194 protein-coding genes and 9 pseudogenes (1 of these 203 running past the window's edge) are annotated in these 227,782 nt (G+C 70.6%); 104 read left to right on the top strand and 99 right to left on the bottom strand.

Annotation, left to right across the window (positions count from 1 at the left end):
• Positions 1-227: 227 nt before the first annotated feature.
• The gene (locus AB5J50_RS39530) at positions 228-1,031 is read left to right on the top strand and encodes an IclR family transcriptional regulator (RefSeq protein WP_327432886.1); all 804 of its coding nucleotides are present in this window, start codon (positions 228-230) and stop codon (positions 1,029-1,031) included.
• 101 nt (positions 1,032-1,132) lie between these two features.
• Here the strand turns inward: AB5J50_RS39530 and AB5J50_RS39525 are convergent, their stop codons facing one another.
• Both AB5J50_RS39525 and AB5J50_RS39520 read right to left on the bottom strand, forming a co-directional pair.
• A complete protein-coding gene (locus AB5J50_RS39525; RefSeq protein ID WP_369265640.1) occupies positions 1,133-1,801 on the bottom strand; it encodes an ABC transporter ATP-binding protein in 669 nt (222 codons plus the stop codon).
• 31 nt (positions 1,802-1,832) lie between these two features.
• Positions 1,833-2,870, bottom strand: coding sequence for an ABC transporter permease (locus tag AB5J50_RS39520; RefSeq protein ID WP_369263475.1), 1,038 nt, complete (start codon positions 2,868-2,870; stop codon positions 1,833-1,835).
• Positions 2,871-3,092: 222 nt separating this feature from the next.
• Between AB5J50_RS39520 and AB5J50_RS39515 the strand changes: the two genes are divergently transcribed.
• Together AB5J50_RS39515 and AB5J50_RS39510 are read left to right on the top strand one after the other, a co-directional pair.
• Positions 3,093-4,424: a sensor histidine kinase gene (locus AB5J50_RS39515; RefSeq protein ID WP_369263474.1), complete on the top strand. Its 1,332-nt coding sequence runs from the start codon at positions 3,093-3,095 to the stop codon at positions 4,422-4,424.
• Positions 4,421-5,053: a response regulator transcription factor gene (locus AB5J50_RS39510; protein WP_327432883.1), complete on the top strand. Its 633-nt coding sequence runs from the start codon at positions 4,421-4,423 to the stop codon at positions 5,051-5,053. The genes AB5J50_RS39515 and AB5J50_RS39510 overlap by 4 nt, the downstream gene beginning before the upstream one ends.
• A gap of 10 nt (positions 5,054-5,063) precedes the next feature.
• Here AB5J50_RS39510 and AB5J50_RS39505 read toward each other — a convergent pair whose 3' ends face one another.
• Positions 5,064-5,378, bottom strand: a complete 315-nt coding sequence (locus tag AB5J50_RS39505) for a DUF5955 family protein (protein WP_327432882.1) — start codon at positions 5,376-5,378, stop codon at positions 5,064-5,066.
• A 211-nt stretch (positions 5,379-5,589) separates the two neighbouring features.
• Here AB5J50_RS39505 and AB5J50_RS39500 point away from each other — a divergent pair, with 211 nt between their 5' ends.
• Both AB5J50_RS39500 and aceB read left to right on the top strand, forming a co-directional pair.
• Entirely contained in the window at positions 5,590-6,189 is a 600-nt protein-coding gene (locus AB5J50_RS39500; protein WP_369263473.1) for an NTP transferase domain-containing protein, read from the top strand.
• A gap of 196 nt (positions 6,190-6,385) precedes the next feature.
• Positions 6,386-8,020: a malate synthase A gene (gene aceB / locus AB5J50_RS39495; RefSeq protein WP_369263472.1), complete on the top strand. Its 1,635-nt coding sequence runs from the start codon at positions 6,386-6,388 to the stop codon at positions 8,018-8,020.
• Positions 8,021-8,032: 12 nt separating this feature from the next.
• Here the strand turns inward: aceB and AB5J50_RS39490 are convergent, their stop codons facing one another.
• The 3 genes from AB5J50_RS39490 to AB5J50_RS39480 all read right to left on the bottom strand — a co-directional run bounded on the left by AB5J50_RS39490 (position 8,033) and on the right by AB5J50_RS39480 (position 10,885).
• A complete protein-coding gene (locus AB5J50_RS39490) occupies positions 8,033-8,314 on the bottom strand; it encodes a SelT/SelW/SelH family protein (RefSeq protein WP_327432879.1) in 282 nt (93 codons plus the stop codon).
• Positions 8,315-8,352: 38 nt separating this feature from the next.
• Positions 8,353-9,267, bottom strand: a complete 915-nt coding sequence (locus AB5J50_RS39485) for a HipA family kinase (protein WP_369263471.1) — start codon at positions 9,265-9,267, stop codon at positions 8,353-8,355.
• Between the two features lie 100 nt (positions 9,268-9,367).
• Positions 9,368-10,885 carry an IucA/IucC family siderophore biosynthesis protein gene (locus AB5J50_RS39480; protein ID WP_369263470.1) on the bottom strand — a complete coding sequence of 506 codons (1,518 nt, stop codon included), beginning with the start codon at positions 10,883-10,885 and terminating at the stop codon, positions 9,368-9,370.
• 125 nt (positions 10,886-11,010) lie between these two features.
• Here AB5J50_RS39480 and AB5J50_RS39475 point away from each other — a divergent pair, with 125 nt between their 5' ends.
• Genes AB5J50_RS39475 through AB5J50_RS39465 form a run of 3 tightly spaced genes read left to right on the top strand, consistent with a single transcriptional unit; the run spans position 11,011 to position 14,671 of the window.
• Positions 11,011-12,516: an IucA/IucC family protein gene (locus AB5J50_RS39475; RefSeq protein ID WP_369263469.1), complete on the top strand. Its 1,506-nt coding sequence runs from the start codon at positions 11,011-11,013 to the stop codon at positions 12,514-12,516.
• 32 nt (positions 12,517-12,548) lie between these two features.
• Positions 12,549-13,811 (top strand): VWA domain-containing protein, encoded by a 1,263-nt coding sequence (locus tag AB5J50_RS39470; protein WP_369263468.1) that lies wholly within the window; start codon positions 12,549-12,551, stop codon positions 13,809-13,811.
• On the top strand, positions 13,811-14,671 hold the full coding sequence (locus AB5J50_RS39465) for a hypothetical protein (RefSeq protein WP_369263467.1): 861 nt from the start codon (positions 13,811-13,813) through the stop codon (positions 14,669-14,671). The genes AB5J50_RS39470 and AB5J50_RS39465 overlap by 1 nt, the downstream gene beginning before the upstream one ends.
• Positions 14,672-14,830: 159 nt before the next feature.
• On the opposite strand, the pseudogene AB5J50_RS39460 reads toward AB5J50_RS39465, so the two are convergent.
• Positions 14,831-15,470, bottom strand: a pseudogene (locus AB5J50_RS39460) (winged helix-turn-helix transcriptional regulator).
• An 85-nt stretch (positions 15,471-15,555) separates the two neighbouring features.
• Here AB5J50_RS39460 and AB5J50_RS39455 point away from each other — a divergent pair.
• From AB5J50_RS39455 to AB5J50_RS39435, 5 genes are all read left to right on the top strand, one after another.
• Positions 15,556-16,764 (top strand): pyridoxal phosphate-dependent aminotransferase, encoded by a 1,209-nt coding sequence (locus AB5J50_RS39455; protein ID WP_369263466.1) that lies wholly within the window; start codon positions 15,556-15,558, stop codon positions 16,762-16,764.
• 65 nt (positions 16,765-16,829) lie between these two features.
• Entirely contained in the window at positions 16,830-17,984 is a 1,155-nt protein-coding gene (locus tag AB5J50_RS39450) for a serine hydrolase domain-containing protein (RefSeq protein ID WP_369263465.1), read from the top strand.
• A gap of 36 nt (positions 17,985-18,020) precedes the next feature.
• The gene (locus AB5J50_RS39445; protein WP_369263464.1) at positions 18,021-18,683 is read left to right on the top strand and encodes a histidine phosphatase family protein; all 663 of its coding nucleotides are present in this window, start codon (positions 18,021-18,023) and stop codon (positions 18,681-18,683) included.
• Positions 18,684-18,726: 43 nt separating this feature from the next.
• Positions 18,727-19,356 (top strand): hypothetical protein, encoded by a 630-nt coding sequence (locus AB5J50_RS39440; RefSeq protein ID WP_369263463.1) that lies wholly within the window; start codon positions 18,727-18,729, stop codon positions 19,354-19,356.
• A gap of 81 nt (positions 19,357-19,437) precedes the next feature.
• A complete protein-coding gene (locus AB5J50_RS39435) occupies positions 19,438-19,860 on the top strand; it encodes an acyl-CoA thioesterase (protein WP_369263462.1) in 423 nt (140 codons plus the stop codon).
• On the opposite strand, the gene AB5J50_RS39430 is transcribed toward AB5J50_RS39435, so the two are convergent.
• Both AB5J50_RS39430 and AB5J50_RS39425 read right to left on the bottom strand, forming a co-directional pair.
• Positions 19,820-21,100, bottom strand: coding sequence for a sensor histidine kinase (locus tag AB5J50_RS39430; RefSeq protein WP_369263461.1), 1,281 nt, complete (start codon positions 21,098-21,100; stop codon positions 19,820-19,822). The genes AB5J50_RS39435 and AB5J50_RS39430 overlap by 41 nt on opposite strands.
• A gap of 481 nt (positions 21,101-21,581) precedes the next feature.
• Positions 21,582-22,238: a response regulator transcription factor gene (locus AB5J50_RS39425; RefSeq protein ID WP_369265639.1), complete on the bottom strand. Its 657-nt coding sequence runs from the start codon at positions 22,236-22,238 to the stop codon at positions 21,582-21,584.
• 215 nt (positions 22,239-22,453) lie between these two features.
• Between AB5J50_RS39425 and AB5J50_RS39420 the strand changes: the two genes are divergently transcribed.
• The 4 genes from AB5J50_RS39420 to AB5J50_RS39405 are packed head-to-tail and all read left to right on the top strand — an operon-like array spanning position 22,454 to position 26,034.
• Positions 22,454-22,963 carry a hypothetical protein gene (locus AB5J50_RS39420; protein ID WP_369263460.1) on the top strand — a complete coding sequence of 170 codons (510 nt, stop codon included), beginning with the start codon at positions 22,454-22,456 and terminating at the stop codon, positions 22,961-22,963.
• Positions 22,956-24,107, top strand: coding sequence for a peptidoglycan-binding protein (locus AB5J50_RS39415; protein ID WP_369263459.1), 1,152 nt, complete (start codon positions 22,956-22,958; stop codon positions 24,105-24,107). Before AB5J50_RS39420 ends, AB5J50_RS39415 begins: the two co-directional genes overlap by 8 nt.
• Complete coding sequence (locus AB5J50_RS39410) at positions 24,104-24,832, top strand: ABC transporter ATP-binding protein (RefSeq protein ID WP_369263458.1); 729 nt, start codon at positions 24,104-24,106, stop codon at positions 24,830-24,832. Before AB5J50_RS39415 ends, AB5J50_RS39410 begins: the two co-directional genes overlap by 4 nt.
• The gene (locus tag AB5J50_RS39405) at positions 24,829-26,034 is read left to right on the top strand and encodes an ABC transporter permease (RefSeq protein WP_369263457.1); all 1,206 of its coding nucleotides are present in this window, start codon (positions 24,829-24,831) and stop codon (positions 26,032-26,034) included. The genes AB5J50_RS39410 and AB5J50_RS39405 overlap by 4 nt, the downstream gene beginning before the upstream one ends.
• A gap of 15 nt (positions 26,035-26,049) precedes the next feature.
• Here the strand turns inward: AB5J50_RS39405 and AB5J50_RS39400 are convergent, their stop codons facing one another.
• Positions 26,050-26,451: a winged helix-turn-helix transcriptional regulator gene (locus tag AB5J50_RS39400; protein ID WP_369263456.1), complete on the bottom strand. Its 402-nt coding sequence runs from the start codon at positions 26,449-26,451 to the stop codon at positions 26,050-26,052.
• A 66-nt stretch (positions 26,452-26,517) separates the two neighbouring features.
• Here AB5J50_RS39400 and AB5J50_RS39395 point away from each other — a divergent pair, with 66 nt between their 5' ends.
• Positions 26,518-28,074, top strand: a complete 1,557-nt coding sequence (locus AB5J50_RS39395; RefSeq protein WP_369263455.1) for an MFS transporter — start codon at positions 26,518-26,520, stop codon at positions 28,072-28,074.
• Here AB5J50_RS39395 and AB5J50_RS39390 read toward each other — a convergent pair.
• Complete coding sequence (locus tag AB5J50_RS39390) at positions 28,047-28,910, bottom strand: NAD(P)H-binding protein (RefSeq protein WP_369263454.1); 864 nt, start codon at positions 28,908-28,910, stop codon at positions 28,047-28,049. The genes AB5J50_RS39395 and AB5J50_RS39390 overlap by 28 nt on opposite strands.
• An 87-nt stretch (positions 28,911-28,997) precedes the next feature.
• On the opposite strand from AB5J50_RS39390, the gene AB5J50_RS39385 reads away from it, so the two are divergent.
• Positions 28,998-29,840: a helix-turn-helix domain-containing protein gene (locus AB5J50_RS39385; RefSeq protein ID WP_369263453.1), complete on the top strand. Its 843-nt coding sequence runs from the start codon at positions 28,998-29,000 to the stop codon at positions 29,838-29,840.
• Here the strand turns inward: AB5J50_RS39385 and AB5J50_RS39380 are convergent.
• Positions 29,776-30,414, bottom strand: a complete 639-nt coding sequence (locus tag AB5J50_RS39380) for a TMEM175 family protein (protein WP_369263452.1) — start codon at positions 30,412-30,414, stop codon at positions 29,776-29,778. The genes AB5J50_RS39385 and AB5J50_RS39380 overlap by 65 nt on opposite strands.
• Positions 30,415-30,616: 202 nt before the next feature.
• On the opposite strand from AB5J50_RS39380, the gene AB5J50_RS39375 reads away from it, so the two are divergent.
• Positions 30,617-31,432: a chitosanase gene (locus tag AB5J50_RS39375; protein ID WP_369263451.1), complete on the top strand. Its 816-nt coding sequence runs from the start codon at positions 30,617-30,619 to the stop codon at positions 31,430-31,432.
• 66 nt (positions 31,433-31,498) lie between these two features.
• On the opposite strand, the gene AB5J50_RS39370 is transcribed toward AB5J50_RS39375, so the two are convergent.
• From AB5J50_RS39370 to AB5J50_RS39340, 7 genes are all read right to left on the bottom strand, one after another.
• Positions 31,499-32,830 carry a nucleobase:cation symporter-2 family protein gene (locus tag AB5J50_RS39370; protein ID WP_369265638.1) on the bottom strand — a complete coding sequence of 444 codons (1,332 nt, stop codon included), beginning with the start codon at positions 32,828-32,830 and terminating at the stop codon, positions 31,499-31,501.
• 325 nt (positions 32,831-33,155) lie between these two features.
• Positions 33,156-34,532 carry an 8-oxoguanine deaminase gene (locus AB5J50_RS39365; protein ID WP_369263450.1) on the bottom strand — a complete coding sequence of 459 codons (1,377 nt, stop codon included), beginning with the start codon at positions 34,530-34,532 and terminating at the stop codon, positions 33,156-33,158.
• Between the two features lie 161 nt (positions 34,533-34,693).
• Positions 34,694-35,626, bottom strand: coding sequence for a factor-independent urate hydroxylase (pucL, locus tag AB5J50_RS39360; protein WP_369263449.1), 933 nt, complete (start codon positions 35,624-35,626; stop codon positions 34,694-34,696).
• A 5-nt stretch (positions 35,627-35,631) separates the two neighbouring features.
• Positions 35,632-36,021, bottom strand: coding sequence for a hydroxyisourate hydrolase (gene uraH, locus AB5J50_RS39355; RefSeq protein ID WP_327432839.1), 390 nt, complete (start codon positions 36,019-36,021; stop codon positions 35,632-35,634).
• Positions 36,018-36,533, bottom strand: a complete 516-nt coding sequence (gene uraD / locus AB5J50_RS39350) for a 2-oxo-4-hydroxy-4-carboxy-5-ureidoimidazoline decarboxylase (protein WP_369263448.1) — start codon at positions 36,531-36,533, stop codon at positions 36,018-36,020. The genes uraH and uraD overlap by 4 nt, the downstream gene beginning before the upstream one ends.
• A 157-nt stretch (positions 36,534-36,690) precedes the next feature.
• Positions 36,691-37,068, bottom strand: a complete 378-nt coding sequence (locus AB5J50_RS39345; protein ID WP_327432837.1) for a helix-turn-helix domain-containing protein — start codon at positions 37,066-37,068, stop codon at positions 36,691-36,693.
• A complete protein-coding gene (locus AB5J50_RS39340; protein WP_369263447.1) occupies positions 37,065-37,325 on the bottom strand; it encodes a hypothetical protein in 261 nt (86 codons plus the stop codon). Before AB5J50_RS39340 ends, AB5J50_RS39345 begins: the two co-directional genes overlap by 4 nt.
• Positions 37,326-37,463: 138 nt before the next feature.
• Between AB5J50_RS39340 and AB5J50_RS39335 the strand changes: the two genes are divergently transcribed.
• From AB5J50_RS39335 to AB5J50_RS39320, 4 genes are all read left to right on the top strand, one after another.
• Entirely contained in the window at positions 37,464-38,321 is an 858-nt protein-coding gene (locus AB5J50_RS39335; RefSeq protein ID WP_369263446.1) for a TIM barrel protein, read from the top strand.
• A gap of 44 nt (positions 38,322-38,365) precedes the next feature.
• On the top strand, positions 38,366-39,259 hold the full coding sequence (locus tag AB5J50_RS39330) for a 2-hydroxy-3-oxopropionate reductase (RefSeq protein ID WP_369263445.1): 894 nt from the start codon (positions 38,366-38,368) through the stop codon (positions 39,257-39,259).
• Between the two features lie 221 nt (positions 39,260-39,480).
• Complete coding sequence (locus AB5J50_RS39325; RefSeq protein WP_327432833.1) at positions 39,481-40,938, top strand: catalase; 1,458 nt, start codon at positions 39,481-39,483, stop codon at positions 40,936-40,938.
• Positions 40,939-41,378: 440 nt separating this feature from the next.
• Complete coding sequence (locus AB5J50_RS39320; RefSeq protein ID WP_369263444.1) at positions 41,379-41,609, top strand: hypothetical protein; 231 nt, start codon at positions 41,379-41,381, stop codon at positions 41,607-41,609.
• A 302-nt stretch (positions 41,610-41,911) separates the two neighbouring features.
• Here AB5J50_RS39320 and AB5J50_RS39315 read toward each other — a convergent pair whose 3' ends face one another.
• Together AB5J50_RS39315 and gcl are read right to left on the bottom strand one after the other, a co-directional pair.
• Positions 41,912-42,778, bottom strand: a complete 867-nt coding sequence (locus AB5J50_RS39315) for an alpha/beta fold hydrolase (RefSeq protein WP_369263443.1) — start codon at positions 42,776-42,778, stop codon at positions 41,912-41,914.
• 178 nt (positions 42,779-42,956) lie between these two features.
• Positions 42,957-44,732, bottom strand: a complete 1,776-nt coding sequence (gene gcl, locus AB5J50_RS39310) for a glyoxylate carboligase (RefSeq protein WP_369265637.1) — start codon at positions 44,730-44,732, stop codon at positions 42,957-42,959.
• 320 nt (positions 44,733-45,052) lie between these two features.
• On the opposite strand from gcl, the gene AB5J50_RS39305 reads away from it, so the two are divergent.
• Positions 45,053-45,928 carry a hypothetical protein gene (locus AB5J50_RS39305; protein WP_369265636.1) on the top strand — a complete coding sequence of 292 codons (876 nt, stop codon included), beginning with the start codon at positions 45,053-45,055 and terminating at the stop codon, positions 45,926-45,928.
• On the opposite strand, the gene AB5J50_RS39300 is transcribed toward AB5J50_RS39305, so the two are convergent.
• Together AB5J50_RS39300 and AB5J50_RS39295 are read right to left on the bottom strand one after the other, a co-directional pair.
• Entirely contained in the window at positions 45,925-47,532 is a 1,608-nt protein-coding gene (locus AB5J50_RS39300; protein WP_369263442.1) for an AMP-binding protein, read from the bottom strand. The genes AB5J50_RS39305 and AB5J50_RS39300 overlap by 4 nt on opposite strands.
• A complete protein-coding gene (locus tag AB5J50_RS39295) occupies positions 47,529-49,208 on the bottom strand; it encodes an AMP-binding protein (RefSeq protein ID WP_369263441.1) in 1,680 nt (559 codons plus the stop codon). Before AB5J50_RS39295 ends, AB5J50_RS39300 begins: the two co-directional genes overlap by 4 nt.
• A 101-nt stretch (positions 49,209-49,309) precedes the next feature.
• Between AB5J50_RS39295 and AB5J50_RS39290 the strand changes: the two genes are divergently transcribed.
• From AB5J50_RS39290 to AB5J50_RS39280, 3 genes are all read left to right on the top strand, one after another.
• On the top strand, positions 49,310-50,149 hold the full coding sequence (locus tag AB5J50_RS39290; protein WP_369263440.1) for a response regulator transcription factor: 840 nt from the start codon (positions 49,310-49,312) through the stop codon (positions 50,147-50,149).
• 151 nt (positions 50,150-50,300) lie between these two features.
• A complete protein-coding gene (locus AB5J50_RS39285; RefSeq protein WP_369263439.1) occupies positions 50,301-53,111 on the top strand; it encodes an AAA family ATPase in 2,811 nt (936 codons plus the stop codon).
• A 233-nt stretch (positions 53,112-53,344) separates the two neighbouring features.
• On the top strand, positions 53,345-54,136 hold the full coding sequence (locus AB5J50_RS39280; protein WP_369263438.1) for a trypsin-like serine protease: 792 nt from the start codon (positions 53,345-53,347) through the stop codon (positions 54,134-54,136).
• A 115-nt stretch (positions 54,137-54,251) separates the two neighbouring features.
• Here the strand turns inward: AB5J50_RS39280 and dmpI are convergent, their stop codons facing one another.
• Both dmpI and AB5J50_RS39270 read right to left on the bottom strand, forming a co-directional pair.
• Positions 54,252-54,434 carry a 4-oxalocrotonate tautomerase DmpI gene (gene dmpI, locus AB5J50_RS39275; RefSeq protein WP_330308260.1) on the bottom strand — a complete coding sequence of 61 codons (183 nt, stop codon included), beginning with the start codon at positions 54,432-54,434 and terminating at the stop codon, positions 54,252-54,254.
• 104 nt (positions 54,435-54,538) lie between these two features.
• Complete coding sequence (locus AB5J50_RS39270; protein WP_369263437.1) at positions 54,539-55,414, bottom strand: LysR substrate-binding domain-containing protein; 876 nt, start codon at positions 55,412-55,414, stop codon at positions 54,539-54,541.
• Positions 55,415-55,479: 65 nt separating this feature from the next.
• On the opposite strand from AB5J50_RS39270, the gene AB5J50_RS39265 reads away from it, so the two are divergent.
• Positions 55,480-56,127: a LysE family translocator gene (locus AB5J50_RS39265; RefSeq protein WP_369263436.1), complete on the top strand. Its 648-nt coding sequence runs from the start codon at positions 55,480-55,482 to the stop codon at positions 56,125-56,127.
• A gap of 50 nt (positions 56,128-56,177) precedes the next feature.
• Here the strand turns inward: AB5J50_RS39265 and AB5J50_RS39260 are convergent, their stop codons facing one another.
• Positions 56,178-57,284, bottom strand: coding sequence for a winged helix DNA-binding domain-containing protein (locus AB5J50_RS39260; RefSeq protein WP_369263435.1), 1,107 nt, complete (start codon positions 57,282-57,284; stop codon positions 56,178-56,180).
• A gap of 146 nt (positions 57,285-57,430) precedes the next feature.
• Here AB5J50_RS39260 and AB5J50_RS39255 point away from each other — a divergent pair, with 146 nt between their 5' ends.
• The 5 genes from AB5J50_RS39255 to AB5J50_RS39235 all read left to right on the top strand — a co-directional run bounded on the left by AB5J50_RS39255 (position 57,431) and on the right by AB5J50_RS39235 (position 62,564).
• A complete protein-coding gene (locus tag AB5J50_RS39255; RefSeq protein ID WP_369263434.1) occupies positions 57,431-58,630 on the top strand; it encodes a magnesium and cobalt transport protein CorA in 1,200 nt (399 codons plus the stop codon).
• A gap of 242 nt (positions 58,631-58,872) precedes the next feature.
• The gene (locus tag AB5J50_RS39250) at positions 58,873-59,175 is read left to right on the top strand and encodes a three-helix bundle dimerization domain-containing protein (protein ID WP_369263433.1); all 303 of its coding nucleotides are present in this window, start codon (positions 58,873-58,875) and stop codon (positions 59,173-59,175) included.
• Between the two features lie 41 nt (positions 59,176-59,216).
• Positions 59,217-60,209, top strand: a complete 993-nt coding sequence (locus AB5J50_RS39245) for a polyphosphate kinase 2 family protein (RefSeq protein ID WP_369263432.1) — start codon at positions 59,217-59,219, stop codon at positions 60,207-60,209.
• A gap of 89 nt (positions 60,210-60,298) precedes the next feature.
• Entirely contained in the window at positions 60,299-60,745 is a 447-nt protein-coding gene (locus tag AB5J50_RS39240) for a cation-transporting P-type ATPase (protein ID WP_369263431.1), read from the top strand.
• Between the two features lie 19 nt (positions 60,746-60,764).
• A complete protein-coding gene (locus AB5J50_RS39235; RefSeq protein WP_369263430.1) occupies positions 60,765-62,564 on the top strand; it encodes a SulP family inorganic anion transporter in 1,800 nt (599 codons plus the stop codon).
• 114 nt (positions 62,565-62,678) lie between these two features.
• Here the strand turns inward: AB5J50_RS39235 and AB5J50_RS39230 are convergent, their stop codons facing one another.
• A complete protein-coding gene (locus AB5J50_RS39230; protein WP_369263429.1) occupies positions 62,679-64,019 on the bottom strand; it encodes a diacylglycerol kinase family protein in 1,341 nt (446 codons plus the stop codon).
• A 198-nt stretch (positions 64,020-64,217) separates the two neighbouring features.
• Here AB5J50_RS39230 and AB5J50_RS39225 point away from each other — a divergent pair.
• Positions 64,218-64,502: pseudogene (locus tag AB5J50_RS39225) on the top strand (hypothetical protein); the annotation flags it as partial.
• A gap of 129 nt (positions 64,503-64,631) precedes the next feature.
• Here the strand turns inward: AB5J50_RS39225 and AB5J50_RS39220 are convergent.
• The 4 genes from AB5J50_RS39220 to AB5J50_RS39205 all read right to left on the bottom strand — a co-directional run bounded on the left by AB5J50_RS39220 (position 64,632) and on the right by AB5J50_RS39205 (position 69,002).
• Positions 64,632-65,483, bottom strand: a complete 852-nt coding sequence (locus AB5J50_RS39220) for a bifunctional 5,10-methylenetetrahydrofolate dehydrogenase/5,10-methenyltetrahydrofolate cyclohydrolase (protein ID WP_369263428.1) — start codon at positions 65,481-65,483, stop codon at positions 64,632-64,634.
• Between the two features lie 94 nt (positions 65,484-65,577).
• A complete protein-coding gene (gene purU, locus AB5J50_RS39215; protein ID WP_369263427.1) occupies positions 65,578-66,483 on the bottom strand; it encodes a formyltetrahydrofolate deformylase in 906 nt (301 codons plus the stop codon).
• Between the two features lies 1 nt (position 66,484).
• Positions 66,485-67,351 (bottom strand): methylenetetrahydrofolate reductase, encoded by an 867-nt coding sequence (locus tag AB5J50_RS39210; protein ID WP_369263426.1) that lies wholly within the window; start codon positions 67,349-67,351, stop codon positions 66,485-66,487.
• 307 nt (positions 67,352-67,658) lie between these two features.
• Complete coding sequence (locus AB5J50_RS39205) at positions 67,659-69,002, bottom strand: aminomethyl transferase family protein (RefSeq protein WP_369263425.1); 1,344 nt, start codon at positions 69,000-69,002, stop codon at positions 67,659-67,661.
• 404 nt (positions 69,003-69,406) lie between these two features.
• Here AB5J50_RS39205 and AB5J50_RS39200 point away from each other — a divergent pair, with 404 nt between their 5' ends.
• Positions 69,407-70,339, top strand: a complete 933-nt coding sequence (locus AB5J50_RS39200; protein ID WP_369263424.1) for a LacI family DNA-binding transcriptional regulator — start codon at positions 69,407-69,409, stop codon at positions 70,337-70,339.
• Between the two features lie 48 nt (positions 70,340-70,387).
• On the opposite strand, the gene AB5J50_RS39195 is transcribed toward AB5J50_RS39200, so the two are convergent.
• On the bottom strand, positions 70,388-71,929 hold the full coding sequence (locus AB5J50_RS39195) for an ATP-binding protein (protein WP_369263423.1): 1,542 nt from the start codon (positions 71,927-71,929) through the stop codon (positions 70,388-70,390).
• A complete protein-coding gene (locus tag AB5J50_RS39190; RefSeq protein ID WP_369263422.1) occupies positions 71,926-72,684 on the bottom strand; it encodes a response regulator transcription factor in 759 nt (252 codons plus the stop codon). Before AB5J50_RS39190 ends, AB5J50_RS39195 begins: the two co-directional genes overlap by 4 nt.
• 91 nt (positions 72,685-72,775) lie before the next feature.
• Between AB5J50_RS39190 and AB5J50_RS39185 the strand changes: the two genes are divergently transcribed.
• The 7 genes from AB5J50_RS39185 (at position 72,776) to AB5J50_RS39155 (ending at position 82,734) form a co-directional block, all read left to right on the top strand.
• Entirely contained in the window at positions 72,776-74,113 is a 1,338-nt protein-coding gene (locus tag AB5J50_RS39185; RefSeq protein ID WP_369263421.1) for a ferric reductase-like transmembrane domain-containing protein, read from the top strand.
• Positions 74,114-74,123: 10 nt separating this feature from the next.
• Entirely contained in the window at positions 74,124-74,573 is a 450-nt protein-coding gene (locus tag AB5J50_RS39180; protein WP_369263420.1) for an FMN-binding protein, read from the top strand.
• Between the two features lies 1 nt (position 74,574).
• Complete coding sequence (locus AB5J50_RS39175; protein WP_369263419.1) at positions 74,575-75,297, top strand: FAD:protein FMN transferase; 723 nt, start codon at positions 74,575-74,577, stop codon at positions 75,295-75,297.
• Between the two features lie 140 nt (positions 75,298-75,437).
• The gene (locus AB5J50_RS39170) at positions 75,438-76,922 is read left to right on the top strand and encodes a family 43 glycosylhydrolase (RefSeq protein WP_369263418.1); all 1,485 of its coding nucleotides are present in this window, start codon (positions 75,438-75,440) and stop codon (positions 76,920-76,922) included.
• Positions 76,923-76,971: 49 nt separating this feature from the next.
• Positions 76,972-78,417 (top strand): family 43 glycosylhydrolase, encoded by a 1,446-nt coding sequence (locus tag AB5J50_RS39165; protein ID WP_369263417.1) that lies wholly within the window; start codon positions 76,972-76,974, stop codon positions 78,415-78,417.
• A 271-nt stretch (positions 78,418-78,688) separates the two neighbouring features.
• On the top strand, positions 78,689-79,888 hold the full coding sequence (locus AB5J50_RS39160; RefSeq protein WP_369265635.1) for an IS110 family transposase: 1,200 nt from the start codon (positions 78,689-78,691) through the stop codon (positions 79,886-79,888).
• A gap of 44 nt (positions 79,889-79,932) precedes the next feature.
• Positions 79,933-82,734 (top strand): beta-L-arabinofuranosidase domain-containing protein, encoded by a 2,802-nt coding sequence (locus tag AB5J50_RS39155; RefSeq protein ID WP_369263416.1) that lies wholly within the window; start codon positions 79,933-79,935, stop codon positions 82,732-82,734.
• Between the two features lie 12 nt (positions 82,735-82,746).
• On the opposite strand, the gene AB5J50_RS39150 is transcribed toward AB5J50_RS39155, so the two are convergent.
• The 11 genes from AB5J50_RS39150 to AB5J50_RS39100 form a co-directional block, all read right to left on the bottom strand.
• Positions 82,747-83,709, bottom strand: a complete 963-nt coding sequence (locus AB5J50_RS39150) for a TauD/TfdA dioxygenase family protein (RefSeq protein ID WP_369263415.1) — start codon at positions 83,707-83,709, stop codon at positions 82,747-82,749.
• A 55-nt stretch (positions 83,710-83,764) separates the two neighbouring features.
• The gene (locus AB5J50_RS39145; protein ID WP_327432777.1) at positions 83,765-84,724 is read right to left on the bottom strand and encodes an AEC family transporter; all 960 of its coding nucleotides are present in this window, start codon (positions 84,722-84,724) and stop codon (positions 83,765-83,767) included.
• Positions 84,712-85,653, bottom strand: coding sequence for an aminotransferase class IV (locus AB5J50_RS39140; RefSeq protein ID WP_369263414.1), 942 nt, complete (start codon positions 85,651-85,653; stop codon positions 84,712-84,714). The genes AB5J50_RS39145 and AB5J50_RS39140 overlap by 13 nt, the downstream gene beginning before the upstream one ends.
• A 10-nt stretch (positions 85,654-85,663) precedes the next feature.
• Positions 85,664-86,494 (bottom strand): hypothetical protein, encoded by an 831-nt coding sequence (locus AB5J50_RS39135; protein ID WP_369263413.1) that lies wholly within the window; start codon positions 86,492-86,494, stop codon positions 85,664-85,666.
• A gap of 27 nt (positions 86,495-86,521) precedes the next feature.
• Positions 86,522-88,306, bottom strand: coding sequence for an asparagine synthase (glutamine-hydrolyzing) (gene asnB, locus AB5J50_RS39130; protein ID WP_369263412.1), 1,785 nt, complete (start codon positions 88,304-88,306; stop codon positions 86,522-86,524).
• Between the two features lie 16 nt (positions 88,307-88,322).
• A complete protein-coding gene (locus AB5J50_RS39125; RefSeq protein WP_369263411.1) occupies positions 88,323-89,252 on the bottom strand; it encodes a peptidase in 930 nt (309 codons plus the stop codon).
• Positions 89,249-90,574, bottom strand: a complete 1,326-nt coding sequence (locus tag AB5J50_RS39120) for an ATP-grasp domain-containing protein (protein ID WP_369263410.1) — start codon at positions 90,572-90,574, stop codon at positions 89,249-89,251. The genes AB5J50_RS39125 and AB5J50_RS39120 overlap by 4 nt, the downstream gene beginning before the upstream one ends.
• A complete protein-coding gene (locus AB5J50_RS39115; RefSeq protein ID WP_369263409.1) occupies positions 90,571-94,338 on the bottom strand; it encodes an amino acid adenylation domain-containing protein in 3,768 nt (1,255 codons plus the stop codon). Before AB5J50_RS39115 ends, AB5J50_RS39120 begins: the two co-directional genes overlap by 4 nt.
• Before the next feature lie 121 nt (positions 94,339-94,459).
• On the bottom strand, positions 94,460-95,680 hold the full coding sequence (locus tag AB5J50_RS39110; protein ID WP_369263408.1) for an MFS transporter: 1,221 nt from the start codon (positions 95,678-95,680) through the stop codon (positions 94,460-94,462).
• A 203-nt stretch (positions 95,681-95,883) separates the two neighbouring features.
• Positions 95,884-97,632: an NAD(P)/FAD-dependent oxidoreductase gene (locus tag AB5J50_RS39105; RefSeq protein ID WP_369263407.1), complete on the bottom strand. Its 1,749-nt coding sequence runs from the start codon at positions 97,630-97,632 to the stop codon at positions 95,884-95,886.
• Between the two features lie 132 nt (positions 97,633-97,764).
• Positions 97,765-99,444 (bottom strand): NAD(P)/FAD-dependent oxidoreductase, encoded by a 1,680-nt coding sequence (locus AB5J50_RS39100; RefSeq protein ID WP_369263406.1) that lies wholly within the window; start codon positions 99,442-99,444, stop codon positions 97,765-97,767.
• 90 nt (positions 99,445-99,534) lie between these two features.
• On the opposite strand from AB5J50_RS39100, the gene AB5J50_RS39095 reads away from it, so the two are divergent.
• Positions 99,535-100,215 (top strand): polysaccharide deacetylase family protein, encoded by a 681-nt coding sequence (locus AB5J50_RS39095; RefSeq protein ID WP_369263405.1) that lies wholly within the window; start codon positions 99,535-99,537, stop codon positions 100,213-100,215.
• 31 nt (positions 100,216-100,246) lie between these two features.
• Here the strand turns inward: AB5J50_RS39095 and AB5J50_RS39090 are convergent, their stop codons facing one another.
• The 3 genes from AB5J50_RS39090 to AB5J50_RS39080 form a co-directional block, all read right to left on the bottom strand.
• Positions 100,247-101,461 carry a cytochrome P450 gene (locus AB5J50_RS39090; protein WP_369263404.1) on the bottom strand — a complete coding sequence of 405 codons (1,215 nt, stop codon included), beginning with the start codon at positions 101,459-101,461 and terminating at the stop codon, positions 100,247-100,249.
• Between the two features lie 23 nt (positions 101,462-101,484).
• Positions 101,485-102,705 (bottom strand): cytochrome P450, encoded by a 1,221-nt coding sequence (locus tag AB5J50_RS39085; protein WP_369265634.1) that lies wholly within the window; start codon positions 102,703-102,705, stop codon positions 101,485-101,487.
• Between the two features lie 122 nt (positions 102,706-102,827).
• A complete protein-coding gene (locus AB5J50_RS39080) occupies positions 102,828-103,841 on the bottom strand; it encodes a DUF2278 family protein (RefSeq protein ID WP_369265633.1) in 1,014 nt (337 codons plus the stop codon).
• Between the two features lie 127 nt (positions 103,842-103,968).
• Here AB5J50_RS39080 and AB5J50_RS39075 point away from each other — a divergent pair, with 127 nt between their 5' ends.
• A complete protein-coding gene (locus tag AB5J50_RS39075; protein ID WP_369263403.1) occupies positions 103,969-104,436 on the top strand; it encodes an SRPBCC family protein in 468 nt (155 codons plus the stop codon).
• Positions 104,437-104,530: 94 nt separating this feature from the next.
• Here AB5J50_RS39075 and AB5J50_RS39070 read toward each other — a convergent pair whose 3' ends face one another.
• The 6 genes from AB5J50_RS39070 to AB5J50_RS39045 form a co-directional block, all read right to left on the bottom strand.
• Positions 104,531-105,697 (bottom strand): glycoside hydrolase family 6 protein, encoded by a 1,167-nt coding sequence (locus AB5J50_RS39070; protein ID WP_369263402.1) that lies wholly within the window; start codon positions 105,695-105,697, stop codon positions 104,531-104,533.
• A gap of 172 nt (positions 105,698-105,869) precedes the next feature.
• Positions 105,870-107,021: an XdhC family protein gene (locus AB5J50_RS39065; RefSeq protein WP_369263401.1), complete on the bottom strand. Its 1,152-nt coding sequence runs from the start codon at positions 107,019-107,021 to the stop codon at positions 105,870-105,872.
• Between the two features lie 44 nt (positions 107,022-107,065).
• A complete protein-coding gene (locus tag AB5J50_RS39060) occupies positions 107,066-108,523 on the bottom strand; it encodes an NCS2 family permease (RefSeq protein WP_369263400.1) in 1,458 nt (485 codons plus the stop codon).
• A gap of 289 nt (positions 108,524-108,812) precedes the next feature.
• A complete protein-coding gene (locus AB5J50_RS39055; RefSeq protein ID WP_369263399.1) occupies positions 108,813-111,200 on the bottom strand; it encodes a xanthine dehydrogenase family protein molybdopterin-binding subunit in 2,388 nt (795 codons plus the stop codon).
• Positions 111,201-111,202: 2 nt separating this feature from the next.
• The gene (locus tag AB5J50_RS39050) at positions 111,203-111,805 is read right to left on the bottom strand and encodes a (2Fe-2S)-binding protein (RefSeq protein ID WP_369263398.1); all 603 of its coding nucleotides are present in this window, start codon (positions 111,803-111,805) and stop codon (positions 111,203-111,205) included.
• Positions 111,805-112,695: a xanthine dehydrogenase family protein subunit M gene (locus tag AB5J50_RS39045; protein ID WP_369263397.1), complete on the bottom strand. Its 891-nt coding sequence runs from the start codon at positions 112,693-112,695 to the stop codon at positions 111,805-111,807. The genes AB5J50_RS39050 and AB5J50_RS39045 overlap by 1 nt, the downstream gene beginning before the upstream one ends.
• 365 nt (positions 112,696-113,060) lie before the next feature.
• Here AB5J50_RS39045 and AB5J50_RS39040 point away from each other — a divergent pair, with 365 nt between their 5' ends.
• Both AB5J50_RS39040 and AB5J50_RS39035 read left to right on the top strand, forming a co-directional pair.
• Positions 113,061-114,734 (top strand): PucR family transcriptional regulator ligand-binding domain-containing protein, encoded by a 1,674-nt coding sequence (locus AB5J50_RS39040; RefSeq protein WP_327432754.1) that lies wholly within the window; start codon positions 113,061-113,063, stop codon positions 114,732-114,734.
• A gap of 150 nt (positions 114,735-114,884) precedes the next feature.
• Positions 114,885-115,658 carry a hypothetical protein gene (locus AB5J50_RS39035; protein WP_369263396.1) on the top strand — a complete coding sequence of 258 codons (774 nt, stop codon included), beginning with the start codon at positions 114,885-114,887 and terminating at the stop codon, positions 115,656-115,658.
• Positions 115,659-115,767: 109 nt separating this feature from the next.
• Here AB5J50_RS39035 and AB5J50_RS39030 read toward each other — a convergent pair whose 3' ends face one another.
• The 3 genes from AB5J50_RS39030 to AB5J50_RS39020 form a co-directional block, all read right to left on the bottom strand.
• Positions 115,768-116,070: a hypothetical protein gene (locus AB5J50_RS39030; protein ID WP_369263395.1), complete on the bottom strand. Its 303-nt coding sequence runs from the start codon at positions 116,068-116,070 to the stop codon at positions 115,768-115,770.
• 146 nt (positions 116,071-116,216) lie between these two features.
• The gene (locus AB5J50_RS39025) at positions 116,217-116,684 is read right to left on the bottom strand and encodes a hypothetical protein (RefSeq protein WP_369263394.1); all 468 of its coding nucleotides are present in this window, start codon (positions 116,682-116,684) and stop codon (positions 116,217-116,219) included.
• A 78-nt stretch (positions 116,685-116,762) separates the two neighbouring features.
• Positions 116,763-117,620, bottom strand: coding sequence for a GntR family transcriptional regulator (locus AB5J50_RS39020; protein WP_369263393.1), 858 nt, complete (start codon positions 117,618-117,620; stop codon positions 116,763-116,765).
• 155 nt (positions 117,621-117,775) lie between these two features.
• On the opposite strand from AB5J50_RS39020, the gene AB5J50_RS39015 reads away from it, so the two are divergent.
• Together AB5J50_RS39015 and AB5J50_RS39010 are read left to right on the top strand one after the other, a co-directional pair.
• Positions 117,776-118,654 (top strand): (2Fe-2S)-binding protein, encoded by an 879-nt coding sequence (locus tag AB5J50_RS39015; RefSeq protein ID WP_369265632.1) that lies wholly within the window; start codon positions 117,776-117,778, stop codon positions 118,652-118,654.
• A gap of 316 nt (positions 118,655-118,970) precedes the next feature.
• Positions 118,971-120,011 carry a DUF2637 domain-containing protein gene (locus tag AB5J50_RS39010; protein ID WP_327432749.1) on the top strand — a complete coding sequence of 347 codons (1,041 nt, stop codon included), beginning with the start codon at positions 118,971-118,973 and terminating at the stop codon, positions 120,009-120,011.
• A 105-nt stretch (positions 120,012-120,116) separates the two neighbouring features.
• On the opposite strand, the gene AB5J50_RS39005 is transcribed toward AB5J50_RS39010, so the two are convergent.
• Positions 120,117-120,569 (bottom strand): ATP-binding protein, encoded by a 453-nt coding sequence (locus AB5J50_RS39005; protein WP_369263392.1) that lies wholly within the window; start codon positions 120,567-120,569, stop codon positions 120,117-120,119.
• Positions 120,570-120,784: 215 nt separating this feature from the next.
• On the opposite strand from AB5J50_RS39005, the pseudogene AB5J50_RS39000 reads away from it, so the two are divergent.
• A pseudogene (locus tag AB5J50_RS39000) lies at positions 120,785-121,331 on the top strand (alpha-mannosidase); the annotation flags it as partial.
• A gap of 134 nt (positions 121,332-121,465) precedes the next feature.
• On the opposite strand, the gene AB5J50_RS38995 reads toward AB5J50_RS39000, so the two are convergent.
• Both AB5J50_RS38995 and AB5J50_RS38990 read right to left on the bottom strand, forming a co-directional pair.
• Positions 121,466-123,208, bottom strand: coding sequence for a pyruvate dehydrogenase (locus AB5J50_RS38995; RefSeq protein WP_369263391.1), 1,743 nt, complete (start codon positions 123,206-123,208; stop codon positions 121,466-121,468).
• A gap of 65 nt (positions 123,209-123,273) precedes the next feature.
• Entirely contained in the window at positions 123,274-124,953 is a 1,680-nt protein-coding gene (locus AB5J50_RS38990) for a protein phosphatase 2C domain-containing protein (RefSeq protein WP_369263390.1), read from the bottom strand.
• Between the two features lie 737 nt (positions 124,954-125,690).
• Here AB5J50_RS38990 and AB5J50_RS38985 point away from each other — a divergent pair.
• From AB5J50_RS38985 to AB5J50_RS38970, 4 genes and pseudogenes are all read left to right on the top strand, one after another.
• The gene (locus AB5J50_RS38985; protein WP_369263389.1) at positions 125,691-126,671 is read left to right on the top strand and encodes a helix-turn-helix transcriptional regulator; all 981 of its coding nucleotides are present in this window, start codon (positions 125,691-125,693) and stop codon (positions 126,669-126,671) included.
• Positions 126,672-126,707: 36 nt separating this feature from the next.
• Entirely contained in the window at positions 126,708-127,190 is a 483-nt protein-coding gene (locus AB5J50_RS38980; RefSeq protein WP_369263388.1) for a DUF456 domain-containing protein, read from the top strand.
• 681 nt (positions 127,191-127,871) lie between these two features.
• Positions 127,872-128,255: a zinc ribbon domain-containing protein gene (locus tag AB5J50_RS38975; protein WP_369263387.1), complete on the top strand. Its 384-nt coding sequence runs from the start codon at positions 127,872-127,874 to the stop codon at positions 128,253-128,255.
• Positions 128,256-128,369: 114 nt separating this feature from the next.
• Positions 128,370-129,305 (top strand): annotated as a pseudogene (locus tag AB5J50_RS38970) (glycoside hydrolase family 95-like protein); the annotation flags it as partial.
• Here the strand turns inward: AB5J50_RS38970 and AB5J50_RS38965 are convergent.
• Entirely contained in the window at positions 129,302-130,552 is a 1,251-nt protein-coding gene (locus tag AB5J50_RS38965) for an SGNH/GDSL hydrolase family protein (RefSeq protein ID WP_369263386.1), read from the bottom strand. The pseudogene AB5J50_RS38970 and the gene AB5J50_RS38965 sit on opposite strands and share 4 nt — an antisense overlap.
• 140 nt (positions 130,553-130,692) lie before the next feature.
• Here AB5J50_RS38965 and AB5J50_RS38960 point away from each other — a divergent pair, with 140 nt between their 5' ends.
• Both AB5J50_RS38960 and AB5J50_RS38955 read left to right on the top strand, forming a co-directional pair.
• Positions 130,693-131,061, top strand: a complete 369-nt coding sequence (locus AB5J50_RS38960) for a PPOX class F420-dependent oxidoreductase (protein ID WP_369263385.1) — start codon at positions 130,693-130,695, stop codon at positions 131,059-131,061.
• Between the two features lie 145 nt (positions 131,062-131,206).
• Positions 131,207-131,947, top strand: coding sequence for a Type 1 glutamine amidotransferase-like domain-containing protein (locus AB5J50_RS38955; protein ID WP_369263384.1), 741 nt, complete (start codon positions 131,207-131,209; stop codon positions 131,945-131,947).
• Here the strand turns inward: AB5J50_RS38955 and AB5J50_RS38950 are convergent.
• The 3 genes from AB5J50_RS38950 to AB5J50_RS38940 all read right to left on the bottom strand — a co-directional run bounded on the left by AB5J50_RS38950 (position 131,944) and on the right by AB5J50_RS38940 (position 136,259).
• Positions 131,944-133,458: a DNA-3-methyladenine glycosylase 2 family protein gene (locus AB5J50_RS38950; protein WP_369263383.1), complete on the bottom strand. Its 1,515-nt coding sequence runs from the start codon at positions 133,456-133,458 to the stop codon at positions 131,944-131,946. The genes AB5J50_RS38955 and AB5J50_RS38950 overlap by 4 nt on opposite strands.
• Before the next feature lie 405 nt (positions 133,459-133,863).
• Positions 133,864-134,979: a ribosome small subunit-dependent GTPase A gene (gene rsgA / locus AB5J50_RS38945; RefSeq protein WP_369263382.1), complete on the bottom strand. Its 1,116-nt coding sequence runs from the start codon at positions 134,977-134,979 to the stop codon at positions 133,864-133,866.
• 281 nt (positions 134,980-135,260) lie between these two features.
• Positions 135,261-136,259 carry a LacI family DNA-binding transcriptional regulator gene (locus AB5J50_RS38940; RefSeq protein WP_327432732.1) on the bottom strand — a complete coding sequence of 333 codons (999 nt, stop codon included), beginning with the start codon at positions 136,257-136,259 and terminating at the stop codon, positions 135,261-135,263.
• 207 nt (positions 136,260-136,466) lie between these two features.
• Here AB5J50_RS38940 and AB5J50_RS38935 point away from each other — a divergent pair, with 207 nt between their 5' ends.
• The 4 genes and pseudogenes from AB5J50_RS38935 to AB5J50_RS38920 form a co-directional block, all read left to right on the top strand.
• Positions 136,467-137,339, top strand: coding sequence for an ATP-binding cassette domain-containing protein (locus tag AB5J50_RS38935; protein WP_369263381.1), 873 nt, complete (start codon positions 136,467-136,469; stop codon positions 137,337-137,339).
• Positions 137,336-138,397, top strand: coding sequence for an ABC transporter permease (locus AB5J50_RS38930; RefSeq protein ID WP_369263380.1), 1,062 nt, complete (start codon positions 137,336-137,338; stop codon positions 138,395-138,397). The genes AB5J50_RS38935 and AB5J50_RS38930 overlap by 4 nt, the downstream gene beginning before the upstream one ends.
• A gap of 69 nt (positions 138,398-138,466) precedes the next feature.
• The gene (locus AB5J50_RS38925) at positions 138,467-139,468 is read left to right on the top strand and encodes an ABC transporter substrate-binding protein (RefSeq protein WP_369263379.1); all 1,002 of its coding nucleotides are present in this window, start codon (positions 138,467-138,469) and stop codon (positions 139,466-139,468) included.
• 292 nt (positions 139,469-139,760) lie between these two features.
• Positions 139,761-140,444, top strand: a pseudogene (locus AB5J50_RS38920) (carboxylesterase family protein); the annotation flags it as partial.
• Positions 140,445-140,467: 23 nt separating this feature from the next.
• Here AB5J50_RS38920 and AB5J50_RS38915 read toward each other — a convergent pair.
• Both AB5J50_RS38915 and AB5J50_RS38910 read right to left on the bottom strand, forming a co-directional pair.
• Positions 140,468-141,967, bottom strand: coding sequence for a cellulose binding domain-containing protein (locus AB5J50_RS38915; RefSeq protein ID WP_369263378.1), 1,500 nt, complete (start codon positions 141,965-141,967; stop codon positions 140,468-140,470).
• A gap of 383 nt (positions 141,968-142,350) precedes the next feature.
• Entirely contained in the window at positions 142,351-142,947 is a 597-nt protein-coding gene (locus tag AB5J50_RS38910) for an NAD(P)H-dependent oxidoreductase (RefSeq protein WP_327432725.1), read from the bottom strand.
• Positions 142,948-143,060: 113 nt separating this feature from the next.
• Between AB5J50_RS38910 and AB5J50_RS38905 the strand changes: the two genes are divergently transcribed.
• Positions 143,061-143,897 carry a helix-turn-helix domain-containing protein gene (locus tag AB5J50_RS38905; protein WP_369263377.1) on the top strand — a complete coding sequence of 279 codons (837 nt, stop codon included), beginning with the start codon at positions 143,061-143,063 and terminating at the stop codon, positions 143,895-143,897.
• 46 nt (positions 143,898-143,943) lie between these two features.
• Here the strand turns inward: AB5J50_RS38905 and AB5J50_RS38900 are convergent, their stop codons facing one another.
• Together AB5J50_RS38900 and AB5J50_RS38895 are read right to left on the bottom strand one after the other, a co-directional pair.
• Positions 143,944-145,263, bottom strand: a complete 1,320-nt coding sequence (locus tag AB5J50_RS38900) for a radical SAM protein (protein ID WP_327432723.1) — start codon at positions 145,261-145,263, stop codon at positions 143,944-143,946.
• Between the two features lie 71 nt (positions 145,264-145,334).
• Complete coding sequence (locus tag AB5J50_RS38895; RefSeq protein WP_369263376.1) at positions 145,335-145,997, bottom strand: pyridoxamine 5'-phosphate oxidase family protein; 663 nt, start codon at positions 145,995-145,997, stop codon at positions 145,335-145,337.
• A 137-nt stretch (positions 145,998-146,134) separates the two neighbouring features.
• Between AB5J50_RS38895 and AB5J50_RS38890 the strand changes: the two genes are divergently transcribed.
• Together AB5J50_RS38890 and AB5J50_RS38885 are read left to right on the top strand one after the other, a co-directional pair.
• A complete protein-coding gene (locus AB5J50_RS38890) occupies positions 146,135-146,947 on the top strand; it encodes an alpha/beta fold hydrolase (protein WP_369265631.1) in 813 nt (270 codons plus the stop codon).
• Between the two features lie 58 nt (positions 146,948-147,005).
• Entirely contained in the window at positions 147,006-147,845 is an 840-nt protein-coding gene (locus AB5J50_RS38885) for an alpha/beta fold hydrolase (RefSeq protein WP_369263375.1), read from the top strand.
• A gap of 145 nt (positions 147,846-147,990) precedes the next feature.
• On the opposite strand, the gene AB5J50_RS38880 is transcribed toward AB5J50_RS38885, so the two are convergent.
• Positions 147,991-148,998: a hydroxyacid dehydrogenase gene (locus AB5J50_RS38880; protein WP_369263374.1), complete on the bottom strand. Its 1,008-nt coding sequence runs from the start codon at positions 148,996-148,998 to the stop codon at positions 147,991-147,993.
• A 176-nt stretch (positions 148,999-149,174) separates the two neighbouring features.
• Between AB5J50_RS38880 and AB5J50_RS38875 the strand changes: the two genes are divergently transcribed.
• From AB5J50_RS38875 to AB5J50_RS38830, 10 genes are all read left to right on the top strand, one after another.
• Positions 149,175-150,425, top strand: a complete 1,251-nt coding sequence (locus tag AB5J50_RS38875) for a D-arabinono-1,4-lactone oxidase (protein WP_369263373.1) — start codon at positions 149,175-149,177, stop codon at positions 150,423-150,425.
• Positions 150,426-150,517: 92 nt separating this feature from the next.
• Positions 150,518-151,765: an ROK family transcriptional regulator gene (locus AB5J50_RS38870; RefSeq protein ID WP_330308167.1), complete on the top strand. Its 1,248-nt coding sequence runs from the start codon at positions 150,518-150,520 to the stop codon at positions 151,763-151,765.
• Between the two features lie 18 nt (positions 151,766-151,783).
• On the top strand, positions 151,784-153,616 hold the full coding sequence (locus AB5J50_RS38865) for a glycoside hydrolase (protein ID WP_369263372.1): 1,833 nt from the start codon (positions 151,784-151,786) through the stop codon (positions 153,614-153,616).
• Between the two features lie 217 nt (positions 153,617-153,833).
• The gene (locus AB5J50_RS38860) at positions 153,834-155,099 is read left to right on the top strand and encodes an ABC transporter substrate-binding protein (protein WP_369263371.1); all 1,266 of its coding nucleotides are present in this window, start codon (positions 153,834-153,836) and stop codon (positions 155,097-155,099) included.
• 20 nt (positions 155,100-155,119) lie between these two features.
• Positions 155,120-156,085 carry a carbohydrate ABC transporter permease gene (locus AB5J50_RS38855; protein ID WP_369263370.1) on the top strand — a complete coding sequence of 322 codons (966 nt, stop codon included), beginning with the start codon at positions 155,120-155,122 and terminating at the stop codon, positions 156,083-156,085.
• Entirely contained in the window at positions 156,082-156,954 is an 873-nt protein-coding gene (locus AB5J50_RS38850; protein ID WP_369263369.1) for a carbohydrate ABC transporter permease, read from the top strand. Before AB5J50_RS38855 ends, AB5J50_RS38850 begins: the two co-directional genes overlap by 4 nt.
• Before the next feature lie 27 nt (positions 156,955-156,981).
• Positions 156,982-159,864, top strand: a complete 2,883-nt coding sequence (locus tag AB5J50_RS38845; protein ID WP_369263368.1) for a glycoside hydrolase family 2 TIM barrel-domain containing protein — start codon at positions 156,982-156,984, stop codon at positions 159,862-159,864.
• Between the two features lie 162 nt (positions 159,865-160,026).
• On the top strand, positions 160,027-161,022 hold the full coding sequence (locus AB5J50_RS38840; protein ID WP_369265630.1) for an ATP-binding cassette domain-containing protein: 996 nt from the start codon (positions 160,027-160,029) through the stop codon (positions 161,020-161,022).
• The gene (locus AB5J50_RS38835) at positions 161,019-161,828 is read left to right on the top strand and encodes an ABC transporter permease (protein WP_369263367.1); all 810 of its coding nucleotides are present in this window, start codon (positions 161,019-161,021) and stop codon (positions 161,826-161,828) included. The genes AB5J50_RS38840 and AB5J50_RS38835 overlap by 4 nt, the downstream gene beginning before the upstream one ends.
• 2 nt (positions 161,829-161,830) lie before the next feature.
• The gene (locus AB5J50_RS38830) at positions 161,831-162,637 is read left to right on the top strand and encodes an ABC-2 family transporter protein (protein ID WP_327432711.1); all 807 of its coding nucleotides are present in this window, start codon (positions 161,831-161,833) and stop codon (positions 162,635-162,637) included.
• A 97-nt stretch (positions 162,638-162,734) separates the two neighbouring features.
• On the opposite strand, the gene AB5J50_RS38825 is transcribed toward AB5J50_RS38830, so the two are convergent.
• Complete coding sequence (locus AB5J50_RS38825; protein ID WP_369263366.1) at positions 162,735-164,732, bottom strand: calcium-binding protein; 1,998 nt, start codon at positions 164,730-164,732, stop codon at positions 162,735-162,737.
• Between the two features lie 245 nt (positions 164,733-164,977).
• On the opposite strand from AB5J50_RS38825, the gene AB5J50_RS38820 reads away from it, so the two are divergent.
• On the top strand, positions 164,978-166,057 hold the full coding sequence (locus tag AB5J50_RS38820; RefSeq protein ID WP_369263365.1) for an endo-1,4-beta-xylanase: 1,080 nt from the start codon (positions 164,978-164,980) through the stop codon (positions 166,055-166,057).
• A 28-nt stretch (positions 166,058-166,085) separates the two neighbouring features.
• Here AB5J50_RS38820 and AB5J50_RS38815 read toward each other — a convergent pair whose 3' ends face one another.
• Positions 166,086-166,520, bottom strand: coding sequence for an ATP-binding protein (locus AB5J50_RS38815; RefSeq protein ID WP_369263364.1), 435 nt, complete (start codon positions 166,518-166,520; stop codon positions 166,086-166,088).
• Positions 166,521-166,673: 153 nt separating this feature from the next.
• Here AB5J50_RS38815 and AB5J50_RS38810 point away from each other — a divergent pair, with 153 nt between their 5' ends.
• The 4 genes from AB5J50_RS38810 to AB5J50_RS38795 are packed head-to-tail and all read left to right on the top strand — an operon-like array spanning position 166,674 to position 169,180.
• Positions 166,674-167,519 (top strand): helix-turn-helix domain-containing protein, encoded by an 846-nt coding sequence (locus AB5J50_RS38810; RefSeq protein ID WP_369263363.1) that lies wholly within the window; start codon positions 166,674-166,676, stop codon positions 167,517-167,519.
• Entirely contained in the window at positions 167,516-167,707 is a 192-nt protein-coding gene (locus tag AB5J50_RS38805; RefSeq protein WP_369263362.1) for a DUF397 domain-containing protein, read from the top strand. Before AB5J50_RS38810 ends, AB5J50_RS38805 begins: the two co-directional genes overlap by 4 nt.
• A gap of 59 nt (positions 167,708-167,766) precedes the next feature.
• Positions 167,767-168,366, top strand: coding sequence for a TetR/AcrR family transcriptional regulator (locus AB5J50_RS38800; RefSeq protein WP_369263361.1), 600 nt, complete (start codon positions 167,767-167,769; stop codon positions 168,364-168,366).
• Positions 168,359-169,180: an alpha/beta fold hydrolase gene (locus AB5J50_RS38795; protein ID WP_369263360.1), complete on the top strand. Its 822-nt coding sequence runs from the start codon at positions 168,359-168,361 to the stop codon at positions 169,178-169,180. Before AB5J50_RS38800 ends, AB5J50_RS38795 begins: the two co-directional genes overlap by 8 nt.
• On the opposite strand, the gene AB5J50_RS38790 is transcribed toward AB5J50_RS38795, so the two are convergent.
• Positions 169,152-169,616: an Lrp/AsnC family transcriptional regulator gene (locus tag AB5J50_RS38790; RefSeq protein WP_369263359.1), complete on the bottom strand. Its 465-nt coding sequence runs from the start codon at positions 169,614-169,616 to the stop codon at positions 169,152-169,154. The two genes, AB5J50_RS38795 and AB5J50_RS38790, sit on opposite strands and share 29 nt — an antisense overlap.
• Between AB5J50_RS38790 and AB5J50_RS38785 the strand changes: the two are divergent.
• Positions 169,584-170,888: pseudogene (locus AB5J50_RS38785) on the top strand (APC family permease); the annotation flags it as partial. The gene AB5J50_RS38790 and the pseudogene AB5J50_RS38785 sit on opposite strands and share 33 nt — an antisense overlap.
• A gap of 36 nt (positions 170,889-170,924) precedes the next feature.
• Here AB5J50_RS38785 and AB5J50_RS38780 read toward each other — a convergent pair.
• Together AB5J50_RS38780 and AB5J50_RS38775 are read right to left on the bottom strand one after the other, a co-directional pair.
• Positions 170,925-171,698 carry an isocitrate lyase/phosphoenolpyruvate mutase family protein gene (locus tag AB5J50_RS38780; RefSeq protein ID WP_369263358.1) on the bottom strand — a complete coding sequence of 258 codons (774 nt, stop codon included), beginning with the start codon at positions 171,696-171,698 and terminating at the stop codon, positions 170,925-170,927.
• A complete protein-coding gene (locus AB5J50_RS38775) occupies positions 171,695-172,153 on the bottom strand; it encodes a hypothetical protein (protein WP_369263357.1) in 459 nt (152 codons plus the stop codon). The genes AB5J50_RS38780 and AB5J50_RS38775 overlap by 4 nt, the downstream gene beginning before the upstream one ends.
• 160 nt (positions 172,154-172,313) lie before the next feature.
• On the opposite strand from AB5J50_RS38775, the gene AB5J50_RS38770 reads away from it, so the two are divergent.
• Positions 172,314-173,702 (top strand): hypothetical protein, encoded by a 1,389-nt coding sequence (locus tag AB5J50_RS38770; RefSeq protein WP_369263356.1) that lies wholly within the window; start codon positions 172,314-172,316, stop codon positions 173,700-173,702.
• Here AB5J50_RS38770 and AB5J50_RS38765 read toward each other — a convergent pair.
• The 3 genes from AB5J50_RS38765 to AB5J50_RS38755 form a co-directional block, all read right to left on the bottom strand.
• Positions 173,692-173,832 carry a hypothetical protein gene (locus AB5J50_RS38765; protein WP_369263355.1) on the bottom strand — a complete coding sequence of 47 codons (141 nt, stop codon included), beginning with the start codon at positions 173,830-173,832 and terminating at the stop codon, positions 173,692-173,694. The two genes, AB5J50_RS38770 and AB5J50_RS38765, sit on opposite strands and share 11 nt — an antisense overlap.
• Positions 173,833-173,852: 20 nt before the next feature.
• A complete protein-coding gene (locus tag AB5J50_RS38760; RefSeq protein ID WP_369263354.1) occupies positions 173,853-175,634 on the bottom strand; it encodes a DUF2264 domain-containing protein in 1,782 nt (593 codons plus the stop codon).
• An 81-nt stretch (positions 175,635-175,715) separates the two neighbouring features.
• Positions 175,716-176,768 carry a rhamnogalacturonan acetylesterase gene (locus tag AB5J50_RS38755; RefSeq protein ID WP_369263353.1) on the bottom strand — a complete coding sequence of 351 codons (1,053 nt, stop codon included), beginning with the start codon at positions 176,766-176,768 and terminating at the stop codon, positions 175,716-175,718.
• Positions 176,769-176,959: 191 nt separating this feature from the next.
• Here AB5J50_RS38755 and AB5J50_RS38750 point away from each other — a divergent pair, with 191 nt between their 5' ends.
• The gene (locus AB5J50_RS38750) at positions 176,960-178,636 is read left to right on the top strand and encodes a rhamnogalacturonan lyase B N-terminal domain-containing protein (RefSeq protein WP_369263352.1); all 1,677 of its coding nucleotides are present in this window, start codon (positions 176,960-176,962) and stop codon (positions 178,634-178,636) included.
• 52 nt (positions 178,637-178,688) lie between these two features.
• On the top strand, positions 178,689-179,336 hold the full coding sequence (locus AB5J50_RS38745; RefSeq protein WP_369263351.1) for an N-acetyltransferase family protein: 648 nt from the start codon (positions 178,689-178,691) through the stop codon (positions 179,334-179,336).
• Positions 179,337-179,343: 7 nt separating this feature from the next.
• On the opposite strand, the gene AB5J50_RS38740 is transcribed toward AB5J50_RS38745, so the two are convergent.
• Both AB5J50_RS38740 and AB5J50_RS38735 read right to left on the bottom strand, forming a co-directional pair.
• The gene (locus AB5J50_RS38740; RefSeq protein ID WP_369263350.1) at positions 179,344-180,753 is read right to left on the bottom strand and encodes an RICIN domain-containing protein; all 1,410 of its coding nucleotides are present in this window, start codon (positions 180,751-180,753) and stop codon (positions 179,344-179,346) included.
• A 192-nt stretch (positions 180,754-180,945) separates the two neighbouring features.
• The gene (locus tag AB5J50_RS38735; protein ID WP_369263349.1) at positions 180,946-181,854 is read right to left on the bottom strand and encodes a LysR family transcriptional regulator; all 909 of its coding nucleotides are present in this window, start codon (positions 181,852-181,854) and stop codon (positions 180,946-180,948) included.
• 105 nt (positions 181,855-181,959) lie between these two features.
• Between AB5J50_RS38735 and AB5J50_RS38730 the strand changes: the two genes are divergently transcribed.
• A complete protein-coding gene (locus AB5J50_RS38730; protein ID WP_369263348.1) occupies positions 181,960-182,787 on the top strand; it encodes an oxidoreductase in 828 nt (275 codons plus the stop codon).
• A gap of 127 nt (positions 182,788-182,914) precedes the next feature.
• Positions 182,915-185,011: an autotransporter gene (locus AB5J50_RS38725; RefSeq protein ID WP_369265629.1), complete on the top strand. Its 2,097-nt coding sequence runs from the start codon at positions 182,915-182,917 to the stop codon at positions 185,009-185,011.
• Between the two features lie 38 nt (positions 185,012-185,049).
• On the opposite strand, the gene AB5J50_RS38720 is transcribed toward AB5J50_RS38725, so the two are convergent.
• Positions 185,050-185,652, bottom strand: a complete 603-nt coding sequence (locus tag AB5J50_RS38720) for a nitroreductase family protein (protein WP_369263347.1) — start codon at positions 185,650-185,652, stop codon at positions 185,050-185,052.
• Between the two features lie 132 nt (positions 185,653-185,784).
• Between AB5J50_RS38720 and mmuM the strand changes: the two genes are divergently transcribed.
• On the top strand, positions 185,785-186,711 hold the full coding sequence (gene mmuM, locus AB5J50_RS38715) for a homocysteine S-methyltransferase (protein WP_369263346.1): 927 nt from the start codon (positions 185,785-185,787) through the stop codon (positions 186,709-186,711).
• Positions 186,712-186,922: 211 nt separating this feature from the next.
• Here mmuM and argG read toward each other — a convergent pair whose 3' ends face one another.
• Positions 186,923-188,383, bottom strand: a complete 1,461-nt coding sequence (gene argG, locus AB5J50_RS38710; protein WP_369263345.1) for an argininosuccinate synthase — start codon at positions 188,381-188,383, stop codon at positions 186,923-186,925.
• A 240-nt stretch (positions 188,384-188,623) separates the two neighbouring features.
• On the opposite strand from argG, the gene AB5J50_RS38705 reads away from it, so the two are divergent.
• Both AB5J50_RS38705 and AB5J50_RS38700 read left to right on the top strand, forming a co-directional pair.
• A complete protein-coding gene (locus tag AB5J50_RS38705) occupies positions 188,624-189,694 on the top strand; it encodes a LacI family DNA-binding transcriptional regulator (RefSeq protein ID WP_369263344.1) in 1,071 nt (356 codons plus the stop codon).
• Positions 189,681-189,875 (top strand): annotated as a pseudogene (locus tag AB5J50_RS38700) (hypothetical protein); the annotation flags it as partial. The gene AB5J50_RS38705 and the pseudogene AB5J50_RS38700, both read left to right, overlap by 14 nt.
• Here the strand turns inward: AB5J50_RS38700 and AB5J50_RS38695 are convergent.
• The 7 genes from AB5J50_RS38695 to AB5J50_RS38665 form a co-directional block, all read right to left on the bottom strand.
• Entirely contained in the window at positions 189,802-191,418 is a 1,617-nt protein-coding gene (locus tag AB5J50_RS38695; RefSeq protein ID WP_369263343.1) for a carboxylesterase/lipase family protein, read from the bottom strand. The pseudogene AB5J50_RS38700 and the gene AB5J50_RS38695 overlap by 74 nt on opposite strands.
• Before the next feature lie 112 nt (positions 191,419-191,530).
• Complete coding sequence (locus AB5J50_RS38690; protein ID WP_369263342.1) at positions 191,531-192,787, bottom strand: alginate lyase family protein; 1,257 nt, start codon at positions 192,785-192,787, stop codon at positions 191,531-191,533.
• A 28-nt stretch (positions 192,788-192,815) separates the two neighbouring features.
• Positions 192,816-196,061: an alginate lyase family protein gene (locus AB5J50_RS38685; RefSeq protein ID WP_369265628.1), complete on the bottom strand. Its 3,246-nt coding sequence runs from the start codon at positions 196,059-196,061 to the stop codon at positions 192,816-192,818.
• Between the two features lie 131 nt (positions 196,062-196,192).
• Positions 196,193-197,716: a glycosyl hydrolase family 28 protein gene (locus AB5J50_RS38680; RefSeq protein ID WP_369263341.1), complete on the bottom strand. Its 1,524-nt coding sequence runs from the start codon at positions 197,714-197,716 to the stop codon at positions 196,193-196,195.
• A gap of 40 nt (positions 197,717-197,756) precedes the next feature.
• On the bottom strand, positions 197,757-198,656 hold the full coding sequence (locus AB5J50_RS38675) for a carbohydrate ABC transporter permease (protein WP_369263340.1): 900 nt from the start codon (positions 198,654-198,656) through the stop codon (positions 197,757-197,759).
• The gene (locus tag AB5J50_RS38670) at positions 198,653-199,654 is read right to left on the bottom strand and encodes a carbohydrate ABC transporter permease (protein ID WP_369263339.1); all 1,002 of its coding nucleotides are present in this window, start codon (positions 199,652-199,654) and stop codon (positions 198,653-198,655) included. The genes AB5J50_RS38675 and AB5J50_RS38670 overlap by 4 nt, the downstream gene beginning before the upstream one ends.
• Positions 199,651-201,000: an extracellular solute-binding protein gene (locus tag AB5J50_RS38665; RefSeq protein WP_369263338.1), complete on the bottom strand. Its 1,350-nt coding sequence runs from the start codon at positions 200,998-201,000 to the stop codon at positions 199,651-199,653. The genes AB5J50_RS38670 and AB5J50_RS38665 overlap by 4 nt, the downstream gene beginning before the upstream one ends.
• Before the next feature lie 929 nt (positions 201,001-201,929).
• On the opposite strand from AB5J50_RS38665, the gene AB5J50_RS38660 reads away from it, so the two are divergent.
• From AB5J50_RS38660 to AB5J50_RS38635, 6 genes and pseudogenes are all read left to right on the top strand, one after another.
• Positions 201,930-202,943 (top strand): hydroxyacid dehydrogenase, encoded by a 1,014-nt coding sequence (locus AB5J50_RS38660; RefSeq protein ID WP_369263337.1) that lies wholly within the window; start codon positions 201,930-201,932, stop codon positions 202,941-202,943.
• Between the two features lie 180 nt (positions 202,944-203,123).
• Positions 203,124-204,212, top strand: coding sequence for a LacI family DNA-binding transcriptional regulator (locus AB5J50_RS38655; RefSeq protein ID WP_369263336.1), 1,089 nt, complete (start codon positions 203,124-203,126; stop codon positions 204,210-204,212).
• A gap of 382 nt (positions 204,213-204,594) precedes the next feature.
• A complete protein-coding gene (locus tag AB5J50_RS38650; protein WP_369263335.1) occupies positions 204,595-205,929 on the top strand; it encodes an ABC transporter substrate-binding protein in 1,335 nt (444 codons plus the stop codon).
• Between the two features lie 10 nt (positions 205,930-205,939).
• Positions 205,940-206,824 (top strand): carbohydrate ABC transporter permease, encoded by an 885-nt coding sequence (locus AB5J50_RS38645; protein WP_369263334.1) that lies wholly within the window; start codon positions 205,940-205,942, stop codon positions 206,822-206,824.
• Positions 206,824-207,738: a carbohydrate ABC transporter permease gene (locus AB5J50_RS38640; protein ID WP_369263333.1), complete on the top strand. Its 915-nt coding sequence runs from the start codon at positions 206,824-206,826 to the stop codon at positions 207,736-207,738. The genes AB5J50_RS38645 and AB5J50_RS38640 overlap by 1 nt, the downstream gene beginning before the upstream one ends.
• A pseudogene (locus AB5J50_RS38635) lies at positions 207,735-207,890 on the top strand (family 43 glycosylhydrolase); the annotation flags it as partial. The gene AB5J50_RS38640 and the pseudogene AB5J50_RS38635, both read left to right, overlap by 4 nt.
• A gap of 168 nt (positions 207,891-208,058) precedes the next feature.
• On the opposite strand, the pseudogene AB5J50_RS38630 reads toward AB5J50_RS38635, so the two are convergent.
• Positions 208,059-208,148 (bottom strand): annotated as a pseudogene (locus AB5J50_RS38630) (ThuA domain-containing protein); the annotation flags it as partial.
• A gap of 109 nt (positions 208,149-208,257) precedes the next feature.
• On the opposite strand from AB5J50_RS38630, the gene AB5J50_RS38625 reads away from it, so the two are divergent.
• The 3 genes from AB5J50_RS38625 (at position 208,258) to AB5J50_RS38615 (ending at position 210,883) form a co-directional block, all read left to right on the top strand.
• Positions 208,258-208,968: a hypothetical protein gene (locus AB5J50_RS38625; RefSeq protein WP_369263332.1), complete on the top strand. Its 711-nt coding sequence runs from the start codon at positions 208,258-208,260 to the stop codon at positions 208,966-208,968.
• A 173-nt stretch (positions 208,969-209,141) separates the two neighbouring features.
• A complete protein-coding gene (locus tag AB5J50_RS38620) occupies positions 209,142-209,708 on the top strand; it encodes a Chromate resistance protein ChrB (protein WP_369263331.1) in 567 nt (188 codons plus the stop codon).
• Between the two features lie 38 nt (positions 209,709-209,746).
• Entirely contained in the window at positions 209,747-210,883 is a 1,137-nt protein-coding gene (locus AB5J50_RS38615; RefSeq protein WP_369265627.1) for an MFS transporter, read from the top strand.
• 50 nt (positions 210,884-210,933) lie between these two features.
• On the opposite strand, the gene AB5J50_RS38610 is transcribed toward AB5J50_RS38615, so the two are convergent.
• From AB5J50_RS38610 to AB5J50_RS38600, 3 genes are read right to left on the bottom strand one after another with little or no spacing between them, the layout of a single operon-like run.
• Positions 210,934-211,245, bottom strand: coding sequence for a hypothetical protein (locus tag AB5J50_RS38610; protein WP_369263330.1), 312 nt, complete (start codon positions 211,243-211,245; stop codon positions 210,934-210,936).
• A 26-nt stretch (positions 211,246-211,271) separates the two neighbouring features.
• Positions 211,272-212,684, bottom strand: coding sequence for a sensor histidine kinase (locus tag AB5J50_RS38605; RefSeq protein ID WP_369263329.1), 1,413 nt, complete (start codon positions 212,682-212,684; stop codon positions 211,272-211,274).
• Positions 212,681-213,352 (bottom strand): response regulator transcription factor, encoded by a 672-nt coding sequence (locus tag AB5J50_RS38600; RefSeq protein WP_369263328.1) that lies wholly within the window; start codon positions 213,350-213,352, stop codon positions 212,681-212,683. Before AB5J50_RS38600 ends, AB5J50_RS38605 begins: the two co-directional genes overlap by 4 nt.
• Positions 213,353-213,508: 156 nt before the next feature.
• Here AB5J50_RS38600 and AB5J50_RS38595 point away from each other — a divergent pair, with 156 nt between their 5' ends.
• The 3 genes from AB5J50_RS38595 to AB5J50_RS38585 are packed head-to-tail and all read left to right on the top strand — an operon-like array spanning position 213,509 to position 215,912.
• Complete coding sequence (locus AB5J50_RS38595) at positions 213,509-214,213, top strand: DUF4956 domain-containing protein (RefSeq protein WP_369263327.1); 705 nt, start codon at positions 213,509-213,511, stop codon at positions 214,211-214,213.
• Positions 214,213-215,052, top strand: a complete 840-nt coding sequence (locus AB5J50_RS38590; protein WP_369263326.1) for a polyphosphate polymerase domain-containing protein — start codon at positions 214,213-214,215, stop codon at positions 215,050-215,052. Before AB5J50_RS38595 ends, AB5J50_RS38590 begins: the two co-directional genes overlap by 1 nt.
• The gene (locus tag AB5J50_RS38585; RefSeq protein WP_369263325.1) at positions 215,049-215,912 is read left to right on the top strand and encodes a phosphatase PAP2 family protein; all 864 of its coding nucleotides are present in this window, start codon (positions 215,049-215,051) and stop codon (positions 215,910-215,912) included. Before AB5J50_RS38590 ends, AB5J50_RS38585 begins: the two co-directional genes overlap by 4 nt.
• A gap of 556 nt (positions 215,913-216,468) precedes the next feature.
• Here AB5J50_RS38585 and AB5J50_RS38580 read toward each other — a convergent pair.
• The 3 genes from AB5J50_RS38580 to AB5J50_RS38570 are packed head-to-tail and all read right to left on the bottom strand — an operon-like array spanning position 216,469 to position 218,608.
• On the bottom strand, positions 216,469-218,061 hold the full coding sequence (locus tag AB5J50_RS38580) for a glycoside hydrolase family 43 protein (protein WP_369263324.1): 1,593 nt from the start codon (positions 218,059-218,061) through the stop codon (positions 216,469-216,471).
• 48 nt (positions 218,062-218,109) lie between these two features.
• Positions 218,110-218,331 carry a hypothetical protein gene (locus AB5J50_RS38575; protein WP_369263323.1) on the bottom strand — a complete coding sequence of 74 codons (222 nt, stop codon included), beginning with the start codon at positions 218,329-218,331 and terminating at the stop codon, positions 218,110-218,112.
• Positions 218,315-218,608, bottom strand: coding sequence for a hypothetical protein (locus AB5J50_RS38570; protein ID WP_369263322.1), 294 nt, complete (start codon positions 218,606-218,608; stop codon positions 218,315-218,317). The genes AB5J50_RS38575 and AB5J50_RS38570 overlap by 17 nt, the downstream gene beginning before the upstream one ends.
• A gap of 263 nt (positions 218,609-218,871) precedes the next feature.
• Here AB5J50_RS38570 and AB5J50_RS38565 point away from each other — a divergent pair, with 263 nt between their 5' ends.
• A complete protein-coding gene (locus AB5J50_RS38565) occupies positions 218,872-219,906 on the top strand; it encodes a LacI family DNA-binding transcriptional regulator (protein WP_369263321.1) in 1,035 nt (344 codons plus the stop codon).
• A gap of 67 nt (positions 219,907-219,973) precedes the next feature.
• Here AB5J50_RS38565 and AB5J50_RS38560 read toward each other — a convergent pair whose 3' ends face one another.
• Together AB5J50_RS38560 and AB5J50_RS38555 are read right to left on the bottom strand one after the other, a co-directional pair.
• Positions 219,974-220,525, bottom strand: coding sequence for a hypothetical protein (locus tag AB5J50_RS38560; RefSeq protein ID WP_369263320.1), 552 nt, complete (start codon positions 220,523-220,525; stop codon positions 219,974-219,976).
• A gap of 64 nt (positions 220,526-220,589) precedes the next feature.
• Positions 220,590-221,243 carry a ThuA domain-containing protein gene (locus AB5J50_RS38555; protein WP_369263319.1) on the bottom strand — a complete coding sequence of 218 codons (654 nt, stop codon included), beginning with the start codon at positions 221,241-221,243 and terminating at the stop codon, positions 220,590-220,592.
• A gap of 237 nt (positions 221,244-221,480) precedes the next feature.
• On the opposite strand from AB5J50_RS38555, the gene AB5J50_RS38550 reads away from it, so the two are divergent.
• On the top strand, positions 221,481-221,882 hold the full coding sequence (locus tag AB5J50_RS38550) for a VOC family protein (RefSeq protein WP_369263318.1): 402 nt from the start codon (positions 221,481-221,483) through the stop codon (positions 221,880-221,882).
• Here AB5J50_RS38550 and AB5J50_RS38545 read toward each other — a convergent pair.
• Both AB5J50_RS38545 and AB5J50_RS38540 read right to left on the bottom strand, forming a co-directional pair.
• The gene (locus AB5J50_RS38545) at positions 221,865-222,557 is read right to left on the bottom strand and encodes a helix-turn-helix domain-containing protein (protein WP_369263317.1); all 693 of its coding nucleotides are present in this window, start codon (positions 222,555-222,557) and stop codon (positions 221,865-221,867) included. The genes AB5J50_RS38550 and AB5J50_RS38545 overlap by 18 nt on opposite strands.
• 10 nt (positions 222,558-222,567) lie before the next feature.
• A complete protein-coding gene (locus AB5J50_RS38540; protein ID WP_369263316.1) occupies positions 222,568-223,503 on the bottom strand; it encodes a cupin domain-containing protein in 936 nt (311 codons plus the stop codon).
• A gap of 81 nt (positions 223,504-223,584) precedes the next feature.
• On the opposite strand from AB5J50_RS38540, the gene AB5J50_RS38535 reads away from it, so the two are divergent.
• Positions 223,585-224,418: an NAD(P)H-binding protein gene (locus tag AB5J50_RS38535; RefSeq protein WP_369263315.1), complete on the top strand. Its 834-nt coding sequence runs from the start codon at positions 223,585-223,587 to the stop codon at positions 224,416-224,418.
• On the opposite strand, the gene AB5J50_RS38530 is transcribed toward AB5J50_RS38535, so the two are convergent.
• Entirely contained in the window at positions 224,419-225,591 is a 1,173-nt protein-coding gene (locus AB5J50_RS38530) for a YihY/virulence factor BrkB family protein (protein ID WP_369263314.1), read from the bottom strand. It lies immediately after the preceding gene.
• 17 nt (positions 225,592-225,608) lie between these two features.
• On the opposite strand from AB5J50_RS38530, the gene AB5J50_RS38525 reads away from it, so the two are divergent.
• Positions 225,609-227,258, top strand: a complete 1,650-nt coding sequence (locus AB5J50_RS38525) for an acyl-CoA dehydrogenase family protein (protein ID WP_369263313.1) — start codon at positions 225,609-225,611, stop codon at positions 227,256-227,258.
• Positions 227,259-227,596: 338 nt separating this feature from the next.
• Positions 227,597-227,782, top strand: the 5' portion of a protein-coding gene (locus tag AB5J50_RS38520; protein ID WP_369265626.1) for a GAF domain-containing protein. The gene runs 1,083 nt beyond the window's last position; only the first 186 of its 1,269 coding nucleotides appear in the window; its start codon is at positions 227,597-227,599; its stop codon lies beyond the right edge, outside the window.

Raw genomic sequence — 227,782 nt, 5'->3', positions numbered from 1 at the left:
TACTTCCACGTAACGGAATTCAACGTTCTGTTGAAGGAGTCTTCACTCCGGCCCTCGCGCCGTCAAGGGCCCACTTCTCCACTCTGCCCCCAACACGCCCCCTCTGGATGTTTCCACAAAGCGGAAGTAGAATTCCAGCAAGCAGAACGTAGCTACGCACCACCCAGGAGTCAACCGAGTCACAGGTAGGCTGCATCACTGCCTGTCAGCCGTGAAAGGACCGCCTCGTGCCGCCGTCCAGCGCCAGCACCACAGACGCCGCCAAGACCCCCGCCCCAAGTGGCGGCGTCCAGTCCCTCGAGCGCGCCTTCGACCTGCTCGAGCGTATGGCGGACGCCGGTGGCGAGGTCGGCCTGAGCGAGCTCTCCGCGAGCAGCGGGCTGCCGCTGCCCACCATCCACCGGCTCATGCGCACGCTGGTGGTCTGCGGTTATGTACGTCAGCAGCCCAACCGGCGGTACGCGCTCGGTCCCCGGCTGATCCGGCTCGGCGAATCCGCCTCCCGGCTGCTCGGCACCTGGGCCCGCCCCTACCTCGCCCGCCTCGTCGAGGAGACCGGCGAGACCGCGAACATGGCGCTGCTCGACGGGGACGAGATCGTCTACGTCGCACAGGTGCCGTCCAAGCACTCCATGCGCATGTTCACCGAGGTGGGCCGCCGCGTGCTGCCGCACTCCACCGGCGTGGGCAAGGCGCTGCTCGCCCACACCCCGGACGCCGAGGTGCGCGCGCTGCTGGGCCGTACCGGCATGCCCGCCGCCACGGAGAAGACCATCACCACGCCGGACGGCTTCCTCGCCGCGCTCGACGAGGTACGCCGGCTCGGCTACGCGGTCGACGACAACGAGCAGGAGATCGGCGTCCGCTGCCTGGCCGTCTCCGTGCCCGACTCCCCCACCGCCGCCGCCATCTCGATCTCCGGGCCCGCAGGCCGTGTCACCGAGGCGGCCACCGAGAAGATCGTGCCCGTGCTGCAGCAGGTCGCGGAAGAACTGTCGGTGGCACTGGCCAGCTCGGGTCCCGGGGCCTGATCGGACCCGTACCGCAGAGCGCTTCGGGGCCGGGTCGGACCTGTGCCGCAAAGCGCTTCGGAGCCAGGCCGGACCCGTACCTCACGGCGCCCCGGACCTGATCAGACGAGTACCCGAAGCCGCCCGTCCGCCATCTCCCGTACCGCGTCCGCCTCCCCGAGGTGGGCGCGGTCGTGCGTGACGAGGACGGTGGCCGTGGCGCGCTCGCGGGTGAGCCGGAGCAGCAGGTCCAGGACGGCCGCGCCCCGCTCGTGGTCGAGCGCGCTGGTCGGTTCGTCGACAAGGAGCACGGACGGTTCGTTGACCAGCGCGCGGGCGATGTTCACGCGCTGCCGTTGACCGCCGGAGAGCTGGTGCGGACGCCGGTGCGCCAGGTCGGCGAGCCCCACCGCCGCCAGCAACTCCCTCGCCCGGTCCGCCACATGGCGCCGTCCGTCCAGGTGGCCCATCACCTGGAGCTGCTCCAGCGCCGTCAGCGAGGGCAGCAGGTTCGGCTGCTGGAAGACGATGCCGATCTCGCGCCGCCGCAGCACGGCCCGTTCGGCGGGGCTCAGCGTCCCCGTCTCCGTACCGCCGACGAGGACGCGTCCGCGGTCCGGCGCGACCAGGGTCGCGGCGACCGCGAGCAGACTGGACTTGCCGGAGCCGGACGGGCCGACGATCGCCGTCATGGTCCCGGCCGGGACGTCGAGGCCGACCCGGTCGAGGGCGGTCAGCCGGCCGTCGCCGTCCGGATAGGTGAGGGTGACGTCGGCCAGGGACAGGCACAAGGGCAGGCTCATCGGGCACGTTCCGGTGTGATCATCGGGCACTCCCCAGTGCGGTCAGCGGGTCGACGGCGGTGATCCGCCGGATGGACAGGCCCGCGCCGAGCACCCCGAGGGCGATCATCACGGCGGCGGGCCCAAGGACGGTCGGCGCGTCGAGGACGAACGGCACATCGCCGCCCCGCACCAGCCCGCCGATCGCGGTGGCGAGTCCAGTGCCGAGGAGCGTTCCGGCGGTGAGCATCAGCACCGCCTGGCCGAGCGCGTCGCGCAGCAGATACGGCGTGGAGGCACCCAGCGCCTTCAGTACGGCGATGTCGCCGGACCGCTGGATCGTCCACACCGTGAAGAACGCCCCTATGACGAGCGCCGAGATGACGAAGAGGAAGCCGCGCATCAGCTGGAGCGAGCCGTTCTCCGCCCGGTAGGAGCCGATGGCGGCGCGGGCGTCGTCCCTGGTGAGGGTCCTGGTGCCCGCGGCCCGGTCGCCCGCCGCGAGGTCGGCGCCGTCGGTGCGCAGGGCGACCACGGTGGCGTCCCCGGACAGGGCGGTCCACACCACCGGCGTATGGCTGTACGAGGCGTCACCGGCGACCGCGGCGACGGTCCGCTCGGAGCCGCCGAGCCGTACCCGGTCTCCGGCTCCGACGCGGAGCTCGGCGGCGGCCTTCTCGGAGAGCACGATCCGGCCGGGGCCGACGCCGTGCGGGGCGATCCCTGAGTTCGGCCGCACGGCGAACGTCGACACCGCGGCCGTACGGTCCCCGGCGGCCGCGTTCAGCGTGCGGATGCCGATCGGCTCCGCCGAGGTGACGCCCGGCCGCTGGGCCCATGTCCGCCACGCCCGCGCGCGGACCGCCGAGTTGGTGAAGGACACCGACTGGCCGTCCGGCGGCGCGGCGAAGGCGAGGTGGTCGGCGGGCAGGCCGGTGATCGCCGAGGTGTTCTCCTTGGCGAGCCCGGCGGTCAGCCCGGACAGCAGCCCCACGAGCAGGGTGATCAACACGACCACGGCCCCCATGAGGGTGAACCGCCCCTTGGCGAACCGGAGGTCTCTCCATGCGACGAACATGCCCCCACCCTGCGGCCCGGGCGGCGTCCGGGGCATCGCGCCACGGCATGGTTCACCCGAATCGAAGGAGGGAGGCCGTGTCATCGGAGGACGGAGGCCGAGTCGTCGCAGGAGGGAGCCGGTGACGCCGATGGGCGGACCCCGCGCCGCCGAAGTACGGGGCCCTCTTTCAACCTTTCGGTTGACCGGGGCCCGCTCGCGTCCGCCTACCCTGGAACGACCATGGATGTCCTCCGCCGCTCCCCCGTCGTCGCCACCCTGCGCCTGTGCCTGTACGCACTGCTCGCGGGGCTTCTGGTGCTGGCCGCGGTCCGTGCCGGGGACAGCGCGCACCCCCTGGCCGTCGTCCTGTCGGTCCTGGGCATGGGCACGGTGTTCGCGGCGGGCGTGTGCACCCCGGCGGTGCACCGCTCACGGGGTGCGGCGGCGGTGTGGCTGGCCGCCCTGAGCGCGAGCTGGCTGGTACTCCTCACCCTCTCGCCGGACGGCCTGTGGGCGGCGTTCCCGCTCTACTTCCTGCAGTTGCACCTGCTGCCCGTGCGCTGGCGCCTGCCCGCGGTCGCCCTGACGGCCGCGGCGGCCATCGCGAGCTTCCTGGCGCACGGCTCGCACATCACGCCGGGCGCATTCATCGGCCCGCTCCTCGGAGCGGCGGTCGCGGTCGCCACGGTGCTCGGATACGAGGCGCTGTACCGCGAGAGCGAGCGCCGCCGTGAGCTCATCGAGGAGCTCATCGCCACCCGTGCCGAGCTGGCCGACGCCGAGCGCACCGCGGGCACGCTCGCCGAGCGGGAGCGGCTCGCCCACGAGATCCACGACACCCTCGCGCAGGGCCTGTCCAGCATCCAGCTCCTGCTGCGCGCCGCCCAGCGCCTGCTGCCCGCCGACTCCCCGGCGGCCCCGCACATCGAACAGGCCCGCTCGACCGCCCAGGACAACCTCGCCGAGGCCCGCCGTTTCGTCCGCGCCCTGACCCCGCCCGACCTGGAGCACGGCTCGCTCGCCGGAGCCCTGGAGCGGCTGTGCCGGTCGCGCGCCGTCGACGCCCCGGCGATCCGCTTCTCGGTGAGCGGCCCCCCGGCCGAACTCCCGACCCCGTACGAGGTGGCCCTCCTGCGGATCGCCCAGTCGGCGCTCGGCAACACACTGCGGCACGCGCGCGCCGACCGCGCGGAGATCACGCTCAGCTTCATGGACACGGCGGTCGCCCTGGACGTCGTGGACGACGGGGTCGGCTTCGCCCCCGATGCCGTACGCCCGGAGGGGGCCCGGGAGGAGGGCGGTTTCGGTCTGCCCGCGATGCGCACGCGCGCGGAGTCGCTGGGCGGGACGTTCGCCGTCGAGTCGGCGCCCGGGCAGGGCACGGCGGTGGCGGTCACGCTCCCGCTGCCCGTCGCCGGGGAGCGGGTTCCGCAGCCGGCCGACACCGATCGGCTTGCTCGCCAGCGGGCAAACGCGGACCGGATTGCTCAGCCTGCCGACACGGACCGGATTCCTCGGTCCGCCGGCACGGACCGGCTCCCGCCCGCGCGTGCCGCCGGGAGCCGGGCATGACCATCCGCCTGCTGCTCGCGGACGACCATCCCGTCGTACGCGCCGGACTGCGCGCCGTCCTGTCGGCGGAGCCGGACTTCGAGATCGTCGCGGAGGCACCGACGGCGGAGGCCGCGGTCGAGCGCGCCGGGGCGGGTGGCGTCGACGTCGTCCTGATGGACCTGCAGTTCGGTCCCGGTATGCACGGCGCGGAGGCCACGGCGGCGATCACGGCTCGCGCCGGCGCGCCCCGCGTCCTGGTGCTGACCACGTACGACACCGACGCGGACATCCTGGCCGCGGTCGAGGCGGGCGCGGCGGGCTACCTCCTCAAGGACGCCCCGCCCGAGGAGCTCTCCGCGGCGGTGCGCACCGCCGCCTCGGGCCACTCGGCCCTCGCCCCCACGGTCGCCGACCGTCTGATGGACCGCATGCGCACCCCGGCCGCCGCCCTGAGCCGCCGCGAACTGGAAGTCCTCGAACTCGTCAAGGACGGCCTGTCCAACCAGCAGATCAGCAAGCGTCTGTTTCTGAGCCAGGCGACGGTGAAGTCCCATCTGGTGCACATCTACGCCAAGTTGGGCGTGGACTCGCGCACGGCGGCGGTGGCGGTGGCCACCGAGCGGGGCGTCATCCGGCGCAGAGGCTAGGCCCTGTCGGTCACCGGCGCGGCGGTTCCCCGAACAGTTCCACCGCGCTGCGGACGTCGCCGAGGCTCGTCGCCAGGGCGCTGACCGAGCCGATCGCGCCCGCGATCAGGAGCAGGGAGCGGCGCAGCCGGGGGATCTCGGGGATGCCGCTGACGGCCATGGCGGCCAGCGCCGCGAGTTCGTCCTCGGCGATGCCCCGGTCGGGGAACTCGGCGGGATGCGCGGCGAGTTCACGGCGCAGCCGGGAGACGGCGGTACGCAGTTCCGCCACCCTCGGGTCCTCGTCGCTGCCGGTCACTGGCCTCTGCCCCAAGCTCCGCAACACAGCTCTCCCCCCTCGCACGCCGTTGTGCGCCCATGGTTCGTACGTCCGCCCCAGCTCCCCATGGCGGTGGTCGGGCGCCGGGGGACGCGGGCCAGTAAACGCCTACCTGCGCGCCGGGCGCCACTCCGCGGACCGAAATTCAGCCCATGGACACCACAGGGCCTGCCCGGGTTCCGGGGCGCGCCCGAGCCGGGTCAGGTATGCAGGGGACATGACGGAGAACAAAGACCAGGTGGCCGGGCTGTTGTTGGCGGCCGGCGGCGGGCGGCGCCTCGGGGGCCGCCCCAAGGCACTCCTGTCCCACCGGGGGCGGCCCCTTGTCGAACACGCGGTCGCGGTCCTGCGCGCGGGCGGCTGCACCCGGGTGCACGTGGTTCTGGGCGCCCAGTCCGATGCCGTACGACAGCGGGCCTCGCTGCCCGGGTGTGTCCTCGTGGACAACCCCGAGTGGGAGGAGGGGATGGGTTCCTCGCTGCGGGCGGGGCTCGACTCGCTGGCAGGCACGGGGGCGCCGGCCGCGCTGGTGTCGCTCGTCGATCAGCCCGGGATCGGGCGGGAGGCGGTGGCCCGGGTCCTTGCCGCGTACGAGTCCCCGTTGTCGCTCGTGGCGGCGGCGTACGACGGGGAACGCGGCCATCCGGTGCTCTTCGGCGCCGGCCACTGGGCCGGAATCGCGGCGACCGCGACGGGCGACCGGGGGGCACGCGCCTATCTGAAGGCCCACGAGGACGCGATCACGCTCGTCGAGTGCGGGGATGTGGCGCAGGCGTACGACATCGACACGGAGGGCGATCTGATCCACCTTGAGTAAGCATGGTGGCACCGAGCGCCACTTTGCCTCGACCCGGAGAATCTCGACATCAACAAACCATTGAACTTCCACCATGAGGAAACTAGTATCCACTGCTCAGAAGGGCTGGACCGCCTCGCAGGCTCGGTCAGCCGCTTCCGGTGCCCGTGGCACCCAGTGCCGTATGTACGCAGCTCGCTGAAGGAAGTGACAGCTCATGTCCGCACCAGCGCCGTCCTCGCTGGCCATCGTCGACGCCGAGCCCCTGCCCCGGCAGGAAGAGGTCCTCACCGACGCGGCCCTCGCCTTCGTGGCCGAGCTGCACCGGCTGTTCACGCCCCGGCGTGACGAGCTCCTCGCCCGCCGCGCGGAGCGCCGCGCCGAGATCGCCCGCACCTCCACGCTCGACTTCCTCCCGGAGACCGCCGCGATCCGCGCGGACGACTCCTGGAAGGTGGCCCCCGCTCCGGCCGCCCTGAACGACCGCCGTGTCGAGATCACCGGCCCCACCGACCGCAAGATGACCATCAACGCCCTCAACTCGGGCGCCAAGGTCTGGCTCGCGGACTTCGAGGACGCCTCGGCGCCCACCTGGGAGAACGTGGTCACCGGCCAGCTCAACCTGATCGACGCGTACACGCGGAACATCGACTTCACCGACCCGAAGTCCGGCAAGTCGTACGCCCTGAAGGCGAACGACGAGCTCGCGACCGTCGTGATGCGGCCGCGCGGCTGGCACCTCGCCGAGCGCCACCTCGTCGACGCGGACGGCAAGGCCGTCCCCGGCGCGCTCGTCGACTTCGGCCTGTACTTCTTCCACAACGCGCAGCGTCTGCTCGGCCTCGGCAAGGGCCCGTACTTCTACCTGCCGAAGACCGAGTCGCACCTGGAGGCCCGCCTCTGGAACGACGTCTTCGTCTTCGCGCAGGACTACGTCGGCATCCCGCAGGGCACCGTCCGCGCGACCGTCCTGATCGAGACGATCACGGCCGCGTACGAGATGGAGGAGATCCTCTACGAACTCCGCGACCACGCCGCCGGGCTGAACGCCGGCCGCTGGGACTACCTCTTCTCCATCGTCAAGAACTTCCGTGACGGCGGGCAGAAGTTCGTGCTGCCGGACCGCAACGCGGTGACGATGACGGCGCCGTTCATGCGCGCGTACACCGAACTCCTCGTCCGCACCTGCCACAAGCGCGGCGCGCACGCGATCGGCGGCATGGCGGCGTTCATCCCGTCGCGGCGCGACGAAGAGGTCAACAAGGTCGCCTTCGAGAAGGTCAAGGCCGACAAGGACCGCGAGGCGGGCGACGGCTTCGACGGCTCCTGGGTCGCGCACCCGGACCTGGTCCCGATCGCGATGGCCTCCTTCGACGCCGTCCTCGGCGACAAGCCGAACCAGAAGGACCGGCTGCGCGAGGACGTGTCGGTCGCGGCCGGCGACCTGATCGCCGTCGACTCGCTCGACGCCAGGCCCACGTACGACGGTCTGGTCAACGCCGTCCAGGTCGGTATCCGTTACATCGAGGCCTGGCTGCGCGGCCTCGGCGCGGTCGCCATCTTCAACCTCATGGAGGACGCGGCGACCGCCGAGATCTCCCGCTCGCAGATCTGGCAGTGGATCAACGCGGGTGTCGTGTTCGAGCACGACGGAAAGACCGTGGCGGCCACTCCCGAGCTGGCCCGCGAGGTCGCCGCCGAGGAGCTGGCGAACATCCGCGCCGAGATCGGCGAGGAGGCCTTCGCGGCGGGCAACTGGCAGCAGGCGCACGACCTGCTGCTCACGGTGGCGCTGGACGAGGACTACGCGGACTTCCTCACCCTGCCCGCGTACGAGCAGCTGGCCGGCTGAGCCGGCTCCGTCTCACTTCTCCGAGTGGCCCAGGGACTTTTCCGGGGCCACTCGGTCGCGTACGAGCCTCTTCACCGCGGTGGGCTCCGGGAAGCCCTGTTCACGGCGGTCCCAGACGACCTCGTCGCCGACCCGTACGACGAAGACACCACCGGTGCCGGGCTTCAGGGACAGCTCGGTCAGCTCGGTCTCGAACGTGGTGAGGAGTTCCTGGGCGAGCCAGGCGGCGCGGGGCAGCCAGCGGCACTGGGTGCAGTACTCGATCTGGACGCGGTGGCTGTTCTCCGTGCTCAAGCGAGTGTTCTCCGTGGTCGAGCGAGTGTTCTCCGTGGTCATCCGAGGTGCACCGACCAATCCTGTTCCGCCGCCGGTTTGCCGTGCAGGTCCGGGACCCGCTTCAGCCAGTCCGGGCGGCCTTCCTGGGTTTTCGCCGCGCGGTGGGCGTCCTCGGCGGCGAGCTCTTCCCGGCTGGGGAAATCCGTGGGGAGCCAGGCCGCGGACGCCCGCACCCGGGCGTGCAGATAACCGACGTAGGCCTCGCGGACCTCGTCGGGGGTCGCGAAACCGGGCTCTTCCGTGAGCCACGGGTCCGGCACCTCGGCCAGCACCGTGCGCAGGAGCTCCTCGGTCACCAGCGGGGCGAGTACGGCGTCCGCGGCCCGTGTGTCCGGGGTGTAGCCGCCCAGCGCGTGGCGCCGGAAGTCGTACGCCTTCTCCGGCGACGAGGCGTCCCAGCGGTGGTGGAAGACGAGGGCCGCGCCGTGGTCGATGAGCCACAGTCGCGGGGGCGCGATGCCGAAGGTGGGCCAGATCATCAGGTTCGAGCTGTGCACCGTGCGGTCCACGTTGACCGTGAGGGCGTCCAGCCAGATCACCTTGCCCGCCTCCAGCGGGTCGACGGCGAACGTCTTGGCGATCTCCGGGGTGAAGTCCTTCGCGCCCGGCAGATAGTCCATGCCGAGGTTGAGTCCGGCGCTGGCCCGGAGGAGGTCCTGCACCTCCTGGTGGGGCTCGTGCTCGCCGACCGCCGGGTCGAAGTGCACGAGGACCAGCTCGGGGAACCGCAGCCCGAGAGCGCGCGCCAGCTCACCGACGATGATCTCGGCGACCAGTGCCTTGCGGCCTTGCGCGGAGCCCGTGAACTTCACGACGTACGTGCCCAGGTCGTCGGCCTCGACGATTCCGGGCACGGAGCCGCCCGCCCTCAGCGGGTTCACGTATCGAACAGCAGTCACGTCGCGCAGCACACTGGCCAGCGTAAAGCAGCGGGCAGTGAATGCCTGAGCGGGAGCCGACGGCAGCGGGGGCAGGACGGTGCTGGTCACGCCCCCGCTTCGGGGCAGACGATCAGTTCGCCGTCTCCCGGAGCGGATTGGGCAGGGGCACATAGCGCGCGTCCGCGCCGTCCGCGCCCGTCCACCGCAGCAGCAGGTTCGTCTTGCCCGGGAGGGTGGGCGAGGAGAGAAGGCCGGCGATCTCGGGGAGGCCGTGGTCCGCGTCGTAACGGATCAACTCCCGGCGTACGGCGGGCCACAGGTCCACGCCCGGGTGGAGTTCGGCGAGGAGCGCGGCGAGTTCGACGAGGTGGTTGACGATCAGGCAGTACACGAGGCGTTCCCAGCCGGCCGCGCGTGTCACCCCCGGCAGGACCTTCACACCTTCCGCGTCCCGGAACAGGGCCTGTACGGGCATGCCGTCGGCGTCGACCGCCACCAGCGTGTTCTGCACATGTGCCTCGATGACGACTCCGTGGCGGTCGAACGCCTCCAGTACCGGGGGCACGACCTGGCGCAGATACGCCGTCCACCAGGCGGACGGGTCGGTGAGACCGTCGAGGGGGCTGCCCTCGAAGCCTTCCACGAGGGCGGCCGCGAGGAGCGGGGTCGCGCCGGGCACCAGGTGGCCGCGCAGTCCGTCGCGGACGAGGACGGCGAGTTCCTCGAAGGCGAAGTCGGCGGTGCGGTAGCCGCGGTCGCTCAGCCAGGCGGCGGGACCTCGCGACGCGGCGAACGCCGAGGCGGTCACCTCGTCGGTGCGGCGCATTTTCAGCAGGTCGTGCCGCCACAGGCGGCGAATGTCGTTGGTGATGCGCACATCGAGGCTGAACTTCACGAACAGGTCGTCGTCAGGGGCGTACAGCGTGCGGATGGCGGCCGTCGGCGACACGGGGCGTGCGGTGCGCCCCAGCCGTACGAGCCGGCCGTCCGCGAAGGCATCGAGGATCTCCGGGCGCGCGCCCACCAGGTCGAGCTGCCACGGGTGGGCGGGAAGCAGCCGGTACCCGGGCGGGGCCTCCCCGAAGACGTCGAGCGCCGTCGTGTCGCCCTCCTCGACGACCGCGTCCTCGCGCACGGCGAGCAGTTCCAGCGGGAAGCGGGCGTACGCCTCGGGCGCGTACGGCAGCCAGCCGGTGACCGGGCCGCCGCCGCGGGCCTTGGGGGCGGGGTGGTACGGGTGCCCGGTGATCAGGGACTGTTCCGAGCGCAGATACAGGTCGTCGGGCGGGGTGGTGCGGGCGCGGGCGGTGAGCAGCGCGGCCACCGCGTCGCGGCTGTCGGTCATCTCGGTGGGCAGTTCGGAGCCGGACAGGCCGGTGCAGCGGCGCAGTTCCTCGGCGGTGAGTTTGACCAGCTCGGTGTGGGTGAGCCGGTGCCAGGCGCCGTCGGCGTACACCTCGGGTTCCGTGGGCCGCCGGACGCCCCGCACCCGCAGCAGCCGGCCGCCGGACGGGAGCCGGTACACACCGGGCTCCTGCGTGGGCTCCGCCACCTCCCGCAGGAGACAATTGAGCAGCGGCGCGGCGGCGTACGCGTCGGCGGTCTCTTCGATGGTGCCCCTGTCGAGCGGGGGGAGCCTGGGGGGCATGGAGTCCACGCGATCCATTCGTTCCATACGGTGCACTGGTGATCAGTATGTCTGCGCACTGGTGATCAGTATGTCTGCCGTCGCGGACGACCGCGACGCAGTCCCCGTACCCAAGGAGCCCGACCGTGCACCGTCCCTCCCCGCCCGAGGCGGAGGCCGCGCTCGCCGACGAACTGAGCGTCGTACGCCCCGCCCTGTCGGCGCCGTACGCGCGGGCGCTGCCCGGCGCCCGGGCGGCCGTGCTGACCCGGCTGTGGCGGGCGCTGGCGCATGAGCCGCTGCCGTGGATCGCGCGCCGCGAGCCGGGGCGCGACGGTCTCACGCTCCATCTGGCCGACGGCCGGCGACTGCACGGCCCGCACGCCGACCCGTACGCCACCGGCGCGTATGTCACCGAAGTGCGGCTCGACGAGCGGTCGTACGACCGTCCGGCCCGGCTGGTCGACGCCCTCGCGGTGCCGCACGGCCCGGCCTTCGCGGCCGAACTCGACCACAGTGTGGCCTCCTTGGCGCTGTCCCGGGCGGGTCAGCCGGCGTCCGGCCGGGAGCCGGAGAGCGGCTGGGAGTGGGAGCAGCGGGTGGTCGACGGGCATCCGTTCCACCCCAACTGCCGTTCCCGGCCCGGGTTCTCGGTGGCGGAACAGCTCGCGTACGGGCCGGAGCACCGGCCGGTGGTGGAGCTGGGCCTGGTGCCCGTGGACGACTGTCTCGTCAAGGGCGAGTGGCCCAAGTGGCTCCGGGACGAGGAGCGCGTCCTGATCCCGGTCCACCCCTGGCAGGCGGCCCATGTCCTGACCGGCGCCCCGTCCCAGGGAAATGTCGCGGCGCATCCGCTGATGTCGCTGCGCACCCTCGCCCTCCCCGACGGCCCGCACGTCAAGACGGCTCTGAGCGCCCGGCTGACGTCCTCGGTCCGGGACATCTCGGTCTACTCGATCGAGACGTCGGCGACGGTCTCGGCGTTCGCGGCGGACATGGCCGCCCGGACCGACGGCCTGCTGCACGTCACCCACACCCTGGGTGCGGTCACGTCCGGCTCCCCCGGTCTGGCGGCGGTGCTGCGCGAGTCCCCGGACGTGTACGCGCGTGCGGGCGAGCGGGTGCTCCCGGTGGCCGCCCTGGCGACCACGGAACTCCCCCGATCGGCTTCCTGGCTGGCGGACTTCACCCGCCTCGCCGTCACCGTCTGCCTCGGCCTGCTCGACCTGGGCGTGGCCCTGGAGGCGCACGGCCAGAACCTCCTCGTCGTCCTCTCCCCCACGGGCGCCCCGCTCCGGCTCGTCTACCGCGACCTCGCCGACATCCGGGTCAGCCCGGCCCGCCTGACCCGTCACGGCATTCCGGTCCCGCCCCTGGCCGGGCGCACCGTCACGGACGATGAAACCGCCCTGCGGCGCAAGCTGTTCGGTTCCCTGGTGGCCGGCACGCTGGGCGCGACCGCGGGATCGTCCGCCGTGCTGCGCGAGGCGCTGGAGTCCGTCGTACCCGATCTGCCGCGCACCGCGGACCTCGGCGCCCTCCTTCACGAACCGCTTCCGACCAAGGCGCTGACCTTGATGCGGCTGTCTCCGGACACCTCCGGCGACATCTGGACACGGCTTCCCAACCCGATCGTCACCCGCTCGTTTTGAAGCGCGGCACGTTTGATCAATAGGATCCGCCGATGATCACAAGACAACGGCTGGCAGCAGGAGTCTGCGCCCTGCTCGCCGCCCTGACGGCCGGGATCGCCTTCCCGGCCGGAGCGGTCGCCGACGAAACGGCGGCGGCCGCCCCCAAGGTCGAACTCGTACTGGACGTCAGCGGTTCGATGCGGGCCAAGGACATCGACGGCGGGTCGCGGATGGCCGCGGCCAAGCAGGCGTTCAACGAGGTACTCGACGCGACACCCGAGGAGGTGCAGCTCGGCATCCGCACCCTCGGCGCCAACTACCGCGGCAACGACCGGAAGACGGGCTGCAAGGACACCGCACAGCTGTACCCGGTGGGGACCCTGGACCGCACCGAGGCGAAGACCGCCGTCGCGACCCTCACGCCCACCGGCTGGACGCCCATCGGTCCCGCGCTGCTCAAGGCCGCCGACGACCTCGACGGCGGTGACGGCACCCGCCGCATCGTGCTCATCAGCGACGGCGAGGACACCTGCCAGCCGCTCGACCCGTGCGAGGTGGCCCGCGAGATCGCGGCCAAGGGCATCGGCCTGACCATCGACACCCTCGGTCTGGTGCCGGACGCCAAGACCCGCGACCAGCTCAGCTGCATCGCGGAGGCGACCGGCGGCACCTACACCTCGGTGCAGCACAAGGAGGAACTCTCCGACCGGGTCGGCCAGTTGGTGGAACGGGCCGCCGATCCGGTGGTGACGCCGGTCGCCGTGGACGGTGCCGCAGCCTGCACGAGTGCCCCGACGCTGAAGTCCGGGCTGTACACGGACCGCGAGGAGTTCGGGCAGCACCGCTACTACCGCGTGGACGTCAAGCCGGGCCAGGAGCTGCGCGCCTCGGTGAGCATCTCCGCCGACCGCGAAGTCAACCAGGACTACGGGGTGCTGCTGCGCGCGGTCACCGTGCACGGTCGCGAGATCGTGCGGGGCGAGGCGGCGGGCAACGGCCGTACCGATGTGATCTCGACCGGTCTGCGCTACCCGAAGGCCGAGAGCGACGACGAGAACGCCGCGGCCGAGACCGTGTGTCTGCAAGTGTCCAACTCCTTCTCGGCAGCGACTGGTGTGAAGACCACGCCCGGTATGCCGGTGGAGCTGACGGTCGACGTCGTCGACGCGCCCGACCAGGCGGGCGACGTGGCGTCGTTCGGCCTCGGGCGCGGCTGGTGGCTGCTCGGCGCCCTCGTGCTCACCGGCTTCCTCGCGGGTGTGCTGTGGGGCTGGATCTCGCGCTGGCGGGTCGCGGTCTGGAGGACCAACTGATGCGAGTCCGAAGTATGTTGACCAAGACGACCAAGACGACCATGGCCCTGCTCATGCTCGGCGTCGCCGCGACCCCCGCACTGCTCGGGGTGTCCGCTTCCCCCGCCGTCGCCGACTCCTCGCCCTCGGCGAGCCCGTCGGACGACGGCGGCGCGCCCACCGAGGCCGGTACGTCGTTCCGTACGGCGACCGAGATCGAGCAGGGCCAGCAGGCCACCGCGAGCGGCTCCACGGGTGACTACCTGTACTGGTCGTTCCCCGCGGACGCCGGTCAGCGGCCCACCGTGAAGGCGACGGTGAAGCTGCCCGAGGCCTCGACGCGCAAGGCCGCCGAGACCTGGCAGATCGACGTGTACGACGGCCTGCGGCGCCGCCAGGCGTGCCAGTACGGGGCGCAGACGCGGACGGCGGCGAGCGACGCGGCCTCCGTGGACCTGTCCTGCACCCTGCGCACCGTCCGCGCCTGGTCGGACACCTGGGCCAACGACCCGCTGCCGGGCACGTACTACATCCGGCTGACCGCCACGGGTCTTGGCTCCTCCGACCTGGGTCTGCCGGTGAGCACCGAGGTCAAGGTCGACTCCAAGGACATCGGCGGCGCTGCGGCGGTCGACGGCTCGCTCGCGAAGCCGCTCGTCCCGGGCATCGCGACAAGCGCCGAGCAGTCCGACTCGGACTCCGACTCGACGACGGCCGCACTGTCCTCGATCGAACCCGACGACGGCTGGGCCTCCGGCTGGTGGTCCGACCGCTGGGTGTGGACCGCGATCGGCGGCATCCTCGCGGCCCTCGCGGGCATCGGCGGGTACGCGCTGACACGGGGTTCGGGACGGCCTTCGCGCATGCCGCCGGGCGCCTGATTTTCAGCGAACGCCGGAGGGGCTGATTTTCAGCCCGTCCGGCGTTCGAGGACTTTTAGGGGCGCGGGGAACTGCGCAATCTTTTAGGGGGGTCTGGGGGCGCAGCCCCCAGGAACGGGATGGGACGGGTAGGGGTGGCGGGGGCGAAGAACCCCTGCGTCACCCCTCCCGCAACACCTTGGCGACGGTGCCCTCCCCCGTCACCTCAACACGCCCCGCACGCACCGCGTCCAGCAGCCCCAACACCCCCCGGCTCACGGCCTCACACGTCTCCGTGTCCAGCGCCAGCCGGGCATCCGGCTCCTCCGGGGCAGACCCGTCCCCGTAGACCGGCCCCTCCCCGGCCCCGAGCCACACATGGAACGTCCCCTCGTCCAGCCTGACTTCGACGAGCCCCTCCCCCCGCCCCCTCCCCCCGCAGTCCCCGCAGCAGCGGCAACGCGAACCAGTGCGCCCGCACGGCATCGGTGGGCCGCCGCTCGCCCAGCGCGGGCGCACCCCACTCCCCGAGCGCCTGGAGCACGGGAAGCAACTCCCGCCCGCGACCGGTGAGTTCGTAGACGTACGCCGCACCCGGCGGCGGAAGACGCCGCCGCGTGGTCAGCCCGTCGCGCTCCATGTCCTTGAGCCGGGAGGCGAGGACGTCGGTGCTCACGCCGGGCAGGTCGGCGTGCAGATCGGTGTAGCGGCGCGGTCCGCCGAGCAGCTCACGGACGATCAGGAGGGTCCACCGGTCACCGACGGCGTCGAGGGCCCGGGCGGCGGAACAGTACTGGTCGTAGCTTCGGCGAGGTGACATGCGACGCAGTCTAGCTATCTTGTTGGACTTTCCAAGCAGCTACTTGGTAAAACCAAGCAACACATCGAACCGGAGGGCGCAGCGCATGGAGTTCCGGCAGTCCAGCAAGCTCAGCGAGGTCTGTTACGAGATCCGCGGCCCGGTGATCGAGCACGCCGACGCACTGGAGGCGGCGGGCCACAGCGTGCTGCGCCTCAACACCGGCAACCCCGCGGCCTTCGGCTTCGAGGCGCCGGAGGAGATCCTCCAGGACATGATCCGGATGCTGCCCCAGGCGCACGGCTACACGGACTCGCGCGGCGTCCTCTCCGCCCGCCGCGCCGTCGCCCAGCGCTACCAGGACCGAGGTCTGGCGGTCGACGTCGACGACGTCTTCCTCGGCAACGGCGTCTCCGAACTCGTCTCGATGGCGGTCCAGGCCCTCATCGAGGACGGCGACGAAGTCCTCATCCCCGCCCCCGACTTCCCGCTCTGGACGGCCGTGACCACCCTCGCGGGCGGCAAGGCGGTGCACTACCTCTGCGACGAACAGTCCGACTGGAACCCGGACCTGGACGACATGGCCGCGAAGATCACCGACCGGACGCGCGCCGTCGTCATCATCAACCCCAACAACCCGACGGGCGCGGTCTATCCGAAGGAGATCGTCGAGGGCATCCTCGACCTCGCCCGCCGGCACGGCCTGATGGTGTTCGCTGACGAGATCTACGACCAGATCCTGTACGACGACGCCGTGCACCACTCGGCCGCCGAGCTCGCCCCCGACCTGGTGGTCCTCACCTTCTGCGGCCTGTCGAAGACATACCGCGTCGCCGGATTCCGCTCCGGTTGGCTGGTCGTCACGGGCCCGAAGCAGCACGCGCGCAACTACCTGGAGGGCCTGACGATGCTGGCCTCCATGCGGCTGTGCGCCAACGCCCCCGCCCAGTACGCCATCCAGGCGGCGCTCGGCGGCCGCCAGTCCATCCACGAACTGACCGCGCCCGGCGGCCGCCTCCACGAACAGCGCAACCGCGCCTGGGAGAAACTCAACGAGATCCCCGGCGTCTCGTGCGTGAAGCCGAAGGGCGCGCTGTACGCGTTCCCGCGCATCGACCCCGAGGTGCACAAGATCCACGACGACGAGAAGTTCGTCCTGGACCTGCTGCTGCGCGAGAAGATCCAGGTCGTCCAGGGCACCGGCTTCAACTGGCCCCGCCCCGACCACTTCCGCATCCTCACCCTCCCGCACGCCGACGACCTGGACGCGGCGATCAGCCGGATCGGACGGTTCCTGAGCGGCTACCGACAGTAGGGAATGCCCATGCTCCCCGGCCTGTTGGCGACCTCGTACGTGATCACCGACGGGAAGGACCGACGATGTCGTACGAGGTGCGGGGCACCGTGGAAGAGGGCTTCGAGGGCGTACGGGAGGAGCTCGCGGACTTCCTGGCCGGGGAGGAGCACGAACCGGGCGCCCAGCTCACCGCGTATCTCGACGGGCGCCGGGTGGTGGATCTCTGGGCGGGCGACGGCACTACGGGCGATTCACTGACGAGCCTCTACTCGATCACCAAGGGCGCGGCGCACCTCGTCGTCGCGCTGCTGGTGCAGGAGGGCGTACTCGACCTCGACCGTGAAGTCGCCGCCTACTGGCCGGAGTTCGCCGCCGAGGACAAGGGCCGGCTGACGCTGCGCGAGCTGCTGGCGCACCAGGCCGGTCTGGTCGGGGTCGACGGCGGCTTCTCGATCGAGGAGCTGGCCGACGACCGGCTGCTCGCGGCTCGCCTGGCGGAGCAGAAGCCGTTCTGGGAGCCGGGAACGGCGTACGGCTACCACGCCTTCGTGATCGGCGCGCTCACCGGCGAGGTGGTGCGCCGGGTCACCGGGAAGTCGATCCAGGAGCTCTACGAGGAGCGGATCCGGGCGCCGTACGGCCTCGACTTCCACCTGGGCCTGCCCGAGGCGCTGGAGCCGCGCTGGCTGGAGGTCCAGCCGTTGGTGCCGACACCCGAGCAGATCGCGCTGCTGAGGGCGAACTCCTTCGCGCCCGACAGCGTCAAGGCTGTCGCCTTCAACCAGAACGCCGCTTCTCCGACCGACATCGTGGCCTTCGGCAACACCCGCGCCGTCCGCGCGCTGGGGCCCGCGTCGTCGGGCGGTGTCGGCAACGCGCGCGGGGTCGCCGGGATGTACGCAGCGGCGATCGGCGCGCTGGACGGCAAGGCAGCCCTGCTGGCCCCCGAGACCGTGGCGGAGTTCAGCCGGGTCCACGCGGCGGGCCCCGACCTGGTCACCGGGTCGCCGGACCACTTCGGGCTGGGCTTCGAGTTCCTGGCCGACCGGTATCCGTTCCTCGGGCGGGACGCGTTCGGGCACAGCGGTGCGACCGGGTCCCTCGCCTTCGCGGACCCGGCGAGCGGTGTCGCGTACGCCTACACCCGGCGCCGTTTCGCGTTCCCCTCGGGTGACGGCGAGTCCCCGGAGAACGGCCGTCTGGCGGAGTCGGTCCTGCGGGCCGCCGGTAGTCGATGACACCGTACGAAGGGAACGACAGGAAAGGGGACGGCGATGGGTGACCTGCTCCTCGTACGGCACGGTGAGACCGAGTGGTCGATGTCCGGACGGCATACGGGGTCGACCGACGTCCCGCTGACCGAGAACGGCCGGGAGCAGGCGCGCAGGCTGGCTCCGCTGATCGCCCGGCACCACATCGCGGCGGCGTTCGTCAGCCCGATGCAGCGGGCCCAGGAGACGGCACGGCTGGCCGGGGTCGGCGGGGCGCGGGTGGACGCGGACCTGTCCGAGTGGGACTACGGCGGGTACGAGGGAATCACGACCCTCGAGATCCACCGGAGCAGGCCCGACTGGTTCCTGTTCACGGACGGCGTCGCGGCGGGCCCGCCCGAGCACCCCGGGGAGAGCCCGGACGAGGTCGGGGCGCGCGCGGAGCGGATGCTGGCCAAGATCGACGCGGCGCTCGCGGAGGCGGAGGGCAGTGTGGTGGTCGTGTCGCACGGGCACTTCCTGCGGGTGCTGACCGCGCGGCGGCTGGGGCTGCCCGCCGGGGCCGGCGCCCTGTTCCAGCTGGGCACCGGGACGATGAGCCGGCTGAGCACGGAGCACCGGCGGCATGTGGTGGCCGGCTGGAATGTCAGACCCGACACGTACTGTTCCCATGAGCCGCTCCCCTCGGCAGGACAGACTCCCGGGGAACAACTGACGGGCGGCTGAGAGAGCCGCCCGTCACACGATCGGCGGCGGGAGGGAGCGCGCCGTGACACGACCGCCGACCGCGGCACAGCGGCGCGTCATCGAGGCCGCCGATCCCGTCACCGGGCGGCTGAAGGGCACGGAGGCCCAGCTCGCCTCGCTGGTGAAGCGCGGGCTCGCCTTCCGGCATCCCCGGCCGCCGCACGACCACTTCCTGACGCCCGCCGGACATCGCATACGGGAGACGCCGGAGCCGGTCGCCGCCGTGGAGGCCGCCCCCGTCGCGGCCGAGGCCGGTGTGTTCACCGCGCGGATCGGCGGCGAGGAGACGGCCGGCCCCGGCCCGGCGCGCATACGTGAGGTGCGCAGCGCCTGGCAGGGGCTCCTGGAGCTGCGCCGGATGACCAACCCGGACAGCGCCGTCGACCGTCCGTGCGGATGGGAGCGTACGCATCTGGTGCAGGCCGCCGCGCTCGCGCTGGAGGCCGCGGGGCACCGGCCCGCGGGGGCGGAAGGCGACGGCTACCGGGTGCGGGCGACACCGCAGCCGGAGGCCGTCGCCGTGCGCGAGCCGGACCCCGGGGCGCTGCGCGCCTGCGCGGCCACGCTGGAGAAGGCGGGCTGGCAGGTCGGCGAGCACACCGAGCCGCGCACGGGGGCGCGGTATGTGCTGGCTTCGCCGCGGCGGGTGTGAGGCGCCGGAATGCCTTGCTGTACAAGGGAGTTGGATCGGTCAAGTCCTGACCGCCGTTGAAGTGTCATCGAAGGGGAAGTCGTGGCAGAGCCGTTTTCCGTCGCAGTGACCGTCCGTGGGTACGAGACCGATGTGCTCGGACACCTCAACCAGAGCGTCTATCTCCAGTACGCGGAACACGCCCGCTGGTCGTTACTGCACGCGGCCGGCATCGGACAGAACGAGCTGATAGGCAGCGGCGTGGGCCCCGTGGCCCTGGAGACCACCATCCGCTATCGGCGGGAGCTGCGCGCGGGCGACGAGATCGAGGTGACGTGCGGTTTCCTCTGGGGTGAGGGCAAGACGTTCCGGATGGAGCAGACGATACGGAAGACGGACGGCACGGTGTCCGCCGAGGTGACGGCGGTCGGCGGGCTGCTCAACCTTGAGGAGCGCAGGCTTGTCGCCGACCCCCGGGCGGTCTTCAAGTCGCTGGCTGCCGATCCGGGGGCGTTCGGGCTCTGAGCTCCTCCGCCGGAAGCGACACCGTCACCGTCAGCCCGCCGCCCTCGCGCGGGTGCGCGACGACCTCACCGCCGTGGGCGCGGGCGATGGAGCGGACGATGGACAGGCCGAGGCCCGCGCCCTTCGAGGTGACCACCCGGTCGACGCCGAGGCGGCGGAAGGGTTCGAAGAGGGCGGGCAGTTCGTACGGCGGCACGGCGGGACCGGAGTTGGTGACCTCCACCTCCACCCGGCCCTCGTCGCCCGTACGGCTGACCACCTCGACCCATCCCCCGTCCCCGGTGTTGTGCCGGATGCCGTTCTCGACCAGGTTGTGGACGAGGCGTTCGAGGAGCAGTGCGTCGCCGAGCGTGGGCGCCTCCTCGGCCTTCTCCTGGACGGTGACACCGGCGTGCTCCGCCTCCCCCTGGATCTGGCCGGTCACATGGGTCACCACGTCGGCGAGGTCCACGGGCAGCCGTTCGGCGATCTCGTTCTCCGAGCGGGCGAGCAGCAGGAGGCCGGTGATGAGGCGCTCGTGCCGCGTATTGATCTCCAGCAGGTTCTCGCCGAGCTGTCTGACGTCCTCGGAGGCCGTCGCACGGTGCATGGCGACCTCGACCAGGGCGCGGCCCAGCGTCAGCGGGGTGCGCAGTTCGTGGGAGGCGTTGGCGACGAATCGGCGCTGGCCGTCGAAGGAGCGGTGGAGCCGCTCGACCATCGTGTCGAAGGTGTCGGCGAGATCTTTGACCTCGTCGTCGGGGCCACGCAGCGCGATGCGCTCGTGCAGGCCGCGGTCGGCTGCGGGGGCACTGGCGATCCGGTGCGCGGTGTCCGTGACCCGGTGCAGTGGGGCGAGGACGCGGCCCGCGATCAGCCAGCCGAACCCGGCCGCGGCGCCGCCGACGACGAGCAACGCGAGGCCGCCCTGGGTGAGCAGCGAGGAAGTGGCGGCCTCCCGGAGCCTGTTGCGCTCGGCGTCCATCCACTTCTCGAGGTCGGTGACGCCGGGCGGAGGGGTTCTGCCGCCGGCGGAGACGAGGGTCCGCTCGTCGTGGGGTTCGGCGGTCGGCGCGGGTGAACCCTGCCCGGCGCCGGCCGGCGCGGTGGACGGTGGGCTCCCCGTCGCGTGCGTCTGGGAGATGACCTTCTGCCCGGAGTGGTCGAGCTGCTGGGTGAGCAGCGCGTAGGTGACGCCGAGCAGCACGACACCGCCCGCGAAGAAGAGGCCGCCGTAGACCAGGGTGAGGCGGGCACGCAAGGTCGTCCGGCGCGGAAGAAGCCGACGGCTCCCGCGCGACGGCCGGGTCCGAGCCGAGGCGGGCGATGCTCCCGGCTGCTGCGCGGCGGGCGGCAGCCCGGATCGCTCCCCCGCAGGCGAACCTGCGGACGACTCCGCCGCAGGCGACACTTCGGGGGGCTCCTCCGCAGGCGACACTCCGAGCGGCTTCGTCGCAGACGACCCTCCGGACCGTTTCCTCACAAGCGACAGCACGGACCGCTCCGCCACAGACGCCCCTTCTGCCCGCCCCCACCGCAGACGCCACCCCCGACCACCCCGCCACAGGCGCCACCCCAGATCACCCGCCACAGACGCACCTTCTGCCCGCTCCACCGCAGGCGCCACCCCGCACCGCTCCGCCGCAGGCGCCACCCTCACCGATCCGCCGACCGCGGCGGATCGGATCCCTCCGTGGCCCGCCGCAGTCGGACACCTGCCACGGCGCGCGGCTCGGTCCCGCTCATGGGATCCGGTAGCCGACGCCCGTCACGGTTTCCACGACGGGCGGGTCTCCGAGCTTGCGGCGCAGCTTGAGCACCGCGAGCCGGACGGCGCCGGTGAAGGGGTCGGCGTGTTCGTCCCACGCCTTCTCCAGGAGTTGCTCGGCGGAGACCGGGGCGCCCTCGGCGCGCAGCAGCTCGGCCAGCACGGCGAACTCCTTCTTCGACAGGGGGACGTATCGGCTGCCCCGGAACACCTCGCCCCGGGCGGGATCGAGGGTGAGCCCCGCCCGGCGCAGCACGGGAGGTGCCGCGGGCCGCGAGCGCCTCCCCAACGCCAGGACACGGGCGGTGAGTTCGGCGAAGGCGAAGGGTTTGACGAGGTAGTCGTCGGCGCCGAGACCGAGGCCGAGAACCCGGTCGGTGACCTCGGCCGCCGCGGTGAGCATCAGCACCCGCGCGGTCGACTCGGAGGCGACCAGCTCGCGGCACACGTCGTCGCCGTGCACGCGCGGCAGGTCCCGGTCGAGAACGACCACGTCGTAGTCGACGACTGTCGCACGTTCCAGTGCCGCCGCGCCGTCGTACGCCGTGTCGACCGCGTGGGCGTGACCGCGCAGCCATTCCGCTATCGCGTCGGCGAGCATCGGTTCGTCCTCGACCACCAGTACCCGCATTCGGGTCACGCCTTTCTCCGGGGAGAGCGCTCAGCAGGGCCCAGAGTGCCGGGAGCCGTGTTTCTTTTCCGTTAGTGATCGTCCGGTGCTCGCCGGCAGTCCCCGTATGAGCGAGCACTCAAGTGCCATGGAAACGCTGGGGAAACACCCGCTGCTGTTGCCTCCTGGCGTGCGGCCGGAGAGCACCTCCGGCCCCGGGACGAGGAGACGACGCGATGCGGACGCTGACCCGCGGCACACTGGCCGCCCTCCCCGCCGCGCTGGCCCTGGCGCTGGCGCTTTCGGGGTGCGGCTCCGGCGGCGACACCGTGAAGACCGGTGCGGCGGCGAGCAAGAGCTCGCGCGAGGACCAGGGCGTCAAGTTCGCGCAGTGCCTGCGTGAGCACGGCGTGGACGTGGAGGACCCGGAGCCCGGAAAGGGCATCCGGATCACCGGTCATCTGCCCAAGAGCCAGATCGACAAGGCCATGGAGGACTGCCGCAAGTACGACCCCATGCAGAACGGGGACGCCAGTGCGGACCCCGAGATGGAGCAGAAGGTACGCAAGCTCGCCCAGTGCATGCGCGACAACGGCGTCGAGGACTTCCCCGACCCCGAGAACGGCGGCATCCAGATCACGAAGGACATCGCCGACGACCCCGACTTCGCGAAGGCGCAGAAGAAGTGCGACAAGTACGCCCCTTCGGGCAGCGGCCCCTCCAACGACCAGGCCGGCGATGAGTGAGGCGACGGTCGTGCCCGAGGACACGTCAGCAGAGCTTCACCCTCCGTCCGAGCCGGACCGCCCCCGTCGCCACCGGCGTCGCGGACGCAGAGCCGTCGTCGCGGTGGGCGTGCTCGCCGCGGTCGGCGGGGCGGCCGCCGCGGGGCTCGGGTTCGCCGGACGCGACGGCTCCGGCGGCGGCTCCGCCGCCGGGCTCCCCCCGGCCACCGCCGACGTGACCCGCCAGACCCTCAAGGACAGCCAGTCCGAGGACGGCGAGCTCGGCTACGGCACGGCGAGCGCCGCGGCCGGCCGCGTCCCCGGCACGCTCACCCGTCTCCCGGACGCCGGCGAGAGGATCAGCCGGGGCGAGGCGCTGTACGAGGTGGACGACAAGCCCGTCACCCTGATGTACGGCGCGACTCCCGCGTACCGCGACCTGAAGCCCGGCGTCGAAGGGGCGGACGTCGGGCAGTTGGAGCGGAATCTCAAGGCGCTGGGCTACTCCGGATTCACGGTCGACGACGAGTACACCGACGCCACCGCCGACGCGATACGGCGGTGGCAGGAGGACCACGGGCTGGACGAGACCGGCGTCGTGGAGCTCGGCCGCGTGGTGTTCGCTCCGGGAGCCGTCCGCGTGGATTCCCTGGACGCCCAGGAGGGTGCGGCGACGGCGCCTGGCCAGAAGGTGCTCTCGTACACCGGCACCGCCCAGGTCGTCAGCCTCGAACTCGACACCGCGGACAAGCGGTTGGCCAAGAAGGGCACGAAGGTCGCCGTCGAGCTGCCGGACGGCACCCGCGTGGAGGGGCGCGTCCAGGACGTCTCCACCGTGGTCGATCCCGGCAACGGCGGAGACCAGGAGGCGACGACCAAGGTGAAGGTGACGGTCGCGCTCAGCGGCGCCAAGGCGCAGCGGACGGCCGCGTCCTATGTGCTGGCCGCGGTGCATGTCTTCTTCACGGCGGGCGAGCGCAAGAACGTCCTCACCGTTCCGGTCGCCGCGCTCGTCGCGCTTCCGGCAGGCGGTTTCGGCGTCGAGGTCGTACGGGGGTCGACCACGGCGTACGTCCCTGTCGAGACGGGGCTGTTCGCGAACGGGCGGGTGGAGATCACCGGCGAGGGGATCGCCCAGGGCACGAAGGTGGGGATGCCCGCATGATCTCGCTGACCGATGTCACCAAGGTCTACCCGGGCGAGGTCACCGCGCTGGCCGGGGTGACGCTGACCATCGCGCGCGGTGAACTCGTCGCGATCGTGGGCCCGTCGGGCTCCGGCAAGTCGACCATGCTCCATATGCTCGGCACCCTCGACCGGCCCACCTCGGGCAGCGTCCGGGTCGAGGGGTACGACGCGGGCGCGCTGTCGGACGCCCGGCTCTCGGCGCTCAGGGCGCGGCGCATCGGCTTCGTCTTCCAGCGGTTCCATCTGGCGGGCGGGACAACGGCGTTGGAGAACGTGGCCGACGGTCTGCTGTACTCGGGGCTGCGGCCGGCCGAGCGCCGTCGTCGTGCGGCCGCGGCGCTGCGCCGGGTGGGCCTGGACCACCGTATGCACCACGAGCCTCACGAGCTGTCCGGCGGCGAGCGGCAGCGCGTCGCCGTGGCCCGCGCGGTGGCCGGGGACCCTCCGCTGCTGCTCGCCGACGAGCCGACGGGCGCGCTGGACTCCGTGTCGGGCCTGGGTGTGATGAGGCTGCTGCGCGATCTGCACGCCACCGGGACCACGGTCGTGATCATCACCCACGACCGGGAGATCGCGGCGTCGCTGCCGCGGCGGGTGCGGATGCGGGACGGCCGGGTGGTCGAGGACTCGGCCGGCGAGGCGGTGGGGGCCTCAGGAGAAGTGGGCCCCCCGGCCGCGGGTTCGCGGGAGGCGGTCCGATGACCACGGAGGTACTGCGCCCCGCCCGGCTCGGCCCCGCCGACGTCGTCAGAGTCGGTGCCGTCGGTCTGCGCACCCGGCCGCTGCGGGCCTTCCTTTCGGCTCTCGGCATCGCGATCGGCATCGCGGCGATGGTCGCCGTCGTCGGTATCTCGTCCTCGTCCCGCGCCGATCTGGACCGCGCGCTCGCGGCCCTCGGCACCAATCTGCTCACGGTGTCACCGGGGAGCAGTCTGACCGGCGGCCAGGCCCAACTTCCCTCCACCGCCGAGAAGATGGTTTCCCGCATCGAAGGTGTGCAGTCCGTGTCGGCGGTCGGCAGGACGGCGGACGCGAAGGTCTATCGCACCGACCGGATCCCCGAGGCGCAGACCAACGGGATCGCGGTGTACGCGGCCCGCACCTCGCTACGGGCCACGGTCGGCGCCGAGTTGGCGAGCGGCACCTGGCTGAACGGCGCCACGGGCCACTACCCGGCGACCGTGCTCGGCGCGACGGCCGCCGCGCGGCTGGGTATCGGCCACGCGAGCCCGGACACTCAAGTACTGGTCGGCGGCAGCTGGTTCACGGTCATCGGAATCCTCCAACCAGTGCCGCTGACACCGGAGTTGGACACGGCGACGCTGGTCGGCTGGCCCGTGGCCGAGTCGGAGCTGGGCTTCGACGGTCATGCCACCAAGGTCTACACGCGCTCCGCCGACGCGGCCGTCCCCTCGGTCCGCTCCGTGCTGGGCGCCACCGCCAACCCCGAGGCGCCGAGCGAGGTCCAGGTCTCGCGCCCATCGGACGCGCTCGCCGCCCAGCAGGCCGCAGGCGAGGCGTTCACCGGTCTGCTGCTCGGCCTGGGTGCGGTGGCTCTGCTCGTCGGCGGTGTGGGCGTGGCCAACACGATGGTCATCTCGGTCCTTGAGCGCCGGGCCGAGATCGGGCTGCGCCGCTCGCTGGGCGCGACGCGAGGACAGATCCGTACGCAGTTCCTCGCCGAGTCGCTGCTGCTGTCCGCCCTCGGCGGCGCGGCCGGCGCCCTGCTGGGCGTGGCCGTCACCACCGGGTACGCCCTTTACCAGGGCTGGCCGGCCGTCATACCGCCGTGGGCGCCGGCCGGCGGCATCGCGGCCACCTTGGTGATCGGCGGCCTGGCCGGGCTGTACCCGGCGATCCGCGCGGCACGGCTGTCGCCGACCGAGGCGCTCGCCACACCCTGAAGTCCCGTACGCGGCCTACGAGTCCACCAGCTCCGGCTGGTGCTCGATGTCGTAGGCCGCGCGCGACTCGGCGATCGTGACGCGGTGCCGCTCGGCCCAGTCCGTCAGTGACAGCAGGGTGGTGTGCAACTCGCGGGCCACCGGAGTGAGTTCGTACTCGACCTTCGGCGGGACCGTCGGATACACGGTCCGGGTGAGGAGTCCGTCGCGCTCCAGATTGCGCAGAGTGAGGGTCAGCATGCGGCGGCTGATTCCCTCCACGCTCCGCTCCAGCTCGGTGAAGCGGATCGGGCCGTGCGCGGCGGCCACGATGATCAGCACGCTCCATTTTCCGGCGACCCTGTCAAGAACTTCGCGGACCGGGCAGGCCTGCGCGAGCACTGCCTGCGAGGTAACACCGGTGTTCCCCTGGGACATCGAAGTGCCTCCTTATGCCGGACTCCATGGTCACCCACGATGAACCCCGTTACAAGTCGTGCACTTATGGAGAAAGCAGAGGTCATCGCCATGCTGTCGCGGAGCGAGTCACCGACACCACGAACGTACTCCCGCTGGGCCTCGCTCGTCGTCCTGTGTGCCGGAACGCTGATGACGATCCTGGACGGCAACATCGTCACGGTCGCGATGCCCGCGATCCAGGGCGATCTCGGCTTCTCGGGCCCGGGGCTGGCCTGGGTCGTGAACGCGTATCTGATCCCCTTCGGCGGGCTGCTGCTCCTGGTGGGGCGGCTCGGTGATCTGGTGGGCCGCAGGCGGATGTTCGCCGCCGGGCTCGCCGTGTTCACCGCGGCGTCCGTGCTGTGCGGGGTCGCCACCAGCCAGGGCATGCTCGTCGCGGCCCGCGCGCTGCAAGGGGTCGGCGGGGCGATGACCTCGGCCGTGGTCCTCGGCATGCTGGTCGCGCTCTTCCCGGAGCCGCGCGAACAGGCCCGCGCCATCGCGGTGTTCAGCGCGGTCGGCGCGGCGGGCGGGGCGCTCGGCACGTTCCTCGGCGGAGCGCTGACGCAGGCCCTCAACTGGCACTGGATCTTCCTGATCAACCTGCCGATCGGGGTGGTGGCCTGGGTCGCCGCCCTGCGGATTCTCGCCCCGGACAAGGGAGTCGGCCTCGGCAAGGGGGCCGACTACCCGGGTGCGGCCCTGGTCACGAGTGCGCTGATGCTGACGGTGTACGCGATCGTGGGCGCCGGCGACCGGGGGCTCGGCGGCAACCTGACGCTGGCGGCCGTCTCGCTCGCCCTCTTCGTGGCGTTCACCCTGCGCCAGGCGCGCACCGCCCGCCCCCTGCTCCGGCTGCGGCTCTTCCGCTCCCGTGCCCTGACGAGTGCCAACGGCGTCCAGATCCTGATGATCGCCGGGATGTACGGCTTCCAGTACATCGGCGCGCTCTACCTCCAACGCGTCCTGGGCTACAGCGAGTTGCTCACCGGCACCGCGTTCCTGCCCGCACCGATCGCGATCGGGGCGCTGATGCTCGGCCTGTCGGCGCGCACCATCGCCCGTTTCGGCCCGTACCGCGTGCTGCTCGCCGGGCTCGCGCTCATCACGGCGGGCATGGCCCTGCTCAGCCGGGCCCCGGTCGACGGGACCTACGTCGCCGACGTGCTGCCCCCGCTGCTTCTGCTCGCCGCCGGTTTCGCGGCCGCGATGCCCGCGGTGACGGGGCTCGCCATGTCGGGTGCGCGCCCAGAGGACGCGGGACTGGCTTCGGGTCTCTTCAACACCACGCAGGTGGTGGGCGGTTCACTGGGTCTCGCGGTCCTCACGACGCTGGCGGCGAGCCGTACGGAGAGCCTGATCAGCGGGGGCGAGCAGGTCGTGGCGGCGACGGCGGACGGCTACCGTCTGGCGTTCACCGTGGCCACGGGCATCGCGACGGCGGCTCTGGCACTGGCGGCCGTACTCCTGCGCCCCGGACGCGCCTCCTCCACCCCCGTGGTGGAGGAGACACCCCCCGTCGCCGGGGAAACACCGGCCGCGGCGGCCGGGACAGCCGGGGCCGGGTCCGTCCGTCAGTCCCGCGCGAACGCCTCCGCGTGATCGTGCGCCCACTGGGCATACGTACGCGGCGCCCGGCCCAGCACCTGGCGTACGTCCTCCGTCACCACCGCGTTGCCGCCCCGGCGGACGTACGCCGTGCCCGCCAGGACGCTCTCGGCGTAGGTCTCGGATATGCCGGCTTCGAGGAACTGCGCGCGGAGGGCGTCCGGGGGTACGTCCACGGTGGCGACCGGGCGGCCGAGGACCTCGGCGAGGGTGGCGGCCTGGTCGGCGGTGGTGAGGAGTTCGGGTCCGGTCAGGGTGTAGACGCGGCCGGTGTGCCCCGGCGCGAGCAGCGCCTCGGCGGCGACCTCGGAGACATCGCGCGGGTCGATGACGCCCTGCGTGCCGGTCCCGGTCATGTTGGGCACCGGGTCGCCGGAGTGGATCGCCGCCGCCCAGCTCAGGGTGTTGGAGGCGAACGACGAGGGGCGCAGGACCGTCCACTCCAACCCGCTTGCCTGGACGGCCTGTTCACCCCCGAGGTGCCAGTTGCTCACCGGACCGAGGGCCGGGTCGCCGGTGCCGATGGCCGAGAGTTTCACCACCCGGCGTACGCCCGCCGCACGTGCCGCCGCGACCAGCGCGGCGTCGGCGTCCGCGTCGCCGGGCCCGAGGACGCCCACCGCGAACAGGGCGGACGCCCCGGACATCGCGGCCTCGACGGAAGCGGGCTCGTGGTAGTCGCCGCGCACCACCTCGACCCCGGCGGGTACCCGCGCACGGGCGGGGTCCCGGGTCAGCGCGCGGGCCTTCTCGCCGCGCGCCGCGAGCTGTCGCAGGAGTTCACTGCCGATGGTGCCCGTGGCACCGGTCACTAGGATCATGCCCCTCACCGTGCCGAGCCGATGCCGCCCGGCTCTAGGAAATTCCGGCACGGTTCACGGGCCCGGCCGAAGCCGGGGCACGTCTACGGTGGAGAGATGACCACCACGCAGGAGACGAAGCCCGGCGCGAACGGTCTCGTCGAGGCACCCCTGACGCTGCCCGAGGAGCTGCTCCCCTGGTTCGTCGACGCCGGTTTCACCTCCGTCGACGGCGATCTGCGCGAACCTTTCGCCCATGTCCCGGACGCGGCAACGAAGATGGTGGTGCGGGTCGAGGAGAACGGCCGTCGCGATGTGCTGGTGGTGGGACCGCGTACCCGGGCCTCGTACCACGCGAGCAAGCGGCTGGCCTCCTGCGTGCAGCTGCGTCTCGGGCCGGGCGCGGCACGCCCGTTGCTCGGCGTACCGGCGGTCGATCTGGTGGGACGGGTCGCGCCGCTCGGCGCCTTTCCCGGCATTCCTGCCCGCCGACTGGCGGACGAACTGCTCCCGTTGGACCCCGAGCAGGTGGTCCCCCATCTGGCGGAGGCCCTGCCCGAGCGGCTCGCCCCTGCCGACCCCACGCGTACCGGGCTGCTGCGGGCCGCGGTCGAGGCCATGTCGACGGAGGAAGGCCATGTCCCCATAGGGGTACGGACGTTGGCCGACCGTCTCGCCGTCAGCGAGCGTCAGCTGCGCAACCTCTTCGCGGACGGTGTCGGCGTCTCCCCCAAGCATTACGCCCGCATCGCCCGCGTACGCCACATCCTCACGCACGCCCGCCGGTCCCCGGGCACTCCCTGGGCCCAACTGGCCGCCGCCACGGGATACTACGACCAGTCGCACATGACCGCCGACTTCCGCACGCTGATGGGCGTCCCGCCGACGTCCTTCTTCACCGGGCGGCTTCCGGCGGCGCGGCCTTGTCAGGCGTTCGGGTCGGCACCGGCACTTGGTTGAAGCCGTAGTAGACCGCGATCAGGCCGTGCGCGGCCAGGGTCAGCGGGGCGGAGACGTAGGCCAGGGCGACCGTGGCGGGATAGGCGAGGGAGCCGAGGGCGAAGCGGACGCGGGTGCGGCGGGCGGCCTCGACGTCGACGCGGCTGTCGAAGAGGTGGCCCGTGCGGGTGAGGTGCCACCACAGGGCCTGGAAGCTCAGGGCCATCGCGACCATGACCATGCTGTAGACGGCGGCCGCGACATGGGATGCCTTGTCCTCGCGCAGATACTCCGCGAGCATCGCCGTCGGCCAGGGCACGGCGGCCACGACCATCAGGACGAGCAGGTTCAGGAACATCAGCGTGCGGTCGATCCGGGCGACGTAACTGAAGACCTGGTGGTGGTTGATCCACATGATGCCGATGACCAGGAAGCTGACGACGTAGGCGGCGTACGAGGGCCATTGCGCGCCGAGCGCGTGCCACAGTCCGCCGTGCTCGCCGGTCTCCGGGACCTTGATCTCCAGGATCAGCAGCGTGATGGCGATGGCGAAGACGCCGTCGCTGAAGGCCTCCACACGGCCCGACTCGTTCATGACCGACTCTCCCCGTTGTGACCGTGTCTGTGCATCACTCATGTGCCGCCTGTGCGCTCAGACCGTAGCCCAGTACCGCTCGGCAGTCGGCACGGGATCGTCAACTCGCCCTGCCCTGACGGGTGTACGCCACCCCCAATCTCTGGTAGGAAACTTTCCTAACAGTACGCGCCAACGACACACTCCCCTCATCGGAGGTACCGTGCACACCCCCCACATACGCACTTCGCGTCGCACCCTGCTCGCCCTGATCGGAGCTTCCCTGGTGGCAGGCCCCGTCCTCGCGACCCAGTCCGCGACCGCCGCGGCGGCCGGTCTGGACGACCCGGCGAAGAAGGAGATCGCCATGAAGCTGGTCTCCAGCGCGGAGAACTCCTCGCTGGACTGGAAGGCGCAGTACAAGTACATCGAGGACATCGGCGACGGACGCGGCTACACCGCCGGGATCATCGGCTTCTGTTCCGGCACCGGCGACATGCTCGACCTCGTCGAGCTCTACACACAGCGCAAGCCCGGCAACGTCCTGGCCAAGTACCTGCCCGCGCTGCGCGACGTGAACGGCAGCGACTCCCACGAAGGCCTGGACCCCGGCTTCCAGGGCGACTGGCGCAGGGCGGCCCAGGACTCGGCGTTCCAGCAGGCCCAGAACGACGAGCGGGACCGCGTCTACTTCAACCCGGCCGTCAAGCAGGGCAAGGCCGACGGCATCGGCGTACTCGGCCAGTTCACGTACTACGACGCCATCGTGATGCACGGCGACGGCGGCGACAGCACCAGCTTCAGCAGCATCCGCCGGCGGGCACTGGCCAAGGCCCAGCCGCCGTCCCGGGGCGGCAACGAGGTGACGTATCTGAACGCCTTCCTCGACGCGCGGGTGTGGGCCATGAAGCAGGAGGAGGCCCACTCCGACACCAGCAGGGTGGACACCGAGCAGCGGGTCTTCCTGCGCAAGGGGAACCTGAACCTGAACACACCGCTGGACTGGAAGGTGTACGGGGACAGCTACCACATCGGCTGACGGAGGGACCGGGACGGCGGAGGGCGCGGCACCCAGGGGTACCGCGCCCTCCGTTTGCCCGTGCCGTCAGTGGGCGGGGACCGCCTTGAGGTCCTCGCCCGCCTCCATGGGATGGGTCACCTCGTCCGCGTCCCGCCCCTTGCCGAGGTGGTTGAAGACGAGGTTGAGGGCCACGGCCGCGATGCAGCCCGTCGAGATGCCCGAGTCCAGGACGATCTTCGCGGTCTCCGGGAACGCGTGGTAGAACTCCGGCGCGGTGATCGGGATGATGCCCACCGCGAGCGACACGGCGACGATCAGGACGTTGTTGTCCTTCTCCAGGCCCGCCCGGACGAGGGTCTGGATGCCGCTGGCCGCGACCGAGCCGAAGAGGACGACGCCCGCTCCGCCGAGGACGGGACGCGGTACGACGGCGATGAGCGAGGCGGCCATCGGGCACAGGCCCATCAGCACCAGGAAACCGCCGCCGGTGGCGACGACGTACCGGCTGCGGATCCGCGTCATCGCGACCAGGCCGATGTTCTGCGCGAAGGCGCTGCACATGAAGCCGTTGAACAGCGGGCTGAGCGCCGAGCCGAGGGTGTCGGCGCGCAGGCCCGCCGCGATGGTCTTCTCGTCGGCGGGGCGCTCGACGATCTCGCCCAACGCCAGCATGTCCGCGGTCGATTCGGTCATCGAGACCACCATGACCACGATCATCGAGACGATCGCGGCGACCTGGAACTGCGGGGCGCCGAAGTGGAACGGCGTCGGGAAGCCGACGACGTCCGCGTCGGCCACCGGGCTGAAGTCCGTGACGCCGAAGGGGATCGCGACGAGCGTGCCGATGACCAGGCCGAGCAGCACGGCGATCTGCTTGACGAAGCCGCGGGTGAAGCGGCGCAGCAGCAGCACGATGACGAGCGTCGCCGCCGCCAGCCCCAGGTAGGTCGTCGAACCGTAGTCGTCCGCCGCGGGGTTGGGGCCCTGCGCCCAGCCGAAGGCGACCGGCAACAGCGAGACACCGATGAGGGTGATCACGGAGCCGGTGACGACGGGCGGGAAGAAGCGGACCGCCTTGCTGAAGAACGGGGCGGCTATGAACCCGAGGACGCCGGCGACGATGACCGCGCCGAAGATGATCGGCAGCGCGTCGCTCTTGTCCTTGGTGGAGGCGACGACCGCGGTCATGGGCGCGACACCGGCGAAGGTGACTCCGTTGACGAACGGCAGCCTGGCGCCGATCTTCCAGAAGCCGAGGGTCTGCAGGAAGGTGGCGAGGCCCGCGGTGAACAGGCAGGCGCCGGTCAGGAAGGTCAGTTCGGTGGCGGACAGGCCGATGGCCGCGCCGACGATCAGGGGTGGGGCGACGACTCCCGCGTACATGGCGGCCACGTGCTGCAGGCCGGTGGTCGCCATCTTCAGGGGTGGGAGTTTCTCGTCGACTGGGTGCTTGGAGTCGGCGGTTGGGGCTGGTATTGCATCGGTGCTCGGCTCGGGCTGGTCGGCCACGGCGGCTCCTCCGGTCGGTTACACGTCGGCATTGACGCGGGGTTCAGGGAGGTGATGCGCGGTCGTGCGGGACCGGGACGATGACCGCGACAAAAGGGATCTTTGTCACGGAGACCGTTCCGGGGAGCAGGCGCGTCCACGCACGCTCCCCGGAGACGGCCGCCATGGACCCCGCTCGGGCCCACGGCTACCGGCTGAGGGCCGTCCCCCTCAGCCGGAGATCTTCAACTGTTCAGGCCTGCGCGGCGATCCGCGCGAGGCGCTGCGCCTCGTCCCGCGTGGAGCGGGCGATGGCGTCCTCGTCGACGTGCAGCAGGCGGCTGTCCTCGACGACCGGCTTGCCGTTGACGAGCGAGAGGGTGACCGGGGCCGCCGCGCCGAAGACCAGCGCGGTCACCGGGTCGGCGATCGAGGCGTGGGCCAGGGTGTCCAGCTTCCACAGCACGATGTCGGCGAGCTTGCCCGGCTCCAGGGAGCCGATCTGCGAGGCGCGGCCCAGGACCTGGGCGCCGCCGTACGTCCCGAGGCGCAGCGCCTGACGGGCGTTCAGGGCGGCCTCACGGTGGGCGCCGAGGCGGTTGATCAGCAGGGCGTTGCGCAGCTCGGTGTGCAGCTCGCCCGACTCGTTGGAGGCGGTGCCGTCGACGCCGAGGCCGACCGGGACGCCGGCCGCCAGCATGTCGGGGACGCGGGCGATGCCGGCCGCCAGACGGGCGTTGGAGGACGGGCAGTGCGCCACACCGGTCTTCGTGCGGGCGAAGGCGGCGATGTCGGAGTCGTTCATGTGGACGCAGTGCGCCATCCACACGTCCTCGCCGAGCCAGCCGGTCGACTCGAAGTACTCGGTCGGGCCCATGCCGAACAGTTCCTTGCAGAACTGCTCCTCCTCGACGGTCTCCGAGCCGTGCGTGTGCAGCCGTACGCCCTTGCGGCGGGCCAGCTCGGCGCCCTGCTTCATGAGTTCGGTGGAGACGGAGAAGGGCGAGCAGGGCGCGACGGCGATCTGCGTCATGGCGTCGAAGGACGCGTCGTGGTGCTCGTCGACGGTCGCCTCGGTGGCGGCGAGGGCGCCTTCGAGGGTCTCGACGGCGAAGTCCGGCGGCAGCCCGCCGTCCTTCTCGCTGCGGTCCATGGAGCCGCGGGCGAGGGTGAAGCGGACGCCCATCTCGCGGGCGGCCCGGATGATGGCGCCGGAGAGGTCGCCGGAGCCCTTCGGGAAGACGTAGTGGTGGTCCATGGCGGTGGTGACGCCGCCGCGGGCCATCATGGCGAGGGAACCTTGCGCGGCGGAGTACGCCATCTGCTCGTCGATGCGCGCCCAGGTCGGGTAGAGCGCGACGAGCCAGTTGAAGAGGTTGTGGTCCGTGGCGAGGCCGCGGGTGATCCACTGGTAGAAGTGGTGGTGGGTGTTGACCAGGCCGGGGGTGGCCAGGTGCCCGGTGCCGTCGATGCGGCGGACCACGTTCTCCAGGTTCTCGGGGGCCTTGCCCGCGCCCACCGACTCGATCTTGTTGTCGGCGACGACGATGTGGCCCGAGGTGTACTCGGTGTCACCCGCGTCCACGGTCGCGATGGAACAGTTCTCGATCACGATGCGCGAAGCTGCCACGGTGGTTCCTCGTTCTTCCCATTGGCGGACGGACCCGGGGGTCGAGCGGGGTGACGACCGGGTCCGTGGTGCTGTTGTTGCGCAGATGCCCCCGCTCTCCCCTGGGACTTGACGCCGGCGCACGCGTCGGGGCTGGAGCAGCAGGACTACTGGGTGCAGTCCTACAGGTTGGTGAGGTCGACCGGGATGTGCGGCTCGCAGCCGTCGCGCAGGATGGTGGCCTCGATGAGGCCGTACGGACGGTCGGCCGCGAAGTAGACAGCCCCATCGGCGGTATCGTTCTCGAGCCCGAACGGCTTGAGGTCGACCAGGAAGTGGTGCTTGTTCGGGAGGGAGAAGCGGACCTCGTCGATCTCACTGCGGTTGTTGATGATCCGCGAACCCATTTGGTAGAGGGTCTGCTGGAGCGAGAGCGAGTACGTCTCCGCGAAGGCCTGGAGCATGTGCTTCCTGACCTGGTCGTAGGACTTCTCCCAGTTGGGCATCTTCTGCTCGTCGCCGCTCCAGTTGAAGCGCCAGCGGGCGGAGACCTGGGTGGCCAGGATGCGGTCGTACGCCTCCTGGAGCGTCGTGTACTTGTCCTTGACGTAGCCCCAGAACTCGGAGTTCGTCGAGTTCATCACGACGAGGTCCTTCAGGCCGGAGATGACCTCCCACTTCTCACCGTCGAAGGTGATCTGGGTGACCCGGGTCTCCTGGCCCTTGCGTACGAAGGAGTGCTTGACCTCGTCGGCGCCGATGAACTTGGAGTTGGCGTCCGAGGTCTCGATCCGCTCCCAGGCGTACTCCTCGATGCGGATGCGCGCCGTCTTGATCGGCTCCTGGCTCGTCACGAAGTGCCGGGCCAGGTGGATGCCGAACTGCTCGGCGGACTCGATGCCGTACTCCTTGGCGAAGGCGTACACCGTGTTCTTGGTGGTGTCCGTCGGCAGGACGTTCGCGTTGGAGCCCGAGAGGTGGACCTCCTGCATGTCGCCGCTCAGCGCGACCGACACGTTCAGGTCCTTGATGTGGTGCGTGTCGCCGTCGCGGGTGATCTTGACGACGCGGTTCTCGGCCTTGCCGTACTGGTTCTGTCCCAGAATCGTGGGCATGTCTGCTAGCTCCCTCGGTAAACGGAGTAGCCGAACGGGTTGAGCAGCAGCGGTACGTGGTAGTGCTCGCCCGGTTTGACGGCGAAGGTAATCGCCACCTCGGGGAAAAACGCGCCGCTGTCCCGATTCGCGGGGGCGTCCTGCTGCGCATCGGCTTGCTTTTTCTCGAAGTACGCCTCGACCTCGAAGTCGAGCCGTACGTGGGTCGTCCCCTCCGGCAGCGCCGGAAGATCCTTGCACCGGCCGTCCGCGTCGGTCGCGGACCCGCCGAGCGCCTGCCAGTGCGCGTCACGCCCGGAGCGGGCCGCGAGCTGGATGGCGACGCCCTCGGCGGGGCGGCCGACGCTGGTGTCCAGGATGTGCGTGGACACGGAGGCCGTGGTGTCGGTGCTCATGCCTCATCTTCCTGTACGAGATTGGTCAGACGGATGCGGTTGATCTTGCCCAGCTCGGAGCGGACGATCTCGCGCTCCTGCTCGGGCGAGTTGCCGATCCGCTCCTTGACCGCGTCCCGCATCTGCTCGCCGGTCCGGCCGGTGGCGCAGATGAGGAAGACGTGGCCGAACCTCTCCTGGTAGGCCAGGTTCAGTTCGAGCATCTGAGCCTTGAGCTCCTCGGAGGCGCCGGCCATGCCGCGCTGCTCCCGGGAGGAGGTCGGGTCACCGGGCTTCGGCCGCCCGATCGGCGGGTGCCCGGCCATCGCCTCCTCCAGGTCCGCGGTGGTCAGCTCGGCCATGGCGGCGTCGCTCGCGGCGAAGAGGTCGTCGGCGGTGGCGTAGGGGCGGCGGGCGAGCAGGGCGCTCCCCCAGGCCGATGAGGCGCACGCCTCGTGGAGGGCGGCGAGGGCCGCGCGCTCCTCCAGGGCGTTGAACCGGGCGAGACCGCCAGGTGTCGTACTCGAAGTCACGGGAAGCCTCCGTGGCCTTGTTCTGGACGGGCTGCGGATAGCTAACGCCCTCGGAAACACCACGTCAACACTTTGTTGAAAACTTCGGGTAACAAAAACCGCCGCCCGGGAAGTCCGGACGGCGGCGGGTCGCACAGGTGCACGCAAGAGGCGCGAGTCACTGACCCTTCGCGGCGTTTTCCCTGTTCAGGTAGTTGTAGACGGTGAAGCGGCTCACTCCGAGCGCGCCCGCCACGGTCTCCACACCGTGCCGCACGGAGAAGGCTCCGCGCGCTTCCAGTATGCGCACGACCTCCTGCTTGGCCTTGCGGTCGAGATCGGCCAGCGGCTTGCCCTGCTTGCGCTCCAAGGCGGCCAGGATGTGGTCGAGGGAGTCGGCGAGCTGGGGCAGGCGTACGGCGACGACGTCCGTACCCTCCCAGGACAGCACGACGTCGTCGGCGCCGGCCTGGTCGGGCGGCAGCATCTCGCCCCCCATGGCGTCGACCAGCGGCTTGACCGCCGTCACGAAGGGGTCGTCCCCGATACCGGTCACTTATCACCCTCCCCGGCAGCGTCTACGACGTTCACCTGGAGCGAGACCCTGGTGGCGCCCGCCTCCAGAGCCTTGCGCAGCAGCGCGTCGACCGCGGTGAGCACCGCGTCCGCGCCGCCCTCCGCGGTGTTGCCGAACGGGCCGACGTCCACGGCGTCCAGTTCGGCCGCCTCGATGACCTCGCGGGCGACCAGCGCATGCCGGGGCGCCTCGTCGAGGTCGAAGGGCTCGGTCGTGAACTCCACTCTCAATCGCACGGGCTCAACCTACTGCGCGACGCGGATTTCCCGGCAGCCCCCTCTTGACAAGCCGCGACACACGACGGCAATCTTCCATTAAGCAGAAACGAACTTCCGCAATACGGAATCACTCGAACGGAAGGGAGCGCCGACCCCATGCCGGCTTCTAAATCGGGCACAGCCGCAGAGCAGCGCTTCAACGTCAACCTGTCGATCCTCTTCACGGAACTCCCGCTCCTGGAGCGCCCCGCGGCCGCCGCCGCGGCGGGCTTCGGCGCGGTCGAGCTGTGGTGGCCCTGGGTCGACTCCGCCACCCCCGAGCAGTCCGAGCTCGACGCCCTCAAGAAGGCGATCGAGGACGCGGGCGTCCAGCTGACGGGCCTGAACTTCTACGCCGGGCAGCTGCCGGGCCCGGACCGGGGCGCACTGTCGATCCCCGGCGCGGAGTCCGAGAAGTTCCGCGCCAACATCGACGTGGCCGCTGACTTCGCCCAGTCGCTGGGCTGCAAGGCCCTCAACGCCCTGTACGGCAACCGCGTCGAGGGCGTGGACCCGGCCGAGCAGGACGCGCTCGCACTGGAGAACCTGGTGCTCGCGGCCCGGGCCGCCGACCGGATCGGCGCGATCCTCCTGATCGAGACCCTGAACAAGCCCGAGTCGCCCAACTACCCGCTGGTGACCGCCCCGGCCGGCGTCGACGTGGTCGACAAGGTCAACGAGGGGACCGGGCTCGGCAACGCCAAGTTCCTCATGGACCTCTACCACCTGTCCATGAACGGCGAGGACCTGCCGGCGGTGATCGAGCAGTACGCGTCGAAGACCGGCCACGTACAGATCGCCGACAACCCCGGCCGCGGCGCCCCCGGCACCGGCACCCTCCCCCTGGAAGACCTCCTCGACCAGCTGGGCAAGGCCGGTTACGAGGGCTGGGTCGGCCTGGAGTACAAGCCGGGCGACCGCCCGAGCGCGGAGGCCTTCGACTGGCTGCCCGCCGAGGCCCGAGCCGCCCGCTGAGCGGCAACTCATCGACGTATCACAGCAGTTAGAGAGGCACCCTCATGAGCAGCACTCTTCCCAAGGTGGCATGGATCGGTCTCGGCATCATGGGCTCCCCCATGTCGGAGAACCTGATCAAGGCCGGGTACGACGTCACCGGCTTCACGCTGGAGCAGGACAAGCTGGAGCGCCTGACGGCCGCCGGCGGCAAGGCCGCCGGCTCGATCGCCGAGGCCGTGCGTGACGCCGACGTCGTGATCACGATGGTGCCCGCGTCCCCGCAGGTCGAGGCCATCTCGTACGGTCCTGACGGCATCCTGGAGAACGCGAGGTCCGGCGCGCTGCTGATCGACATGTCGTCGATCACGCCGCAGACCTCCGTGGACCTCGCGAAGGCGGCGAAGGACAAGGACATCCGCGTCCTGGACGCCCCGGTGTCCGGCGGCGAGGCCGGTGCCGTCGAGGCCGTGCTGTCGATCATGATCGGTGGCGAGCAGGCCGACTTCGACGAGGCCGAGCCGATCTTCGAGGCGCTCGGCAAGACCATCGTGCTGTGCGGTCCGCACGGCTCGGGTCAGACCGTGAAGGCGGCCAACCAGCTGATCGTCGCCGTGAACATCCAGGCGTGCGCCGAGGCCGTGGTCTTCCTGGAGAAGTCCGGCGTGGACCTGAAGGCCGCGCTCGACGTCCTCAACGGCGGCCTGGCGGGCTCCACCGTGCTGACGCGCAAGAAGGACAACTTCCTGAACCGCGACTTCAAGCCGGGCTTCCGTATCGACCTGCACCACAAGGACATGGGCATCGTCACGGACGCCGCCCGCAATGTCGGTGCCGCGCTGCCGGTCGGCGCCGTGGTCGCCCAGCTCGTCGCCTCGCTGCGTGCGCAGGGCGACGGCGGCCTGGACCACTCCGCGCTGCTGCGCGCGGTCGAGCGCCTCTCCGGCGCACAGATCTGAGCCCTCCCCGACTTCCGGGCCGCGGCGGCGCTGACACCTGTCCTGTCGCGCCCAAGCGCCGCCGCGGCCCGGATTCATCTGCTTCATCTGCACCACAACCGACCTTCAACAAACTGTTGACGTTCAGATCACCCCGAACCTAGGCTCCACAAAGCGGAAGGTCCACAAAGCGGAAGAAGATTTCCGCAGACGCCGCTGCCCCCTCGTACGGAAGGTCCCTGATGTCGAAGCGCGTGCTCACGACCGAGTCCGGCGCCCCGGTCGCCGACAACCAGAACTCCGCCACCGCCGGCGTCGGTGGCCCGCTCCTCCTCCAGGACCAGCACCTCCTGGAGAAGCTCGCCCGGTTCAACCGCGAGCGCATCCCGGAGCGCGTGGTGCACGCCCGCGGATCCGGTGCGTACGGCTACTTCGAGGTGACCGACGACGTCACGGGCTTCACGTACGCCGACTTCCTGAACAGCGTCGGCAAGCGCACCGAGGTCTTCCTGCGCTTCTCGACCGTGGCCGACAACCTCGGTGGCGCGGACGCGGTCCGCGACCCGCGCGGCTTCGCGCTGAAGTTCTACACCGAGGACGGCAACTACGACCTCGTCGGGAACAACACGCCGGTCTTCTTCATCAAGGACCCGATCAAGTTCCCCGACTTCATCCACTCGCAGAAGCGCGACCCGTTCACGGGCAAGCAGGAGCCGGACAACGTCTGGGACTTCTGGGCTCACGCCCCCGAGGCCACGCACCAGATCACCTGGCTGATGGGCGACCGCGGCATCCCGGCCTCGTACCGCCACATGAACGGCTACGGCTCGCACACCTACCAGTGGACGAACGCCGAGGGCGAGGCCTTCTTCGTCAAGTACCACTTCAAGACGAACCAGGGCATCCGCAGCCTGTCGAGCGAGCAGGGCGCCGAGATCGCGGGCAAGGACCCGAACTCGCACCAGACGGACCTGCTCCAGGCCATCGAGCGGGGCGTGAATCCGTCCTGGACGCTGTACGTCCAGATCATGCCGGCGGCGGAAGCGGCGGACTACCGCTTCAACCCCTTCGACCTCACCAAGGTGTGGCCGCACAAGGACTACCCGCTGCAGCGGGTGGGCCGCCTGGTCCTGGACCGCAACCCCGACAACGTCTTCGCCGAGGTCGAGCAGGCCGCGTTCTCCCCGAACAACTTCGTTCCGGGCATCGGCCCCTCCCCCGACAAGATGCTCCAGGGCCGCCTGTTCGCCTACGCGGACGCGCACCGCTACCGCCTGGGCGTCAACCACACCCAGCTGGCCGTGAACGCCCCGAAGGCGACGACGGCGGACAACTACGGCCGCGACGGCCTCATGGCGTCCAACGCACAGGGCCGCGCCGCCAAGAACTACGAGCCCAACTCGTACGACGGCCCCGCCGAGACCGGCCGCCCGCTGTCGGCCCCGCTCGCGGTGAACGGCCACACGGGCACCCACGAGGCCCCGCTGCACACCAAGGACGACCACTTCTTCCAGGCGGGTGAGCTGTACCGCCTGATGTCGGCCGAGGAGCGGTCCCGGCTGGTCGCGAACATCGCCGGCGGCCTCTCGCAGGTCTCCCGCGACGACGTGATCGAGAAGAACCTCGCCCACTTCCACGCCGCCGACCCGGAGTACGGCAAGCGCGTGGAGGAGGCGGTCCGCGCCCTGCGCGAGGACTGAGTCCGTCGACACCCAGCCCGTGTGCGGTCCCTGACGGGAGGTCAGGGCCGTACGCGCAGCCCGCGAGGACCGAGCGACCCGGATGAGGGGTGGTCCTCGGTACGGCGGGCGAAGCAAGGACCGCGGCGGCGTGCGAGCCAGTGCGGTGGTGAAGGTCCCGAGACCCCCTTCTCGACCTGAGGGAAGGACAGTCCCGGTTCCGTCGCATCCGCCGCGGTCCCAGCCTCATGGCACGATCACCGACTCCGTCCGGCGGCGCGAACGTCCTGTCGCGCCCAGCCTCGCGCCGTCGGACGGCAACAACCTCACAGCTTCACCGGCCCAGAGCGCCGGGTGCGGACGGTCCCGTACCCGGCGCTCTGCTGTGTGCCCGTGCTCCGGTCCGGGTGCGCGGGTGTGTTCAGGGTGCGGATTCCGCCGTCGCGCAGCAGCCTGAAGGCATGGACTATCCCAGCATCATCGTGCACACCCCGGGTCTGGACGGGTCCCGGAGGGTCACCGCGGGGGACAAGACGCTCGGTATCGCGTATCACCTCGACGACGTCGTCGAGATCCTGCGCCAGGCCGATGTCGACCTGGACGAGATCGAGGTCGACGAGAGCGACATCATCGACTGGCAGGGCGGCGGCCCCGACGACTGGCCGGGCCTGTCGGAGCACCCGGCCCAATGAGGACCGCTGCCGCCCGGCCCGGACGTGCACAAACGGACTCCAGACGTACACAACCGGGCGTAGACGTCCTACGGAACCCTCAAATCAAGCTCTGAACACTGCCCCAGGGGCTTCAACTCACCCCGGATGAGGGCACATTCTCGGCACACGGGGCCCGCCGGCACGGGGGCGGCGGGCCCCGTAACGGGGGTACGGGGGTACGGGGGTACGGGGGTACGGGGGTAGCACCATGGTCAGGAGCGCGGCGGTCGGGCTTGAGGCTCAGGCCGTCGCGCTGCTGCGTGGTGGGCCCTGCATCGGCTTCAGCGACGGCGGGGCCGGCTGGGGCGAAGGCCCGGACTGAGCGCCCACGGATCCTTCAGGAACGGCAGGGTGTGGCGCAGGAAGAGGTCCGGACGTTCGTTGTACGGCTCATGGGCGGTCGGCAGCAGGACACGCACCGTGTGCACAGGGAGCGCCCGCACGGCACGGCGGCCGTCCAGGAGCGCGGGGACGACCGGGTCGCGTCTCCCCCACAGCAGCAGGATCGGCACGTCCAGGACGGCCGGGTCCGCCACGCCGAAGTCCGGGTCCGCGAGGCCCCGCCAGATGGCGCAGTGCACCGCCAGCCGCCGGGCGTCTCGCGGTAGTTGACGGGCGCGCGCAAACGTCGCCCGGGAGCTCGGCGTGCCGAGCCGGCCCAGGTACGCGCGGGCCAGCGGGACGACCAGTCGGCGGGCACGGGCCGGGCGGCCCATCACCTCGCGGCAGAACCAGCAGGTGAGGGCGGTGTGCCGGGTGAAGCCCGCCGGGTCGACCAGGACGAGCGCCGTCACCGACCCCGCGCGGCGCCCCTCGGCGAGACGGCAGGCGACGTAACCCCCGACGCTGTTGCCGAGTACGGCGATCTCGCGGACGCCCTGCTCATCGGCGAGCGCGTCGAGGACCCGCTCTGCGGCCTCCACCAGCCGTTCAGGGGTGACCAGTTGGGGTTCGGGCGCCGTGGACTCCCCGTAGCCGGGCCAGTCGACGACGAACGTACGGTGGCGGTCCGCGAGGGCGGGCAGGACGGCGTCGTAGTCGCGGCCGTCCCCGGGGTTGGCGTGCAGAAGCAGCAGCGCGGGGGCACCGGGCGCGCCGTGGCAACGGACGGCGATGTCGCCCAGGGGCGTGGGGACGGTCATTCGCATGGGGCGAGGATGCCGGGTCGGTGGGGGCGTGTGAAGACCGCCCGGACACGGCGAAGGGGCGGCTCACCCCCCGGATGAGCCGCCCCTGTCGAGAAGCGCGTAACGGACCTGCGGCGTCTTGTCAGACCCTCAGCGTCGTGTCAGACCCTCGGCATCGCGTGAGACCTTCAGCGTCGTGTCAGACCTTCAGTGGCTTGATCGAGGTGGGCGCGTGGCCCGGCTCGGTCGCGATCTCCTCGAACTCGACGACGTTGCTGATGTCGTTCGTCTTGCTCATGGCGATGTTGGTGACGCGCTCCAGGATCGCCTCGACGACGACCGGGACCTGGAACTCGGCGGCGAGCTTCTTGGCCTGCTCGAAGGCGGCGCCGAGCTCGCTCGGGTCGGTGACCCGGATCGCCTTGCAGCCGAGGCCCTCGACGACCTTGATGTGGTCGACGCCGTAGACGCCCAGCTCCGGGGAGTTGATGTTCTCGAACTCCAGGTTGACCTGGAAGTTGATGTCCAGACCGATCTGCGCCTGACGGATCAGGCCCAGGTAGGCGTTGTTCACCAGGACATGGACGTACGGGATCTTGTGCTGGGCGCCGACGGCCAGTTCCTCCATCATGAACTGGAAGTCGTAGTCGCCGGAGAGCGCGACGACCTGGGCGTCCGGGTCCGCCTTGGCGACGCCGAGCGCGGCCGGGATCGTCCAGCCGAGCGGGCCCGCCTGGCCGCAGTTGATCCAGTGGCGCGGCCGGTAGACGTGCAGCATCTGGGCGCCGGCGATCTGCGAGAGGCCGATGGTGGTGACGTAGCGGGTCTCCGGGCCGAAGGCCTTGTTCATCTCCTCGTAGACGCGCTGCGGCTTGATCGGGATGTTGTCGAAGTGCGTACGCCGCTGGAGCGCCGCCTTCCGCTCCTGCGCGTCCGCGGCCCACTCCGACCGGTCGGGGAGCTTGCCCGCGGCCTTCAACTCCCGTGCCACCTCGACGAAGAGCTCCAGCGCGGCCTTGGCGTCGGAGGCGATGCCGTAGTCGGGCGCGAAGATCTTGCCGATCTGGGTGGGCTCGATGTCGACGTGGACGAACTTCCGTCCGGCCGTGTAGACGTCCAGCTTGCCGGTGTGGCGGTTGGCCCAGCGGTTGCCGATGCCGAGGACGAAGTCCGACTCCAGGAAGGTCGCGTTGCCGTAGCGGTGCGAGGTCTGGAGGCCGACCATGCCGGCGTTCAGCTCGTGGTCGTCCGGGAGGATGCCCCAGCCCATGAGGGTCGGGATGACCGGGGTGCCCGTCAATTCGGCGAATTCGACGAGGAGTTCGGCGGCGTCGGCGTTGATGACACCGCCGCCGGCGACGATGAGGGGTCGCTCGGACTCGTTGAGGAGGGTGATCGCCTTCTCGACCTGGGCGCGGGTGGCGGCGGGCTTGTAGGCCTGGAGCGGCTCGTACGTCTCCGGGTCGAACTCGATCTCGGCGAGCTGGACGTCGATGGGCAGGTCGATGAGGACCGGGCCCGGACGGCCTGAGCGCATGAGGTGGAAGGCCTGCTGGAAGACGCCGGGGACCTGCGCGGGCTCCAGCACGGTGACCGCCATCTTCGTCACCGGTTTGGCGATCGAGGCGATGTCGACGGCCTGGAAGTCCTCTTTGTGGATCACGGCGGTCGGAGCCTGGCCCGTGATGCACAGGATCGGGATCGAGTCGCCGATGGCGGAGTAGAGCCCGGTGATCATGTCGGTGCCGGCGGGACCCGAGGTGCCGATGCAGACGCCGATGTTGCCCGGGTGGGTCCGGGTGTAGCCCTCCGCCATGTGGGAGGCGCCCTCGACGTGCCGGGCGAGGGTGTGGTTGATCCCGCCGGACGCCTTGAGGGCCGCGTAGAAGGGGTTGATCGCCGCGCCCGGGACGCCGAACGCGTTGCTGACGCCCTCGCGCTTGAGGATCTCGACTGCCGCGCGGGCAGCGGTCATACGAGCCATGGAGTACTCCTGCTTCGGCTGTCGGATTCGCGCTCTCGTCGCGCCCCGCGGAGAGCTGGCGATTCCGTTGCGGTTCCGCAGCGGCCCCCTGTCCGGATTCCGTATTGCGGAAACTAACTTCTACTATCTGGAAGCAATGTAAGCGGAGCCGTGAGGAGCGTCAAGAGTGGGCAGGAGCGGATCCGCCAAAGGTGTGGTGCGTTGCCCCCCACCGGTGTCCCGCGGATGTTGTCGAACCGTTTCCCTGCCGCAGGCCCCCTCCCTGGAGGACGATGGACCCGCTGTCCCGACGTGACGTCCTGGAGTGGGCCATGGCCGAGAGCGTGCCGGTGCGGTGTCCGGCCTGCCGCCGCGAGCATCTCTACGCAGCACCGTCGTATCCGTGCGTGTGCGGCGCGCCCGTGACGCCTCCGCTCGACCGCCTCGCGGATCCGTCGCCCGTCGCGCACCGCGTCTGGGACGACGACTGGGTCATGGTCCGCTGCGAGGCCTGCGGCCGCGACAGCCAGTGGCCCCACCCCGAGCTGGGCTGCTCCTGCGGAACGATGCTGCGGATTCCGGTGCGAGGGGTACGGCGACCGCAGCGCGCCAAGCTCGCGCCGGGCACCGTCACCGACACGCACCCCGACGGAAACGGGGAATCCCGCGCACGGACCGCCGCGGAGGCCCGCCCGCACACGGCCGACGGCGCGCAGGACGACACGCGGAAAGGCGTGACGAGAACCCCGCAGGACAGAACCGATTCACCGCACGACACCGGGCGTCTGCCGCACGCCCTCTCGTCCGCACCCCGCCCGGCCTTCCAGCCGGTCACCATCCGTACCGCCCGGGACGCCGTCACCGCGGCCGCGCTGTACCTGCGCTGGCTCGGCTACCGCGACATCCGGCGGGCGGACCAGCGGCCGCCGTCCGGGATCGGGCTCGCCGCCCGCGGCATCCTGGCCCAGGTCGACCCCACCGTGCGCCCGGCCTCACTGCGCGACGTGGAGTGCCTGTGGCTGACGGCCATGACGGAGTCGGCGGGCTGTGTGTACTTCTCCCTCGCGGGCTACGCCGACGACGCCCGCGTCCGCGCCGACACCCTCGGCGTCCCCCTCTTCGTGCTGGACCTCACGGGGACCCCGCAGCCGGCGAACATCCCGGCCGACGAACTCATCGCCACCACGGCCGACCCCGACGCGCGCTAGTCGGCGTACGTCTCCCGCAGCTCGATCTTCCGCACCTTCCCCGAGACCGTCATCGGGAAGGCCTCCAGGATCCGCAGCCGGCTGGGGATCTTGTAGTGCGCCAGCTGCCCCTCGCAGAAGGACCGCAGCTCCTCCAGGGTGAGCGGGTCGGCCGGGTCGCGCGGGATGACGCAGGCGAGCACCTCCTCGCCGTACCGCTCATGAGGTACGCCGACCACCTGGACGTCGGCGATCTTCGGGTGGGCGTACAGGAACTCCTCGATCTCGCGCGGGTAGATGTTCTCGCCACCCCGGATGATCATGTCCTTGATGCGCCCGACGATCTCGACGTAGCCGTCCTCGCGCATCACGGCCAGGTCCCCGGTGTGCATCCAGCGGCCGGGGTCGATGGCCTCGGCGGTCTTCTCGGGCTCGTTCCAGTAGCCGAGCATCACGCTGTAGCCGCGGGTGCACAGCTCGCCGGCGGTGCCGCGTGGCTGGGTCACGCCGTCCACCGGGTCGACGACCTTCACCTCGATGTGCGGCAGGACGCGGCCGACGGTGCCCGTGCGGTGCTCCAGGTCGTCGTCCCTCCGCGTCTGCAGGGACACCGGCGAGGTCTCGGTCATGCCGTAGCAGATGGACACCTCCTCCATGTGCATCTCGGCGACCACCCGTTTCATCACCTCGACCGGGCAGGGCGAGCCCGCCATGATGCCGGTGCGCAGGGAGGACAGGTCGTAGGTCACGAAGTCCGCGAGGTTCAGCTCCGCGATGAACATGGTCGGGACGCCGTACAGCGACGTGCAGCGTTCCTGCTGTACGGCCGTCAGCGTGGCCGCCGGGTCGAAGGACGGGGCGGGGATCACGATGCAGGCGCCGTGCGAGGTGGCACCCAGATTCCCCATCACCATGCCGAAACAGTGGTAGAACGGCACGGGCAGACAGACCCGGTCGTGCTCGGTGTAACCGACCGTACGGCCCACCCAGTAGCCGTTGTTGAGGATGTTGTGGTGGGAGAGGGTGGCCCCCTTGGGGAAGCCCGTCGTGCCCGAGGTGTACTGGATGTTGACCGGGTCGTCGCAGCTCAACTCGGCAGCCACGGTGGCCAGTTGCCCGGCGGGAACCGACGCGGCACCCGCCGTCAGGGCGTCCCACGACGGGTGGCCGATGTACACCGTCTCGCGCAACTCCGGGCACTTCTCGCGGACTTGGTTGACCAGGGCCCGGTAGTCGCTGTTCTTGTGCTCCTGCGTGGCGATCAGGACCGAGATCCCCGCCTGCCTCAGCACGTACTCCAACTCGTGAGCGCGATAAGCGGGGTTGATGTTCACCATGATCGCGCCGATCCGCGCGGTCGCGTACTGGACGAGCACCCACTCGGGGCAGTTGACCGCCCAGATGCCGACGCGGTCGCCCTTCATGACGCCCTTGGCGAGCAGCCCCCGTGCCACCTCGTCGACCGCGGCGCCGAACTCGGCGTACGTCCAGCGGCGTCCGGAGGGCACGTCCACCAGCGCGTCTCGCGAAGGGAACGCGGTTATCGCCCGGTCCAGGTTGGCCCCGATCGTGTCCCCGAGCAGGGAGGTGGTGCTCGTGCCATGGGCGTACGACAGCTCCGTCACCGGAAGTCCTCCTCGCGGTACTCGGCGTCCGAACCCGCGGCCGTGGCCTCGCGGAGCTCGATCCGGCGGATCTTGCCGGACACGGTCTTGGGGAGGGCGCCGAACTCCAGGCGGCGGATGCGCTTGTACGGTGCGAGGACCGTGCGCGAGTGCTCGAAGAGCACCTTGGCGGTGTCGGGGCCCGGCTCGTAACCCGCCGCGAGGACGATGTACGCCTTCGGCACGGCGAGCCGCAGTTCGTCGGGGGCCGGCACGACGGCCGCCTCCGCGACCGCCTCGTGCTCCAGCAGCGCACTCTCCAGCTCGAAGGGAGAGATCTTGTAATCACTGGCCTTGAAGACGTCGTCCGCTCGGCCCACGTACGTGATGTAGCCGTCGGCGTCGCGCGCGCCGATGTCGCCGGTGCGGTAGTAGCCGCCCGCCATGGCCTCGGCGGTGCGGTCGGCGTCGCCGTGGTAGCCGGTCATCAGGCCCACGGGCCGCGCCGACAGATCGAGCGCGATCTCCCCCTCCGATGCCCCGGGCGCACCCGACACCGGGTCGAGCAGTTCGACGCGGAAGCCGGGGCTGGGCCGTCCCATCGAGCCCGTCTTGAGCTGCTGCCCCGGGCTGTTGGAGACCTGGACGGCCGTCTCGGTCTGCCCGAAGCCGTCCCGGATGGTGACGCCCCAGGCGCGCCGCACCTGCTCGATGACCTCGGGGTTGAGCGGCTCGCCCGCGGCGACGGCCTCGCGCGGCGGCGTGCGCAGCTGCGTCAGGTCGGCCTGGATGAGCATGCGCCAGACGGTGGGCGGGGCGCAGAACGTCGTCACGCCCGCCCGGTCCATCTCCGCCATCAGCCGGCCCGCGTCGAAGCGTGTGTAGTTGTGGATGAAGACGGTCGCCTCCGCGTTCCAAGGCGCGAAGAGGTTGGACCAGGCGTGCTTGGCCCAGCCGGGCGAGGAGATGTTCAGGTGCACGTCTCCGGGCTTGAGCCCGACCCAGTACATGGTCGCCAGATGACCGATCGGATACGAGACATGCGTGTGCTCGACGAGTTTGGGGCGGGCGGTGGTGCCCGAGGTGAAGTAGAGCATCAGCGGGTCGTCCGACCGGGTGGGCCCGTCGGGCGCGAAGGCCGGGTCGGCGGCGTACGTCTCCTCGTACGACCGCCAGCCGGGACGCGACCCGCCGACGGTGATCCGGGTGTAGTCGCCGGGCACCTCGTCGAACTTCTCGGCGTCCTCGGCGCGGACGACGACATGCCGGACCCGGCCGCGCTCGACGCGGTCGCGCAGGTCGGCGGCGCCGAGCAGCGGGGTGGCCGGGATGACGACGGCGCGCAGCTTCATCGCGGCGAGGGCCGTCTCCCACAGTTCGGCCTGGTTGCCCAGCATGACGAGGACGCGGTCCTCGGCGCCCACGCCCTGCGCGCGCAGCCAGTTGGCCACCTGGTTCGAGCGCTCGGACATCCCGGCGAAGGAGACCTCGGTGCGCTTCCCGTCCTCCTCGACGATGTGCAGGGCGGTGCGGTCGTTGCCCCGCGCGATGACGTCGAACCAGTCGAGTGCCCAGTTGAAGTACTGCGGGCGGGGCCAGCCGAACCCCTCGTAGGCCGTCGCGTAGTCCTCGCGGTGCGCCAGCAGGAAGTCCCGCGCGGCGCGAAACTCGTCGGTCGCGCTCGTCGTCGCCGTCATGTGTCCTCCTCGTTGCCGGACAGCCGCCTACCATCGTGTATTCCGTGATGCAGGTCTCACCACCCCCGAACGGGGGTGCGCCGCGACGAAGGGGCGATCAGGTGGCACAAGACGCAGCCGAGGCGGTGGAGATGCGTGGTGCGCTGGTACGGCTGCGGCGCGCCACGGGGCTGCCGGTCGCCTTCGGCGGCCTGGTCGAGCCCGGGCGCCAGCAGATGCGCATCACCGAACTCAGCGGTACGGCGACGGCCGCGCTCAGCGCGCTCGCGGTGTCCTCGGGCAACGGCCTGGGCGGCAAGGCGGTTGCCCTGGCCCGGCCGTGCGCGGTGACGGACTACTCGGCCTCGCGGCAGATCAGCCATGAGTACGACATGGCGGTCGCCACCGAGGGGCTGTGCTCCGTTCTCGCGGTCCCCGTCGTCGTACGCCGTCGGGTGCGGGGCGTGTTGTACGGCGCCCTGCGGACGGCCCAGCCGCTGGGTGACCGCACGCTCGGCGCGGCCGTCGCGGCGGCCCGGGACGTGGAGCAGGCACTGGTCGTCCGGGACGAGGCGCGGGACCTGCTGGCGGCCACACGGGAGCCAGGACCGGCGGCGGGAGGCGCCGCGTGGGAGGAGGTGCGCGAGGCGCACGGGGTGCTGCGGGCGCTGGCGCCGCGGATCGTCGACCCGGCGTTGCGCGCCGAACTCCTCGCCGTGTGCGGGCGCCTGGCCGACGCGGCGTCACCGTCACCCGCCGCCCGGCACGTCGGCCTCGCCCCCCGCGAGGTGGACGTCCTCGCCTGTGTCGCGTCGGGCGCGACCAACGCGGCCGCCGCACAGCGGCTCGGGCTGCGCGCGGAGACCGTGAAGGGGTATCTGCGCTCGGCCATGCGGAAGCTCGGGGCCCACACCCGGTGGGAGGCGGTGGTCGCCGCGCGACGGGCCGGTCTGCTGCCCTAGGGCGGGCAACCTCCTGGCGCTTTCCATTCAATCCTTGGCGCCTTGAAATGACTTATGCGGACCCCCTGTTATTTCCCTCACCACCCCGACGGTCCGAAATTCAAAGAGACATTGCCTAATATTGGCCCGGACACGACACACGAGGGGAGCGGTGACCGTGCGAGGGGACTTCAAGGAACCTGCGAGACCCCGCCCCGACCTGGTCATCGGCCGGGCGGAACTCTTCGCGGGGGCGCGCGAGCAGCTCTCCGGCGGAGGCAGTGTGCTGGTGCACGGCCCCGCGGGAATAGGAAAGTCGACCGTCCTGCGGGCGTTGGCCGTGGAATGCGCCGAATCTGCACGGACCGTGTTGCGCTGCTCGGCGACCGAGTCCGAATCCCATCTCCCCTTCCTCGCGCTGGCCGACCTCCTCGGCCTGGTCGTGGACGAGGTCTCCGACCGGCTGCCCGCCCCCCAGCGCACCGCCCTGGAGTCGGCGCTCACCGGGCGCGGCGAATCCACCCTCCAGCGCGACGGTCTGGCGCTGCGGCTCGCGGTGCTGTCGGTGCTGCGGGCGCTGGCCGCCCAGGGCCCGGTGCTGATCGTCGCCGACGACCTGCAGTGGCTGGACCCGGCCAGTGCCGAGTTGCTCGGCTTCGCCGCCCGCCGCCTCGGCGGCATGCCCGTACGGATGCTGTGCGCGGTACGCACCGACACGGAGCCCCACGGCCAAGAGCACGACCGCTATCTACGCGCGTCTCCGCCGGAGACCCTGGCCGTGCGGATCAACCCGCTCTCCCGCGCCCATATGGCCGAACTCCTCAGTCACCGCGGCTACACCGGCCTGCCCCGCTCCACCGTGCGGGACATCCACCGCACCAGCGGCGGCAACCCCCTGTTCGCGCTGGAACTGGGCCGCGCCCTCGCCGAGTCCCCGACCCCGCCGAGCCCGGGCGAGCCGCTCCCCGTGCCGACCTCGCTGCGCGCGCTCGTGCTGAGCCGCCTGGACATGCTGTCCGCCGAGGCCCGGCGCACCCTGCTCGTGGCGAGCGCGGGAGCCCGCCCCACGCTGGCGCTGCTGCACGCCGCCGGCCGGGAGAACGCCGAGGCGGAGACCGCCTCGGCGGCGGCGCTCGGACTGCTCGCGACGGAACGCGAGACACCCGGCATCCGGTTCGCGCACCCCCTCGTCTCCGCCGCCCTGTACGCGGAGGCGAGCGCCCAGGAGCGGCGCGCCGCGCACACCGCGCTGTCCACGGCGGCCTCCGATCCCATCGAGCGGGCCCGGCACCTCGCCCTGGCCACCACCGGCACGGACCCGGGGGTCGCCGCCCGGCTCGGCGAGGCCGCGGCCGCCGCCCGGGACCGGGGCGCGCCCTCGGTCGCCGCGGGGCTGGGCCTGCTCGCGGCCCGGCACACTCCGGCCGACACCGTGCCCGGTCCCGACGAACGGCGGCTGCAGGCCGCCGAGGACGCGCTGACGGCCGGCGAGACGGACCTCGCCCGGGACATCGCGCGCCAGGTGCTCGCCCGGGCCACCGAACCGGCGGACCGGGTGCGGGCCTGGATGGTCGTCATCGACGCCGCGGGGCATGCCATGTCCGAGATCGACGCCGTCTTCCCGCACGCGCTCGCGGACGCGGGCGACGACCCGCGGCTGCTCGCCCTCGTCCGCTACCAACTGGCCTGGCGGGCCCTGCTCATGGAAGGCGAGATGGCCAAGGCCCGCGAGGAGGCCGCCAGTGCCGCGCGGCTCGCGGCCCGCGCCGGGGACCGGCCCACCGAACTCCTCGCGCTGGGCTTCCAGGCGCAGATGGAGACCCTGATGGGGCACCCGGACGCCCCGGCGACCATCCAGCGGGCGATGCGCGAGCCGCAGGACCCCCGGGTGGCGTGCGACCACAACGGCGCCGGCGCCGCCCGCTTCCGCTGGCTGATCATGGGCGACCAGCTGGCCGAGGCCCGTACGACCATCACCGCACTGCTGCGCGAGGTGCAGCGGCGCGGCATGGTCGAGAGCGAGGTGCACTTCCTGCGCGGCCTCGCCGAGACCGAGTTGCGCTCCGGGCACTGCGGCCGGGCCCTCGACCTGGCCCGCGAGAGCCTGCGGCTCGCCCGCGACACGGGGATCGGGGAGGCGGCCACCGCCATGTTCACCTCGCTCGCCGAGGCCGCGGGCGGCGACGTGGACCGTGCGCTCGCCCTCGCCCGGGAGGCCGTGGACCGCGCCGAGGAGGACGGCGACCTGATCTACCTCTCGCGCGCTCTGGGCGCCCTCGGCCACGCCCAGCTGGTCGCCGGGGACGCCGCGGCGGCGGTCCAGTCCCTGCGGCGGGTACGGGAACTGGAGGAGGGACTCGGCGTCATCGACCCCGCGCGCGGCCGCTGGCACGGCGACCTCGCCGAGGCGCTCGTACGGATCGGCGAGCCCGTCGAGGCGCAGGACGTCATCGACGTCACCCGGCAGCGGGCCCTGCGGCTCGAACGCGAGAGCGTCCTCGCCGTCCTCGACCGCGCCGAGGCGCTCGTACGCGCCGCTCGCGGCGAACAGGGCCCCGCCGAACGCCAGCTGACCTCCGCTCAGGACCGCCTCGCCAAGCTGGGCTACGGCCTGGAGGAAGCCCGCGCCGCGTACGCCCTCGCGGGCTTGCGCACCCACCGGCCCGGCCCCACCTCGTACGACGAGGCGGCCCGCCTCTTCCGCCGCTGCCGCGCCCTGCCCTGGCTCCGCCAGGCCGAGTCCGCATCCACCACCCATCCTGCCGCGCCGCCCCTCGCCTCCGCCGCGCTCGACACCCTCGCCGCGACCGAACGCCAGGTCGCCGCCCTCGTCATGGAGGGCGCCACCAACCGCGAGATCGCCGCGCGCCTGTTCATCAGCGTGAAGACGGTCGAGGCGACCCTCACACGGGTGTACCGGAAGTTGGGGATCCGCTCGCGGGTGGACATAGTCAGGCTGGCGGCGGGGCGGAGGCCCGGCTGAGCCGGACCCCAGGCCGGGACCAACCGGGTGACACGGGACGCTAAACCCCGGCTCCCGCGGCCAAGGGTTTTCCCTCCTCCAACTCCCCTAGGGGGTTCCCTGCTTGGAAGCGGAGCTCTCCGCTTCTAGCGTGAACCCCGTGCCGCTCGCTCGGGCACACGGTGCCACCCACAGGCACTGTGCTCACCCCCCACACCCGCGCGTCCCCCCACCGGCAAACTCCTAGGAGACCCATGTTCGGGCTCAACCGCGCCAAGAAGACCGCCGCCGCCTGTGTGGCGACCGCTGCCGCCGCCGCGACCGCCCTGCTCGGCGCCCCCTCCGCCGTAGCCGCGCCGCAGCCGATCGTCGGTGGCACGACGACCACGACGACCGCGTACCCGTTCATGATGCAGATCACCGACGCCTCGCAGAACCAGTTCTGCGGTGGCACCCTGGTCGCCGCCAACAAGGTGGTCACGGCCGCCCACTGTATGGTCGGCGAGACCACCAGCAGCATCCGCGTCGTCGGCGGCAGAACGTACCTGAACGGCACCAACGGCACCGTCAGCAAGGTCAGCAAGATCTGGATCAACCCCGACTACACGGACGCCACCAACGGTGACGACGTGGCCGTACTGACCCTGTCGACGTCGATGTCGTACACCACGGCGAAGTACGTCGCCTCCACGGACACCAGCGTGTACGCGACCGGCACCACCGCCCGTATCGTCGGCTGGGGCACCACCTCCGAGAGCGGCAGCTCCTCCAACCAGCTGCGGACCGCGACCGTCCCGATCGTGTCCAACTCCAGCTGCGCCGGCTCGTACGGCTCCGACTTCGTGGCCTCCGACATGGTCTGCGCCGGATACACCTCCGGCGGCGTCGACACCTGCCAGGGCGACAGCGGCGGCCCGCTGCTCATCGGCGGCGTCCTGGCAGGCATCACCTCCTGGGGCGAGGGCTGCGCGGAGGCCGGCTACCCGGGTGTCTACACCCGTCTGACGACCTTCTCCAGCCTGGTGACCGCGCAGGTCAACTCGTAGTCACCGATGAACTCCTGAGAACCCCTCAGGTGAATGCCAGGGGGCGTTGCGAGCCACCACGAGCGGCCCGCAGCGCCCCCTATCCACCGCACCCTTTCCCGTCCCCCTAACCCCTCTACTTGTCGGCGGTCAGCTTCCCCGCGACACCCCAACTGTCCGCCGGCACCTCGTGGATCCAGACGTGCACGGTCTCGGCCGGAATCCGGTACGCGTCGACGAAGGCGTCGGTGACGCGCTTGACGAGGTCCCGCTTGAGCTCGACGTCGCGCGGACCCTGCTGAATGGTGACGATGGGCATGGCTGAACTCCCTTGTCCGAGGCGGCTCTTGCCGCTTTCCGAGTACGGGAACAGTCCATCGCGCGGGGCGTCACCGACCAAGAAGCAGCCGGCGACCGCAGCGATCAGCTTTCGTGATCGCCGCAGGCCGCACGCAGGTTGTCGAGGTACGGCGGCGGATTCGAGCCGTGCACGGCGAGCCCGGTGGTGAGCGCGAGGCCCGGCGCCCGGAAGGGTACGAAGGCGATCCGGGGCGCGTGCAGGACGCGGGCGTGGGAGGCGTACACGACCGTCCACAGCGGCCGGGTGCCGATGGTGGCGAGGGTGTCCTGCAAGGAGCCGCCGGCCGGACCGGGCAGCGGCTGGAACCCCGCGTCGTGACAGGCCCCGACCACCAGGTCGACCAGCGCGGGATTCACCCGGCGCTCGGTGATGCTCAGCGGCAGCCCGGCCAGCTCGTCGAGGGCGACCTCGTCCCGCGCGGCCAGCGGGTGCGCGGCGGGCAGGGCGGCCACCAGGGGGTCGGGCCACAGCGGCAGTACCCGTACGCCCGGCAGCCGCTCACTCGGTGACACGCCCCGGACGAACGCCGCGTCCAGCCGCCCGTCCGCGACCCGGGCGAGCCGCTCCCCTGCCGGGAGCGAGACCAGTTCGACCGGAACGTCCGGCTCCCGCTCGGCGAAGGCCGCGAGCACCCGGTCCAGATGTTCGCCGAGGCCGGTGCTGGTGCCGAGCCGCAGCCCGGCGGCAGGTGCGACGGCCGCCCGCGCCCGCTCGGCCGCCGCCAGCACGGCGCGCGCCTCGGGCAGCAGACGCTCCCCCGCACCGGTGAGCCGTACATGCCGGGGTGAACGGTCGAAGAGCTCGGCGCCCAGCTCCCGCTCCAGCCGCTGGATCTGCTGGCTGACAGCCGACTGCACGATATGGAGACGCTCCGCCGCCCGGCCGAAGTGCAGCTCCTCGGCGACCGTCACGAAATAGCTGAGCTGCCGAAGTTCCATGCCGTGGACTCTAGAGCGCACTGAGGGCCGCCTGTTTGAATGGGCCCTCGTGGGAGGTGATGGACATGGTGTCCACGGACCGTTTCCTGGCCTTCGCCGCGATGTCGCTGCTGGTGATCGTGATTCCCGGGCCCAGCGTGCTGTTCGTCATCGGACGGGCGCTCGCCCACGGCCGGCGCACCGCGGTGGCGACGGCACTCGGCAACGTCTTCGGCTCGTACCTGCTGGTCGTGGCGGTCGCCTTCGGGATCGGTTCGCTGGTCGAGCGCTCGATGACGGTCTATCTGGCGGTGAAGCTGGCCGGCGCCGCGTATCTCGTCCTCCTGGGTGTGCAGGCGTTCCGGCACCGCAAGGAGCTGAAGGCGTCGGCGATCAAGGCGGCACCCGCGGCCGAGGCGCACGGCGATCTCCGCACGGTCCTGGACGGCGCCCTCGTCGGCGTCACCAACCCCAAGGGCATCGTCTTCTTCGCCGCGGTACTCCCCCAGTTCGTGGACCACTCCGCAGGCCAGGTCACGACGCAGATGCTGCTGCTGGGTCTGGTCCCGATCTCCATCGGCCTGGTCACGGACACCCTGTGGGGCCTGACCGCGTCGGCGGCCCGCACCTGGTTCGCCCGCTCGGACCGCCGTCTGTCCCTGATCGGCGGCGCGGGCGGCTTCACGATGATCGGGCTGGGGCTGACGGTGGCGGTGACGGGACGGGCGGACTGAGGCGTCCGTAACCTCGGGGCGTACGACAACATCAGGGCCGTACGACAGCCTCAGGGCCGTACGACGGTCCCGAACCGGATGTCGCAGGCCTCCCCCTGCCGCATCACCTTGAGCATCCGCTGCCCTTCCTCGGTGACCTCGTCCCGTTGCGCCTTCGTGAGCGCGCCGAAGGGCTCGATGACGAGCGCCCCCTCGTCCAGCTTCCACACTCCGGCCAGGAATCCGTCGACGAGCAGGGTGCAGTGCGCCTGGTTGCCCTGCCAGGTGCGTCCCTTGAGGCCGGCGGGTACGACGCGGGAGCGGTCGGCGTGGGACAGCAGCAGGTTGTCGAACTCGGGCAGGAAGCGCGGCGGGGCCGGGGTGTCCGCGTCCGGGCGGGGCGCGTCGGGAAGGTCGAAGAGCTCGACGCCGTTCTCGTCACGGAACGTGACCAGCTGGGCCCTGAGCCGTTCGAAGGCCTCGCGCAGCCGGGTCAGGCCCGCCCAGGTCTGCATGTCCTTGACGGAGGCGGGCCCGAAGGCGGCGAGGTAGCGCAGGACGGTCGCGTCCGGCGTGGGCGCGGGCTCGGCGGGGCGGCCGAGCCAGTGCTCGGCGGTGGTGAGCGCGACCTGGCCGCTGCGGCCCCACAGACCGCGCGGGGTGACCTGGACGAGCGGCAGCCGGCAACGGGCGGCGACCGAGAGCGCGAACGGGTCGGCGTCCGGCCATTCGGCGAGCAGCGCCTCGCGCAGCTGCTTCATGGTGCGCGGCTCGGCCTCCACCAGCTCACGGCTGATCGCGGCGAGCCGGTCCAGGTCGACGCCGGTGAGCCCCTTGCGGAAGGTGCCGAGCTCCCGGTCGCGTGCGGCCTGCACGAGCGGGCGCAGGACGAGGGCGTCGTCGGCGGTGTGGGTGTGGATGGTGGAGCGCATGGTGACGATGCGTACGGCCTCCCGGTCGGCCATGAGCTGCGACAGCGCCTCGGGGGTGAAGCCGTCGAGACGGGCGGCGAGGGCGTAGTACGGCGGCTTGACGTTCTGCGCCTGGAGGCCGAGGAGGTGTTCGACGGCGGCCTTCGCGGACAGCGGGGAGCGGCGCAGCAGAAGCTGGCGGTCGAGGGTCGCGCGGTTGAGGGCGCGGGTGCCGAGTACGGAGGCCGTCGTGGTCGTCTTCGTCATGCTCCGCACGCTAGCGCCGCTTGCGGACAGCTTCTGTCCGCAACTCTCACCGGATCCCGAGGCGGCCGGGCACGCTCAGGCCGTTTGCCCCGTATATCCTGCTCCGTGATCACACAGACGCACGTTCGACACTGGAGGCAGCCGCGATGTCCGAGCGACGCGCCCGCTCAGCCTCGAAGGACACGAGGGGCGACTCGAAGAACGCAAGCAACGGGAAGGACGCCAGGAAGTCCGTCTGGCGACGCGCCCTGACCCCGCCGGCCGCGCCGCCCGCGCGGCCCCCGTCGCCCCGCCCCGACCCGCCGGCACCGGACCCCGACGACGCCGGCAGCGTCGTACAGGCGGCCCTGTACCGCGACGGTGTCCGCGTCTCGACCCCCGCGACCCTCGCCGACACCTTCCGCGAGCTGCGCGACGAGCCGGACGGCGTGGCATGGATCGGTCTCGCCCGCCCGACGGAGGCCGAACTCCTCTCCCTGGCCGCCGAGTTCGACCTGCATCCGCTCGCCGTCGAGGACGCGATGGAGGCGCATCAGCGCCCGAAGCTGGAACGCTACGGCGACACACTCTTCGTGGTCCTGCGCGCCGCGCGCTACCTGGACGCACTGGAGGAGGTCGACTTCGGTGAGCTGCACGTGTTCGTGGGCCCGGACTTCGTGATCACGGTCCGGCACGGTGCGGCGCCGGACCTCTCGGCGGTGCGCCGCCGCATGGAGGACACCCCGGAGCTGCTGAAACTCGGCCCCGAGGCCGTCCTCTACGCGATCCTCGACTCCGTGGTCGACGGTTACCTCCCCGTGGTCACCGGCGTCCAGAACGACATCGACGAGATCGAGACCGAGGTCTTCCGCGGCGACCCCAAGGTCTCCCGCCGCATCTACGAACTCTCCCGCGAAATGGTCGAGTTCCAGCGCGCCACCCGCCCCCTGGTCGGCATGCTGCACGCCCTGATGGCCGGCTTCGCCAAATACGGCACCGACGAGGAACTCCAGCGCTACCTCCGCGATGTCGCCGACCACGTCACCCACACCAGCGAACGCGTCGACGGCTTCCGCCAGGCCCTCACCGACATCCTCACCGTCAACGCGACGCTGGTGACCCAGCAGCAGAACGCCGAGATGCGGGCGTTGGCGGAGGCGGGGTTCGAGCAGAACGAGGAGATCAAGAAGATCTCGTCCTGGGCGGCTATTTTGTTCGCTCCGACGCTGGTCGGGACGATCTACGGGATGAACTTCGACAGCATGCCGGAGCTGCACTGGGTGCTCGGGTACCCCTTCGCGATCGTCCTGATGGCGGTTGTATGTACGAGTTTGTACGTCATCTTCAAGCGCAAGGACTGGCTCTGATCCATCGCCGTGAGAGCCACTGACGTACAGCGGCCGCCCCGCCTTCGGCGGTGATCTTCCCGCTCCCGGCCTCAGCGGGCGATCTTGTCCAGGCAAGCAGACAATGAGCGCGAGGGATCCTCTCGCGGCTGAGACGGGATGTGTGGCTCTGCGGTCCGGAAGTCGTGGGAGAGGGGATCAGTGCGGCCATGACGGTGGAAGAACAGACTCCTGAAGTCGGCGCATGCCTTCCCGTCGAGGGCTTGAGTCTCCATCCCGCGACGGTGGAGCGCGTCGGTCCCGCAGAGCCGTCGGACCTCCCGTCACCCGGCTCGCAGGACGACCTCGTGTCCATCAGGAACATGGTGGTGCGGCTGAGGGCCGCCTACCCCTCGGTCGACGCGGTCACCGTCGAAGCGACGGTCAGGGCCACGTACGACGCGTTCCACCAGGCCAGGGTCAGAGCCTACGTGCCGGTCCTGGCCGAACGCCGGTCCCGGAGGGTGCTCCGTGCCGCCTGCCGCACCGCTCCCGGTCAGGCCATCGACGACAGGGCGGCCCCCTGACGCGCCGTGCTCACCCCGGACCAGCGAAGGACTGATAGGTGATGTCGGACGAGAGAGCCGAACGCATCGCGGATTTCATCGGGCCGCTACGGGTGAAACCGGGGTCGAAGGTGCGCCTGGAGCGGGACTTCGATCCTCGCTACAAGGCCGGTCTGAAGAAGCGGGAGGGGATCGAGCTGCTGCGGACCGGGGTGTCGTTGCTGGCCGAGTACCAGGAGCGGCTGGCCGCCCAGGACACGTACGGGGTACTGCTCTGTCTCCAGGCACTCGACGCCGGAGGCAAGGATGGGACGATCCGCCACGTGATGAGCGGCGTCAATCCCCAGGGCGTACGGGTCAGCAGCTTCAAGGTGCCCTCCGCCGAGGAACTCGACCACGACTATCTGTGGCGCTACGGCCGCCGGTTGCCCGCGCGCGGCGAGATCGCCATCTTCAATCGTTCGCACTACGAGGAGGTTCTCGTCGTACGAGTCCACCCCGAGACCCTTGCCCGGCAGAAGCTGCCGGAGAACGCGGGTGGGCAGGGCCTGTGGGACCGGCGCTACCGGGAGATCAACCACTGGGAGCGCTACCTCACGGACAACGGGTTCAAGGTGGTGAAGATCTTCCTGAACCTGTCCAAGGAGGAGCAGCGCACCCGCTTCCTGAAGCGGATCGACCTGCCGGAGAAGAACTGGAAGTTCTCCGCGGCCGACGTCCGGGAGCGGCGCCGGTGGGACGACTACCAGCACGCGTTCTCCGAAATGCTGTCGGCCACTAGTACGAAGTGGGCGCCGTGGTACGTCGTGCCGGCGGACCGGAAGTGGTTCGCGCGGCTCTGCGCGGGGGCGATCCTCGCGCACACCCTGATGGAGATCGATCCTCAGTACCCCGACGTGGGGGAAGAGGCGCGGAAGGACCTGCTCGTCACCAAACGGGACCTGGAGCGGGAGGCCCCTGCCGGGGCGCCGGCCGATCCGTACGCCGACCGGCATCCGTCGGCCACGCGGGCCAGTGGGCGCAGAGACCGGCCGAAGAAGAAGCAGCGCGGCTAGCCAGGACCTGTCGGAGCGGCGCGCGACCGGCTCGGACGCATCCGCGGCCACGGATCGGAGGCTGAACGATGACGGTGCGTTCGCGTTCCGTGGGAGAACCGCCTCGGGCTTCCGGGGACGACTGGTACACACGCGCTCCCGAGGAGGTCGTAGCGGCGTTCGGCGTCGATCCGGCGGTCGGTCTCTCCGCGGCACGGGCCGCGGAACTGCTGACCGCGCACGGCCCGAACGCGCTGCCCGAGGAGAAGCGGACTGAGGCCTGGCGCCGGTTCCTCCAGCAGTACCGCAGTTACATGCAGATCGTCCTCGTGGCCGCGGCGGTCGTCTCTCTGCTCATCGAGGAGTGGACCACCTCGATCCTGCTGATCGCCCTGACCCTGCTGAACGCGATCGTGGGCCTGCGTCAGGAGGGCAAGGCCGAGAGCGCGATGAACGCGATGCAGTCGATGACGAAGGCGACGGCTCGGGTGCGCAGGGACGGGACGGAGGCCGAGATCCCCGCCGAACAGCGGGCCCGCCGGTCGAGAGGCACCTGATGCGACGGAAGGCCGGCCAGTGACCACCCAGCACACCAGCCACGGGCCTTTCTCCCGGTTGCGGGCCGTTCCCGGGATCCGGGCGGTGTCGTCCTACCGGCGCGAGTGGCTGGTCAAGGACCTGGTCGCGGGAGTCGTCCTGACCACGCTGCTGGTGCCGCAGGGCATGGCGTACGCCGAGTTGGCGGGTCTGCCGACCATCACCGGCCTGTACACGACGGTCCTCTGCCTGCTCGGATACGCGGTGTGCGGGCCGTCCCGGATCCTGGTGCTGGGCCCGGATTCCTCGCTTGGGCCGATGATCGCCGCCACCGTGCTGCCCCTGGTGGCGGCCGGCGGGGATCCCGACCGAGCCGTCGCGCTGGCGTCGATGCTCGCGCTCATGGTGGCGGCCATCATGATCCTGGCCTCGGTGGCGAAGCTCGGCTTCATCGCCGATCTGATCTCCAAACCGACGATGATCGGCTACATGAACGGCCTGGCCCTGACCATTCTGATCGGTCAGCTGCCCAAGCTGCTCGGCTTCAAGGTCGAGGCGGACAACCTGATCGGCGACTGCGTCGGCTTCGTACAGAAACTCGCCGACGGCGCGGCGGTGCCGGCCGCCGCCGCGGTCGGCTGCTGCGGGATCGTCCTGATCCTGGTCCTGCAGCGTTTCCTGCCGAAGGTCCCCGCGGTGCTCGCGATGGTGGTCCTGGCGATCGCCGCGACCACCGTCTTCGACCTGGGCGAGCACGGCGTCAGCCTGGTCGGAGAACTGCCCAAGGGCTTCCCGCCGTTCACGATCCCCGACGTCCGGCTCGCCGACCTCGCACCGTTGTTCGGCGGTGCGCTGGGCATCGCCCTGGTGTCGTTGGCCGACACGATCTCCAACGCGTCGGCCTTCGCGGCCCGCACGGGGCAGGAGGTTCGCGGCAACCAGGAGATGGCGGGCGTCGGTGTCGCGAATCTGGCGGCCGGTCTCTTCCAGGGCTTCCCCGTCAGCACGAGCGGATCCCGTACGGCGGTGGCGGAACGCGCGGGGGCCAGAAGCCAGCTCACCGGGGTCGTCGGAGCGGCGCTCATCGTCCTCATGCTCGTGCTGGCTCCGGGCTTGTTCCGCAACCTCCCCCAGCCGGCCCTCGCCGCCGTGGTCATCACCGCGTCACTCTCCCTGGCCGACGTCCCGGGGGCGGTACGGCTGTGGCGGCAGCGCCGGACGGAGTTCCTGCTGTGCTTCGCGGCCTTCGCCGGCGTGGCCCTGCTCGGCGTACTGGCCGGGATCGCCATCGCCGTGGCCCTGTCCGTCCTCAACGTCTTCCGACGCGCGTGGTGGCCGTACGACACCCTGCTGGGGCGGGTGCAGGGCCTGGAGGGCTACCACGACGTCCGCTCCTACCCACAGGCCGGGCAGCTGCCGGGCCTGGTGATCTACCGTTTCGACGCCCCGCTCATCTTCGCCAACGCCAAGGCCTTCCGCGACGAGATCAGACGGCTGGCGGGCGCGGACCCGCGGCCGAGCTGGATCGTGATCGCGGCGGAGCCCATGACCGACGTGGACACCACCGCCGCCGACGTGCTGGAGGAACTGGACGAGGCGCTCAACGCGGACCACATCCACCTCGTGTTCGCCGAGCTCAAGGACCCCGTGCGGCGCAAGATCGAACGGTATGAGCTCACCCGCACCATCGACCCACGACACTTCTTCCCCACGGTGGAAGCCGCCGTGGCCGCCTTCCGTCTGCGCACCGGAGCGGAGTGGACGCCGCAGGCCACCGCCGAACAGCCCGGCCGGCCAGGCCCCGATGCCGTGACTCCTCCGCCCACCGACGAGCAGTGACCGCCCTCCGGGTGCGAGAAATCCGGTGGTCCCCCGGCCCAGGACAACAGACCCGGGCGTGGCCACACCCGTACCGCACGCCGTAGGTCCGCCGGACCGGCACCAGACGCTCGCTCAGGAGGCATCGCGTCCTGCCGCGACCCGCCCCATCGTCAGCGCCAGGCGCCGCACCCGGCGCCAGTCCATCGGCGGGGCGGCGCGCGGCACGCCGGGCCGGTGCCGGGGCACGCGCACGCGCAGAGCGCCGGCCGCGAGGCGACAGCGCACCGGGGTGGGCAACATCAGGGCCTCGCCGTCGACACCGACCGGAACGAGGGGAGTGTCGGCGTCGATGACGACCTCTCGGGCGGTGGCGGCGGTCAGCCCGCGGTCCTGCCCGCGCCGCAACAGGAGTTCCGTCGCCTCGGCGGCGTTGTCGACGCCGACACAGAGCACCCCCAACTCGCCGGAGTCCAGTCGCTCTCGGCGCCCCAGTCCCGCCGAGTCGCCCCTCTTATAGGGATTGTTGCTCACCAGTACGGCCTGGGGACCGTCCATGGTCAGCGAACCGGCACGGACACTCAGCCGCGCGCCGCTGTGGTGAGTCAGCAGATCCGGCAGCATCTCCAGGATGGTGCGGGCCTTGTCGTCGCGATAGGCGGGACTCTGCACGACTTCCGCGTACACGCCGAACGAGGCGTTGTTGATGAAGACCTGCCCGGCGCTCACGTCCGCAGGCCCTCCCGCATCGACGTAGCCGAGGTCTATGCGCAGTTCGACGCCGTCGGTCAGCGCTTCCAGACATCTGGAGGGATCCTGCCGGTCCAGGCCCAGATCCATGGCGAAGTGGTTGCGGGTGCCGGCGCTGATCACCATGAAGGGAACGTCGTGGTCCGCGGCCACACGGGCGACCGAGGCCTGCGTACCGTCACCACCCGCGACGCCGAGCAGGTCGGCTCCACGCTGCACGGCTCGCCGCGCCAGCTCGGCCACATCCTGCCGGTGGGCCGGATCCAGCACGACGACCTCGGCGCCAAGAGCTCTGGCTCGCTCCACCAGGTGGAACTTCTCGACCTTTCCGCCGCCTGAGAGCGGATTCATGATCAGGAACGGTCGCTCGGCCCGGTCGGCGGTGCGCTCCGGCATGCCGGGCGAGGTGTCTTCGACCAGTGCGGCCCTGCCTGCGGAAACGGCCAGCGCCCAGAGACCGAGCGAGACCAGCACGACCCACAGCAGCCCGGCAGCCGTGTACAGAAGCAGGACACCGAGCGGCGCGGCGACCACCAGCAGCGCGGCCAGCACCCTGATCCAGCCGGTGTGGGTGAGCATCCACCACACGCCGACCGCCGTGAGCGCCAGTCCTGCCCACCCCACCCCCATGAGCACGAGGCTTCCGAGCCCGGCGAAGACCACCAGGACCAGGAGCGCCGCCGCGCCCGCCGTCAGGGCCAGACGCGCGGTCCAGCGCCTGCTCATGGGACAACCTCCCGCCGCTCCACCGGCTGCCGGGCAGGAATCCCGGGCACTGCGTACCGGGCGAGCCGGCTCACTGTGGACAGGAACGTCCGCAGGGATCTACTTCAGGGTACGAGCGGTGACCCTGCGCGGCATGTCCACAGTGACGCGGATGGCACTACCAGCCAGGCCCTTTGGACAGTCGCCCCGGAGGAAAGCCCGGCGGTCCTGGGCGCCCTGCTCACCACCAGGGCCGTCGACGCCCTGCCCGGCCACCTCGCGGACGCCGGGGTCGGCCCCGCGGCACGGGAGCGCGTGGTGGCGGCCGTGGACTCGGGCGGACTGGGCGCGGTCGCGCAGCTGGACCTGGGTGCCGATACCGAGCGCGTGCTGGGCGCCCTGGGTGACGCCTTCCTCGACGGCATGCGCCTGTGCCTGGTCGTGGCGGCGGCGCTCACGCTCCTGGCGGTCCTGGTCTCAGCGGTCCTGCTCCGCCAGCCACGGCACGCTCCCTCCGCTCCGGCAGCGGCTTCCACCGCCGTCGGGCACGGGCCCCCGGCCAGCCTGGATGCGGCACACAGCGAGGCCCGGCTGCCGTCCGGACCGGGGCGTGGCTGTCGGCTGTCCAGCCCTCTACGCGGCGGCTCTCTCCCACTCCGCCGCGTAGAGGGTGTTGCGCATCAGCATCGCGATCGTCATCGGGCCGACGCCGCCGGGTACGGGGGTGATGCAGCCGGCGATGCCTTCGAGTTCGGCCGCGCGGACGTCGCCGGTGAGGCCTGCTTCCGTTCGGTGCATGCCCACGTCGATGACGGCGGCGCCGGGTTTGATGTGCTCGGGGCCGATGAGTCCACGTACTCCGGTGGCGGCCACGACGATGTCGGCCGGCCGGGTCACGGCCGCGAGGTCGGTGGTGAACTCGTGGGCCACGGTGACGGTCGCACCGCGCCGCAGCAGCAGCTGTGCCAGGGGACGTCCGACCAGTTCGCCCCAGCCGACCACGGCCGCCCGCGCTCCCTCGATGGGGATGCCCTCCGCGTCCAGGAGTTCGATGACGCCGAGGGGTGTGCACGGGCGCAGTCCGTGCACACCGCGGGCGAGCAGTCCTGCGCTGGCCGTGGTCAGACCGTCCACGTCCTTGGTGACGGGGATACGGTCGATCAGCGCGGGCGCGTCGAGCCGGCCGGGCAGCGGCAATTGCAGCAGGATGCCCGAGACGGCCGGGTCGGCCGCCAACTCGTCGATCACCGCAGCGACTTCCTCCTGTGCGGCCCGCGCCGGCAGAGCGCGGTGGAAGTCGCGCATCCCCGCTTCCCGGATGGCACGCCGTTTGGCGGCGACGTACACCGCGCTCGCCGGGTCGTCGCCGACGAGGATGGTGGCGAGGCCCGGCACCCGCCCCGAGGCACCGGCCGCCGCGACGTCCTCGGCGACCTTCGACCGGATCTGCTGGGCGAGCTTTCTGCCGTCGATTCGTGTGGTCATGGTGCTGAATCCGTCTCTTGCGTGGAGGAGCCGGGCGAGCCGAGGACCGCGATCCCGCACCGGGCGGTTTCCCTGTCGATGGAACGGGTCCTCGCTACGCGAAGACGATGGTGTGGTTGCCGTTGCGGATGACCCGGTCCTCGGCGTGCCAGAGCACGGCGCGGGAGAGCACGGCACGTTCGACGTCCGCGCCGCGCCGCTGAAGGTCGGCGGCGGTGTCGGCATGGCTGACGCGTACGACGTCCTGCTCGATGATCGGGCCCTCGTCGAGGTTCTCGGTGACGTAGTGGGCTGTGGCGCCCACCAGTTTCACGCCGCGTTCCTTGGCCTTGGCGTAGGGCCCGGCGCCGATGAAGGCGGGCAGGAAGGAGTGGTGGATGTTGATGACGGGGACGCCGAGGTCCTCGATGAAGCCGGTGGAGAGGATCTGCATGTAGCGGGCCAGGACGACGAAGTCCACGTTGCCCTTCAGCAGCCGCAGGTGTTCCGCCTCGGCCGCCGACTTGTCCGGGCCCTGGCAGGGCACATGGAAGAAGGGGATGCCGAAGCCGCGTACCTCCTCGGCCGTGTCCGGGTGGTTGGAGATCACCATGGAGATGCTGACGGGCAGTTGACCGCGCCGGTGGCGCCACAGCAGGTCCAGCAGACAGTGGTCGGACTTCGACGCGAAGACCGCCACGCGCTGGGGCACCGACAGGTCGCGCAGCGTGCAGGTCAGCCCGTAGCCGTCGGCCAGACGCCTGCGCAGGTCCTCCTCGATGGCGGGAAGGACCGCGGGAAGGTTGTCGAGGCTGAAGACGGTGCGCTGGAAGAACGCGCCGCCCTGCGGATTGTCGGAGTACTGGTCGAGGGAGACGATGTTCGCTCCGTGTCCGCCGAGCACCGAGGCGACGGCGGCGACGATGCCGGTGCGGTCCTCTCCCTGGACGATCAGCGATGCCTGCTGGCCGTGGCGCCGGCGCGGCTCGGGGCGTGCGGGGGCCTCGTGGGTGAGCGTCATGTCAGGCTCCCTTCCTGAACCGGGCAACCCACTCCGAGGTGGTCCTGAGCCCGCCGAACGTGTAGAAGTGCAGCTTCACCTCGCCGTGCCGCCCCGGGTCGTAGTGGGCGGCCAGGGTGTGGAGGAACCGGTCGGGACCGGCCGTGCCGATGAGGTTGGTCAGGGAGAAGCCGTACTTCTTGGCGATGGCGGCGCTGGTCCCGACGCCGAAGCGCGTGGCGTACGTCATCAGTCGGCGCACGCCGGCCGGGCCGGGGACGCCGATCCTGATGGGCAGGCCGATGCCCCGTCGGCGTACGTCCTCGATCCAGGCGAGGACGGGGTCGGCGTCGAAGCCGAACTGAGTGATGACGCTGCCGCTCAACTCCCCCTCTGCCAGGTCCGTGTGCTTGTCCTCCAGGGCCGACCACAGCGCCCGGTCCGGGATGGCGGGGTGGCCCTCGGGGTAACCGCTGATGCCGACATGGCGCACCCCGTACTCCTGAAGCAGCCCGGTGCGGATGACGGACAACGCGTCCTCGTACGGGCCCTCGGGGCGGACGGGGTCGCCACCGACGACGAAGACGTTCTCCCCGGTGCCGTCGGCCCGCAGACCGGCGAGGAACTTCTCGAGGTCCGCCTGCGAGGCGAGACGGCGGGCGGACAGATGCGGTACGGGGACGAAGCCGAGCCGCTTGACCGCGCGGGCGGCATCCAGGCGCATCGGCAGGTCCTCGTTGCCGAGGAAGGTGACGTTGACGCGTGTGCCCTGGGGGATGGTGTCGCTGGCTTCCTGGAGTTTCGGGACGTCCTTGCCCGTCATCTCCAGGGAGAAGTCCTCCAACAGCGATGTGCCCACCGCTGCCGGGACCGTGGAACCGGGGTTCATCGTGCTCCTCTTCGACGTCTTGTTCTGCGGTGCGCCACAGACGGGGGGCACCGTGCCGGCCGTCACGAGCGGGCAGCCGTACGATGCGGGCGCCCGGGCTCGTGACGGGGCCGCGGTGGCGGGGGGCGGGTGTGCGCCGGGTCCGGAGGCCGTCGGCCGGACGGCCGGAGCGGGCGCCGCCGGGCGGCGCACCGTGATCCGGCCGCTGTGCCCTCGTCCGGCCGCTGTGTTCTCGTCCGGCGCTATGTCCTCGTCCTCGCGCCTGACGCATCCATGGCGGACCGGGCGCGGCGGCCGGGCGGATGGGTCAGGCGTTGCGGCGGTACAGGGTGCGCGCGTGCTGGTTGAACGGCGCGGGCCGCACGGTGGCGCGGATGCGCGGTAGTCCGAGGTCGGCCTCGGGGGCGGTACCGGGGCCGGGGTGCTCGCCCCACACCACCCATACCTCGGTGCCGGGTTCGGCGTACGCGGTGTCGATCAGCGTCAGCGACAGGACGGTGCCCACCGGGTCGATCGACGCGGTCTGCATGGTCATGCCTACCAGGCCGGTCACGTTCTCCACGCGGTGCCGGGCGTAGGTGAGCACGAAGCCCGGGTCCTGGCCCCGGCCGATGAGTTCGCGCACGTCGTCGGCGTCGAAGACCAGGGTGACCTTCGTGCGGCGGACGGCCTCCTTCGCCTTCACCAGGGCGTCCCGGCCCAGGAAATCGTGGCGGAAGGAGATCATCTTGCCGTATCCGAGCTCGTACGGAGAGGCGTAGTAGTCCTCGATGTCCTCCGAGAAGTAGCTGCCGTTCAGCGGGCGTTGGCCCTCTATGCCGAACAGGGCGAGCTGCTCACGGTATTCCCGCAGGTCGGGGTCGCTGTAGATGCCGGGCACCGGCGAGGGTATCCAGCCGCTCTCCACGCTCGGCGTGGTGTAGGCCAGGGCGCCGACCTGGACCAGGCCGAACGGCTCGCCGGCCTTGAGGAACGCCTCGTGGACGTAGGCGGCGTGCTCCCATGGGCCGATGAACTCGAAGCCGGCCTGGCCCGCCATGCCGTGCCGCAGGGCACGGAAGTGGCGGCCGTCCAGGGCGACCGGGGCGGAGTGGAAGAACTTCGTCTCCGGCAGCGGCCCGCCGAAGGCCCGCTCCACCACGTCTTTGGCCAGTGGGCCCTGGATCTGGTAGCGGAACAGCTTCGGGTCGCCGCCGCCCTGCCGGAAGGCGGAGGACGCGTCGGTGGCGAACGCGACGTCGTAGCCGCCCTTCTCCGCGTGGTACTGGACCCAGTGCTGTGCGGCGGGGATCCCGCTGAGGAGGTACTTGTTCTCGGCCTCGCGGGCGAGAATGCCGTCGGTGACGATGTTGCCGTCCTTCGTCACCGGGACATACTGCTTGGCCTGCCCGAGGGCGAAGTTCTCGAAGTTGTTGACGCCGTGGTCGGCGAGCAGACGGGTGGCGTCCGGGCCCTCGATCCACATGTCGAACATGTGGTGCGAGAGGTTGAGGAGGGCGACGCCCTCGTGCCACGCGGCCTGCTCCTGACGCCAGCCGGCGTACTCGCGCTCGACCACCTCGGGAGTCCACGGCGCGGCGCCCGGCTTCCACAGCAGCTTGATGGGCGATCCGGCCTTGTCGATGCCGTCCTGAAGACTGGGGACTGCCATGCGGCTCCTTCTCATCATCGTCCGCCCGACGATGAACTAAATCGATCTAGTGAACCTAGTGAGCGGCGAGGAACTGGCGGGGAATCTCTCCGCTCCACGGCTCGACTCGGCTCGGTGGGGCAGACATTTGACATGCGGCTAAATCGATCTAGTCGGAAGCTAGCAGAGGGGTTCCGGCATTGGCGAGCATCATGCGGCGCACTCATTGCTTGCGCCGGGTGAGCCCTGCGCGGCGGGAGGACGCGCACCGGGACGGGAGGAGCAGGCGAACGCCCACGGCTTCCGCATCGTGCGGCTGCCGGTGCCCGGCGATCACACGGCCCGCCGTGTGATCGCCGCTGACTAGACTGAACCAGCGGCACGGTGCGGAAACGTGACGCGTCACAGCGGATCGGGGCAGGGTGATGGGCGGTTCCGGAAGAGTCACGCTGAACGACGTCGCCGCCGCCAGCGGAGTGTCGCGCGCCACCGTCAGCTTCGTCCTCAACAACGCCCCGAACCAGACGATCTCGGCAGCCACCCGCGAGCGCGTACAGCAGGCCGCCAGCGACCTCGGCTACGTGCCCCACGGGGTCGCCCGGGCGCTGCGCGAAGGAGCCTCCCGCGTCGTCGTCCTCAACATCGACTGGGGTCTGGAGGGCAACTACTCCCGCAGCTATGTCCGGGGCCTCGACGACGAACTGGCCGCCCACGACCACGTCCTCCTCGTCCGCCACGGACACCACACCCCCCAGGCGACCCAGCAGGTCCTCGACACGATCGCCCCCCGCGCCGTCCTCCGGTTCGGCGAGCCCTACCTGACCGGCCACGAACTGGACGACCGCGGCGGCGGCTGGCGGGACGGCCTCGCCGCCCACGCCGCCCTGCAGATCCGCCACCTCGCCGAGCACGGCCACACCCGCATGGCGCTGGCCCTGCCGGACAGCGGCACCCCGCTGGCCGAGGCACGGCTGCGGTTCGCCGGCCAGACCGCGGCAGCGCTGGGCCTGGCTCCCCTCGCCTCGTTCGTCGTCCCCCGGCCGAGGAGCGCGGGCACCAGGGCCGTACGGGAGTTCCGGGCCGCCCACCCGGGCGTCACGGCCATCGCCGGCTTCAACGACGACGTCGCCCTGCGCACCCTGACCACGCTGCACGACCTCGGCCTCAGCGTCCCCGGCGACGTCGCCGTCATCGGTTACGACGACACCGAGTACGGCGAACTCGTCACCCCGGCTCTCACCACCGTCCACATCGACGCCGAGGCCCACGGCCGGCTCGCCGCCCGCACCGCCCTCGGCCTCGGCACCGGCGGTCTGGTACCCGTACCGGCCCGGATCATCGTGCGCGACTCGGTCTGACCACGGGCGGCGCGCCGAACGCGTCCCGCGCGCACAGCTGCCGGCCGATCATGGCAGCGGGCGCCGTTCGGGATCATCCCTCCAGGGAGCCAGGACGCCGTCCCCCTGGCGAGGGACGGCGCCGTCCACGGCAAGGGGGAGCCTGATGGTGAAGGCCGTAGAGCCCGGCCGGCTGGTCAGTTCGACGGTGCCGCCGTGCGCCCGGACCAGGGAGCGCACGACCGCCAGGCCCAGGCCGCTGCCGCCGCGGTCGCGGCTGCGGGCCTTGTCGACGCGGTAGAAGCGGTCGAAGACCCGTTCCTGGTCGGCGGCCGGAACGCCCGGTCCCGAGTCGGCGACCCGTACGACCGCCGTGCCGGACGAGACGGACACCTCCACGCACACCTTCGTGCCGGCCGGGGTGTGCACGGCGGCGTTGGTGAGCAGGTTGTCCAGCACCTGCCGGATGCGCAGGGGGTCCAGCCTGAGCCGCACCGGGTCGGCGCCGACCGTGGCCGTCAGCCGATGCCCGGGGTGGCCCGCGCGGAAGGCGTCCGCCGCCTCCCGGGTCAGCTCCGCGAGGTCGGCGTCCTCCAGCCGCAGCGGGGTCTCCACCTCGGCGGCGTCCAGGCGGGCGAGCAGCAGCAGGTCGTCGAGGAGTACGCCCATTCTGGCGGCCTCGGCGCGCAGTCGGGCCAGGTGCTTCTCGCGTTCCCCGGGCGCGTTGGCCGCCGCGTACTGGAAGAGGTCCGCGTAGCCGCGTACGGACATCAGGGGGGTGCGCAGCTCGTGCGAGGCGTCGGCGACGAAGCGGCGCAGCCGCTGTTCGGCCTCGGTGCGGACGGCGAGGGCGTCGTCGATGTGTTCCAGCATGGTGTTGAACGCGGTGCGCAGCTCCTCGACCTCGGGTCCGCCCTTCCCGCCGCCGGCGCGCACCGGAAGCCGTGCCGAGCCGGTCAGGTTGTGCGAGGTGATGCCGCGGGCCGTGTGCGCCATGTCGCTGAACGGCTTCAGGCCGCGCCGCAGCACCGCCCGGCCGACCACGACGAGCGCCAGCAGCGCGAGCGCGAAGGTGACGACCTGGACCGTGATCAGCTGCCGCATGGTGCCTTGCAGGTCCGCCACGGGCGCCGCCGTGACCAGCACCACCCCGGGTTCGACCTCGCAGGCGCGCAGCTTGTACGTGCCCTCCCCCGCGATGTTCGCGGTGCGCAGGATGTGTTCGGAGCCCGCGGGCGGCAGCGCCTCGGCGGCGGCCGTGAGTGCGGCGGTGTCCGCCGGTACGTCGGCGGGCTTGCGGAGCACGGCCGTGTCGCCCGAGACGTCGTACACGGCGGTGAACCAGCCGTAGTACGGCCGGCGCTGCACGGTGCCGTGGGCCGCGGCGTCCTTGGACTGGGTGACCTGGACGAGCTTCATCTGCTCGCCGAGCTGGCGGTCCAGGTAGTCGCGCATGTACGTCGTCAGCGCCGTGCCGACGACGGCGAACACCACGAGGGTCAGCACGCCCATGCCGAGGGCCAGCCGGGTGCCCAGGCGCGTCCGGCGGTAGGTCCCCCACAGGCGGCCGGCCGCAGCACGTATCCCGGACCCGGTCGCTCGGCTCGTCACTCGGCGACCTGCCGCACCACGTATCCGACGCCCCGCACGGTGTGGATGAGCGCGGCGCCGCTGTCATCGGTGCCGTCGAGTTTGCGGCGCAGCCGGCTGACGACCAGCTCCACGACATTGGAGCGGCCGCCGAAGCCGTACTCCCAGACATGGTCGAGGATCTGCGCCTTGGTCAGCACGGTGGGCGACTTGCGCATGAGGTAGCGCAGCACCTCGTACTCGGTGGGGGTGAGCGTGAGCAGCCGGTCGCCGCGCCGGACCTCGCGGGTGTCCTCGTCCATAGTCAGGTCCGCCACCCGGAGCACGGACCGCTGGAAACCGGGGCCCGCGCTGCGGCGCAGCACGGTCCGCAGCCGCGCCATGAGTTCCTCCACGGCGAACGGTTTGACCAGGTAGTCGTCGCCGCCCCGGGTGAGGCCCGCGACCCGGTCGGCGACGCCGTCCCGCGCGGTGAGGAACACGACCGGCACCATGGTCCCGGACTGGCGCAGCCGGTCCAGGACGGCGAATCCGTCGAGGCCGGGCAGCATCAGGTCGAGCACCACGATGTCGGGGTGGAAGTCGGCGGCCCGCCGCAGCGCGTCCTCGCCGGAGTACGCGGTGACCGCCTCCCAGCCCTCGTAACGGGCGACCGTCGCGACGAGGTCGGCGATGGGAGGGTCGTCGTCCACGACCAGAAGGCGCACTTTTTCCACCTGCTCATAGTGCTTCACGTGTCTCCCGGCGCCATAGCCGCGGGCCTTCGTGATCCACATCGATAAAGAGTTGAAAGTCGTCCGACAGGAAAACGACAGCTCCGGGCGGGCAGGCTCGGTCTCCCCACACCCGAACGAGGAGCTGCCCTCCGTGACCACTGTCGAACGTGTCCAGCCGCCTCCCACGGCGGTGCGCCCGAAGGTGGTGGCCCGCGCCGGCCTGTACGCCCTGCTGGTCGCGAACGCGGGTGTGGTGACCGTCTTCTTCGTCCAGGCCGGGTTCGCTTCGAACGCCCTGATCGTGCTGGGCCGGCTGGCGGGACTGTACGCCGCGCTCCTCATGGCCTTCCAGCTGCTGCTGGTGGCCCGGCTGCCCTGGCTCGACCACCGGATCGGCATGGACCGGCTGACCTCCTGGCACCGCTGGGTCGGCTTCGGGCTGCTGTGGACGCTGCTGTCGCACGCGGTGTTCATCACCTTCGGCTACGCGCAGTCGTCGTCGATGGGGCCCGTGGACGAGCTGGTCGAGCTGGCCGAGACCGTCGAGGGTGTGCTGCGCGCGATCGTCGCACTGCTGCTGATCCTGGTGGTCGGCGCGGTGTCGGCCCGCTGGGCCCGGCGCCGCCTCGCGTACGAGACCTGGCACTTCATCCACCTCTACACCTACGTGGCGGTGGTGCTGGCGTTCACGCACCAGGTCGCGGCCGGTACGACCTTCACCACGTCGCCCGCCGCCACCGCGTACTGGTGGACCCTGTGGGGCGTCGCGCTCGGCGCGGTCTGCCTGGGCCGGCTGGTGCTGCCGCTGTGGCGGAACCTGCGGCACCAGCTGCGCGTCTCGGCCGTCGTACCTGAGTCGGACAACGTGGTGTCGGTCTACATCACGGGGCGGGACCTGGACCGGCTGCCCGCGCGGGCCGGCCAGTTCTTCCTGTGGCGGTTCCTCACCAAGGACCGCTGGTGGCAGGCCAATCCGTTCTCCCTGTCGGCCGCGCCGGACGGCCGGACGCTGCGGCTGACCGCGAAGACGGCCGGCGACGGCACCGCGGCCCTGCGGCATCTGAAGGTGGGCACGCGGGTCTTCGCCGAGGGCCCCTACGGCGCCTTCACCACCCTGCACCGGACCCGCTCCGAGACCCTGCTGATCGCCGGCGGCGTCGGCATCACTCCGATCCGGGCCCTGCTGGAGGATCTGCACGACCACGTGGTGCTCATCTACCGGGTGGCCACCGACCAGGACGCGGTGCTCTACGACGAGTTGCGGGAGCTCGCGCACGCCAAGGGCGCCGAGCTGCACCTGGTGACCGGACCGGCCACGCCGGACAAGCTGGCGCCGCGCGAGCTCGCCCGGCTCGTGCCCGACGTCGCCGAACGGGATGTCTTCGTGTGCGGGCCGCCCGCCATGACGAGTGCGGTGCTGCGCACCCTGCGCGACCTGGGCGTGCCCAGGCCGCAGATCCACTTCGAGCGCTTCAGCCTGGCGGGATGAGAGGGACACCGTGAAACGAGCACTGCCTGTCGTCGTCCTGTCCATCGCGGGCCTGGTCCCGCTGTGGCGCTACGCACCGTCGCAGGACACCACGTCCACCACCACGGAGGTGGCCGAGCCCGCCCCGAGCCCGTCGGCGACCTCTTCGTCGTCTTCGTCATCCGCGCCGTCCTCATCGTCATCGTCCTCGCCCGCCGCCTCGCAGGTCGTCCAGGGCAGCACCGTCAACACCTCGAAGGGCGTCGTGCAGGTCGAGGTGACCTTCGACGGCGACAAGATCAGTTCGGTGCGGATGCTCCAGCAGCCGAACCACCCGCAGACCACGGCGGCCGTGCCCAAGCTCATCCAGGAGACGCTCCAGGCGCAGAGCGCCGACATCGACGCGGTGTCCGGCGCCACCATCACCAGCGAGGGATACGTCCAGTCTCTCCAGGCCGCCCTCGACGCGAAGGGTTCCTGAGGTGCGCCGCGTCGAGCACGTCATGGGGTTCCCGGTCTCGGTGCGGATCGACGACGCGTACGCCGACGACGAGACCGCGGACCCGGTGTTCGCGTGGCTGCACGAGGTGGACGCGCGGTTCAACCCCTTCCGCGCGGACAGTGAGGTGTCCCGGCTGGACCGGGGCGAGCTGAGGCCTGATGAGCTCAGCCGTGATCTGGCCGACGTGCTCGGCCTGTGCGAGGAGTACCGGGTCGCGACCGGTGGCGCGTTCCAGGTGCGGCTGCCCGGCCGCGGACTGGATCCCTGCGCGATGGTGAAGGGCTGGTCGGTGCAGCGGGCCGCGGACCTGCTGACGGGCGCGGGGGCACGGCGGTTCTGCCTGAACGCCGGTGGCGACGTGGTCGCCGCCGGCGGTCCCTGGCGGGTGGGCGTACGTCATCCCGAACACGCCGACCAGCTGTGCACGGTGCTGGAGATCACCGACGGCGCGGTGGCGACCTCCGCGCGGTACGAGCGGGGCGACCACATCCTCGACGGGCGCACCGGCCGTCCGGCGACCGAGCTGCTGAGCGTCACCGTCGTGGCCGCCTCGCTGACCGAGGCGGACGCGACGGCGACGGCGGCCTTCGCGATGGGCGCGGAGGGCATCGAGTGGGCCGCCGCGCGCAAGGGCTGCGAGGTGTTCGCGGTCGACGCCGAGCGCCGGGTCTTCCGCACGGCGGGGCTCCCTGTGGCGAGTTGAGCCCCGAGTGCCCTGAGGGCAACCGGAATCGAAACGTGTCAGAAGCGTTGACGTGTCCTTGCCGGAAACCTATCTTCTGGTCGAACCTCCGTACAGCGTACGAGATTTCGAACAGCTGAGGCCGTCAAAGGGGACTTGCCGTGTTCCGCACCCGCCATTGGTTCGTCCTGGGCGCAGCGCTGCTGGCTCTGCTCGCGTCGTTCGTCAGCCAGCCCGCGTCCGCGGCCGCCGGGCAGCCGTATACCAACCCCATCAAGTCCCAGAAGGGCGCCGACCCCTGGCTGGAGTACTACAACGGCAACTACTACCTGGTGACGACCTCGTTCACCAACGAGCTGACCATGCGCAAGTCGCCGACGCTCGCCGGGCTCAGCACCGCCCCCAGCGTCCAGATCTGGTCGGACACCACCTCCGGCCGCAACGCGAACTTCTGGGCGCCGGAGATCCACTTCTTCAACGGCCACTGGTACCTGTACTACTCGGGCGCGCAGAGCGGAGCCGCCTGCTGCGACACCCAGCGCACACACGTCCTGGAGAGCTCGGGCTCCGACCCGATGGGCCCCTACACGTACAAGAACAGCCTCACCGGCTCCAACCTGGACCCGGGCGGCTGGCTGATCGACGCCAGCGTGCTCCAGTACAACAGCAAGCTGTACCTGGTGGGCAGCGGCTCCGTCGGCGGCAGCAAGCAGAGCCTGGTCATCGCGCCGATGAGCAACCCGTACACGCTGAGCAGTTCCGCCTTCACCGTCATCTCCAGCCCCACGCTGAGCTGGGAGACCTCCGGCGCCCCGGTCAACGAGGGGCCCGAGCCGCTGTATCACGACGGCAGGACGTTCCTCACCTTCTCCGCCAGCTACTGCCAGACCGCGGACTACAAGCTCGGCCAGCTCGAACTGACTGGCAGCGACCCGCTGTTGGCCGCGTCCTGGACGAAGAAGCAGACCCCGGTCTTCGAGCGCAATGACGCGGCCGGTGTCTACGGGCCCGGCCACAACGGGTTCTTCACCTCGCCGGACGGCACCGAGAACTGGATCGTCTACCACGCCAACAGCTCGTCGAGCGGCGGCTGCGGAAACGGTCGTACGACCCGGGCGCAGAAGTTCACCTGGAACGCCGACGGCACCCCGGACTTCGGCACCCCGGTGGCGACCGGCACCTCCCTCGCGGGCCCGTCCGGCGAGACGGCGACGACCCCGACGGCGTACACGATCGTCAACCGCAACAGCGGCAAGTGCCTGGACGTCGACGGCGGCAACACCGCGGACGGCACCAACATCTTCCAGTGGACGTGCAGCGGCGGGGCCAACCAGAAGTGGCGGATCGAGGACCAGGGCAACGACACCAGCCGGCTGGTGAATGTCGCCACCGGCAAGGTCGTGGACACCGCCGACTGCTCCACCGCCGACGGCGCCGACATCCGGCAGTGGTCGTGGCTGAACAACAACTGCCAGAAGTTCCGGCTCATTTACACCGGCGGCGACTACGTGCGGATCGTCAACGCGAACAGCGGCAAGGTCGCCGACGTCGCCAACTGCGGGACGGGCGACGGCATCGACGTACGCCAGTGGACCTGGCTGAACAACACCTGCCAGCAGTGGCGGCTCCAGCCCACCACCGCCTGACCGTCACCGTCACCGCCACCGCCACCGCCACCCCCACAGGAGTACGACCATGAGCCGTCCCAGCCGCCGAGTGGTGCTGACGGGCCTCGCCACCCTGGCCCTCTCCACCACCGTCACCCCCGCCCACGCCGCCGCCCCGGCCTCCCCCGCGGCGACCTTCACCAACCCGGTCGCCGAACAGCGGGCCGACCCGCACATCTTCAAGCACACCGACGGCTACTACTACTTCACGGCGACCGTGCCCGCGTACGACAAGATCGTGCTGCGCCGGGCCACCACCCTCCAGGGCCTGTCCACCGCCCCCGAGACCACGATCTGGACCAAGCACGCCAGCGGGGTGATGGGCGCGCACATCTGGGCGCCGGAGATCCACTTCATCGACGGCAAGTGGTACGTCTACTTCGCCGCCGGGTCGACCAGCGATGTGTGGGCGATCCGGATGTACGTCCTGGAGAGCGACGCCGCGAACCCGCTGACCGGCACCTGGACGGAGAAGGGGCAGATCGCCACCCCGGTGTCGTCCTTCTCGCTGGACGCCACCACCTTCGCCGTGAACGGCGTCCGCTACCTCGCCTGGGCGCAGCGCAATCCGTCCGAGGAGAACAACACCAGCCTGTTCATCGCCAAGCTGGCCAACCCCTGGACGATCAGCGGCACTCCGGTCGAGATCTCCCAGCCCACGCTGTCGTGGGAGACCATCGGCTACAAGGTCAACGAGGGGCCGTCGGTGATCCAGCACGGCGGCAAGGTCTTCCTGACCTATTCGGCCAGCGCCACCGACGCCAACTACTGCATGGGCATGCTGACCGCGTCCGCCTCCGCGGATCTGCTGAACGCCGCCTCCTGGACCAAGGGCTCCCAGCCGGTGTTCCAGAGCAACGCCGCGACCTCGCAGTACGGGCCCGGCCACAACTCGTTCACGGTCTCCGAGGACGGCAAGTCGGACATCCTCGTCTACCACGACCGCAGCTACAAGGACATCAGCGGCGATCCACTGAACGACCCCAACCGCCGTACCCGCGTGCAGAAGATCTACTGGAACGCGGACGGCACGCCCAACTTCGGCATCCCGGTCGCCGACGGCGTCTCGCCGGTCCGCTTCTCCTCGTACAACTTCCCGGACCGCTACATCCGCCACTGGGACTACCGCGCCAAGATCGAGCCGAACGTCACCAACCTCGCCGACTCGCAGTTCCGCGTGGTGACCGGGCTCGCGGGCACCGGGACCGTCTCCCTCGAATCGGCCAACTACCCCGGCTACTACCTCCGCCAGAAGAACTACGAGGTCTGGGTGGAGAAGGACGACGGCACCGCCGCCTTCAAGAGCGACGCGAGCTTCTACCAGCGGGCGGGCCTCGCCGACTCGGCCTCGGGTCTCTCCTTCGAGTGGTACGGCAGCGCCGGCCGCTATCTCCGGCACTACAACTACCTGCTCTACACGCAGCCCGCCGACACGACGCTCGCCAAGGCGGATGCCACGTTCTACGCCGAGTAGCTCGCCCCGCCCTCCGCTCGCCCCGCCCCCCCCATTACCGTCTTCGTAGCCCCGCAACGGGGTTACCGGCCTTCGGAGTTGGCATGACTACCTCCCCTTGTCGAGTGCATGGCCTGGGGGGTGGTGTCACCAGCTCCGGAGGCACTGACAGACCACTGATTAGGGGCATGACCACCGACTTCTTCGCAGGTCGGGAGGCTCTTCGTAATGTGGATGTGGCGATCAGTGCCGTGGCAGGCCGGGCGAGTACGACCGGAGGACACACGACGTGATCGACACCGGCGACATCGACGTCTACCTCGGCCTGGACGTCGGCAAGGACGAACACCACGCCACCGCCCTCACCCCGGGCGGGAAGAAGACCTTCGACCGCAGACTGCCCAACAGCGAGCCCAAACTCCGCGAGGTCTTCGCCAAGCTGCAGGCCAAGCACGGCACCGTCCTCGTCATCGTCGACCAGGTCGCCTCCATCGGCGCCCTGCCGCTGGCCGTCGCCCGCGACCTTGGCTGCCACGTCGCCTACCTGCCCGGCCTGACCATGCGGCGGATCGCCGACCTCTACCCCGGCGAGGCCAAGACCGACGCGAAGGACGCGTTCATCATCGCCGACGCCGCCCGGGCGATGCCGCACACGCTGCGGTCGGTCGACCTCGACGACGAGACGATCGCCGAACTGTCAATGATCGTGGGGTTCGACGACGACCTCGCCGCCGAGGCAACCCGCCTGTCCAACCGGCTGCGGGGCCTGTTCACGCAGATCCACCCGCATCTGGAACGGGTCCTGGGCCCGCGCATGCAGCACCCGGCCGTCCTCAGGCTGCTGGACCAGTTCGGCTCGCCCGCCCAGATCCGCAAGGCCGGACGCCGGCGGCTCATCACCCTGATCCGGCCGAAGGCACCCCGCATGGCCGAGCGGCTGATCGACGACGTCTTCACCGCGCTCGACGAGCAGACCGTAGTCGTTCCGGGCACGGATGCGGCGGCGCTGATCGTCCCCAGCCTCGCTTCCTCGCTCCAGGCAGTGCTCGACCAGCGCAAACTGCTGGCCCACCGGATCGAGGAACTCCTGGAGGCCCACCCTCTTTCGAAGGTCCTGATGTCCATGCCCGGCATCGGCATCAGGACCGGCGCCCGCATCCTCATCGATGTCGGCGACGGCACCGCGTTCCCGTCCGCCGCCCATCTCGCCGCCTACGCCGGCCTTGCCCCGGCGACCCGGAGCTCCGGATCCTCCATCCGCGGCGAACAGCCTTCGCGGAGAGGAAACAAGCAGCTCAAACGGGCCTTCTTCCTCTCCGCGTTCGCCGCGCTGGCCGATCCCGCCTCGCGCACCTACTACGACAAGAAGATCGCCCAGGGCAAGCACCACACCCAGGCCATCCTCTGCCTCGCCCGACGCCGAGCCGACGTGCTCTTCGCCATGCTCCGCGACGGCACCTTCTACCAGCCACCAACCCCGATCACCCCTTGACCAAAGTCATAGGGGCACCCCCCCACGAGACGAGGAACGCCCCCATGACACCGCCCCTCTCCCGACGCACGCTGCTGCGCACCGCGATCATCGTCGCGGCGGCACCGGGTGCCGCGTCGACCGCCACCGGCCGGGCGGCCGCCGTCACCCTCCCGGCCCCGGCCGCCTGGGCCCTCCGCCCGTTCCCCTTGAGTGAAGTGGCGCTCGGTCAGGGCCTGTTCGCCACCAAGCGGGCCATGATGCTGGACCACGGGCGTGGCTACGACGTGGACCGGCTGCTCCAGGTCTTCCGCGCCAACGCCGGTCTCTCGACCCGCGGCGCGGTCGCCCCCGGTGGCTGGGAGGGCCTGGACGGCGAGGCCAACGGCAACCTTCGCGGGCATTACACCGGCCACTTCATGACCATGCTCGCGCAGGCGTACGGCAGCACGGGTGAGCAGGCGTACGCCGACAGGATCGCCTCCATGGTCGGCGCGCTGACCGAGGTGCGGGAGGCGCTGCGGCACGATCCGGCGGTGCTGAGTGTCACGGGCAGGTTCGGGACGGGCGCGGAGAACGTCCGGGGCTCGTACCAGTACGTCGACCTGTCGGCGGCGGTGCTCGGCGGGGCCTCGGCGATCACCCTGTCGGCCTGGGTGAAGCCCACCCACGACGCCGGCTGGGCCCGGGTCTTCGACTTCGGCGACGACACCACCCGCTATCTCTACCTCGCCGCCCGCAACGCGAGCGGCGTCCCGCGCTTCGCCATCACGACCGGCGGGCCCGGCGGCGAGCAGGGCCTCAACGGCAGCGCCGCGCTGCCGTTGAACGAGTGGAGCCATCTGGCGGTGACGATCGCGGGCGGCACCGGCACCCTCTACGTCAACGGCACGGCCGTGGACCGGAACACGGCGATGAGCCTCACCCCGGCGGCCCTGGGCACCCTGAAGAACAACTGGCTCGGCCGCTCGAACTACTCCACCGACCCGGTGTTCGCGGGGGCGTTCGACGAGTTCAACGCCTGGTCGCGGGCGCTGACCGCCGCCGAGATCACGGCGCTGCAGAGCAGCCGGGCCGCCGACGCGTCCACGGGCGGCGGCGACCTGGTCTCGTACGGCTTCGACGAGACCAGCGGCGGGACCTTCGCGGACGCGTCCGGGCGCGGACTGGACGCCACGCTGCGCCGCACCTGGGGCGGGCCGAGCCATCCCGGATTCCTCGCGGCGTACCCGGAGACGCAGTTCATCCTGCTGGAGTCGATGACGAGCGGCGACTACACCAAGGTGTGGGCGCCGTACTACACCGCGCACAAGATCCTGCGCGGGCTGCTGGACGCGTATCTGTACACCGACGACGCGCGGGCGCTCGACCTCGCGTCCGGGATGTGCGACTGGATGTACTCCCGGCTGTCCCCGTTGCCCGACGCCACCCTGCAACGGATGTGGGGCATCTTCTCCAGCGGCGAGTTCGGCGGCATCGTCGAGGCGATCTGCGATCTGCACGCTCTCACCGGCAAGGCCGAACACCTCGCGCTGGCCCGGCTGTTCGACCTCGACAAGCTCATCGACGCCTGCGCCGCGGGCGACGACACGCTCGACGGACTGCACGCCAACCAGCACATCCCCATCTTCACCGGGTTGCTGCGGCTGTACGACGCGACGGGCGAGCAGCGGTACCTGAGCGCCGCGCGGAACTTCTGGGACATGGTCGTACCCGTACGGATGTACGGGATCGGCGGCACCAGCACCGGCGAGTTCTGGAAGACCCGTGGGGTGATCGCGGGGACGGTCAGTGCCACCAACGCGGAGAGCTGCTGTGCGTACAACCTGCTCAAGCTCAGCCGGATGCTCTTCTTCCACACGCAGGACGCGAAGTACATGGACTACTACGAGCGGGCGCTGTACAACCAGGTGCTCGGCTCGAAGCAGGACAAGGCGGACGCGGAGAAGCCGCTCGTCACCTACTTCATCGGGCTGACGCCCGGCCATGTCCGCGACTACACGCCCAAGCAGGGGACGACCTGCTGCGAGGGCACGGGGATGGAGAGCGCCACCAAGTACCAGGACTCGGTGTACTTCAAGGCGGCGGACGGGAGCGCGCTGTACGTCAATCTGTACAGCCCGACCACGCTGACCTGGGCCGAGAAGGGCGTCACCGTCATGCAGACCACCGACTACCCCCGGGAGCAGGGGTCCACGATCACCCTCGGGGGCGCCAGCGCGGCCTTCGAGCTGCGGCTGCGGGTGCCGTCGTGGGCGACCGGATTCCGGGTGACGGTCAATGGCAGGGCGGTGAGCGGGACTCCGGTCGCGGGCAGCTACTTCGCCGTCTCGCGGACCTGGTGCGCCGGTGACACCGTCCGGGTCACGGTGTCGTTCCGGCTGCGGGTGGAGAAGGCCCTCGACGACCCGTCCGTGCAGGCCCTGTTCCACGGACCGGTCAACCTGGTCGCCCGTGACACGAGCACGAGTTGTCTGCCGTTCGGGCTCTACCGCAACGCGGCGCTCTCCGGCGATCTGCTGCCCACGCTCACCCCCGTGACCGGCAAGCCGCTCCACTACACGCTGGACGGCACGGAGTTCGCGCCCTTCTTCGAAGGGACCGAGGACCCCACGCACGCCTACTTCCGGCGGGCCGAGCCTCGGGTGGTCTTCGGCGGCACCGACTCCGGTGTCGCCAATCCGGCCAAGGCGGACGGCACCACTCTGCTCGACGAGATCTGGGCGGCGGCTCCGTTCAGCGGCAAGGGCGCGCTGGTCTCGCGGGTGCGGAGCACGGTGGACGCGTGGGTGTCGGCGGGGCTGCTCGGCGCGAGCGACGGGCAGAAGGTGACGGATACGGCACGGAACGCCTCGTACGCGCCCTGAGGGCTCGGGGAGTCACCAGGCCCTCAGGGGCTCCCCCGCCACGAGCCGGGAGGTGAAGCCGTCCGGGCCGACAGCGGGTTCGCCCAGCAGGGTCACGCGGTGCATGACGCGGTCCACGCCCAGCTGGGCGAAGTCCGTCGGGGCGAGGTGGCAGGTGGTGCGGTTGTCCCAGAAGGCGATGCTGCCGGGCTCCCAGCGGAAGCGGACCGTGTACTCGGCGCTGGTCAGCTGCTCGAAGAGGAGGTCGAGCAGGCGGCGGCTCTCCAGCTCGGAGAATCCGACGATGCGGGTGGTGGAGCCCGGGCTCACGAAGAGGGCCTTCTCGCCCGTCTCGGGGTGCACGCGGACCACGGGGTGCACCGCGACCTGCGGATCCTCGCAGTAGATCTTCAGGATCTCGCGGTCGCGCTCGTCGGAGTGGCGCAGATGGACACCGGTGAAGAAGGCGTGCTCGGCCTGGAGCGAGTCGAGCAGGTCGCGCAGGGGCCGGGACAGGCCCTCGTACGCGGCCACGGTGTTCGTCCACTGGGTGTCGCCGCCGAACTGGGGGGTCGTCTCGGCGCGCAGGATCGATGCGTCGGGCGGGTTGACGGCCTGGGTGAGGTCACTGTGCCAGCCCGCGAGCGGGGAGACCCATTTGCGTCGGTAGTGCTCCTCGAAGTCGCTGCCGTAGCGCTCGACGTCCGCCTTCGGGTCCACGGTGAGAATCTCCGGGAAGCCGTCGGGCGCCACCCCGTGCTTCGTGCCGGGGCGCCGGGTCAGTTCGCCGAAGCGCCGCCCGAACGCGATGTGCCGGGCGTGCCCGATGTCCGGGCCCCGGAAGAAGACGACGCGATGGGTGAGGAGGGCCTGCCGGATCTCGGCCACCGAGGCGTCGTCGAGGTCCCCGGTCAGGTCGGCTCCGGTGATCTCGGCGCCTATCCGGCCGGCGATGCGACGCACACGGATGCGGGTGGCAGGCGTGCTCGTTGCCATGGACAAGGTCATGGTTCCGCCTTCACTGTGACACTTGCGAGGAGTTGGCTGGGGCTCAGCCGACGTGCACCGCCCACTGCATCCACAGCGGCAGCAGGAGCAGCGCGGCGACCGAGCTCTTGATGACGAGCGCTGCCGACATGTCGACGCCGATGTCGTAGCGCTGGGCGAAGATGAACAGGTTCTGCGGGGCCGGCATCGCGGCGATGAGCACGAGGTACTGCAGCCAGCGGCCGTCGATGCCGAAGACGGTGGCGCAGACGGCCCAGGTCATCAGCGGAAAGACCAGGCACTTGAAGGTGATGAGCCCGATCTCCTCCCGGGTCGTGCCGCGCACGGAGAGACCGCTGCCGCCCAGGTGCAGGCCGAGGGCGAACAGCGCGACGGGCGACGCGCTGTCTCCCACGAACGAGAAGCCGTCGAGGAGAGGTTTCGGGACGTGCAGCGACAGCAGGTTGAGCAGAATGCCCGCGTTGCAGGCGAGGACGACCGGGGTGACCAGGGAGGCCCCGACGGCGCGCAGGAGCAGCCGGGGGCCCGCCTCCTGAGCGGCGTCGCGCTCCGGCCGCCCCAGCTCCATGATCGAGATGATGACGAGGGTCAGGACGCAGACCTGGAAGAGCAGGACCGGGAAGATCGGGGCCGCGTTCCCGAAGAGCGTGATGAAGACGGGTACGGCGAAGTAGGCCGTGTTCACCTGGACACCGGCCATGATGCGCAGCGCGATGGCGCGGGGATCGCGCTCGCCGCCGAGGCCCGCGAGGACGCCGATGGTGAGCACCGCGAGGGCGGCCGTGGTCGCGTAGGCGAGGATGGCGCGCCAGTCGAACAGGGCGCCCAGGTCGCTGCTGTAGATGTTGCCGAAGAGGTAGCAGGGGACCGCGAAGAGAAACGCGTAGTCGACGAAGACCCGCGAGCTGTCGGCGGGCACGACCTTGCGGCGCGCGAGCAGCACTCCGCAGCCGAAGGCCAGCACGACGGGTACGAGTTTCTCCAGCGCGGTCAGTGTGCCCATGGACGTACGGCCTCCCCGTGGTCGGTGAGCGCACGGTAACCGCTGATCAGCCGACGGATCACGGAGTTCCCGCGCGGCTCGTACGTGTGGTCGTCGATCCGCGCGACCGGCAGCAGCTCGCACGCCGTCCCGCAGATGAACGCCCCGTCCGCCTCCCGTACGAAGGCGGGACTCAGGTCCTCCACCGCGCAGGGGATGTCCTCGGCGCGCGCCAGTTCCAGGACCCGGGCGCGGGTGATGCCGTCGATCGTGCAGCGGGTGGTGGGGGTGTGCAGGGCGCCCGCCCGGGTGAAGAAGATATGGGCTCCGGTGGCCTCGGCGATCATTCCCGCGTCGTCCAGGAGGAGCGCGTCGTCGTAACCGGCGCGCAGCGCCCGGTTCTTGCTGACCGTGCCGGTCATGTAGTTGCCGGCGGCCTTGCTCTTGACCGGCGCGAACAGGGGCGAGGGCCTGCGGTACTCGGCGGTCCGCAGAGCGATGCCCCGGTCGAGGGCGTCGGCGGCCGCGTAGTAGCCGACCGGGATTTCCCAGGCGGCGACCGAGGTGTGCACGGTGGTGTGCAGTGCCGCGGTCTGGATGACCTCCGAGCCGCGCCACGCGTTCATGCGGACGTACCCGTCGCGGATGCCCGCCGCGGCGACGACGTCGACGGTCGCTGCGTGCAGCACCTCGTCGTCGTACTCCAGGTCGAAGTCGAGGATGCGTGCGGAGGTGCGCAGCCGGGCGATGTGCTCGCGCAGCAGGAACGGGGTGCCGCCGTAGACGCGTACGCCCTCGAAGACGCTGCTCGCGTAGTGCAGTCCGTGGCTGAGGACGTGCAGCCGCGCCTCGGCCCAGGGGACGAGGGAGCCGTCGCTCCAGATCTCTCCGGTGCGCCGGTCGAAGGGGAGCGGGGACGCCTCGGGGAGCGGGGATGCCTCGGGGCCCACGGTGGTCACCTCACAGCGCCAGGTCGAAGAGCGGGTGCTGAAGGTCTCCGACGAGGGCGACGAAGCGGCGCTCGTGCGGTGTCACGCTACGGACCGAAACACCGTGCAGGGCAAGGGGGTTGATGGGGTACATCACCAGGACATTGCTGTCGTAGGCGATGGTGCCGACCTCCTCGACGTAGCGCGGGTCGATGTCGAAGCGGTTGTCCCCGTACTCGGAGGCGCTCGTGGTGAACCGGTGGGCGCCCTCGCGGTACTTGTAGAGCTCCAGGTGGCCGCCGGTGGCGTCGTCGTCGGGGTGCTTCATGTAGAAGAGCCCGCCGAAGAGCTTGTACGGCTTGTCGACGTGGGGGCCCCGGTACGACGAAGGACGGCCGGAGACCGCCGAGTTGATGACGGCCGTGCAGTCCATGAGGATGTCATGGGTCGCGAACGTGTCGTGGTTGCGGCGGCCCACGCGCAGCGAGCCCAAGGGGCCGCACTTCGCCTCGGCGTCCGGAAGCGCGGCGATCAGGTCGTCGCGAAACAGGTCGAGGAACTCACGGTAGAACTCCGGCGAGGCGTTGCGGGTGACGAAGTCCTTCCACACCGGGGCCATCTCCCCGTCGTCCAGGATGTGCTGGGACATGTAGTTGTAGCGCTCGTTCGAGGTGATCGGCTTTCCGATGCGGGTGCCGATGTACTCGGCGGTCGGCATCGTGGTGGCGAGGGCCTCGTACAGGTCCGGACTCAGCGGGTTGTGCAGCACGATGTGCGGGAACGGGTCGCGACGGATGTCGGCCCTGGTCGCCTTCGCGAGGAGTGACTCGACGGTGACGGTGGCCTGTTGGGCGTTCGGCATGGGTGGGCTCCTTGAACGTGCGGCGGCTTACGGTCGGAGGCTTCTGGTGGCGAACCAGGTTTCGAGGATCAGCAGGGACCACAGCACCTCGGCCGCGTGGGCGTCGGGGCGCTCGGTCTGCAGCCGGAACAGCTCGCGCACGGTGTCGCGGCGGATGTAGGCCTCACAGCGGGTGTGCGGTCCCAGCAGCGTGTCGCCGATCAGGTCGTACAGTGCCTCGCCCGGCCTGATCATCGCGGAGACGGGCAGGGTGAACGGCTGCTTGGGCCGCTCGACGACGCTGCGGGGAACCCAGCGGCGGGCGGCCTCGACGACCGGCGCCTTGACCGTCTCGCCGACGACCTTGAGTCCGGGTGGCAGGGCGTGGGCCAGGCGCATCACGGAGGGCTGGAGGAACGGGATCCGCGCCTCCACGGCGTGCGCCATGCTCAGATGGTCGACGCGGCGCAGGATGTAGTAGGGGAAGCGGGACTCCTGGTCGTGGCGCAGGAGCGCCTCCAGCTTCTCGTGCCGGCCGCCACGGACGCGCCGGTCGAGTTCATCGCCGTTGGCGTCCCCGAAGTAGCCGTTTCCTTCGCGGAGTTGGACGAGGTAGTCGCGGGTGTAGAGGCGGGCCAGGGTCGCGGTGCCGGCCGCCGCCATCGTGTCCTGGTAGGCCCGGTGCCAGGTCGCGCTGTCGTCTCGGGCCGCCTTGACGAAGCGGGTATAGCCTCCGAACAGCTCATCGGCGCCGTCACCGGTCAGGGCGACCTTGAACCCGGCCTCGTGGACGGCCTCGAACAGCGCGAAGGTGCTCAGGCTGTGCGGGGCGTTGTTGGGCTGGTCGAGATGGCGGACGAACCGGTCGATCAACCCCGGGAAGTCGGCGGGGTCCACGACGACTTGGTGGTGGCGGGTACCGCAGTGCGCGGCGACCTCACGGGCGTAGTGCCGCTCGTCGTCCGGCCAGTCGCCGCGGTAAGCGATGTTGAAGGAGTGCACCCCGGGCACGGTGGCGGCCGCCAGCGCCGTGAGGTAGCTGGAGTCGAGGCCGCCGCTGGTGATGACACAGACCGGCACGTCGGCGTCGAGCATGCGGGTCAGTTCGTCGCGGAGCGTGCCGTCGAGGAGTTCTGCGGCCGGGACTCCCTCCTCGATGACCATGGCATCCAACTGCCACTGCGTGAGGGAGAGTTGATCCCCCTTGAAGCACAGCACGCTCCCCGGCGGCAGGGTACGTACGCCGGTATGGATCGTGCCCGGCCCCCAGACGGCCTTCCCGCCCAGGTACCGGTCGATGGCGAGGGGGTCGACGGCGGCCGGGAAATCCGGAAAGCGGCTGAGAGCCTCCATCTCGGAGGCGAAGCAGAGTCGGCGTCCGTCGGCGGAGAGGTAGTAGAAGAGGGACTTCATGCCGGCGTGGTCGGTGAAGAGCTTCAGGCACGGCTCGGTGGTGCGCCGGTCCACGATCGCGAGGGCGAACATCCCCTCCAGGCGCCGGACGAAGGCGTCGCCGTACCGTTCGAACAGCGGCAGCAGGACATCGCCGTCGCAGTCACCCCGGAACTCGTAACCATGGGCGGCGAGTTCGGCGCGCAGCTCCCGGTGGTTGTAGATCTCGCCATTGAAGACGCACGTCATGTCGCCCAGGACGTAGGGCTGTCGGCCGTGGGTGACACCTTGGACGGCGAGGCGGTTGTTGCCGAGTGCCCAGCCGTCACCTCGCAGCAGGGTCTGGGCGTCGGGGCCGCCATGACGCAGGCCTTCGGCGACCCTGTGCAGGACGTCGGGGCCGACGCGCTCGCCGCCGAAGCTGCCGTAGATGCGACACATCCGCAGTTCCCCCCGGTCACCCGGCGACGGGCACGTGGTGGCGCCCGGCCGGTGTCTGGCGGGCCGTCGGCAGATGGCGGTCCAGGAACTCGGTGACGATCTCGACCTGGCGCAGGATGTCGTCGAGCTGGCAGGGCGTGGGGCTCACGCCGTGGCCCTCGAGGGCGCTGTTGCCGGTCTTGAGGTAGACGGGGGCGGCGACACGGACGAACTCGGGTGCCTCGTAGGTGCGGACGAATCCGCCGGACAGTTTCGGGTTGTCGACATGGCAGTCGAGCGGGATCGTCACCGCCTCACGGATGGCCGCGATCATCGGCAGCGGCAGATCGCGCACCGGGTTGAAACTGTTGGCGCCGAGCATCTCCAGCATCTGGGCGGAGGCGGCGTTGCCGTGACCGCAGTGGGCGGAGATCTTCAGATGGATGTCGGCGGGCAGTTCGCCCGCGGTCCGCATCCGGTGCAGCACCCACAACAGGCCCTCGTCGTAGACGACGAAGCCGCGCACCCCGGCCTCGACACCCCGCTTGACGTCCTCGATCGCCCGGACGACCTGCTCCTGCCCGCGCAGCCGGTAGCCGATGCGGGCGCCCTCGGGGGTCTGCACGCCCGCCCCGATGTCGTACGCCGCCCGCGGCCCGACCGACATCAGGATCTGGGCGCCGTACTCCTCTCCCAGTTCGGCGTACGCGCGCAGTTCGCGGGCCGTGTGGCGGTACATGCCCCGGGTCTCGGTGACGCGGTTGATGGTGAAGCCCCGGCGACGGCTCTCCGACAGCAGAGTCTCCGCCGCCTGGGCCGAGTTGACGGTGGGAACCTCGATCCGGAAGTGGCAGCCGTCGTCGAAGGTCAGCTCGGAGTCCGCGACGGACTCCCCGTCCCCCATGGGCAGTCCCAGCCGGCCGAGCTGGGCCCGGGTCTCGTTGAAGAGGGAGGTCACCGTGCTCACCTCGTCACCTCGATCCCCAGCTGCTCCGCCGCCCGCGCGACGATCTCCTCCGCGACGCCGATCGAGGTCGCGTGGTCGGGGTGCACCACCTGCACCTCGCCGAAGTTGCCGAGATTGCCGCGGCAGGGCGCGAGGACGTCGCCGTCCGGGAAGTTCAGGGTCAGCGCGTGCAGGACCTCGCCGTACTCGTGCGCCCAGTCCAGGCTCGGCGGCGGCCCCGCCGGCTTGGGGACACGGTCCGCGGCGCCGAACCAGCGGACGGTCGCATAGCGGTCGAACGCGATCTCGCCGACGTCCACCTCCTCATCGAGGTGAATACGGACGAGCAGCTCGAACGGGTCTCCTCCGCCCGCGAGTTGGAAGAGATTGGGCAGGCAGGAACCCATCAGGCGCGGGTTGAGTTCGATGAGCCGGGGGCGGCCGTCCTCACCCAGCATGATCTCGACGTGGAAGATGCCGAGCCGCAGGTCCACGGCACGGACGGCCGCTTCGGCGAACTCCATGACCCGCTCGTACAGCCCGGCGTCGATGGCCGCCGGGATCGTGGTCCCCACCTCCAGCGCCTCGTGCCGGTGCCAGGTCTTGCGCTCGCTGACGGCGAGACGGAGGAAGCGGCCGTGGGAGAGCCCGATCTCGGCCGAAAGGAACCGGCCGGTGAGGTACTCCTCGACGAGGACACCGTCCTGGTAGGGGGCCCGGCCGGGCCGCACGTGCCGCCACAGGTCCCACAGCCGGGCGCGGTCGTGGACGATGTGCGCGCCCTCGCTCGCCGAACCACTGGCCGGCTTGAGTACGACGGGGTAGCCCACCTCGGCGGCGAACGCGGCGGCCTCGACGTAGCCGCCGACGACGGCGTGCCGGGTGGAGTCGACCCCGGCTGCCGCGAGGGCCTCGCGGCAGCGGTGCTTGAGCTTGGCGGTCGCGGCGCCGTGTGCGCTGGTGAACGGGATGCCGAGTTCCCCGGCGATCCGGGCGACGGGGACGACCAGGGCGTCGACGGTGGCGACGAAACCGTCGATCGGCCGCTCCTCGTGGATGCCGGCGACGCAGGTGCGCAGTGCCTCGACGTCGGTCGCGTCGTCCAGGACGTGCACCGTGTCGACGTACTCCTGGTAGGGCGAGGTCGTGAAGTCGATGTGCTGGGACCGCTCCATGCGCAGCGACCGGATCAGCGTCACCTCGTGTCCGAGCCGCTTGGCCGCCCGGAACGCCGGGGCGTTGCCGGTCTTCCAGGTCACGAACACCACATGTCGGCGCCCGGCGGCCGAATGCCCACTGACGGGGCGCCCACTGGCCGGGGTCCCACTGGCTGGGTCTGTCATCGGACCTTCCTTGTGAATCTCTGGCCTATGCGGACGAAGCCCGGGGTGCCGGTCCCGGGCGTGGGGATGAAGGAGATGGATCCGGCGAGGACGTTCTTCTGCGACATGGAGGTGAACCCACCGGCTCCGGAGGAGACGAGATCGCCCTCGTCGAGGAGCTGCCAGCCGCCGTCGCGGCGCCGCTCGGAGTAGGCGTAGCGAAGGCGCTCGGGGCCTGGCAGGACCTCCAGCCGGTAGCCGTCGGAGGCGTAGACGCCCACGCAGTCGTCGAGCTCCATGCCGAAGCCGCGCCCGGTGCGGATGAGGCCCTCCCCGGTGAAGGCGCGCAGCAGGTCCTCGTACAGGCCGAAGGCGGGGTAGGCGTTGGCCAGGAGCAGAAGAAAGGAGCGCTCTTCGGGGAAGATCTGGATGAAGTTGTGGTGGCCGCTGCCGTTGGAGTTGAAGCCGAAGGCGGTGGGTCCGAACATCAGCCAGCCCAGTCCCCAGGCGTGCATGAAGTGATGGCCGGGAACGTCGATCTGCGGGGTGCGCATCTGCTCGGCCAGCTCGGCGGAGAGCAGCCGCTCGCCGCTCTCGGTGACGCCGTCGTTCAGGGCGAGCAGGGCGATACGGGCGAGTTCGGGGAGGGTGAGACAGATCGAGAACGATCCCGCGGCGTCGTCGGCGATGGTCTGTGGCCCGGGTGCGTGCCGTACGTACCGCCCGCTCGTCTCGCTCCACAGATATCCGGTGGATACGTCGCCGTAGTGAGCCTCCGCCGTTCCGCTCTCCGGGATCTCCTGGATGCCGAGCGGGGTCAGCAGCAGCTCGTTGAGCGCCCGCCGCCAGGGCATGCCGAGGAGCTTCTCGATGAGACCGGCGACGATCGAGGTCGCGCACGCGGAGTAGGCGAAGACCTCGCCGGGTTCGAAGAGCTGCCCGTACGCGCGGAAGGTCGCCAGGTAGTGGGCGAGGTCCTGGTGGTCGGTGTCGTGCCAGACCTCGTAGGAGTCGTCGATTCCGCTGGTGTGGGAGAGGAGTTGACGGAGCGTCACAGACACCGTACGGCCGTCACGTCGTACGAACGCCTGCGGAAGGTGACCGTCGAGGGGGTCGTCGAGGCCGATGAGCTCCCGGTCGACGAGGCGGAGCGCGACGAAGGCGAGGAGGGCCTTGGTGACACAGGTGACGCGCTGCCGGGAGGCCGCGCTGCGGGCGGGGCCGGTCTCCGTGTCGTCGGTGCCGTGGTAGGTGAACTCCAGTGTGCCGTCGGCGTACACGGCCGCCGCGGCGGCGGGAACCCCGTGCCCGTGTGCGGATTCGTGCAGGGTCCGGGCGACCGCGCGCAAGCGCGTGGCGGTGTCGGTGGCGGACTGGCCGGCGGGCGTCCGCTCGCGGGCGCGGCGCAGCAGCGCGGCCTGGGCGGCGAGGGTGCGGTTCTCGTGGATGTCGGCCACACGGATGGTCGCCCCGCTCTCGTCGCCGAGACGGGCGGCGAGCAGGGTGGCGAGCAGCGAGTGGCCGCCGACGGAGAAGAAGTCGAGGTCCGGGGCGAGTCGGGACAGCCCGAGGAGGTCGGTCCAGACGCGGGCCACGACAGTCTCGTCCGGGTCGTCGCCCGCGTACCCCGTACCGTCGGCGGTTCCCCAGTCGACGGTCCGTGCGGCCAGCGCCTTGCGGTCGACCTTGCCGTTGGGCAGCCGGGGCAGCCGGTCCTCGACCACGATCTTCGCGGGCTGCATGTAGTGCGGCAGCTTCCGGCGCAGGTGGGCGCTCATCGTGTCGACGGTGACAGGATCGCCCTCCAGACCGACGTGGCAGACGAGGAGGGTGTCGTCCCCGCGGCGCACCGCGAGGGCGGCGACATCGCGCAGGCCGACCGCCTCCCGTAGCACGGCCTCGATCTCGCCCAGCTCGATCCGGAACCCGCGCACCTTGACCTGGGTGTCCTTGCGGCCCATGAAGCGCAGCTCGCCGTCCTCGGTCCACTGCGCCAAGTCACCTGTGCGGTAAAGGGTGTTGACGCCGGGGTGGGCGAGGCGGGCCGGGGTGGGCACGAAGGCCGCGGCGGTGCGTTCCGGGTCGTTGATGTATCCGGTGGACAACCCCGCACCGCCCAGGTGCAGTTCGCCGATCGCGCCGCGCGGCACCGGGCGGCCGGCGGGATCGAGCAGGTACGCCACGGTGTTGGGGAGCGGCACGCCGATGGTGGGCTGGTCGGTGAGCGGTCCGGTGAAGCACTTCCACGTCGAGTACGTGGTGTCCTCCGAGGGCCCGTACAGGTTGAAGACCCGCCGTGCGGAGGTGCTGTCGAAGGCCGCGTTGACCAGTTCCCTGGCGAGCGGTTCGCCCGCGACGTTCAGGACGACGGTGGACGGCGGCACGGCCGAGCGCTGGAGCAGCACGTTGAGGGCGCTCGGCACCGTGTTGACGAGGGAGGGCCGCAATCCCGGGTCCTCCGTCAGCGCGAGCACATTGTCGACGACCACGACACAGCCGCCCATGGTCAGCGGGCACCAGAGCTCGAACACCGACAGGTCGAAGTTGAGGGAGGTCGCGAACAGCACACGGGAGACGTCCTGTTGGTCGTACGTGTCCCACGCCCAGGCCAGCAGCGCCACCACGTTGCGATGGCTGATCACGACGCCCTTGGGCAGCCCGGTCGACCCCGAGGTGTAGATCATGTGGGTCGCGCTCTCGGGACTCACGGCGACGTCCACGGGGTCGGGCCGTTCGCCGCGCGCCTTCTCCCACAGCTCGGACCACGGCAGCGGGGTGGCGCCGACGGTGTGGAGCCACTCCCCCGCCCCCGCCGGGTCGTCGAGGACCACGGCGGTCATGCCGGCCGTGGCCGCGATACCGGTGAGCCGGTCGGCGGGGTAGGCCGGGTCCAACGGCACATACGCGCAGCCCGCCTTGTGCAGGGCCAGCAGCAGACAGACGGTGTGGTGGGTGCGGGCCGTCGAGACGCCGACCCGTGCGCCGGGGGCGACGCCGTGGGCGAGCAGGGCGCGGGCGATCCGGTTGGCCGTCGCGTCGAGTTCGCGGTACGTGAGGACGGTGCCCCGCCACTCCACTGCGGGCGCGTCGGGGGTGCGCGCGGCCTGGGCCTCGATGTGCGAGTGCAGCGAGGTGTCGCGCGGGTAGGGGCGGGCGGTGGCGGTGGCCTCCTCCAGGAGGAAGCGGGTCTCCCGCTCGGACAGGTTCAGCTCGTGGACCGGCGCGTGGGGGCGGCGGGCGCCGTCCAGGAGCAGGGCCTGGTGGTTGGCGGCCATCCGGGAGACGACCTCGTGGGGGAAGCGGTCGGGGTCGTAGTGGAGGGTGAAGCGGGCGGCGGGGGCGACTTCGAGGAGCAGGTCGAAGTCCCTTGATATCGCCGGGATTTGACCGGATCCCGAACCGCTGAGGAAGCCGACGCGCAGTCCGTTGCCGAGGTCCGCCGTACCGCGGGGCCGCGGCTGCTGTTCGAGGGAGGCGGCCAGGTCGGCGAGACAGGTGTCGGTGCCGACCCTGGAGCGGATGACAGCCACACCCGCCGGGTCGAGCACTCGGCCCAGCGCGATGTCGTTCTGACCGCTGTAGCGGTGGATCAGAACGGCGAAGGCGGCCAGGGACAGCTCGGTGAGGTACGCGCCCGCCTCCAGGGACCAGGAGAACACCGCACGACGGACACCGGTGCTGTTGCCACCCCCGGTGACGGGCATCCGGAGCGCGGGCACGGCACCACCGGCCGAGGGTTCGGGCTTCCGCGCCGCGTGCACCGCGACGGCGAGCGTGTCATCCACGGGCTTGACTCCCTTGCTCCGTACGGGACTTGTGTTGCGCGCGAGACGTCCTGGAGGGGTGGGCCGAGCTCAGGGCGCGCATCTGTGGCCGACGACATGGACGTACCGGAGAAGCGGTCGCTCACACCGTCGCCGGGACCGCCCTCGCCTTGTCGCGCCGTCGCGCCAGCGCCACCACCGACGGCATCGCGGAGCCGAGCGCGGCGAACCCGGCGGCCATCACCAGCCACCCGACGGTGCCGTGCTCGATCGCCAGCCAGGTCAGGAGGGCGGGCGCAAGCATCTTGCCGATGTCGGCGCCCATGGCGTACGTGCCCTGGTACTGGCCCTGGACGCCTTCCGGGGCGAGCCCGAAGGAGATGCCCCAGCTGCCGGCGGACTGCCTGACCTCGCCCAGGACATGGGCGAGCGCGCCGAGGACGAGCAGGGCCGAGGCGAGCGGTGCCGGGGCGCCCTCACTGAGGGCGAAGACCAGGCAGGCGGCGCCCAGGCACCAGGATCCGGCGCGGGAGGCACGTGCCGCGCTCGCGGGTTCGTCCGTGTCCCGGGCGGCCCTGACCTGGAGCAGCACCACCGACACGGTGTTGGTGAGCAGGATGACGGCGATCATCCAGCGCGGGGCGTGGGTGTGGCGCAGGACCCAGAGCGGGAGGACGACGTCCAGGAGGAGGTTGTGCATGGACAGCAGTCCGTCGAGCACGACGAAGGCGAGGAAGGGGCGGTCGCGCAGGACCACGAGGGCGGGGCCCGGCCGGGCGGGCTGTGGTGGTACCGGCGGGAGGAGGAGGGTGAGCAGGCCGGTGGTCAGATAGGTGAGCGCATTGAAGACGACGGCCGCGCGGTACGCCGCCGGGGTCCCCACGGCGAGCAGGGCGCCCGCGATTCCGGCGCCGACCGACACACTGACGTTGCTCGCGGCGCGCAGATGGGCGCGGACGCTCACGCGCTCGGCGGCCGGGACCAGTCCGGCGATCATGGCCATCCGGGCGCTGCGGCTGGCGCTGTAGGCCACCGCCTGTACGGACATGACGGCCACGTAGGCGCCGAATCCGTCGACGACGAGGAGCGCGGCGGTCAGCGGACCGAGCGCCACGAACGACCAGATCTGTACGGCGCGCGGGCCGACCCGGTCGGCGAGGTGTCCGGTCGGGGTGCTCAGCGCCAGTGCCACCGCGGCGGCAGCCCCGGCGCCGAGCCCGAACTGACCGGGCGACAGCCCGAGTACGGCCGTCGCGTAGACGGCGTTGAGCGCCATCCACAGGCCCTGGCCCATGGTGTGCACCAGGGTGATTCCGGTGAGGGTGCGGGCGGGGCCGCGCGGCGGCAGGACTCGGCTCAGCACACCCGCACCGCCTCGCGCGTTCCGCTCCACGTCAGGGTCTCTGACATCGCACCGCACCTCTCGTTCAGCGCCATTGCCAACGATGGGTTGCGAAACCCGGTCCCCAGGGTCTCCGGGAGGGACCAGAATTCCGTACGCATTGAATTCTACACACGTTGACTTCTACGGCAAACCCGTGCGGCGCAGAGATTCCTGACGAACCGTCAGAACAATTTGGTGCCCTTGAGCCTCGCCTTGACCGCCTCGCGTCCGTTGCCCAGGACCAGCCGGCGCACCACGGGGTCCGCCTCCGTGGCTGCCCAACGGAGCATCCTCAGCAGGGTCTTGGGGCTCGGGTTGATGAAGCGCACCTCGCGCTCGGCGTACCCGAAGTGCTTGGGCACGAAGTCGGCCGCGAGGAGCCGCTCGTACAGCAGGTCCGCCGCGTCCGGGGCGGACACGGCACCGGCCTCAACGGCCTCGCACTGCTTGACCATCGTCTCGTACAGCTCGGCGAAGCCGTCGTGGTCGGGCCAGTACAGGCCGGGATACGGGACGTCCTCCAGGTCCACGAAGTGGCGGTCGCGGCCGTCCTTGCGGAACTTGGTGAGCGCGGTCTGCATCCGGTACACGCCCGCGTTCGCGCCCCAGGCCCAGATCCTGAAGACCGCGCTCCACAGGTCGTAGTCGCACCAGGAGATGAAGGCCGAGTTGACCAGCGAGTCGTTGTAGTCGAACAGCGACTGCTGGAGCCGGTCCACCGGCGCGAACCGTTCACCGGAGAAGTCGTCGTCCTTGACCGCGCTCAGCAGCCGCCAGGCCAGCACGTTCAGGGCCTCGGTCGTATTGGACAGGCCGCGCGAGAAGAGCGGGTCGAGGAAGCCGGCCGCGTGCGAGAGCAGAAACCAGCGGTCGCCCGCGGTCTGCTTGGAGGAGTACTGGAGGCGTCCGGTCGAGGTCCATTCCCGTACCGCCTTCATGCCCTCGAACTGCCGGACGATGTCCGGGAAGGGCGCGGCGAGCCGGTGAAAGTCCTCCTCCGGGCTCACCCCTTCCGGCTTGGGGAAGCGGCGCGGGTCGACCGTCATGCCGACGCTGCACAGCGGGTTCTTGGACCACTTGTTGTTGTTGAAGCCGATCACCCAGGCCCAGCCGCGGTCGAACATGTGGTGGACGGTGCCCTCGTACCAGGGCACGGGCGGCCGTTGGCTGTCCGGAAGGTGGTCGAAGAGCCGGTCGGTCGGGGTCAGGTCGACGACGTGGTTCCAGATCGAACGGGAGTGGTGCTTGAACCGGCAGGGGTCCTCCCGCAGCCCGAACTTGTCCGCGACCGGGGAACGGAATCCGCTCGCGTCGACCAGATAGCGGGCCCGGTACTCGCCGTCCTTCCCGGCCAGGGTGACACCCGAGCCGTCGAAGTCGATGTCGGTGACGAAGAAGTTCTGCCGGGCCTTGCAGCCGTACTTGACCGCCACCTGGAAGAGGTACGAGTCGGTGTCCTGGCGGAACAAGTGGGCTGCCTCGTGCAGCAGTTGGGGCGGGGTGTTGAACTCGTTGACCTCGCGGGGGTTCTGCGGGGCACCCTCGTGGTGGAGCAGGAACCCGAAGTGCCGTTTGACGCCGAAGCGCGGCCCGATCGTCCGGGTGGTGTCGGTGAACGAGGCGAGCGCGGCGATCTCCGGCACGTCGTAGCGCTCCGCGAGGGTACGCAGCGACACCAGGGTGAACGGGATCGTCGACTCGCCGATCGCGAACCGCGGATGCGAACCGGCGTCCAGCAGCAGGACCTTGGCCCCGTTCCGCGCCAGGATCGCCCCCAGCAGCGATCCGGCGACGCCCGATCCGAGGATCGCGACGTCATAGGTCTGCTTCTCCAGCGCGGTCACGCTCTCCGGCGCGGTCCTCTTCCCCCGTTCGGTCCTCTTCTCCCGTTCGGTCTTCTTCTGCGGCTCAGAGTTGCCCGTTGGTTTCACGTGCTCTCTCCTTGTCGTCGGTCGGACAGGACTGTGGCCGGCACACGGCAGCCATATGTGCCTTGCGACCGTGCGACCGGCATGGGGAGACCGCGCGGCCGGGCCCTCGTCCGCCGGACGGACCCGGCCGCGTCAGTGGGGGCGGCGCGCGCCGCGCAGACGCTCCCTGATCAGCCCGCCCATGGCCCCCTTCAGCAGGGCGCCGACCTCGTCGGGAGCGTCGGTGCGAACCCACCTGGCGGCCCGCACGATGCGCGCGGGAGTGTTGTGGAAGAACCGGTCGGCCGGGTCCCCCAGGCCGAGGGACGGCGGAAGGTAGTCCGCCTGCCGGATGGCGTCGAAGATGCGCTCCGCCGCCGACCCGGACGTGCGCGCGCCGGCCTCCACCTCCTCGCACAGGGTGCGGGTCAGCGGCCCGAGGGCGTTGTAGTGCGCGCTCCCGGGGAACGGCGATCCGGGGTGCCGGGTGTCCTCCAGATCCCGGAAGACGGAGTCGTCGCCGCTCCGGCCGTAGCGGGCACACGCGTTCTCCACGGCGAGCGCGCCGAGCACGGTGCTCACCGTCCAGGTCCGGACGACGGCGTTGAACAGCTCGAAGTCGCGGAAGGACACGAAGGAGGCGTACGCCAGATCGTCGTGCGCGTCGAAGAGGGCCTGCTGGAGGTCCTCCACGTACTGGAACCGCTCGGTGGACCAGTCGCCGTCGCGCGCCGCGTCGATCAGGCGCCGGCCGAGCGCGTTGACGACCTCGAGGCTGTGGGCGAGACCGCGCGAGTAGAGCGGGTCGACGAAACCGGCGGCGTGGGCGACCAGGCAGTAGCGGTCGCCCACGACACGCTTCGAGGAGTACTGCAGCCGCCCGGTCGAGGTCCAGGGCCGGGACGGCATGGCATGCGTGAACTGCCCTGCCACATCGGGGAATCGGCGGAGGAACGCATCGAACTCCTCCTGCGGCGACAGTCCGGAGACGGGGTGCCTGCGCGGGTCCAGGGTGAGGCCGACGCTGCACCGGCTGTTGGCGGAGCGCGGCTGGTTGCCGAAGGGGATGACCCACAGCCAGCCGCCGTCGAAGACGTGGTGCAGGGTGCCCTGGTGCCAGGGGCTGGGCTGGTCGTGCTGCCGCCCGGCCGGCGTCTCGTCGTACGGGGTCACGCCCGTCATGTGCGTGAAGAGCGTGCGGGACTGGTGCCGGGCCCGGCTCGGCTCCTCCCGCAGCCCCAACTCCCCGGCCAACAAGGCCCGATGACCGCCCGCGTCGACCACATACCGCGCGGCGAACTCGTCACCGCTCCCGGTGCGCAGGGTCACTCCGACGTCCGGGTCGATATCCACACCGTCCACCCGGGAGCCCGTGCACACCTCGGCCCCGTACTGCCGTGCGACGCCCAGCAGACAGGCGTCGACGTCCTCCCGGAAGAGGTGGGGCACGGGCGGTACGACCGAGGGGTTGACGACCTGGTAGACCTCCCCCGGATGCTGGCGCAAGTGCTCGCGGTGGTGGACGAACCCCATGTTCCGCATCACCCCGCAGTTGGCCGACACCTTGCCCTGAACTGCCTTGAGGCTGGTGAGGTGTTCGACCTCGGGCACGCGGTAACGCCGGGCGACCACACGGGCGAGTGCCGCGGTGTACGGAACCATCGACTCGCCCACCGAGAAGCGCGGGGACGTCTCCTCCTCGACGAGAAGCGTCCGCACCCCGTTGCGCGCGAGCACCGCCGCGAGCAGTGAACCCGCGAACCCGCCGCCGATCACGGCCACGTCGTACACCGTGCGCGAACTGTCCTTGCCGGTCACGTCCACGTGCCTCACCGCCGCCCGGTGGCCAATAATTCTCGATGCGTTGAATTCTACACATGGTGACTTAGTCGGTAAAGGCCGCCGGCGGCACGTCCGTTCGGCGTGGAAGTTGGCGAGCCGAGCGCCGCTCGCGCGCAGGCCGCGGCCGGTGCGCAGGCGCGGTTCGGGACGGTGGACTGCCGGGAGGTCAAGTGCATCGCGCTGACCTTCGACGCCGGGCCGAGCGAGCACTCGGCCCGGCTGCTCGACATCCTCAAGGAGAAGCAGGTCCCGGCGACCTTCTTCCTGCTCGGCAAGCGGCACATCGAGAAGTACCCCGAGCTGGTCAAGCGCATGGCCGCCGAGGGGCACGAGGTGGCCAGCCACACCTGGGACCACAAGATCCTGACGCGGATCACGCCGGAGCAGATACGCGAGGAGCTCAAGAAGCCCAACGACGCGATAGAGAAGCTCACCGGGCACAAGCCGACGCTGATGCGACCGCCGCAGGGGCGGACCAACGACACGGTGCACAAGATCAGCCGCGAGCTCGGGCTCGCGGAGGTCCTGTGGAGCGTGACCGCCAAGGACTACCGGACGAGCGACCCCGAGCTGATACAGAAGCGCGTCCTGGAGCAGTCGTCCCGCGACGGCATCATCCTGCTGCACGACCTCTACCCGGGCACCGTGCCCGCGGTGCCCGGGATCATCGACGCGCTGAAGAAGCGGGGGTACGTGTTCGTGACCGTGCCGCAACTGCTGGCACCGGCGAAGGCCAAGCCCGGTACCGTGTACCGACCCTGACGAATAGTCAGCCCAAGTCTTCTACGGGGAATCAGCCGAACCGGACCGGCAGTGTCCGGTAGCCGTGGCCGATGAACGACTCCGCGAGCCGGGCCGGCCCCTCGGAAGCGTCGAGACTCAGCCCGGGGAAGCGCTCGAAGAGGGCCGGGAGCGCGACGGACGCCTCCAGGCGGGCCAGCGGGGCGCCGATGCAGTAGTGGACGCCGTGGCCGAAGGCGAGGTGCTCCTTGTCGGCGCGGGCGATGTCGAAGCGGGCCGCGCTCTCACCGTGCCGCAGGGGGTCGCGGCCGGCCGCCGCGTACGTCGCCAGGATCGCGTCGCCCCGCGGGATCAGCGAGCCGTCGGGGAGCTTGATGTCCTCGACGGCGTACCGCAGCGGAAGGTTGGCGATCGAGGGGGCCCAGCGCAGGGTCTCCTCGATGACGTCGCTCCAGGGGATCTCGCCGCCGAGGACGCGGGCGAGCTGGCCGGGGTGGCTCAGCAGGGCGTGCACCGCATTGCCGATCAGGTTCACGGTCGTCTCGTGACCCGCGCCGATGACAAGGAGGAGCGTGTCGATCAGCTCGGTCTCGGTGAGCCGGGAGCCCTCCTCGTCGCGGGCGGCGATCAAGGCGGTCGTCATGTCGTCGCCGGGCTGCTCGCGCTTCAACGCGACGAGTCCGGCGAGCAGTTCGTGAATCTCCCGGTAGGTGGCCATGGCCTGTTCGGGGGTGAGGGTGGTGTCCATGTTGGCCTCGATGAGCCGCGCGATGTCGGCCCGCTTGTCCTCGGGCAGGCCGAACAGCTCGCAGATCACCCGCATCGGAAGCGGGTGCGCGTACGCGGACCGCAGATCGGCCCGTCCGCCGGGCACCTCGGCCATGCGGTCGAGGAGGGTGGCGGCGAGTTCTTCTACACGGGGCTTCAGGGCGTCCGTACGGCGTTTGGTGAACGCGGGCGAGACGAGCTTGCGCAGCCTGCGGTGGTTGGCGCCGTACGCGGTGAACATGTTGGTCACACCGACCCAGAGGGTGATCCAGCTCTCGCGGTACTCGCCGTCGATCCACGCGGGCCAGTGCTGGTTCGGGTCCTTGGAGACACGGTCGTCGGCGAGGAGTTGCCTGAGGATCTCGTACTGGGTGGGGGCCCAGGCCCGTATCCCGCCAGGGAGTTCGACGAGAGCGACGGCACCACGTTCGCGCAGCCGGTCCGCCTCCCCGTGGAGGTCGGCGCCTGCGGGGTCGATGACGTAGGGCTGGTCCGGCACGTGGTCTCCTGTCGCGGGGTCGGTCACCAGGCGAGGTGCAGCGCCTCGGGCGATCGGTGGATCATCGTGGGACGCATGATAACCGGGGAGTGGTCCCCGGAAAGCCGCAGTCCCGGCAGCCTGCGCGTCAACACCTCGAGCGTGATGCGGAGTTGCTCGCGAGCGAGCTGCGATCCGGGGCAGCTGTGCACGCCGAAACCGAAGGCGAGATGGCGGCCGGGGTCGCGGGTGATGTCGAACTCGTCGGGCCGCGGGTGGCGCGCCCCGTCCCGGTTGGCCGCGCCGAAGGCGACGAACACGCTGGAGTCCGCCGGGAGTTCGGTGCCCGCCAGGGTCACGGTACGGGTGGTGACGCGCCGGAAGCCCTGCAGTGCCGTGTCGTAGCGCGCGGCCTCCTCGACGGCCGCCGGAATGCGGTCGGGTTCCGCGCACAGGAGCTCCCACTGGCGTGGATGGCGCAGCAGGTGCAGCACCGTGCTTCCGATGAGCGCGGTGGTGGTCAGATGGCCCGCGATGAGCAAGTTCTGCAGATGCGCGACGAGTTCGTGCCGCTGATCGAGCGTCAGCTCACCGTCACCGGGGGCGAGGGAGTCGATGAGTTCGTCGGCGAGGTCCGCACGCGGACGGTCGCGACGCTCGCGTATGAGCGCGTCGAGGATGTGCTGCATCGTCACGACGTCCTGGGCAGCGGCCACTTGCCCGTCCTCGTCCAGCGGGCGGAACAGCAGCTCTTCGGCGCGGTGGCCGCCATGGACTACGGCGGGTACGTCTTCGGGATCGAACCCGACGATCCGCCCGATGACGTCGCCCGGTAACCGCCGTGCGTACGCGGACATCAGCTCGACGTGACCGTCCTTGGCGAAGGCGTCGACGAGCGCGGCGGCGCGCTCGGCGGCGTACGGGAGGGCCGCCGCGACCCGCGCGGGCGACAGGCCCCGGACGATCGGGGCGCGCAGCTCCTGGTGCCGGGCCCCGTCGGAGGTGACGACGACCGGCCGGCCGCCGAATCCGCCGCCCAGCACGGCCAGCGCGGCGGGCGACGGCAGCACGTCGGGTGTGAGCGCGTTGGCCGACGAGAAGTCCTCCGGCCGCCGCAGCACCTCCCGTACATCCGCGTCCCGGGCCACCAGCCAGGCGTCCAGCTCGGGCACCCGGACGAGTCCCTCGGTCTGCCGTGCCCGCGTGTAGTGCGGGTAGGGATCGCGCTGCAACTCGTCGAGCCTGCCGTGCAGTTCATGGTCCACGGGGGCGCCCTCCGGCCATGGGTGCGGGGTCGCGCTCATGGTGCCGCAGGGTGGGGCGGGGTGGTAGGGCGCCTCCGGCCAAGAAAGGTCAACGAGGGTCGAGGAGGGAGGGAGGTGCGGTGTCAGAACACGACGGTCCAGCCCTCGCGGGCGGCCTGCTGGGCGGTGTACGAGACGCCGTGCACCTTCAGGCCGTCGGCGCCGAGCAGGGTGATCTGGCCGCCGCTGTTGCCCAGTTGGACGCCGTCCGCCAGGGAGGCCGACAGGCTGGCACCGGGGGCGAGCTGACCGGCGGGCACCGGGCAGGTGTGGCCCAGGCGGTCGGCGATGCGCCAGCCCGTGAGGTCGACCGGGTCGGGTGAGGCGTTGATCAGCGTGACGTTCTCGGATTCGGGCGCCGGGCCCCGCGGATTGACCAGGGCCGCGACGATACGCACCGGCTGGCTGCCCGGTTCGGGGCGGGAGCCGCCGCCGTCCGGGACGATGGTGTGTCCGGTGACGTCGTCCGTGTGCCAGGACTGGCTCTGGAAGGCGAGGAAGACGCCGACCCAGCGCGACTGGGCCGGGAAGTGGATCAGCAGTCCGCCGTCCTGCCAGACCCCGTCGTCGTCCTGGAAGCGGGCGCTGTTGCCCTGGTTCATATGAATGTCGTGCACGCCGTTGCCGGGCAGGAACCCGAAGACCTTGTCCCGGACGCTGGGCTCGGGGCCGAAGCGCTCGCCGAAGACGTACAGCCGGGCGGCCGGGTCGTCGACCGCGCGCCGTACGTAGTGGTCGAGCAGATCCGCCAGGTCGTTGTCGGGACCCTGCACGTCCGGTGGCAGCGTGCGCATCTTCGCCGGGTCGAAGAGATTGCCCCGTACGAAGTCGAGGTTCGGGCCGCCGGGTCCGGGCGGCAGCGTGTTCCAGCCGGAGGTCAGGCCCTCCAGGTGCGCGGTGACCGGGTGCTGAAAGTCGTCGTTGACGAGATAGAGCAGCTCGGACGGCCGCTCCTGCGACTTCACGTTGACCGACGCCCGGTAGTGCGTCCCTTGATCGTCCGTCAGATGGATCTGGTAGTGCGGGGTGTCGACGGAACCCTCCCGGCGGGTGTCGACCGCCCGTGTGACCAGTACGCCGTACGCCTTGAGCGGCATGGTGACCAACTTCCCCCTGGGGGCGGGCGCCGTCGCTCGCCCCATGAGGGAATGGTAGGGCGATGACGCCCGATATCGGGTGGTTGCGTGAGAATTCACTGGGCGTTCGACTGCCTACGATCACCTGGTGGTCCTCTTCCTGCTGCACCGCGCGTCTCCCCTGCCCGTCGACCGGAGCTGGCGGCGCCTCACCGACTGGCCCCGGCACGCGGATGTCGTCCCCCTGACCCGGGTCACGGTGCTCACACCGCCGCCGACACGGGTGGGCACCTCCTTCGTGGCGCGATCGGGGGTGGGGCCCGTGGCGTTCGACGACCCGATGGAGGTCGTCACATGGCAGCCGCCGCGGGACGGCGGGCCGGGGTGGTGCCGGCTGGTCAAGCACGGCACCTTCGTCACGGGGTGGGCCGAGATCGAGGTGCGGCCGGTGGACGGCGGGGGCTCGCGCGTGGTGTGGCGGGAGGACCTGAGGGTGCGATGGCTGCCCGGGGTCGCCGATCGGCCGCTGCGGTGGGTGGCGCGGTGGATGTTCGGGCGGGCGGTGGAGGCGTTGCTGCGACGTGACGATGGAGAGGGGGACGCCGGGGACGCCTGACCGGGCGAGGCAGCCGCCCGGCCAGGGGGAAGCCGACGCCTCACGGAGGCGGGGCTGCCACCCGGCCGAGGCGAGGCCGCCTCCCTTCCGAACGTCAGCGCAGGATCGGCGGATTGGCGAACCGGACCAGCTCCAGGGCCTGCCCGGGGAACCAGTCCCCCGCGTCCGGGTCGATCATCCCGCGCTCCGGATCCTCGGGCCCCGCCGTACCGCGCAGACACAGCCCGTCCGACTCACCGGGCGTCTTGATCCACAGCCGGGCGTCCTGCAACGGGTCACCGGTGCGCAGGGTCGGGCGGGCACCGAGGCCCCGGTTCGGCGGATTGCACCAGTCCTGCGCGTCGGTGTACTTGCCGGCGGGCGGAGTCCAGGGCCCTTGCCCGTTACGGCTGGAGTCGGTGACGAAGTGCTTCATCCGCGACGGGGGCGTCTTCACATGCGCGTCGAGCCAGGCCTGCGCGTCGGCCCGTGGCCACCACTGATGCGGACACTCGGCGACGTCACCGCCCCCGTCCACATACGCCAGACACGATGAGATCAGCTTGCCGTACCAGGAGTTGGCGTCGTCGGTGTTGTAGTTCGAGGCGTTGGTGTAGAAGCCGGAGGCACGTGCAACGCCGCCCTTGATCAGCCTCGGCACGATGGAGTTGACGGTGTGCCAGCCCGGATGCCCGGTGTCGAGATAGACCCGGGTCCCGGCCAACGGCTCCAGCTTGTCCACCGCGTAGTTGACCTCCACGTACCGTGCGGCGGTCTTCGTCCCCTGCGCGTCGTCCTGCCCGCAGTCGGACGGCAGCAGCGCGAGGGCATCGGGCTCAAGGGTGACGAGGGCGTCACGCCCCCCGATCCCCCGCGCCACGGCATCGATCCAGTCCTTGTACTCCGCCGTGTCGGCGGCACCGCCCGCGGAGTAGTTGGAGCAGTCGCGGCCGGGGATGTTGTACAGCGCGAGCACGGGGATCGCGTCCTCCTTGTCCGCGTCCCGCACGACTCCGCGGATCAGCTGCTCCACCTGGGCGGGGCTCTGATCCCCGAACCACACGGCCTGCGGGGTGTTCACCATGGCCAAGACGCCTGCCGCGTCGAGGAATTGGCCGGCCCGGGCGAGTTCCAGGGCCTGGTCGTACGCCGCCGGGTTGGCGTCGGGGACATACAGCGAGGGGCCGCGGTCCACCGGCTCCGCGGCGTGCGCCGATGGTGCGACGAAGAGGGCCGCCAGCCCGACGGACAGAGCGGCAAGCCATGTTGGGGTACGTCTCATCCGGGTTCACTCCTGGATCGCAACGGTCACGAGGGACTTGCGGGAGCGCTCCCATGGGAGATTCGTCGAGGGTCATGCTCGCGTCAATACCGATGACACGGATACGGATGCCACGGACACGAGAAAGGGCCCGCCATGGTCTGCGGCGGGCCCTTCCTCGTGCGTACGCCGGTCAGGCCACCGACCCGATCCGCCCCACGGACGCCGACGCCCCCTCGTGGTGGATCGGGGTGTGCGCGCCCGTGAGCGAGACCCCGCTCCCCCCGCGCCGGTTGGCGACGATCTCCGAGGCGATCGACAGCGCCGTCTCCTCGGGCGTCCGGGCGCCGAGGTCGAGGCCGATGGGCGAGCGCAGCCTCGCCAACTCCAGTTCTGTGACGCCGACTTCGCGCAGCCGGTCGTTCCGGTCGAGGTGTGTCCGGCGCGACCCCATCGCGCCCACGTACGCCACCGGAAGCCGCAGCGCGAGCTGGAGCAGAGGTACGTCGAACTTGGCGTCGTGGGTCAGGACGCAGAGCACCGTTCGGGGGTCGGTCTCCGTGCGCTCCAGGTACTTGTGCGGCCACTCGACGACGATCTCGTCCGCGTCCGGGAAACGGGCCGCCGTGGCGAAGATCGGGCGGGCGTCGCAGACCGTGACGCGGTAGCCCAGGAACTTGCCGATGCGGACCAGTGCCGAGGCGAAGTCGATCGCGCCGAAGACGATCATGCGCGGGGGCGGGACCGAGGACTCCACCAGTACCGTGAGCGGCGCTCCGCAACGAGAGCCCTGCTCTCCGATCTCCAGGGTGCCGGTGCGGCCCGCGTCGAGGAAGGCGGCCGCCTCGCTCGCCACCGTGCGGTCCAGTTCGGGGTGGGCGCCGAAGCCGCCGCCGTACGAGCCGTCGGGGCGTACGACGAGGGCGCGGCCCATCAGCTCCCCCGGGCCCGAGACTATGCGTGCGACGGCCGCCGCCTCACCGCCCGCCGCGGCGGCCAGCGCCGTCGCGAGCACCGGGCGGGCGAGGTCGCCGGAACGGACCGGGGTGACCAGGATGTCGATGATGCCACCGCAGGTCAGGCCGACCGCGAAGGCGTCGTCGTCGCTGTAGCCGAAGCGCTCCAGGACGGTTTCGCCGTCCTCCAGCGCCTGTTGGCAGAGTTCGTAGACCGCGCCCTCCACGCAACCGCCGGAGACCGAGCCGATCGCCGTGCCGTCGGAGTCGACGGCGAGGGCGGCGCCCGGCTGGCGGGGCGCGCTGCCGCCGACGGCCACCACGGTGGCCACGGCGAACTCGCGTCCCTGCTCGACCCACCGGTGCAGCTCTTCGGCGATGTCCAGCATCTCTCGGTCTCCTTAACAGCGGTTGCGTACGGGATTCTTGAGCGTCAGTGGACGCCCATCCAACTCTCGATCGGGTTCAGGGCGAAGAAGACGAGGAAGACCGCCGTCAGGCCCCACATGAACGCCCCGATCTCCCGGGCCTTGCCCTGGGCGATCTTGATGGCGACGTAGCTGATGACGCCGGCCGCGACTCCCGCCGTGATGGAGTACGTGAACGGCATGATCACCACGGTGAGGAAGACGGGGATCGCCGTGGCGCGGTCGGCCCAGTCCACATGGCGGGCGTTCATCATCATCATGGCGCCGATGACCACCAGTGCCGCCGCCGCCACCTCGCCGGGGACGATCGCCGTCAGCGGGGTGAAGAAGAGACAGGCCGCGAAGAACAGGCCGGTGATCACCGAGGAGAGGCCCGTGCGGGCGCCCTCGCCGACTCCGGTCGCCGATTCGACGAAGACCGTCTGGCCGGACGCACCGGCCACACCGCCGACCGCTCCGCCCGCGCCGTCGATGAACAGCGCCTTGGACAGACCCGGCATCCGGCCCTGCGCGTCGGCCAGGTTGGCCTCCGTGCCGACGCCGATGATGGTGGCCATCGCGTCGAAGAACCCGGCGAGCACGAGGGTGAAGACGATCATGCCGACCGTCATCGCGCCGACCTGGCCCCAGCCGCCGAACTCGACCTTGCCGAAGAGCGAGAAGTCAGGCATCGAGACTGCGCTGCCGTGCAGTTCGGGAGCGCCGCTGGCCCACTGCTTGGGGTCGATGACGCCGAGGCCGTTGAGGACGACGGCGAGGACCGTACCGGAGACGATGCCGATGAGGATCGCGCCGGGGACGCCGCGCGCCTGGAGCATGAAGATCAGCAGCAGGGTCGCCGCGAAGAGCAGGACCGGCCAGCCGGCGAGTTCACCGGTCGGGCCGAGCGTGACCGGGGTCGCCTTGCCCTGGTGGACGAAGCCGGCCTTCACCAGGCCGATCAGCGCGATGAACAGGCCGATGCCCATGGTGATCGCGTGCTTCAGCGCCAGCGGAATCGCGTTCATGATCATCTCGCGCAGGCCGGTGACGACCAGGAGCATGATGACCACGCCGTACATCACACACATGCCCATGGCCTGCGGCCAGGTCATCTGCGGGGCGACCTGCGAGGAGAGCACACCGGAGACGGAGAGTCCGGCGGCCAGGGCGAGCGGCACCTTGCCGACGAAGCCCATGAAAAGCGTGGTGAAGGCCGCCGCGAACGCGGTCGCGGTGATCAGGGCCTTCTGGCCGAGCATGTCCCCCGCCGCGTCCTTGCCGGACAGGATCAGGGGGTTGAGCAGCAGGATGTACGCCATCGCCATGAAGGTCGTGACGCCACCGCGCACCTCACGCGCGATCGAGCTTCCCCGCTGGGATATGTGAAAGTACCGGTCGAGCCACAACCGTCCGGCCGGGACACGGCTACCCGTGCCCGCGTCCTCCGCGACGGTCTGCGGCTCCAGTGACTGCTGGGTCATGTGCCTTACTCCCAAGGTTCACAGGGGCACCCGCGGAGCCTCGGTCGGCTGCGGGATTTGGGAAGGTGCTTCGGCTGCACGACCCGGGGGACGGCCCGAGGCGAACTAGGGGATTGAGCGATCAACTAAGGGTGTTGCGTCAAGTGCCGCGAGCGGTGCGGTACTTGAGTACTCCGGGCGGCGCGGCGAAGTGTGACGTTCCCGGCGCCGCCCGGAGAGCCTTGCGAGGGGGGTTTGGGGGGGACGAAGTCCCCCCCCAGGAAGAAGTTTCTCTCCCAGCCCCCGGGGGTTACGCGGTGCCCGTGAGGTGCTCGGGGCGTACCGGCGTCCGGTTGAGCTCCAGACCCGTCGCGTTCCGGATCGCCGCGAGGACGGCCGGAGTCGAGGAGAGGGTCGGGGCCTCGCCGATGCCACGGAGCCCGTACGGGGCGTGGTCGTCGGCGAGTTCGAGCACATCGACGGGGATGGTCGGCGTGTCGAGGATGGTGGGGATCAGGTAGTCCGTGAAGGACGGGTTCCTGACCTTGGCCGTCTTGGGGTCGACGATGATCTCCTCCATGACCGCCACGCCGAGGCCCTGGGTGGTGCCACCCTGGATCTGGCCGATGACGGACAGCGGGTTGAGCGCCTTGCCGACGTCCTGTGCACAGGCCAGCTCGATGACCTTGACCAGGCCCAGCTCGGTGTCCACCTCGACCACCGCGCGGTGCGCGGCGAAGGTGTACTGGACGTGGCCGAAGCCCTGGCCGGTGCGCAGGTCGAAGGGCTCCGTCGGACGGTGCCGCCACTCGGCCTCGATCTCGACGGCCTCGCCTTCGAGTACGTCGGCCAGGTCGGCGAGGACCTCGCCGCCGTCGGTGACGACCTTGCCGCCCTCCAGGAGGAGTTCGGCGGTGGCCCAGGCGGGGTGGTACGTACCGAACTTGCGGCGGCCGATCTCCAGGACCTTCTCGCGCACCAGCTCGCAGGAGTTCTTGACGGCGCCACCGGTGACGTACGTCTGACGCGACGCGGATGTCGAACCGGCGCTGCCCACCTGTGTGTCGGCCGGGTGGATCGTCACCTGGGTGACGCCCAGCTCGGTGCGGGCGATCTGCGCGTGGACGGTGACGCCGCCCTGGCCGACCTCCGCCATCGCGGTGTGGACGGTCGCGACGGGCTCGCCGCCGACGACCTCCATACGGACCTTGGCGGTCGAGTAGTCGTCGAAGCCCTCGGAGAAGCCGACGTTCTTGATGCCGACCGCGTAGCCGACGCCGCGTACGACGCCTTCGCCGTGCGTGGTGTTGGAGAGGCCGCCCGGCAGCTGCCGTACGTCGGCGGCCTCACCGGCCGCGAGCCACTGCTGCTCCGGCGGCATCGGCATCGCCTTGACGCGGCGCAGGAGTTCGGCGACCGGGGCCGGCGAGTCGACGGCCTGCCCGGTCGGCATGATCGTGCCCTGCTCCATCGCGTTGAGCTGACGGAAGGCGACCCGGTCCATGCCCAGCTTGTCGGCGAGCTTGTCCATCTGCGCCTCGTAGGCGAAGCACGCCTGGACCGCGCCGAAGCCGCGCATGGCGCCGCAGGGCGGGTTGTTGGTGTAGAGGGCGATGGCCTCGATGTCGACGTTGTCGACGACGTACGGGCCGGCGCCGAGCGAGGACGCGTTGCCGACGACCGCCGGGGAGGCGGAGGCGTACGCGCCGCCGTCCAGGACGATCCGGGCCTTCAGGTGGGTGAGCTTGCCGTCCTTGGTCGCGCCGTGCTCGTAGTAGAGCTTCGCGGGGTGACGGTGGACGTGCCCGAAGAAGGACTCGAAACGGTTGTAGACGATCTTGACCGGCTTGCCGGTGCGGAGCGCCAGCAGGCAGGCGTGGATCTGCATCGACAGGTCCTCGCGGCCGCCGAACGCGCCGCCGACGCCGGAGAGCGTCATCCGGACCTTGTCCTCGGGCAGGCCGAGGACCGGGGCGATCTGGCGCAGGTCGGAGTGCAGCCACTGGGTGGCGATGTAGAGGTCGACGCCGCCGTCCTCGGAGGGCACGGCGAGGCCGGACTCGGGGCCGAGGAAGGCCTGGTCCTGCATGCCGAAGGTGTACTCGCCCTTGACGATGAAGTCGGCCTTCTTGGCGGCCTCTTCGACGTCGCCGCGGATGATCGGCTGACGGTGCACGATGTTCGGGTGCGGGACGTGACCGATGTGGTGGTCGTCGCGGCCCTCGTGGATCAGGATCGCGTCGGGCGCGGTCGCGGACGCCTCGTCCGTGATGACCGGCAGCTCCTTGTACTCCACCTTGATCTTGGCGGCCGCGCGGCGCGCGGTCTCCGGGTGGTCGGCGGCGACGATCGCGACCGGCTCACCGTGGTGGCGTACCTTGCCGTGCGCGAGGACCGGGGTGTCCTGGATCTCCAGACCGTAGTTCTTCACCTCGGTCGGCAGGTCGTCGTACGTCATGACGGCGTAGACGCCGGGCTGCGCGAGGGCCTCGGAGGTGTCGATCGAGACGATCTCCGCGTGGGCGACCGTGGAGCGCAGGATCTGGCCCCAGAGCATGTCCTCGTGCCACATGTCGGACGAGTACGCGAACTCGCCGGTGACCTTGAGGGTGCCGTCCGGGCGGAGCGTCGACTCGCCGATGCCGCCCTTGGTCTTGGAGCCCTGCGTGATGTTGGTGGGCGTACCAGTCGTACCCATGGTCAGACCGCCTCGGACTGCCGGGCGGCCGCAAGGCGGACCGCGTCCATGATCTTCTCGTAGCCCGTGCAGCGGCACAGGTTGCCCGAGAGCGCCTCGCGGATGTCCGCGTCGGTCGGGTTCGGGGTGCGCTCCAGCATCTCGTCCGCGGCCACCAGGAGGCCCGGGGTGCAGAAGCCGCACTGGACGGCGCCGGCGTCGATGAACGCCTGCTGGATGGGCGAGAGTTCGCCGCCCTCGCCGGTCTGCGAGTCGTGGCCCTTGGCGGCCCAGTGCTTGGCCTCATCGAGCGTCGTGCCCGATTTCCCGGACGTGCCGCACGCGCCGGTGCCGCAACCGCTGTGCTCCGCGCGCTGCTTGGCGAAGTCCGCGAGACCCTCGACCGTGACGACCTCGCGGCCCTCGACCTGACCGGCCGCGACCAGACACGAACACACCGGCACACCGTCGAGACGGACCGTGCAGGAACCGCACTCGCCCTGCTCGCAGGCGTTCTTGGAACCGGGCAGGCCCAGGCGCTCACGCAGCACGTACAGAAGGGACTCGCCCTCCCACACGTCGTCGGCTTCCTGCTTTCGGCCGTTGACCGTGAAATTGACGCGCATTACGCGACTCCCTCCGTGCGGGCGGCGGTGCCGCGGTACGACTCCCAGGTCCAGGTCAGCGTGCGGCGGGCCATGATGCCGACCGCGTGGCGGCGGTAGCTCGCCGTGCCCCGGACGTCGTCGATCGGGTTGCAGGCGGCGGAGCACAGGTCCGCGAACTGCTTGGCGACCGACGGGGTGATGATCTTGCCGTTGTCCCAGAAGCCGCCCTCTTCGAGCGCCGCGTTCAGGAACTCCTCGGCGGCCTTGGCGCGGACCGGGGTCGGCGCGGCCGAGCCGATGCCGGTGCGGACCGTGCGCGACGAGGGGTGCAGCGCCAGGCCGAAGGCGCAGACCGCGATGACCATGGCATTGCGGGTGCCGACCTTCGAGTACTGCTGCGGGCCGTCCGCCTTGTTGATGTGTACGGCCCTGATCAGCTCGTCGGCCGCGAGCGCGTTGCGCTTCACGCCGGTGTAGAACTCGTCGATCGGGATCAGCCGCGAGCCGCGTACGGACTCGACCTCGACCTCGGCGCCCGCCGCGAGGAGCGCGGGGTGGGCGTCACCGGCCGGGGAGGCGGTGCCGAGGTTGCCGCCGACGCCGCCGCGGTTGCGGATCTGCGGGGAGGCCACGGTGTGGGAGGCGAGGGCCAGGCCGGGCAGTTCGCCGCGCAGGTTCTCCATGATCTGGGTGTACGGAACGGAGGCGCCCAGGCGCACGCTCTCCTCGCCGACCTCCCACTCGCTCAGCTCGCCGATGCGGTTCAGATCCAGGAGGTACTCGGGCCGGCGGTGGTCGAAGTTGATCTCGACCATCACATCGGTGCCACCCGCAATCGGCACAGCGGTGGGGTGCTCAGCCTTGGCGGCGAGCGCCTCCTCCCAGCTGGCGGGGCGAAGGAAGTCCATGAGTGGCTCTCTTCATTCGTATCGTGGTGGTTCTGATCAAGCCAGATCGTGTGCGGCGGGCCCGGCTCGTTCATGAGTTGTTAACGCGGATTGGGGCCAGTACACCGCTCCGTCCTCCACCGGGGTCAGTCACCGAAACCATGAAGGAGTTGGCTGGCCAGCGCGCGCATCTTGTAGATTCGTATGAACGGAGGTCATCAGTAACCTCCTCGTTTTCCTGGGGAAACGTCAGTCACAGCCCTTGAGAGCCAGGTCACAGCCCGGGAGCCGACCGGTATGGCTCGCCAGACCCACTCACGGGGGATCCGCTCCCGGATCCCATAGATCCATCGTAGATTTCGAGACAAAGAACGGCGGCGACGAGAATGCGGCTGCGCGCACTGCTGGACACCGACGCGCTGGGCCTGCGGCTGCTCGGCGGCGAGGACGAGCTGGACCGCACCGTACGCGGTGTGATGACCACGGACCTCAAGGACCCCAGCCGCTACCTCTCGGGCGGCGAGCTGGTCCTGACCGGCCTCGCCTGGCGGCACGACGCCGCGGACTCCGAGCCCTTCGTACGCATCCTCGCGGGCGCCGGGGTCGCGGCCCTCGCCGCCGGTGAGGCGGAGCTGGGCGATGTGCCGGACGATCTGGTCCTGGCCTGCGCCCGGCACCGGCTGCCGCTGTTCGCGGTGAACGAGCGGGTGGCCTTCGCGACGATCACCGAACACGTCGTCCGGCAGGTCTCGGGCGAGCGCGCCGGGGATCTGGCCGCCGTGGTGGACCGCCACCGGCGGATGATGACCTCCGGTCCGGCCGGCGGCGGCCCGGACGTGGTCCTGGATCTGCTCGGCACCGACCTGGACCTGCGGGCCTGGGTCCTCTCGCCCACCGGACGGCCCATCGCGGGCTCCAAGGCCGAGGGGGGCGCGCTGCCCGCGGACGTGTGCGCCAAGCTGGCCGCCGAGCACCTGGCGGCGGCGCGCACCGGACGGCGGGGGCCGCACCGGGTGACGGTGGGCACGACGCCGTACTCGCTCTTCCCGGTCCGCTCGTCCGGGCGCTCCACGGGCGCGTCCCGGGACGTGCGCGAGACGGTGCTCTCCGACTGGGTGCTCGCCGTCGAGGCGGATGCCGGGGACTGGCCCGAGGAACGGCTCGACCTGCTCCAGGGTGTCACCCAGCTGATCGCGGTGGAGCGGGACCGGCGGGACGCGGCGCGCACAGTGCGGCGGCGGCTCGCGCAGGAGGTTCTGGAGCTGGTGCAGACCGGCGCCGCGCCCGCCGAGATCGCGGCGCGGCTGCGGGTGGCCGCGCCGGTGCTGCTGCCGGGGCTCGGCGCCGCGCCGCACTGGCAGGTCGTGGTGGCCCGCGTCGAGTGGGAGGGCGGCGAGATCGAGGGCGGTCCGGTCGCCCAGTCACTGCTCGAGGAGATCCTCGTCGACCCGCTGTCGGCGGGACCGGAGCATTCCGACCGTATCGCCGTCGCCCACACGGGTGACGAGGCGATCGCCCTCGTACCCCTTCCGGCTGTCTCGGCGGAGCACGACGGCTCCGAGTCTGGCCTGCTCGCCGACACGCTTCTGGAGGCCGTACGGGCCCCGCTCTCGGCCGGCCTGAACGACGACGGGCGGCTCACGCTCGGCGTCAGCGCCGCCGTGCACTCGGCGGAGGGGCTGCGCGGCGCGCTGGAGGAAGCCCGGCACGCACGCCGCGTCGCCGGGGCGCGTCCGGGCCGGGTCTGCGCGGCCGGGCACCAGGAGCTGGCCTCGCACGTACTGCTGCTGCCGTTCGTGCCGGACGACGTACGCCGCGCCTTCACCGCACGGCTTCTGGACCCGCTCCGGGACTACGACCGCCGTCACCGTGCCGAGCTGATCCCCACCCTGGAGGCGTTCCTCGACTGCGACGGCTCCTGGACGCGGTGCGCCACGCGGCTGCACCTGCACGTCAACACGCTGCGCTACCGGGTGGGCCGTATCGAGCAGTTGACGAGTCGGGACCTGTCGCGCCTGGAGGACAAGCTCGATTTCTTCCTGGCGTTGCGCATGAGCTGAGGTCGCGGGCCCGGCGGCCCCGGACTCCCCAAGTGCCGCCGGTGTCCCACGACTTTGTGAAATCCTTCACCCACCCTCTTGGCCGGGCCCCGTGATCCGTGCTGAGATGCCAGCACTCAACAGCTCAATGGCGTGCTCGGGGAGGGCAACGTGGCGCATACCGCCATGTCTGGTTCCGGAACGACTGCAGGGGACGATCCACTCCAGACCGCGGTATGGCGGCTGCGCTCGCGCGCCTGCTGGGCCGACGCGGCGGCACTGCTCCAACCGCACACGGCGGGAGCGTCGCTCCAGCGAGCCTCACTCCTCGTCGAACGGTGTCTGTACACCGAGCAGGGCTGGGCCGAGGCGGAGGACGCGCTGCGCACGGCGGAGGCGGTGGCCCAGAGCGACGACGAGCGGGGCGCGGCGGCCTGTGAGCGCGGGCAACTGGCGTACGCGGCCACGCTGCTCGGCGTGCGTGACCGGGCGGACGAGGCGCGCGCCGCGCTCGGCCGGGCCGCGGCGCTGATCACGCCGGGTGCCCCCGGGCGGGCCCTCCTCGACTTCCGGCGCGGGCTGCTCGCCGAGAATCTCGCGCGGTCGCCGCAGGCCGCGCGCGCGGCGTATCGGCGGGCTCATGCGGGCGCCGTCGCCCAGGGGGACCCTTTGCTGCAGTCGTTCACCTGGCGGCATCTCGCTGGACTCGCCCTGCGGGACGGGGAGTTGGCCGAGGCGCGGCACGGCTTCGCCGAATCTCTGCGGATCCGTGAGGAGTTGGGGTATTTGGTCGGTACGGCTCCGGCGTTGGCGTCCTTGGCCGATGCCGAGGTCGAACCTGAGGCGTCTCGGTTGCGGGCGGAGGCTGGGCGGCTGTTTCGGCTGCTCGGGGGTGTGCCTACGTGGCTGGCTCAGCAGTTGGCTCCGCCTGCGGCGAGCGCCTGAGAGCTCGGGGGGCATTTGTAGTGGGCGGCTGCGGGTTGTTTGTGGCTGGGCGCGCAGTTCCTCGCGCCCCTGATCTGAGCTGCCCGACTCCGGAGTTGAACAGATCCGTCTAGTTGCTCTGAACGCGCGCCAGAAGATTGCGGGCGAACGTCGTCACCGTGGTGCGGAGTTCGGGGTCGTGGGCCACGTAGACGACCACGGCCACGATCACCAGGAGCGTCAGGAAGCCGCGCACGCTGCCGCCCCGGCTCCCGTTGTACGGCATGGGGCGGTGCATCTGGGGTGTGCCGCCGTGGATGCGGGCCATGTCGTGCATGTGGCGGTGGTGGCGCACGTTGTTCTGGTGGATCTGCTGGGCCTGCTGGGCGGCCTGTTGGGCCTGCTGCTGTGCCATCCAGGACGGGTCGGGCATCGGAATCTCCCCCGGGTTCGGTCCGGCTCTCGCCGTGTATCCAGGGGCACGCGGGCGGGGCGGGCCGGGTTCCCGGTGTCGGGGTGTGTTGCGCGGACCGTACGGGTCCGTGACACGGGTGAGCGGAAGGGCACGTACCCGCGGCTTCAGTGGCCGTCCGCGAGACCGTCCGCTGCGAGGATTTCACCGAGACTCACCACGGGACGGCCGAACAGCGTTGCCAGTACCCGTACTTGATGATCAGTCAGAGATGTCAGGGGTGTCAGGAACACCGCCGCGTCGGCATCGGTCCGCTCGCAGGCCTCGGCTGCTTCACGGGCCTTCCCACGGCTCAGGAGAGTCCGCGAGGAATACGGCAGGGCCATCTTCTTGACTCCGCCGCCCGAGACGCCGCGGCGCTGGGTGATCCGGCCCACGACCCGTGCGCCGCGCGCTGTCATCTCCGCGGCCGCCGAGTCCATGAGCGCGGCGAAGTCCTTCTGCTTGGCGGAGAAGTACCCGACGAGGACGACATCGGCTCCCGCGACCGTCAGGGCCGGAGCGTCCTGGTGCCGAGTCCGTACTGTCTCCGCGCGGCGGGCCGACCGCCGCTCGCGTCTTCGGTCCTGATGCATGGCCCACAGGCTAGACGTGTCGCCACCTGCGGCGATACACGTTTTTCGGGCGCCCGGGCCCGAGGCCGGGGAGCAAGCTCAGCACGCGCCGGTGAAGTGCTCCCGCACCAGGGACTGCACGACCGTCAGGTCCTCGGCGATCAAGGCGTCCAGGAGGGCGGTGTGTTCGGCGGCGTCGGCCACCAGGTCGGCGCGGCCGCGGGAGACGGGGCCGCCGACGAGCGGCCACTGGGCGCGGCGGTGCAGTTCGTCCGCGATCTGCACCAGCTGGGCGTTGCCGGCGAGGGCGAGCACCGCACGGTGGAAGGCCCGGTCGGACTCGGCGTACGTCGCGCGGCAGCCCGAGGACGCGGCCCGTACCGTCGCCTCGGCGAGCGGGCGCAGCTCCGCCCAGCGGGCGGTGGGCACGGTGCGGGCGAGGCGCAGCATCACGGGGACTTCGATCAGGGCCCGGATCTCGGCGAGTTCGGCCAGCTCCCGCGTGCCGCGCTCGATGACGCGGAACCCCCGGTTGGGGACGACCTCGACGGCGCCCTCCAGCGCGAGCTGCTGCATCGCCTCCCGTACGGGCGTCGCGGACACCCCGAAGCGCTCGCCGAGCGCGGGCGCCGAATACACCGCCCCGGGGGCGAGCTCTCCCGTGACGAGCGCGGTACGCAGGGCGTCGAGGATCTGCCCGCGCACGGAGGCACGCTGCACGACGGCGCGGGCGCCCTCGGCGCGGGGGCGCGGGATGGGCGTCTCACTGTGCGTGTGCTCACCGCGAGCCGTGGCCCCGGCACCGGCTCCGGTCCCGGCGCCTCCGGAGCCGGTGCCCCGCTTCCGGTCCATGTCCGAGGCCTGTGGCTGTGCGGGCACCCGAACGGCCGCCGTACGGATGTCCGGGACCCCCGCCCCGGCGGAGCCGTGCGCGCTGCGCGGACCGGCCTGCTCCACGGGTCCTCCTCCGGGCTTGGTGGTACTTGGGGGTCATTGCGGCGGTTGTTACCCGTCCGTCAAGCACCATAGGCGCACATGGCCTCAGTTCAAACATCCAAAAAAATGGGTAAGGTAAGCCTAACCTGCTAACGATCGTGAAGCGATGGTCCCCCATGCCCGCTCCCGCCCTGTCCTCGGGCACCCCGGCCGGCACCGGCGCACGCCCGGCCCCCTCGGCCGTCACGGACGCGTACGCCCAGCTGGCCGAGGTCTTTCCCGGGCTGAGCGTCATGGAGCTGGGACATGGGGAAGCGGCGCCACGGGACGGCGGCTGGGTCGCCGCCGCCGGGCTGGCGGAGGGCGGGGCCGGCCTCGACGCGTTTCTCGCCTGGGACGAGGCGCAGGTGATCCGGGACTACGGGCAGCGGGCGCGGCCGGATGCCGTGGCCAGCTTCGGGCTGCACCGTTACGCCTGGCCCGCCTGTCTGCTGTTCACCGCTCCCTGGTTCCTGCGGCGTCGCGTACCCCGCTTCCCTGTGGAGCACGTCACATACGAGCGCGCTCTCGGCCGTATGGCCGTCCGCGTCACCTCCTTCGCCTGTCTGCCCGACGATCCGGCGGCCGCCCTGCCCGGCGCCCGGGTCGTACCGGACGAGGAGGCCCTGCGGGCGGAGGTGCGGGCCGCCGTGGCCGAGCACCTGGAGCCGGTCCTGGGCGGCTTCGGCCCGCGCATGCGCCGGCGCGGCCGGGCCCTGTGGGGCATGGCGACCGACGAGGTCGTCGAGGGCCTCTGGTACGTCGCCCATCTGCTCGGCGAGGAGCGGCGCGCGATGCGCGAGCTGGAGCTGCTGCTGCCGGGGGCGACCCGGCCGTACGCCGGTTCCGCCGCGTTCCGCGAACTGACGGGTCCGAACGGGGAGTCCCTGCCGACCCGCGACCGGGCGAGCTGCTGCCTCTTCTACACCGTGCGCCCCGAGGACACCTGCGCCACCTGCCCGCGCACCTGCGACACGGACCGTGTGGCCAAGTTGATGGCCTCCGCCGCCAGTTGAGGCAGCCCGCGAAGGGCTGTTGTGGTCACGAGCCGGCCGTACGTGCCCTAAGATCACCACAGACTGAGACCCCCTGCGGATTACAGGCGATTCACAATTTCCTCACTTGTCGCAGGAACTTTCCGTGGAACCATCCGTACGGGTAATCTTATTCGCACTCAACTCCCGTCCCTCGCGCGGCAGTTCGAGCAGAAAGTCGCCCTGCGCATCCCCTTGCACTCCCTTGGCGGCCTCTTGCCCCGAAACCCCCTGAGGGCCGACGGGTTTGGGCCACTATGGCGGGCGTTACGCCCTATCCCAATGCAAGGGACCCCAGATGAGACTGACCGATATATCGCTGAACTGGCTGCTTCCGGGCGCCGTTTTGCTCCTGGGCCTGCTGGCGGCGGTGGCTGTGCTCGCGCGCGGCAAGCGGTCCGGGGAGAGCGCGAGCAGCGACGACTCATGGGAGCGCAGCGAGGAGCGCCGCAGGCGCAAGGAGGCCCTCTACGGCACGGCTTCCTATGTGCTGCTGTTCTGCTGCGCCGCCGTCGCCGCGGCACTCTCCTTCCACGGCCTGGTCGGCTTCGGCCAGCAGAACCTCGGCCTCTCCGACGGCTGGGAGTACCTGGTCCCGTTCGGCCTGGACGGCGCGGCCATGTTCTGCTCCGTCCTCGCGGTGCGCGAGGCCAGCCACGGCGACGCGGCACTCGGCTCCCGGATACTCGTATGGACGTTCGCCAGTGCCGCGGCCTGGTTCAACTGGGTGCACGCGCCGCGGGGCATCGACCACGCGGGCGCTCCGCAGTTCTTCGCCGGCATGTCGATGTCGGCCGCGGTGCTCTTCGACCGCGCACTGAAGCAGACCCGCCGTGCCGCGCTGCGTGAGCAGGGCCTGGTTCCGCGCCCGCTGCCGCAGATCCGTATCGTCCGCTGGCTGCGCGCGCCCCGTGAGACGTACAGCGCCTGGTCGTTGATGCTGCTGGAGAACGTCCGCACCCTTGACGAGGCCGTGGACGAGGTGCGCGAGGACAAGCGGCAGAAGGAGCAGACCCGTCTGCGCCGCCGGAACGAGGAGCGGGTCGAGCGGGCGCACCTCAAGGCGCTCAGCCGCGGTCACCGGGGCCTGCCGGGTCGCGGAGGCGCCCGGCGGGAGCTGGAGACGACCGTGGAGCGGGCGCCCGCCCAGGCTTCCGCGGAGCCTGCCATATCTACCGCGGAGCAGCTGCCCGTACGCTCACGGCCGTCCCTTACCCCCGTCCGCAAGAGCACTGACCCCATCACCGTCGACCTCACCGCGGAGGACGACACGATGGCCCTGCCCCGGCTCGACTCCCTGGAGCGCAAGCTCAAGGACCTTGAGCAGCAGTTCGGCTGAGGCCTGAGGCCTCAGGCCCAGGCTCGGACCTGATCCCCAGCCCGGGTGTCCCGGCCGGATCTCTCCGGCCTGGCCCGGACAGGACTACGGCGGCGCGGTGGTTACTTACACCGCGCCGCCGTCCAGTTCGAACCACACTGCCTTGCCCACGCCATGTGCCCGTACACCCCACGCGTCCGCGAGGGACTGTACGAGAACGAGGCCTCTGCCGTGCGTACCGTCGTCGGCGTTCGGTACCCGCAGTCTGGGCCTGCGTCCCACGAAGTCCCTTACTTCCACGTGGAGTCCGCGGGGTCCGACGGTGGCCGTCAGGACCGCGTCGTGGTCGGTGTGTATGAGTGCGTTGGTGACGAGCTCGCTGGTCAGCAGCTCGGCTATCTCGGACCTTCCCGGCTTCCCCCAGTGCCGTAACAGTTCCCTCAGTGCCTTCCGGGCCTCGGGCACCGCCCGCAGGTCCGCCCTGCCGAGCCTGCGCCTGAGCTGTGCGCCGTCCGGCTGGTCCGTCGCCCTGTCGGCCGCTTCCTCCACTGCCTTCGCTGAGGAGGCCCCCATGGCCATGGGACCACCTCCTCGTACCTGCCTCTTCATGACCCCCGCCTGCACGCCGATGTCGGTTCCCCTCCTGCTCGAACACCTTCACGGGGATCCATGCCCCGTAGGGCACGTGACAGTCATGTCGAATCGTCAACCACCCGCCGGGCGGCCCCGGATGCGCGGCAACTCCGTGGGAAGTGAACCTCCGGACACAGCCGTCCGAGCACCGGGAAGCCGCCGTGCACGACGACCGTTCGCTGGTGGAGGGGCGCCTGGAGGGCGCGCTGCGGCAGTACTGCGCCCCGCGGAGTACTCCGACCGCGCCCCGCTGATGCTGTCCGTGTGTCACGTACCCGGCGAACCGGTGCCCGTGGACCAGGCGTTGGGGGCCGTGTACGAGCCCTTCACGACCGGCACGGTCTGGGGAAAGTCCTGGTCGACGAGTTGGTTCCGGATCGAGGGCCGGGTGCCCGAGGAATGGGCGGGTCGCCATGTGGAGGTGGTGGTCGACCCCGGGTCCACGGGTGACGGCCCCGATTTCCGGGCGGAGGGGCTCTGTACGACGCCGCGGGCGTCCACCTCAAGCGCATTCACCCGCACAACCGGCGTCTGACCGTCGCGGTGCCCGCGAGGGGAGACGAGGGCGTGCGGCTGCTGCTGGAAGCGGCCGCCGGCCCGGCGGTCCCGCACGGCTTCGGGCCTACGTCCCTCGGGGACGTGCTGACCGCGGGCGATCGGCTCATCTACCGATTCGCGGCTGCCGATCTCGCCGTACTCGACGAGGACGCTCCATGGGGGTGGAGTCCGACGCCAACATGCCGCGGGTGACCGCGGCGACGCCACTCGCACCGCTGGTGAGCGTCGATGACCCGCCGTCCCCGTCGAGTCGGTGAAGCTCGCGGAGATCCATCAGCAGCCTCCTAGGGCCGCGGCACGTTCCGCAGATTGGAGCGGGCCATCTGCACCATGCGGCCGACTCCCCCGTCCAGCACCATCTTCGACGCGGACAAGGCGAATCCCGTCACCATCTCCGCGCTGATCTTCGGCGGGATGGACAGGGCGTTCGGGTCGGTGACGATGTCGACGAGGGCGGGACCCTTGTGGCTGAAGGCGTTCTTCAGAGCGCCCGCGAGCTGCTTGGGCTTCTCGACCCGGATGCCGTGCGCCCCACAGGCCCGGGCGACGGCCGCGAAGTCGGGGTTCTTGTTCGTCGTCCCGTACGAAGGCAGCCCGGCCACCAGCATCTCCAACTCGACCATACTCAGGGCGGAGTTGTTGAAGAGGATGACCTTCACCGGCAGGTCGTACTGGACGAGGGTGAGGAAGTCGCCCATCAGCATGGCGAATCCGCCGTCGCCCGACATCGAGACGACCTGCCGCTTCCGGTCGGTGAACTGGGCGCCGATCGCCATCGGCAGCGCGTTCGCCATCGAACCGTGCGAGAACGAACCGATCACCCGGCGGCGCCCGTTGGGCGAGATGTAGCGGGCCGCCCAGACATTGCACATACCCGTGTCCACCGTGAAGATCGCGTCCTCGTCGGCGAGTTCGTCGAGCACGGAGGCGACGTACTCGGGATGGATCGGGACGTGCTTCTCTACCTTCCGCGTGTACGCCTTGACGACTCCTTCGAGCGCATCCGCGTGCTTCTTCAGCATCTTGTCGAGGAAGCGCCGGTTCTCCTTGCGCTGCACGCGCGGGGTCAGACAGCGCAGGGTCTCCAACACATCGCCCCAGACCGCCAGGTCCAGCTTGGAGCGGCGGCCCAGGCGCTCGGGGCGCACATCGACCTGGACGATCTTGACGTCGTCGGGCAGGAAGGCGTTGTACGGGAAGTCGGTGCCGAGCAGGATCAGCAGATCGCACTCGTGGGTGGCCTCGTAGGCGGCGCCGTAGCCGAGCAGTCCGCTCATGCCGACATCGAAGGGGTTGTCGTACTGGATCCACTCCTTGCCCCGCAGCGCGTGCCCGACCGGGGACTTGATCTTCTCGGCGAACTCCATCACCTCGGCGTGCGCGCCCGCGGTGCCGCTGCCGCAGAAGAGCGTGACCTTCTCGGCCTCGTCGATCATCGCGACGAGCTTGTCGATCTCGGCGTCGCCGGGGCGGACGCTGGGCCGGGAGGTGACGAGGGCGGTCTCGGCGGGCTTGTCCGGGGCGGGCTCGGAGGCGATGTCGCCGGGGAGGGAGACGACGCTGACGCCGCTCTGCCCGACGGCGTGCTGGATGGCCGTCTGCAGCAGCCTCGGCATCTGCTTCGGGTGGGAGATCAGTTCGCTGTAGTGGCTGCACTCGCGGAAGAGCTGGTCGGGGTGGGTCTCCTGGAAGTACCCGAGGCCGATCTCGCTGGAGGGGATGTGCGAGGCGAGGGCGAGGACCGGGGCCATGGAGCGGTGGGCGTCGTACAGGCCGTTGATGAGGTGGAGGTTGCCGGGGCCGCAGGAGCCGGCGCAGGCCGTGAGCTTGCCGGTGATCTGGGCCTCCGCGCCCGCGGCGAAGGCGGCGGTCTCCTCGTGCCGGACGTGGATCCAGTCGATGGCGGAGTTGCGCCGGATGGCGTCGACGACCGGGTTCAGGCTGTCGCCGACGACTCCGTACAGACGCTTGACGCCGGCGCGGACGAGGATGTCGACAAACTGTTCGGCGACGTTCTGCTTGGCCATGCCTCACGCACCTCTTCGCGATCCTTGGGCCGTCCCTTGGATCCATGAATTCACAGGGAGCGCGGTTACGCCTCCCAAACGGCCGCGGCCGTCCGATCGTCCGCGTACCCCTTGACCCGCACGAGGGTGTCCGCGAGGAACGCGGCGAGGCCGGGCGGTTCCCCCGCCGACCACCGCGTGGTCAGATGCCCGGCCAGTTCGGGTTCGCCGCGCAACGGGTCCGCCAGACCGCCCGTGCAGAGCAGGAGCGTGTCACCCGGGCGGGCGACGGAGGCACGGAAGCGGAAGGGGTCGCGGGGCGGCTCGGGAGCCGGTTCGTACGGGCTCGGCGGCGTCGTGATGCCCAGGTCCATGGTGAGCCGGTCGCCCTCGGGCGTCTCGTGGGGCAGCGATCCGAAACCGACGACGGCCTCGCCGGTGGCCTCCGCGACCCGGGGCTCGATGTCCTGCCACTCGCCGTCCCGCAGCCGGAACAGGCCGCCCGTGCCGACGCCGAAGAAGACGCGTGTACGGCACTCCGGATCGGCCGGGAGCAGCAGGCAGCGCAGGCTGGCGGTGTACTCCTCGGGTTCGATGCCCTGCTCGGACGCGGTCGCCCGCAGCTTGCCGAGGCTGCGGTCGGTGAGCCGGTGCAGCCCCGACTTCAGGTCCCCGCGCCGGGCGGCCCGGATGTCCTCGGCCAGTCGTGCGTGGCTGCGGCCCACGGCCCGCCCGATCCACTGGCACGCCTCGGCGGCCGCCCGGTGCGCGCCCGGCGTGGCCCGGGCGCCGGTCGCCATCGCGACGAGCACCAGTGCCTGCTCCCCGGTCCCGAACCGGGCGGTGAGCAGCGAGTCCCGGCGCGGCTCACCCCGGTACCGCGCGGAGTCCCCGCGCACGGACACGGCACGCAGGGTGCTGGTCCCGTAGCGCGCGCCGTCCAGCACGGTGTCGGCGACCAGGTCGTCGAGGTCTTCCGGGTCGGCGGGCGGGAGCGCGGTGGGTTCGGCGTCGTAGGTGGGCGGGCCCGAGCCGACGTAGTCGACGGCGGGCGGCTGTTGGGCGACGAAGAGGGTGGAGTGACGGGGTGAAGCAGCCTCCGGGGCGGAGGGTGGGGTGTCCTGCCGGGCGGGCGGTGCGGTGTCCTGCGGGGTGAGGGCCGGCTGCGGGGGCCGGGCGTCGGACGGGGTGATGGACAGGGTGTCGCCCGGGGCCGCGGTGGGGGGCGACACGGGGGCCGGTGGCACGTCCACCGGGGCCCTCGACGCAGGCATAGCGGCGACGGGCGGCTCCGGGGAGGGCGTACGGCTCAGCGGCTCCTGGGGCGTGCTGCTCCTGGGCTCCTGTGCGCGGAACCCCGGCGGTGTCGGCCCGGGCGGGAAGGTCGCGGGAGCCGGTGGCCGGTCGGGCGGGGGCTCCCAGGGGGCGAGCCGCCGGGTGAGACCACCGCGCTGCTCCGGTACGGCGGGAGGCTGTTCGGGCCGGGCGGGAGCGGAGTCCATCACCGCGGGAGGCCGCTCCGGCGGGGGCGGGACATCGGGCTCGGGCTCGGGCGCGTCCGGTCGCCGGACGGAGCCCGGTCCTGCGGCCTGCCCCGGGGCGGACCCCGGCGCGGGCCCGAGTCCCATCGTCCCCGCGGCCGACGCGAACCGGTCGTCCAGGGAATCGGCCACGGCCGCGGGCCCCGTGTCCTCGGTGGAGTCGTCGTACAACTGCCCCCACCAGTCGTCCTCGTGACCGGTGGGCTTCTCCCCCTGCTGGCTCATGCCCCTAATTGTCCACCTCAGGAGCCGGATGAAAACGGGGCATCCGGAAAAACCGGCCAGGGGACTGGCTCTCGAACGGCGTGTCGGGTGAAGCGTCGAACGGCGGTACGAGAGCGGCCGTTCCGAAAAGCGGACCGCCGGGCGGTCCCACCCCCCACGGGAGAACCGCCCGGCGGCGCCGGGGTGACCGGGACCTAGCCCACGTCGTAGGCCCGGGTCACTGTCTGGACGACCGACTTGCCGTTGGCGTCGGCCAGTTCGGCCTGAGTGTGACCTGCTTACCTTTGGCTCCGCTGTGATTCACGGTCGCGGCCCACCGGCCGCCGCGCCGAGCGGTCTCGGCCTGTGTGATCCACTGACCGGTGCCAGACCCGCGAACCGAACTTCATCGTGGTGAGGGTGAGTTCGTACGAGGAGTCGTCGGCCGGGACCGTGAACACCCCGGACGGGAAGCCGCTTTCGCCGAGCACCGTACGCACGGTCGCTTTCCCCAAAACCCCGCTCCCCAAGATCGTTCCGCCCGCGTCCGCGTGGGCCGATGCGACCCGTATCCGCGCAGGCCAAGCCAGGCCCAAGCAGGGCATTACGGGCAGTGGTTGATGCTGCGGTGGCGTGAGCTTGTCAGAGGGGCGGGGGGTGCGGCGATGATGTGCCGAGGCGGGTTTGCGCCGTGGCTGTTTTCCGCCATGGACGCCACCGACCGGCCACAACGGATCCTTGGGGAGGGATGTCGCCGCATGCTTGGAGCGATAGGTCTGGACGAGACGCACGAGTCGGCGTATCGGGCGCTGGTGTCCGTGGGCGCCGCCGACGTGCCCGATCTCGCGCGGCGGCTCACGCTCGGCGAGTACGACACGGAGCGCGCCCTGCGCCGCCTTGAGCGGCACGGTCTCGCCGCCCAGTCGTCGGCCCGGCCCGGGCGCTGGGTCGCGGCGCCGCCCGGGGTCGCCCTCGGCGCGCTGCTCACCCAGCAGCGGCACGAGCTGGAGAAGGCGGAGTTGGCGGCCGCGCTGCTCGCCGAGGAGTACCGGGCGGCGGCGGCCGAGCCCGCGGTCCACGACCTGGTCGAGGTGGTGATCGGCGCGGCGGCGGTCGCGCAGCGCTTCCTCCAGCTCCAGCTCGGCGCGAGCGACGAGGTGTGCGCACTGGTCACCGGAAACCCGCTGGTCGTCTCCGGGACGGACAACGTCGCGGAGGAACAGGCGGCCGGGCGGGGTGTCGGCTACCGCGTGGTCGTCGAGCGGGCCGTCCTCGACATGCCGGGCGGGATCACCGAGCTGTCCGCCGCGCTCGGCCGGGACGAGCAGGTGCGGGTCGTGGACCAGGTGCCGACCAAGCTGGTGATCGCCGACCGGACGCTCGCGATGGTCCCGCTCACCTCGCACTCCGCGGAGCCCGCCGCGCTGGTCGTGCACGCCAGCGGGCTGCTGGAACTGCTGTCGGGGCTGTTCGAGTCGGTGTGGCGCGAGGCACTGCCGCTGCGGCTCGGCAGCCGGGGCGTGACGGAGCAGGAACCGGACGGGCCGGACGGCATCGACCTGGAGATCCTCTCCCTTCTCCTCGCCGGGCTGACCGACGCCAGCGTCGCCAAGCAGCTGGACCTCGGCCTCAGGACCGTGCAGCGCCGGGTGAAGCGGCTCATGGAGCTGACGGGCGTGACGACCCGGCTGCAGCTGGGCTGGCACGCGTACGAGCGGGCCTGGGTGGCGCGGGACTGACCTGCGGTTTCCCGCCCGCTCAGTCACCCTGGGCAGATGGGAGTGTGGGAACTCCTGCTGGTCGGCGTGGTGATCGTGCTCGGCCTGGCCGGAGTACTGGTGCCCGGCGTGCCGGGGTCGTGGCTCGTCTGGGCCGCGGTCCTGTGGTGGGCGCTGAGCGACCCACAGGCCCTGTCCTGGGGCGTACTGGTCGGCGCGACCGCGGTCCTGCTGCTGGCCCAGGCGATCCGCTGGGGGCTGCCGCCCCGACGAATGCGGGAGAGCGGCGCGACCCCCCGAATGGCGGCGTACGCCGGGGCCGGGGCGCTGCTCGGTTTCCTGCTGCTGCCGGTGATCGGCGCGATACCCGGCTTCCTCGCCGGGATCTACCTCTACGAACGGCTGCGCCTGGGCGGGCACGGGCCGGCGAAGGCGGCGGTGCGGACGGTGATGCGGGCGGGCGGGTGGAGCGTGCTGGCGGAGCTGTTCGCCTGTCTGCTGATCATGGGGGCGTGGCTGGGGGCGGTGATCTGGGGCTGAGTCACCCCCCATACACGTTGCGTTGATGACAACTCACTCTAAGTGATGCATTTTCCCTGTTCAAGCCCGGTTGTCAGTGGTGACCTACAGCTTGATCTCAGGAAGCTGGTGGTGCAGGTCAAGCTGCTGCCGACGCCCGAGCAGGCGGCGGCACTCGACGCAACTCTGCGTGCCTGCAATGAAGCGGCCGCCTGGGTATCCGGAAAGGCCCACGCACACCAGGTATTCGGGCGGACGTCGCTGCAGCAATGCGCATACGCAGAGGTACGGGCTCGGGGTTTGTCGGCACAGCCCTCGTTGCATGTCCTGCGCAAGGTCGCCGACGCCTACACCGCGCTGCACGCCCAGGTGAGATCGAGTTCCGCCCTCATGCCGCGCAGCCCTTCGACGACCGGTGCCTGTCGTGGCAGATGGATGACCGCACGGTGTCCATCTGGACAGTCGCTGGGCGGATGAAAAACGTGGCGTTCACCGGGGAGCCAGGGCAGCTGAGCAGGCTCGCCGAACACCGGCAGGGAGAGTCAGACCTGGTCCTGCGGAACGGCAACTTGTTCCTGGTCGCTACCTGCGAGATCCCCGAGCGCCCGCTGAACAGCAACCGCGTGGGTTCGTCGGGGTGGACCGGGGCATCGTCAACCTGGCTACCACCTCTGACGGCGACAACCACCAGGGCAAGAAGCTGTGCGACTACCGCAAACGCATGGCCCGGCAACGCGCCGAGATGCAGGCCAAGGGCACCAACTCGGCGAGTACGTCACCTATAAAGCACAACGGGCTGGAGTGCCCGTCGTCGTGGTGGACCCGGCCTACACCTCCCAGACCTGTCCACGTTGCGGGCATGTCGACAAGCGCAACCGCCCCTGCCGGGACTGGTTCGCGTGCATGGTCTGCGGGCTCGCCGGCCCGGCCGACCATGTCGCCGCCGTGAACGTGCGCCAGCGCGCCAACACGGCGTGGGCTTTCGTCAGCACGCCCAATGCAGCCGTGTCACCGACCTGCCGTAGGGGTCAGTCACGAGCGGCAAGCCAACAGCTGAAGCGCACCGCTCCAGTCCCAGGCAGCTGACTGTGCAGCACTCCAACAAGAGGAAACGCCCTCCAGGGCCTCACCGGGGCGGACACCTCGCGTGGCCTGTCTTCCGGCTGGGGGTCCGGGGGTTATCCCCCGGGTAGATACAGCCTGGAGCCGGGCACGGACGGCAGACTGCACCTCCCGGCCACCTTCTCGCCCGAGTACGGCGGCAACACCCGCGACTGCAACTACGACCTGATGCTGCTGACCTGGGGCTGCCGGACCCTGCTGGAATTGGCGGAACTCCTCGGCATCGACGACGAGTTGGCGCCCCGCTGGCGGGAGGTACTGGCCAAGCGGGTGGCGTATCCGACCGACGCCAACGGCTTCATGACCGGCGCGGACATTCCCTTCGCGAAGTCGCACCGCCACTACTCGCATCTGCTCGCGGTGTACCCGCTGTACGAGCTGACGGGCCGCACCCCCGACGAACGGGCGCTGATCTAGAGGTCGTTGGCGCACTGGGTCGGCTTCGAGGGAGCGCTCCAGGGCTATACGTTCACCGGCGCCGCGTCGATGTCCGCGCTGCTCGGCAAGGGCGAGGAAGCGCTCCAGTACCTCGGCGAGCTGATGACCCGCTTCATCCAGGCCAACACCATGTACAAGGAGTCGGGCCCGGTCATCGAGACCCCGCTCTCGGCCGCCCAGTCCCTGCACGACATGGTGTGCCAGTCGTGGGGCGGCGTCGTCCGCGTCTTTCCGGCGCTGCCCGCCGCCTGGGCGGATCTGACGGTCCACAACTTCCGCACGCAGGGCGCCTTTCTGCTCAGCGCGGTACGCGAGGGCGGGGTCACTCGCTGGGTCCGGCTGGTCAGCGAGGCGGGCGCGCCCTGTGCCGTACGGCATGGCATCGCGGGAACGGTCGATGTGCGGGACGGGCGGGGACGGCCGCTGCGGTACGAGGAGACGGGCGGCGGGGTGATCCAAGTTGGCCTGCGGAAGGGCGAGTCGGCGCTGATCACGGCGAAGGGCGACCGCCCGGACCTCACTGTCGCGCCCGTGCCGGCGAACGAGCCGGCGACCAGGTGGGGGCTGCCCGCCTAGCGCGTTTCCTCGGGGGCGAGGGTCCTCAGGTCGATGGTGTCGGCCAGCGCCTTCATGCCCGCGTCGTTGAAGTGGAGGTGGTCGCCGGGGTCGTAGGCGGGGAGGATGCGGTTCGGGTGGGACGGGTCGCGGACGGTGGCGTCGAAGTCCGCGACCTCGTCGAAGAGACCGCGCGTGCGGATGACGGCGTTGACCGCCTGCCGTACGGCCTCGCGGGCCCGCGTATACGCCTGGTGGCCGCCGTACGGAGTGATCGTGGCGCCGATGACACGGATGCCGCGGGCGTGGGCGTGGCGCACGATGCTGCGGTACGCGTCCTCCAGCGTGCCCGGGTCCGTCTGCTCCGGCGTGCCCTTGATGTCGTTGATCCCCTCCATCACGATCACCGCGCGTACGCCGGTGCGGGAGAGGACATCGGAGTCGAGGCGGGACAGGGCGCGGGGGCCGCGGCCTTCGCGCAGGACGCGGTTCCCGGCGATGCCCGCGTTGAGGACGCCGAGTCTGCGGTACGGCGGGAGGCCGCGGAGGCGGTCGGCGAGCCGGTCGGGCCAGCGGTGGTTGGCGCTGAACGTCGAGCCGGTGCCGTCGGTGAGGGAGTCGCCGAGCGCGACCACGCTGCCCACGGCCGGTGAGCCGAGTACGTCGACGCCGGTCACGTAGTACCAGTTGCCGACCGTCGCGGTGTACGCGGTGCCGCTCTCCTGCGCAGTCCGATTTCCCTTGCGGGCAAGGAAGTTGGCCTGGAGGGCGGAGCGGTGGTAGGTCGCCGGGCCCGAGTCGGCGGGGGTGTGCAGCGAGATCAGGAGGTTGGAGTCGGCGGGGACAGCGACAGCGACGGGATCGCTGACCAGGTCTCTGCCGGCGGGAATCGTCACCGCCCTGGCGCCGGCGAACGTGACGGTACGCATCGAGCCCGCGGCGGCCCTCGGGCTCGTCGGCGCGCCCCGTCGCTGCAACGCGAGGGTGACGGCGCCGAGTTGGAGCGGCTTCGTGCCGAGCCGGTTGGAGATGCGGACGCGTGCGGCGCGGCCTCCGACGCTGGTGTGCACGACATTGCGGATCGAGGCGCCGGGCAGCGCCGGGGTGGTGCCGGAGGCGGCGGCTTCCCAGGTGCCGGTCCAGGTCTGCGCCGTGGCGGTACCGCCCACGGGCGCGGACTCCGCGTCGGCGATCGCGGTCGGCGGGGTGAGCATCACTGTGGTCACCAGGGTGGCGAGGACGTGCCGGACCTTGATCGCGCGGGTCATGGGGGCATGGCTTCCCTGCCCGTCGCCCCCCGCAACGCACTGTCACACCATTGGCCGCACCCGTGCGGTACCCCGCTCCTCCCCTGGACCTAGGACCAGGACCCGATGCGGTGCGGGCCCGGGAGTGTTTGGCTGCTGTCATGACCGAATTCAGCGAGGCCGAGCGTGCGTACCTGAGGTCGCAGCGGCTGGGACGGCTGGCCACCGTCGACCCCCAGGGACAGCCGCAGGCGAACCCGGTCGGCTTCTTCCCGCAGGAGGACGGGACGATCCTGATCGGCGGCTACTCGATGGGCGCCACAAAGAAGTGGCGCAACCTACTGAAGAACCCGAAGGTCGCCCTGGTCGTCGACGACATCGTCAGCCTCCGGCCGTGGAAGGTACGGGGCATCGACATCCGGGGTGAGGCCGAACTCCTCACGGGGCCACATGAGTTGGGTCCGCACTTCAGCGAGGAGCTGATCCGCATCCACCCGAAGCGGATCCACAGTTGGGGGCTGGAGGACTGAACGGCCATGTGAACGACGGCCATTGAAGGTGACGGCCGGCGAAGGTGACGGCCATTGCAGGTGGCGAAGACCAGGAATCCTGGACGACGACCGTGGAAGGCGGCGAAGATCAGGAGTCGTGGACCACTTGGTAGGGTCACCGACCATGACCGCCACGGAACCCACCATCCTGGCCACTTCGGGTGGTCACCGCATGGGCGACCGGACCAGGGTGACGTTCGACGCGCTCGTCCACCACGCCGTGGACCTGGCCGACGTCCAGGGGCGCCGCCCCCGCGTCCTGTACGTCGGCACGGCGATAGGCGACGCCGAACACTTCACCACCCGGATGAGCGAGGCGGCCCGCGTGGCCGGTTTCGACCTCACACCCCTCCACCTCTTCCCCATGCCGAACCTCAAGGACATCGAGGCCTCGGTGCTCGAACAGGACGTCGTCTGGGTCATGGGCGGCTCGGCGGCGAACCTGCTCGCCGTATGGCGTGTCCACGGACTCGACGCGATCTTCCGGCGCGCGTGGGAGGCCGGGGTCGTGCTCAGCGGAGTGAGCGCCGGGTCGATCTGCTGGTTCCAGGGCGGCACCACGGACTCCTTCGGACCCGAACTGCGCCCGCTCACCGACGGGCTCGGATATCTGCCGTACGGCAACGGCGTCCACTACGACAGCGACCAGGGCCGCCGCCCCCTGGTCCACCGGCTCGTCGCCGACGGCACGCTGCCCGTCACCCACTGCACGGACGACGGTGTGGGGCTGGTGTACCGGGGCACCGAACTCGTCGAGGCGGTCACGGAGATACCGGGCAAGGGCGCGTACGTGGTCAGGCGCGAGGGGAACTCGGCGGTCGAGGAGCGCGTCGAGCCGCGCGTGTTGCCGTCACCGCGGGACTAGCGGGACCAGTTCGAGCCACCACCCGCCAACTCCCTCCCCACCCCTCCCGCTCTGAGGTGTTGTACCGCGTAGGAACGCCACGGGCGCCAGGCATCCGGAACGTCCTCGCCGGGCGGTGCCACATCGGGGTCGCCCAGCGCTCGGGTACGGATGACCGCGGCGGTGCCCGCGTCCATGCCGGGCAGCGCGAGCAGCGCCTCCTGGGCGTCGTCGCGGTCGGCGCCCGCGTCGAGCCGCAGGGTGCCGTCGGCGAGGGCGGCGGTCAGCGCACCGAGGGGGCCGTCCGGCTCGGCCTCCGCGAGCACGGCCGCTTCCGGGAACACATGGGTGAGCGTGCCGCACGGGGCGTCCAGCACCTTCCCGTACCGCGCCACCAGCCGCTCGGCCTCCGCCTGCCCCACCAGCGCGCGCACCGCCAGCTCGTCCGGATCGGCGGCGCCCGGCGAACGCAGCCCCGGGCGCGCCACGACCAGCGGCCCCAGCCGCGAATCGGTCCCCAGCCGCTCGTCGACGGCATACGGATCGGCGTCGAGATCGAACAGCCGGCGCAGCCGCTGTACGGCGGTGGTCAGATCCCGGAGATCGGTGAGATGCAGCCGGGCGTCGAGCCAGCCACCGGGGTGTGCGGCGCCTGCTCCGACGGGCGCGCGCCCGGCTGCGGGCCGGCCCGTGCCGCCGCCCGGGCGCTCGTCGACCGCCACGATTCCCGTGCCGTACGGGAGCCGGAGTGTGCGCCGGTACGTACGGCGCCCGCGGGTGCCGCCGATGTCCTCGACCCCGGCGATCGCCTCGTCGGCGAGAAGGTCGAAGACGGCGGTGGTCTGATACGGCCCCCGATAGGCGAGCCGAAGCGGGATCCCGGCGGTGGGAGTGGCCGCACGCCGGGCACCCGCACCGGTGCGCGGGGCGGCGGCGCGCAGCTCGCTCGGCGTCGACGCGTACACCGCGCGGATCGTGTCGTTGAACTGCCGCACACTGGCGAACCCGGCCGCGAACGCGATCTGTGTGATCGGGAGGCCGGTGGTCTGGAGCAGTACCCGCGCGGTGTGGGCCCGCTGGGCGCGGGCCAGCGCCACGGGGCCCGCGCCGACTTCCGCGGTGAGCTGCCGCTGCACCTGGCGGGCGCTGTACCCGAGGCGCCCGGCGAGGCCTCCGACGCCCTCGCGGTCGACGACGCCGTCACCGATCAGACGCATCGCCCGGCCGACCACATCGGCCCGTACGTTCCACTCCGCGGAGCCGGGCGCTGCGTCCGGGCGGCATCTGCGGCAGGCCCGGAAGCCCGAGCTCTGCGCCGCGGCGGCCGTCGCGTAGAACCGGACGTTCTGCCGCTTCGGCGTCACCGCGGGGCAGCTCGGCCTGCAGTAGATTCCCGTCGTCTCCACGGCGAAGAAGAACTCCCCGTCGAACCGGGCGTCCCGGCTTCGCACGGCCTCGTATCTGGTGTCTTCGACGATCACACCATCCAGTGTGCGGGGTCGCCTGCCGCTGGGCTGGCGGAAATCGGACATGGCGTTGTGCTGTGGCTGCGGGTGGGTCGGGGTGGGGGTGGGGGGTGGGTTGAGGTTGTCGATTTGCCTGCGGGCCGGCGGGGGCTGGTCGCGCAGTTCCCCGCGCCCCTAAAAACCCGGGGCGGCCGGCCGCTTTTAGGACCGCGGAGAACCGCGCGAGCACCCCCACCCACCCGCAGCCCCGCCCTCAGGGGCGCGAGGAACTGCGCGAACAACCCCCACCCACCCGCACCCAACGAACAAGCCAGGGCATCGCGGGGCGCAGCCCCGCACCTCAGGGGCGCGAGGAACTGCGCGAACAACCCCCACCCACCCGCACCCAACGAACAAGCCAGGGGTCTGGGGGCGCAGCCCCCAGGTAGGGATGGGACGGGTAGGGGCGGCGGGGGCGAAGAACGCCCGCGCTCAGGCCTGGTGCCAACGTCCCCGCTTGGCCTCCATCGCGGCCCGCCCCTCCGCCCCCTTCCGCTTCCAGTCCCGCCGAATCTCCGCCCGCACCCGCGCATCGGTCTTGGCAACGATCCGCTGGTTCTCCCGCAGCAGCTTGCGGTAACTCTCCAGACGGCGTTCCGGAAGCGCACCGGACTCAACGGCGGCGATCACAGCGCAACCGGGCTCCGCGACATGCGCGCAGTCGTGGAAGCGGCAACCGGCGGCAAGCTCCTCGATCTCGGAGAAGACCTGCCCGACCCCGGTCTCGGCATCCCAGAGCCCGACACCGCGCAGCCCCGGCGTGTCGATGAGGACACCCCCGCCCGGCAGGGCGAGAAGGTTGCGGGTGGTCGTGGTGTGCCGCCCCTTGCCGTCCATGTCGCGCGTGGCCTGCACATCCATGACGTCCTCACCGAGCAACGCGTTGGCGAGGGTGGACTTGCCGGCCCCGGACTGCCCGAGGAGCACGGCCGTACCCCCGGCGAGGACGGCCTCAAGGACATCGAGGCCCTCCCCGGTCGTGGAGCTGACCGGCAGCACCGCCACACCCGGCGCCGTCGTCTCGACGTCCTGGACGAGATACCCGAGCGTCACCGCGTCCGGCACGAGGTCGGCCTTGCTGAGCACGACCACCGGCTGCGCACCGGACTCCCAGGCCAGCGCGAGGAAGCGTTCGATACGGCCGAGGTCGAGTTCCACGGCGAGCGACACGGCCACGACCGCGTAGTCGACGTTGGCGGCGAGGATCTGCCCCTCGGACCGCTTGGAGGAGGTGGAGCGTACGAAGGCGGTACGGCGCGGCAGATACGTCCGTACATAGCGCGGGTTGCCCGCCGGTTCGACGGCGACCCAGTCACCGGTGCACACGACCCGCAGCGGATCGTGCGGCGTCACGAACGCGGTGTCCGCACGCATGACCCCGTCGGCGGTGACCACGTCGCACTGACCGCGGTCGACCCGGATCACGCGTCCGGCGATCAGCCCTTCGGAGGCGTACGGGGCGAACTCGTCCGCCCATGCGTCGTCCCAGCCATAGGAAGCGAGCGCGGAAGAGACGGAAAAGGCAGAAAAGGCGGAGCTGGAAGTCAAGGGAGACCCTTCACAAGGGTGGCCCCGGCACGCGCGCTTCGGCGCGGAGGAAGAGGAAGGTCAGCCGGCGGCCACGGAGGTGGACTTGATGAACTTCGGGATGCGGGCAGCGCCCATCACAGAGACAGTCATCACGGTCACACCTCCCCTTCCTCACTCGGCAGACAGCGGCGGCCACCGCCGCCGTGCGAACGACACCCAAGATAAAGACATCCGGACCGAGGTGCCACCGATTTAACGTGCTCCCGCCCACGTCGCCCCGCCCTACTTCTCCATCAACATCAACGCCCGTACGGCGCATGGGGTCCCGGGATCTCCCCCGACCCTCGCGGGATCAGTTCGGTGGGCATGACGACGGTGCGGGGCGGAGACGTGTCCCCGTGGATGCGGGCGAACAGGAGATGCGCGGCGCTCGTCGCGAGCGCGACCGGGTCCTGGGCGATGACGGTGACCGGCGGAGTCAGCTGCGCGGCCAGGGCGAAGTCGTCGAAGCTGAGAAACGCGATGTCGGGGGGCAGGACGGCCAGCACCCCGAACGCGAGGACTTCGTTGCCGGCCAGTACCGCCGTGGGGGGCTCGGGCAGGGAGAGGATCTCGGTGACGGCCTGGGCGGCTTCCGGGCCCGACCTCAGTCCGTGCCGGACGATCGCCGGGTCCGCGTCGATGCCCTCGGCCTCCAGCGCTGCCCGATAACCCCGGTGGCGTTCGCCGAAGGTCCAGATCTCCGGCTTGTCGCCGACGTAGGCGATGCGGCGGTGGCCGTGCGCGATCAGGTGGTGCACGGCCTCCTTCACCGCGCCGAAGTTGTCCACCACCACGGCGTCCGCGTCCAGGCCGGGCGCCGCCCTGTCCACGCACACGATCTTGGTCCCCTGCGCCTGGGCCGAGCGCAGGAAGCGGTGGCTGCCCGCGGCCGGGATGAGGATCAGTCCGTCGACGCGGCGAGCGGTGAAGGTCTCGATGACCTCCTGTTCCCGGCGGACGTCGGCACGGCTGGAGCCGATGAGCACCATGCTGCCGCGCTGGCGGGCGACGTCCTCGGCGGCCGACGCGACGGCGGCCATGAAGGGGTCGGCGACGTTGTCGACCATCAGCCCGATGGTCTGGCTCAACTGATCGGTGCGGCGCAGTTGTCGGGCCACGTCGTCGCGCTGATAGCCCAGCTTGCGGACCGCGGCCTCGACTCGCGCGGCGGTCGAAGGCGCCACACCCGCATCGCCGTTGACGACCCGGGACACCGTCATCACGCTGACGCCCGCTTCCGCGGCTACGTCTTTCATCCTGGGCCGCGTGGCCACGCCGCGTCCTCCCCGATCTCAGCCGGTGCGACCGGGAGTGACGCACCGACGGTGTCCGCGCAACTTCCCGTTCGTACCCGACCCTTGACGCCCACCCACGGGCCTCCCAGAATCGACGAGCTGTTAACGATACCAACCCGAAGGCACCACATGGCCTCTGCAAGGGAACCACTTCTCACGGCACACGGCGTGGTCAAGCGTTTCGGCCATGTCCAGGCGCTCCAGGGCGCCGATTTCACGGCGTACCCCGGAGAGGTCGTAGCGCTGATCGGCGACAACGGCGCCGGCAAGTCGACTTTGGTGAACGTCCTTTCGGGCGTGATCGCCCCTGACGGCGGCGAAGTCCGCCTGGACGGGGCGCCGGTCCGGTTCAGCGGGCCAATGGAGGCGCAGCGCCACGGCGTTGAGACCGTCTACCAGGATCTTTCGCTGGCGCCCGATCTGGACGCGGCGGCCAATCTGTACCTCGGCAGGGAACTTGTCCGTGGTGGCCTCCTGGGCCGTCTGGGCGTCCTCGACCGACCCGCGATGCGACGGCGGGCGGTCAAGGCGTTCGCCGAACTCGGCGTCGAACTCAAGGACGTGACGGCCGCCGTGACAACGTTGTCGGGAGGCCAGCGTCAGTCCGTGGCCGTGGCGCGCGCGGTCGCGTTCGCCAACAAGGTCATCTTCATGGACGAGCCGACCGCCGCTCTGGGTGTCGTGCAGCGCGCCCGCGTCCTGGAGACCGTGCGGAGGGTCGCCGACCAGGGCATCTGCGTGGTGCTGATCAGCCACAACATGCCCGAGGTGCTGTCGGTGGCGGACCGGGTCGAGGTGCTGCGGCTGGGCCGACGGGTCGCCTCGTTCACCGCGGCCGACACCACGATCGAGGAACTCGTCGGGGCCATGACCGGATCACTGGACGGCACCGCGCCGACGAACGGAGACCTCGGCCCGGCAGACCCGACAGGCCCGGCAGGCCCGGCAGGCCCAGCCGGTGCGACGGAATCGACGGAATCGACGGAATCGACGGAATCGACGGAATCGACGGAGCCTACGGACTCGGAGGACGGGCGATGACCGCCGACAGCCAGGACATCCAGTCGGCCGCGCCGGTGCGCGATCCGCACCGATCCGACAGCCGAAGGATCGCCGCACCCCCATGGCTGCGCCGAGCGGCCTCGATCAGTGAACTGTGGACCTTCCTGATCCTCGTGGCGCTGGTCGCGTTCTTCACCATCGCCGCTCCCGGCAAGTTCTTCACCACGTACAACCTCACGCAGATCGCCGTCAACGCGGCCATCTACGTGGTGCTCGGTGTCGGTATGACGTACGTGATCATCACCGCGGGCATCGACCTGTCGATCGGCTCGGTCCTGGTCCTGGCCGCGGTGGCCGCGGGCGAATACAACGTCCACCACGGCGGGCCCACCGCCGGCTGGGGCACGGTCGCGGTCTGTGTCCTGATCGCTCTTGCCGTCGGCACCGTATGGGGCGCGTTGCAGGGAGCGGTGGTGGCGACCGGGAAGGTGCCCCCGCTGATCGTGACGCTCGGCGGTCTGGGCGCGGCGCTGGGGCTGGCCGAACTCGCCACCGGCGGCCAGGATCCGGCCGGTGCGTCCGCCGCCCACCTGCAGAACAGCCTCGGCTTCGGCAAAGTGCTCGGCATCCCGTGGATGGTGATCCTCGCCGCGGTGGTCACCGCCCTGTTCGGCGCGCTCCTCGGCGGTACGAGGTTCGGCAACTACACCCTGGCCATCGGCTCCAACCCGACCGCCGTACGGCGCGCTGGCATCCCGGTGGGGCGGCACCTGATCAAGGTGTACGGGCTGATGGGCCTGCTGGCCGGACTGGGCGCGGTGATGTGGCTGGCCTCCTACGGCACGACATCCATCGCCGGGCACTCCACCGACAACCTGAAGGTGATCACCGCGGTGGTCCTCGGCGGTACCAGCCTGTTCGGCGGACGCGGATCGGTGGTGGGCACCGTGATCGGCGTGTTCATCCCCGCCGTGCTCACCACCGGACTGATCGTCATCGGCGTCCAGCAGTACTGGCAGGACGTGGCCGTGGGCGTCGTGCTGGTCGCGGCCGTCTACATCGACCAGATGCGCAGGAGGATCCGAGAGCGCGCATGACCACCCCTGCCCCCCTCCAACACCCCACGTGTGCCGAAACAGCAAGCCCACGCTAAGGAGAACACCGTTATGCCGAGCATTCGCAGCAAGCGCAGGGTCCTGGTCGCCGCAAGCGCTGTACTGGCCCTCGCCGGTGCCGCCGCATGCAGCTCGTCGAGCGACAGCGGAAGTTCGGGGAAGGCGGGCGGCGCCGCCGGCAAGAAGGTCAGGCTGATCACCGGTGTGAAGAGCGATCCCTTCTACATCACCATGACCTGCGCCGCGCAGACCGAGGCCAAGGCCAAGGGCATGGACTTCACCGCCGACGGTTCCGCGCAGTGGGACGTGTCGGTCCAGCGTCCCCTCCTCGACTCCGTCGCGGCGGCCCGGCCCGACGGGCTGATGATCTCGCCGGTCGACACCGCCGCGCTCACCCCGTCGCTCAAGCAGATCCAGTCGTCCGGGACCAAGGTCGCCCTCGTGGACACCACGGTCACCGACTCGTCGATCGGCATCACCCGCATCTCGTCCGACAACGAGAAGGGCGGACGGGTGGCCGCCGACGCGCTGGCCAAGCTGATGAACGAGAAGGGCTCGGCCATCGTGATCAGCGTCAAGCCCGGCGTCTCCACCACCGACGCCCGGATCAAGGGCTTCACCGAGGAGATGGCCAAGTACCCGAAGATCAAGCTGCTGCCCACCCTCTACGACAACGACCTGCCGGCCACCGCCGCCTCCCAGATCCAGTCGACGCTGGCGGCCCACCCCGATCTGGGGGGCGTCTTCGCGGGCAACACCAACACCGGCCAGGGCATCGCCACCGGCCTCAAGCAGGCCGGAAAGCAGGGCACCGTGAAGGTCGCCGCCTTCGACGCCGAGCCCGACGAGATCGCCGCGCTCAAGGCGGGCACCCTCCAGGTCCTGGTCGCCCAGGATCCGGCGGCGATCGGCAAGGAGGCCGTCGACCAACTCGCCGCCGCCTTCGAGGGCAAGACCGTCAGCAAGTCGGTCGGTACCAACATGGTCGCCATCACCAAGGCCAACATGAACGAACCGGCTGTCAGCAAGTACTTCTACAAGTCAGGCTGCTGACCGGAACGCAGCCTGACCGGCACACTGCGACCGGGTGGACCCCGCTCTCCGCTCGTCCGGCGGGTCCACCCGGTGTGTCTGAGCGCCCTGAAGCCCCGGCGCCTTCACCATCTGAACTGTCAACCCGTGCGGCACGCAACCTTAGTTCCCCGGTTGAACACTGTGAGTTGCTGCCGTGATTCTTGTCGACCCCTGAGACCCGGCACAGCATGAGGCGACTCATTCGCAGGCGGGCCCGCGCACAGCGCCGTGCACGCGAATCGTTCATCCCCTCTGCCGATCGGGAGACTCTGTGAGTTTGCGAGACGTCCAACCCTCCACCCCCGCGGCGACCGAGCTCGGCCGCCGCGGCTTCCTCGGCCGCACCGCCGGCGCCGCGGCCGGTGCCGCGCTGCTCGGCGGCCTGGAGACCGCCTCCGCGTCGGCCGCCTCCAACAGCCCCGAGAGTTCCGGGAGTTCCGGGAGTTCCGAGCGCGACCCCGACCGGCCGGTGCGTACGGAGTCCGGTCAGGTGACCGGCGCCCCGGCCGCCCTCGACGGCGTCACCGTCTACAAGGGCATCCCCTACGCCGCCACCACCGCGGGCGGCAATCGCTGGCGTCCGCCGCAGCCGGCCCCGTCCTGGAAGGGCGTTCGCAAGGCGGACACCTGGGGCGCCGCCTGCCCGCAGCCCGTCACGGGCATAGCCGCCGACAAGGTGCCCGCGCTGAGCGAGGACTGCCTGAACCTCAACATCTGGACGGGTGCGGCCTCTTCACGCGAGCGCCGCCCGGTCTTCGTCTGGATCTACGGCGGGCGCAACAGCGCCATGTGGGCCTCGCAGCCGGTCTACGACGGCGCCAACCTGGCGGCCAAGGGCACGGTCGTCGTCACCTACAACCACCGTGTCGGCGCCTTCGGCAACCTCGCCCACCCCGGGCTGAGCGCGGAGTCCGGACACGGCGGCTCCGGCAACTGGGGCGTGCAGGACACCGTGGCGGTGCTGAAGTTGCCAGGAGTTCAGCCCGCGCTCGTACAACTCTCGCCGTTCAGCGTGAAGTTCTTCGGAACCGAGTTCCCGTCGTGCCAGGAGGCGAGGAACCCGACGGCGAAGGTCCCGCCGGCGGCGACGGACTTGTTGTAGTCGGCGGCGGTGGCGGTCACCCGGGAGTCGTTCTGGACGAAGGTGCCGTCCCACATCTGGCTGACTCGCTGGTCGTCGTGGAAGGTCCAGGCGACGCTCCAGCTGTCGAGGGCCTTGGCGGAGGTGACGGTGACACTGGCCTGGAAGCCGTCCGGCCACTGGTTCACGATCTCGTACGTCACCTCGCAGGAGGACGACGCGCTGTGCGTGGGATCCGCGGAGTCGTCCGTCTCGTGGGCGGGCGACGTGGAGGTGCCCTGGGGTTCGGGGTCGGGGTTCGTCTCGGAGCCGTTCGCCGACTCCGACGGTTCCGACTCCGACGGTTCGGTCGACACCAGCGAGCCCGCGGGGCGTGTGGTGGCCGAGGGGGACGACACACCCGGGTCCGCGACGGGCTGGCGGTCCGCCGAGTCGCCGCGCGCGTCGGCGCTACCGCCGCCCGTGCCGTCGAAGGGCATCAGCGAGACGGTGAGCGCCAGCGCCGACACGATGACGGCCGCGACCAGGAGCCCGGTCCGGCCGATCCGGGGCCCGGCCACCTTGCCCTCGGCGAGCCCCGTGTCCACGGCCGCGTCCGTACGTCCGCCCGCCAGACCCGCCTCGGCGGCCCGGCGCCGGCGCTCCAGATAGGCGAGTCCGCCCCAGCCGATCACCCCGCCCGCGAGCGCCGAGGGCAGTCCGCCGCCGTGCAGCCGCAGACAGGCGGCCGCCTCCGCGCACTCGACGCAGCGGGCGAGATGCCGGGACAGGTCCTCGGGCGTCTCGGCGCCGGGCGAGCGGGTCACCGCGTCGAGGAGCCGGGCGTAGCTGCGGCAGTCGGCGTCCATCGGCGTGTCGAGGTGGTTGCGATGGCACCGGTCCCTGAACAGAGCGCGCACCTGGGCGAGTTCCTCGGCGGCGGCCGCCGGGTCGAGGCCGAGCCGCCGGGCCACCGCGGGCAGCGGCAGCGCCTCGACCTCGGCCAGCCACAGCAGCGCCGCGTCCGGTTCCTGCATGTCCCTGAGGCCGCGCAGCGCGAGCGGGCGGTGCAGCGGCGGACCGGTGTAGCGGTCGGCCTTCTCGGAGTTGAGCCACAGCCTGAGGTCGGGGTCGAGCCGGTGGCCCTGCCCGTGCGCCTCCCAGGCGGCGGCCGTGGTGCGAACCGACGTCAGCAGCAAGGGAATCCGGGGCAGCCGGGGCGTCCTGCGGCCGGTACTCTTCGTTCCCTCGGCGGCCGCGCGCGCCTCACGGATGCCGTGCGTGAACGCCTCGGTGGCCAGCTGGGAGGCCGCGGCGGAACCGGACGTGCACAGATCGGCGTACGACAGGACCGCGTCCCAGCACTCCGAGAACAGTGCGGCCTCGGCGGCGTCCTGAGGGGTCGGCAGGTCAGGCATGGGGGGCTCCTGCATCCACTGCTTCCATGTGCAAAGTCATGCAATGCCCAACTCGCCGTCCACACAAGAGAGTTGGGGCCCGTCTCTCACGACGGGGCCCGAGCCTTTCACGGTTCCCACACAACTGACAAGCGGCGTATTCAATTGATGCGGCAAGCGGTTGCACCGCCGGGCCGACCGGGCGATGCGGTGCGGCCCCATGAAGCGGTGCAACCGCGTTCGCCTACCGGCCTTGCCTGTCGGTCGCCACGACCCGCCCCTGGGCGTCCAGGGCTTCAGCCTTGCGGACCGGCCGGTTCGTGGCGTCCCGAGTGTTGTACGGAAGGAAAGCCAGAAAGTCTCGATTCCCGTCGGCTTTCACAGGACCTTCCACTCCCGCGTCCTCATGCCGGGTAGGGAGCGGCTTCGCGGGCCGACCGGAGTGCGCCCGCCCACCAGACCAGTTGGTCGAGCAGCGTCTTGGCGTACCCGGGGGCTTCGGGGTCGAGCGGCCGGCCGTCCTGCCAGGCCGTGAAGTAGTTCGGGAAGGCGAGACCGTCGCGGACGGTCACCGCGTGCAACTCGGTCAGCACGTTCTCCAGGTGCAGCACCGCGTGCCGACCGCCTGCCGCGCCGCCGTAGCTGACGAACGCGACGGGCTTGGCCGTCCATTGGGTGAAGTGCCAGTCGATGGCCGCCTTCAAGGACGCGGGGTAGCTGTGGTTGTACTCCGGCGTGACCACGATGAACGCGTCCGCGCCCTCCAGCGCCGACGTGAGTGCCGCCATCCCGGCCGGCCGGGGGTAGGCGTCGCCGGCGAACTTCGGCGATGCCGCGGGCAGTGACAGCGGGATGTCGATCTCCGCCAGATCGACGACGTCCACGTCGAATCCACCGTGAAGGCCGGCCTGTTCGGCGATCCACGAGGCCACCACCGGGCCGAACCGTCCTTCCCGGACGCTTCCGACGATGACCACCAGCTTGAGCGTGTTGTTGTCCATGCCCACCACGATCAGGCCGCACCGTGGCCGCAGCCAGACCATGCTCAGGCTGGCCCCCGCAGGGCCACCCTGAGCCCTGCTGGATCAACGGGCAGCCGCCCTACGCTCAGGGCATGGGTACGCCGTTGGGGGACTTCATCCGGGCCAAGCGCGACAGCATCCAGCCGCAGTCGCTGGGGCTGCCGGAGCACGGCCGCCGCCGGGCACCGGGCCTACGGCGCCTGGATCTCGCCGCGCGGGCCGGCATCAGCGTCGAATACCTGACCCGCATCGAGCAGGGTCGCGACCGCAATCCCTCGGTGGCGGTGGTGAACGCCCTCGCCGACGCGCTCAGCCTGGACCCCTCGGAGCGCAACCACCTGCGCTACCTCGCGAAGATCACGGGCGGCGCATGCCCCTCTCACACCCGGCCCGCACCACCGCGCCGAGACGTCCGCCCGTCGGTCCTCCAGACTCTCCGCCTCCTCGAACCGGGCATCGCCATGGTGACCAATCGGCTGGGTGACATCCTCGCTCACACCAGCGCATACGAGTCGGTGACGAGCGGAACCGGACTGCTCGACGCCGACACGCCGAATCTCACGCACTACGTCTTCACCGACTCCCGCGCCCGGACGTTCTTCGCCGACTGGAACGACGTCGCGGACCAGCAGGCATTCGACCTGTGGCTCGCGCCGTCCGTCGAGAACTCCGAGTGGCTCAGCACGGAACTCGCGCCCGTCGCCGGCCCCGAGTTCACACGGCGCCTGAACCGTCACGTGGTTCCGCCACGTGGAGTCCTCCGGCTCAACCACCCCTCCGGATGCGAACTCCAGCTGCTCCGCGAGACGCTCGAACTCTCCTCGGACGCACAGCAACTCGTCGTCTTCCTCCCCGCGGACGAGAGGACGGCCCAGGCCGTCGACCAGCTCCGCCGCCGTCCCCACGGCCGGCTCCGGGCCATCTCGTAACCCATCCCGGCCTTCGTCCGACGTCGAGCCCTCGCACCAACGACGACTACACCTGGGACGGCTCCTGCGCGGGAAGACTGTCCATGAAGGAGCTGACGGAGAAGACCGCGCGGCCCGGGCCGGGCTCCCCGTATCCGGGCGGGGACGCGAGACCGAACTCGTCCATCGTGGAGCGGTACGCCTCCAGCAGGCGGATGTGGTACTCCAGCGGCGCGCCCTGCGGGTTGGCCTTGCCGAGCGGAGTCGTCGGCTCCGGGCACCACGTGGTGAACCGGGGCGTGATGCCGTGCGACATGAAGAAGCGCAGCCCCTCGGTCGTCGACGCGATCGCCTCGTCGACGGTGGTGAAGCCGAAGGGCTCGGCCATCTCCACGCCCGCCACGAAGTTGGGGATGACATTGCGCGCGCCGAAGATCTCGGCGGAGTCGAGGATGCGCTTGTGCCACTCGTCGCGGCCGACGTAGCGCTCCTTGCCGGGGCAGTACAGCTCGAAGAGCCGCCGGTCCCACACCTCATAGTTGGGGTGGTAGATCTGCACCCCGTAGTCCTTGAAGCGCTGGACGTCGTCACGCGGCAGCGCCTGCGCGACGACCTTGCCGATCCACCGCCCGGGGAACCGCTCCTCGATGGCCTTGGCGTAGTGCCCGTAGAAGTCGGCCTCGTCGCGCCCGGCGACCGTCTTGGTGATCGCGCCGCCAGTGAGGGTGTACGCGGTGGACGCCTTGGCGGTGTCGTACCGGTCGATGATCTCCAGCGCTTCGAGGACTTCCTCGACGTCCTTCACCCCGGTGTACGGACGGCCCGCCGCCTTGTGCTGGCGCCAGTTGTGGTTGATGTCGCAGTACTGGCACTCCTCCTTGGCACCGAAGTACTGGCAGACGCGGAAGACGGTGAGGTAGATCAGGTACCCCCACTGGATGGTGGGCGCCACCTCCATCACGGACTTCCCGTTCGAGAGCTTGTGCCGGTAGTACTCGGGCATCGGCGGCACCCCGACGTCGGAGATGCGCTTCCCGTCGAGGTAGAGCCCGAGCATGCCGTCCTCGTCGGCGGCGACGCGGTACGGCGAGGCGGGATTGACCCGTACGGACACCACGGTCCGCCGCAGGTCGTACGGGCCGCCCGTGAGGATGATCTCCTCTGGCGGGCGCCGCAGCGCGGCCTCGCCCAGCTCGGGAAGGGTGCCGTGGTCGAAGGAGAAGATGAAGTAGGACTTCGGCTTGACCTCGCCGCCCTCGTTGTCGCTGAGGGCGGACGCGTCGAAGGCGACACCTCCGCGGAGCAGGTCCTCCTTGAAGACCGCTTCCCTCGGCACGTGCGGGAACCGCTCCATCAGATCCTCGACCAGCGCGGTGCGGCTGCCCATCCCGTTCTCCTCGCTCCCGACCTGTTCCGTCTGCTGTGCTCGACTCCTCACGGTATGCCCCCGCCCGCACGTCAGCCGTGCCGGGTCCCCTCGCGTCGCGCGATGTGCGCCGGAGGGGCGAGTTCGGGCGGCAGCAGGGGGTCCGTCTCGGGCGCACCCCAGGTCGAGGTCAGCGGCAGCGTTCCCGCCCACAGACCGAGTGCGGCGTCGGGCCCGTCCCCGTCGTCCGGGGCGCCCGTACGGATCTTCACCGAGGCCTCTTCGAGGGACAGCGCGAGCAGGGTCGTCGCGGCCAGCTCCTTGCGGCTGGGCCTGCGCGCGTAGTCCCACTGCCCGGGCGTGGCGTGCTCGGTGAGCCGCCGCAGACCGTCGGTCTTCTCGTCCGGGTCGGTGACCTTGCGGGGTATGCCGTGGATCATCGCGCTGCGGTAGTTCACACCGTGCTCGAACACCGAACGGGCCAGGACGAGCCCGTCGACGTGGGTGACGGTGACGCACACGGGAGCGCCGGCCGCGAGACTCCGGCTGGCCACCGACCCGTGCACGTACAGCTGCCGCTCGTCCCGCCCGTACACCGTGGGCACCACCATCGGCCGCCCCTCGACGATCACACCGAGGTGGCAGATGAATCCCGCGTCGAGGATCGCGTCCAGGTCGGCGCGGTCCAGGCTGCCCTGTTCGCGAAGGCGACGGTGCCGGGTGAGGTCGGTTTCGGGGAGGGGTCCGTACGTCATGGAGTCGACGCTAGCGATATCGCACGCTGAATGGCTACAAATAAACGAAATCAGTTACTAGAACCCACCAGGGCAACGAAATCCGAAGCAAGCGACCATACCCCTGCCCCCCCCTTCCTAGAGTCACTCCCGTGACCATGACACCCACACCCCTCCACCACGCGGACCACCCCGGCACGGCCCCCGCCCTCCTGCTCGTCCACGGCTGGGGCGGCAACGGCGGCGACTGGGACCCCACGCTCCCGTACTGGCGGCACCGGGTGATCGTCCCCGATCTGCGCGGCCACGGTCGCTCACCGAAGCCCGGGGAGGGATACGGCGCCCGGGACTTCGCCGCCGATCTGGCGGAGCTGCTGCGGGGGCTGGACACCGGGCCGGTGGTGGCCGTCGGGCACTCCATGGGCGGGCAGGCGGTGACGGCGCTCGCGGTCGAACACCCGGAACTCGTACGGGGGTTGGTGGTCGTCGATCCGGCGTACGGCACGCACGAGGCGGAGGCCGCGCGGATCCCCGCGGCACAGGAGGAGCTGCGCGCGGAGGGGCCGGAGTGGGCGGCGCGCTTCGTGACGGGGGCCTTCCGGCCGGGGATGTACGACGAACTCCGCGACCGGCAACGGCAGTTGATGGCCGAGATGGACACGGACGTCCTCGTCCGGTGCAGGGACGGGATGTATCTGAACCCGGACGCCTTCGGGCTGCGGCCCGCCACCGTCACCTACCTCGCCCGGCGCGCATGCCCGGTACTGGGCGTGTACGCGACACCCGGGGCGGCGGAGTTCGAGCGCGGCACACTGACCGACCCGAGGTCGCGGGTGACCGTGTTCGACGGGGCCGGGCACTATCTGCACGAGGAACGACCGCGGGAATTCGTGGAAGTGGTGGAGCACTGGCTGTCCGACTGGGTGACCGAAGCCCAGGCGGAGTCCGGCAGGCCGAGCAGTGCACCCTGACGACGGTCGCCGGGGAACCCGGTTGCTCCACCCGGGCACCGCTGACAGAGTCGCGGCCATGCCCACCTTCTCCGCGCCGGACGGGACCGAGCTGGCGTATCACGTGTCCGGCGACGGCCCTCCTCTGGTCTGCCTTCCCGGCGGCCCCATGCAGGACTCCCGCTACCTCGGGGACCTCGGGGGCCTCGCCGCGCACCGCCAGTTGATCATGCTGGACCTTCGGGGAACGGGCCGCTCGGCGACCCCGGAGGACCCCGCCTCCTACCGCTGCGACCGACTCGTCGACGACGTGGAATCCCTGCGCGACCACCTGGGCCTCGACCGGATGGACCTGCTGGCTCACTCCGGCGGCACCAATCTGGCCGTCCTGTACGCGGCGCGCCATCCGGACCGCGTCGGCAGGCTCGCGCTGATCACACCGAGCGTCATGGCACTCGGCATCACCGTCCCGGCGGACGTCCGGCGCGAGACAGCCCGGCTCCGCCGCGACGAGCCGTGGTTCCCGACGGCGTACGCCGCCCTGGAAGCGATCGTCGCCGGCAACGCGAACGCCGACTCCTTCCAAGCCATCGCCCCGTTCTGGTACGGCCGCTGGGACGACACGGCCCGGGCCCATCGCGCGGCGGAGGACGACCAGAGAAACGACGAGGCCGCGGCCGTCTACGGCACCGAGGGCGCCTTCGCCCCACCCACGACACGCGCGGCGCTGGCCCGCTTCACCTCACCCGTCCTCGTACTGGCCGGAGAACTGGACCTGAACTCACCCCCTCCCGCCATGACCGAGCTCGCCACCCTGTTCCCCCACGCCACCCTGACCATCCAGCCCGCCACCGCCCACTTCCCCTGGCTCGACGACGCCACCCGTTTCGTGACGACCACGGCAACGTTCCTGACGTAAGGACGAGGCGGCGCCCCTCTAGGGGCGCGGGGAACTGCGCGACAAGCCCCCACCGGCCCGCACCCGACACACAACCAACGGGGTCGAAGGGGCGGAGCCCCTGGGGGATGGGACGGGTAGGGGCGGCGGGGGCGAGAAAACCCCCTCAGGCAGCCCGCTCCAACCCTTCCCCATCCACCCGAAACGCCAACTCCCTCCCCACCAGCAACCGCTCGACCTCCTCCACCACCGTCAGCCCCAGCCGAGCCACCTCGTTCCCCTGCGACCCCGCCAGATGCGGGGTAATGAACGCGTTCGGCAACTCGTAGAGCAAGGAATCGGCAGGCAACGGCTCAGGATCCGTCACATCGAGAATCGCGCTGATCCGCCCACCCCGCAGCTCATCGGCCAGCGCATCATGATCAACAAGCGCACCCCGCGAGGTATTGATCAGCACACCCCCGGACGGCATCAGCGCAAGCTCACGACGGCCGATCATGTGCCGGGTCTCAGCGGTCTGCGGCGCGTGGACGGTCACGATGTCACTGCCGCTCAGCAGCTCGTCCAGCGGCAGCAGAGGAACACCCAGCGCGGCGGCCCCGTCCTCGCCGACGTACGGATCGGCGAGACTCACCCGCAGATCGAACGGGCGCAGCAGCTCAATGAGCCGGCGCCCGATCCGGGACGCTCCGACGACCCCGACACGACGCCCGAAGTTGCCGATGCCGGGCACGATCTCCCCGTAGGGGAAAGCGCGTTCGGCGCGCAGCCGGTCGCGGTACGCGAAGAGGTCCTTGCCCGCGAGCAGGATCATGGCGAGCGTGTACTCGGCGACGGGCAGCGCGTTCGCACCGGCCGCCGACGACACGACCAGCCCGCGCTGCCAGACCGCGGACGTGGTGAAGCTCTTGACGGACCCGGCGGCGTGCAGCACGGCGCGCAGCTTCGGGGCCGCGTCCAGGGTGGCTTCGTCGAGCGGCGGGCAGCCCCAGCCGGTGATCAGGATCTCGGTTCCGGCGAAGGCTTCGCGCACCCTCGGGTCGGTGAAGTTCTCCGCCACCAGAGCGGGATCGATTTCTACGAGCTCGCGCAGCCGGGCCAGTACGTCCGGAGGGAAGATCTGCGGCACGTTCTCGGCAGTCATGGCGAACATCGCCAGTGGACGCTCGGGCAAGGAGGTGACCTTCCGGCTCGGTGACGTCAGATATAGCAACCGGTCTCTACGGTAGGTGCGGCCGAACGAGGGGGTCAATGGACGCACCCGTCGTCGCACCGGACCGGCGGGGTAGTTTCCCCGGGTGGCCATCACACCGGCCGCGGACGGCGACTTCCCGGGGAGGGACGACAGGGATGACAGAGACCCTGACCAACTGGGCCGGCAACATCACGTACACGACCAAGGAACTGCACCGGCCCCGCTCGCTCGACGCGCTGCGCGCGCTGGTCGCGGACAGTGCGCACGTGCGGGTGCTGGGCAGCGGTCACTCGTTCAACGAGATCGCCGAGCCGGGCCCCGACGGCGTACTGCTGTCGCTGGGCGCGCTGCCACCCGCCGTGGACGTCGACACGACGGCCCGTACGGTACGGGTGTCGGGTGGCGTCCGGTACGCCGAACTCGCGCGCACGGTGCACGAGCACGGGTTCGCGCTGCACAACATGGCCTCCCTCCCGCACATCTCGGTGGCGGGCTCGGTGGCGACCGGCACGCACGGTTCGGGCGTCACGAACGGCTCGCTCGGTTCCGCCGTGCGCGAGGTCGAGGTGGTCACGTCGGACGGCGCGTCCGTGCGGATCGGCCGGGGCAACGAGCGCTTCGGCGGTGCCGTGACCTCGCTGGGCGCGCTCGGTGTCGTCACCGCGCTCACCCTCGACCTGGAGCCGGACTTCGAGGTCAGTCAGCACGTCTTCACGGAACTCCCCCTGGACGGACTGGACTTCGAGGCGGTCGCCGCGGCGGCGTACAGCGTGAGTCTGTTCACCGACTGGGGGCGGCCGGGCTTCCGGCAGGTGTGGCTCAAGCGGCGCACCGACCAGCCGCTGCCCGGCTTTCCGTGGGCCGCGCCCGCGACCGAGGCGATGCACCCGGTGCCGGGCATGCCCGCGCGGAACTGCACCCAGCAGTTCGGCGTCCCGGGCCCCTGGCACGAGCGGCTCCCGCATTTCCGCGCCGAGTTCACCCCGAGCAGCGGGGCCGAGCTCCAGTCCGAGTATCTGCTGCCGCGCTCGGACGCCCTGGCCGCGCTGCACGCTCTCGACGCGATCCGGGAGACGATCGCGCCGGTGCTGCAGATCTGCGAGGTGCGGACCGTGGCCGCCGACCGCCAGTGGCTGAGCCCGGCGTACGATCGGGACACCGTGGCGCTGCACTTCACCTGGGTCGAGGACACGGCGGCCGTACTGCCGGTGGTGCGGCGGGTCGAGGAGGCGCTGGAGCCGTTCGAGCCACGGCCGCACTGGGGCAAGGTGTTCACGACGGCGCCGGCGGTGCTGCGCGGGCGCTATCCGCGGTGGGGCGAGTTCAGGACGCTGGTCGACTCCCTCGACCCGGAGGGCAAGTTCACCAACGCCTTCGTGGGGGACTTTCTCCACCCCCTTTCCTAACCCCTTGTCGAAAGTCCCTCACAGGCCATAGCCTTGCGCCGCGCCGGGGCCGAAGGGCCTCGCCATGGCCCGGAGGGACCGAGGGGAGTCCGATGAAGCGCGGCACATCACGCGACATCCGCACCGCGAACCGTTACGAGGTGCTGCGCCAGATCATCGCCGAATCGCCCACGTCCCGGCAGGAGTTGGCGGCGGCCACCGGGCTGAGCCTGGCCACGGTCGCCACGCTCGTCGGCGAGTTGCTCGACCTCCGGATGCTGACCGAGGTCGGGTTCGAGGACTCCGCGGGTGGCCGCCCGCGGGGCCTCGTGGCCGTCAACGCGTCGGGGGGCGCGTTGATCGGCGTCGACATCGCGGAGACGTATGTACGGGTCGAGCTGTTCGACCTGGCGCTGAACGTGCTGGCCCGTGCCGACGAGGACATGCGCCCCGGTGAGAGCCGCCCGGAGCAGGTCGTCGGGCATGTAGCGGCGGCCCTCGGTTCGGTGGTCGCGCAGGCCGGCGTCGAGGGCGCGCGCGTCCTGGGCGTGGGAGTCAGCGTCCCCGGGCAGGTCGACCGCGACACCGGGATCTCGGAGTACGCGCCCAACTGGGACTGGCACGACGTGCCGCTCCTCGATCTGCTCTCCGAACACATCGCCTATCCCCTGTACCTGGACAACCCGCTGCGTGCCTGCGCGGTCGCCGAGCTGTGGTTCGGCGCGGCCCGCGGACGCGGCGACGCCGTCGTGGTCAACCTGGGCACGGGAGTCGGCGCGGGACTCGCGCTCGGCGGCGGGCTGCACCGGGGCGTCAGCAACAGCGCCGGCGAGTGGGGGCACACGACCCTGGTCCTGGACGGGCGGCTGTGCCACTGCGGCAACCACGGCTGTGTGGAGACGTACGTCGGGGCGCCCGGAATCATGCTGAATCTGCGGGAGTTGAGCCCCGGGAGCACACTGCTGCACCCGGAGGACCAGACCGCCACGATCAACGCGCTCGCCCAGGGCGTCACCGCACAGGATCCCGTGGCGCTCAAGGTCGTGCGCGACACCGCCCGTTACCTCGGTGCCGGGATCTCCGACCTGGTGAACCTCCTCAACCCGGAGGTGGTCGTGCTCAGCAGCTGGGTCGCGGCCACGCTCGGCGAGCCGCTGCTGAACGAGGTGCGCGAGGCCGTCGCCCGGCACGCGCTGAAGCGGCCGTACGCGGCCACCGAGATCGTCCTCTCCCCCATCCCGACCGATCCGGTCTGTCTCGGAGCCGCGACGTTCGCCCTGGAAGGGGCGCTCCAGTCGGTCGGCCAGAGGCCCCCGAAGCGCACCACCCCAGCAAGGAGCCGTACCGCACCACCTTCATGACGACGGAAGGGATGCACGTTGACGCGCACCAACAGATCGGTTCTCGCGACAGCCGCAGCCGCGCTGGCTGTCACCGGGACCTTAATATCCGCCCCGCCCGCATCAGCCGCCGACCCCGCAGCCGCCGAGGTCTCCCCCCACGCAGCTCAGACCATCGACAACATCGGTGCGTCCGGCGCCTGGTGGGTCAACGACCTCAAGAACTTCGACCCCAAGGTCCAGGCCCGGGTCGCGAAGCTGCTGTTCTCCTCCAAGGGCCTGGACCTCAGCAACTACCGCTACAACATCGGCGGTGGCGGCACCGCGGTCACCACCCCGTCCCGCGCCCCCGAGGACTTCCGAGACGCCGACGGGACGTACGACTGGAGCAAGGACAAGGGCGGCCGTACGTTCCTGAAGTACGCGGCGCAGTACGGCGTCGAGGACCTGGTCGCCTTCGTCAACAGCGCGCCCGCCGCCTGGAAGACCAACTCCCAGAGCTGCGGCGGGTACTTGAAGGCGGAGAACACGGCCGACTTCGCGAAGTACGTCGCCGACGTGACCGATCACTTCGCGAAGCAGGGCGCGAAGTTCGACTACATCAGCCCCTTCAACGAGCCGAACAACAGCTTCGACAGCTGCGGCCAGGAGGGCATGCTGGTACCGGTCGACCAACGCGACGACATCGTACGGGCGTTGGGCGCCGAGCAGCAGGCACGGCACCAGAAGACCGGCATCATCGCCGACGAGTCCAGCAGCACGGTCAGCTTCAACACCGAGGTCCCGCAGTGGATTTCGCAGCCGGACACCGCCCAGTACGTGTCGAAGCTCGCCCATCACACGTACAACAACCCCGGTGACGATCAGCGGGCGAAGATCTACGAGACGTCGAAGTCGGTCGGCAAGCAGTCCTGGTCCACCGAGATCTGCTGCTTCGGCAAGGGCGGCACGGGCTGGGCGCAGGAGTACGACCCGACCATCGACGGCGGCCTGAACCTGTCGAGCATCATCTACAAGGACTTCGCGACGGCGCACGACTCGGCGTTCCAGTGGTGGGTCGCGCTCTCCGAGATGATCGGCAGCGACCCGTACGCGAAGAACGACGACGGCTGGAACGACGGCCTGATCTACTACGACCCGAACTACGCCACCAACGGCAACCAGACGCTCTACTTCACCAAGCGCTATTACGCGCTCGGCCAGTACAGCAAGTTCGTGAAGCCGGGCGCGGTCGCGCACAACGTGACGGGCGCGCCGAGCGGCGTGGACGTCACGGCGTACGACCGGAAGGGCAAGTGGGTCGTCGTGGTCAACAACCACAACACGACCGACACCGCGCTGAACCTGCACTTCAACAACAGGTCGCCGGGCCGCGTGGCCCAGGCCGTGCGGACGTCCGCCACCGAGGACTGGGCGAACGTGGCGGGGCCGTCGGTGGGCAAGGACGGCCAGGTCTCCGCGACGCTCGCCGCGCGCTCCATCACGACGTACGTCTTCGATCAGAAGGGGCATGACACCGCAGCCGTGACCGGCGCCTGGCAGGGCAAGCAGTCGGGCAAGTGCCTGACCGCGGACACCTCCGGTGCCTCGGTCAACACCTGCACGGGCACCGAGGCCCAGGACTGGACGTACGACGCCAACGGCACTGTGCGGGGCGCCAACGGATGCCTCACGGGCGGGAGTTCGGGTCTGGTGGCCGCCCCCTGCGCCGACAGCCCCGACCAGCGATGGCAGTTCAACGCCAACGGACAGATCGTCAGCGAGGCATCCGGGAAGTGTCTGGACGTCAGCGGTCAGGCGACCGCCGACGGAAGCAAGGTGATCCTCTACAGCTGCACCGGCGGGACGAACGAGGTCTGGTCCAAGCACTAGTGAACTGACGAGAGTTGAGGGTTGCGGGCCGCTGGTGCGGCGGCCCGCAGCCCGGCATGTCCGGTATTCCGAACCCTCCACAACACTTCGAACAGACTTCGTCCAACCCCTTGCCGAAGCCTTAGCCGAAGGTTAACGTCCCGCACCGCAACGCCATTTGAGCCACTTGGCGCATGAACCACTGAGTCGCAGCCGTACTCGAGACAAGGACGTCAGCATGTCGGCAATGAGCAGCAGCAACTGGGACCGCCGATCCGTACTGCGGGCCGCCGCGGGCCTGGCCGCACTGGGGCCGCTGGCCGCGTGCGGCGGCAACAACGGCCGTGGCGGCGGGAGCGGTTCGGGCACCAACCTCGTCCAGTACTTCCACGCGTACGGCGAGGCGGGGACCGAGCAGGCCATCAAGCGGTACGCGAAGGCGTACACCAAGGCCGATGTGAGCACCCAGTGGATCACCGGCTCGAACTTCGAGAACAAGCTCTTCCCCGCCCTGCTCACCAAGCAGGCCCCGGACGTCTTCGAGTTCCACCCGCAGATCCAGCTCATCAAGAGCGGTCAGGTGGCCGACCTCACCGACATCATCGACCCGGTCAAGGACGACTTCAATCCGGCCGACATCAAGTCGCACACGGTCGACGGCAAGATCTACGGCATCCGGATGATCGACGACCCGCAGTTCTTCTACTACCGCAAGTCGATGCTGGCCAAGGCGGGCGTCTCGGTGCCGACCACGCTCGACGAGCTGATCGAGGCCGCCGCCAAGCTCACCACCAGCAAGGTCAAGGGCCTCTTCCTGGGCAACGACCTCACGGCGATCATCAACCCGTTCGTCTGGGCGGCCGGCGCGGACTTCCTGGACGACAGCAACAAGCCCGCCTACCACACGGACGCGGTCGTCGCCGGTATGAAGCAGCTCCGCAAGCTGTTCACCAGCGGTCACCTGCTGCTGGACGCCCCCGCCGACTTCTGGGACCCGTCCGCACTCGACCAGGGCCTGACCGCCATCCAGTGGGGCGGCATGTGGTCGATGCCGGTCATGCAGAAGGCGCTCGGCGACGATCTCGGCATCTTCCCGTTCCCGAAGGTCGGCTCCGCCGGCAAGCTCTCGGTTTACAACGGCGGTTGGTCGGTCTTCGTCAACGCCAAGGGCAGCAACGTCGACGCGGCCAAGGAATACGTGAAGTGGCTGTGGATCGAGCAGAAGAAGTACCAGGAGGACTGGGCGACCTCGTACGGCTTCCACATCCCGCCGCGCGCGTCGATAGCCACGTCGGCGACCAAGCTCAAGTCCGGACTGCCGGCCGAGGGCGTCAAGCTCTTCAACGAGTACGGGCACTTCGACAACATCGGCTGGACCCAGGCCATGATCACGGCCGTCCAGGACGCCTTCGCCAACAGCGTCCGCAAGGACGGTGACCCGGGTGCCGCGCTCGACACGGCCGACACGAAGGTCAACCGCGAGCTCAAGAAGCTCTTCGGATAGGCCGCCGGACGGACTGCGACATGTCGACGACCACCACACGTGGCATCCCGAGCTCCGCCCCGGCCAAGGTCTCCAAGACCCGGCCGAGGCGGGGCCTGCGGGCCAACAGCACGCTCAACTTCTGGCTCTTCACCGGGCCGTTCCTCATCGGCCTGGTGATCTTCGTCTTCGTGCCGATCGGCTGGAGCATCTGGCTCAGCTTCTTCGACGCACGGTTCACCGTCACCCCGAGCAAGTTCATCGGCTTCGACAACTACTCGACGATCCTGAGCGACCCCAACTTCACCAACTCCCTGGTGACGTTCACGGTGTTCGCCGCGTTCATCGTGCCGCTGACCTGGGCGCTGTCGCTCGGTCTCGCCCTGTTGGTGCACCGGCTCACCTTCATGCGGGCGTTCTTCCGGTCGGTGTTCTTCCTGCCGACCGCGTGCAGCTATGTGGCCGCCTCGCTGATCTGGAAGATGTCCATCTTCAACGGCGTCCGCTTCGGCCTGGCCAACACCGTGCTGAGCTGGTTCGGCGTCGACAACGTCGCCTGGCTCGCCAACCCGAGCCCGCCCTGGTACTGGCTGGTGCTGGTCACCCTGCGCCTGTGGCTGCAGGCCGGTTTCTACATGATCCTTTTCCTGGCCGCGCTGCAGAACATCCCGGCGGAGCTGTACGAGGCCGCCGCGATCGACGGCGCGAAGCCCGGATGGCAGACCTTCCGGTACATCACGCTGCCGCAGCTGCGGGCCACCTCCACCGCGGTGATCCTGCTCCTGCTCGTCGCCGCCTACCAGGCCTTCGACGAGTTCTTCAACCTGATGGGCAAGGCCACCTGGGGCCAGCCACCGCTCGTCATCCTCTACAAGACAGCCCTCGGTACCAGCCAGGACTACGGCGCGGGCAGCGCGGGCGCGGTCATCCTGACCCTGCTGATCTGCGTCGTGACCCTGCTCCAGGGCAGGTTCATGGGCTTCGGAAGGGGTGAGGAGTCCAAGTGACCACCACCACACCTCGGGCCGACCGGCCGCGCCGCATCAAGCGCGGCAGCGTCCTGGGCAACACCGGCCTGTACGTCGCGGTCGGCATCGCCGCGCTGCTCTTCCTGCTCCCCTTCTACCTGATCGTCCGCAACTCCCTGATGCAGGACCTGGAGATCACGGGCGAGAACTGGAAGTGGTTCCCGAGCAGCATCCAGTGGAGCAACATCACGGAGCCGTTCCACGACGTGACCGTCGACTACGGTCGCGCCCTGTGGAACTCCACGGTCGTCGCGTTCCTGATGACCGCCGGCACCCTGCTCGTCTGCTCGCTGGCCGGCTACGGCCTGGCACGCATCCCCTACCGGCACGCCAACAAGGTCTTCTACGCGGTCCTCGCCACCCTGATGGTCCCCACCGCCGTCACCTTTGTGCCCAGTTTCGTGCTGGTGTCCTCACTCGGCTGGGTGGACACCTACCGGGGTCTGATCATCCCGGGCCTGTTCAGTGGTTTCACCTGCTTCCTGTTCCGGCAGTACTTCCTGGGGTTCCCCAAGGAGCTGGAGGAGGCGGCGCGCGTGGACGGGCTCAGCTACTGGGGCGCGTACTGGCGGGTCGTCGTGCCGAACTCGCTGAACTTCTTCACGGCGATGGCCACGATCACTTTCATCAGCGGCTGGAACGCGTTCCTGTGGCCCCTGGTCATCGGCCAGGACCCGAGCGCCTGGACGGTGCAGGTCGCGCTCTCGTCGTACATGACCAACCAGACCGTCAACTACCACCTGATCTTCATGGCCACGGCCATTTCCATCCTGCCCCTGGTGTTCGTGTTCCTCTTCCTCCAGCGCTGGCTGGTGCAGGGGGTCGCACAGACCGGCATCAAGGGCTGACACCTTCTTCCCAGGACCTGGAGACCGATGTCTTTCCGCACCACCGCCACTGACTATGTCGAGGACGTCTCGCCGGGCAGCGGCGCACTGCCGCCGCGTGCCTGGTACGCGTCCTCGGATGCCACGTCCTTGTCATTGAACGGCAGTTGGCGCTTCCGTCTCTCGGCGACCGTCGACGCCGAGGACGACTCCTTCGCCGCGGAGGGGTACGACGCCGGGGACTGGGCGGAGGTCTCCGTCCCCGGCCACTGGGTCCTCCAGGGACATGGCTCACCGATCTACACCAACCACCTGTACCCCTTCCCGGTCGACCCGCCGCGGGTGCCGACCGAGAACCCGACGGGTGACCATGTGCGCACCTTCGACCTGCCGTCCGAGTGGCCCTCGGACGGCGGGGCGGTGCTGCGTTTCGACGGCGTCGAGTCCTGCGCCCGGGTCTGGCTGAACGGCACGGACATCGGCGAGTTCAAGGGTTCCCGGCTGCCGCACGAGTTCGCGGTCGGGCATCTGCTGAAGCCCAGCGGCAATGTGCTGGCGGTCCGGGTGCACCAGTGGTCGGCGGGCTCGTACCTGGAGGACCAGGACCAGTGGTGGCTGCCGGGCATCTTCCGTGACGTCACCCTGCTGCACCGTCCGGCGGGCAGCGCGCTCGACTTCTTCGTGCACGCCTCCTACGACCACCTCGCCGGTGAGGGCACGCTGCGCGTCGACTCCGACGTCGACGGGCGGGTCCTCGTGCCCGCCCTGGACATCGATGTCGCGACCGGCGAGCCGGTGACCGTGCCGGTGCGGCCCTGGACGGCCGAGACGCCCCGCCTGTACGACGGCGAACTGGTCACGGAGGGCGAGCGCGTCCCGCTGCGGATCGGCTTCCGTACCGTCGCGCTCGAGGACGGTCTGATCAAGGTCAACGGCAGGGCGATCCTCTTCAAGGGCGTCAACCGGCACGAGTGGCATCCGGAGAAGGGCCGCGCCCTCGACCTGGAGACCATGCGCGAGGACGTGCTGCTGATGAAGCGGCACAACATCAACGCCGTCCGCACCTCGCACTACCCGCCGCACCCCGCGTTCCTCGACCTGTGCGACGAGTACGGCCTGTGGGTCATCGACGAGTGCGACCTGGAGACCCACGGTTTCACCGAACAGGCGTGGCGGGACAACCCCGTTGACGACGACCGCTGGACCCCGGCGCTGCTCGACCGCACCGCCCGTATGGTCGAGCGCGACAAGAACCACCCGTCCGTCGTGATCTGGTCCCTCGGCAACGAGGCCGGCACCGGGCGCGGGCTCACCGCCATGGCCGAGTGGATCCGCGGCCGGGACACCTCGCGGCTCATCCACTACGAGGGTGACATCGACTGCCGTGACACGGACATGTATTCACGGATGTACGCCGACCACGCCGAGGTCGAGCGCATCGGCCGGGGCCTGGACGGCGGGGGGCTGAAGCGGCGCGAACTCCCCTTCATTCTCTGCGAGTTCGGGCACGCCATGGGCAACGGCCCGGGCGGCATCGCCGACTACCAACACCTCTTCGAGTCGTACGACCGCGTCCAGGGCGGCTTCATCTGGGAGTGGATCGACCACGGCATCAAGGACGAGCGGTACACCTTCGCGTACGGCGGCGACTTCGGCGAGGAGCTGCACGACGGGAACTTCGTCTGCGACGGGCTGGTCTTCCCGGACCGGACGCCGTCGCCGGGGCTCGTCGAGTACAAGAAGGTGATCGAGCCGGTCCGCATCGACGGCGACGGGCCGGCCGGAACCGTGCGGGTCCAGAACGCCTACGACTTCGCCGACCTCGCCGACCTCGCCGACCTCGCCGACCTCGCCTTCGAGTGGTCGTACCAGGTCGACGGCGAGACGGTCGAGACGGGCGCCCTGTCGGTACCCGCGCTCGCCCCGGGCGAGTCCGCGGAGGTGAAGCTGCCGGCGCCGCCCGTGGACGGGCGGGGGGCCGAGACGCAGTGGACGGTACGGGCCGTACTGGCGGCCGACACCGCGTGGGGCCCGCGGGGTCATCAGGTCGCCTGGGTCCAACTGCCGCTGAATGATGGTGCGTTGACGCAGGTCGCCCGGTCCGACGGTCCCGTGCCCGGCGAGCAGGTCATCACGCTCGGCCCGGCCGCCTTCGACGCCCGCACCGGGGCGCTGAGGACGATCGGCGGGGTCGATGTCACCGGACTCCGCCTGGATGTGTGGCGGGCGCCGACCGACAACGACAACGGCGCGCCCTGGCAGCCGGACGCCCGCTACGGCCTGCTCTGGCGCAAGCTGGGCCTGCACCGGATGCGGCACCGGCTCGACGCGGTGGAGCTGGGCGACGACGCCTTGACCGTACGGACCCGGGTGGCGCCCGCCGCCTGGGAGGTGGGCCTGCGCACGGTGTACCGGTGGACGTCCGACGGGACGCGGCTGCGGCTGACGGTGTCCGTGTCACCCGAGGGCGACTGGACGCTGCCGTTGCCGCGGCTCGGGATCCGGCTGGGGCTCGCGAGCTCGGCGGACCGGGTGAAGTGGTTCGGCGGTGGCCCCGGCGAGGGGTATCCGGACACCAAGTCCGCCTCCATGGTGGGGCGTTGGGAGTCGACGGTCGACGAGCTGCAGACGCCCTACGTACGCCCCCAGGAGAACGGCGCACGGGCCGACGTCCGCTGGGCGGAGATCGGCGGCCTGCGCGTCGAGGGCGATCCGTCCTTCTGGTTCACCGCGCGCCGCTGGACGACCGAGCAGCTCGACGCCGCCGAGCACCTGACGGATCTGGCGCCGGGCGACACGGTCTGGGTCAACCTCGACCACGGCCAGCAGGGCATCGGTTCGCAGTCGTGCGGCCCCGGTGCACTGCCCCAGTACCAACTGCGCGCCACTCCCGCGGAGTTCTCGTTCGTTTTCTCGGAGATCCATGACTGATCCTCTCTCCAGCACCGCGGCCGGACAGCTCTTCAGCTGTCCGGCCGCGGTCGCGTCCCGCGTCGCGTCCGCCCCGAACGGGGTGAACCGCATGAATCGCACGCACAAGGTGCACGGTGTAAAGGGGTTAACGACATGAATGCTGTGCACCGCGACAACACCGTGAACGGCAGCATCCAGGTCCGCGGCCTCTCCCGGACCTTTCACACCACCGTCCGCCGCCCCGGGTTCACCGGTGCCCTCCAGTCCCTCGTCAAACCCGAGCGCGTCGCGAAGGAGGCCGTCGCCGACGTCAGCTTCGACGCCGCGCCCGGCGAGCTGCTCGCGCTGCTCGGCCCGAACGGCGCGGGCAAGTCCACCACCATCAAGATGCTCACCGGCATCCTCACCCCGACGTCCGGCGAGGCACGCGTCGCGGGAGTGGTCCCGTACGAGGAGCGCGAGCGCAACGCGCGCAACATCGGTGCGGTGTTCGGGCAGCGCACCCAGCTGTGGTGGGACCTCCCGGTGCGCGAGTCGTTCGCGATCCTCCGCGACATCTACGGGGTGCCGGAGCGCGAACACCGCCTCCGGCTCGGCGAGTTCGACGAGCTGCTCGAACTCTCCGCCTTCTGGGACACCCGCGTACGGCACCTCTCCCTGGGCCAGCGGGTGCGCTGCGACCTCGCGGCGTCGCTGCTGCACGACCCGCCCGTGGTGTTCCTCGACGAGCCCACCATCGGCATGGACGTGGTGGTCAAGGAGCAGGTGCGCGGCTTCCTCAAGCACCAGGTGGAGGAGCGGGGCCGGACGGTGCTGCTGACCACGCACGACATGACGGAGGTCGAGCGGCTCGCCGAGCGGGTCGTGCTCATCAACCACGGGCGCCTCGTCCTGGACGGCACGCTCGACGAGATCCGCCGGAAGTTCGGCTCGACCTGGCAGGTGCGGGCCACACTCGCCGATCCGCACGCGTCCGTCGAGCCGTTGCCGGGGATCGTCGTGCTGCGGCGCGAGGGACCGCAGGTCGTGTTCGGGCCGGACGGGGCGACCGCGCCGACCGTCCACCAGGCGCTGAAGCAGGTCATCGAGCGGTACGAGGTTTCCGATGTCGCCGTGGACGAGGCCGACCTGGAGGACGTGATGCGGGCGGCCTACGTCCAGGCGGAGGCCGCATGAGCATCACCCTCCCGCGCGGCTGGCGGACCGCGCGGGTCACTCCGCTGGGCGAACTGCACACCCCGCCCCGGATGACCGCCGCACTGCTCCGGCTCACCGTGCAGGTGGTGCTGGTTGCGTCGCTGTGGCGCGGCCTGTACGCGTCGACCGGCAGCACCGCCGGGATGAGCCGCGACCAGGCGGTCACGTATGCCGTTCTGGCCGTACTGGCCACCCGAATAAGGGAGTTGGACCAGTACTCGGGACGGGACACCGTTCAGCAGCACATGCACTTCGGCACGATCGTGTACTGGTATCTGCGCCCGCTGCCACCACAGCGCTACTACGCGCTGCGCGCGCTCGGCGAGCAACTGTACGGATTCGCCTGGGCGTCGGCGGGATACGCGATCTGTCTGGCCGCCGGTGTCGTGCAGCCCCCCAAGTCGGCGGCCGTGGCAGGGGTGTTCGCGCTGAGCGTGCTGCTCGGCCAGTGGGTCCTCTACTACATCATGCTCGTCATCGACCAGCTGTGCTTCTGGACGCTCCGCAACGGCGCCGCCATCATGATCCTGGTCTTCGCGCAGAACCTGCTGTCGGGGGTGTACGCGCCGCTGTGGTTCTTCCCCGACTGGTTCATCACGCTCAGCCGCTTCCTGCCGTTCCAGGCGACGCTCAGTGTGCCGCTCTCCCTGTACGTGGGCCGGATCCCGCTGTCCGACGCGGGCCCGGAGCTCGCCGTGCAGGCCGCCTGGGTGGTGGCGCTCGCCCTGTTCACCCGACTGCTGTGGCGGCGCGCCGCCCGGCGCGTGATCTCGCAGGGAGGCTGACCATGTCCTTGGAACCCTGGCGGGTGGTGTGGCGCATCACGCGTCTCAACTTCCGTGCGCAGCTGGAGTACCGCTCCGAGTTCCTGATGATGATCGCGATCGGTGCGGTCTGGCAGGTGTCGGTGATCGTGTTCGCGACGGTGCTGCTCACCCGGTTCACCGGGATGGGCGGCTGGGCGAGCGAGGACGTCCTGCTGATCGCGGCGACGCGGTTGGTGGCGCACGGTCTCTTCGTGCTTTTCCTGGGCCGGGTGCACGGCCTCGGCCACCGCATCCAGGAGGGCGTGATCGACACCTATCTCGTCCGCCCCATGCCGGTCTACCGCCAGCTCCAGCTGTCCCACTTCCCCACCAACGCGATCGGCGACCTGACGGTGGCGGCCGGCCTGATGGCGGGTGCGATCAGCCGCAGTCACCTGGACTGGAACGCCGCCCGGATCTCGTATCTCGTCGTCTGCGTACTCGGCGGGATGCTCCTTGAGGCGGCGCTGTTCACGGCGGTGGCCTGCGCCTCGTTGCGCTTTCCCGCCGCCGACTACTGGGGCCGCTGGCTGGAGGAACTGCTCGGCACCTTCGGCAGCTATCCGCTCAATGTGCTGCCGCGCGCGGTCGGCGGCTTCCTCACGTACGGGCTGCCGCTGGCCTTCGTCGCGTACTTCCCCGTCTCCGTGCTGACCGGTCACGGTGGCGACTCGGGGGTGCCGTACTGGCTGGCCGCCGGCTCCCCGCTGCTGGGCGTGGCCGCCTACCTCGGCTCCCGCCTGCTGTGGCGCTGGGGCCTTCGGCACTACGCGGGGGTCAACGGCTGACGCCACGGCCGGGGAGTGACATCGGTGAGGGGGCCCGGACCGCCGATCGGCGGTCCGGGCCCCCTCACTGTTGTGCCCTGATGTGCCCTGATGTGCCCTAGTGACAGCTGATCCTGGTGTCCCCCGGGTCCGTCGTGCACGGGTCCGAGCCGGGACCTCCGTTGGCGGTGTCGTTGCCGGAGACGCCGTCGACGGTGTTGAGGTTGTCGTTGCCGTCGTTGCCGATCACGTTGTCGTTGTCGGAGCCGCCGTTCAGCGTGTCGTTGCCGGAGCCGCCGTCGATGCGGTCGTTGCCGTAGCTGCCGTACACGGTGTCGCTGCCGGAGCTTGCGTTGACGGTGTCGTTGCCGCTGAGGGCGCAGATCACGTCGTTGCCGCTGGTGCCGGTGAGGGTGTCGTCGCCGCTGGTGCCGATGATCGTGCAGCCTCGGGAGTTGCTGACGGTGGTGCTCGCCGTGGCGCTGTTGTTGCCGGGGGTCGGGTCGCTCTGGGTGGCGGTGACCGTGGCCTTGTCGGCGAGGGTGCCGGTGGCGCGGGGCTCGACGCGGACGGTCACCTTGGCGTGGGCGCCGGGGTCGAGGGTGCCCAGGGAGCAGCTCACGGTGGTGGAGGTCTTGGTGCAGGTGCCCTGGCTGGTCGTGGCCCACATCACCGAAGTCGCGGGGCCGCTGAGCACGTCGGAGAGGGAGACGCCGGTGGCGGAGGTGGTGGTGCTGTTGTTGGTGACGGTCACGGTGTAGGTGGCGCGGTCGCCGACGCTGACCGTGGTGGTACCGCTCTTCGTGACCGACAGGTCCACGCCGGGTGGTGTGCCGGCGACCTGGTAGCGGACCAGACCGCGGTCGTCGCCGGTGTTGCCGGACAGGACGATCTTGCCGTCGGACTGCAGCGCCACCGCGTTGGCCACGTCGTAATAGCCGCTGTCCACGTCGGTGGTCACCTTGCCGCCGACCCCGAATCCGCTGTCCAGACTGCCGTCGACGTTGTAACGGGCGACCGCGAAATCGCTGAGACTGATGCCGGCGGCGACGATCTTGCCGTCGGACTGCAACGCGAGGTCGGAACTCCCGTCCAGGGTGCCGGATCCGAAGTCGGTGGTGACCTTGCCGTCGCCGTCGAAACCGCTGTCGAGAGTGCCGTTGGGGTTGTAACGGGCCAGCGCGAAGTCGAAGTCGCTGGTTCCGGTGACGACGATCTTGCCGTCGGGCTGCACCGCCACCCCGCCGATCACGTCGACCCGGGCGAAGGCGGTGGTCGTCCTGCCGTCGCCGTCGAAGCCGCTGTCGAGGCTGCCGTCGGCGTTGTAGCGGGCGACCGCGAAATCGGAGTCGTACGCCGGGTAGTTGTACCCCGCGCGGCCGGCGGCGACGATCTTCCCGTCGGACTGCAACGCCACGTCGAAGGCGGTCGCCGCGCCGCCTGCGAAGGCGGTGGTCACCTTGCCGTCGCCGTCGAAGCCGCTGTCGAGGCTGCCGTCCACGGGGTTGTAACGGGCCAGCGCGAAGCCGGCGCCGCTCATACCGGCGGCGACGATCCTGCCGTCGGCCTGCAGCTGTACGGCGAATGCCTCGGAGGGGCCACCCGTTCCGAAGTCAGTGACCACCGTACCGCCGTCGCCGAATCCGGTGTCCAGGGTTCCATTGGGGTTGTAGCGGACCACCGTGAACTCGGGGCCGGGGTTCTCGGGGTCCGAGGTGCGGCCGACCACGACGATCTTGCCGTCGGACTGCACCGCCACCCCGTCGGCATAGTCCTCGCCGCCACGAACGTCGGTGGTCACCAGGCCGCCGATGCCGAATCCGGGGTCCAGGCTGCCGTCGGGGTTGTACCGGGCGAGGGTGAAGTCGATCTCTCCGCTTTCGTACGGCTGGTTGAGGCCTACGGTGACGATCTTGCCGTCGGCCTGAACCGCCATGCCGCGGCTCTCGTCGTAGCCGCCGAAGTCGGTGACGACTCTGCCGTCGTGGTCGAAGGCCGGATCGAGGTCGCCCGGTGCGGCGAGTGCGGCTCCGGGTGCGGTCAGCACGAGCGCCAGCGCCGCGGCCAGGGCGGAGGCGACGCGCAGGGTTCCCCTTGGGGAAGGCAAGCTGGGCATGCGCCCAGCTTGCGGACGCCGCAGGCCGGCTTCGAACGGCTGGCCGGACACTGGGCCTACTGGGCCGCAGTCTTCCACCCGCCGGGGTGACGACCTCACAGCCGCCCCTCCACTGAACGCTCACTCGAACCCGTGGGCAACCTTCCCGCGCACAGCGGCGACACAGGGGGGAAGTACCGCACCCGCATACGCCCCCACCCCACTTCGCAAGAAGTACAAGAAGTACAAGAAGTAGAGGAGCAGCCGTGCCGAACCCACCCGCACACCGCCGTCGCCGTCGCCTCCGTCCCCTCCCCCTCGCCGCGGCCGGCGTGCTGGTCGCCGCGGCAGCCGTCGCGTTGCCCCAGCTGACGCCGGATGCCAGTGCCGCGACCACCCTGCGCGGGTACGCGGACGGGCGCGGCGTGAAGATAGGAGCGGCCGTCGGAGACACACCGCTCACGTCGGACTCGGCGTACACGGCCGTGCTGGACCGGGAGTTCAACTCCGTCACCGCGGAGAACGCGATGAAGTGGGATGCCGTCGAGCCGACTCGCGGGTCCTTCAACTGGGCCGCCGCCGACCGGCTGGTCGCTCACGCGGCCGCACACAATCAGGGCGTACGGGGACACACACTCGCCTGGTACAGCCAGTTGCCGTCCTGGCTGAAGAACGGGAACTTCTCCGCGGCGGAGCTGAACACCATCCTCAAGAGCCACATCGACACCGAGGTCGGGCGCTACAAGGGCAAGGTGTACGCCTGGGACGTCGTCAACGAGACGTTCAACGAGGACGGTTCGATGCGCGGCTCCCTGTGGCAGACCAAGCTCGGCACCGGGTACATAGCGAACGCCCTGCGGTGGGCGCACACCGCCGACCCCGCCGCAAAGCTGTACATCAACGACTACAACATCGAGGCGGACAACGCGAAGAGCGATGCCCTGTATGCCCTCGCCAGGCAACTCCTCGCGGACGGCGTGCCGTTGAACGGAATCGGCTTCCAGTCGCACTTCGTGGTCGGGCAGGTGCCGTCCACCATGAAGGCGAACCTGAAGCGCTTCTCCGATCTCGGCCTCGAAGTCTCCGTCACCGAGCTCGACATCCGCATCCCCCTCCCCGCCTCCTCCGCCGAACTCGCCCAGCAGTCCGCCGACTACAAGACGGCGAGCGAGAACTGCCTCGGCGTCCCGCGCTGCGCGGGCGTCACCGTATGGGGCGTCAGCGACAAGTACTCATGGATACCGGGCACCTTCAGCGGATACGGCGCCGCCCTCCCGTACGACGAGAACTACGCGGCGAAGCCCGCCTACACGGGCTTGTCGAACGGGGTCAATCCGAACGCGTAGGCCTCCCGGGGCGACGTGAACGCCGCGATCAGCAGGGCTCGACCCGCACCTCCGCCCAGACGACCTTGTACGGCGCGCCGGGCCGGGGCTCCACGCCCCACCGCTCGGCAGTCGCCGCGACGAGCAGCAGCCCGCGCCCGCCCTCGTCGGCGGGCGCCCGCAGCACGGGCAGCCGGTCCGTCCGCCCGTCGGCCACCTCCACGCGTACGAGGCCGTCGCGCAGCACCAGCCGTACGCGGAAGTCGCGCCCGCGCACCCGCCCGTGCAGCACGGCGTTCGCCGCGAGCTCGGCGACGACGAGCGTGACGTCCAGACTCGCGTTCCCGTCGTACGCGAACCCCCACGCGTCCATCCGATGCGCGACGAGCCGCCGCGCGAGCCGGGCCCCTCGCGGGGTGCAGCTGAAGAGCTGGGTGAACGTACGTACGGTGACGGCTTCTTGGGCCCGGGTGTCTCCTTGCATGGGTCAACGGTGGCCGTGGGCAGGCCGGTCGACCAGGTCCGCCACTCGTACGCTGCGCGGCGTACGAGTTCACGGACTGGACAGTAGGCGTAACTGTGCGTGACCCTTGGTGACTTGGCGGGGTTGGCACCAACGCACTCGGGGGTACCCGACATGACCGAAAGCACCATCAGCAACGACAGCATCACGAACGAGCCCGAGCCGTCCGGCAGCCTGAAGGCGTTCGGCGCGGTGCACAAGGCTTTCCGCAAGCGGGCGGGATACACGCAGGAGACGTACGCCCCGCTCGTGCGGTTCCACCCGTCGACGGTGGCCTCGATCGAGCAGGGGCGACGCTTCCCGCCGCGCGTCTTCGTCGAGCGGGCGGAGGAGGTTCTGGACGCGTTCGGGGCACTCAAGGCGGCGTACAAGTACGCGGGACGGGAGGAAGGGCTGGCGTCATGGTTCCGCAGGTGGGCGGAGCTGGAGGAACTGGCCATCAGCCTTTGCACGTACGAGAACCGGCTGGTCCCGGGCCTTCTGCAGTCGGAGGGGTACGCACGCACCTTGTTCGGGGCGCGCGTACCCCTGCTGACCGACTCCCAGATCGAGGCCCAGCTCGTCGCCCGCATGGAACGCCAGCGCATGCTCGCCGAGCGGCCCAACACGGCGTTCAGCTTCATCGTGGAGGAGCATGTGTTCCAGCGGCGGACCGGCGGGGTCGAGGTCACGCGTGAGCTGATCGAGCATGTTCTGGAGGTCACGGAACTCCGCAACGTGGAGCTGCAGTTGATGCCGACGGCGTGCGACGTCCACGCCGGCCTCGATGGCCCCATCCGGCTGCTGGAGACGCCCGAGAACGAGTGGTTCGCCTACTGCGAGAGCCAGGAGAGTGGCCAGTTCATCACCAGTCCGAAAACGATCAGTGTGCTCCACATGCGCTATGCGAAACTGCGCTCACAGGCTCTGTCCCCGGAGGATTCCCGGAGCCTGCTTGAGCGGATGCGAGGAGCACTATGAGCACCACCGAGCTGAACTGGTTCAAGAGCAGCTACAGCGGCAGCTCCGGCGATGACTGCGTCGAAGTCGCCACCTGCCCCACCACCATCCACATCCGCGACTCCAAGAACACCCGCGGCCCCCAGCTCACCCTCTCCCCCACCGCCTGGACGGACTTCGTGGAATTCGCCGCGCGCAACCGAAGCTGACTGCACTAGGCTGCAACCTAGACGTCCTAGGTGACAGCAGCCCAGTGTGAGGTGGTCCCATGGCTCGCGTCGGGCTCACGACCGAACGTGTCGTGGAAGCCGCGGCCGATCTCGCGGACGAGGTCGGCTTCGAGAACGTGACCGTGTCCGCGTTGGCACGGCAGTTCGGGGTGAAGGACGCGAGCCTGTACTCGCACGTCAAGAGCGTGCAGGACCTGCGTTCGCGCATCGGGCTGCTCGCGGCCGGCGAGATGATCGACCGGATCGCCACCGCCGTGGCGGGGCGCGCGGGCAAGGACGCGCTCGTCGCCTTCGCGGGCGCCTACCGCGAGTACGCCCTGGAGCGGCCCGGCCGCTACCGCGCCACGCACACCCAGCAGGACCCCGCCGTGATCGCCGGGTCCACGACGTACCTCCGCACGGCCGAGGTCACGTACGGCATGCTGCGCGCGTACGGGCTGTCCGAGCCCGACCTCACCGACGCGGTACGCCTGCTGCGCAGCACCTTCCACGGCTACTGCAACCTCGAAGCGATCGGCGGATTCGGCGCCGCCCGTGACGTACAGCTGTCCTGGGAGCGCGCGTTGGACGCCCTGCACGTGGCCCTGGAGAACTGGCCGCGGACGAAGGAAGACGGTAAGGAAGACGCTGATGAGTGACCATCTGCCCTACGCCTACGACGTGTGCGGCAGCGGGCCCGTGCTGCTGGTCATCCCCGGCGGGGCCGGTCACCCCATGGGCCTGGAGGCCGTCACCGCGCGCCTCGCCGAACGGTTCACCGTGGTGACGTACGACCCGCTGGGGCTGTCGCGCGGGCCGCTGGACGAGCCGGTCGGTGACCAACGGGTGGAGACGTGGAGCGACAACGCCCACCGCCTCCTCGAAGCGGTGCTTCCCGACGGCGAGTCCGCGTACGTCTTCGGCACCAGCTCCGGCGGCATCGTCGCCCTGGACCTGCTGACCCGCCACCCGGAACGGCTGCGACGCGTGGTCGCACACGAGCCCCCGACCGTGGAGGTACTGCCCGACGCGGCTCGGCAGCGGGCGATGGTCGGGGAGGTGGATGCGATCTGCCGCGCGGAGGGTGTCGGGCCCGCGATGGCACGCCTCAACGCCGGTTTGGAGTACCGCACTTGGACTCCCCCGACGCCGTCGCCACGCCCGGCCGGCATGGACACGGGCACGGGCACGGGCACCCCCATGGGCATCTTCCTCGCCCACGTCCTGCGCCCCTTCGCCACCCACACACCGGACCTGGACACCCTCAAGCGACTGTCCTCCCGGCTCACCCTCGGCGCGGGCCGCGACTCGCGGCACCAACTCCCGCACCGTACGGCCATGTTGCTCGCCGAACACAGCGGCGCCGACCTCGTCGAGTTCCCCGGCGGTCACCTGGGCTGTCTGGAACACCCCGTCGAGTTCGCGGACCTGCTGGCGCGGACGCTCACTCGGCCGGGCCCAGCGGAGTCGTGACCGGATTGCTCAGGTGCTGGTAGATCACCGAGCTGCGGAAGTTGACGATCTCGCGTCGCTTGCTGAAGCGGTCCAGCAGGAACGAGTGCAACTGGTCGACGTCCGGCACGGCGACGTGGACGAGAAAGTCCTCGCTGCCCGCGACGACGAAGACCGACAGGACCTCCGGCAGACCGGCGGCGTACGTCTTGAAGCCTTCGATGACCTCACGGCTCAACGGCCGTACCTGCACGGAGAGCAGAGCCTGCACGGGGCGGTTGAGGGCGCGGAGGTCCACGGCCGCGTGATAGCCCGTGATCACCCCGCGGTTGCGCAGCGCACGCACGCGTTCCAGACAGGTCGACGGCGCGATGCCGAGCTTGCGGGCCAACTCCCGGTTGGTCTGCCGCGCATCGCGCTGGAGGTGCTCCACGATCGCCGAATCAAGTTCATCCATGGGCGCCATTGTGTCGTCTCCACCGAATTCAATTCGGCTGATCCGCTGCCTGCCATCCGCCCTGCCTACGTTCGGAGCCAGCTACCGAACAGTGAGCGGGGAGTCGTGGTGACGAACGTACGAACGGGGCTCGGGCTGCGTACCGGCACGGCCCTGTGCATGGGAGCCGTCCTGGGGCCCGGCGTGCTGGCCCTGCCGTCCTCGGCCGCCGCGGCGGCCGGGCCCGCGTCGGTCCTGGCCTGGGCCGGGCTCATCGCGCTGAGCCTGCCGGTCGCCCTGGTGTTCGCGGCGCTCGGCGCCCGCCACCCGGACGGGGGCGGCGTCTCGGCGTTCGTCCGCCAGGCCTTCGGGGCGGGCGCCGCCGCGCCGGTCGGCTGGTGGTTCTACTGGGCCATTCCGCTCGGTGTGCCCGCCGCGGCCCTGATCGGCGGCGAATACGTGGCCGCGGCAGCGGGCTGGGACGGTGCGGCGGCGTCGGTGGTGGCCGCCCTGGTGCTGGCCGCCGCGGTGCTGGCGAATCTGCTGGGTCTGCGGGTGTCGGGGCGCGTCCAAGTGCTCATGGCGGGACTGCTTGTCCTGCTCCTGTGCCTGACTGTCGCGGTCTGCTCGGCGCACGTCCGGGGCGCGCACTTCACGCCGTTCCTGCCGCACGGCTGGTCCTCGGTCGGCAGCGCGGTGAGCGTGCTGTTCTTCGCGTTCGCGGGGTGGGAGGCGATCAGCCACCTCTCAGGCGAGTTCACCGATCCGGAACGCGATCTGCCCCGCGTGACCCTGCTCGCCTGGGCCGTCGTCTCCTGCCTCTACCTCGGCCTCGCGGTGGTCACCATCGGCGTGCTGGGCGCCCTGGCCGGGACCACGTCGACGCCGCTCACCCTCGTCCTGGAGCGCGGCATCGGCTCGTACGCCCGTGGGGTCGCCGCGGGGGCCGCGGTGCTGCTGACCTTCGGCGCCGTCAACGCGTATCTGGCGGGTGGTGCCCGGCTGGGCGCCGCGCTCGCCCGGGACGGCTCGCTGCCCCGGCCGCTGGCGCTCGGCACGCGACGGAGTCTGACGCTCCTCGCGGTGGCGTGCGCGGCGGTGCTGCTCGCCGCGGCGCCCGGCATGAGCGGCGCGCACGGCGTCCTCGGTCTGGAGGTGCTGCTGCGGGCGACCTCGGCCTGCCTCGCCGCCGTCACCTTGGCCGGGATGCTCGCAGCGGTCGTGCTCCTTCCCCGGCGGAGCGCCCTGCACCGCTGTGCGATCGCCGGAACCGCACTGGTCACGGTCGTCCTGGCCTTCTGCGGGCCGTATGTGATGGTTCCGGCGGTGCTAGGAGTCGCGGCGCTCTGCGCTGAGCGCCTGCACCTCGTCGTACGACGGCACAGTGCCCTGAGGCGACCGCCCGCCCCGGATGTCCGCCACCGCCTCCAGGACCGCGCCGAGCGCCCGCCGGTAGAGCAGCGAGCCGAGGCTGATCCGGCTTACACCCAGGTCGCCGAGGTGGGCGACGGTCGGGCCTGAGGGCGAGTAGAGGATGTTGAGCGGGACGTCGAGGGTCTTCAGCAGGGCGGTGATCCGGGACGGGTCGGTCAGGCCCGGGACGAACACGCCGTCGGCGCCCGCCTGTTGGTAGGCGTCGAGGCGGCGGAGCGTCTCCCGCTCGTCCTTGTCTCCGTCGCCCAGCCAGTGTGTGTCGGTGCGGGCGTTGACGAAGAGGTCCGGCACGGCGGCCTTCACGGCGGCGATCTTCGCCGCGTGCAGTGCGGCGGAGCCGAGGCCGTCCTCCAGGTTGATGCCGACGGCTCCGGCGGCGGCCAGTTCGCGCGCGAACTCGGCTACCTGGTACGGGTCTTGGGAGAAGCCGTCCTCCGCGTCCACCGACAGCAGGTACGGGGCGGCGCTCAGGAGCCGGGTGAGGCTCAGCGTCAGGTCCCTGGTCGCCGCCGCGCCGTCCGGCAGACCGGCGGGCGCGGCCACGCCCAGACTCGTCGTGCCGATCGCCTCAAAACCCTGGGCGGCGAGAAGCGCCGCGGAGGCGTGGTCCCAGGCGTTGGGCAGGAGCAGAGGGGTGTCGGCGTGGTGGAGCGCGGCGAAGGGGGTCATGCCAGCTTTCCTACCGCATCGGCGTAGTACGTCGATCCCTTGAGGTGCAGGGCGAGTTCGCGGAACGTCCAGCCCTCGCCCGGGGAGTCGTCGAGCTGGTCGTCGGTCAGCGTGCCGAGCCGGTTCGCCCAGATCCGGGCGAGCCGGGTGAGGCGGCTGCGGGCCTCGTCCAGGTCTTCCCGCGTGAACGGCGCGAGGTCCGCCTCCGTGGTGCTCGCCGACGCGTGCCAGTGGTCGGGGCGCGGTTCCTCGCCCACGAGGCGGGCCTCCAGCTCGGCCAAGTGGTCGATGAGATGGTCGGCGACGCGGCGGACAGCCTTGTGCGGGGTGTAGACGCGGTCGTCGACGTGCGCGGGCTTGCCGTCCCAGGCGGTCCAGGTGGCCGCCAGGGCGAGGACGTGATCGACCATGGCGACAACGGCTTCAGCAGGTGTTTCCTTGGGGGAATCGGTCATGGGGGAACGCTAGAGGCGGAACACTTCGGCGCCCGCCGAACCGTACCCGCGGCCACAGACACACCCATGGACACACTCATGGGCACACCCACAGACACAGCCACAGCCACAGCCACAGCCACAGCGGCAACCTTTCCGCCATCGGCGGCGACTACCCGGCATGACCAACGCAAGACCCACCACAACGCACCGCCGTCGCCGTATCGCCCGCAAGCCCGTCGTGGGCGCGCTCGCGGCCGCCTCCCTGTTGGCCGGGGCCTGGTACGCGACCGCCAACGGGGCGACGACGGCCACCACCGGCCTCACCGTCACCAATACCACCGTGAGCCTGTCGGCGAAGTTCCCTTATCTGTCGGCCGGTTACAACAACAGCCGCGAGTGGACCCGGACGGCCACCGCCGTGGCGCCGAACGGCACCCTGCGCGTCGCCTGGCCCGCCTCCGACGGCATCCATGTCACACCGCTCACCGCGACGGGCAAGCGCTCCGGCGCCGACACGGTGGTCAAGGGCACCAAGGAGGTCGGCGGACTCGTCGCGCACAACGACGGGTTCGCGCTGCTGACCCGCGTCGCCGACACGAACAAGTGGAAGGAGACGGCGGCGGCGATCGTCCGCTACAAGAACGGCAAGCAGGCCTTCCGTACGAAGCTCACGGGCACCGCCTCGAACGACACTGCGCCGCTCCTCGACGGCCAGCTCACCTGGAACGGCACCAAGTACGGCACATACTTCGTGGTGCACGGCGCGGGGGGCTTCGCCGACGGCCACTACGGCGACAAGCTCACGTACGTCAGCTCCAAGGGGGCCAAGCTCAGCGGTGGCTGGAGCTGGGGTTGCAGCCACAACGAGGGCATCGCCCTGCACGCCGAGACGTCCGGCGCCTTCACCTCGCTCTGCTTCGACGACTGGCGCTCGGGCCTGTTCGTGTCGACGGGCATCGGCGCGCCCGACACCGCGCCGGTCGTGCAGCGCGAGCAGTGCTGGGCCGGCTACTGCGGCGGCACGTTCGCCGGCCGCACCGGCGACCTGGTGAAGTCCTCGACGGGCCGGTACGCCACCGTGTTCGCCTCCCGCGGCGCCGCCTCCGCCGCGAAGAACCCGGACGACGCGAGCGGCCGCGGCTGGACGGTGAAGCCGAAGACGAGCACCCACCAGGTGGCGGTGGCGTTCCTGAAGAACAAGACCACCCCGTCGGGCAAGCCCGTCTACCTGACCAGCGCCAAGGGCACCGAGAACGTCAACGTCCACGTCGCCCCGTACGGCAAGGACCGGCTGCTGGTCTCCTGGGAGTCCCTGAAGAACGCCAAGTGCTCGGCCGGCACCTGCACGGGGACCTTCACCGGCACCCACCTGCGTCTCATCGACTGGACCGGGAAGTTCCAGAGCGCGGACAAGGTCGTCGGGGCCCGGATCACCGGTGACATCGCCGTGTCGGCGAACGGCGCGCTCACCTGGGCGTACGCCCCCGTCACGCCCTCGTACACCACGGCGCTCAACGGCGCGTCCCCGACCTCGACGACCCTGAAGATCGCTCGCGTCACCCCGTAGGACGCCTCATGCCGGGGTGAGCGGGCGTCTGTGTGCCGTCCACCGTCATCGTCACCGTTCCGCCGGACGGGGCGGTGATGGTGGACTCGGCGTCGAGGGAGAGCGGGCTCAGATACGACGTGCCGGTCACGGTCCACGTCGAACCGCCGGTCAGTGGCCGCGTACCTCGGCCACACCGTCGCCCAGCCGCACCCGGACCTCGCGCCCTCCGCTCCAGGTGACTGTCAACTCCCCCGTCCCGTCCACCCGCACGGCCGCTGCTTCCGCCACCGAAACAGGGTCCGGCTCGGCGGTGAGGCGGGCGAGCGCCACGAAGAGAGAGGCTTCTCCGGTGACGGTGCCCATCAGGCCTGTCGGGTCCGCCAGGTCCGTCGGCGCCTCCAACAGGCCGTGCACGGGCAGCAGTTCTGCACTCGCGTCGCCCTTCGCCGTCCACCCCGTGACCCGCACCCCGGTCCCGGGGGCCGCTCCCGCCACCACATGGGCCCGCACCTCCACCGCGCCGTGCGCGAGGACCAGGCTGGTGACCCGGGCACCGCCGCCCGCCGTGTGCCGCGACGCGACCCAGCCCTCGCCCACCCCCAGCGGCTCGATGCCTGTACGGCTCGGATCGTCGCCGACGATCACACTGTTGTCGTACGACGGTGACGGCTCCGTCGCCGTCGAATACGCGAGCCGCGTGTAGTACGGGTCGTAGCGGACGTCCTCGCTGCCGTGGTTGTGGAGGCGGACCAGGCCGTCCGAACTGGTCGACTGGAGAAGCCAGTTGGGCGGGCCGACCGGGGTGACGGCGTCGGCGCGGTCCGTCGGGCCCGGGTCCTCCCGCGCCGTCCAGACCTCGTGCTCCGGCGGCAGGAGGAGCCCGACGAACGCCTTGCTCGCCCAGTACGGGGAGGCCGGTCCCGAATAGCCTTGCAGCACAGCCTCGTTGGGGCCGTGCCAGCCGAGACTGAGCAGGCCCCGGTCGTCCACCGCGCCCCGGTCGAGGAAGTGGCGCAGGGCGCCGGAGGACAGCCGCCGGGTCTCGCCCGGCGACAGCGGCGTACGGCCCGTGAGGGCGCCGAGCCACAGCGGTGCGGTGGTCGCGAAGCGGTAGGTCAGGGAGCGGCCCTGGAGCATCGGCGCGCCGTCACCGCCGAACAGCCGGGCGTAGTCGGCCAGATGGGTCTCCAGACGGCCGCCGTACAGGTCGAGCAGGCGCGTGTCGCCGGAGAGCCACGCGTGCAGCACCGGGTACAGGTGCATCGCCCAGCCGTTGTAGTAGTCGTACTTCCGGCCGTCGCCGTCGGTGTACCAGCCGTCGCCCACGTACCACTGCTCGATGCGCTCCAGGCCGCGGTCGATCGCGGCGGCGGACGCCTCGGGCTCGTATCCGATCTCCTGGAGGAAACCGCCGACCGTCACCGGGAACAACTCCCAGTTGCAGGGCCAGGGTTCGGCCGTCAGGCCGTCGCCGAGCCACTCCGCGGCCCGCTGCCGTACGCCGTCGTCGAGGCGGTCCCACAGCAGCGGCCGGGTCAGCCGCAGCGCGAGGGCGATCGACGCGGCCTCGACGAGCGGCTGGCCGCGGTCCTCGATGCGGGGCCAGACACCGGCGGTTCCGGCGGCGAGGCCGTCCGCGTACCGCTCCAGGACCTTCTCGTCGCGGCGGAAGGCCGCGAGCAGCAGCGTACGGGCGTAGCCCTCCAGGCCGTCCGAGAGCCTGCCGGACCAGCTCGTGTGCTCCCCGGGGAGGTGGTAGAGCGCGCCGTCCCCGGTGGCGTACGGCGCGACGGCGGCGAGGAGGTTGTCCGCGACCGCCTCCCAGTGGGCGCGCGTGTAGCCGGTGTACGGGCTGAGGGTGCGGTCCTCGGAAGGCTCGGAGAGCTCGAAGGACTCGAACGACTCGGAGGACTTGGCCGACTCGGCGGACTCGGCGGACTCAGAGGGCATCGTTTCGGGCTTCCTGTCTCACTGCGGTCCGGGCGGTGGATACCTGGGGCGCCCCGGTTCCGGTCGGGACGCCCCAGGGGCTCATCCCACCCTCACCTGGCCGTCCGGCACCAGATGCTGGGCGACGAGTTCGTCACGGACCAGACCCGCGTACACCGTCGCGCCGTGCACCGAGGTGTGCGTGTTGTCCCGTTTCTCGTTGTAGAGGTAGATCGCCTTGGAGCCCTCGACGCCCAGGGATTCGACGAGGGCCTTGGTCTTGGCCGTCAGGTCGATGAGCGGGACGTTCTCGGCGGCGGCGACCGAGCGGATGACGGCCGGGTGGTCGACGCCGAGGCCGTTCACCAGCAGCGCGATGTTGTTGTTCAGGGTGCCGTCCGCGTTGAACCAGCGGCGCACGATCGGGGTGACGAGGACCGGCTCGCCGCCCTGGGCGCGCACGCCCGCGACGAGGGTTTCGAGGTTCGCGCGATACGTCGCCTCGTCGGTCGTCTTGTCGTTGTGCGCGAGCTGGATGAGCACCAGGTCATGCTCGCGGATCAGCGGCTGGACGGTCGGGAAGAGCGCCGGGGTGGCGAGGTAGGTGACCGTACTCTCGCCGGAGTCCGCGTAGTTGGCGACCGAGAGGCCCTTGCGCAGGTACTGCGGCAGCTGCTGGCCCCAGCCCGAGTACGGGTCGCCGGGCTGGTCGCACACCGTCGAGTCGCCGACCAGGAAGATCTGGCGGGTGTGCGGGCGAGCGGGGGTCACCCGGATGTCGGCCAGCGCGGGGGCCGAACCGCCGATGACGAGGTCCAGGCCCGGGGTGCCCTCGGGCCCTGTCGGCTCGCCCTCGGGGGTGCGGACGTTCACGGTGAAGCTGCGGGCCACCCGCCCGCCGGCCTCGGTGGCGGTCTCGGGAAGCAGGGAGCGGCGGGTCTCGCCGCTGATGGCGGTACTGGCCGCGGTGTCCCCGCCGAGCAGCACCTTCACGTCGTACGTGCCGGGCGCGACGTCGAAGTGGCAGGCGGTCGCGGTGCAGTTCTCCAGGCCCAGGGCGCGCGACCCCTCGTCCGACCCGGCCTGCGCCGGGGTGACCGACAGCGCGGTGGCGGCGACGACCGCCACCAGCACGGCGGTGTTGAAACGTCTCATGTGCGGCTCCTCCAACAGGGCGACAGGACCTGGCGGCTGGACCGTACCGCTCCGAGCAAGCGCTTTCTAGTCCTTGGATCGATTTCACATGATTGCCAACTCCAGGAGCACGTAAGGCCTTTCGCGAAATCGATTCAACTGTCACGCTGCGAGACACCCGCACCCCCACACCTCCCGAAGGAGGCACCCCCATGTCCGGATCCGCTCCCAGACCGGTCCGCCGCCGCACCTTCGTTCTCGGCACCGCCGCCGCGGCCGGTTCGGCCGCCCTCGCCGGCCCCCTCGCCACGACGGCGAGCGCGGCGAGCTTCGGCTACACGGACGACGGTTCGAACTACGTCATCGACACCGGCGCGAACCTGGTCTTCAAGGTCAGCAAGACCAACGGCGACCTGACGTCACTGGTCTACAAGGGCACGGAGTACCAGGGCTACGGCGGCAAGAACTCGCACGTCGAGTCGGGGCTCGGCACCTCCACCGTGACGATCGCGCAGTCCGGTTCGACGATCCTCGTCTCCGTCGCGTACGGCACGCTCAAGCACTACTACGCGGCCCGCAGCGGCGAGAACAACGTCTATCTGTGGACCAACAAGGCCGACACCTCGGTCAGCGCGACCCGCTACATCGTGCGGGTCAAGGCGGGCCTGTTCCTCAACGACGAGCCCGATTCCTACACATACGCGCCCACCACCATCGAGGCCTCGGACGTCTTCCAGAAGTCCGACGGCCAGACCCGCTCCAAGCACTACTCGAAGCGCCGCGTCATCGACTACGACTACGTCGGCTGGACCACCGGAAGCGTCGGTCTGTGGGTCGTGCGCAGCAACCACGAGAAGGCCTCGGGCGGCCCGTTCTACCGCTCCCTGCTGCGCCACCAGAGCGCGGACGGCGGCGGGCTGTACGAGATCCTCTACTACGGCGAGAACCAGACCGAGGCCCAGCGCTTCGGGCTCCAGGGCCCGTACGTCATCGCCCTCACGGACGGCGGGGCGCCCTCGTCCTCGCTGTACCCGGGTACCCTCAGCACCTCATGGGCGGACTCGCTCGGCATCTCCGGGTACGTCGCCGCGAGCGGTCGCGGCCGGGTCGCGGGCGTCGGGATCTCCGGGCGCGACACGGCGTACGCGTACACGGTCGGGCTCGCCAACTCCGGTGCCCAGTACTGGGGTTCGGCACGGGCGTCCGACGGCTACTACTCGATCGCGGGCGTCCTGCCGGGGACGTACACGCTGACCGTCTTCAAGGGCGAACTCGCCGTCTACACCACCTCGGTGACGGTCACGGCGGGTGCCACGACCACCCTCAACACGATCGCGATCCCCTCCTCCAACGACCCGAGCAACGCGAGCGCGATCTGGCGGATCGGCAACTGGGACGGCACGCCGAGCGGGTTCAAGAACGCGGACCTGATGACGTACGCGCATCCGTCGGACGTCCGGGCCTCGGCGTGGACCGGCAACGTGGTGATCGGCAGCGGCAGCGAGACGTCGGCCTTCCCCGCGTACATCTGGAAGGACGTCAACAGCGGTCTGCTGGTCTACTTCAAGCTGACCGCGGCGCAGGCCGCCGCCGCGCACACGCTGCGGATCGGGGTGACGACGGCGTACGCCAACGGCCGCCCGCAGGTCACCGTCAACAGCTGGGTGTCGTCGATCCCCTCGCCGCCCACACAACCGAGCACGCGATCACTGACGGTGGGTTCGTATCGCGGCAACAACAACACGTTCACCTACAGCGTTCCGGCCAGCGCGTGGCTCACGGACACCAGCCAGTACAACGTGCTGAAGATCGACGTGGTGAGCGGTTCGGGGACGACGGCGTTCCTGAGCGCGGGAACGTCCATCGACGCACTGGATCTGCTGGCCTGACCCCCCGTGACCCGGCACCGCTTGTCAGCGGTGCCGGGTACCTTTTTCCCTCATGAGTTCCCCCATGAGCGACGAGACGACGGCTGCCTCCGGGCCGATCGCGCCCGACCGGCTCACGATCGTTCCGGCCGACGAGGCGTCGTGGGACGACCTGCGGGCGATCTTCGGGACAACCGACTACCCGGGCAAGTGCCAGTGCCAGCGCTACAAGATCCGCGGCGCCCAGTGGGGTTCGGTCCCCGACGCCGAGCGCGCGGAGCGGCTGCGTGAGCAGACCGGGTGCGACAACCCGGAGGCCCGCTCCACCAGCGGTCTTGTCGCGTACCTCGACGGGGAGCCGGTCGGCTGGTGCGCGGTCGAACCGCGCACCGCCTACCCGCGCCTGCTGAGCACGCGTACCCCGTGGACCGGGCGTGCCGAGGACAAGTCGGACGACGGCGTCTGGGCCGTCACATGCTTCGTCACCCGCAAGGGTTTCCGCAAACGCGGCATCACCTACGCGCTGGCCCGCGCCACGGTCGGATTCGCCCGGGACCGCGGGGCGCGAGCGCTGGAGGGCTACGCGATGCTGACCCAGCCCGGCAAGGAGATCACCTGGGGCGAACTCCACGTGGGCAGTCGCGAGGTGTTCGCCGACGCCGGCTTCGCCGAGGTGAGTCGCCCCAGCCCTCGGCGGGCCGTCATGCGCGTCGACTTCTAGGTGGTGCTCAAGTGCCGCGTGTCCACTGCTGGTTGGTGCCCCCGTTGCAGGTGTACGTGATGATCGCGGCGGAGTTGGCGGTGGACGCGCCGTTCACGTCCAGGCACTCGCCGCTCGCGCGGGACTTGATGAGGACGTAACTGCCCGAGGTGGTGACCGACCACTGCTGGGTGGTGGCGCCGGCGCAGTTCTCCTGGGTGACGTTGGTGGCGTTCTCCGTCAGGCACAGGGAGCTTCCCCGGCCCATCAGCTCGTAGTAGCCGCTGCCCATGTCCTTGAACCAGAACTTCTGGTTGTTGCCGCTGTTGCAGGTGTACTGGGTGAGCGCGATGCCCTGCCACAACGACTGACTGGGGATGTCGGCGCACTTGGCGGAGTGACGGGCCGTCAGGGTCTCGTAGGTGGCGGAGTTTCCGCTGACCGTGCCGGCGGTCGTGTCGACGGTGACCTCCGGGGACCAGGACATCGACATCGTGGTCGTCGTCGGGAAGGTCAACGGCAGCCATACGTAACGCGAGTCGTTGACCGTGCCCCCGAAGGAGTTGCCCCAGCGGTCGCCCATGTAGAGGTACGAGGTGCCCGAAGTCCCCTGCACAGGAAGGACGTAGGCGGTCTGCGAGCCGTACGCGGTCGAGTCACCGACGTTCGTCATCGCGGTCCACGGCCCGGCGAGGGAGGTGGCGGTCGCGTACTGCTGCTGGTTGGGGTTCCAGCCCGTGGCGGCCGAAGTCAGCATGAAGTAGACGCCGTTGCGCTTGAACAGGGCCGGTGCCTCACGGTGTCCGCCGTGCCAGGGGTCGGCGACGAGACTGTCGATGCCGGTGTAGTCGGCGGTGAGCTTGTAGATCTGGAGGTCGTAGTTCTCGCGGGCGGCCGAGATCATGTAGCCGGTGCCGTCCGTGTCGACGAACGTCGTGATGTCCCGGGACATGTACTGGCCGAGCGGCTGGAAGCTGCCCTGGTAGCTGTAGTTGCCGTCGACCGTGTCCGAGACGGCGACGGCGGCACGCGCCTCGCTGTAGTCGACGCCGTTCTCCTTGTGCATCCACATCACGAACTTGCCGGTGGACGCGTTGTACATGACCTTCGGCCGCTCGATGTAGGCGGTCCCCAGCTCGGAGGCGCTGGACTGGGTCAGGACGTGATTGCGGAACTCCCAGCTCTTCAGGTCGGTGGAGCGGTAGGCGTCGACGTACTTGAAGGTGTTGTCGGCGTTGCGGTCCTCGCCGAACCAGTAGTAGTAGCTGCCGACCTTGATGACCCCGCCGCCGTGCGCGTGCACTCCGGCACCCGAAGTGTCCGTGAACTGGGTGCCGTTGGTGATGGTCTGGGCTGCGGCCTGGGCGGGCCCCGCGGTCACGAGCGCCGCGGCGAGTGCGCAGCACAGGGCGAGGAGGATTGCGTACACACGTCTCATCTCATGCCTCTCGGAGGAGGGGGCGTGGCAGGAAACGAAAGAGGTCCAACATTTTGAAACGACATCTGCCATTACCGAACGCCGAAAAGGTAAGGGTGTGTTACGGGAAGGTCAACGGGTCGGACAGAACTGAACACTTCTCTTCGAGCAAGCGCTTCCCGTACAGCGCCTGCGACTTGTGCGGCGGACGCTTCAGCCGGGGCGGTCGCCCGAGGCCAGGCGGGCTGCCTCCGCGTACGCCCCCACCAGCGGACGGCGGTCGCCCGCATGCCAGGCGAGGGCGAGCCGGCTCGGTGAGATGCCGCGCACGGGGCGGGTGACGACGCCGCCCCGGGTGAGCAGGGGCGCGTTGCCCGCGGCGAGCAGACAGACGCCGCGGCCGTCCACGAGGGCCTCGTACGTCTCGTCGGCGCTCGCGGCCTCCGCGCCGATCCGCGCCGGGCTCCCGGCGCGGGCGTCGAGGGCGAGCCAGTAGTCGCGCAGCACACCGGCGGACTTGGGGATCGCGATGAAGGGTTCGTCGAGGAGCTCCGCGAAGTCGATCTCCGGCCGGGGCGCGAGGGGATGCGTGTCCGGCAGCGCGACATGGCGGGGCTCCTCGGCCACCACCACCCACTCGTAGCGCTCCTCGTCCGGCACCGGCAGCCACACGAACGCCGCGTCCACCGAGCCGTCCGCGAGCCCTGCGCTGGAATCGGTCCAGCTCACCTGCCGCAGTTCGACCCTGGCCGCCGGGCACGCCTCGCTGAACCGTGACCTGATGGCCGGCAGCAGACCGCCGCGCCCCGGGCTCGTGCTCATGCCGACGACGAGGGTGGCCTGCTGCTCGGCCTTGGCGCGCTCGACGGCGTCGGACGCCGCGTCCCAGTCGGCGAGCACCCGGCGCGCGTACGGCAGCAGGGCCGAACCCACCGCGGTCAGCCGCACGCCCTGCCGGTCCCGCTCGAACAGCTCCGCGCCCAGCTGCCGTTCCAGCATGCGGATCTGCTTGCTCAGCGCGGGCTGGGAGACGAAGAGGCGCTCGGCGGCACGCGTGAAGTGCAGGTCTTCGGCGACCGCGACGAAGTAGCGCAGGTCCCGTCCGTGAACGTCCATGGCCATAGCCATTGGTTATCACGAAGGGTCTTGGACGGGCGAGCGGGTGCGGGGCGAAGCTCGACATATCGAAGGCAAGAACGCACGAGGGAATGTACGAGGGAGTCGGACATGAGCAAGGTGTGGCTGGTCACCGGCGCGAACAGCGGTTTCGGACGGGCCTTCGTCGAGGCGGCCGTCACGGAGGGAGACGTCGTGGTCGCCACGGCCCGCAGGCCCGAGGCACTGGCGGACCTGGTGGCGGCGCACCCCGACCAGGTCGAGGCGCTCGCCCTCGATGTCACGGACCCGGAGGGCATCGACTCCGTCGTGGCCGATGTGGTGAAGCGGCACGGGCGGGTCGACGTCCTGGTCAACAACGCGGGCCGCACCCATGTCGGCGCCGCCGAGGAGACCACGGACAGCGAGCTGCGGTCCCTGTTCGACCTGCACTTCTTCGGGCCCGCGGCACTGGTGCGGGCCGTCCTTCCGCACATGCGGGAGCGGCGCTCGGGGGCGATCGTCCAGATGAGCAGCATGGGCGGGCAGATGACGTACCCGGGGTTCTCCGCGTACTGCGGCACGAAGTTCGCGCTCGAAGGCTTCTCGGACGCGCTGGCGGCCGAGGTCGGCCCGCTCGGCATCAAGGTGCTGATCGTGGAGCCGGGCGCGTTCCGTACGAACCTGATGGGAGCGGCCGGCGTGAGTGAGGAGATCGCCGACTACGCGGCCACGGTCGGCCCGACCCGCCAGGCCGTCGCCGCCGGTGACGGCGCCCAGCCCGGCGACCCGGCGAGGGGCGTCGCGGCGGTACTGACCGCACTCGCCGCCGAGCACACCCCGCTGCGGCTGCCGCTCGGTGACGACGGCGTCGATGCCGTGACCGGCCAGCTCGACGCGCAGCGTGCGGAGATCGCGGTGTGGGAGAAGGTGGCACGGGATACGGCGTTCGACGTGTGACGGCTAGCCCCTGACGCCGACCCCGGCGCCGGGAACCTTCGCCGGCACGGCACCCGGCAGCCGGGGGGGGGGAGAGACGGTCGCCAAGTTTCTGTTATCGGTGGCCGTCCGGGCCGTCTCCGATGATGTGCGCAGCCATATCCCCCACAAGTCAGCGGCCGCCGCCGGGGTCCTCGCGGCGGTCGCCCTCATGCTCACCTCCCCCACCGCGACGGCCGCCACGAGCCGGGATGCCACGGCCGATGTGCTCGCGGGCCGGGACGTGACGCTCACCGGCGACACGGTGGTGACCGTGCCGGCCGGTACGACGACGTACGACGGGGTGTTCCATGGCGTGGGCACACTCACCGTGCGCGGCGGCGGGACCCTGATCCTGACCAAGGACAGCGACTTCACGCTCCCGGCGGCCCGGCAGCGGCAGAAGGTGACCACCCAGGGCGGCAACCACCCGTACACCACGGTCAGCAACCCCGACCCGCCGGCGATCACGGTCGCCCGCGGTACGACCCTGCAGTACGGCACCGGCGGCGGGACGGGCCTCATCGGCCACTTCCCCTACAGCACGCCCGGCTACCAGTTGAACCAGCTCAACGTCCGGGTCGACGGCACCCTCCGCCTCTCCCTGACCCGCACCTTCAACATCGGCACGATCAGCGGCTCGGGCCTGGTCACCCAGCCCCGCAACATGTGGGGCACGCTGGACCTGGCCGGAACCCACCCCTTCTCCGGGGTGATCGACAACGGCACGGGCATGGCGGTGGGCCGCCCCGAGTACCCCGTGGCCCTCCCGAACGCCCGCGCCGTCCTCAACCAGGGCTCCTGGATCATCGACACCCCGCTGTACCAGACGATCACCCTTCGCCAGAACTTCTACCAGCGTGAGTACGGCAGCGACGTCAACGTCCATACGCGGCCCGGCAGCAAGGTGGTGCTCACCGGCCAGTACAGCTACAGCGACCGGGGCGGCGACACGCATCCGTCCCTGAGCGACCCGGGCATCAACTGGCGTGCGATCGCCCACCAGTTGAACAAGCGTGGCACCAATATCGAGGGGGCGAACGTCCAGTGGGGCGACGGTACGACCCACAAGATCTTCATGCCGGGCACCAAGGACACCGTCTACATCAACCTGCACGAGGCGAGCGGGCGGCGCTCGCTGCTGACGTTCGCCTACGACGGCCCGGTCACGCTGGGCGCCCCCATCGGCGGCGGCAGGTACCACGACACGCTGGCCGCACCCGGCGCCGGGGACGTCGTGATCAAGGGGACGCGGGGCAATGACGTCACGTTCGCGGCCAAGCAGTACTACGACGGGTCGACGACGATCGAGAAGGGAGCCGTGCTGCGCCTGGGCTCGGGCGAACGGGGCGGCGACGGTGCGCTGATGACGGGCACGGAGCGGCGCCGCGTGGTGAACGACGGCACGCTGATCGTCCGCAACACCTCAACTCCCCTGTCGTTCTCCCGACTTGGCGGCAGCGGCGGGTTCACCCAGGCGGGCGCCGCGACGACGACGCTCACGGGTGGCGGGGTGACGTACACGGGAACGACGACGGTCACGAAGGGCACGCTCGCCCTGACCGGGGGCGCCTCGCTCGCCCACAGCAAGGCGATCCGGCTCACCTCACCGGGCGCACGCCTGGACGCTCGCGCGACCGGCCTGCGGGTGACGACCTCACTCACCGGCAAGGGCACGGTGCGGGGCTCGCTGACGAACGAGGGAGTGGTGGCGGGCGCTCTGACCGTGACCGGCGACTACACCCAGCACGCCCAGGGCGAACTGGTCCTCCGCGACAAGCCCTTGAAGGTGACCGGAGCCGTCCGCCTCGCCGGCGACCTGGACCTCTCGGCGGCTGCGACCGACCCCGCTCCCAAGATCACCCTCCTCGACCACACGGGCCACGAGAAGACCACCGGCACCTTCACCCACCTCGCCGAGGGCGCCACCCTCAAGCTCGCCGACACGACGTACCGCATCAGCTACCACGGGGGCGACGGCAACGACGTGGTCCTCAAGGCCGCCACGTCGAAGCATCCGCCGGCAAGCCCGTCGGCCTCCGCCGCGCCTTCCGTGAAGCACACCGCCCTCGACAGGACCGACCACACGCGCACCTGGTGGCCGCTCCTGCTCGTCCCGATGCTGCTGGGCGCGCTGGCCGTACCCTCGGCCCGGCGCAAGCGCGCCCGCCGCCAGGACGGACGACGGCACGCGGCCTCACGGTGACCTCACCCCGAGGCGGCCCATGAGGTGACGTCTCCCGCTCAGTGGTGTCGGCCCCAGTGCCCGCGGTGGATGACCTCGTCCGCTCCGCGTCGGCGTTCCGCGACCCGCGTGCTCTGCTGGGGAACATCATCGGCGCGGTAGCCGATCGTGATCCCGCCGATCGGGTCGTACGCCTCGGGCACCCCGAACTCGGCGCGGAAGGGCCGCAGGTGCTCGGGCATGATGCCGAAGAAGCAGGCGTCGAGTCCTTCGTCGATCGCGCTCAGCAGCATCAGGAGTGCGGCCATCCCCGTGTCTATGTACCAGTAGGGAGCGGGCCAGCGGGCTTCGGCGCGGTCCTCCCACCCCTTGTCCGGTTCGGCGTAGCGCTCCAGATAGGCCGCCTTGTGGGCCAGCGGCACCACGACCAGCGGGGCGTCCTGCATGGTCGGCGTCTGCTCGGTACGGGTGGGGACGAACGGCCAGAAGCGGGCGCGGTCGGCGGGATCGGTCAGGGCGAGGAATGCCCAGCCCTGGGAGAAGCCGGCCGATGGCGCGCGCAGGGCGGAGGCGAGGATGCGCTCGACCACCTCCGGAGCCACGGGCTTGTCGGAGTAGTGCCGGATCATGCGTCGGCGGCGGACCACCTCGGAGAATTCCATGCGGAGAGACCTTGCCAGAGCCAGGTACTCCTATGTCCCACGTCTCGGGCAATTACGTCCCACATCTCGGGCAAATTGTTCATCTGGTGGACGCGAAGAGGCGCGGCCTCCCGTATCGACTAGCGTCGTGACATGACCAGCGACACCTCCCGCAGCCTCGCCGACGCGCTCTCCGCCGGCCCGGTCGTCCTCGACGGCGGCATGTCCAACCAGCTCGAATCGGCCGGTCACGACCTGAGTGACGAGCTGTGGTCGGCGCGACTGCTCGCGGAGCGGCCCGAGGCGATCGTCGAGGCGCATCTCGCCTACTTCGAAGCGGGCGCGGACGTGGCGATCACGTCGAGCTACCAGGCGACCTTCGAAGGCTTCGCCAAGCGCGGCATCCCCCACGAGAGGGCCGCCGAACTTCTCGGCCTCAGCGTCGAGCTGGCCCGCGAGGCCGCCCGGCGCGCACACACGAAGGGCGTCTCACGGCCGCTGTGGGTGGCCGCGTCGGTCGGGCCGTACGGGGCGATGCTCGCGGACGGGTCGGAGTACCGGGGGCGGTACGGGCTGAGCGTGGCCGAGCTGGAGCGGTTCCACCGCCCGCGTCTGGAGGTACTGGCCGCCGCCGCGCCCGACGTGCTGGCCCTGGAGACCGTGCCGGACGCCGACGAGGCGCGGGCGCTGCTGCGGGGTGTGCGGGGGCTCGGTGTGCCGGCGTGGCTGTCGTACAGCGTCGCCGGAGACCGTACGCGGGCCGGGCAGCCACTGGAGGAGGCCTTCGCTCTGGCCGCCGACGCGGACGAGATCATCGCGGTCGGTGTGAACTGCTGTGCTCCGGAGGATGTGGACTCCGCGATCGCGACCGCGGCGCGCGTCGCCGGCAAGCCGGTTGTCGTCTATCCGAACAGCGGGGAGGCGTGGGACGCGGAGGCTCGCGCGTGGACCGGGCGGTCCACGTTCGCCGCCGAGCAGGTTGCCGGGTGGGAGCGGGCGGGGGCTCGGCTTGTCGGTGGGTGCTGCCGGGTGGGGCCGGGGGCGATCGCGGGGATCAGCGAGGCGCTGCGGGCGGCGTAACGGGGTTTCGCCCCCGCCGCCCCTACCCGTCCCATCCCGTTCCTGGGGGCTCCGCCCCCAGACCCCCAAAAGATTGCGCAGTTCCCCGCGCCCCTGAAAAGACCGGGGCTGTTTGTCGTCTGCGGGGCGGTGGGGGCTGGTCGCGCAGCGTCCCCGCGCCCCTGACGGGGCACGGGGACGCTGCCCAGGTGCGTACGACCGGTGAGCGAGCTCAGTCCGTTCCGGACTCCATCGCTGCGCGGTCCAGCATCGCCTCTTCGGCGGTCTCCTCGGCCGTGGCCTCGCCGCGGGAGGCGATCGCCTCGGCGCCGCCCTGGTCCATGGCGCCGATGAGACCGGTGGCGGCCGCCTGCGCGGCGCCGATCGGCGTCGGGTGGGCGGTGCCGACCAGGCCGAGGCCCACGTACTGCTCAAGGCGCGCACGGGAGTCGGCGATGTCCAGGTTCCGCATGGTGAGCTGGCCGATGCGGTCCACCGGGCCGAACGCCGAGTCCTCGGTGCGCTCCATGGAGAGCTTGTCCGGGTGGTAGCTGAGCGTCGGGCCCCGGGTGTCGAGGACCGAGTAGTCCTCGCCGCGCCGCAGCCGCAGGGTCACCTCGCCGGTGATCGCCGCGCCGACCCAGCGCTGCAGCGACTCGCGCACCATCAGCGCCTGCGGGTCGAGCCAGCGGCCCTCGTAGAGCAGCCGGCCGAGGCGGCGGCCCTCGTTGTGGTACGCGGCCACGGTGTCCTCGTTGTGGATCGCATTGACCAGGCGCTCGTAGACGATGTGCAGCAGCGCCATGCCGGGCGCCTCGTAGATGCCGCGGCTCTTGGCCTCGATGATCCGGTTCTCGATCTGGTCGGACATACCCAGACCGTGCCGGCCGCCGATCGCGTTGGCCTCCATGACGAGGTCGACCGGGGAGGCGAACTCCTTGCCGTTGATGGTGACCGGGCGGCCCTGGTCGAAGCCGACCGTCACGTCCTCCGTGCCGATCTCCACCGACGGGTCCCAGAACCGCACGCCCATGATCGGGTCGACCGTCTCGATGCCGGTGTCGAGGTGCTCCAGGGTCTTGGCCTCGTGCGTGGCGCCCCAGATGTTGGCGTCAGTGGAGTACGCCTTCTCCGTCGAGTCCCGGTACGGCAGCGCGTGCGCGAGCAGCCACTCCGACATCTCCTTGCGGCCGCCGAGCTCCGTGACGAAGTCCGCGTCCAGCCAGGGCTTGTAGATCCGCAGGTGCGGGTTGGCGAGCAGCCCGTACCGGTAGAACCGCTCGATGTCGTTGCCCTTGAACGTGGAGCCGTCACCCCAGATCTGCACCCCGTCCTCGAGCATGGCCCGCACCAGCAGCGTGCCGGTCACGGCACGCCCCAGCGGCGTGGTGTTGAAGTACGGGCGCCCGCCCGACTTGATGTGGAACGCGCCGCACGCGAGCGCCGCCAGCCCTTCCTCGACCAGCGCGGCACGGCAGTCGACGAGCCGGGCGATCTCGGCGCCGTACGCGAAGGCGCGGTCGGGCACGGAGGCGATGTCGGGCTCGTCGTACTGGCCGATGTCGGCGGTGTACGTGCACGGGACGGCACCCTTGTCGCGCATCCAGGCGACAGCGACCGACGTGTCGAGCCCGCCGGAGAAGGCAATGCCGACGCGCTCGCCGGTGGGGAGGGAGGTGAGGACCTTGGACATGGCAAGATTATGCAACATCTCGCATTTTCATGCAATGCCGGCACCCAAAGCGCCCGGGACGAGCCGCGGCACAGCGGTGAAACTTTCGCATTGCCCGCCCCGGCCCCGCCCCTCGTCCCGCGCCGCTCCCCCTGCTAGCCTCCGGCTCGGGAACCGGTTGCCGTGCGTGTTGCCGCACTTCCCGAGGGGCCCCGGCGCCGGAGACGTCGTCGCCCGGGGGCGGAGGAAAGGGGCCAGGGGATGACGAGGAAGAGCACCACCGACGCCGGGGGCCGGCACACGATCCGGGACGTGGCGGCGCACGCGGGGGTGTCGGCGTCGACGGTGTCGCGGGTGCTCGGCGGCGAGTACCCGGTGAGCACGACGACGCGTACGCGGGTGATGCGGGCGGTGCGCGATCTGGACTATGTCGCCGACGCCCGCGCCAAGGCGATCGCGGGGGCCGGTACACCGACGCTCGCGTTCGTGCTGGACGACATCACCGGCCCGTCGTTCGCGCTCATGGCGCACGGGGTGGAGCGCGAGGCGACCCGGCTCGGGCATCTGTGCCTGGTGTGCAGCACGGACGGCGACGCCGAACACCAGCTGGAGTTCATCGAGATGATGCGCGCCCAGCGGGCCGCCGCGGTGATCCTGGTCGGCGGCGCCACCGACACCCCGGAGTACCGCGAACGCATGGCCCGCATCGCCGACTCACTGGCGTCGGCGGGATCGCGGCTCGTCCTGTGCGGACGCCCGCCGCTCGCGCCCGGAACGCCGGTCACCGTCATCGAGTACGACAACGAGGGCGGCGCCTACGCCCTGTGCGCGCACGTCCTGGCCCAGGGCCACCGGCGGGTGCTGTTCCTCGGGGGCCTCGCGGACAACACCACGGCCCAGGGGCGCGAGAGCGGCTATCTCGCCGCCCACCGGGCCCGCGGCCTCGACCCGGACCCGGCGCTGCGGCTGTACGGCGACTTCACCCGCGACTCCGGTCACCGCCTGATGCGCCAAGCCCTCGCGCAGGGGCTGGAGTTCACGGCCGTCATGGCCTCCACCGACATGGTCGCCTCCGGCGCGCTGACCGCCCTCCACGAAGCGGGCCTGCGCGTCCCGGCCGACGTCTCCCTCGCCGGTTACGACGACATCCCCTTCGCCCGGGACCTGCACCCGCCGCTCACCACCGTCCACGTCCCCTACGAGGAACTCGGCCGCCTCGCCGTCCGCACCGCCCTCGGCCGCACCCCGGACGCCCCGAACGAACACCTGCTGCTGGGCACGCACGTGGTGGTCCGGGACTCGGTGGCGGCGCCGGGCGGTGGGGCACGGTGAACACGGGGCACGGCCGGACGGCAGGCCCGACCGACACGCCCTCGCCGAGACCGCCGCCATCTCCGCCCCTCCTACCCGGGCCGGAGCTGCTCGGCGGGGCACCGTCGTCACGGCCGAGGGGCGCCGCCGGAGCGACGGAAGCGCCGTACGGCTGACAGCGGTGCCGTATTACGCGTGGGCCAACCGGCGGGAGGGCGCGATGCGGGTGTGGATTCCGGAGAGCTGACGGGCTTCGCCGACTCGGCGTCCCACAGGGCGAGTTCGCGGTCACGCGGTCCGTGGACGGTGTGGGGCTCGCCGGTTCCGAAGATACGGACCGGGTGCGAGGCGTCCCAGGCGGCCCACCCCGGGTCGCCGTCGACCGCGAACCGTACCCACGCCGTGTGCATGGCGTCGGCGAGCTCCTGCGGGGCGCCCGGACCCGCGAGCTTCGCCGACTCCGGTACGTCGGCGGTGTCGAAGACGAAGCCCAGCTCCAGGGCGTGGCAGGCACCTAGGTCCGGCACGTTCGAGGGCCACGCGAACTCGTAGACGTACGCGGGGGTCTGCCCGCGGCGCGCGTCCGCAAGGCGGTGCAGCGGCGCCCGCAGGAGATGGTCGGTGACCATCTGGCCGACGAGGTCCGCGGTGCCCGCTTCCGGGTGGAGGGCGCGGTAGCCGCGGGGCACCTCGTGACCGCAGTGGCAGCGGGCCATCGCGCCGGCCAGGGCCACCGGACCGAGCCGGTCGACCCGCTCCAGGAGGCCTCCCGGGACCAGCCACAGCCGGTACTCCTCGCTCGTCCAGCCCAGCAGCAGGTCGATGTCCGGCGCGGCTCCCTCGACCAGGGCCTCCAGCGGATCGCGCGGGACGACGTCGCCGTCGACGACGATGCCGAAGGCGGGCCCGCCGAGCACCGGGCTGCTGAGTTTCCCCACCTCGGCCTGGGTGCGCAGGAGCAGCTCGCGGTCCACGGCGGCGAACGCCTCCGCCGTCGCGGGGACCTTCAGCCGGGTGGCCATCCTGCGCACCATCCGGCGCACCTTGTCGCGGTCGCTCGCCTCGGGCGGCCCGCTCTGCAGGACGGCCCGGTGGAACAGGCCCCGGGCTCGCGGGGCGGCCAGCAGCGCGCCGATGCTGATGGCTCCGGCCGACTCGCCGAAGACGGTGACGCGGCCGGGGTCTCCGCCGAACTGGGCGATGGACTCGTGCACCCACTCCAGCGCGGCGAGCTGGTCGCGCAGCCCCGGGTTGGCGGGCGCGTCCGGGAAGAGGCCGTAACCCTCCACTCCCAGGCGGTAGTTGAAGGAGACGAAGACGACGCCGTCGCGTGCGAAGGCACGCCCGTCGTAGACGGGCACGGCCGAGGAGCCGCGGGTCAGGGCCCCGCCGTGGATCCACACCATGACGGGGAGCCGGGCGCCGGGGCCCGGCTCCGGCGTCCACACATTGAGGTTGAGGCAGTCGTCGCCGGGCACGACGGGGTCGGCGAGGAGCCGTGCGAACGCCTCCGAGTACGGCGGCTTGGGCGGCGTCGGCCCGAACGCGCTCGCGTCACGCACCCCGTCCCAGGGCTCGGGCGGCTCCGGTGGCCGGAAGCGGCGGGGGCCGAACGGCGGTGCCGCGTAGGGAATGCCGCGGAAGACGGCGATCCCGTTCTCGTACCGGCCGCGCACCGCTCCGTACGGGGTGGCGACCTCCGGGTCCTCCGTACGGGAAACCGGGTCCAACGCGTCCACCGCCATCCGACCACCAGCTCCTCACCGCGCCGCGAATCGTTCACATCAGAGCATCACATCACCTCCCGGTATTCCTGCGGACGTCCCCGTTTGGCGGACGTACCGCGTGCTGAACGTGCTATTTGGCGTACATCAGCGTCCCGAAGCCGGTCTGGTCGAAGCCTCCGCTGGTCGAGCCGTAGTCACCGCCGCCGCCCTCGGGGCGGACGCTCTCTGCCATGGCGGTGATGTACGGGACGTCGAGGCCCCTGCGGCGCGCGTAGTGGTAGTGGAGGATGTCCCACACCGGCCGGACCTGGCCGCGTGAGGCACTGGAGATCACCGTCTGCTCGCTGTACGCGCAGCTCTGGCCGGTGCCCCAGCTGTAGGTGGTGTAGGGCACGTCGTAGCCCAGGTTGTACTTGGCGACGTACTGCGCGGCCTTCATGAACCGGTTGCTGTCGTAGCCGTACAGGTCGTCGCCCTGGGACCAGGCCATCTCGCAGAACGCGCCCATCTGGCCCATGCCCATCACGGTGTGCCCCTGGTCGCGGCCCGACTCCTGCCACTGGCCGAGGTCGTAGCCGTCGACGTTCTCGTAGAGGAAGGGGACGGCGTGCGTGAGGGAGCCGTTGCCCGCGCCGTTCCTGAAGTAGTTGACCGCCTGGTCGTACTTCGCGGCGTCGTCGCACAGGATGCCGATGGCCAGGATCGAGTTCATGTTGCACAGATCCCAGTTGGCCCAGTAGTTGGTGATGCAGGCGGTGTTGTGGTTGAGCAGGAAGTCGTTGTTGAGCGGGTAGAAGACATCCAGCATCATCGCCTTGAACGCGTCGAGGTCGAACCCGCTGTAGCCACGCATGAGTTCGGCGGCGTTCGCGAACTGGTAGCCGTAGATCCCGGCGGCCAGGAACCGGTCGGCGTTGCCCGTGACGGTGGTCAGGGTCGACGACCAGGCGTTGAGGATCTTGACGGCCGTGGCGCCGTTCGCGGTCGTTCCCGCGATCTTCCAGCGCAGCGCGTTCTGGTAGGCGGCGTGGATGTCGTTGTAGAGGATGCCGTAGTTCTCGCCGGTCCCGCCGCGGATGATCGTGGCCTGCGGGTTGGGCGTCCAGGTGCTCGCCGAGTGGCTGTTGGCGGTGAGGCGGTTCCAGCCGGAGAGCCACGGGTCGTCGCCCGCGGCGACCCGTACCTTGGCGCGGTTGAGTTCGCCATAGGCGTGCAGCATTCCGGGGTGGGTGAAGGTCGCCGGTGCGGCGTCCGCGGTGCCGCCCGTCACCGCGGCGGCGGACGCCCCGACGGCGAGAGCGGCGGTGAGCCCGCCGGCGGTCTTCAGGAGACCGCGGCGGCTCAACTCGGTGTTCTGGAGGTGCTGGTGGGGGGAAGTGCGGCTCATCGCTGTGCAGCTCCAATCCAGTGGAGACCTAGGTGGGCGTGATGCTCACCTCTTCGAATTCGGTGGTGCTGCGAACCAGGGGACTGCGGGAGCAGACCACGAGGCCCACGTAGTAGGGGGCGTCACCGAAGCCGGGGATCTCTCCGTCGGCGAGGGGGGTCCAGGTGGCGCCGTCGTCGGTGGAGACGGCCGCGGCGAAGGCGGTCCCGGTGCGCTTCAGCCGCAGTAGCAGGGGAAGTTGTACGGTCGTGGTGCCGGTGAAGGCGGAGGCGCCCGCCACGGTCTTGCGCAGCATGAGCTGCGCGCTGGTCCCACCGGTGACGATCGCCCCGGCGGCCTGGTCGAACGGCGACAGCGACTTGGCCATCAGCAGTCCCAGCCGGTCGGCTGTGGCGCCGGTACGGGAGACCAGCCGGGCGGTGACCTCGCAGTCGCCGGTGACGGGCTGTCGTACGAACTGCCCTGTCATTCCTTGGTTGTTGACGGTGAGATCGGTGCCGGCACCCCGGACGGTGAAGGTCCCGCCGTCGTACGACGTGCTGCCGGGCGTACGGATCGCCACCACGCCCAGTGTCCCGAAGTCGCGGTCGTCGAGGACGACGTCACCGAGGTCGCCGTACGTCCAGGGAGCGGGCGGGGGTGTGCCTACCGTGAGGGTGAGGGTGCCGGCCCCGTCGCCGGCCGCGTTGCCCGCCGTGGTCGTGACCGTGAACTCGCCTGTCCGGGTGGGGGTTCCGGAGATCAGGCCGGTGCGCTTGTCGACACGGAGGCCGTCGGGCAGCCCGTCGGCGGTGAACCGTGCGGGCTCGTGCGAGGCCCGCAGCAGATGCCGGAACGCGACGCCCGTGTTCGCGAACGCGCTGCCTGCGGACGTGAGTTGGGGAACGGAGGGAGACGGCATCGGCGCGGCCGCCGACTCCGACAGCGGACCGCGCCCGCCGCAGTTCATCTTCGCGACGACGTAGTGGTACGTCGTGCCGGGCGTGCCCGTCGCGTCCGCGAACCGGATGCGGGTACCGAACCCGACCGGGCCGATGCCGGTCGCGATCGTCTGGTACGGACCGTCGGCGTCGGTGGCGCGCAGCACCTTGTACCGGGCGGAGGGGTCCGGATCGGTCCAGGCGAGTTCGACGGCGTCGGCGTCGCTGGTCGCCCGCAGGCCGCCCGCGGTGCGGGCGGGGCGCGGCACGGACCAGATCTCACCGGACGAGGAGGAGCTCACGCTGACGTTGTCGAAGGCGCCGGTGCCGGTCTCGGCGTAGTCCTCGTCGACGCCCAGGCAGGAGGTGAGGACGAGGCCCGCGTACACGGTGTGCCCCAACTCGACCTCGGTGGAGCCGACTTCGGTCCAGCGGATGCCGTCCGGCGAGATGGCGCCGGTGCAGCGGCGGCCCCTGCGCGTGACGCGCACCCAGTACGGCGCCCGCAGCCGGTAGCCGTCGCCCGCGCCCTCGACGTACGGGGCGTCCAGTGGGGTCGCGGACTCGGGCAGCGCGCCGAGGCTCGAGATCGGGAAGGCCGCGTTCACGGTGATCGCCTGCTGCTGGGACGGCGGCACGGGGGTGCTGCCGGTCGCGGAGACGTCCGCTCCGGCCTCGGGACGTACGGTCCACACGCCGCTCCAGGTGTGCAGCGGCAGCCCCTGGATCAGCATCGAGGCATGCGCCGCACCCGCGTCGAGCGAATCCCGGAGGGTGACGCCGATCTTGGAGTACTGCGAGCTGAGCGGCCATACGACCCGCGCGCTGACCGTACCGTCGCCGGGCAGCGGGAGGTGCGCCAGGCGGTAGGTGTCGGCGGTGCCGCTCGCTTCCAGCACGAACCGCTCGTCGTCGAAGGCGGCGGATCCGGCGATCTTCACGTCCCCGACGTCCTGGGTCGACCAAGGCTCCGGGAGACCCGCCGTGGCCGCGAACGGGCCCGAATGACCGCTGCTGCCTTGGGAGTTGGCTGCGGACACCGTGTAGTAGTGCGTCCGTCCCGCGCGCACGCCGCTGTCGGTGTACGCCGGCCTCTCGACCCCGGAGGCGATCTCCTCGTACGGGCCATCGGGCCGAGTGGCCCGCCGCACGGTGTACGTGGTCGCCCACGCGGAGGGCAGCCAGCTCACCGTGACGGCGCCGGAGTCGCCCACTGCCGTGCCGCCCGCCGGAGCCGTGGGCACGGTCGGCGCGGGGGCCGTGGCGCCGGCGTAGGCGAAAGTGCCCCAGCTGGGCAGGTCGTCGTTGCTGCCCTCGACGACGCGCGCGCCGCCGGTGCCGCGGAAGACGGCGTTCTTCGTGTACGGGGCGTCGAGGCCGCGTACGCCCGCGTAGTGCGCGTACGCCATCTCGTAGATCGGCGGCATGGTGCCGCGCCCGGTGGCCGAGACCGTCTTCTTGATGTACTTGCCGGTGCGGTCGAGGTCGGGGGTGAAGGGGACGTCGTTGCCGAGGTTGTAGCGGGCGGCGTACTCGACGTTGGCGAGGATGTGGTGGTCGTCGTGGCCCCACAGGTCGACGCCCTGGTTCCAGGCAACCTGGGCGGCGTCGGCGAGCAGGCCGACCGCGAGCTGTTCGTGGCCCTGGTCGCGACCGCTTTCCTGGCCCTGGCCCGCGTCGGTGACGATGCGGTGCGGGACGCTGCCGTTGCCCGCACCCGCGGCGGCGAAGCGCAGCGCGTCGTCGAAGAGCGCAGGCTCCTCGCAGAACACGCCGATGGCCAGGAGAGATTGAAGGGACGTCAGATCCCAGTTGCCGTTGGCGTAGAGCATGTAACAGGACACGGCCGGATACCAGACGCGCAGGAAGGACTCCTCGCAGCGCGCGATGTCCGCGTCCGGCCAACCGTCGTAGTCGCTGTGGCGCAGCAGCTCCGCCGCGTTGACGAACTTGAAGGCCTGGAGCCCGGCACCGAGCGGGCCGTCGGCGCCGGTGATGGCGGTCAGTGACGCCGACCAGGCGTTGAGGATGTCGCGGGCCTTGTCGGCGTGTGCGCGGTCGCCGGTGACGGACCAGATGAGGGCGTTCTGGTAGGCGGCGGCCGAGTCGGCCACGGCCTGGTTCTGGAAGTTGCTGGGGCCGCGCCCCCACGAGGTGATCTGGCCGGTGTTCTGCACGGTGTACGACGACGAGGAGCGAGCGTGGGCCGCGAGCGCCAAGTAGCCGTCGTAGACGGGCGACTCCTTCGCGGCGACGGCGGCCTTCATACGGGCCAGGTCGGCGGCGCTGTGCAGCAGCCCGGGGTGGGTGAAGGTCCTCGGGCCGGCGGAGCTGCCGTCCTGGGCCCGTGCCATGCCGGGCACGAGCAGTCCGCTCGCGCCCGACACCAGCCACAGGGCCGCGGCGCCGCCGAGGAAGCCTCGGCGGCCAGGACCCGCCCGGCGGACCCTGCCGGACTCGGGCCAGGGTGCCTGTGCGGGGATGCTCATGACGCGGCGGCCGCCTCGGCCTCGGCGGTGGTGAGGAAGGTGAGGTTCGTGACGTGCTCGTTGGCGAACCACTGCACCGAGTCCGTGGTCATGTACCACTTGGGCTTCTTCATCGAGTCGGCGACGACGACGCCGTTGATCACCAGGTTCTCGAAGGTGACGTTCTTGATGGCGTGGTCGGCGTCGTAGCCGAGGAACAGCGACGGGTTGGCGTGGGTGCCCGTGTAGCTGAGGTTCTTGACGTAGACGTCTTCGATGCCGCGGCCGACCGAGGTGTTGTACTTCGTGTTGTACATGATCCGCATGTGGATCACCTGGCCCCAGCGGAAGTCCTCGATCCGGACGTCCTCGATGGACACGTTCTTGATGAGGTTGGAGTCGCCGGGGTTGAGGGCGATGCAGCCCTGGTAGCCCATCTGGGGCTCGCGGTGGTCGAGGATGTCGAGGTTCTTGATGACCAGGTTCTCGATCATCTCGGGGGCGTCGGTGTTGCCGTGCGTGCCGACGTTGATCGGGTGCGCGACGTCGGCCCACAGGGTGCAGTTCTGGATGGTGATGTCGCGGGTGTCGCCGTAGTAGTCCCAGCGGTGGGCGTAGATCGCGAAGCAGTCGTCGGAGTTGCGCATGAAGCAGCCGTCGAAGACGACGCCCGTGGAGGAGAAGACGTCGAAGCCGTCGCCGTTGCCCTTCGAGCTGAACGAACGCGCCTTCTTCACATGGACGTTCTCGCTCATGCCGAACGTGCCCGCATAGCCGTTCGGGTTCATGATGATGACGTCCTCGACGCGGATGTTCTTGCTGCCCTCGCAGAGGATGCCGCCCGGGCCGGCGTTGAGCATGCCGTGGCCGGTGAGGGAGACCTTCTCCACGTTCTTGAAGAACACCTGCGCCTGCAGGACTGCGCCGCCCGCGAGGTGGACGGTCTTGCCGCTGGGCACGGTGAGGACGTTGCCCGTGACGGTGTGCACGCCGGGGCCGAAGTAGAGGACGTCCGGGTCGTCGGCGGCGGGCGGGTTGGGGTCGATGTGGTTGGTGATGATGTGGAGGGCGTCGAATATCTCGTCGTTGATCTGGACGACGACGTCACGCGGCTCATCCAGGGTGAAGCGGAGGGTGTCGCCGAGCAGTTCGGGCGTGATGGCCAGCGCGTCCGGTCTTACCCGGGCCTTGGTGGTACCGCCCTTGAGGTAGGTGACCTCGATCTCGACGGAGCCCTGGAAGTCGAAGTACACCATCGACGAGTTGAGGACCTTGCCCGACCCGGTGGTGGCGTTGATCTCCTCCAGCTGAGGACGGTAGATGTCGAGGGTCTGCCACTCGCCGTCGGGGGCGGTGCGGACCCGCACCTTGAAGCTGGTGTTGGTCGGCATGGTGGCCGGGCGGGGGTAGGTGACCAGCTTCGGCGCGGCGTTGCCGTCGTCCGCCCGGGCCGCTGTGGCCGTCAGACCGGACAGGCCGGCGGCGAGCACGGTGGCACCCGCCGCTTGGAGGGCGGTACGGCGTGACAGGGGCGTGTTCATGCATGACTCCTAGCGAGGGTGAACAGCGGTATACGGAAGGTCACTTGAGTCCGGAGGTGGACATCCCGGCGACGAAGCCGCGCTGGGCGACAAGGAAGATCAGAAGGATGGGGACGACGTACATCACCGAGCCGGCGGCCAGGAGATTGTTCACGGGCATCCCACCCTCCGTGATGTACGAGGTCATGATGGCGACGGAGAGCGTGGTGCGGTCGCTGGACAGGAGCAGCATGGGGGCGATGAAGTCGCCCCAGGTCCAGGTGAAGGCGATCACGAAGCTCGCGGCCAGGACCGGCCAGGACTGCGGCAGGAAGATCCGCCAGAAGATCCCCGCGTAGCCGCAGCCGTCGACGATCGCGGCCTCCTCCAGCTCCCGCGGCATCCCGGCGAAGAACTGCCGGAACAGGAAGACCAGATACGGAGCGGCCGCCAGCCCCCACAGCACCCATGGCCAATAGGTGTTGACCATGCCGAGCTTCGCGAAGATGAGGTACGTCGGGAAGAGCGTGATCATCTGCGGCAGCATCATCGAGCCGAGCAGCACACGGAACAGGGTCTTCTTGCCGGGAGCGTTCAGGCGGGCGAATCCGAAGCCGACCCAGGCAGAGCTCAGGGTGACCAGGGTGGCGTAGATCAGCGCGATGATGAGGGAGTTGCGGGCGTAGCCGAGGAAGTCGATATTGGTGAAGGCGTCGGCGAAGTTGTGCCACTGGATCTTGTCGGGCAGCCAGTGCACCGGGGAGGCGGCCAGTTCGGGCGTGGTCTTCAGACCGGTGATGATCAGCCAGCCGAAGGGTCCGAGCATCAGGCCGGTGATCACCACGAGGACCGTGTAGAGGACGAGGCGGGACGCGCGCACCCGCACACGGGCAGCGGACTTGGCAGTCTTGGGAGTCTCGGAGGCCTGGGAGGTCTTGGGGGTCACGCTGGTGGCGGTCACTTCTTCGCCTCCGGGTCGACGTTGTAGAACACCACACCGGACGTGGCCTTGAAGATGAGGCCGGTCGCGATGAGGATCAGGACGAAGAGCACCCACAGGAGCGCGGAGGCGTAGCCGTAGCGGCCGAGCGCGAAGTACTGCGCGAACACGTGCATCATGTACATGTAGTTGGACTGCGGGATCGCGGTGACGCCCTTGGGAGTGGCGTCCGCGGCAATCAGCAGCGGCAGGATGGTCTGCACCGAGGCGATCATCCCGGTCACGCACTGGAAGAGCAGCACCGGCGAGAGCAGCGGCACGGTGATGCTGCGGAAGGTCCGCCAGGCGCTCGCACCGTCGAGGCGGGCCGCCTCGTGGAGCTCGCGGGGCACGTCCTGGAGCCCGGCCAGCGAGATGATCATGATGTTTCCGGCGCCCCACAGCACCGCCATCAGGATCACGTAGCGGGCGTACGGGTCATCCAGCCACGCGACGGCGTCGATACCGAAAATGTGCAGGATGCCGTTGGTGGCACCCGAGTCCCTGTTGAAGAGCTGCTTGAAGATGAGACCCGCGCCCACCGGCGGTACCACGGCCGGCAGATAGAGCAGGGTGCGCCACAGGCCGCGCGCCTTGAGTGGGCGGTTGACCAGGACCGCGAGTCCGAGCCCCGCGATGATCGACAGCGGGACCGAGGTGATGGCGAACACGCCCGTGCGGCCCAGCGAGTCCCAGGTCACCGGGTCGGACAGCAGCTCACGGTAGTTGCCGAGCCCCACGTAGCGCCAGTGGGGGGAGATGCCGTCGAACGTGGTGAAGCTCAGCCACAGCGCGTACGCCATGGGGCCGACGGTCAGCAGCAGGAAGCCGATGATCCAGGGAGAGGTGAACAGGTAGAACGCCCGTTGCCGGCGTGCGGTGATGGAGGTCCGGGGCAGGTCGGCGGAGTGCGCGCGGCCGCCGGTGCGCGTGGCGGGCCGGGGTCGCTCCGCGACGGAGGGGATCTGGCCGACTGTCATCCCACCTGCTCCTTACCGCGCTTCAGCTGTTCGTTGAGGGCCGAGTTGAGGCGCCCCGCGAGGGTGTCGATGGATATCCGGCCGTTCATGGCGGCAGGAATGACCTGGTTGATGAGGGCTTCGAGCGCGTCCCACTTGGCGTAGGGGGTGAAGGGGGTCACCGAGAAGTGCTCCAGCTCGGCCTTCTGCACCTTGAGGACACGCTTTTGGTAGTCCTCCTTGTGCGGCATCAGCGGCTGGAGCGACTTCAGGCTCGGTATCCCCCAGCCGCCCGCCGCGCGGTCCTTGGCCGGCCCCTCGCCGAAGAACCACTCGAAGACCCGCCAGGCGGCGTCCTTGTTCCGCGCCTTCTTCGGCATCCACATGCCTGTGCCGCCCTGGCAGGAGCTCAGCCGCGGGCCGCCCTCGAAGACGGGGGCGGGGGCGAGGCGGGACACCTTCGCCACCTTGGGTGTTGCGTTGATCATGCCGCCGAGCCAGTAGCCGCTGCCGGACATGGCCATCCGGTCCGCGACGTAGGTGGGCCCGTCCCAGGCGTCGGGGTTGGGCTGGATGAGACTCGGCCCGACCTTGGTCTTGGCGTAGTCCACGTACCAGGTGAGAGCCTTGCGGGCCTCGGGGGTCGTGAAGTCGACGCGGCTGAAGTCTTCCGAGAAGAGGTTGCCTCCGGCGGCGGCCGTCAAGTTGGTGAAGAGGATGCCGAGACCCAGGCCGTTGTAGCTGCCGCCGTAGACGGTGGTCTGGCCGTTCTTGCGCTGGACCAGACGCTTGGCGTTGTCCAGCCACTCCTCGTACGTGATCGGCTCGGTGTCGGAGGGGTAGTCGACGCCCGCGTTGTCGAAGTGCGAGGTGTTGTACCAGAACATCGCGTCCTGGGAGAAGTCCTTCGCCATACCGTACCGGGGGCCCTTGCCCTGGGTCTTCCCGTCGTACCGCCACAGGTCGTTGGCCGGGTCCAGGTCGTCGGTCCTCAGGACGGTGGACTTGGCGAAGTACGGGTCCAGGTTCTCGGCCACGCCCCGGGCGACGAAGTACGGCGTGTCCAGGGCGCCGCTGCCACGCACCAGGTCCGGCGGGTTGCCGTTGGTGAGCATCGCGATCAGCCGGGTGATGTCGTCCTGCACCACGGTGATCTTGATACCGAGTTCCTTCTGAGCCTGCTGGATCAGCTCAGTGGAGACGTCGTCGAGTTTGACCATCATCGTGACGCTCTCGCCGCTGCCGGTCGCGGCACCGGCCACTTGCAGGGCGCAGCCGCTCAGCGCGGCCGCGCCGGCCGCGGCGCCGCCCGCCGACAGAGCGAGAAAGCGGCGGCGGCTCAGGGGAGCACCGGCACGTGGGGGCATGAACGCACCACCTCCTGCTTCGAACTGTTCGGGATTTCGGGCAGAGATCGACCTGCCCACCGCAACTCGGCCGAAATGGCAACCGGTTGTTGGGCAATGGGGCAGAGCTTCTTCCTGTCTGGAAACTGCGTCAAGACTCTTGACGGACTTTCGAAAAGACTGGGTAACCTCGGCGACATGAGCCAGCGGGCCGGAGGGACTCCGAGGAGCCTGCGACGGTCGAACGAAGGGCAGGTCAACGCCCTGCTTCTCACTCAAGAACCCTTGCACCAAGTCGAGTTGGCACGTCAGGTCGGGGTTTCCCGACCACGGTTTCGACGATCGCCGGCGAGCTGGCGGAACGCGGCCCGATCATCACGGCATACGACGTACCCGACGGCGGTCTCGACGGTCGTGCAGACAACCGGTTGCCAAAGAGTCCGTGAGCAGCAGTCGTGGCGGGCATGAACCACACCTTCGACGGCGTCCGGGTACACCTCGGCGACCTGGCCGCGGGGGAGATCACCGGCTCCGGCACGGCCTGGATCCCGCGACCGGAGCGGCCGCGCGCATCGAGGCCGGCGTGTCGGTCCTCCACCGGCTCCTGGAAGCCGCGGAGTTGGACAGACGGGGGTCAGCGGCATGGGCATGGGCGTGGGCGTGCCGGGACCCATCCACCGGGAGACCGGAGTGGCCGGGGCGCCCCTCCCGGGCCGGCCCCGGTCACACGTCCACGCCGCCGAGGAGTTGGGGCGGGCGCTCGGCCTGCCGCCGTCCTGCCGCTTTCCCCTGCCCTGACATGGGCGTACGCGACCGCGCAGGCCCATGGGCACCCGCACTCACCTCTCCGTCGCGCCGATTGACCCGCCCTTCCCGTCAGATCTACGGTAGAAGACGCTTTCTGAAAATGTTTCCATCCAATGCTTTCCATCCAGCGCTTCAGGAGAGTCATGCCCAGCCCCCAGCAGCCGAGGGCCGTGTTCGCCATGGATCCGGTGCACCTGCCACTGCTCTTCCCTCCGCCCCTCATGGCACGGCTCCAGCAGGCGGCCGATCTCGACCCCGAGCTCGTCGTCCAGGACTTCGCCGATCCCGCGGCGGCACCCGCGCTGTCCCAGGCCGAGGTGCTGATCACCGGGTGGGGCTGCCCCCACCTCGACGCGGACGTCCTGGCCGCGGCGCCCCGGCTGCGCACCGTCCTGCACGCCGCGGGCTCCGTCCGCTCCCTGGTCGGCGAGGCCCTGTGGCAGGGCGGAGTCACCGTCGTCAGCGCGGTGACCGGCAACGCGCTGCCGGTCGCGGAGTACACACTCGCCATGATCCTGCTCGCCGGAAAGGACACCTTCGCCCACCGCGAACACTTCCGGGGCACCCACACCTACCCCTCCCCCACCGAGACCGCGGACACGGGCAACCTCGGCCGCCGGGTGGGGATCATCGGCGCCTCGCGCGTGGGCCGCCGGCTGCTGGAACTCCTGCGGCCGTTCGACCTCGCCGTTTCGCTGTACGACCCCTACGTGAACGCCACCGAGGCCGCCGCTCTGGGGGTCGAACTGCTTTCACTGGAGGGCCTGTTGGACACCAGCGACATCGTCAGCCTGCACGCCCCCGACATCCCCGAGACCTATCGCATGCTCGACCGCGACCGGCTCGCCCTGATCAAGGACGGAGGTGTCCTCATCAACACCTCCCGCGGCGCTCTGGTCGACCCCGTCGCACTCACCGACGAGCTGCTCTCCGGCCGCCTGAGCGCGGTACTGGACGTCACCGAACCCGAACCGCTGCCCGCCGGATCCCCGCTCTACCACCTCCCCAACGTCTTCCTCACTCCGCACATCGCCGGCTCGCTCGGCAACGAGCTGGAACGCCTCGGCCGCATCGTGTGCGACGAGCTGGAACGCCTGGTCGCGGGCCTGCCACCGGTCCACGAGGTGTCTCACGCGGACATGACCCGTGTCGCCTGACCTCGCCCCGACTCCCAGCCGCCGCCTCGGGGAAACAGGCGGAGAAACAATGGGATACGGTTCCAGCACCGGCGGGGGGAGGAACCCCGGAGGGGGCTCGGGGGCAGGCCCCCGGAGGGGACTCCGGACGGGCCCCGGCTCATCCGGTGAGGAAGTCTCTACGGCGAAGGAGCCGCTACGGTGAGTCAGCGCAAGGCATCGGGTGACTCCGGACGTGCCACCATCCGGGACGTCGCGGAGCGGGCGGGCGTCTCGGTCGCCAGCGTCTCGCGCGTCCTGTCCGGCAACTATCCGGTGTCGGAGGAACTCCGCCGCCGGGTGATGAAGGTCGTACGGGACCTGGACTACGTCACCAACGCGCACGCCCGCTCGCTTGCGGGTGGCGGCACGCCGACGGTGGCCATCCTCATCAACCACATCACCGGCGCCGCCTTCGCCCACGTGGCCCAGGGAGTCGAGGGCGCCGCCTCGTTGCGCGGCTGGCTCTCGCTGGTCGGCACCACCGGGGACGATCCGGAGCGGGAACTGGCCCTGGTCAACCTCATGCGCCAGCAGGGCGTCGCCGCGGTGGTCCTGCTCGGCGGCGCGTACGACTTCGACGAGTACCAGCTGAGGATGGCCCGGTTCGCCCGCTCCCTGGACGCGGCCGGCTCCCATCTCGTCCTGGTCGGCCGACCGCCCCTGGAGGGCGACGTACCGGCGACGACGGTCGACTACGACAACGAGGGCGGCGCCTATGCCATGGCCAGCCACCTCCTGTCCGCGGGCCATCGCCGGGTCCTGGTGCTGCCGGGCCATGCCGAACTCACCACGGCCCAGGGCCGCTTGAAGGGCGCCCGGCGGGCCTTCGAGGCGTACGGCGTGCCCTTCGATCCGGGCCTGGTGCTGCACGGCCCGTACGACTACGAGCACGGGTACGACGCGGTCGAGGAGAGCCTGCGGCGGAAGCTGGACTTCACGGCGGTGCTCGCGGGCACCGACGTGGTCGCCGCCGGTGCGATGCAGGCCCTGCGCGCGGCCGGGCTGCGGGTGCCCGAGGACGTATCGATCGTCGGCTACGACGACATCCCGCTGGCCTCCCAGCTCACTCCGCAGCTGACCACCGTGCACGTCCCGTACGAGGAGATGGGTCGCGTCGCGCTGCGCGCGGTGGCCGACCGGCGCGAGGGCGGCTCCGGCCGCCGCAAGGGCGGCGACGGCGAGCACCTCGTCCTGGGCACGCATGTCGTCGTACGGAATTCCGTCATGCCGCCGACCCGGCGCCCCTGAGCCGACGCTCCTGGCGAGCAAGGTTACGTAACCGTTTTCACGCTGTATCCGAGGCGTTCCGAGAACGCCCGTGGCGTCCGCACAGCCCCGTTCGGGCGCCACGAATACACCGCTCACCTGCACGGATCGACTCGCGAGCGACAACACCCCAGGACCCGCGGACGTCACCTGACGGACAGCCCGGCGTAATAAATTCCGCCCCGCCTCTTGCTCCAGGCTGACGCAGGGGCCTACCGTCCACAGCAACCGCTTACTACAGCTTCCGCTTGGCCGTCCCCCACGCAACCGCGAGCCGCCGGTTTCCCGGCCGCCGTTTCTGGCCAACACCGAGCCGCCGTCCTCTCGTTCTGAGAACGCCTACATTCCGAAGGATCACGGTCAGATGAACTCCATCACCTCCAGGAGAAGGTTCGCCCGGGCCGCAGTCGCCGGTCTCGCGCTGACAGGTCTGCTCACCGCATGCGGCGGATCCGGCTCCGGGGAGGACTCCAAGTCCTCCGGTCCGGTCACCCTCCCCTTCTGGGGCTGGGCAAACGGCCAGGAAGCCGTCGTCAAGGCCTTCAACGCGAGCCACAAGGACATCAAGCTCAAGTACACGAAGGTCACCGACCAGCTGACCATGCAGAAGCAGCTGACCAACGCCGTCAAGGCGGGCAACGCGCCCTGTCTGGTGCAGAACACCGCCGAGTACGTCACCACGTGGGTCTCGCAGGGGGCGCTCGCCGACATCACCAAGTACGTCGAGCCGGGCAAGGACAAGTTCAACGCCGGTGCCTGGGCCGGTGCCCAGGTGCAGGGCAAGGTCTATGGCGTTCCCACCAGCTCCGCGCCCGCCTTCACCATCTACCGCACCGACATCTTCAAGAAGTACGGCCTCAAGGCGCCGGCGACCTGGGACGACTTCGTCGCCGCCGGCAAGGTGCTGAAGAAGCACGGCATCAAGCTCACCAACTACGCCGGTGAGGACCCGAGCACCCTGGAGGTGCTCGCCATGCAGGCCGGGGCGCACTGGTACAGCATCGACGGCAACGCGTGGAAGGTGAACTTCCAGGACGCGGGCACAATCAAGGCGGCGAAGGTGATCCAGGAGATCATCGACAACGACCTGAACTCCAAGCTCTCCTTCGCCGACTACGCGGCCGTGCAGCGCAACTACGACAACGGCGGCACGGCGACCCGGCAGATCTCCACCTGGCAGATGGCCGGCATGGTGCAGAACTTCACCAAGTCCAACGGGCAGTGGGCGCTGTCACCGTGGCCGACCTTCCAGGGTGAGGCCGCCAAGACCCCGGCCGGTACCAACCAGAGCGGCGGGCTGACCCTGGTGACCAAGCAGTGCAAGAACCAGGAGCAGGCCGCCCAGGCGGCGCTGTGGATGTCCACCAACACCGGCGCGGTCAAGACCATGGCGAGCCCGACCACCGGCAACGGCGTCATGCCCGCGCTGGCCGACAGCGACTCGTACGTCGGCGAGGCCATCTCGGACAAGCTGCTCGGCGACAACTACGAGCCGGCCAGGAAGGTCGTGACGGACAGCCTGGGCACGGTCACCACCGACTGGACCTTCGGCCCGGACTGGACCGCGATGTTCACCGAGATGCAGAGCGGCTGGGCCAAGGTCATCAACAAGGACGAGAAGGTCACCGACCTGCTGGCACACATGCAGGAGTGGACGGTCAAGGACCTCAAGTCCCGCGGTATCAGCGTCAAGGGCTGAGGCACCACCGATGATCCGCTCTCAGCGCTGGAAGGGTGCCGCCTTCACGGTGCCCTTCCAGCTCGGCTTCGTCTTCCTGTACCTCGTCCCGATCGGCTACGCCGTCTACCAGTCGCTGTTCCTGGAGCAGCAGTCCGGGCTCGGGCTCGGCGGCGCGACGGAGAAGTTCGTCGGCCTCGACAACTACCAGCACGGCCTTACCGACTCGGCGTTCATGAACTCCGTCCTGCGGGTGTTCCTGTTCGCCTGCGTGCAGATCCCGGCGATGCTCGCCATCAGCCTGCTGCTCGCCCTGCTCCTCGACGCGCTCACCGCACGGGCGGCGAGCAGGTTCCGGATCGTGCTGCTGATCCCGTACATGATCCCCGGGGTGGTCGCCGCCATCGTGTGGATCAACCTCTACAGCCCCGCTGTGGGTCCGCTGACGTCATTGGGCGACCTCTTCGGGTTCCACTGGAACTTCTTCGCACCCTCGATGGTGTGGCCTTCCATCGGCAACCTGCTCACCTGGCACGGCATCGGCTACAACATGGTGATCATCTACTCTGCGCTCCAGGGCGTGCCCCGCGAGCTGTTCGAGGCAGCGCGCCTCGACGGCGCCTCCGAGGCGCGCATCGCGCTGAGCATCAAGATCCCGTACGTCCGCGGAGCGCTGGTGCTGACCGGACTGCTGTCCATCATCCAGATGCTGCAGATCTTCAACGAGCCCGCGCTGTTCAGGAATGTCACTCCGCAGACGGTCGACGACAGCTTCACCCCGATCATGATCATCTACAACCAGGCGTTCAACTCCGGCAACTACCACTACGCCGCGGCCCTGTCGGTGCTGCTCGCCGTCATCCTCGGCGTCGCCTCCTTCCTCTTCTACCGGCTGACCTCGAAGGAGGCCGACTGATGACGCTGACCGAAAAGGGCACCGAGCGGCCTCCCGCCCGTCCCGTCCGCCGGCTCGCCCGCCCCGACGGCGCCTCGCGCGGACGCGGCGGCCAGCGCTTCATCCTGATCGGCCTGGTCCTGGCCAGCGCCTACAGCCTCTTCCCGGTGTACTGGCTGATGGTTGCCGCCACCAAGGACCGGACCGGGCTGTACCAGAGCAACGGCCTGTGGTTCTCCGGCATGCACCTGTGGGACAACCTGCACCAGCTGTTCACCTACGAGCACGGCATCTTCCTGCGCTGGACCGCCAACTCCTTCCTGTACGCGGGAGTCGGCTCCCTCGGTGGCACCCTCATCGCTCTGGCCACGGGATACGGCTTGGCCCGCTTCGACTTCCCCGGGCGCAATGTGGTGTTCGCGTGCGTCGTGGGATCCTTCCTGATCCCGCTCGCCCTGCTGACCCTCCCGCTGTATCTGCTGTTCTCGTCCATCGGGCTGGTCGACACCCCCTGGGCCATGCTCATCCCGTGTCTGATCAACCCGTTCAGCGTGTACCTGGCCAAGGTCTACACCGAATCCACGATTCCGTACGAACTCCTGGAGGCGGCCCGTCTGGACGGTGCCGGTGAGCTGCGCATTTTCTTCAGCATCGTGCTGCGGATGATGACCACGGGCGGCGCCACCGTGTTTCTGCTCGCCTTCGTCAACACCTGGAACGCGTTCTTCCTCCCGCTGACCGTGCTGCGTGGCGAGGAGAACTGGACTCTCAACATCGGCCTGTACAACTGGACCGGCAAGCGTCTGGAGTCCGGCGTCGACCTGACCAGCCTCGTCCTGACCGGCGCGCTGCTGTCCATCGTGCCGCTCGCCGTCATGATGACCGCGATGCGCCGCTACTGGCGGTCGGGCGTCACCCTGGGAGCCCTCAAGTGACCGGGCCCCGAACCGTGGCGCACAACCCCGTCATCCGCGGCTTCGCCCCGGACCCCTCGCTGGTCCGGGTCGGCGAGTGGTACTACGTGGCAACCAGCTCGTTCGAGTGGTTCCCCACGATTCCTCTCCACCGGTCCCGGGACCTGGCCCACTGAGAGTACCCGGGACGACCCTGAAGTGCCGTTGAGAAGGCCGGGCATGCGGAACTGGTCGAGACGCGGGACGGCGAGTGGTTCCTCAGTCATCTGACGGCCCGTCCGCTGTGGGTCGCGCACGGCCCCCGTTGCCCTCTCGGCCGCGTGACGGCGATCCAGGCCGTGCTCGCCGTAATACGGCCAGTCGTACTCGGTACAGGCCGCGGCGTGCACCCCGACGAACCCGCCGCCTCCCTCGACGTACGCCGCGAGCCGCGTGGTGTACAGCCACCCACCGGGCCGTTCCTCGACCGTCCCCTTTTGCCACGGCGGGTAGGCCACCATGGAGACCGCCTTTGTGTACAGGTCGAGGAAGAAGTGCCACATGACAGAAGCGGCAGGCCCCAGCGTGGAGGGCGCCCGCGAGTGGGCTGAGCGTCTGGGGTGGAGCTACGGGTTGATAGCGCCCGACGCTGTCGACCGGGGTGCGGCGCTGGCCCGTCTGGATGCGGCCCGCGCGGAAGCCCAGGCAGCACTTGCTCGGTACAACCAGGCCTGGCTCCGGGCATCCAGGGCGGGCTCGGAAGCCTGGCACCAGGAGCCGTCGGTCGTTGCGGCCCACCGGCTGTACGACGAGGCCGGAAGCCGTTGCCTGCCGGAGGCATTGTGGCGCGCACCGCATCGCGATGACATCGGCCGGTCGCCGGAGCTGCCCTTTGCCCTGCTCTTCCTGGAGTGGGAGGCGCGCTTCCCACAGGAGTGGACACAGCACGCCAAGGCGTGGGGCACGAAGCAAGCACTCATCCGCGACTTGGCGCGCTGCGACCACCGCGACGAGATGGTCAAAGCGAAACTCCTAGATCTCGTCGAGGTCGTCGTCCAGCGGGCCTACCGTTGCAAAGACCGTGAGTACGTACGGGTGGCCCGGGCAGTCGACTGCGCCGACTTGCGCACCAGACTCAACCGGGCTCACCACTCGGAGAACCCATGGGCGCAACTCCACGCGGGCTACGTGCTCTGGCTCCTCGACCGTCCCGAGCTCCCCAACACACGGCACGTCTGGCGGACTTGGCTCGCGGACACTCGGACCTGCTGACTCGGCGCAGGGCCCGCCTCAGTACGGGGGACACCACCCTCAAGGACGCGATGCTGCGGGCAGTTCACCGATCCTCGCTCTACTCTTCCCCGTTTTCTCCCGCTTTTGTCCGTCGTGGTCGCGTATGCCTCCATTGCCTGGCTGCTGATGTAACGAGTGATACATTTCCAGATGTGACTACCGACGAAGCTGCTGTGCGGTGGGTGGTGCTGCTGGTGCGGTTGCCCACCGCTCCCTCCCGCCACCGGGTCGCGGTCTGGCGGGAGCTGCGCCGGATCGGCGCGCTGTCCCTGGGGCAGGGCACGTGGGCCGTCCCCGATGTGCCTGTGTTCGCCGACGGCCTGGCGCGCGCCGTGGAACTGGCCGGCCGGGCCGACGGGGAGGTCGTGACGCTGGACGCAGCCGGCCGCACGCCCGCCGATTCCGCACACCTCCGGGCGCTGTTCACCGCCGCGCGGTCCGCGGACTGGACGGAGTTCCTCGCCGACTGCGGCAAGTTCGAGGCGGAGCTGGCCAAGGAGATCCGCATCGCCAAGTTCACGCTCGCCGAACTGGAGGAAGAGGAACAGTCGCTGGAGCGGCTGCGGCGCTGGCACCGTGAGCTCACCGCCCGGGACGTGTTCGGCACCCAGGAGGCGGCCGAGGCCGGCGAGCGCCTCAAGCAGTGCACCGCCGCCTGCGAGGACTACGCCGAGCGCGTCTTCGCCGCTCTCCACGAGACACCGGAGCAGAGCGAATGACCCGGGCCATACCGGTGCGGGCGGCGCCGGCCCGGCAGATGTGGCCGCTGTATGCGGCCGGGTTCACCACCGCTTTCGGCGCCCACGGCATCGCCGCCAACCTCGGCGGTCTCTCCGACGATGCGGTCACCTCGCTGATGGTGCTCGGCGGTCTGCTCGCCCTGTACGACGGCGCTGAGGTGCTGCTCAAGCCGGTCTTCGGCACGCTCGCCGACCGCGTCGGCGCCCGCCCGGTGCTGCTGGGCGGGCTCGCCGCCTTCGCCGCCGCCTCAGCCGTGTACGCGGTGGCGGACAGCCCCGGCTGGCTGTGGGCGGCCCGCCTCGGCCAGGGCGCCGCGGCCTCGGCCTTCTCGCCGTCCGCCTCCGCGCTGGTCGCCCGGCTCAACCGGGCCGCCAAGCACGGCCGGGCCTTCGGCTCCTACGGCTTCTACAAGTCCATCGGCTACACCCTCGGCCCGCTGCTCGGCGGGGTGCTGGTGTGGGCCGGGGGGCTACGGCTGCTGTTCACGGTGCTGGCGGTGCTCGGAGCGGCGGTCGCCGGATGGGCCGCGCTCGCGGTCCCGGTCGTACCTCCGCTGCCCAGGGTCCGGCAGACGGTCCTCGACCTGGCCCGTCGGCTGACCCACCCGGCTTTCCTCCGTCCGACCGCGGCGCTGGCCGCGGCGACCGCCGCCCTCTCGGTCGGCGTGGGCTTCCTGCCGGTCTCCGGCCGGGCGGCCGGACTGGGCACGGTCGCCACCGGTGCCGCGGTGTCGGTGCTGGCGGCCTGCGCCGCCGTGGTCCAGCCGCGCGCCGGGCGGGCCCTGGACGCCGGGCGCCTCACCGCGCACGGCGGCATCACCGCGGGTCTGCTGCTCACCGCCGCCGGCCTGGGCTGCGCGATGCTGCCGGGCCTGCTCGGCGTACTGGCCGGCGCGGCCCTGATCGGCGCCGGAACCGGCCTGATCACCCCCCTCGGCTTCGCCGCCCTGGCCGCCTCCACCCCCGCCGAACGGCTCGGCCAGACCATGGGCGCCGCCGAACTGGGCCGTGAACTCGGCGACGCGGGCGGCCCGTTGCTCGTCGCGGCGGTCGCCACGCTCACCACCCTCACCTCCGGCTACGCGGCACTCGCCGTACTGCTCGCGATCGGACCGGCATGGGGCCTCGTACGCCGGGGCTCAGGGGCTCGCTGACCGCCCATGCCCCCCACGCGGACACCGGCCCCACTGGGACCGCGTGAGCGTCAGATCGGTTGGATCTGCGCGATGCGGCGGACCTTGACGTCGGACAGCGCGAGAGCGGGTTCGGCGCCGACTTCGCGGAAGAGCCGGGGCGCTGCCGGTCCCTCCGGGGCCGCGCGGACGGCGTCCAGGGCGGCGCGGTCCCGCCACAGCAACTGAATGCGCCAGTGTCCGTCCTGTCCGCTCAGCAGTTCGGTGCGCACCAGCCCATCGGGCAGGGTGCGGGCGACAAGCTGACGGCAGGCGGCGACACGGTCGGCTTCACGTTCGGGTGCGACGATGGCGCTGACCTCGGTCAAGATCTGTCCGGTCATGACCCTCATCTCCCTCTCCGTCCACGCTACGCGGCAGGTTCCGGGGACGCGCACGCGATGTCGATCATGACCGTGGTCCCTGAGGGCGTGTTCTCGGCGTGTGCGGTGCCGTCGTGCGAGGCGGCGACCGCGGCCACGAGGGCCAGGCCCAGGCCCGTACCCGGAGTGGTGCGGCTGGCCTCGGCGCGGCTGAAGCGGTCGAAGGCGTGCGGGAGGAAGTCCGGTGGAAAACCGGTCCCCTCATCCGCGACGGACAGGCGCAGGCGGCCGTCGCGGCTCTCGGCGCGCAACAGGATCGCGCCGCTGCCGTGGCGAAGGGCGTTGTCCAGGAGCGTGCCGATGGCCGGTTCGAGCCAGCGTGGGTCGACGTGCACCGTGGCGCGGTCATGATCGAGGGTGAGGGTGCGCTCCTCCCGTTCGGCGGCCGCCCGGTACGGGGCCGAGGCGTCGTCGAGCAGGCGGCCGAGGTCGATCGGGGTGCGCTCGATGTGTTCGCCGCTGCCGAGCTGTTCGAGGTCGAGGAGGGCGTTGGCCAGGGTGACCAGCCGGCGCACCTCGGTGTCGACGGACCGGAGGGTGCCGGTCAGTTCTTCGGCGGTGCGCGGCCGGTGGAGCGCGACGTCGAGTTCGGCTCGCATCAGGGTGAGCGGGGTGCGCAGTTCGTGGCTTGCGTCCGCGATGAACTGGTGCTCGCGGGCGGCGGAGGCTTCGAGCCGGCCGAGCATGCGGTTGAGGGTATGGCCCAGCCGGGTGATTTCGTCGTCGCGGTCGGTGGGCACTTCCAGACGCAGCCCCCGGGCGTCCTCCGCGTCGGCGGCGAGGGCGGCGGCCCCCCTTCGGTAGCGCTCGACGGGGCGCAGGGCGGCGCGGGCGGCGCGGTAGCCGACGTACGAGGCGGCCAGCAGGGTCAGTCCGGAGGCGAGTGCGAGTTGGGCGAGGAGTTCGCGCAGCGCCTCGTCGCGATGCCCTCGTTGGACGGCCGCGACCACCACCCGTGTCTGCCCGCCGGCGGTGACGCGCCAGGCCCGCAGTCGCAGCGTGCCCGGGGTGATGGGCAGGAGTGAGCCGACATCGCGGCGGATGGTGGCGCCCTGCGCGACGGCCGCGCCTTCGGCGGGCGTGAGCAGTCGCTGATCGCGGACGGTGTCGCTGGAGCGCAGGACCCGGCCGTGTGCGTCGAGGACCTGGTGGAGACTGCCGTCGGGGCCGGACGGCAGTGCGCCGCCATCGCGTACCGCGTGGTTCAGGCTCTGCTGGTACGTGGCCAGGTCCTCGTCCAGCTGGCCGTCCAGGGCGGTTTCGACCCGCCAGTAGACCAGGCCCGCGGCACCCGCCAGGACGAGGGACATGGTGAGGGCGACGGCCAGCACCAGGCGGCCGACGACGGGCAGGCGCCGGAACCGCGCCGGCAGCCCACCCCATGCCACCGCCACCGTCACGATGCGGTCTCCAGCCGGTAGCCGCGCCCGCGCAGCGTCGTGATCGTCGTACGGCTGAAGGCCCGGTCGACCTTGGCACGCACCTTGGAGACATGGACGTCGATGGCGTTGCTGCGCAGATCGGTCTCGCCGTCCCAGACCTCGTCGAGCAGCTGTAGCCGCGAGACCACCCGGCCGGCGTTCTCCATCAGTACCCGCAGTACGGCGAGCTCCCGTCGGGACAGATCGAGTTCGCGGTCGGCCCGCCAGGCGCGCTGCCGCTCGGGGTCGAGGACGAGGTCGCCGACCTGGAGGCGGCCCGTGGGGTCGGGGCGGCGCCGGGATATCGCCCGCAGCCGGGCGAGCAGTTCCTCCATCGCGAACGGTTTGATCACGTAGTCGTCGGCGCCGGCGTCGAGCCCGGCGACCCGTTCACTCACGGCGCCCCGCGCGGTGAGCAGGATCACGGGGACGTCGAGGCCCTCGCCGCGCAGCGTGCGGCACACCTCGACGCCGTCCATACCGGGGAGCATCACGTCCAGGAGTACCGCGTCGAGGCGGGGGTCGCGGGCCGCGGCGAGGCCGGAGGGCCCGTCGTAGCGACCCACGGCGGTGTGGCCGGACTCGGTGAGGTAGCGGACGACCAGATCGGTCAGGCGGGTCTCGTCGTCGACGACCAGGCAGTGCATGCCGGTCAGGGTAACCAGGCCCGGGAGGGCGCATGCGCCGGGCGTCGAGAAGCCTTCATGGTCTGTTCATGCGTCGTCCCTAGCGTTCTTCACGTCGCGGTGTATCGCGGACCGAGGCAGGTCCGCCGCTGAACGCGCCGCCGGAAGGGAACTGCCATGCACGCAGCGCATACGACGATATCGGTGATCGCCGCCAAGTCGATCACCACGCACCTCGCCCCCCTGGACCTGATGACGCGAGGCGGCATCGACGTCGTGGCCCTGCTGGTCCTCGTCGGCTGGCTCTACCGGCGGCGCCGCAGCGCACCGGAGATGCCGCTGGTCCTGACCGCCCTGAACATCGGCCTGTTCGCCGCGATGGGGGCGATCAGCGCGGGCAAGTTCCCGGCCGGAGTCGGCTTCGGTCTGTTCGGCATCCTCTCCCTGGTCCGGCTGCGCAGCGCGGCGTTCACCCTCAGAGACGTCGCCTACACGTTCGCGGCGCTGGTCATCGCCCTGTGCACCGGGCTGCCGCAGCGCGCAAGCTGGCTCGTCATCGTGCTGGACGTCCTGGTGCTCGTGGCGGTCCTGGTGGTGGACGACCCCAGGTCGTACAACCCGACCCGGGTGGTCAGGCTCACCCTCGACCGGACCTACCCCGACCAGGCGGACATCCTCTGGGACGTCGCGGCCAGGTTCGGCCGGGTGCCCCTCTCCGTGGACGTCGACGAGGTCGACTACGTACGCGAGACGACCCGGGTCTCGGCCCGCTACCCGGTCGAGCAGGGCGGGCCCGCACCCGACGCCATGCGGATCCCCAACACCGCGGAGACCGCCGACGCCGAGATCCCCGCCGCCCAGGACGCCGGGAGGGCGCTGTGATGTCCGCGGCGATGTCCGCGGCCTCCCTCGCCGACGCGCTCGGTCTCTCAGTCCTGCACGGCGCGACCCTCGCCGAGGTCGACGAGGCCGCGGCGCTCCAGCACCGCACCGACCGCAAGTACCTCGTCCCCCTCGACCGCGCACGCCGCTTCGTGGCCCAACTCGCCGACAGCCACCGGGTCCTGGACCTGGCAGGACGGCGTACGACCAGCTACCACAGCACCTACTTCGACACCCCGCAGCTCGGCGCCTGGCGCGCCCACGTCCAGCGGCGCCGCCACCGCTGGAAGGTGCGCACCCGCCTGTACGCGGAGGACGGACTGTGCCGGGCGGAGGTCAAGACCAAGGACGGGCGCGGCGCGACGGTCAAGCACGCGCTGACGATCCCGGCGGCGGCGTACGGCCAACTCACCACGTACGCCGTCGAGTTCGTGGACGAGGTGCTCGCGAGGTCCGAGATCCCCGTTCCCGCCGCGGAGCTGACTCCCACCACCGAGATCCGCTACGTCCGTGCCGCCCTCGCCGACCTGCACCACGGCACCCGTGTCACGCTCGACGGCGTCCTCACCTGCCACCAGGCCGACGGCGACCGCGAGGCCGCGCTCGACCCGGGCCATGTGCTCGTCGAGACGAAGGGCGGCGCGCGCCCCGCCCCGGCCGACCGGCTCCTGCTGGGCCTCGGCGGACGCCCGGTGTCACTCAGCAAATACATCATCGGCCAGTCCCTGCTGACCCCCGGCCTCCCCGACAACGACGTACGCCGCCTCGCCCGCACCCACTTCCTGACCGGCCCGCCCCCCACGCCGGTACCGCTCCTCGAAGGGAACCACGCCGCATGAACCCCCTGCGCAGCATCAGGTGGCCGTACGCCGTCATCGCGGTCGTCGCAGTGGTGGCCGCCGCCTTCGGCCTCCTGCGCCCGCAACTGATCCAGACCTCCGCCGCCTCCTCCGCCCAGCAGAAGAAGCCGGGAGCGACGGCCACCATCAAGCAGAACCCGCCTCCCGCCCTCTTCTCCGACGCGGCGATCACCCCGCTCAGCAAGCAGGTCGCCGCCCAGCACAAGAAGGCGGACGCGCTCTTCGCCCAGTGGAAGGCCCAGCACGGCACCACGCGCGACGACAAGGCGTTCGCGGCCTGGGCCGCGCGGCAGGTCCCCGCACCGCCCTCGGTCAAGGCCCGCACCGCCGAGCTGCACCAGGTCCAGCAGCTCGCCAAGACCCGGACCGCCGCCGGGAAGAAGGCAGCCACCTGGCTGGAGCTCTACGGCAAGAAGGACATCTGGAAGCTCTACCTCCACGACCAGCGCGAACTGATCCCCGCAGCCCAGGGCACGTCGGAGAAGGCACAGCTCAAGTCCGCCCTGAAGCTGGCCAAGACGATCAGCGACCAGCTCGCCGCCCGCGACAAGCAGCCCGCCCCGTTCGTCCTCGACCCCACCCTGCGCCCGGACAAGCACATCAAGCCCGGCGCCAAGGGCCCCTACTCCTACCCCTCCCGGCACGCTGCCCGCGCCGCCGCCGCGGTCACCCTGCTCAGCTCCCTCGCCCCGCACCGGGCCGAGGACTACCAGTGGATGCAGGACGAGGTCGTCTACTCCCGCGTGTACATGGCGGGTCACGTGCCGAGCGACATCCTCGCGGGCACCCTGCTCGGGGACCTCATCGGCGACTACGAACGCGCGGTCGCCGGAAACTGACAACGGGCCACCGGGGTGTGGCCGCGTGGCCGGACTCCGCGCCCACAGGGTTGGCGCCCCAGCGGCCGAACCCGCACGGTCCCCGTCTCGGCCGTCGGCCCGGGAAGCAGCCCGTCGCGTCCACGCGAACAGGGGTGAACAGCCTCCCGACAGGGACACCTATCGGGCGGGCACCTCCCGCGAGACGACTACCAAAGTCCTGCACGAGTTCGCCGGACGTGGCCTGCTCGGCCTTGCCCGAGGCCGCATCACCGTCCTGACGCTGCACGCCTGCAGGACGAGGCCGGATAGCCGCCACGGTGCGCAGGCTGACCCATGCGGCTCTGGTCTCGGCCCAGACTCGGCCGCGCCCCGGTGGCACGGGGGAATCCACCGGGGTGCGGTGCCCACTGGTGCGAAGGCCGAGTGACCCTGTCCGGTGCGCACGCACCTGGCGTTCACCTGGTTGGCCTGGCTGACCTCGCTGCCGCGTTGTTGGCGAAGCTGATCGGTGATGACCGGGAGCTGTACACGGGTTCCCTCGGTGGTCGCGACGGTGAGCACTGAGCTTGCGAACCTAATCGCCCAGTTCCCGCACCTCGAACCAGTCGAAGTCCGCCACCGTACGGGTCCCGCCCAGGTCCTGCACGCACACCCCGACGAACGCCCCGGTGAACCGCAACCGGTCCCCGTAGTCGTCGGAGAGCTTGCTCGCGTCCAGGGCTGGGCCCAGGTCGTGCCAGGCGGTGCCGTCGGGTGAGGCGGAGAAGTGAAGTTCCGCGCCGTCGAAGCGGGCTCGTAGGTGGACCAACGGCCAGTCGTCCACGGACAGTTCGGTGTCAGGGAGTTCGCGGTACGTGCCGTCGTCGGTGAGGACCACGCCCAGTACGCGGCCCCTGCCCTCGACGTGGGTGAGGCGTAGGTAGTAGTGCGTGGTGGTGTCGTACCAGCAGACCAGGCCCGCGAGTTGGGAGAAGTGCGAGGGGCGGAAGTCGACGACTGTCGTCACCTCGCAGTGGACCGAGGTGAGCGGGCGTGCGATCAGGCTCTGGTCGAAGTGCGAGTGGAGGCTTTGGCGGCCGCGGAGCCGAAGGTGGCTCGGGCGCTCGGTGAGCGCCAGCCAGTCCGGGGAGGCGGGACCTCTCAGGGTGCTCCAACTCCCGTCCAATGCCGGTGCGTTGAAGTCGTCGCGGACATCGGTCACCGTCTCCCGCCCCGGCTCCACCCCCACAGGCGCCGGAACCTCCAGGCTCGGCCTGCGGCCCCCGTCCGCCAACCGCAGCCACCCCTCCCCCGTCCACGTCACCCGCTGAAGGCACGTCTCCCGGCCCAGGATGCAGCGCGGCCCCTCCGCCGTCCGCACCGGGCGTGAGGCCAGGTGGGCGAGGTACCACTCCCCCTCCGGGGTCTGGACGAGTTCCCCGTGGCCCGCTTTCTGCAGTGGCCAGTCGGGGGTGTCCCGGGTCGTCAACAGCGAGCCGTCCGGGTCGAGTTCGTACGGGCCCGTCAGGTCGCGCGAGCGTGCCATGAGGATGCCGTGGTTCCAGCCGGTGCCGCCCTCGGCGAGCATCAGGTAGTACCAGCCGTCGTGCCGGTAGACGTTGGGGCCCTCGATCAGCTTCTCGTGCGTGAGGATCGTGCGGGGCTCCCCGATCAGGGCCTGCTTCTCGGCGTCGTACTCCTGGAGCAGGATCCCGGCGAACGAGGGGTGCCCCTCGCGCGGGTCCCACTGGATGTTGAGCAGCCAGCTGCGGCCGTCCTCGTCGTGGAAGAAGGACGGATCGAAGCCGGAGGAGTTCAGGAACACCGGCTCCGACCATGGGCCGTCGATCGCGGGCGCGGTGATCAGGTAGTTGTCGACGTCCTTGTAGGGGTGCCCGATGGTCCGCACGATGCTGTAGACCAGCCAGAACCGGCCGTCGTGGTGCGAGAGGGAAGGCGCCCACACGCCGGCCGAGTCCGCCACACCGCGCAGGTCCAGAAGGTCCGTCCGGTCCAGGATGTGACCGGCCGGCTCCCAGTGGACGAGATCGGTCGAGCGGTGCACGGGCACGCCCGGGAACCATTCGAAGGTGGATGTGGCGAGGAAGTAGTCCGTTCCGACGCGCAGGATGCTCGGGTCCGGGTGGAATCCGGGCAGCACGGGGTTGCGGATATGGCCCGCGGTCATGCAGGTCCTTTCAGCAGAGGGTTCGTTGGCGATTGATGGCTGGTGAGGTCAGCCCGTCACCGCGCCCAGCATCACACCGGCCACGACCTGCCGGGACAGCAGCAGGAACACGAGCAGCAGCGGCAGTACGCCGATCGCGGCGCCTGAGAGGATCAGGGTGTAGTCGAGGGCGTAGCCGCTCGCGAGTGAGGACAGGGCCGTCTGGACCGTCGGGGTGACGGACGGGTCCAGGACGATCAGCGGCCACATGAAGTCATTCCAGGTGGCCATGAAGGTGAACATGGCGAGCACGGCGGCCTGCGGCCGGATCGCGGGCGTTCTTCGGCAGGTCGTCGATCAGGACTTCCTTGATCTTGATGCCGGGGTGGCTCTTCTCGTACTCCTTGTAGAGGTCCCGGTAGCCGTAGTCGACATGGGTCGTGACGGTGAGCGTGATGGTTCCGCCGTCGGCGCTGTCGGAGGAGCCCCCGCCGCAGCCGGACGCCATGAGGGCGATGACCGCGGCGCCGACCGCCACCCGTATCCCTTGGCTGGCTTGGTACTTCATGCCCTCACCCCTCTGTTTTCGCGTTCGGCAATGCGGCTCGCGTGTGTCTGGCAATGCGGCCCGCTTGTTCGGCATTTCGAAAGTTTCGGCGCGGGAGAATTCTGTGAATCCCTGCTTCTTCACGCCGTGTTGAGGCGGGCTTAATGTAGGAACCGGTTGCTACGCGGTCAATGTTTCGGTCGCGTGAGCAGCGCTATTCGAAACTTTCGATGGCCCTCGGGGCCACAGGGATGGCCCTCGGGCGGGCCGGAGGGGCGGACTCCATGGTCCGTACGGGAAGCGTGACCGGGCCGACGCTGGCGGTCGTCGCGCGCGAGGCCGGGGTGTCCGTGCCGACGGCGTCCAAGGTGGTCAACGGCCGCGAGGACGTGGCGCCGGAGACCCGCCGCAGGGTCACCGAGGCGCTCGACCGGCTCGGCTACGTCCGCAGGCCCCGCTTCGAGGCGTCGAAGGCGCCGGGCCTGGTCGACCTGGTGGTCCACTCCCTGGAGAGCTCCTGGTCGGGCGCGGTGCTGCACGGCGTGGAGGGCGCGGCACACGACGCCGGCCTGGAAGTGGTCGTGTCGGCGGGGCTCACCCGGACCAGCGGCGGGCGCCCCGAGCGCGGCTGGCTGGACAAGCTCACCACCCGGGGATCGTCAGGGGTGTTGTTCAACCTGGCCGAGCTGACCGCGTCGCAGTACACCTGGCTCGACCAGCATCGCATCCCGTTCGTGATGATCGACCCGGTCCTCGAACCGCCGCCGGGCGTGGTGTCGGTGGGCGCGGCGAACTGGCAGGGCGGCCTGCTCGCGACGGAGCATCTGCTCTCCCTCGGCCATGAGCGCATCGCCGCCATCGGCGGCTACCGCCGCAAGATATGCAGCAGCGACCGGATCGCCGGCTACCGCTCGGCCCTCGCGTCGGCCGGGATCCGGCACCGCCCCGAATTCATCCGCTACGGCAGCTTCAACGAGACCGGCGCGCACCGCCGCATGCTGGAACTCCTCGACCTCCCCGAACCGCCCACCGCGGTCTTCGTCTGCTCCGACAAAATGGCGCTCGGTGTCTACCAGGCCCTGGCAGAGCGGAAGTTGAGCGTCCCGGACGACATCAGCGTGGTCGGATTCGACGACCTCCCCGAGTCCCGCTGGGCCACCCCGGCACTCACCACCGTGCGCCAGCCGCTCTCCGAGATGGCGGCGACGGCTCTGCGCCTGCTCGTCCGCATGATGGCGGGCGACCAGCCGGAGGGCACGCGCACGGAGCTGTCGACCCGCCTGGTGGAGAGGTCGAGCACGGGCCCGGCACCCCGATAGACAGTGGCGCGGGACGGGGCAGGGCGGACAGCGGAAAAGTCGCCGCGGCGCGCTGTCTCGACGGCCGTCAGCGCTGCCAGAGGAAAGCGGCCTCGCCACAGGGGCGGCAGCCGAAGACATAACCGCGGCCCCCGCCGCCGAAGTTCGCCGAGGTGGAGAAGTCGCATCCCTCCTCCAGCTCGGCCACGAACGTCATGCGGCCGGCGCAGCGGGGGCAGTCGGGGGTCTCGTCGCCCTGGAGCCAGTCGGGCTCGCCGCCGAGCCGTCCGAGGACCGGCTCCTCCGTGGGCGCGTCAGCGGGATGACGGCGCAGTGCGGTGACGGCGCCCAGGAGCGTCTCGCCCTCGGCAGGGACGGCGGCCCGGGCGAGCTCGCCGGTGAAGAGGTAGGCCCGGTTGGCACCGCCGGTGGCATTCCAGTCGTCGCACATGCCCGGGTCGTTCTGGCAGAAGAAGACCGCGACCACGCCGATGTCGAGGGGCAGATGAGCGAGGAACTGCAGGGGCCCGCCGCACGCACGGCACGTCGGCCAGGTGAATCCCCGCGGAGCGAGCGGGACTCCGCCGGTCCGTGGCGCGGGCGCGTCGGGCGCGACCGGCTCGTCGTAGATCAGCAGCATGGCCACAGCCTAAGGCGGGCCCCAGGAGGTCAGCCTCTGACCGGCAAGATCCACCGGACACTCCTCAACGCGTCGCCGCCCAGGTGATGCCGCCGAGCAGATGCGCACGGAAGTCCGGGTCCGCGTACGCCTCACAGGCGTGCCCGAGGGCCGTGTAGAAGACCCGGCCCGCGCCCTGCTCGCGGCACCACACGAGCGGATGGTCCTCGCCCATGCCCCCGCCTTCGTACGAGGATTCGTCGGCGGAGGCGAGCACGCGCACCGCACCGCGCGGACTGGTCCGGAAGTCGTACCACTCGTCCGTGAACTCCCAGACAGGCGGCAGGTGTTGGGTCGCCGGATGCCCATGGTCCTCGACCACGGCCTTGCCCGGCTGGAAGTCCGGGTGCCGGTCGAAGCGCGCGCCGAGCAGCTCGCCGTAGTACGGCCAGTCGTACTCGGTACAGGCGGCGGCGTGCACCCCGACGAACCCGCCGCCTCCCTCCACGTACTCCCGGAGACGGTCGCGCCCCTGCGACGTCAGCACGTCCCCGCTCGTGGAGAGGAAGACGACCGCCGCGTACGGGTCGAGGGGCGCCTCGAAGGCGCCGGGGTCCTCGGTGGCGTCGACGTCGAACCCGTGGGCCGCCCCGAGGGAGCGTACGGCGGCGACGGCAGCCGGTATGGAGTCGTGCCGGTAGGCGGTGGTGCGGGTGTGCACGAGAACGCGGAAGGCCATGCCCCGAGCCTATTTCCGTGGCGGGGTGGGCCCCGGCGAGGCGAGGGGACCGAAAGTTTCGGATGCCCAGGCCAGGACCGGACCGGACCGGCCCAAACCCAAACCCAAACCCGGCCCGGCCCGGCCCGGCCGATGACCGTGCAGACCGTGTCCGCGGATCGTGTCCGCAGACCGTGTCCGCGCACCGTGTCCGATTCGTTCAAGACCCCGCTCCCCCGCCCTGCCTACCGTGCCGTCATGACTCCACGATTCGATGTGATCGGCCTCGTCGTCTCCGACATGGCCGCCTCCCTCGCCTTCTACCGTCGCCTCGGCATCGAGTTCCCCGACGGTTCCGAGGACCAGCCGCACGTCGAGGCGGAGCTGCCCGGCGGACTGCGACTGGCGCTCGACACGGAGGAGACGATCCGTTCGTTCCACAGTGGCTGGCAGCCCCCGGCCGGCGGCGGCCGGATCGGGCTCGCCTTCCTCTGCGACAGCCCCGCGGAGGTCGACTCCGTGTACGAGGAACTGGTCGGCGCCGGTCATCACGGCAAGCTCAAGCCGTGGGACGCCTTCTGGGGCCAGCGGTACGCCGTCGTGCACGACCCGGACGGCAACGGCGTCGACTTGTTCGCGCGGCTACCCGAGACGCAGTAGCTCCCCTGCGGGCATCCCCGCCAACTCCCGTACGTCCCGCGCCAAATGGGCCTGGTCCGCGAACCCGGCGCGAACCGCGGTCTCCGCGAGGGGCACCCCGCCCCGCGCGAGCGAGAGGGCCCGCTGCAGCCGCAGCACCCGGGCCAGCATCTTCGGCCCGTAGCCGAACGCGGCCAGCGAGCGGCGGTGCAACTGCCGTGCGCTCAGGCCCAGTTCATCAGCGATCGCGGCGACCGGTCGGCCATGGTCCAGCGCCGCGACCAGACCCCGCAGCAGCGGATCCGGGGGATCCGCGTCCACCGCACGCTCCAGAGCCACCTCCTCCAGGGCGCTCACGGGGTCGGCGGCCCCGTCGACCTTCGCGGTGAGGCGCCGAACCTCCGTGACGGGCCACAGGTCGGCCAACTCCACCCGCTGGTCGCGGAGTTCGTGCGCGGGAACACCCAGCAGCGCGGGCGCCGTACCGGGGTAGAACCGGATGCCCGCCCAGCCACCGGGCACGCCATCGGGAACGTACGCCCGCGTGTCGGGACCGGCGACCAGCAGCCGTCCCTCGGTCCAGAGCAGGTCCATGCAACCGTCGGGCAGCACGGGCCGTACGGCCGTGCCACTCCCCGGCAGGACGCGGCTCCACACCACGGCGCCCGCCAGCCGGGACGCGCGTTCCACGTACACGTGCGCCAGGCTACGCCGCCCGCGTCCGATGCTCCTGCGGGCTGACCCCGTACACCCGCTTGAACGCGCTGGACAGCGCGAACGCGCTGCCGTAGCCGACGTGGCGGGCGATCGAGTCGAGGGTGTCGTCCGTTTCGACCAGGCGGTCTGCGGCCAGGGCCAGCCGCCAGCCGGTCAGATACGTCATCGGGGGCTCGCCCACGAGTTCGCTGAAGCGCCGGGCCAGCGCGGCCCGCGAGACCCCTGCCTTGGCGGCGAGGGTCGCCACGGTCCAGGGGTGGGCCGGGTCGTCCTGCAGGAGCCGCAGCACCCGGCCGACGACCGGGTCCGCGAGAGCCTGGTACCAGGCGGGCGCCTCGGCCTCGGGACGCGAGAACCAGGCCCGCAGCGCGGCGATCATCAGCAGGTCGAGCAGCCGGTCGAGGACGACCTCCTGCCCGGGCTCGTCGCGCACCATCTCCTCGGCGAGGATCGGCGTCAGCGGGCACTCCCACACGTCGGAGGTGAGGGAGATAAGGGGCGGCAGGGCGTCGAGCAGCCGTCCGCTGATCTCACCCTGCATCATGTACGTCCCGATCAACAGCACCGTGGAGCCGTCGAGCCGGTCGCCCCAGCTGCGTACGCCGAGGTCCCACTGGCCCTTCAGGGAGCGCCCGTCGGGGTAGGTGCACTCGCCGCCCGGCAGGATCACCGCCTGCGGCGCGGTCCCCGGGTCGTCGGCGCAGAGGTACGGGTCCGGGCCGCGCGCGATGGCGAGGTCGCCCGCCTTCAGCCGCACCCGCTCGCCCCCGTCCGGTACGACCCAGGCGTCGCCGCGGACCACCAGCATGATCGTCAGGGGGGCGCGGTCCTCGACGCGTACACACCACGGCGGGTCGAAGCACGCACGGATCATGAAGGCGCCACGCGCGCGTGGACCCTCCAAAAGGCCTGCCAGGGCGTCCATGGCGCCAGCGTAGACGCGTACGCATGGGAATGAGCCGTTCAGCGATGGTTCCTTACACCGGGCGGCAGTTGACTGACAGACATGGCAGAGAACACGAAGAACATGACGGTGTTGGTGACAGGCGCCTCGGGACGCACCGGACGCCGGGTCGCGGAGGCCGCGCGGGCGGCCGGGCTGACGGTGCGGGCCGCGTCGCGCGCCCAGGGTTTCGACTGGGAGAACCCCACGACATGGGCGGACGCCCTGCGGGGCTGCGACGCGGCGTATCTCGTCCACCCGTCGGACGTCGGCTCCCCGCAGGCCGCGGTGGCGGTCGGCGGTATCGGGCGGCGGGCGGTCGATCTCGGCGTACGGCGGCTGGTGCTGCTGTCGTCGCGGGGCGAGGAGCGGGCCCGGCCGACCGAGGAGGCGCTCAAGGCGTCGGGCGCGGACTGGACGATCGTACGGGCCGCGTGGTTCGCGCAGAACTTCAGCGAAGGCCCGCTGGTGGAGGGGCTGCGCCACGGGGAACTGGTCTTCCCCGCGGGTGAGGTGCGCGAGCCGTTCATCGACGTACGGGACATCGCGGACGTCGTGGTGGCCGCGCTGACGTCGGGCGACCGGTACGTCGGTCAGGAGCTCGCGATATCGGGGCCCCGGCTGCTGACCTTCCGCGAGGCGGTCGCGGAGATCGCGAAGGCGACGGGCGGCGAGCTGACGTACACCCCGGTGACGGCGCGCCAGTACGGCGACAACCTGGCCGGGTTCGGGGTGCCGCCCGAGGAGGTCGAGTTCCTCGTCGACCTGTTCGAGAGCCTCCTCGACGGCCGCAACTCCTACCTCTCGGACGGCGTCCAGCAGATCCTGGGCCACGCGCCACGGGACTTCGCGGACTTCGCCCGGGAGGCCGCGGCAGCGGGCACATGGAAGGCCTGATCACTGCCCCGGTGGCGGTGCGTCCCCGTTGCGGTGCGGATGGTGATGCGTGCTCTTCGCGTGTGTGCGCAGCCGGGAGGTGACGTCCTCCGGGGGCAGGAAGCGCGACCAGCGTTCCGGGAACTCGGAGGGCATGTCGGAGTCGTCGACGTCGTCGGGGTCGGCGTCGTACGAGCGGTGCGCGGCGGCGCGGGCGACGTACTCGGCGGCCTGGGCCTCGCGCAGGCGTTCGTTGGCGGCGCGGGCCGCGGCGGTGGCGGCGGCCGGCCAGATCCGGTCGATGGCGGCGTTGACGGCGGCGCCGACCAGTACCGCGAAGGCGGACACGCCGATCCACAGCAGAACGGCGACGGGCGCGGCGAGGGAGCCGTAGATCGTGGGGCCCTCGACCGTGTTGGTCAGGTAGATGCGGAGCAGGAAGCTGCCGAGCACCCACATGCCGAGGGCCACCAGGGCGCCCGGCACATCCTCGACCCACGGGGAGCGCACCGGCACGGACACGTGGTAGAGCGTCGTGAGGAAGACGACCGACAGGACGATGACGACAGGCCAGTACAGGACCTGTACGAGCGTCGCCGACCACGGCACGACGTTCACCACGGCGTCCGGGCCCGCCACCATCAGCGGCAGCGCGATCGAACCGATCAGCAGCGCCACGATGAACAGCAGGAACGACATCACCCGGGTCTTCACGATCCCCCGGGCGCCGTCGAGGCCGTACATCACGGTGATGGTGTCGATGAAGACGTTCACCGCGCGGGAGCCCGACCACAGGGCGAACAGAAAGCCGAGGGAGATGATGTCGGGGCGGCCGCCCTTCATCACGTCGTGGAGGATCGGTTCGGCGATCTGGTGCACGCCCTTGTCGGACAGGACCGTGCGCGAGGCCTCCAGGATGTTGGACTCCAGGCTGGCGATCGTGTCGGCGCCGGTCCAGGCGTCCACGTAGCCGAGCAGTCCGATCATGCTCAGCAGCAGCGGCGGCACGGACAGGAGCGTGAAGAAGGCGGCCTCGGCCGCCAGCCCCAGGATCCGGTACTCCATGCACGAGTTGACGGTGTCCTTGAGCAGCAGCCAGGCGGTCCTGCGCTTCGATACGTTCCGGTACAGCGCGCGAGCGCGGTGGAAGCGGCCCGAGGGAGGCCGTTCAGGTGTTTCTTTTGCCTGGTGCACGTCCTTACCGTATCCGTATGGCAGCCAGCACCCACACCGTGACCAACCAGGCTCCACCCCTGGTCGGATATGACGTATTCGCCGCCGACCGGGCCCTCGTGGAGGCGGTCGGCCGACATCTCGATCCGGAGATCCTTGAGGAGGCGCGAGACGATCTGTCGGCGCTCGGGCGCAGCGCGGGTTCCGCTCAGGTGCAGGAGTGGGGGGCACTGGCGAACGAGAACCCGCCCAAGCTGCGCACCCACGACCGCTACGGCAACCGGATCGACGAGGTCGAGTTCCATCCGGCCTGGCACCGGCTCCTCGGGAAGGGCGTGTCCGCGGGGCTGACCGCGGCCTGGAACCGTCCGGGCGGGCATGTGCGGCGCGCGGCCTCGTTCGTGGTCTGGACGCAGGCCGAGGCGGGCCACGGCTGCCCGCTGTCGATGACCCACGCGGCGGTGCCCGCGCTGCGCACCGACCCGGCGCTCGCCGCCGAGTGGGAGCCGCGGCTGACGTCCACGATCTACGACCAGGGGCTGCGGCCCGCCTCCCAGAAGGCCGGTGTGCTCTTCGGGATGGGGATGACGGAGAAGCAGGGCGGCAGCGACGTACGCGCCAATACGACCGAGGCGCGGCCGCTCGCCGAGGACGGGACGTATGAGCTGACGGGCCACAAGTGGTTCTGTTCGGCGCCGATGTCGGACGGTTTCCTGGTGCTGGCGCAGGCAGCCCCCTCCGGGGACAAAGGGGCGCTCACCTGTTTCCTCGTCCCGCGCGTTCTGGAGGACGGCACCCGGAACGTGTTCCGCATCCAGCGGCTCAAGGACAAGCTCGGCAACAAGTCGAACGCGTCGAGCGAGGTCGAGTTCGACGGGACCTGGGCGCGCCGGGTCGGGGACGAGGGGCGCGGGGTGCGCACCATCATCGAGATGGTCGCGGCGACCCGGCTGGACTGTGTGCTCGGCTCGGCCTCGCTGATGCGGCAGGCGGTCGCGCAGGCGATCCACCACTGCACCTACCGTGAGGCGTTCGGCGGCCGGCTCGTCGACAAGCCGCTGATGCGCAACGTACTCGCCGATCTGGCGCTGGAGTCCGAGGCCGCGACGACGCTCGCGCTGCGGCTGGCCGCCGCCTACGACGACGGGAGCGAGCAGGAGCGGGCGTTCCTGCGGCTCGCGGTGCCGGCCGCCAAGTACTGGGTGACCAAGCGGTGCACGCCGGTGGCCGTGGAGGCGCTGGAGTGCCTGGGCGGCAACGGATACGTGGAGGAGTCGGGCATGCCCCGGCTGCTGCGCGAGTCGCCGCTCAACTCCATCTGGGAGGGGGCGGGCAACGTCCAGGCGCTGGACGTCCTGCGCGCGCTGCAACGGGAGCCGGGGGCCCTCGACGCCTATCTGCGGGAGGTGGGCCGGGCGCGCGGCGCCGACCACCGCCTCGACGGGGCCATCAAGAACCTGCTGGCCGAACTCGCCGACCTGGACGGCATCGAGGGCCGCGCCCGCCGTCTCGTCGAGCGGATCGCGACGGTGCTCCAGGGGTCGCTGCTCGTCCGGTACGCGCCCCCGGAGGTCGCCGACGCGTTCTGTGCCTCACGGCTGGGCGGGGACTGGGGTTCGGCCTTCGGGACGCTGCCGCACAGTCTGGATCTGGCCACGGTGGTGGAGCGGGCGCGGCCGGTTTCCTGAACCGTGAGCGGCCGGATTCCGTTGCTCTTCGTAGGTGAGCACTCGGGAACGGGGGTGGTGCTGCGCCGACACGGCACCACCCCCGCATCTTGTGGCCCCGTTCAAGGAGCACGGACGCCGCGCGAGGTGACGTCGTTGTCAGTTTCAAGGAACCTTGTGACCGTTGGCGAGAGTTGCAGACCGTTGCATTCCTTTGTGCTCCTTGTGCGAACTGCCCGCGTACCGCGCCGGGAGCAGGCACGATGTGGGGAGACGGCGGCGTCACTGTTCATGCGCGGTACTGGTTTCGGGAGTGCCCTGTGAAGACCACATCGTTCAACCCCGCCCGTTTCGCTCCGCTGGACGCGTCCGAAACGGTCCGGCACCTCCAGGAAACCTGGGCCGCGACACTCAGAGGCGAACGCTCCCCGATCGCGCCGCGACCGGTCATCGGCCAGTCATGGCAACGAGTGAAACGTTTTGGTGTCGATCCCGAACAAGGCACGGACAGTGTGCTGTTGCAGACGGACGAACTCGAACATCGC

Origin of the sequence: Streptomyces sp. R35 (assembly GCF_041053035.1) — a bacterium.
Lineage (GTDB): Bacteria > Actinomycetota > Actinomycetes > Streptomycetales > Streptomycetaceae > Streptomyces > Streptomyces lutosisoli.
The sequence above is the reverse complement of the archived record's forward strand: the minus strand, read 5'-3'. Positions and strand labels throughout refer to the sequence as shown.

Excerpts from the sequence above, each read along its gene's own strand:
- AB5J50_RS39520 (WP_369263475.1), bottom strand. The coding sequence starts at position 2,870 with ATGTTCGTCGCATGGAGAGACCTCCGGTTCGCCAAGGGGCGGTTCACC.
- AB5J50_RS39515 (WP_369263474.1), top strand. The coding sequence starts at position 3,093 with ATGGATGTCCTCCGCCGCTCCCCCGTCGTCGCCACCCTGCGCCTGTGC.
- AB5J50_RS39510 (WP_327432883.1), top strand. The coding sequence starts at position 4,421 with ATGACCATCCGCCTGCTGCTCGCGGACGACCATCCCGTCGTACGCGCC.
- AB5J50_RS39500 (WP_369263473.1), top strand. The coding sequence starts at position 5,590 with ATGACGGAGAACAAAGACCAGGTGGCCGGGCTGTTGTTGGCGGCCGGC.
- aceB (WP_369263472.1), top strand. The coding sequence starts at position 6,386 with ATGTCCGCACCAGCGCCGTCCTCGCTGGCCATCGTCGACGCCGAGCCC.
- AB5J50_RS39480 (WP_369263470.1), bottom strand. The coding sequence starts at position 10,885 with ATGCCCCCCAGGCTCCCCCCGCTCGACAGGGGCACCATCGAAGAGACC.
- AB5J50_RS39470 (WP_369263468.1), top strand. The coding sequence starts at position 12,549 with ATGATCACAAGACAACGGCTGGCAGCAGGAGTCTGCGCCCTGCTCGCC.
- AB5J50_RS39465 (WP_369263467.1), top strand. The coding sequence starts at position 13,811 with ATGCGAGTCCGAAGTATGTTGACCAAGACGACCAAGACGACCATGGCC.
- AB5J50_RS39455 (WP_369263466.1), top strand. The coding sequence starts at position 15,556 with ATGGAGTTCCGGCAGTCCAGCAAGCTCAGCGAGGTCTGTTACGAGATC.
- AB5J50_RS39450 (WP_369263465.1), top strand. The coding sequence starts at position 16,830 with ATGTCGTACGAGGTGCGGGGCACCGTGGAAGAGGGCTTCGAGGGCGTA.
- AB5J50_RS39445 (WP_369263464.1), top strand. The coding sequence starts at position 18,021 with ATGGGTGACCTGCTCCTCGTACGGCACGGTGAGACCGAGTGGTCGATG.
- AB5J50_RS39425 (WP_369265639.1), bottom strand. The coding sequence starts at position 22,238 with ATGCGGGTACTGGTGGTCGAGGACGAACCGATGCTCGCCGACGCGATA.
- AB5J50_RS39420 (WP_369263460.1), top strand. The coding sequence starts at position 22,454 with ATGCGGACGCTGACCCGCGGCACACTGGCCGCCCTCCCCGCCGCGCTG.
- AB5J50_RS39415 (WP_369263459.1), top strand. The coding sequence starts at position 22,956 with ATGAGTGAGGCGACGGTCGTGCCCGAGGACACGTCAGCAGAGCTTCAC.
- AB5J50_RS39410 (WP_369263458.1), top strand. The coding sequence starts at position 24,104 with ATGATCTCGCTGACCGATGTCACCAAGGTCTACCCGGGCGAGGTCACC.
- AB5J50_RS39405 (WP_369263457.1), top strand. The coding sequence starts at position 24,829 with ATGACCACGGAGGTACTGCGCCCCGCCCGGCTCGGCCCCGCCGACGTC.
- AB5J50_RS39400 (WP_369263456.1), bottom strand. The coding sequence starts at position 26,451 with ATGTCCCAGGGGAACACCGGTGTTACCTCGCAGGCAGTGCTCGCGCAG.
- AB5J50_RS39395 (WP_369263455.1), top strand. The coding sequence starts at position 26,518 with ATGGAGAAAGCAGAGGTCATCGCCATGCTGTCGCGGAGCGAGTCACCG.
- AB5J50_RS39385 (WP_369263453.1), top strand. The coding sequence starts at position 28,998 with ATGACCACCACGCAGGAGACGAAGCCCGGCGCGAACGGTCTCGTCGAG.
- AB5J50_RS39380 (WP_369263452.1), bottom strand. The coding sequence starts at position 30,414 with ATGAACGAGTCGGGCCGTGTGGAGGCCTTCAGCGACGGCGTCTTCGCC.
- AB5J50_RS39370 (WP_369265638.1), bottom strand. The coding sequence starts at position 32,830 with ATGGCGACCACCGGCCTGCAGCACGTGGCCGCCATGTACGCGGGAGTC.
- pucL (WP_369263449.1), bottom strand. The coding sequence starts at position 35,626 with ATGCCCACGATTCTGGGACAGAACCAGTACGGCAAGGCCGAGAACCGC.
- uraH (WP_327432839.1), bottom strand. The coding sequence starts at position 36,021 with ATGAGCACCGACACCACGGCCTCCGTGTCCACGCACATCCTGGACACC.
- AB5J50_RS39335 (WP_369263446.1), top strand. The coding sequence starts at position 37,464 with ATGCCGGCTTCTAAATCGGGCACAGCCGCAGAGCAGCGCTTCAACGTC.
- AB5J50_RS39330 (WP_369263445.1), top strand. The coding sequence starts at position 38,366 with ATGAGCAGCACTCTTCCCAAGGTGGCATGGATCGGTCTCGGCATCATG.
- AB5J50_RS39325 (WP_327432833.1), top strand. The coding sequence starts at position 39,481 with ATGTCGAAGCGCGTGCTCACGACCGAGTCCGGCGCCCCGGTCGCCGAC.
- AB5J50_RS39320 (WP_369263444.1), top strand. The coding sequence starts at position 41,379 with ATGGACTATCCCAGCATCATCGTGCACACCCCGGGTCTGGACGGGTCC.
- AB5J50_RS39315 (WP_369263443.1), bottom strand. The coding sequence starts at position 42,778 with ATGCGAATGACCGTCCCCACGCCCCTGGGCGACATCGCCGTCCGTTGC.
- gcl (WP_369265637.1), bottom strand. The coding sequence starts at position 44,732 with ATGACCGCTGCCCGCGCGGCAGTCGAGATCCTCAAGCGCGAGGGCGTC.
- AB5J50_RS39305 (WP_369265636.1), top strand. The coding sequence starts at position 45,053 with ATGGCCGAGAGCGTGCCGGTGCGGTGTCCGGCCTGCCGCCGCGAGCAT.
- AB5J50_RS39295 (WP_369263441.1), bottom strand. The coding sequence starts at position 49,208 with ATGACGGCGACGACGAGCGCGACCGACGAGTTTCGCGCCGCGCGGGAC.
- AB5J50_RS39280 (WP_369263438.1), top strand. The coding sequence starts at position 53,345 with ATGTTCGGGCTCAACCGCGCCAAGAAGACCGCCGCCGCCTGTGTGGCG.
- dmpI (WP_330308260.1), bottom strand. The coding sequence starts at position 54,434 with ATGCCCATCGTCACCATTCAGCAGGGTCCGCGCGACGTCGAGCTCAAG.
- AB5J50_RS39270 (WP_369263437.1), bottom strand. The coding sequence starts at position 55,414 with ATGGAACTTCGGCAGCTCAGCTATTTCGTGACGGTCGCCGAGGAGCTG.
- AB5J50_RS39265 (WP_369263436.1), top strand. The coding sequence starts at position 55,480 with ATGGTGTCCACGGACCGTTTCCTGGCCTTCGCCGCGATGTCGCTGCTG.
- AB5J50_RS39260 (WP_369263435.1), bottom strand. The coding sequence starts at position 57,284 with ATGACGAAGACGACCACGACGGCCTCCGTACTCGGCACCCGCGCCCTC.
- AB5J50_RS39255 (WP_369263434.1), top strand. The coding sequence starts at position 57,431 with ATGTCCGAGCGACGCGCCCGCTCAGCCTCGAAGGACACGAGGGGCGAC.
- AB5J50_RS39245 (WP_369263432.1), top strand. The coding sequence starts at position 59,217 with ATGTCGGACGAGAGAGCCGAACGCATCGCGGATTTCATCGGGCCGCTA.
- AB5J50_RS39230 (WP_369263429.1), bottom strand. The coding sequence starts at position 64,019 with ATGAGCAGGCGCTGGACCGCGCGTCTGGCCCTGACGGCGGGCGCGGCG.
- AB5J50_RS39220 (WP_369263428.1), bottom strand. The coding sequence starts at position 65,483 with ATGACCACACGAATCGACGGCAGAAAGCTCGCCCAGCAGATCCGGTCG.
- purU (WP_369263427.1), bottom strand. The coding sequence starts at position 66,483 with ATGACGCTCACCCACGAGGCCCCCGCACGCCCCGAGCCGCGCCGGCGC.
- AB5J50_RS39210 (WP_369263426.1), bottom strand. The coding sequence starts at position 67,351 with ATGAACCCCGGTTCCACGGTCCCGGCAGCGGTGGGCACATCGCTGTTG.
- AB5J50_RS39205 (WP_369263425.1), bottom strand. The coding sequence starts at position 69,002 with ATGGCAGTCCCCAGTCTTCAGGACGGCATCGACAAGGCCGGATCGCCC.
- AB5J50_RS39200 (WP_369263424.1), top strand. The coding sequence starts at position 69,407 with ATGGGCGGTTCCGGAAGAGTCACGCTGAACGACGTCGCCGCCGCCAGC.
- AB5J50_RS39190 (WP_369263422.1), bottom strand. The coding sequence starts at position 72,684 with ATGTGGATCACGAAGGCCCGCGGCTATGGCGCCGGGAGACACGTGAAG.
- AB5J50_RS39165 (WP_369263417.1), top strand. The coding sequence starts at position 76,972 with ATGAGCCGTCCCAGCCGCCGAGTGGTGCTGACGGGCCTCGCCACCCTG.
- AB5J50_RS39155 (WP_369263416.1), top strand. The coding sequence starts at position 79,933 with ATGACACCGCCCCTCTCCCGACGCACGCTGCTGCGCACCGCGATCATC.
- AB5J50_RS39150 (WP_369263415.1), bottom strand. The coding sequence starts at position 83,709 with ATGGCAACGAGCACGCCTGCCACCCGCATCCGTGTGCGTCGCATCGCC.
- AB5J50_RS39145 (WP_327432777.1), bottom strand. The coding sequence starts at position 84,724 with ATGGGCACACTGACCGCGCTGGAGAAACTCGTACCCGTCGTGCTGGCC.
- AB5J50_RS39135 (WP_369263413.1), bottom strand. The coding sequence starts at position 86,494 with ATGCCGAACGCCCAACAGGCCACCGTCACCGTCGAGTCACTCCTCGCG.
- asnB (WP_369263412.1), bottom strand. The coding sequence starts at position 88,306 with ATGTGTCGCATCTACGGCAGCTTCGGCGGCGAGCGCGTCGGCCCCGAC.
- AB5J50_RS39120 (WP_369263410.1), bottom strand. The coding sequence starts at position 90,574 with ATGACAGACCCAGCCAGTGGGACCCCGGCCAGTGGGCGCCCCGTCAGT.
- AB5J50_RS39080 (WP_369265633.1), bottom strand. The coding sequence starts at position 103,841 with ATGCCGCTCAAGGCGTACGGCGTACTGGTCACACGGGCGGTCGACACC.
- AB5J50_RS39070 (WP_369263402.1), bottom strand. The coding sequence starts at position 105,697 with ATGAGACGTACCCCAACATGGCTTGCCGCTCTGTCCGTCGGGCTGGCG.
- AB5J50_RS39065 (WP_369263401.1), bottom strand. The coding sequence starts at position 107,021 with ATGCTGGACATCGCCGAAGAGCTGCACCGGTGGGTCGAGCAGGGACGC.
- AB5J50_RS39060 (WP_369263400.1), bottom strand. The coding sequence starts at position 108,523 with ATGACCCAGCAGTCACTGGAGCCGCAGACCGTCGCGGAGGACGCGGGC.
- AB5J50_RS39055 (WP_369263399.1), bottom strand. The coding sequence starts at position 111,200 with ATGGGTACGACTGGTACGCCCACCAACATCACGCAGGGCTCCAAGACC.
- AB5J50_RS39050 (WP_369263398.1), bottom strand. The coding sequence starts at position 111,805 with ATGCGCGTCAATTTCACGGTCAACGGCCGAAAGCAGGAAGCCGACGAC.
- AB5J50_RS39045 (WP_369263397.1), bottom strand. The coding sequence starts at position 112,695 with ATGGACTTCCTTCGCCCCGCCAGCTGGGAGGAGGCGCTCGCCGCCAAG.
- AB5J50_RS39040 (WP_327432754.1), top strand. The coding sequence starts at position 113,061 with ATGCGGCTGCGCGCACTGCTGGACACCGACGCGCTGGGCCTGCGGCTG.
- AB5J50_RS39030 (WP_369263395.1), bottom strand. The coding sequence starts at position 116,070 with ATGCCCGACCCGTCCTGGATGGCACAGCAGCAGGCCCAACAGGCCGCC.
- AB5J50_RS39025 (WP_369263394.1), bottom strand. The coding sequence starts at position 116,684 with ATGCATCAGGACCGAAGACGCGAGCGGCGGTCGGCCCGCCGCGCGGAG.
- AB5J50_RS39015 (WP_369265632.1), top strand. The coding sequence starts at position 117,776 with ATGCCCGCTCCCGCCCTGTCCTCGGGCACCCCGGCCGGCACCGGCGCA.
- AB5J50_RS39010 (WP_327432749.1), top strand. The coding sequence starts at position 118,971 with ATGAGACTGACCGATATATCGCTGAACTGGCTGCTTCCGGGCGCCGTT.
- AB5J50_RS39005 (WP_369263392.1), bottom strand. The coding sequence starts at position 120,569 with ATGGCCATGGGGGCCTCCTCAGCGAAGGCAGTGGAGGAAGCGGCCGAC.
- AB5J50_RS38995 (WP_369263391.1), bottom strand. The coding sequence starts at position 123,208 with ATGGCCAAGCAGAACGTCGCCGAACAGTTTGTCGACATCCTCGTCCGC.
- AB5J50_RS38990 (WP_369263390.1), bottom strand. The coding sequence starts at position 124,953 with ATGAGCCAGCAGGGGGAGAAGCCCACCGGTCACGAGGACGACTGGTGG.
- AB5J50_RS38985 (WP_369263389.1), top strand. The coding sequence starts at position 125,691 with ATGCTTGGAGCGATAGGTCTGGACGAGACGCACGAGTCGGCGTATCGG.
- AB5J50_RS38980 (WP_369263388.1), top strand. The coding sequence starts at position 126,708 with ATGGGAGTGTGGGAACTCCTGCTGGTCGGCGTGGTGATCGTGCTCGGC.
- AB5J50_RS38965 (WP_369263386.1), bottom strand. The coding sequence starts at position 130,552 with ATGACCCGCGCGATCAAGGTCCGGCACGTCCTCGCCACCCTGGTGACC.
- AB5J50_RS38960 (WP_369263385.1), top strand. The coding sequence starts at position 130,693 with ATGACCGAATTCAGCGAGGCCGAGCGTGCGTACCTGAGGTCGCAGCGG.
- AB5J50_RS38955 (WP_369263384.1), top strand. The coding sequence starts at position 131,207 with ATGACCGCCACGGAACCCACCATCCTGGCCACTTCGGGTGGTCACCGC.
- AB5J50_RS38950 (WP_369263383.1), bottom strand. The coding sequence starts at position 133,458 with ATGTCCGATTTCCGCCAGCCCAGCGGCAGGCGACCCCGCACACTGGAT.
- AB5J50_RS38940 (WP_327432732.1), bottom strand. The coding sequence starts at position 136,259 with ATGAAAGACGTAGCCGCGGAAGCGGGCGTCAGCGTGATGACGGTGTCC.
- AB5J50_RS38930 (WP_369263380.1), top strand. The coding sequence starts at position 137,336 with ATGACCGCCGACAGCCAGGACATCCAGTCGGCCGCGCCGGTGCGCGAT.
- AB5J50_RS38925 (WP_369263379.1), top strand. The coding sequence starts at position 138,467 with ATGCCGAGCATTCGCAGCAAGCGCAGGGTCCTGGTCGCCGCAAGCGCT.
- AB5J50_RS38915 (WP_369263378.1), bottom strand. The coding sequence starts at position 141,967 with ATGCCTGACCTGCCGACCCCTCAGGACGCCGCCGAGGCCGCACTGTTC.
- AB5J50_RS38910 (WP_327432725.1), bottom strand. The coding sequence starts at position 142,947 with ATGGACAACAACACGCTCAAGCTGGTGGTCATCGTCGGAAGCGTCCGG.
- AB5J50_RS38905 (WP_369263377.1), top strand. The coding sequence starts at position 143,061 with ATGGGTACGCCGTTGGGGGACTTCATCCGGGCCAAGCGCGACAGCATC.
- AB5J50_RS38900 (WP_327432723.1), bottom strand. The coding sequence starts at position 145,263 with ATGGGCAGCCGCACCGCGCTGGTCGAGGATCTGATGGAGCGGTTCCCG.
- AB5J50_RS38895 (WP_369263376.1), bottom strand. The coding sequence starts at position 145,997 with ATGACGTACGGACCCCTCCCCGAAACCGACCTCACCCGGCACCGTCGC.
- AB5J50_RS38890 (WP_369265631.1), top strand. The coding sequence starts at position 146,135 with ATGACACCCACACCCCTCCACCACGCGGACCACCCCGGCACGGCCCCC.
- AB5J50_RS38885 (WP_369263375.1), top strand. The coding sequence starts at position 147,006 with ATGCCCACCTTCTCCGCGCCGGACGGGACCGAGCTGGCGTATCACGTG.
- AB5J50_RS38875 (WP_369263373.1), top strand. The coding sequence starts at position 149,175 with ATGACAGAGACCCTGACCAACTGGGCCGGCAACATCACGTACACGACC.
- AB5J50_RS38870 (WP_330308167.1), top strand. The coding sequence starts at position 150,518 with ATGAAGCGCGGCACATCACGCGACATCCGCACCGCGAACCGTTACGAG.
- AB5J50_RS38860 (WP_369263371.1), top strand. The coding sequence starts at position 153,834 with ATGTCGGCAATGAGCAGCAGCAACTGGGACCGCCGATCCGTACTGCGG.
- AB5J50_RS38855 (WP_369263370.1), top strand. The coding sequence starts at position 155,120 with ATGTCGACGACCACCACACGTGGCATCCCGAGCTCCGCCCCGGCCAAG.
- AB5J50_RS38845 (WP_369263368.1), top strand. The coding sequence starts at position 156,982 with ATGTCTTTCCGCACCACCGCCACTGACTATGTCGAGGACGTCTCGCCG.
- AB5J50_RS38835 (WP_369263367.1), top strand. The coding sequence starts at position 161,019 with ATGAGCATCACCCTCCCGCGCGGCTGGCGGACCGCGCGGGTCACTCCG.
- AB5J50_RS38830 (WP_327432711.1), top strand. The coding sequence starts at position 161,831 with ATGTCCTTGGAACCCTGGCGGGTGGTGTGGCGCATCACGCGTCTCAAC.
- AB5J50_RS38825 (WP_369263366.1), bottom strand. The coding sequence starts at position 164,732 with ATGCCCAGCTTGCCTTCCCCAAGGGGAACCCTGCGCGTCGCCTCCGCC.
- AB5J50_RS38815 (WP_369263364.1), bottom strand. The coding sequence starts at position 166,520 with ATGCAAGGAGACACCCGGGCCCAAGAAGCCGTCACCGTACGTACGTTC.
- AB5J50_RS38810 (WP_369263363.1), top strand. The coding sequence starts at position 166,674 with ATGACCGAAAGCACCATCAGCAACGACAGCATCACGAACGAGCCCGAG.
- AB5J50_RS38805 (WP_369263362.1), top strand. The coding sequence starts at position 167,516 with ATGAGCACCACCGAGCTGAACTGGTTCAAGAGCAGCTACAGCGGCAGC.
- AB5J50_RS38800 (WP_369263361.1), top strand. The coding sequence starts at position 167,767 with ATGGCTCGCGTCGGGCTCACGACCGAACGTGTCGTGGAAGCCGCGGCC.
- AB5J50_RS38795 (WP_369263360.1), top strand. The coding sequence starts at position 168,359 with ATGAGTGACCATCTGCCCTACGCCTACGACGTGTGCGGCAGCGGGCCC.
- AB5J50_RS38790 (WP_369263359.1), bottom strand. The coding sequence starts at position 169,616 with ATGGATGAACTTGATTCGGCGATCGTGGAGCACCTCCAGCGCGATGCG.
- AB5J50_RS38780 (WP_369263358.1), bottom strand. The coding sequence starts at position 171,698 with ATGACCCCCTTCGCCGCGCTCCACCACGCCGACACCCCTCTGCTCCTG.
- AB5J50_RS38775 (WP_369263357.1), bottom strand. The coding sequence starts at position 172,153 with ATGACCGATTCCCCCAAGGAAACACCTGCTGAAGCCGTTGTCGCCATG.
- AB5J50_RS38770 (WP_369263356.1), top strand. The coding sequence starts at position 172,314 with ATGACCAACGCAAGACCCACCACAACGCACCGCCGTCGCCGTATCGCC.
- AB5J50_RS38760 (WP_369263354.1), bottom strand. The coding sequence starts at position 175,634 with ATGCCCTCTGAGTCCGCCGAGTCCGCCGAGTCGGCCAAGTCCTCCGAG.
- AB5J50_RS38755 (WP_369263353.1), bottom strand. The coding sequence starts at position 176,768 with ATGAGACGTTTCAACACCGCCGTGCTGGTGGCGGTCGTCGCCGCCACC.
- AB5J50_RS38750 (WP_369263352.1), top strand. The coding sequence starts at position 176,960 with ATGTCCGGATCCGCTCCCAGACCGGTCCGCCGCCGCACCTTCGTTCTC.
- AB5J50_RS38745 (WP_369263351.1), top strand. The coding sequence starts at position 178,689 with ATGAGTTCCCCCATGAGCGACGAGACGACGGCTGCCTCCGGGCCGATC.
- AB5J50_RS38740 (WP_369263350.1), bottom strand. The coding sequence starts at position 180,753 with ATGAGACGTGTGTACGCAATCCTCCTCGCCCTGTGCTGCGCACTCGCC.
- AB5J50_RS38735 (WP_369263349.1), bottom strand. The coding sequence starts at position 181,854 with ATGGCCATGGACGTTCACGGACGGGACCTGCGCTACTTCGTCGCGGTC.
- AB5J50_RS38730 (WP_369263348.1), top strand. The coding sequence starts at position 181,960 with ATGAGCAAGGTGTGGCTGGTCACCGGCGCGAACAGCGGTTTCGGACGG.
- AB5J50_RS38720 (WP_369263347.1), bottom strand. The coding sequence starts at position 185,652 with ATGGAATTCTCCGAGGTGGTCCGCCGCCGACGCATGATCCGGCACTAC.
- mmuM (WP_369263346.1), top strand. The coding sequence starts at position 185,785 with ATGACCAGCGACACCTCCCGCAGCCTCGCCGACGCGCTCTCCGCCGGC.
- argG (WP_369263345.1), bottom strand. The coding sequence starts at position 188,383 with ATGTCCAAGGTCCTCACCTCCCTCCCCACCGGCGAGCGCGTCGGCATT.
- AB5J50_RS38705 (WP_369263344.1), top strand. The coding sequence starts at position 188,624 with ATGACGAGGAAGAGCACCACCGACGCCGGGGGCCGGCACACGATCCGG.
- AB5J50_RS38695 (WP_369263343.1), bottom strand. The coding sequence starts at position 191,418 with ATGGCGGTGGACGCGTTGGACCCGGTTTCCCGTACGGAGGACCCGGAG.
- AB5J50_RS38690 (WP_369263342.1), bottom strand. The coding sequence starts at position 192,787 with ATGAGCCGCACTTCCCCCCACCAGCACCTCCAGAACACCGAGTTGAGC.
- AB5J50_RS38685 (WP_369265628.1), bottom strand. The coding sequence starts at position 196,061 with ATGGCACGGGCCCAGGACGGCAGCTCCGCCGGCCCGAGGACCTTCACC.
- AB5J50_RS38680 (WP_369263341.1), bottom strand. The coding sequence starts at position 197,716 with ATGAACACGCCCCTGTCACGCCGTACCGCCCTCCAAGCGGCGGGTGCC.
- AB5J50_RS38670 (WP_369263339.1), bottom strand. The coding sequence starts at position 199,654 with ATGACAGTCGGCCAGATCCCCTCCGTCGCGGAGCGACCCCGGCCCGCC.
- AB5J50_RS38665 (WP_369263338.1), bottom strand. The coding sequence starts at position 201,000 with ATGCCCCCACGTGCCGGTGCTCCCCTGAGCCGCCGCCGCTTTCTCGCT.
- AB5J50_RS38660 (WP_369263337.1), top strand. The coding sequence starts at position 201,930 with ATGCCCAGCCCCCAGCAGCCGAGGGCCGTGTTCGCCATGGATCCGGTG.
- AB5J50_RS38650 (WP_369263335.1), top strand. The coding sequence starts at position 204,595 with ATGAACTCCATCACCTCCAGGAGAAGGTTCGCCCGGGCCGCAGTCGCC.
- AB5J50_RS38645 (WP_369263334.1), top strand. The coding sequence starts at position 205,940 with ATGATCCGCTCTCAGCGCTGGAAGGGTGCCGCCTTCACGGTGCCCTTC.
- AB5J50_RS38640 (WP_369263333.1), top strand. The coding sequence starts at position 206,824 with ATGACGCTGACCGAAAAGGGCACCGAGCGGCCTCCCGCCCGTCCCGTC.
- AB5J50_RS38625 (WP_369263332.1), top strand. The coding sequence starts at position 208,258 with ATGACAGAAGCGGCAGGCCCCAGCGTGGAGGGCGCCCGCGAGTGGGCT.
- AB5J50_RS38615 (WP_369265627.1), top strand. The coding sequence starts at position 209,747 with ATGTGGCCGCTGTATGCGGCCGGGTTCACCACCGCTTTCGGCGCCCAC.
- AB5J50_RS38610 (WP_369263330.1), bottom strand. The coding sequence starts at position 211,245 with ATGACCGGACAGATCTTGACCGAGGTCAGCGCCATCGTCGCACCCGAA.
- AB5J50_RS38600 (WP_369263328.1), bottom strand. The coding sequence starts at position 213,352 with ATGCACTGCCTGGTCGTCGACGACGAGACCCGCCTGACCGATCTGGTC.
- AB5J50_RS38595 (WP_369263327.1), top strand. The coding sequence starts at position 213,509 with ATGCACGCAGCGCATACGACGATATCGGTGATCGCCGCCAAGTCGATC.
- AB5J50_RS38590 (WP_369263326.1), top strand. The coding sequence starts at position 214,213 with ATGTCCGCGGCGATGTCCGCGGCCTCCCTCGCCGACGCGCTCGGTCTC.
- AB5J50_RS38585 (WP_369263325.1), top strand. The coding sequence starts at position 215,049 with ATGAACCCCCTGCGCAGCATCAGGTGGCCGTACGCCGTCATCGCGGTC.
- AB5J50_RS38580 (WP_369263324.1), bottom strand. The coding sequence starts at position 218,061 with ATGACCGCGGGCCATATCCGCAACCCCGTGCTGCCCGGATTCCACCCG.
- AB5J50_RS38575 (WP_369263323.1), bottom strand. The coding sequence starts at position 218,331 with ATGGCCACCTGGAATGACTTCATGTGGCCGCTGATCGTCCTGGACCCG.
- AB5J50_RS38570 (WP_369263322.1), bottom strand. The coding sequence starts at position 218,608 with ATGAAGTACCAAGCCAGCCAAGGGATACGGGTGGCGGTCGGCGCCGCG.
- AB5J50_RS38565 (WP_369263321.1), top strand. The coding sequence starts at position 218,872 with ATGGTCCGTACGGGAAGCGTGACCGGGCCGACGCTGGCGGTCGTCGCG.
- AB5J50_RS38560 (WP_369263320.1), bottom strand. The coding sequence starts at position 220,525 with ATGCTGCTGATCTACGACGAGCCGGTCGCGCCCGACGCGCCCGCGCCA.
- AB5J50_RS38555 (WP_369263319.1), bottom strand. The coding sequence starts at position 221,243 with ATGGCCTTCCGCGTTCTCGTGCACACCCGCACCACCGCCTACCGGCAC.
- AB5J50_RS38550 (WP_369263318.1), top strand. The coding sequence starts at position 221,481 with ATGACTCCACGATTCGATGTGATCGGCCTCGTCGTCTCCGACATGGCC.
- AB5J50_RS38540 (WP_369263316.1), bottom strand. The coding sequence starts at position 223,503 with ATGGACGCCCTGGCAGGCCTTTTGGAGGGTCCACGCGCGCGTGGCGCC.
- AB5J50_RS38535 (WP_369263315.1), top strand. The coding sequence starts at position 223,585 with ATGGCAGAGAACACGAAGAACATGACGGTGTTGGTGACAGGCGCCTCG.
- AB5J50_RS38525 (WP_369263313.1), top strand. The coding sequence starts at position 225,609 with ATGGCAGCCAGCACCCACACCGTGACCAACCAGGCTCCACCCCTGGTC.